Origin of the sequence: Leucobacter sp. gxy201 (assembly GCF_051043335.1) — a bacterium.
In the GTDB taxonomy this organism is placed as follows: Bacteria; Actinomycetota; Actinomycetes; order Actinomycetales; family Microbacteriaceae; genus Leucobacter.
Genome location: NZ_JAMXWS010000004.1, coordinates 1 through 224,074 on the forward strand (window position 1 = coordinate 1; position 224,074 = coordinate 224,074).

At 69.2% G+C, this 224,074-nt stretch carries 216 protein-coding genes, 2 tRNA genes and 4 pseudogenes (1 of these 222 cut by a window edge); 148 read left to right on the plus strand and 74 right to left on the minus strand.

Annotation, left to right across the window (positions count from 1 at the left end):
* Window positions 1-160: 160 nt before the first annotated feature.
* From NHL51_RS07275 to NHL51_RS07295, 5 genes are all read left to right on the plus strand, one after another.
* The gene (locus tag NHL51_RS07275; RefSeq protein ID WP_434142785.1) at window positions 161-796 is read left to right on the plus strand and encodes a hypothetical protein; all 636 of its coding nucleotides are present in this window, start codon (window positions 161-163) and stop codon (window positions 794-796) included.
* A gap of 258 nt (window positions 797-1,054) precedes the next feature.
* Window positions 1,055-1,636: a copper chaperone PCu(A)C gene (locus NHL51_RS07280; protein ID WP_434142786.1), complete on the plus strand. Its 582-nt coding sequence runs from the start codon at window positions 1,055-1,057 to the stop codon at window positions 1,634-1,636.
* Window positions 1,636-2,877 carry a Dyp-type peroxidase gene (locus NHL51_RS07285; protein ID WP_434142787.1) on the plus strand — a complete coding sequence of 414 codons (1,242 nt, stop codon included), beginning with the start codon at window positions 1,636-1,638 and terminating at the stop codon, window positions 2,875-2,877. The genes NHL51_RS07280 and NHL51_RS07285 overlap by 1 nt, the downstream gene beginning before the upstream one ends.
* Before the next feature lie 81 nt (window positions 2,878-2,958).
* Window positions 2,959-3,702, plus strand: a complete 744-nt coding sequence (locus tag NHL51_RS07290; RefSeq protein WP_434142788.1) for a YcnI family copper-binding membrane protein — start codon at window positions 2,959-2,961, stop codon at window positions 3,700-3,702.
* On the plus strand, window positions 3,699-5,447 hold the full coding sequence (locus NHL51_RS07295) for a copper resistance protein CopC (RefSeq protein WP_434142789.1): 1,749 nt from the start codon (window positions 3,699-3,701) through the stop codon (window positions 5,445-5,447). The genes NHL51_RS07290 and NHL51_RS07295 overlap by 4 nt, the downstream gene beginning before the upstream one ends.
* Before the next feature lie 995 nt (window positions 5,448-6,442).
* Here the strand turns inward: NHL51_RS07295 and NHL51_RS07300 are convergent.
* Both NHL51_RS07300 and NHL51_RS07305 read right to left on the minus strand, forming a co-directional pair.
* Window positions 6,443-7,632: pseudogene (locus NHL51_RS07300) on the minus strand (IS3 family transposase); the annotation flags it as partial.
* Window positions 7,633-7,963: 331 nt separating this feature from the next.
* Window positions 7,964-8,410 (minus strand): annotated as a pseudogene (locus NHL51_RS07305) (ATP-binding cassette domain-containing protein); the annotation flags it as partial.
* Between the two features lie 21 nt (window positions 8,411-8,431).
* Here NHL51_RS07305 and aztB point away from each other — a divergent pair.
* Genes aztB through aztD form a run of 4 tightly spaced genes read left to right on the plus strand, consistent with a single transcriptional unit; the run spans window position 8,432 to window position 12,658 of the window.
* Window positions 8,432-9,307, plus strand: a complete 876-nt coding sequence (gene aztB / locus NHL51_RS07310) for a zinc ABC transporter permease AztB (protein WP_434142791.1) — start codon at window positions 8,432-8,434, stop codon at window positions 9,305-9,307.
* Window positions 9,304-10,506, plus strand: coding sequence for an ABC transporter (locus NHL51_RS07315; RefSeq protein WP_434142792.1), 1,203 nt, complete (start codon window positions 9,304-9,306; stop codon window positions 10,504-10,506). The genes aztB and NHL51_RS07315 overlap by 4 nt, the downstream gene beginning before the upstream one ends.
* The gene (gene aztC, locus NHL51_RS07320; protein WP_434142793.1) at window positions 10,503-11,423 is read left to right on the plus strand and encodes a zinc ABC transporter substrate-binding protein AztC; all 921 of its coding nucleotides are present in this window, start codon (window positions 10,503-10,505) and stop codon (window positions 11,421-11,423) included. The genes NHL51_RS07315 and aztC overlap by 4 nt, the downstream gene beginning before the upstream one ends.
* A gap of 38 nt (window positions 11,424-11,461) precedes the next feature.
* Window positions 11,462-12,658 (plus strand): zinc metallochaperone AztD, encoded by a 1,197-nt coding sequence (aztD, locus tag NHL51_RS07325; RefSeq protein ID WP_434142794.1) that lies wholly within the window; start codon window positions 11,462-11,464, stop codon window positions 12,656-12,658.
* Window positions 12,659-12,793: 135 nt separating this feature from the next.
* On the opposite strand, the pseudogene NHL51_RS07330 reads toward aztD, so the two are convergent.
* Window positions 12,794-13,576 (minus strand): annotated as a pseudogene (locus NHL51_RS07330) (M24 family metallopeptidase).
* Window positions 13,577-13,660: 84 nt separating this feature from the next.
* On the opposite strand from NHL51_RS07330, the gene NHL51_RS07335 reads away from it, so the two are divergent.
* Together NHL51_RS07335 and NHL51_RS07340 are read left to right on the plus strand one after the other, a co-directional pair.
* The gene (locus NHL51_RS07335; protein ID WP_434142795.1) at window positions 13,661-13,789 is read left to right on the plus strand and encodes a helix-turn-helix domain-containing protein; all 129 of its coding nucleotides are present in this window, start codon (window positions 13,661-13,663) and stop codon (window positions 13,787-13,789) included.
* Window positions 13,790-13,968: 179 nt separating this feature from the next.
* The gene (locus tag NHL51_RS07340) at window positions 13,969-14,646 is read left to right on the plus strand and encodes a metal-dependent transcriptional regulator (protein WP_434142796.1); all 678 of its coding nucleotides are present in this window, start codon (window positions 13,969-13,971) and stop codon (window positions 14,644-14,646) included.
* Here NHL51_RS07340 and NHL51_RS07345 read toward each other — a convergent pair.
* Genes NHL51_RS07345 through NHL51_RS07370 form a run of 6 tightly spaced genes read right to left on the minus strand, consistent with a single transcriptional unit; the run spans window position 14,599 to window position 20,835 of the window.
* Window positions 14,599-15,327 carry a metal-dependent transcriptional regulator gene (locus tag NHL51_RS07345; RefSeq protein ID WP_434142798.1) on the minus strand — a complete coding sequence of 243 codons (729 nt, stop codon included), beginning with the start codon at window positions 15,325-15,327 and terminating at the stop codon, window positions 14,599-14,601. The two genes, NHL51_RS07340 and NHL51_RS07345, sit on opposite strands and share 48 nt — an antisense overlap.
* A gap of 16 nt (window positions 15,328-15,343) precedes the next feature.
* Complete coding sequence (locus NHL51_RS07350; protein WP_434142800.1) at window positions 15,344-16,222, minus strand: metal ABC transporter permease; 879 nt, start codon at window positions 16,220-16,222, stop codon at window positions 15,344-15,346.
* The gene (locus NHL51_RS07355; RefSeq protein WP_434142801.1) at window positions 16,219-17,154 is read right to left on the minus strand and encodes a metal ABC transporter permease; all 936 of its coding nucleotides are present in this window, start codon (window positions 17,152-17,154) and stop codon (window positions 16,219-16,221) included. The genes NHL51_RS07350 and NHL51_RS07355 overlap by 4 nt, the downstream gene beginning before the upstream one ends.
* Window positions 17,151-17,954 (minus strand): metal ABC transporter ATP-binding protein, encoded by an 804-nt coding sequence (locus tag NHL51_RS07360; protein ID WP_434142803.1) that lies wholly within the window; start codon window positions 17,952-17,954, stop codon window positions 17,151-17,153. Before NHL51_RS07360 ends, NHL51_RS07355 begins: the two co-directional genes overlap by 4 nt.
* A 3-nt stretch (window positions 17,955-17,957) precedes the next feature.
* Window positions 17,958-18,917, minus strand: coding sequence for a metal ABC transporter substrate-binding protein (locus NHL51_RS07365; protein WP_434142804.1), 960 nt, complete (start codon window positions 18,915-18,917; stop codon window positions 17,958-17,960).
* 19 nt (window positions 18,918-18,936) lie between these two features.
* A complete protein-coding gene (locus NHL51_RS07370; protein WP_434142805.1) occupies window positions 18,937-20,835 on the minus strand; it encodes a phosphoenolpyruvate carboxykinase (GTP) in 1,899 nt (632 codons plus the stop codon).
* A gap of 237 nt (window positions 20,836-21,072) precedes the next feature.
* Here NHL51_RS07370 and nrdI point away from each other — a divergent pair, with 237 nt between their 5' ends.
* The 7 genes from nrdI (at window position 21,073) to NHL51_RS07405 (ending at window position 27,202) form a co-directional block, all read left to right on the plus strand.
* Window positions 21,073-21,573 carry a class Ib ribonucleoside-diphosphate reductase assembly flavoprotein NrdI gene (gene nrdI / locus NHL51_RS07375; protein WP_434142807.1) on the plus strand — a complete coding sequence of 167 codons (501 nt, stop codon included), beginning with the start codon at window positions 21,073-21,075 and terminating at the stop codon, window positions 21,571-21,573.
* Window positions 21,570-23,747, plus strand: a complete 2,178-nt coding sequence (gene nrdE / locus NHL51_RS07380) for a class 1b ribonucleoside-diphosphate reductase subunit alpha (protein ID WP_434142808.1) — start codon at window positions 21,570-21,572, stop codon at window positions 23,745-23,747. The genes nrdI and nrdE overlap by 4 nt, the downstream gene beginning before the upstream one ends.
* A gap of 33 nt (window positions 23,748-23,780) precedes the next feature.
* Window positions 23,781-24,809: a class 1b ribonucleoside-diphosphate reductase subunit beta gene (gene nrdF, locus NHL51_RS07385; RefSeq protein WP_434142810.1), complete on the plus strand. Its 1,029-nt coding sequence runs from the start codon at window positions 23,781-23,783 to the stop codon at window positions 24,807-24,809.
* Window positions 24,810-24,825: 16 nt separating this feature from the next.
* A complete protein-coding gene (locus NHL51_RS07390) occupies window positions 24,826-25,098 on the plus strand; it encodes a hypothetical protein (protein ID WP_434142811.1) in 273 nt (90 codons plus the stop codon).
* Between the two features lie 49 nt (window positions 25,099-25,147).
* Window positions 25,148-25,723: an NADPH-dependent FMN reductase gene (locus NHL51_RS07395; protein ID WP_434142812.1), complete on the plus strand. Its 576-nt coding sequence runs from the start codon at window positions 25,148-25,150 to the stop codon at window positions 25,721-25,723.
* Window positions 25,710-25,991, plus strand: a complete 282-nt coding sequence (locus NHL51_RS07400; RefSeq protein ID WP_434142813.1) for an ArsR/SmtB family transcription factor — start codon at window positions 25,710-25,712, stop codon at window positions 25,989-25,991. Before NHL51_RS07395 ends, NHL51_RS07400 begins: the two co-directional genes overlap by 14 nt.
* 419 nt (window positions 25,992-26,410) lie before the next feature.
* Window positions 26,411-27,202 (plus strand): hypothetical protein, encoded by a 792-nt coding sequence (locus NHL51_RS07405; protein WP_434142814.1) that lies wholly within the window; start codon window positions 26,411-26,413, stop codon window positions 27,200-27,202.
* Window positions 27,203-27,271: 69 nt separating this feature from the next.
* On the opposite strand, the gene NHL51_RS07410 is transcribed toward NHL51_RS07405, so the two are convergent.
* The 8 genes from NHL51_RS07410 to NHL51_RS07445 all read right to left on the minus strand — a co-directional run bounded on the left by NHL51_RS07410 (window position 27,272) and on the right by NHL51_RS07445 (window position 33,244).
* Window positions 27,272-28,114 carry a hypothetical protein gene (locus NHL51_RS07410; RefSeq protein ID WP_434142815.1) on the minus strand — a complete coding sequence of 281 codons (843 nt, stop codon included), beginning with the start codon at window positions 28,112-28,114 and terminating at the stop codon, window positions 27,272-27,274.
* On the minus strand, window positions 28,111-28,620 hold the full coding sequence (locus tag NHL51_RS07415) for a hypothetical protein (protein WP_434142816.1): 510 nt from the start codon (window positions 28,618-28,620) through the stop codon (window positions 28,111-28,113). The genes NHL51_RS07410 and NHL51_RS07415 overlap by 4 nt, the downstream gene beginning before the upstream one ends.
* A 162-nt stretch (window positions 28,621-28,782) precedes the next feature.
* Window positions 28,783-30,270: a hypothetical protein gene (locus NHL51_RS07420; protein ID WP_434142817.1), complete on the minus strand. Its 1,488-nt coding sequence runs from the start codon at window positions 30,268-30,270 to the stop codon at window positions 28,783-28,785.
* Between the two features lie 125 nt (window positions 30,271-30,395).
* Complete coding sequence (locus tag NHL51_RS07425; protein ID WP_434142818.1) at window positions 30,396-31,073, minus strand: hypothetical protein; 678 nt, start codon at window positions 31,071-31,073, stop codon at window positions 30,396-30,398.
* Window positions 31,070-31,195, minus strand: a complete 126-nt coding sequence (locus tag NHL51_RS07430) for a hypothetical protein (RefSeq protein WP_434142820.1) — start codon at window positions 31,193-31,195, stop codon at window positions 31,070-31,072. Before NHL51_RS07430 ends, NHL51_RS07425 begins: the two co-directional genes overlap by 4 nt.
* On the minus strand, window positions 31,192-31,659 hold the full coding sequence (locus NHL51_RS07435) for a hypothetical protein (protein ID WP_434142821.1): 468 nt from the start codon (window positions 31,657-31,659) through the stop codon (window positions 31,192-31,194). The genes NHL51_RS07430 and NHL51_RS07435 overlap by 4 nt, the downstream gene beginning before the upstream one ends.
* Entirely contained in the window at window positions 31,656-32,270 is a 615-nt protein-coding gene (locus NHL51_RS07440; protein WP_434142822.1) for a hypothetical protein, read from the minus strand. The genes NHL51_RS07435 and NHL51_RS07440 overlap by 4 nt, the downstream gene beginning before the upstream one ends.
* Entirely contained in the window at window positions 32,270-33,244 is a 975-nt protein-coding gene (locus NHL51_RS07445) for a hypothetical protein (RefSeq protein ID WP_434142823.1), read from the minus strand. The genes NHL51_RS07440 and NHL51_RS07445 overlap by 1 nt, the downstream gene beginning before the upstream one ends.
* Window positions 33,245-33,583: 339 nt before the next feature.
* Here NHL51_RS07445 and NHL51_RS07450 point away from each other — a divergent pair, with 339 nt between their 5' ends.
* The 7 genes from NHL51_RS07450 to NHL51_RS07480 all read left to right on the plus strand — a co-directional run bounded on the left by NHL51_RS07450 (window position 33,584) and on the right by NHL51_RS07480 (window position 40,529).
* The gene (locus NHL51_RS07450) at window positions 33,584-34,141 is read left to right on the plus strand and encodes a lipoprotein LpqH (RefSeq protein ID WP_434142824.1); all 558 of its coding nucleotides are present in this window, start codon (window positions 33,584-33,586) and stop codon (window positions 34,139-34,141) included.
* A 200-nt stretch (window positions 34,142-34,341) separates the two neighbouring features.
* The gene (locus NHL51_RS07455; protein WP_434142826.1) at window positions 34,342-35,622 is read left to right on the plus strand and encodes a hypothetical protein; all 1,281 of its coding nucleotides are present in this window, start codon (window positions 34,342-34,344) and stop codon (window positions 35,620-35,622) included.
* Entirely contained in the window at window positions 35,619-36,722 is a 1,104-nt protein-coding gene (locus NHL51_RS07460; protein WP_434142827.1) for a hypothetical protein, read from the plus strand. The genes NHL51_RS07455 and NHL51_RS07460 overlap by 4 nt, the downstream gene beginning before the upstream one ends.
* Complete coding sequence (locus NHL51_RS07465; protein WP_434142828.1) at window positions 36,719-38,464, plus strand: tetratricopeptide repeat protein; 1,746 nt, start codon at window positions 36,719-36,721, stop codon at window positions 38,462-38,464. The genes NHL51_RS07460 and NHL51_RS07465 overlap by 4 nt, the downstream gene beginning before the upstream one ends.
* Before the next feature lie 10 nt (window positions 38,465-38,474).
* Window positions 38,475-39,917: a hypothetical protein gene (locus NHL51_RS07470; protein WP_434142829.1), complete on the plus strand. Its 1,443-nt coding sequence runs from the start codon at window positions 38,475-38,477 to the stop codon at window positions 39,915-39,917.
* A 103-nt stretch (window positions 39,918-40,020) separates the two neighbouring features.
* Window positions 40,021-40,254 carry a hypothetical protein gene (locus tag NHL51_RS07475; protein ID WP_434142830.1) on the plus strand — a complete coding sequence of 78 codons (234 nt, stop codon included), beginning with the start codon at window positions 40,021-40,023 and terminating at the stop codon, window positions 40,252-40,254.
* A gap of 5 nt (window positions 40,255-40,259) precedes the next feature.
* On the plus strand, window positions 40,260-40,529 hold the full coding sequence (locus NHL51_RS07480) for a hypothetical protein (protein WP_434143198.1): 270 nt from the start codon (window positions 40,260-40,262) through the stop codon (window positions 40,527-40,529).
* A 229-nt stretch (window positions 40,530-40,758) separates the two neighbouring features.
* On the opposite strand, the gene NHL51_RS07485 is transcribed toward NHL51_RS07480, so the two are convergent.
* Both NHL51_RS07485 and NHL51_RS07490 read right to left on the minus strand, forming a co-directional pair.
* A complete protein-coding gene (locus NHL51_RS07485; RefSeq protein WP_434142831.1) occupies window positions 40,759-41,031 on the minus strand; it encodes a hypothetical protein in 273 nt (90 codons plus the stop codon).
* Between the two features lie 740 nt (window positions 41,032-41,771).
* Window positions 41,772-42,791 (minus strand): restriction endonuclease, encoded by a 1,020-nt coding sequence (locus NHL51_RS07490; protein ID WP_434142832.1) that lies wholly within the window; start codon window positions 42,789-42,791, stop codon window positions 41,772-41,774.
* A gap of 186 nt (window positions 42,792-42,977) precedes the next feature.
* Here NHL51_RS07490 and NHL51_RS07495 point away from each other — a divergent pair, with 186 nt between their 5' ends.
* Window positions 42,978-44,012, plus strand: a complete 1,035-nt coding sequence (locus tag NHL51_RS07495; RefSeq protein ID WP_434142833.1) for a hypothetical protein — start codon at window positions 42,978-42,980, stop codon at window positions 44,010-44,012.
* A 29-nt stretch (window positions 44,013-44,041) separates the two neighbouring features.
* Here NHL51_RS07495 and NHL51_RS07500 read toward each other — a convergent pair whose 3' ends face one another.
* The 3 genes from NHL51_RS07500 to NHL51_RS07510 all read right to left on the minus strand — a co-directional run bounded on the left by NHL51_RS07500 (window position 44,042) and on the right by NHL51_RS07510 (window position 47,363).
* A complete protein-coding gene (locus NHL51_RS07500; RefSeq protein ID WP_434142834.1) occupies window positions 44,042-44,509 on the minus strand; it encodes a phage tail protein in 468 nt (155 codons plus the stop codon).
* 90 nt (window positions 44,510-44,599) lie between these two features.
* Window positions 44,600-46,405 (minus strand): glycoside hydrolase family 15 protein, encoded by a 1,806-nt coding sequence (locus tag NHL51_RS07505; RefSeq protein ID WP_434142835.1) that lies wholly within the window; start codon window positions 46,403-46,405, stop codon window positions 44,600-44,602.
* A 46-nt stretch (window positions 46,406-46,451) separates the two neighbouring features.
* On the minus strand, window positions 46,452-47,363 hold the full coding sequence (locus NHL51_RS07510; RefSeq protein WP_434142836.1) for a LysR family transcriptional regulator: 912 nt from the start codon (window positions 47,361-47,363) through the stop codon (window positions 46,452-46,454).
* Between the two features lie 170 nt (window positions 47,364-47,533).
* Between NHL51_RS07510 and NHL51_RS07515 the strand changes: the two genes are divergently transcribed.
* Both NHL51_RS07515 and putP read left to right on the plus strand, forming a co-directional pair.
* On the plus strand, window positions 47,534-51,106 hold the full coding sequence (locus NHL51_RS07515) for a proline dehydrogenase family protein (RefSeq protein WP_434142837.1): 3,573 nt from the start codon (window positions 47,534-47,536) through the stop codon (window positions 51,104-51,106).
* 73 nt (window positions 51,107-51,179) lie between these two features.
* Window positions 51,180-52,664: a sodium/proline symporter PutP gene (gene putP, locus NHL51_RS07520; protein ID WP_434142839.1), complete on the plus strand. Its 1,485-nt coding sequence runs from the start codon at window positions 51,180-51,182 to the stop codon at window positions 52,662-52,664.
* Window positions 52,665-52,734: 70 nt separating this feature from the next.
* Here putP and NHL51_RS07525 read toward each other — a convergent pair whose 3' ends face one another.
* From NHL51_RS07525 to NHL51_RS07535, 3 genes and pseudogenes are all read right to left on the minus strand, one after another.
* Entirely contained in the window at window positions 52,735-53,160 is a 426-nt protein-coding gene (locus NHL51_RS07525) for a nitroreductase/quinone reductase family protein (RefSeq protein ID WP_434142840.1), read from the minus strand.
* Window positions 53,161-53,315: 155 nt separating this feature from the next.
* Window positions 53,316-53,912: pseudogene (ribA, locus tag NHL51_RS07530) on the minus strand (GTP cyclohydrolase II); the annotation flags it as partial.
* Window positions 53,913-54,066: 154 nt separating this feature from the next.
* Window positions 54,067-54,498: a hypothetical protein gene (locus NHL51_RS07535; protein ID WP_434142841.1), complete on the minus strand. Its 432-nt coding sequence runs from the start codon at window positions 54,496-54,498 to the stop codon at window positions 54,067-54,069.
* A 107-nt stretch (window positions 54,499-54,605) separates the two neighbouring features.
* Between NHL51_RS07535 and NHL51_RS07540 the strand changes: the two genes are divergently transcribed.
* The 11 genes from NHL51_RS07540 (at window position 54,606) to NHL51_RS07590 (ending at window position 65,436) form a co-directional block, all read left to right on the plus strand.
* Window positions 54,606-55,349, plus strand: a complete 744-nt coding sequence (locus tag NHL51_RS07540) for a helix-turn-helix transcriptional regulator (protein ID WP_434142842.1) — start codon at window positions 54,606-54,608, stop codon at window positions 55,347-55,349.
* Window positions 55,336-55,779, plus strand: a complete 444-nt coding sequence (locus tag NHL51_RS07545) for a hypothetical protein (protein ID WP_434142843.1) — start codon at window positions 55,336-55,338, stop codon at window positions 55,777-55,779. The genes NHL51_RS07540 and NHL51_RS07545 overlap by 14 nt, the downstream gene beginning before the upstream one ends.
* 166 nt (window positions 55,780-55,945) lie before the next feature.
* The gene (locus NHL51_RS07550) at window positions 55,946-57,454 is read left to right on the plus strand and encodes a sugar ABC transporter ATP-binding protein (RefSeq protein WP_434142844.1); all 1,509 of its coding nucleotides are present in this window, start codon (window positions 55,946-55,948) and stop codon (window positions 57,452-57,454) included.
* Window positions 57,451-58,434, plus strand: coding sequence for an ABC transporter permease (locus NHL51_RS07555; RefSeq protein WP_434142846.1), 984 nt, complete (start codon window positions 57,451-57,453; stop codon window positions 58,432-58,434). The genes NHL51_RS07550 and NHL51_RS07555 overlap by 4 nt, the downstream gene beginning before the upstream one ends.
* A gap of 4 nt (window positions 58,435-58,438) precedes the next feature.
* On the plus strand, window positions 58,439-59,968 hold the full coding sequence (locus NHL51_RS07560) for an FGGY family carbohydrate kinase (RefSeq protein ID WP_434142847.1): 1,530 nt from the start codon (window positions 58,439-58,441) through the stop codon (window positions 59,966-59,968).
* A 2-nt stretch (window positions 59,969-59,970) separates the two neighbouring features.
* Window positions 59,971-60,903: a sugar ABC transporter substrate-binding protein gene (locus NHL51_RS07565; protein WP_434142848.1), complete on the plus strand. Its 933-nt coding sequence runs from the start codon at window positions 59,971-59,973 to the stop codon at window positions 60,901-60,903.
* Between the two features lie 87 nt (window positions 60,904-60,990).
* Window positions 60,991-61,290 (plus strand): XRE family transcriptional regulator, encoded by a 300-nt coding sequence (locus NHL51_RS07570; protein WP_434142850.1) that lies wholly within the window; start codon window positions 60,991-60,993, stop codon window positions 61,288-61,290.
* Between the two features lie 84 nt (window positions 61,291-61,374).
* Window positions 61,375-62,160: a DeoR/GlpR family DNA-binding transcription regulator gene (locus NHL51_RS07575; protein WP_434142852.1), complete on the plus strand. Its 786-nt coding sequence runs from the start codon at window positions 61,375-61,377 to the stop codon at window positions 62,158-62,160.
* A gap of 140 nt (window positions 62,161-62,300) precedes the next feature.
* On the plus strand, window positions 62,301-63,599 hold the full coding sequence (locus NHL51_RS07580) for an ABC transporter substrate-binding protein (RefSeq protein ID WP_434142854.1): 1,299 nt from the start codon (window positions 62,301-62,303) through the stop codon (window positions 63,597-63,599).
* 65 nt (window positions 63,600-63,664) lie between these two features.
* The gene (locus NHL51_RS07585) at window positions 63,665-64,555 is read left to right on the plus strand and encodes a carbohydrate ABC transporter permease (RefSeq protein WP_434142855.1); all 891 of its coding nucleotides are present in this window, start codon (window positions 63,665-63,667) and stop codon (window positions 64,553-64,555) included.
* Entirely contained in the window at window positions 64,552-65,436 is an 885-nt protein-coding gene (locus tag NHL51_RS07590) for a carbohydrate ABC transporter permease (RefSeq protein ID WP_434142857.1), read from the plus strand. The genes NHL51_RS07585 and NHL51_RS07590 overlap by 4 nt, the downstream gene beginning before the upstream one ends.
* 126 nt (window positions 65,437-65,562) lie before the next feature.
* On the opposite strand, the gene NHL51_RS07595 is transcribed toward NHL51_RS07590, so the two are convergent.
* The 5 genes from NHL51_RS07595 to NHL51_RS07615 all read right to left on the minus strand — a co-directional run bounded on the left by NHL51_RS07595 (window position 65,563) and on the right by NHL51_RS07615 (window position 71,310).
* A complete protein-coding gene (locus NHL51_RS07595) occupies window positions 65,563-66,591 on the minus strand; it encodes a LacI family DNA-binding transcriptional regulator (RefSeq protein WP_434142859.1) in 1,029 nt (342 codons plus the stop codon).
* Window positions 66,592-66,646: 55 nt separating this feature from the next.
* Window positions 66,647-67,939, minus strand: a complete 1,293-nt coding sequence (gene galK, locus NHL51_RS07600) for a galactokinase (protein ID WP_434142861.1) — start codon at window positions 67,937-67,939, stop codon at window positions 66,647-66,649.
* The gene (gene galT / locus NHL51_RS07605) at window positions 67,936-69,198 is read right to left on the minus strand and encodes a galactose-1-phosphate uridylyltransferase (protein WP_434142863.1); all 1,263 of its coding nucleotides are present in this window, start codon (window positions 69,196-69,198) and stop codon (window positions 67,936-67,938) included. The genes galK and galT overlap by 4 nt, the downstream gene beginning before the upstream one ends.
* Window positions 69,199-69,400: 202 nt before the next feature.
* Complete coding sequence (locus tag NHL51_RS07610; RefSeq protein WP_434142865.1) at window positions 69,401-70,021, minus strand: TetR/AcrR family transcriptional regulator; 621 nt, start codon at window positions 70,019-70,021, stop codon at window positions 69,401-69,403.
* Between the two features lie 77 nt (window positions 70,022-70,098).
* A complete protein-coding gene (locus NHL51_RS07615) occupies window positions 70,099-71,310 on the minus strand; it encodes a low temperature requirement protein A (RefSeq protein WP_434142867.1) in 1,212 nt (403 codons plus the stop codon).
* A 285-nt stretch (window positions 71,311-71,595) separates the two neighbouring features.
* Here NHL51_RS07615 and NHL51_RS07620 point away from each other — a divergent pair, with 285 nt between their 5' ends.
* From NHL51_RS07620 to NHL51_RS07665, 10 genes are all read left to right on the plus strand, one after another.
* Complete coding sequence (locus tag NHL51_RS07620) at window positions 71,596-72,000, plus strand: PadR family transcriptional regulator (RefSeq protein WP_434142868.1); 405 nt, start codon at window positions 71,596-71,598, stop codon at window positions 71,998-72,000.
* A complete protein-coding gene (locus tag NHL51_RS07625; protein ID WP_434142869.1) occupies window positions 71,997-73,037 on the plus strand; it encodes a permease prefix domain 1-containing protein in 1,041 nt (346 codons plus the stop codon). The genes NHL51_RS07620 and NHL51_RS07625 overlap by 4 nt, the downstream gene beginning before the upstream one ends.
* A gap of 153 nt (window positions 73,038-73,190) precedes the next feature.
* Entirely contained in the window at window positions 73,191-74,429 is a 1,239-nt protein-coding gene (locus NHL51_RS07630; RefSeq protein WP_434142871.1) for an NAD(P)/FAD-dependent oxidoreductase, read from the plus strand.
* A 10-nt stretch (window positions 74,430-74,439) separates the two neighbouring features.
* Complete coding sequence (folE, locus tag NHL51_RS07635; RefSeq protein WP_434142872.1) at window positions 74,440-74,988, plus strand: GTP cyclohydrolase I; 549 nt, start codon at window positions 74,440-74,442, stop codon at window positions 74,986-74,988.
* Entirely contained in the window at window positions 74,985-75,935 is a 951-nt protein-coding gene (gene folP / locus NHL51_RS07640) for a dihydropteroate synthase (RefSeq protein WP_434142874.1), read from the plus strand. The genes folE and folP overlap by 4 nt, the downstream gene beginning before the upstream one ends.
* A gap of 25 nt (window positions 75,936-75,960) precedes the next feature.
* On the plus strand, window positions 75,961-76,689 hold the full coding sequence (locus NHL51_RS07645; RefSeq protein ID WP_434142876.1) for a pyrimidine reductase family protein: 729 nt from the start codon (window positions 75,961-75,963) through the stop codon (window positions 76,687-76,689).
* Between the two features lie 177 nt (window positions 76,690-76,866).
* Window positions 76,867-78,243 carry an NAD-dependent succinate-semialdehyde dehydrogenase gene (locus tag NHL51_RS07650; protein ID WP_434142878.1) on the plus strand — a complete coding sequence of 459 codons (1,377 nt, stop codon included), beginning with the start codon at window positions 76,867-76,869 and terminating at the stop codon, window positions 78,241-78,243.
* 249 nt (window positions 78,244-78,492) lie between these two features.
* A complete protein-coding gene (locus NHL51_RS07655) occupies window positions 78,493-79,362 on the plus strand; it encodes an ABC transporter substrate-binding protein (protein ID WP_434142879.1) in 870 nt (289 codons plus the stop codon).
* 16 nt (window positions 79,363-79,378) lie between these two features.
* On the plus strand, window positions 79,379-80,401 hold the full coding sequence (locus NHL51_RS07660) for an amino acid ABC transporter permease (protein ID WP_434142881.1): 1,023 nt from the start codon (window positions 79,379-79,381) through the stop codon (window positions 80,399-80,401).
* Between the two features lie 3 nt (window positions 80,402-80,404).
* The gene (locus NHL51_RS07665) at window positions 80,405-81,184 is read left to right on the plus strand and encodes an amino acid ABC transporter ATP-binding protein (protein ID WP_434142882.1); all 780 of its coding nucleotides are present in this window, start codon (window positions 80,405-80,407) and stop codon (window positions 81,182-81,184) included.
* A gap of 72 nt (window positions 81,185-81,256) precedes the next feature.
* Here NHL51_RS07665 and tagD read toward each other — a convergent pair whose 3' ends face one another.
* Window positions 81,257-81,655 carry a glycerol-3-phosphate cytidylyltransferase gene (gene tagD, locus NHL51_RS07670; protein ID WP_434142883.1) on the minus strand — a complete coding sequence of 133 codons (399 nt, stop codon included), beginning with the start codon at window positions 81,653-81,655 and terminating at the stop codon, window positions 81,257-81,259.
* A 109-nt stretch (window positions 81,656-81,764) separates the two neighbouring features.
* Between tagD and NHL51_RS07675 the strand changes: the two genes are divergently transcribed.
* From NHL51_RS07675 to NHL51_RS07695, 5 genes are all read left to right on the plus strand, one after another.
* Window positions 81,765-81,944, plus strand: coding sequence for a hypothetical protein (locus tag NHL51_RS07675; RefSeq protein ID WP_434142885.1), 180 nt, complete (start codon window positions 81,765-81,767; stop codon window positions 81,942-81,944).
* Window positions 81,945-81,997: 53 nt separating this feature from the next.
* On the plus strand, window positions 81,998-83,194 hold the full coding sequence (locus NHL51_RS07680) for a GTPase family protein (RefSeq protein ID WP_434142886.1): 1,197 nt from the start codon (window positions 81,998-82,000) through the stop codon (window positions 83,192-83,194).
* A gap of 21 nt (window positions 83,195-83,215) precedes the next feature.
* Window positions 83,216-83,647 (plus strand): acyl-CoA thioesterase, encoded by a 432-nt coding sequence (locus NHL51_RS07685; protein WP_434142887.1) that lies wholly within the window; start codon window positions 83,216-83,218, stop codon window positions 83,645-83,647.
* A 36-nt stretch (window positions 83,648-83,683) separates the two neighbouring features.
* Complete coding sequence (locus NHL51_RS07690) at window positions 83,684-84,832, plus strand: glycerate kinase (protein ID WP_434142888.1); 1,149 nt, start codon at window positions 83,684-83,686, stop codon at window positions 84,830-84,832.
* A gap of 126 nt (window positions 84,833-84,958) precedes the next feature.
* Window positions 84,959-85,546 carry an HdeD family acid-resistance protein gene (locus NHL51_RS07695; protein WP_434142889.1) on the plus strand — a complete coding sequence of 196 codons (588 nt, stop codon included), beginning with the start codon at window positions 84,959-84,961 and terminating at the stop codon, window positions 85,544-85,546.
* A gap of 10 nt (window positions 85,547-85,556) precedes the next feature.
* Here the strand turns inward: NHL51_RS07695 and NHL51_RS07700 are convergent, their stop codons facing one another.
* Window positions 85,557-86,018 (minus strand): SseB family protein, encoded by a 462-nt coding sequence (locus NHL51_RS07700; protein WP_434142891.1) that lies wholly within the window; start codon window positions 86,016-86,018, stop codon window positions 85,557-85,559.
* Between the two features lie 98 nt (window positions 86,019-86,116).
* On the opposite strand from NHL51_RS07700, the gene NHL51_RS07705 reads away from it, so the two are divergent.
* Window positions 86,117-87,631, plus strand: coding sequence for a phospholipase D-like domain-containing protein (locus NHL51_RS07705; protein WP_434142892.1), 1,515 nt, complete (start codon window positions 86,117-86,119; stop codon window positions 87,629-87,631).
* A gap of 70 nt (window positions 87,632-87,701) precedes the next feature.
* Here the strand turns inward: NHL51_RS07705 and NHL51_RS07710 are convergent, their stop codons facing one another.
* Genes NHL51_RS07710 through NHL51_RS07720 form a run of 3 tightly spaced genes read right to left on the minus strand, consistent with a single transcriptional unit; the run spans window position 87,702 to window position 89,672 of the window.
* Window positions 87,702-88,316 carry an energy-coupling factor transporter transmembrane component T family protein gene (locus NHL51_RS07710; protein ID WP_434142893.1) on the minus strand — a complete coding sequence of 205 codons (615 nt, stop codon included), beginning with the start codon at window positions 88,314-88,316 and terminating at the stop codon, window positions 87,702-87,704.
* Window positions 88,313-89,014 (minus strand): energy-coupling factor ABC transporter ATP-binding protein, encoded by a 702-nt coding sequence (locus tag NHL51_RS07715; RefSeq protein WP_434142894.1) that lies wholly within the window; start codon window positions 89,012-89,014, stop codon window positions 88,313-88,315. The genes NHL51_RS07710 and NHL51_RS07715 overlap by 4 nt, the downstream gene beginning before the upstream one ends.
* A 34-nt stretch (window positions 89,015-89,048) precedes the next feature.
* Window positions 89,049-89,672 (minus strand): biotin transporter BioY, encoded by a 624-nt coding sequence (locus NHL51_RS07720; RefSeq protein ID WP_434142895.1) that lies wholly within the window; start codon window positions 89,670-89,672, stop codon window positions 89,049-89,051.
* Between the two features lie 105 nt (window positions 89,673-89,777).
* Here NHL51_RS07720 and NHL51_RS07725 point away from each other — a divergent pair, with 105 nt between their 5' ends.
* Both NHL51_RS07725 and NHL51_RS07730 read left to right on the plus strand, forming a co-directional pair.
* Window positions 89,778-90,317 (plus strand): TetR family transcriptional regulator, encoded by a 540-nt coding sequence (locus NHL51_RS07725; protein WP_434142896.1) that lies wholly within the window; start codon window positions 89,778-89,780, stop codon window positions 90,315-90,317.
* Window positions 90,318-90,337: 20 nt separating this feature from the next.
* Window positions 90,338-91,336 carry a PfkB family carbohydrate kinase gene (locus tag NHL51_RS07730; RefSeq protein ID WP_434142897.1) on the plus strand — a complete coding sequence of 333 codons (999 nt, stop codon included), beginning with the start codon at window positions 90,338-90,340 and terminating at the stop codon, window positions 91,334-91,336.
* Window positions 91,337-91,503: 167 nt separating this feature from the next.
* Here the strand turns inward: NHL51_RS07730 and nucS are convergent, their stop codons facing one another.
* On the minus strand, window positions 91,504-92,196 hold the full coding sequence (gene nucS, locus NHL51_RS07735; RefSeq protein WP_434142898.1) for an endonuclease NucS: 693 nt from the start codon (window positions 92,194-92,196) through the stop codon (window positions 91,504-91,506).
* 59 nt (window positions 92,197-92,255) lie between these two features.
* Window positions 92,256-93,593: an MFS transporter gene (locus NHL51_RS07740; RefSeq protein WP_434142899.1), complete on the minus strand. Its 1,338-nt coding sequence runs from the start codon at window positions 93,591-93,593 to the stop codon at window positions 92,256-92,258.
* A 102-nt stretch (window positions 93,594-93,695) separates the two neighbouring features.
* On the opposite strand from NHL51_RS07740, the gene NHL51_RS07745 reads away from it, so the two are divergent.
* Window positions 93,696-94,616, plus strand: a complete 921-nt coding sequence (locus NHL51_RS07745) for a helix-turn-helix domain-containing protein (protein WP_434142900.1) — start codon at window positions 93,696-93,698, stop codon at window positions 94,614-94,616.
* Window positions 94,617-94,638: 22 nt separating this feature from the next.
* Here NHL51_RS07745 and ppgK read toward each other — a convergent pair whose 3' ends face one another.
* Window positions 94,639-95,382: a polyphosphate--glucose phosphotransferase gene (ppgK, locus tag NHL51_RS07750; RefSeq protein WP_434142901.1), complete on the minus strand. Its 744-nt coding sequence runs from the start codon at window positions 95,380-95,382 to the stop codon at window positions 94,639-94,641.
* 226 nt (window positions 95,383-95,608) lie between these two features.
* Between ppgK and NHL51_RS07755 the strand changes: the two genes are divergently transcribed.
* Together NHL51_RS07755 and NHL51_RS07760 are read left to right on the plus strand one after the other, a co-directional pair.
* A complete protein-coding gene (locus NHL51_RS07755) occupies window positions 95,609-97,156 on the plus strand; it encodes an alpha/beta hydrolase (RefSeq protein WP_434142902.1) in 1,548 nt (515 codons plus the stop codon).
* 184 nt (window positions 97,157-97,340) lie between these two features.
* Window positions 97,341-98,840 (plus strand): alpha/beta hydrolase, encoded by a 1,500-nt coding sequence (locus NHL51_RS07760; protein ID WP_434142903.1) that lies wholly within the window; start codon window positions 97,341-97,343, stop codon window positions 98,838-98,840.
* Window positions 98,841-98,853: 13 nt separating this feature from the next.
* Here NHL51_RS07760 and NHL51_RS07765 read toward each other — a convergent pair whose 3' ends face one another.
* A complete protein-coding gene (locus tag NHL51_RS07765; RefSeq protein ID WP_434142904.1) occupies window positions 98,854-100,188 on the minus strand; it encodes an MATE family efflux transporter in 1,335 nt (444 codons plus the stop codon).
* Window positions 100,181-101,425 carry an aminotransferase class I/II-fold pyridoxal phosphate-dependent enzyme gene (locus tag NHL51_RS07770; RefSeq protein WP_434142905.1) on the minus strand — a complete coding sequence of 415 codons (1,245 nt, stop codon included), beginning with the start codon at window positions 101,423-101,425 and terminating at the stop codon, window positions 100,181-100,183. Before NHL51_RS07770 ends, NHL51_RS07765 begins: the two co-directional genes overlap by 8 nt.
* Before the next feature lie 71 nt (window positions 101,426-101,496).
* On the opposite strand from NHL51_RS07770, the gene NHL51_RS07775 reads away from it, so the two are divergent.
* Entirely contained in the window at window positions 101,497-103,509 is a 2,013-nt protein-coding gene (locus tag NHL51_RS07775) for a M13 family metallopeptidase (protein ID WP_434142906.1), read from the plus strand.
* A 27-nt stretch (window positions 103,510-103,536) separates the two neighbouring features.
* The gene (locus tag NHL51_RS07780; protein WP_434142907.1) at window positions 103,537-104,820 is read left to right on the plus strand and encodes a DUF4232 domain-containing protein; all 1,284 of its coding nucleotides are present in this window, start codon (window positions 103,537-103,539) and stop codon (window positions 104,818-104,820) included.
* Between the two features lie 102 nt (window positions 104,821-104,922).
* Here the strand turns inward: NHL51_RS07780 and NHL51_RS07785 are convergent, their stop codons facing one another.
* Window positions 104,923-105,147, minus strand: a complete 225-nt coding sequence (locus NHL51_RS07785) for a hypothetical protein (RefSeq protein ID WP_434142909.1) — start codon at window positions 105,145-105,147, stop codon at window positions 104,923-104,925.
* Window positions 105,148-105,315: 168 nt separating this feature from the next.
* Complete coding sequence (locus NHL51_RS07790) at window positions 105,316-106,332, minus strand: LacI family DNA-binding transcriptional regulator (protein WP_434142911.1); 1,017 nt, start codon at window positions 106,330-106,332, stop codon at window positions 105,316-105,318.
* A 323-nt stretch (window positions 106,333-106,655) separates the two neighbouring features.
* Between NHL51_RS07790 and NHL51_RS07795 the strand changes: the two genes are divergently transcribed.
* The 6 genes from NHL51_RS07795 to NHL51_RS07820 all read left to right on the plus strand — a co-directional run bounded on the left by NHL51_RS07795 (window position 106,656) and on the right by NHL51_RS07820 (window position 112,003).
* The gene (locus NHL51_RS07795; protein WP_434142913.1) at window positions 106,656-107,660 is read left to right on the plus strand and encodes an asparaginase domain-containing protein; all 1,005 of its coding nucleotides are present in this window, start codon (window positions 106,656-106,658) and stop codon (window positions 107,658-107,660) included.
* Window positions 107,661-107,718: 58 nt separating this feature from the next.
* Window positions 107,719-108,600: a polysaccharide deacetylase family protein gene (locus NHL51_RS07800; RefSeq protein ID WP_434142914.1), complete on the plus strand. Its 882-nt coding sequence runs from the start codon at window positions 107,719-107,721 to the stop codon at window positions 108,598-108,600.
* A 36-nt stretch (window positions 108,601-108,636) separates the two neighbouring features.
* On the plus strand, window positions 108,637-109,989 hold the full coding sequence (locus NHL51_RS07805; protein WP_434142915.1) for an MFS transporter: 1,353 nt from the start codon (window positions 108,637-108,639) through the stop codon (window positions 109,987-109,989).
* Window positions 109,989-110,768 (plus strand): SDR family NAD(P)-dependent oxidoreductase, encoded by a 780-nt coding sequence (locus tag NHL51_RS07810; protein ID WP_434143199.1) that lies wholly within the window; start codon window positions 109,989-109,991, stop codon window positions 110,766-110,768. Before NHL51_RS07805 ends, NHL51_RS07810 begins: the two co-directional genes overlap by 1 nt.
* A 90-nt stretch (window positions 110,769-110,858) precedes the next feature.
* Entirely contained in the window at window positions 110,859-111,605 is a 747-nt protein-coding gene (locus NHL51_RS07815; RefSeq protein ID WP_434142917.1) for an SDR family NAD(P)-dependent oxidoreductase, read from the plus strand.
* A gap of 23 nt (window positions 111,606-111,628) precedes the next feature.
* Window positions 111,629-112,003, plus strand: a complete 375-nt coding sequence (locus NHL51_RS07820; protein ID WP_434142918.1) for a hypothetical protein — start codon at window positions 111,629-111,631, stop codon at window positions 112,001-112,003.
* Between the two features lie 39 nt (window positions 112,004-112,042).
* On the opposite strand, the gene NHL51_RS07825 is transcribed toward NHL51_RS07820, so the two are convergent.
* Complete coding sequence (locus NHL51_RS07825) at window positions 112,043-112,498, minus strand: Lrp/AsnC family transcriptional regulator (protein WP_434142919.1); 456 nt, start codon at window positions 112,496-112,498, stop codon at window positions 112,043-112,045.
* A gap of 146 nt (window positions 112,499-112,644) precedes the next feature.
* On the opposite strand from NHL51_RS07825, the gene NHL51_RS07830 reads away from it, so the two are divergent.
* From NHL51_RS07830 to NHL51_RS07845, 4 genes are read left to right on the plus strand one after another with little or no spacing between them, the layout of a single operon-like run.
* Window positions 112,645-114,075 carry a DUF6421 family protein gene (locus tag NHL51_RS07830; RefSeq protein ID WP_434142921.1) on the plus strand — a complete coding sequence of 477 codons (1,431 nt, stop codon included), beginning with the start codon at window positions 112,645-112,647 and terminating at the stop codon, window positions 114,073-114,075.
* 22 nt (window positions 114,076-114,097) lie between these two features.
* Window positions 114,098-114,793 (plus strand): SDR family NAD(P)-dependent oxidoreductase, encoded by a 696-nt coding sequence (locus NHL51_RS07835; protein ID WP_434142923.1) that lies wholly within the window; start codon window positions 114,098-114,100, stop codon window positions 114,791-114,793.
* Window positions 114,794-114,805: 12 nt separating this feature from the next.
* Window positions 114,806-115,870, plus strand: coding sequence for a threonine aldolase family protein (locus NHL51_RS07840; RefSeq protein WP_434143200.1), 1,065 nt, complete (start codon window positions 114,806-114,808; stop codon window positions 115,868-115,870).
* Window positions 115,867-116,766 (plus strand): metal-dependent hydrolase, encoded by a 900-nt coding sequence (locus tag NHL51_RS07845; RefSeq protein WP_434142925.1) that lies wholly within the window; start codon window positions 115,867-115,869, stop codon window positions 116,764-116,766. The genes NHL51_RS07840 and NHL51_RS07845 overlap by 4 nt, the downstream gene beginning before the upstream one ends.
* A 154-nt stretch (window positions 116,767-116,920) precedes the next feature.
* On the opposite strand, the gene NHL51_RS07850 is transcribed toward NHL51_RS07845, so the two are convergent.
* Window positions 116,921-117,856, minus strand: coding sequence for a rhodanese-related sulfurtransferase (locus NHL51_RS07850; RefSeq protein ID WP_434142927.1), 936 nt, complete (start codon window positions 117,854-117,856; stop codon window positions 116,921-116,923).
* A 67-nt stretch (window positions 117,857-117,923) separates the two neighbouring features.
* Here NHL51_RS07850 and NHL51_RS07855 point away from each other — a divergent pair, with 67 nt between their 5' ends.
* Window positions 117,924-118,826, plus strand: coding sequence for a MerR family transcriptional regulator (locus NHL51_RS07855; protein WP_434142929.1), 903 nt, complete (start codon window positions 117,924-117,926; stop codon window positions 118,824-118,826).
* Window positions 118,827-118,887: 61 nt separating this feature from the next.
* Here the strand turns inward: NHL51_RS07855 and NHL51_RS07860 are convergent, their stop codons facing one another.
* Window positions 118,888-119,670, minus strand: coding sequence for a FadR/GntR family transcriptional regulator (locus tag NHL51_RS07860; RefSeq protein WP_434142931.1), 783 nt, complete (start codon window positions 119,668-119,670; stop codon window positions 118,888-118,890).
* 160 nt (window positions 119,671-119,830) lie between these two features.
* Between NHL51_RS07860 and NHL51_RS07865 the strand changes: the two genes are divergently transcribed.
* From NHL51_RS07865 to NHL51_RS07890, 6 genes are all read left to right on the plus strand, one after another.
* Window positions 119,831-120,385 carry a YbhB/YbcL family Raf kinase inhibitor-like protein gene (locus NHL51_RS07865; RefSeq protein WP_434142932.1) on the plus strand — a complete coding sequence of 185 codons (555 nt, stop codon included), beginning with the start codon at window positions 119,831-119,833 and terminating at the stop codon, window positions 120,383-120,385.
* Between the two features lie 182 nt (window positions 120,386-120,567).
* The gene (locus NHL51_RS07870; protein WP_434142934.1) at window positions 120,568-121,575 is read left to right on the plus strand and encodes an ABC transporter substrate-binding protein; all 1,008 of its coding nucleotides are present in this window, start codon (window positions 120,568-120,570) and stop codon (window positions 121,573-121,575) included.
* 94 nt (window positions 121,576-121,669) lie between these two features.
* Window positions 121,670-122,662: an ABC transporter permease gene (locus tag NHL51_RS07875; RefSeq protein ID WP_434142935.1), complete on the plus strand. Its 993-nt coding sequence runs from the start codon at window positions 121,670-121,672 to the stop codon at window positions 122,660-122,662.
* Window positions 122,663-122,666: 4 nt separating this feature from the next.
* Window positions 122,667-123,458 (plus strand): ABC transporter ATP-binding protein, encoded by a 792-nt coding sequence (locus NHL51_RS07880; RefSeq protein WP_434142936.1) that lies wholly within the window; start codon window positions 122,667-122,669, stop codon window positions 123,456-123,458.
* A 65-nt stretch (window positions 123,459-123,523) separates the two neighbouring features.
* Window positions 123,524-127,183, plus strand: coding sequence for an aldehyde dehydrogenase family protein (locus tag NHL51_RS07885; RefSeq protein ID WP_434142937.1), 3,660 nt, complete (start codon window positions 123,524-123,526; stop codon window positions 127,181-127,183).
* 78 nt (window positions 127,184-127,261) lie between these two features.
* Window positions 127,262-127,343: transfer RNA gene (locus tag NHL51_RS07890), tRNA-Tyr, on the plus strand.
* Between the two features lie 64 nt (window positions 127,344-127,407).
* Here the strand turns inward: NHL51_RS07890 and NHL51_RS07895 are convergent.
* Entirely contained in the window at window positions 127,408-128,160 is a 753-nt protein-coding gene (locus NHL51_RS07895) for an alpha/beta fold hydrolase (protein WP_434142938.1), read from the minus strand.
* 91 nt (window positions 128,161-128,251) lie between these two features.
* Here NHL51_RS07895 and NHL51_RS07900 point away from each other — a divergent pair, with 91 nt between their 5' ends.
* The 7 genes from NHL51_RS07900 (at window position 128,252) to NHL51_RS07930 (ending at window position 136,494) form a co-directional block, all read left to right on the plus strand.
* A complete protein-coding gene (locus NHL51_RS07900; protein ID WP_434142939.1) occupies window positions 128,252-129,661 on the plus strand; it encodes an NAD(P)/FAD-dependent oxidoreductase in 1,410 nt (469 codons plus the stop codon).
* Window positions 129,662-129,875: 214 nt separating this feature from the next.
* Entirely contained in the window at window positions 129,876-131,723 is a 1,848-nt protein-coding gene (gene dnaK, locus NHL51_RS07905) for a molecular chaperone DnaK (protein WP_434142940.1), read from the plus strand.
* Window positions 131,724-131,725: 2 nt separating this feature from the next.
* Window positions 131,726-132,355 (plus strand): nucleotide exchange factor GrpE, encoded by a 630-nt coding sequence (locus NHL51_RS07910; protein ID WP_434142941.1) that lies wholly within the window; start codon window positions 131,726-131,728, stop codon window positions 132,353-132,355.
* Window positions 132,348-133,322, plus strand: coding sequence for a DnaJ C-terminal domain-containing protein (locus NHL51_RS07915; protein ID WP_434142942.1), 975 nt, complete (start codon window positions 132,348-132,350; stop codon window positions 133,320-133,322). The genes NHL51_RS07910 and NHL51_RS07915 overlap by 8 nt, the downstream gene beginning before the upstream one ends.
* A 38-nt stretch (window positions 133,323-133,360) precedes the next feature.
* A complete protein-coding gene (locus NHL51_RS07920) occupies window positions 133,361-133,783 on the plus strand; it encodes a heat shock protein transcriptional repressor HspR (protein ID WP_434142944.1) in 423 nt (140 codons plus the stop codon).
* The gene (locus NHL51_RS07925; protein WP_434142945.1) at window positions 133,780-134,907 is read left to right on the plus strand and encodes a class I SAM-dependent methyltransferase; all 1,128 of its coding nucleotides are present in this window, start codon (window positions 133,780-133,782) and stop codon (window positions 134,905-134,907) included. The genes NHL51_RS07920 and NHL51_RS07925 overlap by 4 nt, the downstream gene beginning before the upstream one ends.
* A 288-nt stretch (window positions 134,908-135,195) precedes the next feature.
* Window positions 135,196-136,494 carry an MFS transporter gene (locus NHL51_RS07930; protein ID WP_434143201.1) on the plus strand — a complete coding sequence of 433 codons (1,299 nt, stop codon included), beginning with the start codon at window positions 135,196-135,198 and terminating at the stop codon, window positions 136,492-136,494.
* Window positions 136,495-136,573: 79 nt separating this feature from the next.
* On the opposite strand, the gene NHL51_RS07935 is transcribed toward NHL51_RS07930, so the two are convergent.
* Window positions 136,574-137,491, minus strand: coding sequence for a LysR family transcriptional regulator (locus NHL51_RS07935; RefSeq protein WP_434142946.1), 918 nt, complete (start codon window positions 137,489-137,491; stop codon window positions 136,574-136,576).
* Window positions 137,492-137,608: 117 nt separating this feature from the next.
* Between NHL51_RS07935 and NHL51_RS07940 the strand changes: the two genes are divergently transcribed.
* Window positions 137,609-138,532, plus strand: coding sequence for an NAD(P)-dependent oxidoreductase (locus NHL51_RS07940; RefSeq protein ID WP_434142947.1), 924 nt, complete (start codon window positions 137,609-137,611; stop codon window positions 138,530-138,532).
* Window positions 138,533-138,951: 419 nt separating this feature from the next.
* Here the strand turns inward: NHL51_RS07940 and NHL51_RS07945 are convergent, their stop codons facing one another.
* From NHL51_RS07945 to NHL51_RS07955, 3 genes are all read right to left on the minus strand, one after another.
* Window positions 138,952-139,263 carry a cupin domain-containing protein gene (locus NHL51_RS07945; protein WP_434142948.1) on the minus strand — a complete coding sequence of 104 codons (312 nt, stop codon included), beginning with the start codon at window positions 139,261-139,263 and terminating at the stop codon, window positions 138,952-138,954.
* A gap of 750 nt (window positions 139,264-140,013) precedes the next feature.
* Complete coding sequence (locus tag NHL51_RS07950; RefSeq protein ID WP_434142950.1) at window positions 140,014-140,163, minus strand: hypothetical protein; 150 nt, start codon at window positions 140,161-140,163, stop codon at window positions 140,014-140,016.
* Window positions 140,164-140,429: 266 nt separating this feature from the next.
* On the minus strand, window positions 140,430-141,761 hold the full coding sequence (locus tag NHL51_RS07955) for an aminotransferase class I/II-fold pyridoxal phosphate-dependent enzyme (protein WP_434142952.1): 1,332 nt from the start codon (window positions 141,759-141,761) through the stop codon (window positions 140,430-140,432).
* Between the two features lie 99 nt (window positions 141,762-141,860).
* On the opposite strand from NHL51_RS07955, the gene NHL51_RS07960 reads away from it, so the two are divergent.
* From NHL51_RS07960 to NHL51_RS07990, 7 genes are all read left to right on the plus strand, one after another.
* Window positions 141,861-142,697, plus strand: coding sequence for an ABC transporter substrate-binding protein (locus tag NHL51_RS07960; protein ID WP_434142954.1), 837 nt, complete (start codon window positions 141,861-141,863; stop codon window positions 142,695-142,697).
* 11 nt (window positions 142,698-142,708) lie between these two features.
* Window positions 142,709-143,452 (plus strand): amino acid ABC transporter permease, encoded by a 744-nt coding sequence (locus NHL51_RS07965; protein WP_434142955.1) that lies wholly within the window; start codon window positions 142,709-142,711, stop codon window positions 143,450-143,452.
* 58 nt (window positions 143,453-143,510) lie between these two features.
* Complete coding sequence (locus NHL51_RS07970) at window positions 143,511-144,215, plus strand: amino acid ABC transporter ATP-binding protein (protein ID WP_434142956.1); 705 nt, start codon at window positions 143,511-143,513, stop codon at window positions 144,213-144,215.
* A 146-nt stretch (window positions 144,216-144,361) separates the two neighbouring features.
* The gene (locus tag NHL51_RS07975; RefSeq protein ID WP_434142957.1) at window positions 144,362-145,360 is read left to right on the plus strand and encodes a dimethylarginine dimethylaminohydrolase family protein; all 999 of its coding nucleotides are present in this window, start codon (window positions 144,362-144,364) and stop codon (window positions 145,358-145,360) included.
* 24 nt (window positions 145,361-145,384) lie between these two features.
* Window positions 145,385-147,040, plus strand: coding sequence for a thiamine pyrophosphate-binding protein (locus tag NHL51_RS07980; protein WP_434142958.1), 1,656 nt, complete (start codon window positions 145,385-145,387; stop codon window positions 147,038-147,040).
* Window positions 147,041-147,060: 20 nt separating this feature from the next.
* Window positions 147,061-148,365: a M20 family metallo-hydrolase gene (locus NHL51_RS07985; RefSeq protein WP_434142959.1), complete on the plus strand. Its 1,305-nt coding sequence runs from the start codon at window positions 147,061-147,063 to the stop codon at window positions 148,363-148,365.
* A 70-nt stretch (window positions 148,366-148,435) separates the two neighbouring features.
* Complete coding sequence (locus NHL51_RS07990) at window positions 148,436-150,109, plus strand: amidohydrolase (protein WP_434142960.1); 1,674 nt, start codon at window positions 148,436-148,438, stop codon at window positions 150,107-150,109.
* Between the two features lie 430 nt (window positions 150,110-150,539).
* Here the strand turns inward: NHL51_RS07990 and NHL51_RS07995 are convergent, their stop codons facing one another.
* Window positions 150,540-150,848, minus strand: a complete 309-nt coding sequence (locus tag NHL51_RS07995; RefSeq protein WP_434142961.1) for a helix-turn-helix domain-containing protein — start codon at window positions 150,846-150,848, stop codon at window positions 150,540-150,542.
* A gap of 165 nt (window positions 150,849-151,013) precedes the next feature.
* Between NHL51_RS07995 and NHL51_RS08000 the strand changes: the two genes are divergently transcribed.
* Together NHL51_RS08000 and NHL51_RS08005 are read left to right on the plus strand one after the other, a co-directional pair.
* Window positions 151,014-152,201 (plus strand): glycosyltransferase, encoded by a 1,188-nt coding sequence (locus tag NHL51_RS08000; protein ID WP_434142962.1) that lies wholly within the window; start codon window positions 151,014-151,016, stop codon window positions 152,199-152,201.
* Window positions 152,201-153,457: a glycosyltransferase gene (locus NHL51_RS08005; protein ID WP_434142963.1), complete on the plus strand. Its 1,257-nt coding sequence runs from the start codon at window positions 152,201-152,203 to the stop codon at window positions 153,455-153,457. Before NHL51_RS08000 ends, NHL51_RS08005 begins: the two co-directional genes overlap by 1 nt.
* Before the next feature lie 147 nt (window positions 153,458-153,604).
* Here NHL51_RS08005 and NHL51_RS08010 read toward each other — a convergent pair whose 3' ends face one another.
* Window positions 153,605-154,219, minus strand: coding sequence for a lipase (locus NHL51_RS08010; RefSeq protein ID WP_434142964.1), 615 nt, complete (start codon window positions 154,217-154,219; stop codon window positions 153,605-153,607).
* Window positions 154,220-154,473: 254 nt separating this feature from the next.
* Here NHL51_RS08010 and NHL51_RS08015 point away from each other — a divergent pair.
* From NHL51_RS08015 to NHL51_RS08050, 8 genes are all read left to right on the plus strand, one after another.
* A tRNA-Ser gene (locus NHL51_RS08015) sits at window positions 154,474-154,561 on the plus strand.
* Window positions 154,562-154,717: 156 nt separating this feature from the next.
* Window positions 154,718-155,248: a hypothetical protein gene (locus tag NHL51_RS08020; RefSeq protein ID WP_434142965.1), complete on the plus strand. Its 531-nt coding sequence runs from the start codon at window positions 154,718-154,720 to the stop codon at window positions 155,246-155,248.
* 148 nt (window positions 155,249-155,396) lie between these two features.
* Entirely contained in the window at window positions 155,397-156,662 is a 1,266-nt protein-coding gene (locus NHL51_RS08025; RefSeq protein ID WP_434142966.1) for a dicarboxylate/amino acid:cation symporter, read from the plus strand.
* 211 nt (window positions 156,663-156,873) lie between these two features.
* Entirely contained in the window at window positions 156,874-157,110 is a 237-nt protein-coding gene (gene rpmB / locus NHL51_RS08030; RefSeq protein ID WP_434142967.1) for a 50S ribosomal protein L28, read from the plus strand.
* Window positions 157,110-157,277 carry a 50S ribosomal protein L33 gene (gene rpmG / locus NHL51_RS08035; RefSeq protein WP_434142968.1) on the plus strand — a complete coding sequence of 56 codons (168 nt, stop codon included), beginning with the start codon at window positions 157,110-157,112 and terminating at the stop codon, window positions 157,275-157,277. The genes rpmB and rpmG overlap by 1 nt, the downstream gene beginning before the upstream one ends.
* Before the next feature lie 3 nt (window positions 157,278-157,280).
* Window positions 157,281-157,586 (plus strand): 30S ribosomal protein S14, encoded by a 306-nt coding sequence (rpsN, locus tag NHL51_RS08040; protein ID WP_434142969.1) that lies wholly within the window; start codon window positions 157,281-157,283, stop codon window positions 157,584-157,586.
* Between the two features lie 152 nt (window positions 157,587-157,738).
* Window positions 157,739-158,443 (plus strand): GntR family transcriptional regulator, encoded by a 705-nt coding sequence (locus tag NHL51_RS08045; RefSeq protein ID WP_434142970.1) that lies wholly within the window; start codon window positions 157,739-157,741, stop codon window positions 158,441-158,443.
* A 33-nt stretch (window positions 158,444-158,476) separates the two neighbouring features.
* Window positions 158,477-159,181 (plus strand): GntR family transcriptional regulator, encoded by a 705-nt coding sequence (locus NHL51_RS08050; RefSeq protein ID WP_434142971.1) that lies wholly within the window; start codon window positions 158,477-158,479, stop codon window positions 159,179-159,181.
* Window positions 159,182-159,207: 26 nt separating this feature from the next.
* Here the strand turns inward: NHL51_RS08050 and NHL51_RS08055 are convergent, their stop codons facing one another.
* Window positions 159,208-159,681 (minus strand): RidA family protein, encoded by a 474-nt coding sequence (locus tag NHL51_RS08055; RefSeq protein WP_434142972.1) that lies wholly within the window; start codon window positions 159,679-159,681, stop codon window positions 159,208-159,210.
* 102 nt (window positions 159,682-159,783) lie between these two features.
* Here NHL51_RS08055 and NHL51_RS08060 point away from each other — a divergent pair, with 102 nt between their 5' ends.
* The 6 genes from NHL51_RS08060 (at window position 159,784) to ehuA (ending at window position 165,013) form a co-directional block, all read left to right on the plus strand.
* On the plus strand, window positions 159,784-160,572 hold the full coding sequence (locus NHL51_RS08060; RefSeq protein WP_434142973.1) for a maleate cis-trans isomerase family protein: 789 nt from the start codon (window positions 159,784-159,786) through the stop codon (window positions 160,570-160,572).
* Window positions 160,573-160,593: 21 nt separating this feature from the next.
* Complete coding sequence (locus NHL51_RS08065; protein ID WP_434142974.1) at window positions 160,594-161,811, plus strand: MFS transporter; 1,218 nt, start codon at window positions 160,594-160,596, stop codon at window positions 161,809-161,811.
* A gap of 118 nt (window positions 161,812-161,929) precedes the next feature.
* On the plus strand, window positions 161,930-162,832 hold the full coding sequence (gene ehuB / locus NHL51_RS08070; RefSeq protein WP_434142975.1) for an ectoine/hydroxyectoine ABC transporter substrate-binding protein EhuB: 903 nt from the start codon (window positions 161,930-161,932) through the stop codon (window positions 162,830-162,832).
* 33 nt (window positions 162,833-162,865) lie between these two features.
* Window positions 162,866-163,561 carry an ectoine/hydroxyectoine ABC transporter permease subunit EhuC gene (ehuC, locus tag NHL51_RS08075; protein WP_434142976.1) on the plus strand — a complete coding sequence of 232 codons (696 nt, stop codon included), beginning with the start codon at window positions 162,866-162,868 and terminating at the stop codon, window positions 163,559-163,561.
* Entirely contained in the window at window positions 163,558-164,214 is a 657-nt protein-coding gene (ehuD, locus tag NHL51_RS08080; protein ID WP_434142977.1) for an ectoine/hydroxyectoine ABC transporter permease subunit EhuD, read from the plus strand. Before ehuC ends, ehuD begins: the two co-directional genes overlap by 4 nt.
* Window positions 164,198-165,013 carry an ectoine/hydroxyectoine ABC transporter ATP-binding protein EhuA gene (gene ehuA / locus NHL51_RS08085; protein ID WP_434142978.1) on the plus strand — a complete coding sequence of 272 codons (816 nt, stop codon included), beginning with the start codon at window positions 164,198-164,200 and terminating at the stop codon, window positions 165,011-165,013. Before ehuD ends, ehuA begins: the two co-directional genes overlap by 17 nt.
* Before the next feature lie 83 nt (window positions 165,014-165,096).
* Here ehuA and NHL51_RS08090 read toward each other — a convergent pair whose 3' ends face one another.
* Window positions 165,097-165,594 carry a DUF3830 family protein gene (locus tag NHL51_RS08090; RefSeq protein ID WP_434142979.1) on the minus strand — a complete coding sequence of 166 codons (498 nt, stop codon included), beginning with the start codon at window positions 165,592-165,594 and terminating at the stop codon, window positions 165,097-165,099.
* Window positions 165,595-165,752: 158 nt separating this feature from the next.
* On the opposite strand from NHL51_RS08090, the gene NHL51_RS08095 reads away from it, so the two are divergent.
* The 4 genes from NHL51_RS08095 to NHL51_RS08110 all read left to right on the plus strand — a co-directional run bounded on the left by NHL51_RS08095 (window position 165,753) and on the right by NHL51_RS08110 (window position 170,508).
* Window positions 165,753-166,484 carry a maleate cis-trans isomerase family protein gene (locus tag NHL51_RS08095; protein WP_434142980.1) on the plus strand — a complete coding sequence of 244 codons (732 nt, stop codon included), beginning with the start codon at window positions 165,753-165,755 and terminating at the stop codon, window positions 166,482-166,484.
* Between the two features lie 120 nt (window positions 166,485-166,604).
* The gene (locus tag NHL51_RS08100; protein ID WP_434142981.1) at window positions 166,605-167,996 is read left to right on the plus strand and encodes an MFS transporter; all 1,392 of its coding nucleotides are present in this window, start codon (window positions 166,605-166,607) and stop codon (window positions 167,994-167,996) included.
* Between the two features lie 5 nt (window positions 167,997-168,001).
* The gene (locus NHL51_RS08105) at window positions 168,002-169,693 is read left to right on the plus strand and encodes an amidohydrolase (RefSeq protein WP_434142982.1); all 1,692 of its coding nucleotides are present in this window, start codon (window positions 168,002-168,004) and stop codon (window positions 169,691-169,693) included.
* Window positions 169,690-170,508 carry an SDR family NAD(P)-dependent oxidoreductase gene (locus NHL51_RS08110; protein ID WP_434142983.1) on the plus strand — a complete coding sequence of 273 codons (819 nt, stop codon included), beginning with the start codon at window positions 169,690-169,692 and terminating at the stop codon, window positions 170,506-170,508. Before NHL51_RS08105 ends, NHL51_RS08110 begins: the two co-directional genes overlap by 4 nt.
* Here the strand turns inward: NHL51_RS08110 and NHL51_RS08115 are convergent.
* Window positions 170,493-171,392: a LysR family transcriptional regulator gene (locus NHL51_RS08115; protein WP_434142984.1), complete on the minus strand. Its 900-nt coding sequence runs from the start codon at window positions 171,390-171,392 to the stop codon at window positions 170,493-170,495. The two genes, NHL51_RS08110 and NHL51_RS08115, sit on opposite strands and share 16 nt — an antisense overlap.
* Before the next feature lie 119 nt (window positions 171,393-171,511).
* On the opposite strand from NHL51_RS08115, the gene NHL51_RS08120 reads away from it, so the two are divergent.
* The 11 genes from NHL51_RS08120 to NHL51_RS08170 all read left to right on the plus strand — a co-directional run bounded on the left by NHL51_RS08120 (window position 171,512) and on the right by NHL51_RS08170 (window position 184,489).
* A complete protein-coding gene (locus NHL51_RS08120) occupies window positions 171,512-172,735 on the plus strand; it encodes a M24 family metallopeptidase (RefSeq protein WP_434142985.1) in 1,224 nt (407 codons plus the stop codon).
* Window positions 172,736-172,737: 2 nt separating this feature from the next.
* Window positions 172,738-173,964: a PLP-dependent aminotransferase family protein gene (locus NHL51_RS08125; RefSeq protein ID WP_434142986.1), complete on the plus strand. Its 1,227-nt coding sequence runs from the start codon at window positions 172,738-172,740 to the stop codon at window positions 173,962-173,964.
* A complete protein-coding gene (locus tag NHL51_RS08130; protein WP_434142987.1) occupies window positions 173,961-175,250 on the plus strand; it encodes a M20 family metallopeptidase in 1,290 nt (429 codons plus the stop codon). Before NHL51_RS08125 ends, NHL51_RS08130 begins: the two co-directional genes overlap by 4 nt.
* Window positions 175,247-175,999, plus strand: a complete 753-nt coding sequence (locus NHL51_RS08135; RefSeq protein WP_434142988.1) for an SDR family NAD(P)-dependent oxidoreductase — start codon at window positions 175,247-175,249, stop codon at window positions 175,997-175,999. Before NHL51_RS08130 ends, NHL51_RS08135 begins: the two co-directional genes overlap by 4 nt.
* A gap of 140 nt (window positions 176,000-176,139) precedes the next feature.
* Window positions 176,140-177,621 carry an NAD-dependent succinate-semialdehyde dehydrogenase gene (locus NHL51_RS08140; RefSeq protein ID WP_434142989.1) on the plus strand — a complete coding sequence of 494 codons (1,482 nt, stop codon included), beginning with the start codon at window positions 176,140-176,142 and terminating at the stop codon, window positions 177,619-177,621.
* A gap of 78 nt (window positions 177,622-177,699) precedes the next feature.
* Entirely contained in the window at window positions 177,700-179,022 is a 1,323-nt protein-coding gene (locus NHL51_RS08145) for an aminotransferase class III-fold pyridoxal phosphate-dependent enzyme (RefSeq protein WP_434142990.1), read from the plus strand.
* A 282-nt stretch (window positions 179,023-179,304) separates the two neighbouring features.
* Entirely contained in the window at window positions 179,305-179,583 is a 279-nt protein-coding gene (locus tag NHL51_RS08150) for an HU family DNA-binding protein (protein WP_434142991.1), read from the plus strand.
* A gap of 125 nt (window positions 179,584-179,708) precedes the next feature.
* Window positions 179,709-181,751 carry a cytochrome c oxidase assembly protein gene (locus NHL51_RS08155; protein ID WP_434143202.1) on the plus strand — a complete coding sequence of 681 codons (2,043 nt, stop codon included), beginning with the start codon at window positions 179,709-179,711 and terminating at the stop codon, window positions 181,749-181,751.
* A 120-nt stretch (window positions 181,752-181,871) separates the two neighbouring features.
* Complete coding sequence (locus tag NHL51_RS08160) at window positions 181,872-182,876, plus strand: aliphatic sulfonate ABC transporter substrate-binding protein (RefSeq protein WP_434142992.1); 1,005 nt, start codon at window positions 181,872-181,874, stop codon at window positions 182,874-182,876.
* A gap of 3 nt (window positions 182,877-182,879) precedes the next feature.
* Window positions 182,880-183,719, plus strand: a complete 840-nt coding sequence (locus NHL51_RS08165) for an ABC transporter permease (RefSeq protein WP_434142993.1) — start codon at window positions 182,880-182,882, stop codon at window positions 183,717-183,719.
* A complete protein-coding gene (locus tag NHL51_RS08170) occupies window positions 183,716-184,489 on the plus strand; it encodes an ABC transporter ATP-binding protein (protein WP_434142994.1) in 774 nt (257 codons plus the stop codon). Before NHL51_RS08165 ends, NHL51_RS08170 begins: the two co-directional genes overlap by 4 nt.
* Window positions 184,490-184,503: 14 nt before the next feature.
* Here the strand turns inward: NHL51_RS08170 and NHL51_RS08175 are convergent, their stop codons facing one another.
* The 5 genes from NHL51_RS08175 to dcd form a co-directional block, all read right to left on the minus strand.
* On the minus strand, window positions 184,504-185,313 hold the full coding sequence (locus NHL51_RS08175) for a FadR/GntR family transcriptional regulator (RefSeq protein WP_434142995.1): 810 nt from the start codon (window positions 185,311-185,313) through the stop codon (window positions 184,504-184,506).
* Window positions 185,310-186,788 (minus strand): APC family permease, encoded by a 1,479-nt coding sequence (locus tag NHL51_RS08180; protein WP_434142996.1) that lies wholly within the window; start codon window positions 186,786-186,788, stop codon window positions 185,310-185,312. The genes NHL51_RS08175 and NHL51_RS08180 overlap by 4 nt, the downstream gene beginning before the upstream one ends.
* Window positions 186,789-186,839: 51 nt before the next feature.
* The gene (locus NHL51_RS08185) at window positions 186,840-187,652 is read right to left on the minus strand and encodes a carbon-nitrogen hydrolase family protein (RefSeq protein ID WP_434142997.1); all 813 of its coding nucleotides are present in this window, start codon (window positions 187,650-187,652) and stop codon (window positions 186,840-186,842) included.
* A 95-nt stretch (window positions 187,653-187,747) separates the two neighbouring features.
* Window positions 187,748-188,422 (minus strand): LysE family translocator, encoded by a 675-nt coding sequence (locus NHL51_RS08190; RefSeq protein ID WP_434142998.1) that lies wholly within the window; start codon window positions 188,420-188,422, stop codon window positions 187,748-187,750.
* Window positions 188,419-189,024: a dCTP deaminase gene (dcd, locus tag NHL51_RS08195; protein ID WP_434142999.1), complete on the minus strand. Its 606-nt coding sequence runs from the start codon at window positions 189,022-189,024 to the stop codon at window positions 188,419-188,421. Before dcd ends, NHL51_RS08190 begins: the two co-directional genes overlap by 4 nt.
* A 94-nt stretch (window positions 189,025-189,118) precedes the next feature.
* Here dcd and NHL51_RS08200 point away from each other — a divergent pair, with 94 nt between their 5' ends.
* Window positions 189,119-190,147 carry a class I mannose-6-phosphate isomerase gene (locus NHL51_RS08200; protein WP_434143000.1) on the plus strand — a complete coding sequence of 343 codons (1,029 nt, stop codon included), beginning with the start codon at window positions 189,119-189,121 and terminating at the stop codon, window positions 190,145-190,147.
* A 34-nt stretch (window positions 190,148-190,181) separates the two neighbouring features.
* Here NHL51_RS08200 and NHL51_RS08205 read toward each other — a convergent pair whose 3' ends face one another.
* The gene (locus tag NHL51_RS08205) at window positions 190,182-190,916 is read right to left on the minus strand and encodes a TetR/AcrR family transcriptional regulator (RefSeq protein WP_434143001.1); all 735 of its coding nucleotides are present in this window, start codon (window positions 190,914-190,916) and stop codon (window positions 190,182-190,184) included.
* A gap of 142 nt (window positions 190,917-191,058) precedes the next feature.
* Here NHL51_RS08205 and NHL51_RS08210 point away from each other — a divergent pair, with 142 nt between their 5' ends.
* From NHL51_RS08210 to NHL51_RS08225, 4 genes are all read left to right on the plus strand, one after another.
* The gene (locus NHL51_RS08210) at window positions 191,059-193,887 is read left to right on the plus strand and encodes an MMPL family transporter (RefSeq protein WP_434143002.1); all 2,829 of its coding nucleotides are present in this window, start codon (window positions 191,059-191,061) and stop codon (window positions 193,885-193,887) included.
* Window positions 193,884-196,004, plus strand: a complete 2,121-nt coding sequence (locus NHL51_RS08215) for a YhgE/Pip domain-containing protein (protein ID WP_434143003.1) — start codon at window positions 193,884-193,886, stop codon at window positions 196,002-196,004. The genes NHL51_RS08210 and NHL51_RS08215 overlap by 4 nt, the downstream gene beginning before the upstream one ends.
* Window positions 196,005-196,241: 237 nt before the next feature.
* Complete coding sequence (locus NHL51_RS08220; RefSeq protein ID WP_434143203.1) at window positions 196,242-197,204, plus strand: quinone oxidoreductase family protein; 963 nt, start codon at window positions 196,242-196,244, stop codon at window positions 197,202-197,204.
* 15 nt (window positions 197,205-197,219) lie between these two features.
* The gene (locus NHL51_RS08225; RefSeq protein WP_434143004.1) at window positions 197,220-197,981 is read left to right on the plus strand and encodes an SDR family oxidoreductase; all 762 of its coding nucleotides are present in this window, start codon (window positions 197,220-197,222) and stop codon (window positions 197,979-197,981) included.
* A 174-nt stretch (window positions 197,982-198,155) separates the two neighbouring features.
* On the opposite strand, the gene NHL51_RS08230 is transcribed toward NHL51_RS08225, so the two are convergent.
* The 4 genes from NHL51_RS08230 to NHL51_RS08245 all read right to left on the minus strand — a co-directional run bounded on the left by NHL51_RS08230 (window position 198,156) and on the right by NHL51_RS08245 (window position 202,394).
* Window positions 198,156-199,205 carry a lipoate--protein ligase family protein gene (locus tag NHL51_RS08230; protein WP_434143204.1) on the minus strand — a complete coding sequence of 350 codons (1,050 nt, stop codon included), beginning with the start codon at window positions 199,203-199,205 and terminating at the stop codon, window positions 198,156-198,158.
* A 173-nt stretch (window positions 199,206-199,378) separates the two neighbouring features.
* Window positions 199,379-200,233: an alpha/beta hydrolase gene (locus tag NHL51_RS08235; RefSeq protein WP_434143005.1), complete on the minus strand. Its 855-nt coding sequence runs from the start codon at window positions 200,231-200,233 to the stop codon at window positions 199,379-199,381.
* 95 nt (window positions 200,234-200,328) lie between these two features.
* Window positions 200,329-200,832, minus strand: coding sequence for an Lrp/AsnC family transcriptional regulator (locus NHL51_RS08240; protein WP_434143006.1), 504 nt, complete (start codon window positions 200,830-200,832; stop codon window positions 200,329-200,331).
* A 98-nt stretch (window positions 200,833-200,930) separates the two neighbouring features.
* Window positions 200,931-202,394: an aldehyde dehydrogenase family protein gene (locus NHL51_RS08245; RefSeq protein WP_434143007.1), complete on the minus strand. Its 1,464-nt coding sequence runs from the start codon at window positions 202,392-202,394 to the stop codon at window positions 200,931-200,933.
* A 292-nt stretch (window positions 202,395-202,686) separates the two neighbouring features.
* Between NHL51_RS08245 and NHL51_RS08250 the strand changes: the two genes are divergently transcribed.
* The 3 genes from NHL51_RS08250 to NHL51_RS08260 are packed head-to-tail and all read left to right on the plus strand — an operon-like array spanning window position 202,687 to window position 204,829.
* The gene (locus NHL51_RS08250; protein ID WP_434143008.1) at window positions 202,687-204,138 is read left to right on the plus strand and encodes an NAD(P)/FAD-dependent oxidoreductase; all 1,452 of its coding nucleotides are present in this window, start codon (window positions 202,687-202,689) and stop codon (window positions 204,136-204,138) included.
* The gene (locus tag NHL51_RS08255) at window positions 204,135-204,512 is read left to right on the plus strand and encodes a DMT family transporter (RefSeq protein WP_434143009.1); all 378 of its coding nucleotides are present in this window, start codon (window positions 204,135-204,137) and stop codon (window positions 204,510-204,512) included. Before NHL51_RS08250 ends, NHL51_RS08255 begins: the two co-directional genes overlap by 4 nt.
* Window positions 204,509-204,829, plus strand: coding sequence for a DMT family transporter (locus NHL51_RS08260; protein WP_434143010.1), 321 nt, complete (start codon window positions 204,509-204,511; stop codon window positions 204,827-204,829). The genes NHL51_RS08255 and NHL51_RS08260 overlap by 4 nt, the downstream gene beginning before the upstream one ends.
* A gap of 110 nt (window positions 204,830-204,939) precedes the next feature.
* Here NHL51_RS08260 and NHL51_RS08265 read toward each other — a convergent pair whose 3' ends face one another.
* The gene (locus tag NHL51_RS08265; protein ID WP_434143011.1) at window positions 204,940-206,184 is read right to left on the minus strand and encodes an MFS transporter; all 1,245 of its coding nucleotides are present in this window, start codon (window positions 206,182-206,184) and stop codon (window positions 204,940-204,942) included.
* A 219-nt stretch (window positions 206,185-206,403) separates the two neighbouring features.
* Here NHL51_RS08265 and NHL51_RS08270 point away from each other — a divergent pair, with 219 nt between their 5' ends.
* The 11 genes from NHL51_RS08270 to NHL51_RS08320 all read left to right on the plus strand — a co-directional run bounded on the left by NHL51_RS08270 (window position 206,404) and on the right by NHL51_RS08320 (window position 214,451).
* Complete coding sequence (locus NHL51_RS08270) at window positions 206,404-207,339, plus strand: NAD(P)-dependent oxidoreductase (RefSeq protein ID WP_434143012.1); 936 nt, start codon at window positions 206,404-206,406, stop codon at window positions 207,337-207,339.
* Window positions 207,340-207,430: 91 nt separating this feature from the next.
* Window positions 207,431-207,637: a ribbon-helix-helix protein, CopG family gene (locus NHL51_RS08275; RefSeq protein ID WP_434143013.1), complete on the plus strand. Its 207-nt coding sequence runs from the start codon at window positions 207,431-207,433 to the stop codon at window positions 207,635-207,637.
* On the plus strand, window positions 207,638-208,006 hold the full coding sequence (locus NHL51_RS08280; RefSeq protein WP_434143014.1) for a type II toxin-antitoxin system death-on-curing family toxin: 369 nt from the start codon (window positions 207,638-207,640) through the stop codon (window positions 208,004-208,006).
* 165 nt (window positions 208,007-208,171) lie between these two features.
* Complete coding sequence (locus NHL51_RS08285) at window positions 208,172-209,557, plus strand: glycine--tRNA ligase (protein WP_434143015.1); 1,386 nt, start codon at window positions 208,172-208,174, stop codon at window positions 209,555-209,557.
* Window positions 209,558-209,572: 15 nt separating this feature from the next.
* Window positions 209,573-210,685: a lysostaphin resistance A-like protein gene (locus NHL51_RS08290; protein ID WP_434143016.1), complete on the plus strand. Its 1,113-nt coding sequence runs from the start codon at window positions 209,573-209,575 to the stop codon at window positions 210,683-210,685.
* Entirely contained in the window at window positions 210,678-211,985 is a 1,308-nt protein-coding gene (locus tag NHL51_RS08295) for a hypothetical protein (RefSeq protein WP_434143017.1), read from the plus strand. Before NHL51_RS08290 ends, NHL51_RS08295 begins: the two co-directional genes overlap by 8 nt.
* A 78-nt stretch (window positions 211,986-212,063) precedes the next feature.
* Window positions 212,064-212,366 (plus strand): YtxH domain-containing protein, encoded by a 303-nt coding sequence (locus NHL51_RS08300; protein WP_434143018.1) that lies wholly within the window; start codon window positions 212,064-212,066, stop codon window positions 212,364-212,366.
* Window positions 212,363-212,812, plus strand: a complete 450-nt coding sequence (locus NHL51_RS08305; RefSeq protein WP_434143019.1) for a phage holin family protein — start codon at window positions 212,363-212,365, stop codon at window positions 212,810-212,812. The genes NHL51_RS08300 and NHL51_RS08305 overlap by 4 nt, the downstream gene beginning before the upstream one ends.
* Complete coding sequence (locus NHL51_RS08310) at window positions 212,809-213,066, plus strand: DUF3618 domain-containing protein (RefSeq protein WP_434143020.1); 258 nt, start codon at window positions 212,809-212,811, stop codon at window positions 213,064-213,066. Before NHL51_RS08305 ends, NHL51_RS08310 begins: the two co-directional genes overlap by 4 nt.
* A 181-nt stretch (window positions 213,067-213,247) precedes the next feature.
* Entirely contained in the window at window positions 213,248-214,042 is a 795-nt protein-coding gene (locus tag NHL51_RS08315; RefSeq protein ID WP_434143021.1) for a uroporphyrinogen-III synthase, read from the plus strand.
* A gap of 13 nt (window positions 214,043-214,055) precedes the next feature.
* Window positions 214,056-214,451 carry a hypothetical protein gene (locus tag NHL51_RS08320; RefSeq protein WP_434143022.1) on the plus strand — a complete coding sequence of 132 codons (396 nt, stop codon included), beginning with the start codon at window positions 214,056-214,058 and terminating at the stop codon, window positions 214,449-214,451.
* Window positions 214,452-214,467: 16 nt separating this feature from the next.
* Here NHL51_RS08320 and NHL51_RS08325 read toward each other — a convergent pair whose 3' ends face one another.
* The 3 genes from NHL51_RS08325 to NHL51_RS08335 form a co-directional block, all read right to left on the minus strand.
* On the minus strand, window positions 214,468-215,043 hold the full coding sequence (locus NHL51_RS08325; RefSeq protein WP_434143023.1) for a nitroreductase family protein: 576 nt from the start codon (window positions 215,041-215,043) through the stop codon (window positions 214,468-214,470).
* A gap of 112 nt (window positions 215,044-215,155) precedes the next feature.
* Window positions 215,156-216,073, minus strand: coding sequence for an AEC family transporter (locus tag NHL51_RS08330; RefSeq protein WP_434143024.1), 918 nt, complete (start codon window positions 216,071-216,073; stop codon window positions 215,156-215,158).
* A 3-nt stretch (window positions 216,074-216,076) separates the two neighbouring features.
* The gene (locus NHL51_RS08335; RefSeq protein WP_434143025.1) at window positions 216,077-217,003 is read right to left on the minus strand and encodes a LysR family transcriptional regulator ArgP; all 927 of its coding nucleotides are present in this window, start codon (window positions 217,001-217,003) and stop codon (window positions 216,077-216,079) included.
* Between the two features lie 94 nt (window positions 217,004-217,097).
* Between NHL51_RS08335 and NHL51_RS08340 the strand changes: the two genes are divergently transcribed.
* Genes NHL51_RS08340 through codB form a run of 3 tightly spaced genes read left to right on the plus strand, consistent with a single transcriptional unit; the run spans window position 217,098 to window position 219,576 of the window.
* Complete coding sequence (locus NHL51_RS08340) at window positions 217,098-217,712, plus strand: LysE/ArgO family amino acid transporter (protein WP_434143026.1); 615 nt, start codon at window positions 217,098-217,100, stop codon at window positions 217,710-217,712.
* 47 nt (window positions 217,713-217,759) lie between these two features.
* On the plus strand, window positions 217,760-218,269 hold the full coding sequence (locus NHL51_RS08345; RefSeq protein ID WP_434143027.1) for a nucleoside deaminase: 510 nt from the start codon (window positions 217,760-217,762) through the stop codon (window positions 218,267-218,269).
* Window positions 218,266-219,576 (plus strand): cytosine permease, encoded by a 1,311-nt coding sequence (codB, locus tag NHL51_RS08350; protein WP_434143028.1) that lies wholly within the window; start codon window positions 218,266-218,268, stop codon window positions 219,574-219,576. Before NHL51_RS08345 ends, codB begins: the two co-directional genes overlap by 4 nt.
* A gap of 74 nt (window positions 219,577-219,650) precedes the next feature.
* On the opposite strand, the gene NHL51_RS08355 is transcribed toward codB, so the two are convergent.
* From NHL51_RS08355 to upp, 3 genes are all read right to left on the minus strand, one after another.
* Entirely contained in the window at window positions 219,651-220,199 is a 549-nt protein-coding gene (locus NHL51_RS08355) for a DUF4870 domain-containing protein (RefSeq protein WP_434143029.1), read from the minus strand.
* Window positions 220,200-220,297: 98 nt separating this feature from the next.
* Window positions 220,298-220,987, minus strand: coding sequence for a winged helix-turn-helix domain-containing protein (locus NHL51_RS08360; protein WP_434143030.1), 690 nt, complete (start codon window positions 220,985-220,987; stop codon window positions 220,298-220,300).
* Window positions 220,988-221,398: 411 nt separating this feature from the next.
* Window positions 221,399-222,037, minus strand: a complete 639-nt coding sequence (gene upp / locus NHL51_RS08365; RefSeq protein WP_434143031.1) for a uracil phosphoribosyltransferase — start codon at window positions 222,035-222,037, stop codon at window positions 221,399-221,401.
* Window positions 222,038-222,054: 17 nt separating this feature from the next.
* Here upp and NHL51_RS08370 point away from each other — a divergent pair, with 17 nt between their 5' ends.
* Entirely contained in the window at window positions 222,055-222,528 is a 474-nt protein-coding gene (locus NHL51_RS08370) for a nucleoside deaminase (protein WP_434143032.1), read from the plus strand.
* 35 nt (window positions 222,529-222,563) lie between these two features.
* Here NHL51_RS08370 and NHL51_RS08375 read toward each other — a convergent pair whose 3' ends face one another.
* Both NHL51_RS08375 and NHL51_RS08380 read right to left on the minus strand, forming a co-directional pair.
* Complete coding sequence (locus tag NHL51_RS08375; protein WP_434143033.1) at window positions 222,564-223,643, minus strand: ABC transporter ATP-binding protein; 1,080 nt, start codon at window positions 223,641-223,643, stop codon at window positions 222,564-222,566.
* A gap of 1 nt (window position 223,644) precedes the next feature.
* Window positions 223,645-224,074, minus strand: the 3' portion of a protein-coding gene (locus tag NHL51_RS08380; RefSeq protein WP_434143034.1) for an ABC transporter permease. Its footprint extends 407 nt past the window's final position; only the last 430 of its 837 coding nucleotides appear in the window; its start codon lies beyond the right edge, outside the window — the gene reads right to left on this strand; the stop codon is at window positions 223,645-223,647.

A 224,074-nucleotide genomic window follows, 5' to 3' on the forward strand; every position in this document is an offset into this window, starting at 1 on the left:
CGAGGAACTACACCTAGCCAACTCAGATGTCACCTATCCGTGCAGCAGTCCCTGAAGAGGTTCGGGGTTGGAGGCGCGCGGAGGGCGCTGTCCAGAGAGCGTGAAGCCGGTCGGCCAGGGTGGAGCGGTGTGAAGCTACCGGAACTGCGATAATGGGTGTATGCAGTCTCCGTCGCGTCTCCCGCACTTGGTGCGCGGATCGAGCGCGGCCGGGATCGCGACGTTCGCGGCATTGTTCTCGCATGTCGTCGGCGGGGGCGCGATGCCTGGGCCGCTGGGTATCGCTGTGCCGTTGCTGCTGTCGTTGATGGTGTGCATCCTGCTTGCTGGGCGGAAGCTGTCGCTTGCTCGGCTGTCGGTGTCGGTGGTCGCGAGCCAGATGCTGTTTCACACGCTTTTCGTGCTTGGCACCCCTACCGCGGGCGCGCAGATGAATATGTCCGCCGGTCACCATCACGGTCACGGGATGATGCAGATGCCGGTGGTGTCGGAGCAGACGATCACGCTGGTGCATGGCGATGCCACGATGTGGGTGTCGCACTTCATCGGTGCCGCGGTCACGGTCTTCTTCCTGTATAGGGGTGAGAAGGCGATTCATCGTCTCCGCGCCTTGGCGGAGCAGTTCGTCGCATGGGTGCGGCATCGTCTCGTGGTGCCGCTGCGTTTCCCGGTCGCGACGGCCCCGGCGCGGGTGCCGGTCACCGTGGAGACGAGCGGTTGGTCGGTGCTGTCGCAGCTTCACGCATCGACGCTGAGCAGGCGCGGGCCGCCTCGTATCTTTCGGATCGCTCACTAACTCTCTCAGTGTCGCCGCTTTCAGGCTGGCGATTCGTGTGCTGTAGCCGGTTGTCGCCGCGCACGCACGCCTATCTTGCGTGCGCTGTCGCTTGCGTGAACCCTGCCACCACTAAGGAGAGCGCGTTTGGGCGTATCTATACGGCAGTTCGTATTGATCTGACCGCATCCCCGCACAGGCGGGTGCGGTGCCAACCCGGCGCACGAGTGCGCCTGGCGGTCGGGAGTATGCATGTTTGAAAGGCACAAGAAACCAATGATGAAGATTCGCAATCGCGCCGCGCGCGCCGGGGCCGTGTTCGGGGTGGCGCTGCTCGCGCTGACCGGATGCGCGACAGGGGCCACCGGCGGCACGAACACACAACAGGAGGAATCTGCCGCGCAGACGGCCCAGGCGGACGCGGTCTCGATCGAAGACGCGTGGGTGAAGACCGCGCAGCCGGGCGAGATGACGGCCGCGTTCGGCACGCTCGAGAACGACTCAGACCAGGACGTGACGGTGGTGTTGGTGGAATCGTCGGCGTCGCCGATGATGGAACTCCACGAGACCGTCGAGAACGATTCGGGGCAGATGGTGATGCGGGAGGTCGAGGGCGGCTTCACGATCCCCGCGAACGACCACCTGCACCTGGAACCCGGCGGGAACCATCTCATGCTGATGGAACTCCCGGAGGCGATCCAGGCCGGTCAGGAGGTGACGTTCACCCTCACGTTCTCCGACGGCTCCACGTTCGAGTTCACGGCCGTCGCGAAGGACTACGCGGGCGCAAACGAGACGTATGAGGGCGACATGGATCATGGCGACATGAACCACGACGACGCCGACCACAGCGAGCACTGATGAGGGGCGCCGACCGGGGCGAGCCGTCCGGCAAGGCGTCGTCGACCCGGCGGCAGTTCCTCCTCGGAGGGGCTGCCGCCGGGGTCGGCGCGGCCGCCGCACTCGGCATCGACTACGCCCTCACCCCACGCGGCGGTGAAGCGCCTGCGTCGATGCCGCTGAACGGTAGCGAGACGGTGCCGTTCTACGGTGCACATCAGGCCGGGGTGGATACCGATGCACAGGCGCACGCCGTGTTCATCGGCCTCGACCTGCACCAGGAGACTGACCGGGATGGGCTGCGGCGCATGATGGGGATCCTCACGGATGATGCGGCGCGTCTCACGCAGGGTGTGCCGCCGCTCGCGGATTCCGAACCGGAACTCGCAGTCGCACCCGCGAGGTTGACGGTGACGTTTGGGTTCGGGCCGGGCTTCGTCGCTCGCGCGGGCGGCCCCAGCCCCGGGTGGTTGGGGCCGTTGCCCGCGTTCGGCATCGACCAGCTCCAACCGGAGTACGGTGACGGGGATCTGCTGATCCAGGTCGCCTCGGACGACCCGGTCACGGTCGCGCACGCGACCCGGATGCTCCTCAAGGACACGCGCAGCTTCGCAGGCTTACGGTGGGTGCAGTCGGGGTTCCGGCGCGCGCACGGTTCGGTGAAGCCGGGCACGACGATGCGGAACCTGTTCGGGCAGGTCGACGGCACCACCAACCCCACCCCCGGCACCGCGGACTTCGACGAGGTCGTGTGGTCCACGGGCGGCTGGCTTTCGGGCGGCACGGGGGCGGTGATCCGTAGGATCCGGATGGATCTGGACAAGTGGGATCGTCTCGACCGTTCCGGACGCGACCAATCCATCGGCCGGTTCCAGTCCAACGGCGCACCGCTCACGAGCAGCCCGCACGGGGCGGCGGCTGAGTTCGATGAACCTGACTTCGAGGCGAAGACCCCGATCGGGTTCACGGTGATCCCGGAGTTCTCCCATATGGCGAGGGCCCGCCCGGTCGAGGCGCACGAGCGGATCTTCCGTCGTGCCTACAACTATCAGGGCCCGCCTGCGGGTGATGAGCTGTCGGAGTCGGGGTTGATCTTCGTCTCCTACCAGGCGGATGTGGAGCGGCAGTTCGTGCCGATCCAGCGCCGCCTGGACGAGCTCGATCTGCTCAACGAGTGGACTACCCCGATCGGGTCGGCGGTGTTTGCGATCCCGCCCGGCTGTGCGGAGGGCGGTTTCATCGGCGATACCCTGCTGCGCTGACCCATGGCGGCATCTCCGCGAGGTCGCAGCGCACCAAGAAAACACATCACACACATCATTTGAAAGAAAGAAATCATTAACATGAACACCAACACCGATTCCAAGAAGCGCCCCCTCCTCGTGGGCGGTGCGGCCCTACTCGGCGCAGTCGCGCTCACGCTCGGGGGCACGGCAAGTGCTCACGCGCATGTCGGTGCGAGCCCGAACACGAACGAGGCAGGCGCATACGCGGTCGTGACCCTCAGCGTTCCTCACGGCTGCGACGCCTCGCCGACGACGAAGGTTGCGATCCAGATCCCGGACGGGATCAACGCGGTCACCCCGACCCGCAACAGCTTCTACACGGTCGAGAAGACCATGGAGCAGTTGGACACCCCGATCACCGACGCGCATGGCAACGAGGTCACCGAGCGGGTCGCCGAGGTCGTCTACACGGCCTCGACTCCGCTGCCTGCGGATCAGCGTGACGTGTTCGAGCTGTCGCTGCAGCTCCCCGAGGAGGCGGCAGGTTCGATGCTGTATTTCCCAGCGGTGCAGACCTGTGAAAAGGGTGAGTCGGCGTGGGTGCAGATCCCCGCAGATGGGCAGGATCCCCATGAACTCGAGCTGCCCGCACCCGGCTTCGAGGTCGTCGCAGCAAGCGGCGACAGCCACGGCCACGGGGATGAGGCCTCCGAAGCGAGCACCGGGGAGGCTGCGGCGCACAACGAGGAGACGGCCGCGAGCAATGACCAGACGCCGCTCGTGACCACCGCGCTCGTCGTCGGCGGGCTGGGCCTGATCGCGGGTGTGATCGCGCTGATCCGGGGGCGCAAGCAGGCATGACCCTCACCGTCGCCGGGGAGCTCCCACCGCACGCAAGGCGCACGGTCCTGCGTGCGGTGGGCGCGCTGCTGCTCGGGCTGCTGTTCGTGTTCGGGGTCGGGGTCGCGCCCGCGCAGGCGCACGCCGAACTGCTGAGCACGAATCCCGAGGACGGTGCCGTGATCGACGCGGCACCGGACACCGTGGAGCTGCGGTTCAATGAGCCCGTGCAGCTGATCGAAGACGCGATGCGTCTCTTCCCCGGCGACGGCACCCCCGTGGTGCTCACTGCTCGCACGGTCGATACGACCGTCACGATCACCTTGCCCGACGATCTGGGTGAGGGCGCGTATGCGCTCGCCTACCGGGTCGTGTCTGCTGACGGGCATCCCATCGGCGGGGCGCTGACTTTCCAGATCGGTGACGGCGACTACACTGCCCCCGACACGAGCGCGGCCCCCGCCGATCCGGTCGTGACCGACACCATCGTGTCGTTGCTTACTGTCGCGCAGTACCTCGGACTGCTCCTCCTGGCGGGACTCTTGTGCTTCGACCGCATCGTGCTCCGCCGCGACGAAGCCCCGACCCGGGGCACCCGCCGGATCCTGCACTATGCCATTGGCGCGGCGGTGGTCGCGTCGCTGCTGCTCATCCCGGCGTCGGGGTCGCGCGTCACCGGCCGCGAGTTCATCACTTACCTGCCCGAGAGCGGCGACCTCGTGCTCCTCCCCGCAAGCACCTGGATGCCTGGTGTCTCCTGGCAACTTCTCGCCGCCACTACTCTCGTCACCGTGCTCGGCCTCGCCGCCACGATTCTGGGATCCCGCTCGCGAGGTGCTGCGGGCAGGGCCTGGGCGCTCGGGTGCACGGCCCTCGCGCTTGCCGCGCCGCTCCTGGTCGGGCACACCCAGACCGTGCAGCCCGTGTGGGTGATGCTCGCCGCAGACTACGGTCACCTCGCCACTGGGGCGTTCTGGCTCGGCGGCGTCACCGGACTCCTGCTGTATGTTCGTGCCGCGCGCCCGGCAGTGCGTGGCGGACGCCCCCGCATCTCGGCCCGGCATTCGGCCGGAGTGGTCGCCCGGTTCTCGCGGTTCGCGCTGTACAGCGTGATCCTGCTCGCGGTCAGCGGCACCATCATGGCCGTGCTCATCGTCGGTTCCTGGCAGTCCCTCGTCAGCAGCGGGTACGGCCTGCTCCTCACGATCAAGCTCATCATCGTCGGAGCGGTCATCGCGGTCGCAGCATGGAACCGCAACGACCTCCTGCCCCGCATCACCCGGCACCCGGCAGACGAGCGGCAGTGGGTGAGCTTGCGCCGCACTCTCACTGCCGAGGCCATGCTGCTGGTCGCGGTGCTTGCGGTCACCGGATTCCTCACCAACACCAGCCCCACCACGACTCCCGAGCACTCGCACGGCACCGAGACCACCGCACCCCCGGCGCAAGAGACTGCCTTGCATGCCGCGTCGCAAGGGCTGACCGTCGACGGCACGATCACACCGGCCACCATCGGCAAGAACACGGTCGCGTTCCGCCTGGAATACAAGGGTGAACCCATCACTACCGAAGAGGTAACCGTTGAGGCACGCCTGCCCGAGCAGGAACTCGGCCCTTTCACCGCAACCCCGCAGTTCGACGCGGCGACGGGTGGGTACGAGGCGGCGCTCACGATGCCCGTGGCGGGCGAGTGGCAGATCCAGATAACAACCCGCATCGACACCTACACGCAGCCCATCGTAATCATCCCGGTCACGATCGGTTGAGTCACTGAAAACGGCCCTACCGACGTCGGTGGGCTCGGAACGCTTCATGCGCCAACTCATGTGCTACCGACCGTGCTGAGTCGCGTATCACGGTGAAGTTATCCACAGGTGAGGCTCACGGAAACCGCGGAATCATGCGGCAGAACGCCGATTCACGATTTCATGTGCGAGGGGAACGGATCAGCTCACCTCCCACGCCGTTGACCGCAGTCACGCGGGCGATCAATCCTTTTGCACGTAAAGTCAGCGCGTCATGGAGTTCAGTTGAACGTGGGGTTTTGTGAACAACAGTGCAGGCAAAACTTCCCCAAAACCAGGTTTCATCGTCGTGTCCTTCCAGGTGTGTCAACTAGGAATCGCCAATGACGCTTAGCTCCGTCACAGTCGAGTCGAGGACGACGGAGAGCGTGGCCGTGCGCTGCAGATCGGGATCGCTGCCCGGGTCCCACACCTAGTCTGCGTTCTCGCGCGATGGTCTACGACGAGGAGCACTGTTCCTGCATCCTGTGATTCCTTGTCGCTCTGCGCTTTGGACAGAGCCCCGGTGGTGGTGTAGCAACGAGTAGTGACGCTGGGGCGGGGTCCACCGGCGTTGGAGCGGAGCTAGTGACCGGTCAGGGACAGGCGCCAATCGGCCCCGACGCTCGTCCACGGGTAGTTCGCCGCGGTCGAGTTCTCAGGCGGCCATCCCGCGGTGTCCACCAATATACGCGGTGACGAGGATCCAGGGCGCACGTTGTCTATTGTCTGCCAGGCGAAGCGGCGATATGGCTCACCGGACGTCCCGTTGCTTCGATGGCGGAGTTGATACGGCGGTGCATGTACGCGGCCGCGCTACGTTGGCCAGCAGCGAAGCAACCCTCGGAAGCTTGTGAACTTGCGGCAACGATCGAAGTCGAGGTCGTTTTCGCAGGTCCTCGGTCTGAATCGGCCTGACTTTCGTTCCCATTGGGGCCTTGTCCGGCGGTTGCTGGATTGGCTGATTCGAGGTCAGCGTAGTACGCGTCTTCGACTTCGAATGGGGTGCGCATGTCGAGTTCGCCGTGGAGGCGGGAGTTGTTCCACCACCACACCCATTCGAGCGTCGTGAGTTCGACCTGCTCGACCGTTCGCCAGGGGCCTTGCTGGCGGATCAGTTAGGTCTTGTAGAGATTGTTGGCTGCCTCGGCCATCGCGCCATCGAACGAGTCGCCAACGGTTCCCATGGAGGGGACAGCGCCGAGTTCGACGATCCGCTCCGTGCAGACCATCGCGGTGTAGTTCGACCCGCGATCCGCGTGATGGATGAGTCCGTCGAGTCGGCCGCCGGCGTTCCAGGCTGCCATGTCCAGCGCCTGCATCATCGGCAGGATCTCGGGCCGCAGCGTCGACGCGACGTTCCACCCGACGGTCCGCTTCGAGTGGACGTCGGTGACGAACGCGACATATGCGAACCCGGACCACGTCGCGACGTAGGTCACATCGCAGACCCAAAGTCGCCTGGGATCTGGCGCGGTGAAGCGGCGGTTCACGAGATCGGAGGGCAGTGCCGTCGTCTTGTCGGAGCGTGTGGTGAAGACCCGCTTCGATTTCTTCACACCGCGGACGCCCGCGAGGCGCATCAGGCGTTCGGTCTGGTCGCGGCCGGTCTCCCACCCTTGGCGTCGCATCAGTGCGTGCATCTTCCGTCGCCCGTAGACGCCGTACTTCTCCGCGTGCAGCCGCGCGGTCTCTGGCACAAGCAGGTCGTCGCGCAGCTGCCGGACGGATGGGGGCGCGACCCATCGCGGCGCGGTAGCCGCGGGAGGTAAGGAACCCCTGGACTGCCGGGCGTAGGACCCGGCAGACGAGCTCGACCCCGAAACAATCCCGGTGCTCGGTGATGAACCGGATCATCTCAGTCGGGCGCGGTCGAGCTCATTCGCGAAAAGCACGCTCGCAGCTTTGAGGATCACATTCGCCTTGCGAAACTCGGCGTTCTCCTTCTGCAGCCGCTTGATCTCCGCCGCCGCCTCCGTCGTCAACCCCGGCTTCACTCCAGCATCGACCTCAACCCGACGCTGCCAGAGTCGCAACGTCTCCGGGCTCATGCCCAGCAGCCCCGCCACGTGACGAAGCGCGCTCATCATGTTCGGTGCGACGGCCGCGTCTCCGCGAGCATCCGCAACGCACGTTCCCGCATCTCCGGCGAATACTTCCTGTTCATCGTGTTTCATCCTTGCTTGAAGAACAGAACGAAAGTCAGGCCGATTCACACATCTCGTCTGTCCTGCCGTGATCTTGGACCAGCAGCCCGGCCCTCACTTGGTCGTACTCACGGTTTCTCTGACTACATTTCCGCTCTGCAGACGAATGACTCGGTCTGCTGCGAATGCGGCCGTGTCGTCGTGAGTGACCGTGCAGACGGCCGCGCCTCGATCTGCCTCATCGCGCAGGATCTGCTGCAGTCGGTCAGCGCTTTCATGGTCGAGTCCCGCCGCGGCCTCGTCCAGTAAGAGAATGTCCGGGCGGCGCACGATGCCCTGTGCAAGGAAGATCCTCTGCCGTTGCCCTCCAGAAAGCTCCGAGAGTGGGCGTGTGGCAAGGTCAATCATTCCGACTCGGTGGAGAGCTTCGCCGACGGCGCGTCGTGTGGCTGTGCGCGACACGCGCTTGCCGCGTTTCCAGGTGCCAATGCGTACAACCTCCGCTGCGGTCACCGGTAGCGTCTCTGGCGCAGACGGACGTTGCACAACGAGTGCAAGATCCCCAAACTGGTGAACCTCACCGGAACGCGGTCTTCGCACGCCAGCAAGGACCTCAAGCAGAGTCGACTTCCCAGACCCGTTGTGCCCCGCCACGGCAACGATCTCGCCGAAACGCAGTTCAACGGAAACAGCGTGCAAGACATCCGTGTTGGTGTAGCCGTAACATACGTCGCGTGCAGAGATCGCTGAAGTTCGGTTCATGGCCCCACCGTAACATCTAATGAGAATGATTCTCATTCTCCTGTATGGTGATGTGTCATGCCTCCTTTGTTCGCCCCATTTGCTGTGGACTTCTTTACCCGCGCCCTCACCGGCGGGCTCCTGGTTGCGGTGATCTGTGGGGTGGTGGGGACGTGGGTGGTTATTCGCGGGATGGCATTCCTCGGGGAAGCGATCGGACACGGGATGCTTCCTGGGGTTGCCCTTGCCACCGTGACCGGTGCGCCGGTGCTGATCGGGGCGGCACTCAGCGCCGGGGTGATGAGCGCGGCCATAGGTTTGCTTCAGCGCCGTGGCCGGTTGTCCTACGACACCAGCATTGGTCTCCTTTTTGTCGCGATGCTCTCCGTAGGGGTGATCATCGTGTCGCACTCGCGGAGTTTTGCGACGGACGCCACGGCTCTTCTCTTCGGTGACATCCTCGCCATCGGCACCGACGACATCATCTTTCTGTTGGTGGGAGCCCTAGTAACAGTGTGCGTGACTGCTGCGTTTCATCGCGCATTCGTCGCGGCCGCCTTCGACACCCGAATCGCGCGTACCCTCGGGCTGCGTCCGCCGTTCGCGAACGTGGTACTGGTTGCACTCGTGACGCTCGCTGTCGTCGCGTCGTTCCAGGCGGTCGGCACGCTGCTAGTCGTGGGACTTCTCCTCGCCCCCGCGGTCGCGGCACGTGCATGGACCACACGCATCCCGGCAACAATGCTTTGTGCCATTGCTTTCGGAGCAGCCGCAGTGTTTCTGGGACTGTTGGCATCCTGGCACTTTGCAACCGCGGCAGGAGCATCTATCGGAGCCGCCGCGGTGCTCCTCGCCGCCTGCTCGGCACCCCTGCGCACGTTGCTCTCCCGCGCTGCCCGTCACCGAGTTCGCCATGAACACGTCTCACAGCTTCCCTTGGAAAGGACCCGATGACTTCCCGCTACCTCACGACGTTCACCGTTCTTTTAGCAGTTGGATGTCTCTCCGCCTGCACTCCCGCGCCGGCAGAGACCTCGACCGCCTCGCCTGAAAGTGGATCGGGCCACGGCGCGATCGCCGGGGCTGAAGAGATCGGTGAACCTCCACTCGGGCTCCTCTCTATCGATGAGCAGGGGAATGCTGCACTGCTTGATCTGCTCAGTGAGCAGACGTCCGAAATCGGTGGCGTTCCCGCACCCCAATCGCTTGCCAGTGATGGCCGCTATGGCTTCGTCACCACAGGGGAAGGGGTGGTCGTGATCGACTCGGGCCGGTGGAGTTGGGACCACGGCGACCATTTCCACTATTACCGTGCCGAACCCGCCTTGCTCGGAAAGCTGCCCGGTGCCGGTCCGGTAACTGTCACCTTTGGCGCGCTCTCCACAGCCGGCACCACGGGGGTGTTCTTCACAGGCTCAGGCGAGGCGGTGCTGCTCGATAATAAGTCTCTGACAGCCGGCAAGATCGAGGAACTCTTTCGTATTGAGACCGATGCTAGGTCGGGGCTGGTCGCTCCGGTTGGCGACGGCGCTCTCGTCACCGACGGCGACCAGTTGGTCTATCACGACCGTGACGGGCAGCCAGTGGGAGATTCCTTCGACTGCGTCGACGCCGCAGGGGCGATCACTACCCGGGCTGGGCTCGTGATCGGTTGCGATGACGGAGCAGTACTCGCGACGTGGAAGGGGTCAAAGGTCAGTGTTGAACGTATCCCATATCCGGTCGGAATCGTCGCTGAACGTGCGCGATCATTCGAGGGACGCAAGGGACGGCCGACCGTTGCGGCAGTGGCAGGGTCCACGGGGTTCTGGTTGCTCGACGCGCGTGAGCGCAGCTGGGTCTTCATTCCGACCCCACGCCCGCTGACGCGAGTATCGACCGTGGACGATACAGAGGGGCACGTGGTCGCGATCGATGCTGACGGCCGAGTCGTGGTCTATCTCGCCAAGACGGCCGTGATGGTCAGTTCGACGGATCCGCTGCTCGCCGACGGGGGCATGGGCTCGTCACTTGTTGTCGATGGCCAGCGCGCATACGTCAATGCGCCGGCAAAAGGCGTCGTCTACGAGATCGACTTTGCCGACGAAGCCCGCGTTGCCCGGTCTCTCATATCGCCGAGCAAGCCAGCGTTTTTCACGGAGGTAGGGCGATGAAGGTACTACGCGCACTCGCGTTGGCCGCTGCAACGACTATGCTCGGCGTCGGTCTGGTCGCATGTGCTGAAGCGAGGGAACCCGAGAGGCCCCAGATCGTTGTGACGACCAACATCCTCGGCGACGTCGTCGAGAATCTTGCTGGCGATGCGGCAGCGGTAACGACCCTGATGAAGCCGAATGCTGACCCGCACTCGTTCGAGGTATCTGCACAGGAGGCTGCGCTGATGGACAGCGCTGACCTGCTCGTAACCAACGGTTTGGGGCTCGAGGAGGGCTTACAGAAGCACATCGATCGCGCCACGTCTGCTGGCGTACCTGCCGTCGTCGCCGGTGACGTGATCACGACTCTGCCATATGCGTCCGGGGACGCTGAGGGCCCCGATGATCCGCATTTCTGGACCGACCCAGCGCGCATGGTGCAGGTCGTGAACGCGGCTGAAGCAGCGTTGGTCGAGGTGGATGGGATCGATACGACCCAAGTCCATGAGAACGCTGACGCGTATCGTGCGCAGCTTGCCGCCCTCGACACGGAGATGGTGGAGACGTTCGCGCAAATTCCTTCCGAGCGGCGCGCGTTAGTCACCAATCATCACGTATTTGGCTACCTCACTGAACGGTTCGATTTCCGAGTCATCGGCGCAGTGATACCGGGCGGCACCACTCTCGCCGCACCCAGCGCCGCGGATCTCCGAGACCTCACCAACGCGATCGACAAGGCCGGAGTTCGCACAATCTTTGCCGAGTCCTCACAGTCCGACCGACTGATCCAGGTCCTTGCGTCTGAGGCCGGCGTCCATGTGAATGTCGTCGAGTTGTATACCGAGTCCCTCACCGAACCTGGTGGGGGAGCAGATACCTATCTGTTGATGATGCGCACGAACACGCAGCGCATCGCCGACGGACTCACCCCCTGACAGGCCCCCGTTAGAGGGGTCGCCACGAAAGGAAGAATATGAAGCAACATAACAGGATGGGCGCTGCGGCCCTGGCGCTGGCGGGCGTCTCGCTGCTTGTCACCGCCTGCGCTGCAGGTGGAACCGCTCCGCCCGACGGCGAGCAATCCCCCGCTGCCTCGGAGACATCAGGCCGCGTGGCGGTCTCCTACCCCGGTGGGATCGCCGTACTCGATCCCCAAACCCTCGATGTCGTCGGTGAATTCAAGACCGAGGAGTTCACTCGTCTCAACGCCTTCGGTGATGGACGCACGATCGCTGTGACCACGTCCGAGGGCTTCCAGATGCTCGATACCTCTGCTCCCGCCCTCACCGACGCGATGTTCAAGGCCGAGACTGCCGGCCACGTGGTGATCCACGGCGAGAACACCGTACTGTTTGATGACGGCACGGGCACAACAACCATCGTCCCCACCGCGGGGTTCGCCGGCGGCTACGAAACCGTACCTAAGACAATGACGTACACCGCCGATGCTCCACACCACGGTGTTTCGATTGTCCTCGAGGACGGGTCGCTGCTCACCACTGTCGGTGACGAGACCTCGCGCACGGGAGCGAAGGCCTTGCACCCGCACGAGGATCGCTGGCTCGAGGAAGCCGTGAATGCCGACTGCCCAGGCATCCATGGGGAGGGCGCCGCAGCCAAGGAGACCGTGGTCTTCGGATGCGAGAACGGCGCGCTCCTGTTCAAGGACGGCTCCTTCACAAAACTCGCCGCCCCGGATGCGTACGGCCGGATGGGGAACGCTTTCGTCTCCGAAACCAGCCCCATCGTTGTCGGAGACTACAAGAACGACCCCGATGCGGAAGGCTACCTGCTGAACTCGGTCGCCCTCATCGACACTGACGCTGAGACCCTCGAGGTGCTCTCGCTGCCGGAAGAAGTGCGGTACACATTCCGTGACCTCGCGCGTGGACCCGGCGACCTCGCCTACATCTTGTCGACGGACGGGCAAGTCCACGTACTCGAGCCGAAGACCGGCAAGATCACGAACTCCTTCCCGGTCATTGAGCCGTGGGAAGGCCCAGCCGCATGGCAAGACGCGCACCCGGCGATCAAAGTGAACGGTAATATCGCGTACATCACCGAACCCGCAGCGAAGAGGGTGCACGCAGTGGATCTGACAACCGGAAAGGTCACAGCTTCAGCCGAGCTCGATCACACCCCGAACGAACTGGCCATCGCTGTCGGGTAGCTTCGTTAGTCGCTAACTCAACGGTAGCGGGCAGGACTCCAATGTGAGCTCTGCCCGCTAAGCAATCTTGACTGGAAGACGCGAACAGACTGAGCACTGCTCGTGCGGTACACGCAATTGACCCGAGGGAGTCGGTCAGGTCGGCGATACAGTCGCCTCATGCCGATTGACGCCAGGCTTCGCTTGGTAGCGTAGGACCTCCGGCCCGGATTCCGTGATGGCGATGGGGTGTTCGCTGTGTGCGGCCCGACCGCCGGTCCTGCTGCGTAGCGTCCACCCATCATAGGGGTGCGTGACGAGGTGAAATGCGTCAGCCATCACCCAGGGTTCGAGTGCGAGCAACAAGCCAGGACGCAGTCGGTATCCTCGACATGGGCGGCCAACATTCGAGACGTGCGGGTCCTGATGCATGGTGGGATCAATGCCATGCCCTCCGAATTCCGTATTGATGCTGAACCCAGCCCGGAGATCATCGCCGCATCACCCGATTCACGTCGTTCTCCGACAATGAAGCTGATGGCAGCGTCCGCGGCCATGCCTCCCTTCTTGATCGCAAGGTCAAGGGCGAGAAGGTCACCATCGGCAAGCCGATAGTCGAATGGCACCCGTGGAGGATCGCGTCGTTCAAGGGGCGCAGATATGATGCCCGAGCGGCCCGCGACCAAATGCTGGCGCATAGTCGACGGAGAAGGACGTGGCCTTGACGGCGTAAATCAGTCGCTCTGCTTCCCGATCGATCTCTAGAAGGCTGGAGCCAACTGAGCACTAAGCTCGCAACGCCGCGAGGATGTTCCCCACGAGCCGACCGGCGACCCTCGCTAGGTTCAGCTCGACACTGCTCAGGATCTCGATCCCACACGCCCCTCCGTTCGCGACACTAGTACCGGTATAACCGTACCGATATTGGAATATTTCCATGGTTCGTCTACCGCATTCACCCGAGCAGATCGAACGGGGGAGCGCCTGGGAAGGATACTGCGCCGAGAACGAGAGGGGCGGACCATGATCGACGTCGCTCTGTCGGCAGCTGTTTCTCCAGAGACCCTCCGCAAGATCGAGTCCGGTCGCGTTGCAGCACCGTCGTTCTCTACCGCTGCGGCGATCGCACGAGTGCTGGACCTATTCCCGTGACTCGGTCTGGAACGAGGTCGTCGAACCTCTTAGGCGCGTGCCAGACAGGCAGGAGCGATCAACGACGTTCCGTGAAGCCGTGGCACCTTGAGGGCCGCTATGTCTTTTGGGCCTCCGTGTCTCCGGACGCTCCGGGCAACGGAGCCCTTGGGACGTCTGGGGAGCGGTACTCTGCCATAGTGACTGTGTCTGAGTTGTCTTCGAGTACCCAGGACTACTTGAAGGCGGTGTGGTCGCTGGCGGAGTGGTCAGATGCCCCGGTGACGCCAAAGCTGATTGCCGACCGGGTCGGCTTGAAGCTCTCCTCGGTATCGGACGCGGTTCGGAAACTCACTGAGCAGGGGTTCATTGAGCACGCCCCGTATGGTGCGGTGACGCTAACGACAAAGGGGCGGGTATATGCGGTGGCAATGGTGCGGCGGCATCGTCTGATTGAGACGTTCCTCGTGGAGACGCTCGGATATCGATGGGATCAGGTGCACGATGAGGCCGAGATGCTTGAGCACGCTGTCTCCGATCTCATGATCGAACGTCTGGACGAGCTCCTTGGGCATCCCGCCCGTGATCCCCATGGTGACCCGATACCAACAGCGGACGGCGTCGTCGCACGCCCCGACGCAATCCTGTTGACTGAATTGGTGTCGGGGCAGCGGGCGCGGGTGGAGCGGATCTCTGACGAAGACCCACAGTTACTGCAGTTCTTCGCGGAGAACGGTATCCGCTTCGGTACGATGCTTGAGTCACATCCGGCTGCGCCCTATTCGGAAGCGGTCGAGGTCCTCGTTGAGGGGAGGAGTGAGCCGCTCCCGTTAGGGCGCGCTGCTTCTGATGCGGTCTGGGTGGAGCCGCTGATCTGAGCCAGGCCTTGACGCCCCAACTGTTGGTGCTGCAAGGATGCGGTGGGCTGAGTGGATTCCGATTGTGCGCGCCGTGTCGTTGCACATCAGTTCGATCACTTCAGTGGTGTCGTCGACTCGTTCAACTTGAACGATGCGACCGGGCACGAGACCGAACGAATGTAGGCGGTCGAGCAGTGCGGGTTCAGCGTCCGGGACGCGCAGAATCTCCAGCTCGGTACGGAGGGGCTGCTCGGTCAGCGGGCGAGCCCCTCGCGGAGACGATGCGCCCGTTCCGGGAATCAGGTTACCGTACGGGTCGGTGAGTGGCGAGCCTGACAGGAGATGCAGTCGGTTCGCGAGGCCGTCGTGGAGTACAGTCATGAGCGTGTCGGCTTCTCCCGCGATGTCCGGCCATGGGTAGTCGAGGACCCGGTAGAGGAAGGCGCGGGCGATCCGGTCGTTGCGTACTACTTTGATCGCGAGTTGCTCACCTTTGAGGGTGAGTTCGATCGGGCCGTACGGTTTGTGGTGGATGAGCCGTGCGACTGTGAGCGCGCGAACGGTCTGAGACACCGTAGCTGGGGCTTTCGAGAGCCGTTTGCTGAGGATGGTGATGCCAACGCGGGCCTGTTCTTCATGCTGCAGGATCCAGATCGTTTTGAGGTACGGGATGATCGTGACCTCTTGCGGAGTCGACATGCGCGTTCCTGCTTGTTCACGCCGATACGGCAGATTGGCGCCGACTCCGGATCTGACGTTGGCGCAGCTTCGTGACGATGAGCACTGCAGCAAAAACGAGACCGTAGAAGACTGACATGCCTGCGCTTGTCGCGGCGTTCAGCACATACGCGACCCAGAACCCGGCGAGCGCTCCGGCGACGGCGATGAGCGCGGTGAACGCGATCATCACCGGCAGACGGGTGGTGAGCAGGTACGCGGTCGCTGCCGGTATGACGACGAGTGCGATCACGAGGATCGCGCCGGCTGCGTTGAATGCGGCGGTGACGGTGACGGAGACGAGGAACATGAATGCGGTGTTCAGGAGCCGGGATCGGATGCCGAGGCTGGTCGCGAACTGAGGATCGAAGGTGGTAACTTTCAGCTTCGAGTAGAACAGTGCGAGGAATATGGCGTTGATGAGAAGTACGCCGAGCATCACATACAGATAGGCGGGTCCGACTCGTGTTCCTGCGATAATGAGCGGTTCCCAGGCCGCGATATTGAGATCTCCGGCGAGCACCATATGCGTGTCGAGGTGAATGTTCGCGAACTCGAGTGTGACCAGGATCACTCCGGCGCTGAACAGGGCGGGGAATATGAGGCCCTGCGGGGCGTCGCCGGTGAGCAATCCTGTGCGGGTGAGCCATTCGCTGCCGAGCACGACGGCAAGGCCAGCGAGGGCGGCGGCGGCGATCATGAAGGGAGAGTTGAAGTTGTGGGTGAAGAAGTAGCCGAAGATGATCCCCGGCAGGATCGAATGGCTAATCGCGTCGACCAGCATCGAGTTGCGTCGGAGCACCACGAATGCGCCGGGGAGCGCGCAGGCCAAGGCGGTGACCACCGCAAGGAGCATAGTGCCGAGAACGAAGCTCATGGGTGTCTTCCTTCTATGAGGAGTTCGCGTTTGAGGATTGTGCGTGCACGCGCGCGTGAGACGGCGCGGGTGAGGATGCTGCGCCGGGGCGAGAACAGCAGCGAGAGGAGGAAGATCGCGAACAGCGTGATCACGATGAGCGGGCCGGTTGGCACCTTGCCGAGCACGATCGATAGGTAGGCTCCGGTACCGCTGCCGACCGCGCCGAACACGGCGGACAGGGCGACCATGCCCGGTAGGGTGCGCGTCCACTGACGGGCCGCGGCCGGTGGGGTGACGACGAACGCGACCATGAGCACGAGGCCGACGGCCTTCACGCCGATCACGGTGGCGATCACGATCGTGGTGAACATGAGCGTGTCGATCGTGCGTGCCCGGAACCCGAGCACCGTGGAGTGATCCGGGTCGAAGGTGCGCAGCGCGAACTCCTTCCAGAACACCAGCATCAGGGCGAGGGCGAGGGCGCCCACGGTGATGCTCGTGGTGAGGTCGGCGATCGTGATCACGGAGGCATTCCCGAAGAGGTAGTCCTGGATGCCGCCCTTGCCCGGGAAGGCTCCGTTCGCGATGATCCGCATGAGCAGCATGCCGCTGCCGAAGAAGACCGTGAGCGACACGGCCATCGCGGTGTCGATGCGGATCTTTGAGACCCGGGTCACGCCGTTGGCGAAGAGCACCGCGAGGGTTCCGACGATGACCGCGCCGATGATCAGCGCGATCATGTTGCGGCCGTCCGCGCCCAGCACGACGACCGCGGTCAGGAACGCGAGGAGCGTGCCGGGCAGCGCGGCATGGGAGATCACGTCGCTGATGAGCGACTGCTTGCGCAGATAGGCGAAGGATCCGAGCGCGCCTGCGACGAGCCCGATGGTCATGGTGCCGAAGAGCACCATCCGGTAGGTGTGGTTCCCGAGGAACTCGATCAGAGTCACGACGCGAACTCCAGGAACGCATCATCACCTGCGGTGACTTCGTACGCGGTGCGGATGTTCTCGCGCGTGAACGATTCGTCGGCCGGTCCCGAAGCGACGACACGGCGGTTCAGCAGGGTGACATGGTCGCAGTAGTCGCGCACGGTGGCGAGGTCATGGTGCACGATCACCACCGTCTTGCCCTGCTCCCTGAGAGTGTGCAGCACGGAGACGATGGCCTGCTGACTCTTCGCATCGATGCCCTGGAACGGCTCGTCCATGAAGTACAGATCCGGGGCCTGCACCAGCGTGCGGGCGAGGAACACGCGCTGCCGCTGCCCTCCAGAGAGCTCCCCGATCTGACGGGACGCGAGATCCGGGATCCCGGTCTGCTCCAGGGCCGCGACCGCACGGGCTCGCTCGCGCTTTCCGGGGCGGCGGATCCAGCCGAGGGAGCCGTAGGTGCCCATTGTGACCACATCGAGCACGGTGGTCGGGAAGTCCCAGTCGACGCTGGTCGATTGCGGCATGTAGCCGACCCGTTTCCGCGTGCGTGCGAGGGGCTGCCCGAAGAACTCGGAAGTGCCGGTCAGCGGCTTCACGAGGCCCAGCATGGCCTTAATGAGCGTCGATTTCCCGGCTCCGTTCGGGCCGACGATCCCCATCACCACCCCCTGGGGCACCGTGAAGTCCACGCTTCGCAGCACCGGCTCGGCATGATAGGCGACCGAAAGGCTACGGGTGCGGCAGGCAGGGATTGCGCGTTCTTCGAGTAAATTCGTTCCAGTGCGGGATTCGTGTGTATCGCTCAGGTGTGTCACGTTCTACTCTCCAGTTGTCTTCAGTGCTTCCGCAACAGCACGGGCGTTGTGCGAGAACGCGCCGACATAGGTGTTTACAGGAGCCTCCGCACCCAAAGAGTCCGCAAACAGTTCCTCACTGGACACCTCGACCTGCCACCCGAGTGACCGGACGGCCTCTTTCAGGCTCGTGATGGCCTGGGGATTGGCCTGATTATCCTGGAAAATCACCGGCACCGCGTTGTCGGCAATGAGCTGTGCAAGCTCCGACAGCTCACCGGCGCTGAGCTTCGCCTCGGTCGAGACGAAGTCGGTGGCATACACCTCGAGGTTGAAGGTCTGTCCGAAGTAGTTGAATGCGTCGTGCCCGGTGATCAGGATGCGCGGCGCGATCTTCCCGTCGCCCAGCAATTCGTGGGCCTCCGCAACGGCCGCATCGATCTGGTTAAGGTAGGCGTTGGCGTTTGCTTGGTACTTGTCCGCGTTCTCAGGGTCGGTCTCCCCGAATTTGTCAGCGACGTATTCCACCACGAGCGACCATGCTTCGGGGCTGTTCCAGACGTGTGGATCATGCAGCGGGTTTCCCTGATCGTCGGTTTCGGGCCAGTCAAGGAGGAGGCTGTCCGGGAGTCGGTCACCGACGGCGAGCTGCCGGTCGCCGAGACTGGTGAGCATGTCCGTCATCTGTGCTTCGAGATGCAAACCGTTCCAAAACACCAGATCTGAGTTCTGGATTGTCTCGATGTCCTTCGTTGACGGCTGATATGTGTGCGGGTCCCCACCAGGGCCGACCATCGTCGTGACCTCGGCATCGGGCGCGATGTTCGCCACCGCGTCGGCGAGATATCCGGTGGTCGCGTACACCTTGAGCGGGTCGCCATCCCCGCGCGGCGCGGGGACACCGGGGTTCGCACAGGAGGTGAGACTGAGTGCGGCGATCGCCGTGAACGCGATTCCGTTGAGGAACTTCCGGGTGATCTTCAAAAGAGGCAGCCTTCCTGTATCAGTGGGTGTCGGGGAGAATGGAACCAGGGCGGAAGCCAGGATGCTCCTGGCCTGCCGAGGCCGCGTGCCTGGTGAGTGCCGTAGTGAGGGCCTCGTGAGCGTCCCAGATCTCACGCGGAATATCGGGCAGGCTCGCGAGGTGTGCCTGTCGATGCTGCACTTCCTCAATCCACCGCTTCGTGTCGATTTGTAGGAGCCGCTCGAGATCCTCAGCGGGAATGTCGAGGCCGGTGAGATCGAGCTCCTCCGCCGTAGGAATGACACCTACTGGAGTGGGCCGCCCGTGGACGTCCCCGTTCCGGTAGCGGAAGAGCCAGTTCAGGGCGCGGAGGTTCTCGCGGTAACCGGGCCAGAGGTAATGGCCGTCCTCGGGGTCGCGTTGGAACCAGTTGACGTGCGCGAATACCGGCAGCTCCCGCGCCTGCCGGAGAACACTCAACCAGTGCTGGGCATAGCGTCCCTCGGAGTAAGAGAAGAACGGCCGCATCGACATCGGGTCGTATCTGAGCTGACCGTCAACGCCTTCCGCTGCGAACGTCGCCTCCGCTCCCAGGGTGAGGCCGTCGTAGACGCCGACTGCCGGGTCGTCGATAGCGCGTATCAGGGGTTCGCGGTCGCGAGTGCGTCCCCCGAAGATGATCGCGTCGACCACAACACCCGCGGGGTCTGCTGCATCGGCGGCGAGATTCGGGACCTGAGGGAGCGGGATCGTGAACCGGCTATTCGGGTGCGCCCACGGAGCGTCCTGCTGGTCGGGGCCCCGGTCGGCGATCGAGGCCCCGGTCCAGTCGAGCCAGCCCTCGAGCTCCGCGGGCGGGTGCGGGGTGAGGCCCTCCCACCACACGTCGCCGGTCAGGTGATTGTAGGCGGTGTTGGTGAAGATCGTGCCGGACCCCTCCGCGATCGCGGCCATCGCGGTCGGGTTTGTGTGCTCGTTCGTATCTTTCGCGACTCCGAACGCGCCATTCTCGGGGTTGATCGCCCGCAAGCGGCCCTCGTCGTCGATCCACAACCAGGCGATATCGTCGCCGTAGAAGTCGACCCGGTACCTATCCCCGAGCGTGTCCGGCGGCAATGTCATCGCGAGGTTGGTCTTACCCGATGCGCTTGGGAACCCGCCGCAGACGTGAGTGGTGACACCGGTTTCGAGGTCACGGATGCCTAACAGGAGGAACTGTTCGGCGAGGAACTTGCCCGAGATGTAGCCGTCATAGGAGGCCTGGCGGAGGCCATGAGCGATCTTCCCGAGGAGTGCGTTGCCGCCGTAGGCGGAGCCGTAATGGAGGATCGTGCGCTCGTCGGCGATGGTCGCGAACAGGCGCGCGTCCTCCGGCGTGCCGTGCATGAGCGTGTCGGGATCGCCGGTAACCTGCACGCCACGGACGAAGAAGTTCGGGTCAGTGAGCCCGTCGAAGTGTTCGAGGCCTACGCGGGCCATGCGGATCATCTGCAGCACGACCGTGCGATCGTCCGTCAGCTCCACGCCAGCTGCGTAGGCCGCAAGCGGGGTGCCGGGCGGTGCCATCAGGTAGGGGACGACGTACATCGTCTTCCCGCGAGATGCGCCGCGCATCCGCTCGACGATGAGCGGCTTCACCTCGTTTGTGGACTGCCAGTTGTTATAGCGGCCGCGGTCAGCGGGATCCGAGGTCGCGACAACCGTGCGCTCCTCGGAGCGGGCGGTGTCCTTCGGATGGGATCTCGCGTAGTAGCGGCCCTCACCTGCGGGCAGGAATTCACCGGAGGTGAGGGCTTCGCCGAGAAGCCGAGGGTCATCGATAGCCGAGACGAGCTCGATTCTGTCGGGCTCGGTAATTCCGGCCCACTCCTCCACGAATGCGCGGATGCTCTCGTTCTGAATCTCGACAGGAATCTGGATCCGCGTTGGATCGCTCATGGCACAACCTCACTCATTCTCAGTAGGCCGGTCTCGGCCCGCGTGGACTGGTGATGCGCCCTGCCCGCACTCCACCATGGTCAGCGCGTCTAACTCTAATGTTCGGCTACCCGTAGTTGCAAACATGGGCGTGTCGTAGTCCCGCACTCGAAGATCGTGCTAACACTAGATCTAGTGAGGCAAGGGCCAGCGCCTACTACATGTTGGGTTCTTGACTGAGATGGGAGTGATGCGCGCATGAGTGTGAAGCACCGATTTCCGGGGCATGCCGACCGGGAAGTTCGGGTGCTCGAAGGCCAGGAGTCACCCGACCTGTTGTTCTTCTCGAGCGTGTCGGAGAACACCAGGCGATTCGTTGAGCGACTTGATCGTGACGCGGCACGGATCCCGCTACGGCCCCGACTCGACGGCATGATCCGGGTAACCCGCCCGTTCGTGCTCGTCCTCCCGACGTACGGCGGGGGCGAGCAGTCGGGAGCGGTGCCGAAGCAGGTGATCCAGTTCCTGAACGACCCTGCCAATCGGGCCTTGATTCGCGGTGTCATCACCGCGGGGAACACGAACTTCGGCGAGCATTATTGCCTCGCCGGGCCCGTCATCTCCGCCAAGTGTCGGGTGCCCGAGTTGTATCGCTTCGAGCTCCTCGGCACTGACCGCGACGTCGCCCGTGTGAACGAGGGGCTCCCCGAGTTCTGGGCGCACCCGACCACCCTGCTGAACGAGAAGGAAATCGCATGACCATCACCGCACCACCCAACACCGACACCACCCCGGCTCCCCCGAAGCGTGCCAGGGTCGGCGAGCGCAAGGACTACCACGCCCTGAATGCGCAGCTGAACCTGTTCGCACTGGACGGGTCGATTCAGTTCGACAAGGATCGTGAGGCCGCAGACGCTTACCTCGCGCAGCAGGTCGCCCCGAACACCAGGCGGTTCGGTTCCGTGTGGGAACGACTGGAGTGGCTGATCGAGCGCGACTACTACGAAGAGGCGTACCTGCGCGCCTATGATGCGGATTTCGTGGCGTTGCTGCACGAGCGGGCTTCGTGCTTCGGGCACCGTTTCCAGACGTTCCTCGGCGCTTTCAAGTTCTTCACTTCCTACGCTTTGAAGACCTTCGACGGTGGCAGCTACCTGGAGGGCTTCGAGGAGCGTGTCGTCGCAACGGCACTTTTCCTCGGACAGGGCGATGCGGAGCTCGCCGCGCGCCTTGTCGACGAGATGCTGTCGGGTCGGTTCCAGCCGGCGACCCCGACGTTCCTGAACGCGGGCAAGGCGCAGCGCGGCGAGCTCGTGTCCTGCTTCCTGCTGCGTCTCGAGGACAACCTCGAATCGATCGGCCGCAGTGTGAACTCCGCCCTGCAGCTCTCCAAGCGCGGCGGCGGAGTGGCTCTGCTGCTCACGAACCTCCGCGAGACGGGCGCCCCGATCAAGCAGATCGAGAATCAGGCCTCCGGCGTGGTGCCGGTGATGAAGATCCTCGAAGACAGCTTCAGCTATGCGAACCAGCTCGGCGCCCGGCAGGGCGCGGGCGCGGCGTACCTGCACGCGCACCACCCCGACATCATGCGGTTCCTCGACACGAAGCGTGAGAACGCCGATGAGAAGATCCGCATCAAGACCCTCTCGCTCGGGGTCGTGATCCCGGACATCACCTTCGAGCTGGCGAAGCAGAACCGCGAGATGCACCTCTTCAGCCCCTACGACGTGCTGCGCGAGACCGGCATCCCGCTGTCGGATCATTCGGTGACCGACCGATACGAGGAATTCGTCGCGAACCCGCGCATCCGCAAGACCACGATCAGCGCCCGCGAGTTCTTCAAAACCCTCGCGGAACTGCAGTTTGAGTCCGGCTACCCGTATGTGCTGTTCGAGGACACCGTGAACCGTGCGAAACCGCTTCAGGGGTGGGTGAACATGTCGAACCTGTGCTCCGAGATCCTCCAGGTCAACACCCCCTCCACCTACGATGCGGCGATCGGCTACGCGGAAGTCGGACAGGATATCTCCTGCAACCTCGGCTCGCTGAACATTGCCGAGGCAATGGCTTCCCCCGATTTCGGGGCGACGGTGGAGACGGCGGTGCGGGCGCTCACGAGCGTGTCGGATCAGACCGATGTCGACGCGGTGCCCTCAATCGCAGCCGGAAACGCAGCGTCGCATGCGATCGGGCTCGGGCAGATGAACCTGCACGGCTATCTTGCCTCCCAGCGCATCCACTACGGCAGCGAGGAGGGTATCGACTTCACCGACGCCTACTTCCGTGCTGTCGCCTACCATGCGCTGCGCGCCTCGAACCGGCTCGCGCTAGAACACGGCGAAGCCTTCGCGGGATTCGATCAGAGCGACTACGCCGACGGCACCTATTTCGACCGCTACATCGCAGAGGAATGGCGGCCCGCCACCGAGCGCGTGCGCGAACTCTTCACAGCCGCCGGGATCGCGCTGCCGAGCGTCGCCAACTGGGAGGCACTACGGGCTTCAATCCGAGAGCACGGCATCTACAACGCCTACCTGCAGGCGGTGCCGCCGACCGGGTCGATCAGCTACGTCAACCATTCGACAGCATCGATCCACCCGATCGCGGCAAAGATCGAGATCCGCAAAGAAGGCAAGCTCGGCCGCGTCTACTACCCAGCCCCGCACATGACCGACGACAACCTTGAGTTCTTCGAGGACGCCTACGAAATCGGCCCCGAGAAGATCATCGACACCTACGCCGCCGCCACCCAGCACGTTGACCAAGGCCTCTCGCTGACGCTGTTTTTCAAGGACACCGCCACGACCAGAGACATCAACAAGGCGCAGATCTATGCCTGGCGCAAGGGCATCAAGACGCTCTACTACATCCGCTTGCGCCAGCCCGCCCTCGAGGGAACAGAGATCGAGGGCTGCGTCTCCTGCGCCCTCTGACCCCACCCGACCTCACTCAGAAAGACCAGCAACATGACCCACTCCCTCGCGTTCGACCGTTCGCTCACCGAGCTCTCCGTCACCCCGCCCGCCTACCGCCACGACCCCGCAGCACGCTTGCGCCCGATCAACTGGAACCGCGTCGGCGACGACAAAGACCTCGAGGTGTGGAACCGGCTCACCGCGAACTTCTGGCTCCCCGAGAAAGTGCCGCTCTCGAACGACATCCCCGCCTGGCAGAAGATGAGCCAGGAAGAGCGCACGCTCACGATGCGCGTCTTCACCGGCCTCACCATGCTCGACACCGTGCAGGCCACGGTCGGTGAGATCTGCCAGATCCAGGACGCCCGCACCGAGCATGAGGAAGCCGTCTACACGAACATCGCGTTCATGCAGTCCGTCCACGCCCGCTCCTACTCCTCCGTGTTCTCGACACTCACCTCGACCCCAGAGATCGACGACGCATACCGGTGGGCCGTCGGCAACGACCTGCTGCAGGAGCGCTGCAAGAAAGTGCTGCAGCACTACTTCGGCCCGGATCCGCTGAAGCGCAAGGTGTCGTCGACGCTCCTGTCATCGTTGCTGCTCTACGCCGGCTTCTATCTGCCGTTGCACTTCTCGGTGCACGCCACGCTCACGAACACGGCCGACATGATCCGGCTGATCCTGCGCGACAAGGCCGTGCACGGCTACTACTCCGGGTACAAATATCAGCGCGGCCTCCAAACGCATTCGCAGGCCGAGCAGCAGGAGATGCGCGACTTCACCTTCGCCCTGCTCGAAGAGTTGTACGAATTGGAACTGCAGTATTCGGGTGAACTATACGAACCGCTCGGGCTCATGGACGACGTCGCAGTGTTCGTGCGCTATAACGCGAACAAGGCGCTCATGAACCTCGGCTACCCAGCACGGTTCACACCCGAGGAGACAGAGGTAAACCCGGAGATCCTCGCCGCGCTTTCCCCGGGCAGCGATGAGAATCATGACTTCTTCAGCGGCTCGGGATCAAGCTACGTCATGGGAATGGGAGAGGACACCACGGATGCCGACTGGGATTTCTGAGCCTGCTTCTGAGCCGATGCCAGGCCCGGACGAGGGCGCCTGGCTTGAGACGATCGCACTGTTCGAGGCGATCCGAGAAGGCGACCAGCCCGCCGCGCTGAGGCTGCTCGGAACCAGCTCGAATCGTTACGCGGTGATCGGCGGGTTGCTGTCGATGCTCAGCATCTTCCTCCGCGCCGAAGACGCAACAGACCGGGCAAAACTCGACCGCTTCATCGAGGCCTCGCACCGTGCCGGAACCCCACCGGCATTCGGAGCGCGACCATTCCTGCCGCCCTTCGGCTCCTGAGCAGTCGCGACGCATCGACGATAAAGACCAACGGAAGAGAGCAACACCCATGACCAAGAAGATCAGTGTGATCATCGGGAGCCTGCGCCGCGGCTCCTTCGCCCGGAAGATCGCGGAGAACGTCCTGCCCATGTTCCCCGAGGTCTACGAGGCACGAATCGTGGAGATCCGCGATCTCCCCCTCTACGACTTCGACTACGACGACCCCAACGTCGCACACAAGCCAGTACCTCCCGAATACACCGCCTTTCGCGAGACGATCACGGCATCCGACGGCGTCCTCTTCCTCACGCCGGAGAACAACCGCACTATCCCGGCCTGTCTGAAGAACGCCATCGATGTTGGTTCCAAACCCAATGGCGACGTGGCGTGGAGAGGTCTACCGGTCGGGATCATCAGCCACTCCGTCGGACGCATGGGCGGCTACTCCTCGCAGAAGAACCTCCGCCTCGCGCTGTCCTACTTCGACATGCCGACAGTCGGGCAACCGGAAGTCTTCCTCTCTCAGTCGCCGGAACTCTTCAACGGCGGGGATGAGATCGTGCGCGAGCCGACGATCGATTTCCTGCAGAGCTACATCGACCAGCTCGTGCAGTTAGTCGACTCGCACGGTGCTCGACGGTAGATTCAAAGCGCTGGCCGACCCGACCAGGCGAAGAATAATCGAGCTCCTCGTCACCGGGCCACGCACGGTTCTCGACATCGCCGACGAGTTCAGCATCTCGAGACCCGCGATATCGCAGCACCTGAGAACTCTGACCCTGAGCGGCTTCCTAACTGTCGAACCCTACGGCATTCGCCGCCTGTACTACCTCAACCGGGAAGCGCTCCGAGCGCCCGCGGGCTGGCTGAAAATGCAAATGGAAAGATCCGAGCTAGAAGAGGAGACGTAAGTGAGGACGCCGCATATAGGCAGATTCCGTGCCTTACATTGTCTTGACCTGGAGCCGGGCGCTGTCAAGTCTTCCACGCAGCAAAAAGTGCTAACGAAAGTGCTAAGCAGCCTGCAGGTCGGGGTATCGCGATGGAGTTATCCACAGGTCACATGCCTTAGATCGTTGATTTTATGCGGCTGAACGCCCGATGTTGGTTCGCTGCGCGAGGGGGTCGAGGTCAGTTCAAGTCCCCCCTCGCGCACGAGAGAAAATGGGTGAGGCCCCTGCAGATGCAGGGGCCTCACCCATTTCGCGTTCGTGCGGTGTGAACCCGTGATCGATCGCGTGTCCGCGGCGGGATCCGGGGTCGATGTGATGGACTCTGAGAACCGGCCGAAACCGCAGAACGGGCGGTACGGATGCGTGAGGGGATGAGGATGTTCGGACTCCGGCGACCGGGCGGCAGACGCGAAGACGGGCGCTTCTGCGATGTCGGTGTTCCGGAATTGGCCGAGCCGGAGCATGTACGACTCCGCGTGCTCGACTACAACCAGTCGCTCGACGTCGAGATCCATGCGCCCGGCGGTGCGCCCTACCGCGGCACGACCCGTTCGGGGACCCGGCCGTTCAGCACGAGCGGCCTGGTGGTCGGCTTCTTCGCACCAGGAATCATCGACCGCGCGACTCCGGCACGGATCCTCTTGCTCGAGCCCCCGTGCGGCCCGGACCTGCCGCTGGTCGGCCCGGAGCAGCAGCAGGTCCGGGACGCGCGAGACCTCCGCACAGCGGCACTGCTGCACCGGTACCCCGTGCCGAGCACGGCAAAGCTGTTCGAACGCATGCAGCCCACGGCGTCTGCGACCCATCCGCTCTGGGATGCGCTCCGGTTCCGGATGGGCCTGATGACCACACCGGAAGCACGGGCCGTGCTCGAGCTGATCCGCGCGGACGGCAACGCGTGGGACGAGGCCAGGACCGCAGTGAACCCCGCCTGGCACCTTCTCGGCTCGGACTTCTTCACACCGCAAGCCGAGTGCCTCAGCCAGCTCGCGCGGGTCGCTCCCGGAGGGCGCGATATCGATGAGCAGCCGCTGATGACGATCGGCCTGGCGGTGCTGCTGCGCGAATTGCGGCCGGATGCCGTCGACCCGGAGCCCTTCGCCAGACTCGTGCAGCCCTTCATCGACGTGTGCGGCCAGATCGACGAGCGCCGAGTCGGCGGTCCGTAACCTTCCGTCGGTCATCACGGCGTGAGCGCGAGGCCCGGCCGAACGGGTGCCGACTGCCTCGTCGTGCGTTCAGCTCGGAGACTGCTCCGGGGCCTCGGGGTATTTCTCGAGGGCGTCGGGGTCGCGCGGCCCGTCGGGGTCGACTTCGAGCAGCACGTCGATCCCTGTCGAGTGACCGGTCTCGCCATCGTGGATCACCACCACGGTGCCGCCGAGCACGGGGGCGTCCTCGCGCGGCACGCACAGCTCGTCGGTCACCGACCGGGCTCCCGCGGAAGCGGGGACCGCAGCGGTCACGGCGAACACGGCATCGCCATCCTCGCAGGTTCGCCTCCAGTCGAGCGCCGCGACCTGCGCAATGGTGCGGGTGCCGTGATGTCGGAGGTGCTCGCGCCGCAGGTGCCGCGCGTACCGACGATGCAGAGACCGGGCGAATGCGCGCAGAGCGAGCAGGCCCGACATGAGCAGCAGCACGCCGAGGGCGGTGATGCCCAGCGCGATCAGCGGCTGCATGAATCCCGGGCCCGCCACCAGCAGGCCGAGCCCGCTGCCCAGGAGCCCCGCGATGGCGCCGGCGGCAGTGGGCGCCCCGCCTCGCTCCGACCACGGCTCGGAGGTGTCGAGGAAGAGCGCGACCCCGATGCCGAGGAAAACCGCCCCCAGGATCACCGTCACCGTCACGGCCTCGGGCACCGCCGGCCAGCGGGCGTCGAAGAGGTGCGTCAGCACGGGGTCGGGGTGCAGCGGGCAGACGCGGCCTCCGCCGGGCGAGTCGGAGTAGCACTGCGGGTCCATCACGGGCAGCCCCGCCGCCGCGAACATGAACGCCGCGATCGCCCACAGCGAGAAGACGGCGACGACCCGACGCAGCAGGTGCGCCCAGCCGTCGTCGGGCGTCGGAAGGGTGCTCATTCGGCCTCCCAGGAGTACTCGACGCTCATCACGATCACCGTCACCTCGTGGTCGGCGTCGCTGAAGACGAGGCGAATATCGGGCGGGAAGGCATCGGTCTGGATGCGTTCGGCGTACCCGCGGCCGCTGAAGTCCCAAGTGAGCGTCTGCTCGCCCGCCACGGGGCGCGTGTCCGGTGCGACGGTGAGCGTCTCCTCGGTCAGCGGGTTCACGACGTGCAGCCGTGCCTCCAGCACCGATTCGGGCTCGCCCTCGAGCGTGACCCGAGCCTCGACATGCGCCTGATCGGCGGGGTCGCCGCCGATCTCCGTGATGGTGTCGATCTCGTCGACGACGATGCTCGTGCCGGCGAGTTCGAAGCGCTCATCGCGCTGACAGGTGAGGGGCTGCGAGCTCGTGTCGCAATCGGTCACCCGATCAGGGATCACGCCGCATCCAGTGACGCCGAGGAGCGCCGCGAGCACGAGGGGCGCGGTGGACGCGCGGCGGCGAACGTCTGTGCTCATGATTCTCCTCGCATCGATCCCGGTCGACCCGGATCGGGCCCGTATGGCTGGTCGTCCACCATACGGGAAGCGTGCGGGCGCGCTGCCAGGGGTGCCCGAGCCGGATCGCCCGGCCAGGGGAGGGTCTCGTGCTCGCGGGTCTCGGTCGCCATCGCTCTTCCGCTATCCCATCCACGCCGGCCAGGCGACGAGCCCGCGGTCGCCGATCGTGACCCGCCTGAGGCCGTCTTCCGTCGCAATGACCAGCACGCTCTTGCGGTTCTCGCCGCGCATCAGCAGCACGACCTTCCCCGAGGGGGCGACGAGCACCTGCTGCAGGCTCGTCACGTCCGCGAGCTCGGCGACCACCCGGTCGTCGACGATGACCCGCACCGTGCCGTAGTACTCGACCCGGAAGCCGTCGCCGGCGGGCTCGCCGGTCGCCGGATCGAGCACCGTGTCGAATCGCTCGCTGGTGATGCCGACCATCCCGTCGATCTCGGTGAGGTCGACGCCGTTCGGGCTGTCGCCGTACAGGTCGGTGCCCTCCCCGACGAGTTCGCCGATGTTCGCGAGCGTGCCTTGACCCGACTCGATGCTGCAGTCGCCCGTGGAGGTGCCGGGACCGCAGTCCAGGTCGCCCCAAGACGGATCGAAGCCGAACGCGCCTCGCTCGGTGGTGACGACGACCGTGCGGTCGGTGCCTCCCTCGACTGGGCGGTCAAACGAGGTCACCGCGACGGGGTAGCGCTCCCACACATCCGAATCGAGTTTCCTATCCCACAGGAGCGTGCCGTCGGTGAGCGAGATCGCCGCGGTCCGGGCCTGATAGACGGGCAGACCGTCGAGCTTGTACGGCACGAAGATGATCTCGCGGTTCGAGTCGTCGCCCGCGTCGGTGTCGTAATCCACGCCGATGCCGATACCGCTCGACGCCTGGGTGCTGGTGATCGTGGACCACCAGGTGAACCGGCCGACTCCGATGACGGCGAGCCCCACCAGCACGGGCACCACGGTGTATGCGATGAGTATCCGCGTCTCCTTCTGCTCGTATCGGGGCGTCGCCCCGTTCGAATCACCCTCGGACGCCACTGGATCGGATTCGGCGAAGCGGTAGGCCGTATCGGGGCCGAAGAACGGAGATCCCGGGGCGGGCTCGGGGAACCGGCCCTCGTTGCTGTCCCAGCCCCAGAGGCTGCTGACGCCCTTCCGCCACACGTCGTCGTGCTTCTCCGTCAGAAACACGACAGTCCTCGCGTACTGCGGATCCCGATAGGCGTACACCTCGACCGTGCTGCCCACCGGAAGCAGTTCGACGCTCTGCTCCGCGATCTCGTCGGCCAGCGTGGCCGTCTGCAATTCGCCGTCGGCTGTTCGGTACTCGACTGTGGTGCTGCGGTTGTCGGAGTGATCGCCCCAGAGGCGGTGCTCGACGACGATACCGGTCCGCGGTGTCCGGTCGAGCGGAGGCAACATGCGGCGTCGGTGGATGACCATGCCCCGCATGAGGTAGGCGAAGGCGCCGAGACAGGGGAGCACGATCCACACCCACCAGGTCGCCGTGAAGAACGATTTCACCGGGCCGCCGATGAACGCGATGACCACGACGATGATCAGGATCACCACGATGGTGCCGATGCCCCAGGCTGCGGGCGATGGTTTCGAGCTCATGATGCGAACCTCCATTCGGAGCCCTCGCCGAGGAATGGCGAATCGAGCCCGAACACCCGAAGGAATGCTCGAGCCAACGGTGTTTCGCGTGTCTCCGTCATCATGCCTCCTCGGTGGCCCGGGGTTCAGAACCGGTTCCCCATCCGGCTGAGGATCACGGCCGCCTTGTTCCCGAGCTGATCGGGCGCGTATTGCACGCGCATCCGCTGCCCGGTCGTGATCTCCCCGGCGATGGTGTCGCTGGACCAGCGCGTGTTGCCCTCCCGGTCGGTGAACTTCACCGTGACCTTCGTGACCCGCTGGTAGTTGATCGAGTAGCTGCGAGCACGGGTGACGACGCCGGTGGCGACGATGCGGGAGCGTGCCGCCGACTTCCGTACGGCGTCGTTGCGCTGCGAACGCCGACGCAGCAGGATCGACACGATGATCGCGATCACGCCGCCGACGGCGAACACGACGAACTGCAGATGCCACCACTCCAGACCGTCGGGCGACACCGCGCCCCCGGCCACGGCGCCCACTCCGAGTGCGATGAACAGACCCCCGAGCGGCCACACGACGTACCGCGAATCCACGTCATCCGGGGTGCCGAACGCGATGAGGAACGCCCCGCCCAGCAGCAGCGGTAGCGGCAGGATCGTCAAGAACACGCACCACTCGGGCAGCAGGGAGGCTTCACCGGCCATCACGTGGAACATGCTCACCGCTGCTGTCACGAGCGACAGCGCGATCAGGGCGTAGGCGAGGGTGCGGCGCGTGGAATCCCGGTTCCACCAGCGGGACTGCGGATCGATGAGACTCATGTTGGGGATTCCTCTCCGGTGCTGCGTGCTCTGCTTTTCTGCTCGCGATCGGGCCAGCCGGCGAACTGCTCTTCCGCGAACTTCGCCCGGGCGACCCAGTGCTCGGTGTACTCGTCGCTCATGATCCGTACCCCCTCGGCCGGTACGGGAAGGGGGATCCGGGCCCGCGGTCGACCGGCCCCGAGTTCCCGCCGAGGCCGTAGAGGCCGTCGACGTTGTAGCCGCAACGCCACACGTCGTCATGCGCTTCGGTGAGCACCACCCGCGTCGTATCGGGCGAGTACGGGTAGATCTGCCAGACGCTTCCGAGCGCGAAGCGGTCGAGCCAGGAGTCGTCGATCACGTCGGCGAGGTACCGCTGCCGGGTTTCGCCATCGGTGACGACGTACTCGACCTTCACGTTCGGGTCAGCCGTCTCGGAAGCGCTGGTGTCGTATACCCCCACGACCGTCGCGGGGTACGCGCGGCTCCGATCGATGAGCGGGATCGGTTCGTCCTGGGTGCGGATCGCGTGCCGGATGAGCACGGTCATGCCGATCACGAACAGCACGCCGAGGGCGATGAGCACCCAGTGGATCCAGGTCATGACGACTCCTTCCGCCCGGGGCGCTGCCCTCGCTTGTCCGGCCGGCCGACGAGGAGCACGTCGTCGAATGCATCGGCGTCGAGCGTATTGTGGCGGAACCGGACGCGGCTGCCGACGCAGCGGTCGAGCCGGCCGCCCTCGAGGTGCACCCTGCGGCGCAGAACCGTCCCGTCGGGCAGGAGTGCGCTGATCCGCAGATCCCACGACTCATGGTCGTCGCCGCCTCCCGGGAGCTCGATCGCCCGCTCCACCGTGCCCACTGCGACCCGGCCGTCGGCGAAGCACGCCGTCTGCCGCTGCCGGGTGGCGACCAGAAGCGCTGCCAGCCCGCACGTGAGCACTCCGAGTGCGACACCCCAGATCCACCAGTACAGATGCGGCCGGTCGACATTACCTGCGACCGACCAGATACCGACCACGATCGTGGCGACCACGGCCAGGCAGCACAGCGCCCCACCGACCAGCAGAATCAACATGCCGAGGGTCTCGATCGTCGCCCATCGCCGGATGCGCGCCCGCGTCTCGGGCGTACGAGCCATGGCGAGCCACCCCCGGGTCTCGTCGTCGCTCGAGAGCAGGCTCTGCAGGTTCACGCTCGTGAACGGGCCCATCATGCGGCCCTCGCGGCTCTCCGGCGCAGTTTCGCCCTGATCTTCCGCAGTTTCCTCGGCACCGGCACGGGGGTGACGATCACTTCATCCTCACCGGTGCTCTCGTCGTTCCCGGAAGCGCTGCCGCGGGGCTCGGTGACGATGATCCACTGGTTCTCGACGGCCGATCCGGCCATCGCCGAGATCGGCAGGTGGAGGAAGAAGTACCCGCCTGTCGCCTGCTCCCCGAACAGCGCCTCCGACGAGACCGGCCCCGAGCCCGACTTCGGCAGCCCCACCGCGCGCAGCCACTGCTCGAACGCCTCGTGGATCCAGGCCGCCCGCCGGTAGTCGAGCCGGTGGTCGAGCGCGATGTAGGTCGCCCAGCCGCTGGTCTCGCCGTCGTCGTAATCCACCGAGGTGCGGTGGATCGAGTGCGGGACGCCGTGCTCGAAGATCCATGCGTTCTCCGCGCTCAGCTCTTTCCAGACGCTGAAGCGCAGCAGCAGCACCCCGACTGCCACGAGCAGCCAGACGCTCGCCCCGACCCAGAAGAGCCAGATCATCCACGTCGGCCAGCTGTCCACGCTCTGGCCGTTGATGGAGATGCTGACGTGCGAGCCGGTGGGGTCGGTGATCGTCTGCTGGATCAGGAGACCGAACGCGGCGAGCGGCAGCACCACCCAGAACACCGGAGCAGTGATGAGCTCGACACGACGGGAGTCCTCGCTGCCCGCCCACACGGCGACCTCGTCGACGGACTCCGGGCGGGGAACGTCCACGGGGCGCGCGACCCCACGGACGCGGCTCGCGACGACACCGGCCCACAGCCCGGGATACCTCGGCCCATCGACGGGCGGAGGACTCGCTGAGTCCTCCGCCGTGCGGAATCCGCCGTGCCGCATCACCCAGATGAAACGGATGACCCCCCAGGCCACGAAGCCCCCGATGACGACCCAGCCGACCCAGTGCATGTCGTTCGAGTTCATGTCCATGATCGCCCTCCCGTCGTTCTCGGGAGCGCCGAGCGCCTGGTCGGCACTGCTTCGCGTGGTGTTCGGGAGCGGCGGGTGCCGTTCCGTCGACGAGCACCGGTGACGCCCCTCTCGTCTGCAACAGTGTCGCATGCGGCGTGCTCCCGATCACAGGAACGGCCGGCCATCGGTCGACGATCCGCGAGCCGTCACCGGCCGGTCGATCCTGCTACCTGGGCTGGCAGATCTCAGTTCGTAAGGCCCCCGATCTGTGATCGGGAAGGGCCGAGCGCCGCCTAGCTTCGTGAGCACCGGCTGCCGCAGGAGCGGCTGGACAGAACGAGAAACAAGAGGTGCATCATGTTCGGATCGACCACTGCCACTCCCATTCGCATCGGTGCTTCCCGTGCACTCGCAGGTCTGGCGCTCGGCGCGAGCCTCGGCCTGCTCCTCGTGGGCTGCAGCGGCTCCGACGCCCCGGCGAAGACGCCCGAATCATCGGGCACGGAGCCGTCGGGGGCTTCGGAGCAGGATCAGGGCGCTGCCGACGCCGGTTCGACTTCGGCGGGCACGGCGGAGACGAGTGTGACGGTCGACGGCAAGGCGGTCGACATCGCCGACCCGACGACGGTGTGCCATGAGGCCGACGGCATGCTGACGATCGCCGTCGGCGCGGCCGGCGGTACCGAGGGCATCGGCGCCGTGCTGTCGGGCGGCGATGCTCCCCAGGTGACGAGCGTCGCGCTCGGCTCGGTGGACGGCACCGTGATGGGGTGGGCCGAAGGTGCTCCCGGTGAGGCATCGGCGACCAAGCAGGGCAGCACCTACACGATCACCGGCAGCATGATGGCGGTCGACGCCGCGAACCCCGCTGCGCCCGCCGAGAAGCCGTTCGAGATGCGGATCACCTGCCCCTGACTCCCGGGTGCGGAGGCCTGGGGACGTTCCCCTCGCCTCCGCATCGTGCGGGCGACCGCATGCTCACGCGGACGCGGACGCGCGCATGATTCCTCGCGGCGGCGCCCGGCGATCGGTTAGTCTGCAATGGTGACAGGCGCCGGGAACAGGGGGTAGTAGCCGTGCGCGAGATCGGGTGCGACCCAGCCGGAGCACGACCGGTGAACGTGTCGCGGGCGCAGGCGCTCGGCGAGGCGTGGGCCGAGCTCGGCCCGGAGGTCGCCGTGCTCGCGAACGCTTCGGGTCGCCCGCTCGCCCGCACTGTCAAGCTCATCCTCGATCCGCTGGTGATCCGCCCGCAGCAGCACCCCCGGCTGGCCACGGGGTCGCTGAGCACCGACGCCGCGGCCGAACTCCGGGCACGGATCGGCGACGCGCGATCCGACCTCATCGCCACCGCGGCCTGGTACCGCGAAGTCAAAGCGGCACGTCGTCGGGTACGCGTCACCGTCGGGAACCCTCAAGACCTCTACTTCCAGCGCTGCTTCGAATCGGCACGCACGCACGGCGACCCCGCGGTGCTGGACCCGGCGGTGCGGGCCGCGATCGCGGAGGAGATCGTGCACGAGTCGGCCCCGACCGACGACGAGCTCACGAGCGGGCGACTGCTGGCCTTCGCACGGGATCCCGCACGCTCGGGAAGCCTCGTCGCCGAGCTCGAGGAGGCGTGGGCCGTGGCGGCACGATCCCGTTCTCGCGCGACCGCCCCGCAGCCGGCCCCGGAACGGCTGCGCGCGGCCCTCGACGGGTCGTCCCAGGACTTCGACGCGCTCGTCGCATCGGACGCGGGGTCGGCGCGCGGGGCGGGGCTCTTCGCACCGGGTGCCGCAGCGGAGATCGGGCTGACCGACCGGGAGGTTCTCGAGATGCCGTGCATCGGCACGAACGCGTCGAAGCGCGGCATGCCGAAGCCGTTCGACCGCTCGATCGCGGAGCGTCTCTTCGCAGCCCTGCCCTCGCTCGTCGGCGTCTCCTCCGCCGACGACCTGCCCCGGCTCTGCATCGACGAGGTGCACCGCGCCGCCGCTGCCTGGCAGCTCGCGGACGAGCGCAGCAGAGTCACGATGGCGCTCGGCGCCGAGGCGAGCAGCGCCCTGCTCGACGGCGCCGATGATGCCTCCGGTGCGCTGACCGGTACGGTACCGGTGCCGACCCGCACGCACGCGAGGCTCAGCGCGCGATGGCGGCGGGAGGCCTACGTGCGGCGTGCGAGGCGGTTGCCCGGCTCAGTCGCCCCCGGCACGGTCGCCGATGTCGCCGACATCCGCGGAGCCTACGTGCGACGGCTCTGGGTGCGACTGCACGGCCGGGAGCTCCGTGAGCAGCCGGTCGCGGCCGAAGAACTCGAGGGCACGTTCGACGGAGTGCTGCGCTCGGTCGTGCTCGACCATCGGCACCGCCTCAAGCGTGCCATCGAGCGCGACCTCGGGGGAGCGGCATGACTTCTGTCGCAGGCCTGTCTCCCTACCGCACCGCGGTCGTGGAGACGACGCGCGGTGTCTTCAGCTGGGATGCGCTGGCGGTCGACGCCCCCGATCCCGCGCCCGCGGTCGGACCTTCGGGCGGCCCCGACTGCTCCGATGGAGAGCTGCGGGCCCTGCGTCGGCTCGCGTGGCTCGCCTGGGCCGAGGCCTGGTGGCCCGCCGGCCGGCGCATCGCACCGCTCTCGAAAGCGCTGCTGCGCGGCGAGATCGCCGTGGCGACGGCGGCAGTGTCGCACTTGCTCGACGATGAGGATGCCGTCGAACGGGCGCTGGATGACGCGGTCGCGGCGCGTGCGGCCGCCGGTCTGCGGGCTCTCGTGCGGCATGAGGCGCTCGCCCCCGCGGCCCGAGCACTCCTCGCGCAATTGGCAGGCCTAGCGGAAGACTGGGGAGTGGAACTCGACCCGACCGGCTTCACCGGGGCCGACCTCGTCGAGGAGCCGGAGGCTGTGCAGGCACCGCCCGAACCGGAGGGCTGGGCGCTCGCCGCAGGGTCGAGCCGTGCGGGGCCGGGGGCAGGGCAGGGCGGGACCGGGTCGCCGGTCGTCGAAGGCCGGTCGCCGATCCCGTGGGACGGTCTGCCGAGCGGCGTGCTCGACGCGGAAGCCGAGGCGGAGTGGGAGATCACCGAGGCCGGCGGTGCGATGCGGCTGCGGGTGAGTGCGGCGGCAGCGCCCCGGGTCGTGTTCCCGATCGTCGAGCCCCGTGCGCACGCGGACCTGAGGGCGGTCTACGGCGAAGCGGCGCTCGGCGTCGCGGCCCCGATGCGCCTGATCGGCGACGTGTACGCGGCCGAGGCCCCGCTGCCGGTCGCGGCGATGCTGCTGCCGCCGTCGCAGCGAGGGGTGCGAGTCGGCGATGCGCGATACCGGAAGGCGGTAGCAGGGGGCGGCGATGACCCGGGGGCCGACGCGTTCGTCGCCGCGGCGCTCGAGCTCATCGCATTCGCAGAGGCGCGCCTGCGTCGTGCCCCTCTCCGTTCCGATGAGGGCACGGCTTCCGTCGCTGAGCGCGCGGCCGCTTTCGCCGGATCGCCGAGCCCGGGGGAGACCGCATGAGCGATGCTGCGGAGCCGTGGGATGCGGTGCCGGGAGCCGTGCGCGGCGTCAAACGGGTCTCGGAGCGCTGGCTGCCGGTGCGGGAGCTCGTGAACAACGGGGCGATGGCGCTGAACGACGGAATGGTGTCGCGGGGCATGCGGCTGCTGCGCGACGCGATCGCGGCGACCGAGGGCGTCGAACAGGGGGATGGTGCTGGGCGGCGCGAGGCGACCGACGACGAGGCGCAGCGGCTCGACCTGCGCGCCCGGGCATTCGCGAACCTCGCGGGTGCCGAGGAATGGCAGAGCGATCAGAGGGGCGCACTGCGCAGCTACGACTGCGCGCTGTCCGCGGCCGAGGCGTGCGTCGCTCTCGCCGCAGACGACTACGGCACGCGTACGGTGATCGCGAACGTCTACGTATCGCGCGCGGGCACGCTCTCCCAGCTCGGCCGCATGGATGAGGCGTTCGCGTCGACGTCGCAGGCCGAGGCCCTGCTCGACGAGCTGGGCCCGGCCGGGGGCCTGGCCTCTGACGAGGTCGTCGCCCAGAACCTCGGCGTCCTGCGATTCCAGGTGCACAATATCCGTTCGACGCTGTTCATCATGACCGGCCGCTTCGAGGAGGCCGAAGCGGAGGCGAATCGCGCGATCGCCGCCGCGATGGCTGCTGACCCGGCGCTGGCCGGCCATGCGTATACGAACCTCGGGGTCATCGCGCAGCGTACGGGCGATCCTGCGCGCGCGGAGGAGTATCTGCGGCTCTCCTCCGAGCTGCAATCGGGGGCGCCCGCCGGTGACGCGGCGTCGCGTCAGCTCGCTGTCGCGAACCTGGCACGCGCGGCGTTCGGCGCCGGGCGCTTCGCAGAGGCGCGCGAGCGGTTCACGGAGGCCGAACGGCTCGCGCTCGACGCCGACCTGCCCATGCAGGCGGCCGCGGCGCGCACCGGCGTCGCCGCCGTACTGCTGAAGGAGGGGCGCGTCGGCAAGGCTGTGGCCGAGCTGCAGCGCCTGGCCGAGCGGCTCGACCGGGCCGGGGCGGCCGAGCAGCTGCGCGAGGTGCACCAGTTCATCGGCGACGCCGAATCGATGCGCGGCCGGTACGGACGCGCCGAGGAGCGGTACGCGATCGCGCGCGAGCTGACCCGTACCGTGCACGAGCGCTGCCGGGTCGATCTGCGCCGCGCGGAGATGCATGCGGAGTGGGCGGGGGAATCGCCGCTGCTGCGTTCCCGGGTCGCCCGACTGGAGCAGGCGCGGGATCTCGCGGTGCCGGTGCTGCTCGCGACCGAGGCGCTCCGCGAGGGGTTCGTGCAGGGCGCCACCCGCGAGCGCTGGGTCGCGCAGGTCGCGGCTCCCGCTCGCGAGCTCGCCTTCCGCCTCGCGATGACCCTGCACGATGCGCAGCTGCTGGGCGAGCTCGTGGAGCACGAGTCCGCGACAGCGACGCTGCGATCGGCCGACTCACCGCCCGCGACGGCGAGGGAACCCGAATCGCCGAGCCCCGACCTCATCGGGGAGCTGCTCGCCTTCGCGCCCGCCGAGCCCGATGCGAGCGGTGAGGATCCGCCGTCGGAGCTGCCGCTCGCCGCCGGGCATCGCGCATTCTTCGGCGGCACGGCCGATGGGGTGCGTTTCGCTGCTCCACCGCGGGTGATCGCAGCACCGGGCGGCGGCCCGGTGCTGATGCGCTGGGCGGCCGTCGCCGAGGCCGAGTACGGCGTTCGCGTGTACTCCGACATCGCGGTGGCCTCGTGGTGAGAGGTGCTGCGTGAAACGGATCGTGCTCAAGAACTGGCGTGACAAGCGGTGGATCACTGCGCAGCCCCCGGGTGTCCGCAGCGATGGGAGCGAGGTGCTCGCGGGCCTGGACGCGCATCTCTCGCCCTCCGGCCCGGTATCCGGGGCGGGAGGCGCAGTCGGCCGTCCCGTCGTGCGCCTGCGGTACGTCGACGCCGAACTCCTCTACGCGAGCTGGGTGTGGGATCACCAGGCGGACGAACCGCGGCTGACGGTGTTCGAGCGCGCCGACGTCGATGCGGCGCTCGGCCGCCTCGCACGCGCGCTCCCGACGCCGCTTCCGGGAGAGACCGGGGCGCAGGCGCTCGAGCGGGCCATCGGGTCGGGCGAACTGCTCGACCCCGTGCGTGAGCTGGAGCTGGCGCATGAGCTCACCGGAGCGCTCCTGCCCGTCGTGCTCGGCCTCGAGCTCAACCGGCTCGAAGCGCTCGGGCTGCGACCTGTGCTGCGGGTGCAGGCGTCGCCGTCGACCGCGCAGGTGCCTTGGGAACTGCTCGGCGCCGACGGGCACGAGCGCGCTCTCGACATGATGGACGTCGCCATGCTGCTGCCGGCGTCGATCCGCAACGATCCCGAGCGCACGGTCTCGCCCTGGACCCCGGATGGCCCGGTCGTCGGGGTGCTCGACCCGGCGGTGCCGGGCTACGCGAGTAGCAGCGATCTCGGGAGCGTGCTCGGCCCCGTCGCGGATGGGTCGCCGCTCTCCGATCGGGTCGGCGAGCTCGGCGCACGCCTGCGGCCCCGCCCCGCGCACCCGCCCGAGGCCTTCCGCCGCACCGATCTCGACCGGCTCGAACTCGCGCGGCTGCTCGGCGACGCCGGTGCGGTGGAGAACGGCGGATCGACCGCGTCGCGGCTGCTGTACGTCGGTCACGTGACCGGATCGACGCACGCGCTCGACGCCCGTCTGCACCTCGCCGACGATGCGGAGACCCCGGGCCGGGCCGACCTGCTCGGTGCGCACCGGCCGTACAGCGCGGCCGATATCGCGGTGGGCGCCCCGGGCCTCGAACCCCTCCACGCGCCGAACCGCGTCGCGCTCGTCGCGTGCGACTCCGGAGGCGACCTGCGCTTCGCCGAGCCCACCGGACTCGTCGCAGCGTTCGCTCACCGCGGGGCGGAGTACGTGACGGCGACTCGCTGGACGCTGCCGACCGACGCGGGCCTCGCTCGGTTCGGGCTCGGCGACCGTGCCGCGGGAGTGCTCGCCGATGCCGTGCTCGCGGTCGACGCGGCGCACGACGCACCGGATCCCGTCGTCGCGCTCGCCGCGTGGCAGCGCCGGCAGCGGGAGCGCTGGAGCGAGACGGGAGACCCCCGGTATTCGCCGATCGTGTGGGGCGCCTTCATGACGGCGTGGTCGCCGGAGCGCCCTTCCCTGAGCATCCCGTGCGCGCAGAACGATACCGGGTGATCGATCGGCGGAGATGGGACTGGATCGGGGCACTGTCTGGTGGCTCGGAGGGAAGTATCGCTCCAGTCTTGGCAAGTTATCTTGCGGCAAGTAAACTTGTGACATGGAATCAGCCCCGCTCATCCTTGACAGTGCCCATCGGCACGGTGTTGCGGATGCGGCGATGCTCCATGCGCTCCGCTACCCAGTCCGGCACTTCGTGCAAGACGATGCGATGACTATGTTCATCGGCCCCGACGAGACCGGCACTCTGGTCGAAGTCGGGGTCATCGAATGGCACGGTGTGATCGCGATCGCACACGCGATGCGTCCGGCCCGACCCAAATACTTGAGGTGAACATCATGGCTCCACGCTCTATCGAAGACATCAAGGCACGTGCCGACGAGTTTGCGGATGCGTTCGAGAACTACGACCCGAAGCCCGGCGACGCAGACGCTCCGTTGCCCCCGGTGATGGCGGTCAAGCTCGCTGCCTGGCGGCGAGACGCCGCTGAACGAGAACTCGCTGAAGCGGTGCGCATCGCCCGCGAACAGCGACTCTCCTGGCGCGAGGTGGGCGAAGCGATCGGTACCAGCGGTGAGGCCGCACGCCAGCGCTACGCCAGTGCGTGACTGACCACGGATGGGTGATTTTGTGCTGCTTGACTCGTCGTTCTGCCCGGGGTGCTCGCAGGACCTGGTGCTGCTTCTCTGTGGGTGAGGGTCGACGGCGGTGTCGTCTTTGGCCTTGATCTGCGCTGAAGTATCTCGTCGAGGTTCAGCTCGGCGCAGAGCGCCAGCTTGGCCTGCCAAAGCCTGACGGTGGGTGTCCCGGGGGCAGGACACCCACCGTTGCAGGCGGTTAGATTCGCACCTTGTTGGCCGTGAGAACGATCTCGTCGCCCGCATGAATCTGGGCTGCGTACTCGCTCAGCTCCGGGTCTGTCAGGTCACCATCGTGCTGCTGGAAGATGCGACGCAGCGCGGGCTTAATCTCTTCAACCGGTCGGCCCTTGTAGCGATCTGCGAGATTCTTCAGGTCTCGTGTATACCCTGCGGCCATATCGTTTACCACCAACTGGAATTCATTCTCCAAGAGGCGCTTGAGCTCTCGATCGTTCCACTGAATCTTCATTGTAATTTGCTCCTTCTCCGGCTTGCCGGAGTCGATAGGAAGCATGACCGTGACGAATGCAGGCGGGGAAATGTGGGGCTGCCGCGGATCCCGGCAGCCCCACGGACGCTATCCCTTTCCTAGGGTTGAGCCAGTCTTCGATTTTGCAGACTTGCTCGACTTGGGCGACTGCAAAGTCTTCCCTGCCGTGCTCAGTGCCTTCTTCGACGGCTTTCCAGGTCCTCTAGCTTTCGCCATGATGATCATCCTTCCTGTTTCGAAAGTAGGCCGTTGCGTGCATAGCGCTCGCAAAAGAGGCATATGGCCTCTAGAGTCGATATGTCCGCCAAGACAACCGGCCCCGTCCTACAGCAGTCAGAAACCTGACCAGGTAGGTCGGGGCTTCTTGCTGCATGCACAACGGTAGCCGACATCGCAGACATTTACGCAGTTGAATAATTCCAGGTCAGAAGTGTGTTGTGGACAAACCGGCACTCCTATGCGGGGAGCTCCAATCGCATCGCAACGTGATTTATGCTCCGACCAGGCTCGAAAGTATGTTCGATAATTACACAGCTGTGATTCATCCCGGTATGAAACTGTGGATAACTTCGAAGCGTTGCTGTCAAAATAGTTATCCACAGGTGCCATTTGCGGCTCCATCGCTGCCGACTCGGTCAGGTGAAAAGCTAATAATGCCTACTATGCAGCGTTCAAGCGGTGCGTGTCAGGGGGGCAGATCCTCGAATTTCTTGTGAAGACTAAGCCTCGTCCGCCACGACAAGCACGCTCGTCAGGGGGATCTCGTTCCGCCACCGCTCAGGTAGCTTTGCGTAGTTCTCGATCACGAGGCTCACGACGTCTTCACCACTGAGGAGGCGCAGGCCGGGGCGCTGCTGTTCGATCATTCTTGCGTCTTTGCTGTAGGTTCCCAGAGTTACGAATAGCGAATGTTCTCCGGGGCCTTGAGTGCCGACGAGTCGGTGGACATCAGGAGAGCCGACGGTGCCGGTGAGGTGTTTGCATTGCACCTTAATCTGCGGTGGTTCTACCCCGAGCGGGTCTCGGTGTGCAACAACGTCGACGCCCCCGTCCTGGGAGTACTGGGTGACGCGTGCCTGATAGCCGAGCGCGCGAAGCAGTGCTGCCGTGAACTCCTCGAACTCACGGTGGGTGATGTTCTTATGGAGCGTCTCAAGTACGAAGTCGCGGGTGTGCCGATCGATGCGCGATGCGCGTGGCTCGTCGCTGACTGCATCGTCACTCTCGCGCACAGCTACTTGGTCAACGGCAATCGTTACGGCATCTATGGATGCGTCATCCGATGTGAGCGCCGCAAGGAACTCCTTGTAGTGGCTACGCACGCGGAACACGGTGATGGCCGAGCCGATCTCGTACAGAGCGCTCTGCGAGAAGACGGTTCGCGGGATGCCGACTTTCTTCCATTCGACCGCATGGCGGTGACGGTGCGTTGGGGCATCGGCGACATACTCGTACGCTCCAGTGATCACACCGATGTTGATGGTTGAGTCGGGTTTATAGGGGGCGATCACGGTGTCGCCGACGCGTATCTCGTCACGAAACCGGAAGAGTACGCCGGCCTGGTTCGCAATCGAGCGCTGCTTCGCGTTCGGCTCCTGCTCTGCGAGCACCTGCTTGATTCCGTTGCGGCCGTGAGGGATATGGCGAAGGTCGCCGACATTATCCCAGCCGAGACTGACGAACGCATCGTCAATGAGTTCGGTGGTCAACGTGTCATTGTGGATGCCCCAGACGTTCATGCTGGCCTTTCGAGAGAAGCGGTTTTCTGAGTCTATGAGGTAAGACGAGGAAAGTTGAGGCGGCCGGAAGTAATCGCTCCGTGGGCTTGGGGGACCCGCCGCGCAGTTGTGCGGGCCGACCGGTGCGTCCGGTCTACGGTGAGAAGGACGCCCGCGAAACGACCCGACCGGAAGGCCCCGAAAGAGATGCGCATCATTCCCGCCGCCCGCCCGAAGATCCGAGCCGCCCTCGCGGTCTCGGCGCTGCTGACCCTCGGCCTGGCACTCACGGCATGCGGTGATGATGCCGAGGAGCCGACGCCGACAGCCGCACCCGAAGCGCCGTCCACGGAGGTCATCGAGCTCGCCCCGTTCACCGACGAGGGCGAGCTCGCCGCAGGGTGGTCGCTCGACGAGTCCGCGCTCGCCGGCGGCGGGTCGGTCTCCGCCGAGTACTGCGGCCCCTCCGAGCACGGCGCCGGTGAGAACACGGTCTCCTGCGGATCGAGCGCCGACGCGACCTCCGCCTGCTGGCTCACGGAGCGCAGCACCCAGATCGCCTGCCTCGACGAGGCGCTGCCTGAGGAGCAGGCGCTCCGGCTGATCCCGCTGAGCGGGCCGGCCCCGGCCGAGACCGCGGCGGCGGAGGATCCGATGCCGTTGTGGCTCGAGCTCGAGGACGGGTCCGTGTTCGCCTCGGTGAATGGCGGGGCGTTCATGCCGCCGGAGGGCTACCTGGTCGCGTACACCGTCATCGACGGCGGTGACGCGTTCGAGGAGATCGTCGTGCCCGACGACGACTCGGCACCCGTCATCGATACGAGCGGAGACCAGTGGAGCGTCACCGTCGGCGTCGATGGCGAGCAGGACGTGGAGACGCGGAAGGTCGAGCGCGCCTGGCTGCTCGCCGGTCGCACCGCACCGCAGCCCGTCGAAACGGGCGCGGCGGTTGTGAACGGAAGCTGGTGCGAGGCTCCGCAGAGCGAGAACGGATACGGGTGCGTGAGCGTGGCGCTGCCGAACTTCACGATCGAAGACCGGGGCGAGACCTGGCCGTTCACCTACGTCTCCGAGCCGGAGGCCGACGGCACGATTGTGCTCGACATGGAGGGTGCGCCCTTCGGCACCTACTATCCGGCGGGGGTGGCGATCCCTACGGAGGTGCTCATGGGCACCGCGGACATCCCCGACCAGGAGCGCATCTTCAGCGGTCAGAGCGGGATGCTGCTGATCCGCGCCTGAGGCGCACGTGCGCGAGGCCGTGGACGGCCTCAGGGCAGCGGGTGATCGCCCTTCACGACGAAGAAGGTGCCGCGGATCTCTCCGGCCAGCTTCGAGCGCTGACGCGCCCACTTGAAGGCCGCGAGCTCTTCGGGCGGGTTCATCCCGTCGCTGAGCTTGAACCCGACCGCGCGCTTGCCGCCCTCGGCCTTGGTCCACAGCACGTTCACGCCCAGACCGTCCTGGAAGTACAGGGTGGGCCAGAACAGCTCGTCGTCCTCGTAGACGAACACCTCGAGGATGGGGGAGGCGAGCTCGATGCCGCGCTCCTCGCGCAGGATCCGCTCGACCCACGCCACCACGTCGGCCCGCTCGGCAGGGGCAGCGGTGACGTAGTCCGACCGGTACTTGTTCGCGAAGTAGCGCGCCTCGTTCGCGCGCAGTCCCGCCAAGGCCGGGGCGACCGGCGAGGTCTCCAGCCCCTCCGGGGAGATGTCGGTGTAGCTCACATCGGTCATGATTCGGTCCTCTTCTCGTGAATGCGTATGCCTGAAGCGTATGCGCTCGCCCGTGCCGCGACTTCTCGATTCCTGACCGATCTCGGGCAGTCATCCGGCCGCATCCGCAGCGCTCACCGCCGCGAGCGACATCACGGCGTTCACCAGGGCGATGTGCGAGAGCGCCTGCGGGGTGTTGCCGGCGTGCCGGCCGCTCGAAGCCTCGACCTGCTCCGAGATCAGGCCGACATCGTTCTGCAGGGCGCAGAGCCGTTCGGCGAGGGCGCGGGCGTCATCCATCCGGCCCGAAAGCGCGTACTGGTCGACGAGCCAGAACGAGCAGGCGATGAACGGGTTCTCCGTCGTTCCGAGCCCGTCGCCGTCCTCGGTCTCGCGATAGCGGTGCAGCAGGCCCTCGTGCATGAGCGACTGCTCGATGCGTGCGACGGTGGCGAGCATGCGCGGGTCGTCGGCGCGGCAGAAGCCGGTGTTCGGGATCAGCAGCAGCGACGCGTCGACCTCATCGGAGCCGTAGGACTGGGTGAAGTAGCCGTCGGGGTGGACGCCCTCGCTCTCGATCTCGGCCCTGAGCCGATCGCGGGTGCGCTCCCACTCGGCGAGCGGCCCGTCGAAGCCGTGCTGCTGCACGCCGCGGATGGCGCAGTCGAGGCCCGCCCACATCATGATGCGGGAGTGCGTGAACTTGCGGGGCGTGCCGCGCATCTCCCAGATGCCCTGATCGGGCCGATCGAGATTGTCGATCAGGTAGCCGACGAGGGAGCGCTGCAGCGACCACGAATAGCCGGTCTCCGTAAGGCCGGCGTCGCGGGCGCGGCTGAGCGCGGTGAGGGTCTCGCCGATCACGTCGGCCTGGTACTGGCGGTATGCACCGTTGCCGATGCGTACCGGTGTCGAGTTCTCGTAGCCGGGCAGGCTCTCGAGGGTCCACTCGGCGAGATTCCGTTCGCCCGCGATGCCGTACATGATCTGCAGCTGGGCGGGGTCGCCGGCGATCGCGCGCAGCAGCCATTCGCGCCAGTGCTGGGCGATGTCGAGGAAGTCGTAGCGGATGAGGGTCTCGAGGGTGAGAGCCGCATCGCGCAGCCAGACGTAGCGATAATCCCAGTTGCGCGGGCCGCCGAACTCCTCGGGCAGCGAGGTGGTAGCAGCCGCGACGATCCCGCCGGTGTCGTAGTCGGTCAGCGCGCGCAGCACCAGCAGGGATCGCTTCACGGCTTCGGAGTGGAGGCCGTCGGCCGTGATGCGGTCGGCCCAGCGCCGCCACCAGGCGTCGGTGCGCTCGATCGCTTCATCGCAGTCGAGGGCCGCGGGCGGGGCGAAGTGGGAGGGGAACCAGGTCATCGAGAGGTCGACGCGCTCGCCGCCCGCCACCGCGACCCGACCGGCATGACGGTGGTCGGACGCCGTGAGCCGGGCGCCGCGGAAGATCAGCGAATCGGGGCCCGCCGTCGCGAGCAGCGCCGGCGATTCGTCGGTGCCGACCTGGCGCACCCAGGGGATCACGCGGGCGTAGTCGAAGCGCATCCTGAGCTGCTGCGCGAACTCGACCGTGCCGGTCACGCCGGTGATGCGACGCAGCAGGTCCGAGCGGCGGGCGAGGTCGCGGTGCCGATGGTCCATGGGCATCAGGTCGCGCACCTCGGCGACACCGGTGGCCGTCTCCCAGCGGGTGACGAGGGTGAACGTACCGTCTTCGTAGCGCCGGGTCGCGGTGGCATTCGGGTCGGTCGGCTGCAGGCTCCAGTGCCCGTGGCCGTCGTCGCCGAGGAGCGCTGCGAATACGGACGGCGAGTCGAAGCGGGGCACGCACAGCCAGTCGACGCTGCCGTCGCGCGAGACGAGGGCGGCCGAGCGGCAGTCGCCGATCAGTGCATAATCCTCTATCGGTTCGCTCACATCGCCTCCCGTCCGTGATCTCATTATCCGCCCGGAGGCTGCGCGATTACAGCGCGAGCGTCGCGGCCTCCTCGGCGAGCGCCTCGCGCACCGCGACGAGCGCGGGATTGCGCCCCGATGCTGCGCGGGCAGCCGTGAAGACGGTGCGCCGCGGGTCGCCCGGCAGCTCGATCGAGCGGGGGCGGGAGGCGGCGCCGGCGTGCACGAGGTCGGGAAGCAGGGCCGCGGCATTGCCCGATTCGATGAGGCGCAGATGCACCTGGAGGTCGGCCGACTCGTAGCGCACGTCGGGCTCGAACCCCGCCTGCCGGCAGGCCTGCTCGGCCCAGTGGCGCGTCGCCGCCCCCTGCGGCTCCATGACCCAGGGCAGTTCGGCGAGGTCGCTCACGCGGGTGACGGCGTCGAATGCGGCGTGGCCGGCGCCGAGGGGCGGCAGTCCGAGGCGGATCCGGTCGTGGACGAGCTGCACGCGGTCGAGGCCCGCGAAGTGCGGGGTCGAATGATCGGGGTAGTGCTCCGCGATGACGAGGTCGAAGCTGCGCGCCCGGGTCTCGTAGAGCGCCGCGCCCGGCTCGTACTGCACTGCCTCGACCCGGAGGCCGGGGTGCCGTTCGCGCAGCCGGCGCAGGGCGCCCGGCACGATCGCGAGCATGGCCGACTGGAAGGCGGCGATGCGCAGCGCGCCGGTGACCTCCGAGCGCAGCTCGAGCACGCGCGCCTCGGCGCGCTCGAGCCCGGCGAGCAGACCCTCCGCCTCTGCGGCGAGCGCCTCGCCCGCGGGGGTCAGCTCGAGGGTGCGCCCCGTGCGGCGCAAGAGGGGTACGCCCGCCTCCTGCTCGAGAATTTTCAGCTGCTGCGACACCGCCGACGGCGTGTAGCTCAGCGCCTCGGCGACCCGCGCGACGGTGCCGCGCGCGTGCAGCTCCCACAGCAGCCGAAGCCGCTTCATCTCCATCATGACTCGCGTCTCCCCTCATTCATGCAGTTCAGCTTCACATTACCCATCAGAAACAATCGCTTTACTTCACTGATCGGTCGTTGCAGCCTGGTGGCACAGCACGTTCCCCGGCGCAGGGCTCCTTCGCAGGCCCCGGAACCCGGGAGCACCGGCACTCGAAAGGCACCTCAATGACGACTGCTCGCCCCCAGGATCTCGCCGACGACGCCATCGCCCTGGTGCGGCGCTGGCTCGCCGAGGCCGCGGAGATCCCTGCCGATGCCTCTGCGGAGCGACTCGCGGGCGTTCTGCGCGACCCGAACGGCCTCGACTTCACGGTCGGCTTCGTCGACGGGGTCGTGCGCCCCGAAGACCTCGGCGTCGCCGCGAAGAAGCTGGGGCAGCTCGTACCGCTCACCCCGGAGTTCCTCCCCGCCCCCATGCGCGCGGCGATCGGCCTCGGCGGTGCGACCGCGAAGCTCATGCCCGGCGTCGTCGTGCCCATCGCCCGCAGGGTGCTGCGCGAAATGGTGGGCCACCTCATCATCGATGCGAGCGACGCGAAGCTCGGCCCCGCCATCGCGAAGATCAAGCGCAGCGGTGCCCGCCTCAACATCAACCTGCTCGGCGAAGCCATCCTCGGACAAGAGGAGGCGGAGCGGCGTATCGCCGGGACCCATCGACTGCTCGCCCGCCCCGATGTCGACTACGTCTCGATCAAGGTCTCATCGACCGTCGCCCCGCACAACCACTGGGCCTTCGACGAGGCGGCCCGGGGCATCGAGCAGCGCCTGCTGCCGCTCTTCGAACGCGCCGCCGCGGCCTCGCCGCAGAAGTTCATCAACCTCGACATGGAGGAGTACAAGGATCTCGACCTCACTCTCGAGGTGTTCACCCGCATCCTCGACCGCCCCGATTTCCTGCAGCTCGAAGCCGGCATCGTGCTGCAGGCGTACCTGCCCGATGCGCTCGCCGCGATGATGCACCTGCAGGAGTGGTCGGCCGCCCGTGTCGCCCGCGGCGGCGCCCCCATCAAGGTGCGTCTCGTGAAGGGCGCCAACCTGCCCATGGAGCTCGTCGACGCCGCCGTTCACGGTTGGCCGGCAGCCACCTGGGGCAGCAAGCAGGAGTCGGACACGAGCTACAAGGCCGTACTCGATTACGCCCTCACCCCCGAGCACGTGCGGAACGTACGGGTCGGCATCGCCGGCCACAACCTCTTCGACGTCGCCCTCGCCTGGCTGCTCGCGCAGGCGCGCGGGGTCGCCGGCCCGGGCACTGCGGGCCGGCCGGCGATCGAGTTCGAGATGCTCCTCGGCATGGCGACCGGGCAGGCCGAGGCCGTACGGCGCGAGGTCGGCTCACTGCTGCTCTACGTGCCCGTGGTGCATCCCGAGGAGTTCGACGTCGCGATCGCCTACCTCATCCGCCGTCTCGAAGAAGGCGCGAGCCACGAGAACTTCATGTCGGCCGTGTTCGAGCTCAGCGACGACGCGGCCCTCTTCGCGCGCGAGCAGCAGCGCTTCCTCGCCTCGCTCGACGCGCTCGGGGCGATCACCGCGGGCGGCGACCCAGCGGACTACGCGGTGCCGCCCGCCAACCGAGATCAGGATCGCGCCGCGTACGACGACGCGGGCGCCGAAGCGCGCATCGAAGCAAGCGTCGCTGCCGGGCGCGCAGGCGGGTTCGCGAACACCCCCGACAGCGACCCCGATCTCGCCGGCAACCGCGCCTGGGGGCGGGCCATCGCGGGCCGCATGGTCGGCTCGCGGCTCGGAGTCGACCTCGTCGCCGCAGCGCAGGTCGACTCCGCAGACGACCTCGACGCGATCATCGCCCGAGGCATCGCCGCCGCCGCCGCGTGGCAGGCGCTCGGCGCCGACGAGCGCGCCCGCATCCTGTACCGCGCAGGCGAGCAGCTCGAGAATCGCCGCGGCGCCCTGCTCGAAGTCATGGGCTCGGAGTGCGGCAAGACGCTCGACCAGGGCGACCCCGAGGTGTCGGAGGCCATCGACTTCGCCAACTACTACGCGATGCTCGGCCAGCAGCTCGATCGCGTGGACGGCGCCGCCTACCGGCCGCAGAAGCTCACCGCCGTCATCCCGCCGTGGAACTTCCCGGTCGCGATCCCTGCGGGGGGTGCGCTCGCCGCGCTCGCCGCGGGCTCCTCCGTCGTCATCAAGCCCGCCACCAACTCGGCGCGTTCGGGCGCGGTCATGGTCGAAGCGCTGTGGGAGGCGGGCGTGCCGCGCGACGTGCTGCAGCTCGTGCAGTTCGAGGATCGTGCACTCGGTTCGCAGCTCGTCGCCGACCCGCGCGTCGACCGGCTCATCCTCACCGGCGCCTACGAGACCGCGGTGGCGTTCCGCGAACTGCGGCGCGACCTGCCGATCCTCGCCGAGACGAGCGGCAAGAACGCCATCATCGTCACTCCGAACGCCGACCTCGACCTCGCGGCGAAAGACGTCGTGCAGTCGGCCTTCGGCCATGCCGGCCAGAAGTGCTCGGCGGCGTCCCTCGTCATCATGGTCGGGTCGGTCGCGACATCGAAGCGCTTCCGCGGGCAGCTGCTCGATGCCGTGCGATCCCTGGAGGTCGGCACCCCCGAGCACCTCGAGACCCAGATGGGCCCCATCATCACCGCGCCCGACGGCAAGCTGCTGCGCGGCCTCACGACTCTCGGCGAGGGCGAGACCTGGCTCGTCGAACCGCGCCCGATCGAGAGCGGCAGCCCGCTCGCGGCCGACCGGCGCGGCGGCAACAAGCTGTGGAGCCCGGGCGTGCGCGATGGGGTGCGGCGCGGCTCGGAGTACCACCTCACCGAGTACTTCGGCCCCATTCTCGGCCTGATGACCGCCGGCACCCTCGACGAGGCGATCGACATGGTCAACGAGATCGACTACGGCCTCACGAGCGGCCTGCACTCGCTCGACCGCGACGAGCTCGCGCGGTGGGCGGGCCGCATCGAGGCCGGCAACCTGTATGTCAACCGCGGCATCACGGGCGCGATCGTGCGCCGCCAGTCGTTCGGCGGCTGGAAGAAGTCGGCGATCGGTGCGGGCACGAAGGCCGGCGGGCCGAACTACCTGCATGGGCTCGGCGACTGGGTCGATGCCCCGGTCGCCGCCGAGCCCCGTGCCCCCCGCCCGGCCGCCGCCCCGCTCTTCGCCGCCGCCCAGCGCACGGGGATCACGGGCGAAGAGCTCGAGTGGCTGCGTGCGGCCCTCGGTTCGGACGCGACCGCCTGGGCCGAGGAGTTCGGGGCGGCCCGCGACGCCTCGCAGCTCGGCGTCGAGCGCAACCTGCTGCGCTACCTGCCGGTGCCGGTCGTGATCCGCGCAGCGGCCGATGCGACGGCCGTGCAGGTCGTGCGGGCGGTCGCGGCCGGCATCGCCGCCGGGGCGACCCCCGAGCTCAGCACGCCGGTCGCGCTGCCGCAGCCGATCATCGATGCGCTGAGGCTCGCCGCGGTCGAGGTGCACTTCGACGACGATGCCGCGTGGGCGGCGCGCGTCGCCTCGCTCGCGGCGCGGCAGGGCCCGCACGCCGGAGCGCGGGTACGCATCGTCGCGGGCGACTCGCGGGCTTCGGTCGTGGCGGGCGTGCACGCCGCTGCCGGCGGCAAGCCCGACGTGGCGGTGTACGGCGGCGAGGTCGTATCGGCCGGCCGCGTCGAAATGCTGCCGCACCTCCATGAACAGGCGGTCTCGATCACGGCGCACCGCTTCGGTACGCCGAACACGCTTTCGGACGGGCTGCTGTAGCCCGGTGCGCGGGCCGGTAGTCTCGACAGACCCGGCCCATCGGCCCGCTGGGGCCAGACAGGAAAGGATGATGATGTCCAACCAGGTGTATCTGTACATTGCGCTGGGGGTCTACTTCGCCGCGATGATCGCCATCGGCGTCTTCGCCGCGCGCAAGACGAGCGACCACGAGGATTACATGCTCGGCGGGCGCAACCTCCCGCCGTGGGTTGCGGCGCTCAGCGCCGGCGCCTCCGACATGTCGGGCTGGCTCATCATGGGTCTGCCGGGAGCCGTCTATGTCGCGGGCCTCATCGAGGGCTGGATCGCGGTCGGCCTCACCATCGGCGCCTACCTCAACTGGCGGCTCGTCGCCCCGAGGCTGCGCGCCTACACGCAGGTGTCGAAGAACTCGATCACGATCCCGAGCTTCTTCGAGAACCGCCTGCGCGACAGCACCCGCATCCTCCGCGTGGTGTCGAGCCTCGTCATCCTGGTGTTCTTCACCCTCTACATCTCGTCGGGCATGGTCGCCGGCGGCAAGTTCTTCGAGAGCGCGTTCGGCTCGAGCTACATGCTCGGCATGCTGCTCGTCACCGTCGTCACCCTCGCGTACACGATGTTCGGCGGGTTCCTCGGCGCCTCCCTCACGGACGTGGTGCAGGGCCTCATGCTCGTCATCGCCGTGGTCGTCGTGCCGGTGGCCGCCATCATCGCCGTCGGCGGCGTCGGCGAGGCGACCGAGCTGATCACCTCGCTGCGCCCCGAGCACTTCAACGTCTTCGGCGAGGCCGGGGCGACGAGCGTCACCATTCTCGGCATCGCCTCGGGCCTCGCCTGGGGTCTCGGTTACTTCGGCCAGCCGCACATCATCGTGCGGTTCATGGCGCTGCGGAAGCCCGCTGATGCGAAGGCGGGGCGCCGCATCGGCATCACCTGGCAGATCGTGTCGCTCGCGGGCGCGGTGCTCGCGGGGCTCATCGGCGTCGCCTATGTCGCGAAGAACGACATCGATCTCGCCGACCCCGAGACCGTGCTGCTCATGATGTCGCAGACGCTCCTGCACCCGCTCGTCTCGGGCCTCGTACTGGCCGCGGTGCTCGCCGCGATCATGAGCACCTTCTCGAGCCAGCTCATTGTCTGCTCGTCGGCCCTCGTCGAAGACCTCTACAAGGTCGTGCGCAAGACGCCACCGCCCGAGAAGACGCTCGTCGTGCTGGGGCGCGCCTGCGTGCTCGGCGTCGCGATCATCGCCGCGATTCTCGCGCTCGTGCCGAACGACACCGTGCTCGGGCTCGTGAGCTTCGCCTGGGCGGGCTTCGGCGCCGCCTTCGGGCCGATCGTGCTGCTGAGCCTGTACTGGCGCAAGCTCACCAACTGGGGCGCGCTCGCCGGCATGGTCACGGGTACCGCGACAGTCTTCATCTGGAAGGCATTCGAAACGGGCCTCTACGAGCTGCTGCCCGCGTTCATCGTCGCGACGGTCGTAGCCGTCGTCGTGAGCCTCGCGACCTACCGCCGCAACGATGAGATCGAACGGGAGTTCAGCGACACCGGCGCCATGGTCGTCGTGAGCTGAGCCGGTGCCCGCTCGTCGGCCGATACTCGGGCCCTGCGAACGCGGTGGTCGCCCTGAGCGAGGTCGCAGGCTAAGCGTCGACGCGGCGCGTCAGGCGCATCACGGGGATGGTGCGGTCGGTCATGCGCTCGTACTGCGCGAATCCCGGGCTCAGCGCCTTGAAGCCCTCCCAGGCGCGGTCGCGCTCTTCGCCGACGAGCTCCTCCGCGCACACCGCGAACTCGCCCCGGCCGGCGGCCTCGACGGTCGTATCGGGGTGCGCGAGCAGGTTGTGGTACCAGGCGGGGTTCTGGGGCGCGCCGCCCTTCGATGCGGCGATCAGCCAGGTGTTGTCGGTGTCCCGGATGCTCATGGACGGCGTGATGCGCTCCACGCCGCTCTTCGCGCCGGTGTGGTGCACGAGCAGCAGCGAGTCGCCGAAGCCGCCGACGTTGCCGTCGTTCGCACGGAACTCCGCGATGATGCCGTCGTTGAACTCCGAGAACTTGTTCGTCATGGTCGAGGGCTCCTATCCGTTGGGGTGCGTGCCTCGTCTGCTGCCTACAACAGCGGCGCGCCTGTGCACTATTCCCGAGCCGATGCTCCCCGGCCGATGCGTGCGGAACCCCCGTCGGCTTCGGGGGGAATGGAGTCGGCGGGGGTGGCTTCGCGCTAGATGAGCGCGGGGCTGGGGATGAGGTGCCCCATGCGCTCGCGCTTGGTCTCGAGGTACTGCCGATTGTGCGGGCCGACGCCGACCACGAGCCCGACGCGCTCGTCGACGTCGATGCCAGCGCCGGCGAGCTGCGCGACCTTGTCGGGGTTGTTGGTGAGCAGCCGCACCCGGCCGATGCCGAGGTCGTCCAGCATCTCGGCCGCGGCCCGGTAGTCGCGGGCGTCGGCGGGCAGGCCGAGCTCGAGATTCGCGGTGAGCGTGTCGGCGCCCGACTCCTGCAACCGGTATGCGCTGATCTTGTTCGCGAGCCCGATGCCTCGCCCCTCGTGCCCGCGCAGGTAGAGCACGACGCCGCCGTGCTCGTGGATCATCTCGAGCGCCGCCTGGAGCTGCGGCCCGCAGTCGCATTTCAGGGATCCGAATGCTTCTCCGGTGAGGCACTCGGAATGCACGCGCACGAGCGGCGCCTGCTCGCTCAGCGCGCCGTCCGCGATCAGGGCGAGGTGATCGACTCCTGCCGCCTCGTCGCGGTAGGCGATGGTGCGGAAGACGCCGTGGGCGGTCGGCAGCATCGCCACCGCCCGCCGTTCGACGGGCACCGGTCGCGGAGCGGCGGCGCCGAGGTCGGGGCGGTCGAGGGCCGGGGTCGCTGCGACCGCCGCGGCGTCTGCTGCGGCGAACGGCCGCTCGATGGTGTCGGGGTGCATGACTGATTCTTCCGGGGAGGGTTGGGGGAGTGGGGCGGGATCAGGCGCGGTGCGCGCGGCGGTCGAAGGCGAGCGCCGAGAGCGCGAGCGCCGAGACGAGGAGGCCGAAATCGCGGAGGGCGATGTCGAGGTAGCCGCCGACCGAGACCAGGCTGACGATGATGCCCGCGAGCCAGACGGCGACGAGCAGACCGCCGAAGCGGGGCACGATCGCGACGACGATGCCCGCGACGATCTCGATCGCGCCGACGATCATCATCGCGGTGCGCGCATCGCCGGGGATGAGGTCGTCCATCCACGGTGCCAGGTAGCGCTCCCAGTCATCGGTGAGCAGCCGCAGGTACTTGTCGAGCCCGAAGAGGATCGGCGCGACCGTGAAGACGGTGCGCAGCAGGAGAAAGGCGAGCCGGGCGCCTCCGTCGGCGAGTCCGGTCGAACCGTCGGTGCCGCGGGTGAGATGCGTGGTGGACATGGTGTGCTCCTCTGGACTGTCCGGTGCGATTTTCTAAATCGTATTTATTCGAACTTTAGAAGGAGGAGGTTTCTAAAGTCAAGTTATTCAAGCGTTAGAATGGGGGCATGACGACGACACGAGGGGTGACCGCGGTCGGAGCACTGGCCGATCCGATTCGGCGGAGCCTGTACGAGTACATCGCCGGGCGTCACGCACCCGTCACCCGCGATGAGGCCGCGGACGCGGTGCAGATCTCGCCCTCGAAAGCGAAGTTCCACCTCGACCGTCTCGAGAAGGAGGGGCTGCTCGAGGTCGAGCTGCGGCGTCTGAGCGGGCGCACCGGACCGGGGGCAGGGCGCCCGTCGAAGCTGTACCGCCGATCCGCCGAAGAGCTGCGGGTATCGCTGCCCGAGCGGCGCTACGACGTGGTCGGCGCCGTGCTCGCCGCCGCCGTCGAACAGGCCGCGGCGGGCGGCGACCTCGGTGCTCGGATCGACGAATCGGCGTACGCCCGCGGCGCCGCCGATGCGGCGGGAGCCGGGCGTACGCCGGACGGGACGGTGTCGGAGGTCGCGTCGCCCGATGGATCGCTCGCCGCCGCCGAACAGGTGCTCGCCCGCCTCGGCTACGAGCCCGAGGTGCAGGGCCGCGAATTGGTGCTGCACAACTGCCCCTTCGACGCGCTCGCCGACGAGCACCGCAGCCTCGTCTGCTCGATGAACCAGCGGTACGTGCAGGGCGTGCTCGACTCGGTCGGCGCGGACGGACTGCGATCGTGCCTCGCACCCTCGCCCGGCTACTGCTGCGTCGTCGCCCGCCCGACGCCTCCCGATCACGAGCACGATGACGGCCACGATGACGAGCGGTGAGCGGGCCGGCATCGCCTGGGGCTTCGCATGCGTCGCCCTCGGCGGCCTCGTCGCAGCGGTGACCGGACCGCTCGAGCTGGAGAAGGGCAGCTGGCTCGCCGCCTATCTCGTGCTCGTCGCGGGCCTCGCCCAGATCGTGCTCGCGGGGCAGCGCCAGTACTTCGACGCCGTCGCCGCGGGCACGACCGGCTTCCACCTGCGCGTCACGCTGTGGGCCGGCGGCAGCCTGCTCGTCATGGCGGGCTCGCTCGCGCACGCCCCGTTCGTAGTCGATGCCGGGGGAGCGGCCCTCGTCGTCGCGCTCGCCGCTGCACTGTGGAACGTGCGGAGCGCCAGTCGCCGCGGCCTCGCCCTGCTCGCGGGCGCGTTCTACGCCGTGCTGCTCGTGAGCATCCCCGTCGGGCTCGTGCTCGCGCACCTGCGCGCGTAGCGACCGCCGCCAGGCCGTATCACCGCCCCGGCCGGCCGTTCTCACCCCCGCTCGCGCCGAAATTTCGGCCGAGGCCCGTATTTCGGAGCCGGACGGGGCATTCCATCCGAAATACTGGTGTGAGCCGAAAGAAGGGCCGCATGCGGCGCCCGAAGGGAACACCACGATGACGAATGCGGCCGCGCAGCCCGAAGCCGTACTCGCGACCCGCGACCTCAGCAAGGAGTACGGGCCGGTGCGCGTCGTCTCGGGGCTCTCACTCGAGATCCATGCCGGGCGCATCCACGCCCTGCTCGGCGAGAACGGCGCAGGCAAATCCACCGTCATCAAGATGCTGTCGGGCCAGATCGCCCCGAGCGAGGGTTCGCTCCGCGTCGACGGCGAGGCGCGCGCGCCGCGATCCGTCCGTGAAGCGCAGGCCCTCGGCATCGTCGCGCTGCCCCAGGAGCTCACCCTCGTGCCCACGCTCGCGGCCGCCGAGAACATCTATCTCGGGATGCGGCGGCACGGATCGCGCGGGCTCGTGAACCGGCGCCGCCTCGACCGTGATGCGGCCGCCGAACTGCAGCGCCTCGGGCAGAGCATCCCCCTCGACGTGCCCGTCGGCGAGCTCTCGGCTGTGCAGCAGACCATGATCGCGCTCGCCCGGGCCCTCGCCCGCGACGCACGCGTGCTCATCCTCGACGAGCCCACGGCAGCCCTCACCGACACCGAGACCGAGCAGCTCTTCGCGGTGCTGCGCGCCCTGCGCGACCGGGGCACCGCCATCGTCTACGTCTCACACCGGCTCGAGGAGGTGTTCGCGCTCGCCGACACCGTGACGGTGATGCGCGGCGGCGCCCACGTCTGGACCAAGCCGGTCGCCGAGACCGGCGCCGATGACGCGGTCTCGGCGATGATCGGGCGCGAGCACGGGCAGGTCTTCCCGCCGCGCGCCGTCGAGGCCGGCGAAGCGCTGCTCGAGGTTCGGAGCCTGAGCGGACATACTCTGAACGATGTCGATCTGACGGTGCACCGCGGCCGCGTGCTCGGCGTCGCGGGGCTCGCGGGGTCGGGTCGCAGCGAACTGCTGAAGCTCATCGCGGGCGCCGAGCGGGCGCGTGCGGGTCGCGTGGTGCTCGACGGCGTCGACGTCACCTCGTACTCGATCGGGCGCAGCATGGACGCGGGCATCGCGCTCGTGCCCGAGGAGCGGCGCAGCCAGGGGCTCGTCATGACCGACTCGATCGAAGCGAACATCGCGCTCGCGAACCTCGGAGCGCTGAGCGCGCTCGGCCTCATGAGCCGCAGACGCGAGCGCGTCGCCGCCGAACTCCGGGTCGGCGAGCTGCAGATCCGGGCGACCTCCGTGCGCCAGCCCGTCGCCGAGCTCTCGGGCGGGAACCAGCAGAAGGTCGTGCTCGCCAAGTATCTCGAGCGCGCCCCGCGCGTGCTGCTGCTCGACGAACCCACGCGCGGCATCGACATCGGTACCAAAGCCGAGATCTACCAGCTGATCCGCGGCCTCGCAGGCCAGGGCGTCGCGGTGGTCGTGGTCTCGAGCGAGATCCCCGAACTGATCGGCCTCGCCGACGAGATCGCCGTGCTGCACGAGGGCGTCCTCACCGGCGTCGTCGCCGCGAGCGAATCCACCGAAGAATCCATCCTCCGCCTCTGCTACAGGAAGCCCGAATGACGCCCACGACCACCCCGACCGCCGCCGGGGCCGCGCGCCGCAGGGCGCTGCTGCCCGCCCGACTCGCCTCGTACGGCACGCTGCTCGGCCTCATCGGCCTCATCGCGTTGTTCGCGGCCCTGAAGCCCCAGGTCTTCCTCACCCCGCTCAACTTCACCAACATCCTCGAGCAGCTCGCCATCCTCGCGATGATCGCGATCGTGCAGACCGTCGTCATGGTCGTCGGAGACTTCGACCTCTCGGTCGGCACGCTCGCGAGCCTCGTCGGCGTGATCACCGCCCAGCTGCTCGTCGGCGGCGTCGACCCCGTCGCCGCCGTGCTCGTCGGTCTCGCGGCGGGCCTCGTCGCGGGCGCGATCAACGGATTCCTCGTCGCCTACCTCGGGCTCTCCGCCTTCATCGCGACGCTGGCCACGATGACCTCGTTCGCGGGCCTCGCGCTCTTCCTCTCCGACGGCACCACGGTGTTCGGTCTGCCCGATGCGTTCGTCTGGCTCGGTCAGGGGCGCCTCGGGCCGATCCCCGTGCCGGTGATCATCGCCGTGGTGCTCGCGCTCGTCATCTGGTTCGTGCTCGCGAAGACCGTGATCGGACGCAGCTGGTACGCGGTCGGCGGCAACGCCGAGGCGGCACGGCTCTCGGGCGTGAAGACGCGGTTCGTGCGCTTCTCGGCGTTCCTCGTTTCGGGCCTCGGTTCGGCCCTCGCCGGCATCGTGCTCACCGCGCGCCTCGCCTCGGGCCACCCGTCGGCCGCCGACCCGTTCATGCTCTCGTCGATCGCGGCCGTCTTCCTCGGCATCACCCTGTCGCGCGCGGGGCAGCCGACCGTCGGCGGTACCGCCGTCGGCCTCGGTATCGTCGGCGTGCTGAGCAACGGCCTGAACATCATGCAGGTGAACAGCTACGTGCAGCAGATCCTCACCGGCCTCATCATCGTGCTCGCGGTCAGCCTCAGCCGGCTGAGCCGGAAGCGGCGGTGACGCCGTGCTGATCGCGGGCCTCGACTTCGGCACTTCGGGCGTGAAGCTCGTGGCGGTCGACGGCGCCGGCGCAATCGTCGCCCGCGCCCAGGCCGACTACGGCACGACGACCGGCCCGGCCGGCGAATCGGAGCAGCGGCCCGAGGACTGGTGGGCGGCCGCCCGGGCGGTCGTCGCAGAGAGCGGCTGCGCCGGGCGCATCGACGCGCTCGGCCTGACGGGGCAGATGCAGGATCTGATCCCGGTCGCCGCAGCGCGGTCGCTGCGCCCCGCGCTGCTCTACTCGGACACCCGTGCAGGCGAACAGCACGCACGTCTGCGGGCGCAGCTGCCCGACTGGGAGGCCGCCACCGGCAACCAGCAGGACGTCACGAACGTCGCCGCGAAGATCGCGTGGCTCGCCGAGCACGAGCCCGGCACGCTCGAGAACGCGGAGCACCTGCTGTTCGGAGCCCCCGGCTACATCGCGTGGCGCGCCACGGGTCTCGCCGCCTGCGACGTCACCACCGCATCGACGACCGGCCTGCTCGACACGGCCGAGCGGCGCTGGTCGGGCGACGTCGTCGCCGCGGCCGGCGCGCGCGCCGAGCAGTTGCCGGCTCTCGTCGGCGCCGCCGCGGACGCTGCGACTCCCGAGGCGCCCATCGGCGGGCTGCGGCCCGACGCCGCCGCCGAGCTCGGCCTCCGCACCGGCATCCCCGTGGTGCTCGCGATGGGAGACGCCGGGGCGACCACCGACGGCCTCGTCGGGTCGGCGCCGGGCGACGCCTACCTCTACCTCGGCACGACCGGCTGGCTCGCCGGGGTCACCCCGGCACCGCGCGACGGGGGCGGCGAACCTTCGCCCATCCATTCGCTCGTCTTGCCCGGTTGGCAGACCCGGCTGCGCATCGGCGCCGTGCAGTCGGCGGGGTCGACGGCCGACTGGGCGCGCCGCGCCTTCCTGCCCGGCCTCGGTTTCGCGGAGGTCGAAGCGCGGGTCGCCGAGCGCGTCGCCGACCCGGCCGCGGTCGCCGTGCGCCCGCTCTGCCTGCCCGGTCTATCGGGCGAGCGCACCCCGGTGCGCGATGGCGACTTCCGCGGCGCCTTCGTCGGCGTCCACGAACGCACCGGGCCGATGGACTTCTATCTCGGCGCCCTCACCGGGGTCGCGATGGGCCTGCGGCACGCGGCCGACGCGATGGGCATCGACCAGAGCCGCATCCCCCTCGTCGGCGGCGCCGCGGCGAGCCCGGCCTGGCGTCGCATTCTCGCGGACGTGTTCGACGCGACCATCGTGACCGGCGCGGCCGGGGCCGACGACCCGGCGGCGCACTCCGCCGTGCGCGCGGCCGCCGGCGCCCTGGGGGTCGCCCGCCCGGCCCCGCTCTTCGCCTTCGGGCGGCAGGCGCTCGGCCGGAACGCATCGAAGGCGGCGGCCACCACCGAGACGGAGCCGGGCCCCGCCCGGCGCCTGTACGCCGAAACCCTCGCGACGCATCGCGCACTGTACGATGCACTCGCACCCGCATTCCACCGAAAGGCTAGACAATGAAGTTGACCAGGACATTCGCCGCGATCGGCCTCGCCGCCGCCGCGAGCCTCGCCCTGACCTCCTGCGCCTCGTCCGATGCGGCGGCGCCCGCCGCGGGCGACGGCGACGCACTGAACATCGCGGTCGTGACGCCGTACCTCGGCAACGCGTCGACGAAGGAGGTGATCGACCTCTTCACCGAGGAGGGCGAGCAGCGCGGTTGGAATGTCAGCGTCGAAGACACCGCCGGCGACATGAACCAGCTGAACAGCGCCTTCCAGAACGCCGCCGCGCAGCAGCCCGACGCGATCGTGCTCGGCATGGGCGACCCGACTCAGATCTCGCTCGGACTGAAGGCGGCGGCCGACGCCGGCGTGCCCGTCTTCGCGATCGACGCCGGCGAAGCCGACGGCATCGCGGTCAACGTCACGAGCGACAACCTCGACCTCGGCGAGCAGAGCGCGAACGCGCTGATCGACGCGATGGGCGGCGACGGCTCCATCGTCATGCTGACCCATGACCCGCACCCGGGCGTGAAGGCCCGCGCCGAGGGCGCCCGCAAGGTGTTCGAAGAGGCCGGCATTGACGTCATCGAGGAGAAGCACGTGGACGTGCCCGGCCCCGTCGACGACGCCCGCAAGTCGGTGCAGGATCTCATCGCGGCGCAGGGCGATCGGCTGAACGGCATCTGGGGCGGCTGGGACGAGCCCGCGCTCGGCGCCGTGCAGGCGCTCGATGCGGCCGGCGTCGCCGAGGTCCCGGTCGTCGGCGTCGACGGGCAGGAATTCGCGATTGCCGAGATCGAGAAGGGCGGCCCCTTCGCCGCCACCGTCAAGCAGGATTGGCCCGGCATCGCCGCGAAGGTCGCCGAGCTCATCCAGGCGCAGGTCGTCGACGGCGAGAAGCCTGCCGAAACCCGGGTCGAGCTGCCGGGCACTCTCGTCACGAAGCAGTAGCTGCGGCGCGATCCCTGTCGACCGATCGCATCTCGACAGGGATCGCCCGCCGTTGACTTCGCGCACCCGCCCGGCCATGATCGAGGCATGGATGACGAAGTCAGGCTGACCAGCGACCTGGCACGGGCGGCGCGTGCATTCACGAAGGTCTCGAAGCAGATGATCGCCGACGAAGCCGGGCTCGCACGGGCGAAGGTGCGCGATTTCGAGCGCGGGGTGATCGACCTCGACGACCGCGAGAAGGCCGAACTGCGGCGCGCCCTCGAGGTCTACGGCGCCCTCTTCATCCCGGAGGACGACACCGCCGGGTACGGAGTACGCAGGCGCCACCCCCGCGAGAAGCTCATGCGCCTGAATACCTGGGAAGGCGAGGGCGGCAGCGCCTGAAACGGCCCGTGCCGAGCCCCGCACCACCGTGAGTGGTTTTGTGCGTTCTTGTGCGGAAGGTCCGCCGGCTCGTACGATGGGCGCATGGTGACCACCGATCTCGGCCCCGAACGGCGCGAACGCATCGTGCAGCGCGTGCGAGATCGGGGCACCGTGCGCATCAGCGCGCTCGCCGCCGAACTCGAAGTCTCGCTGATGACTGTGCGCCGGGACATCGCGACCCTCGCAGAAGAGGGGCGGCTCGAACGCATCCACGGCGGCGCCCGCCTGCGCGGCGGCCATGTCGCCGACGAGCCCCTGCCGAGCGTGAAGGGCCTCCTGAGCCCGACTGCGAAGCGCGCGATCGCGCGGCTCGCCGCCGATCAGATCCAACCGGGCGAGGTCATCGGCATCGGCTCGGGCACCACCACGCTCATCTTCGCCGAATACGTCGCGCGCACCCCCGGCCTCACGGTCGCCACCAACTCGGTGCCGGTCGCGCAGCGTCTGTGGGAGCTCGGCAGTGCCCGCGTGATCCTGACGGGCGGAGAGGCGACGCCCTCCCAGGCGCTCGCCGGGCCGATCGCGATCCAGTCGCTGCAGCCGCTGCACTTCGACACGGTCGTGCTCGGCACGCACGGCTTCGACCTCGAGGCCGGTTGCACCACGCCCAATTTGCTCGAGGCGCAGATGAACGAGGCGCTGCTCGCCCGTGCGCGCCGCAGCGTCGTGCTCGCCGACGCCGAGAAGTGGGGTGTCGTCGCGCTCACCACGTTCGCCGGGCTCGCCGACCTCGACGTGCTGGTGAGCGACAGCGGCCTGTCGCAGCACGCCCGCACGGCGCTCGCCGATGCCGAAGTCGGGCTGCTGGTCGCCGAGATCGGCGATTGACGCACGCTCCCGCGCGGTGAAATCGCAGCAAGATAACAATTCCGAACAAAAACAACAGGAATGCCACGCGCCTGTGGCACAATTCGAGAGCAAGCACCCATCTGCCCTGAGGTCGGGTGCAGTTTTTCAAAGGAGAGAAGATGCTCACTCGCAAGAAGAAGCTGGGCGTGGGCCTGGCGATGCTCGCCGTGACGGCCCTCGTCGGCTGCTCGGGCGGCGGTGCCGCCGACGGCGGCAGCGGCGATTCCGCGAAGGATGTCGAGGTGTTCACCTGGTGGGCCCAGGGCTCCGAGAAGGCCGGGCTCGAAGCGCTCGAAGGCGTCTTCGCCGAGCAGCACCCCGACTTCACCTTCGTCAACGGCTCGGTCGCGGGCGGCGCGGGCTCGGCGGCGAAAGATCTGCTGCAGAGCCGCCTCCAGACCAACAACCCGCCGGACTCGTTCCAGGCGCACGCCGGTGAAGAGCTCGCCGACTACATCGAGGCCGGGCAGCTCGAAGACGTCTCGGCGCTGTACGACGAGTACGGCCTGAACGACGCCTTCCCGAGCGACCTCGTCGACCTGCTCACGGTCGACGGCAAGATCTACTCGGTGCCCTCGAACATCCACCGTTCGAACGTCGTCTGGGCGAACAACGAGGTGCTCGAGGCCGCCGGCATCGACCCCTCGACCCCGCCCGCCGACTTCGACGCCTGGATCGCCGACCTCGACAAGGTCGCCGCAGCAGGCCAGACCCCGCTCTCGGTCGCGCAGACCTGGACCCAGGTCAACCTGCTCGAGACCGTGCTCATGTCGAGCCTCGGAGCCGAGGCCTACACCGGCCTCTTCGACGGCACGACCGACTGGTCGGGCCCCGAGGTGACGGGCGCGCTCGAGAACTTCGAGAAGCTCATGAGCTACACCAACGACGACCGCGACGGGCTCGACTGGCCCGAGGCCACCCAGATGGTCATCGACGGTCAGGCCGCCTACAACGTGATGGGCGACTGGGCGGTAGCCGCCTTCCAGCAGGCCGACAAGAAGGACGGTGAAGACTTCACCTACTTCGAGGTGCCCGCCGACAACGGCAACACCGATAAGATCTTCGGCTTCCTCGCCGACTCGTTCACGCTCCCCGTGGGCGCGAAGAACCCCGACGGCGCGAAGGCCTGGCTGAACACCATCAGCTCGGTCGAGGGCCAGGAGGCCTTCAACCTGGCGAAGGGTTCGATCCCCGCCCGAGTCGACACCGACAACTCGAAGTTCCCGGCCTACCAGCAGACCGCACTCCAGTCGTTCGCCGAGGACAAGATCGCCCCGTCGATCGCGCACGGCGCCGCGACGCCGATCGCCTGGCTGAACGCGATCTCCGACGCGACCAGCCAGTACACCGCGGGCGCGACCGACCTGGCCGGCTACCAGACGGCGCTCGCCGAGGCCGCCGACCAGTACGTCAAATAACCCGAGTCACCCGACGGCCGGCCCCGCCCACGCAGCGGGGCCGGTCGGCGGTTCGAAGGAACTCCATGCGCAAATACGCGGCACCGCTCCTGATGGTCGCCCCCTCGCTCATCCTGGTGGGCGTGTTCGTCTACGTGCTCATCGGGCAGAACTTCTGGACCTCGCTCACCGATAACCACACTGCAGCGCAGGCGAACGGCGTGCAGCCCTCGAACTTCGTGGGCTTCGACAACTACGTCGAGCTGCTCACCGACCAGGCGTTCCAGCACTCGCTGATCAACCTCCTGCTCTTCACCGTCGTCTTCATCGCCGGCGCGATGATCGTCGGCTTCATCTGGGCCTGGATCCTCGAACGGCCGATCAAGGGCGGCGGCATCTTCCAGACCGTCTACCTCTTCCCGATGGCCGTCTCGTTCGTGGCCTCCGGCGTCGTGTGGCGCTGGCTGCTCAACGCCAACCAGGGCGACAAGGCCAGCGGCCTGAACCGGCTCTTCCAGATGGTCGGCCTCGATTTCCTGCAGAATCCGTGGTGGAACAACGTCACCTTCGGCATCATGGCGATCGCGCTGCCCGCGGTCTGGCAGCTCTCCGGCTATGTCATGGCGCTCTTCCTCGCCGGCTTCCGCGGGGTGCCCGAAGAGCTGCGCGAAGCGGCCCGCGTCGACGGCGCGACCGAGTGGCAGGTCTACCGCCACGTCATCTTCCCCGAACTCACTCCGGTCGTGATGAGCGCGCTCGTCATCATCGGGCACATGTCGCTGAAGTCGTTCGACCTGATCATGTCGATCTCGAACCCGTCGAACTACCAGACGAAGATCCCTGCCGTCGATATGTTCGTGTTCAAGTCGAGCTTCGACTACGCGAACGCGGCAGCGGTCGGCATGATCCTGCTCGTCATCGTGGCGGTGCTCATCGTGCCCTATCTCATCCAGCAGCACCGGGAGCGCAAGTCATGAGCACCACGACCCTCATCGCGACCGGCGGCACCGTCGTCACGCCCGTCGGCGCGAACCGTCAGAAGACCGGGCTCGCGCGCACCGTCCGCTATGTGCTGCTGCTCGCCGGCGCCGTCTTCGTCTTCATCCCCGTCTACGTGCTCGTCATCACCAGCTTCAAGGGCATCGGCGATGCGACCGCCGAGAACGCATGGTTCCTGCCCGCGTCGTGGACGCTCGAGAACTGGAAGGAAGCGTTCACGGCGCTCGCTCCGTCGCTCGGCCGCACGCTCGCGATGGTCATCCCGTCGACGCTCATCTCCGCCGTGCTCGGCTGCCTCAACGGCTTCGTGCTGTCGCGCTGGCGCTTCCCTGGCGCCGACATCGTCTTCACCCTGATCCTGTTCGGCATGTTCCTGCCCTACCAGGCCGTCATCATCCCGCTCGTCAACATGATGATCGGGCTGAGCGTGCCGAGCGGCATCCCCGCGCTGATCATTCTGCACATCGTCTACGGTCTGCCGATCACGACTCTGATCTTCCGCAACTACTTCGAGAGCGTGCCGATCGAGCTCATGGAGGCGGCGAAGGTCGACGGAGCGGGCATGCTGCGCACCTTCTGGTCGGTCGCGCTGCCGATCGCCATCCCGGGCTTCGTCGTCGTGATCATCTGGCAGTTCACGGCCGCGTGGAACGACTTCCTCTTCGCGGTGTTCTTCTCGGCGCCGGTGAACGGCCCGGTCACCCTCGCCCTGAACAACCTCGCGAACGGCGCGCTGCTCACGAACTACGGCATCTCGATGGCGGGCGCGCTGCTCGCTTCGCTGCCGACCGTGGTCGTGTACGTGATCCTCTCGAAGTACTTCATCGCGGGGCTCATGTCGGGCTCGGTCAAGGGGTAGGGTCTTTCGGCCGACTTCTCGCCGCGAATGCGGGAATTCGTGCGCAATGATCGACTGATTCTGCACGTATCCCCGCATTCGCGTGGCGGAGCCGGACGAGGCGGGGCGCGGGCGCAGCGCGCGGTGCTAGCGGGCGCGCGGCGGGGCGGTCGATGACCGCTGCACGAGCTCCGGCAGCGTCGCGGGCAGCGCGCCGACCGGGCCGCCCTCGATCTGCGCGATGAGCCGCAGCGCCGCAGCACGGCCGAGGTCTTCGAAGGGCTGACGCACCGTCGTGAGCGCCGGGGTCGCATATGCCCCGAGCGGGATCCCGTCGACGGACACCACCGACACGTCCTCGGGGACGCGCCGCCCGGCCTCGTGGAGCGCGCGCAGCACGCCGAAGGCCATCTCGTCGCTCGACACGTACACCGCGGTCGCTTCGGGGATGCCCGCGAGGATGCGGCCCGCGCGGTACCCCGACTCGGGCGTCCAATCTCCAGGGATCGCCTCCGGCGGCACGATACCGCGTGCCTCGAGCGACTCCCGCCACGACGCCCGACGCACTTCGGTCTCGACCCAGTACTCGTCGCCCGAGACGTGCCAGACATTGGCGTGGCCGAGGTCGAGCAGGTGGTCGACCGCGAGGCGCGAGATGAGTGCCTGGTCGACGGCGAAGGGGGAGCGAGGGTCGAGCGCGGCGCGATCGCTGCGCACCGTCGGGGTGCGGTGCGTGCGCAGGCGCATCTCGGGGCTGTCGAGATCGATCGGCACGGCCAGCACGATGCCCTCGGCGCCCTGCCGTTCGAGTCGGTCGAAGGCCTGCAGAAACGCATCGATCGAGGCGTGCTCGGCGACCGCTGCGGTCGTGACCGTATAACCGAGCCCGGCGGCGGTCTGCTCGACGCCGACCCCGAGCGCGCTGAGCGAGTACCGGTCGTTCGAGACGATCATCACGCCGAGCAGCCGAGTGCGCCCCGATGCGAGCGACGCCGCCACCGCCTGCACGCGGTACCCGAGCTGCTCGATCGCCGCCTGCACGCGCGCCGCCGTGTCGGGGCGTACGCTGCTCTGCCCCGATACGACGCGCGATACGGTCTGAGTCGAGACGCCGGCGAGCCGCGCGACATCCGCCTGATTCGCCGGCCGGTGGTGCTGCGGGCCGCGCGGGCTCACCGTGCGCTCCGCGGGAGCACTCGTGCCGGGCGAGGGTTCGGCGACGCGCCGGCCGTCATGACCGGCCCGCTCCTGCTCTCGGTGCCACCGCGAAGACGTCGGGCCGAAGCCAGCCGGCCTCGTCGAACGCGCGCAGCACGTGCTGCTGCACCCGCTCGGCGTCGGCGACGTCGATGAGGGCGATCGCGGCGCCGCCGAACCCGCCGCCGGTCATGCGTGCGCCGAGCGCGCCGGCGGCGATCGAGGCGTCGACCGCGAGGTCGAGCTCGGGCACCGAGATCTCGAAGTCGTCGCGCAGCGACTCGTGCGAGGCGGTCAGCAGCGGGCCGATGGCGCGGGCGCCCTCGCGCTCGAGCGTCGCGATGGTGCGCAGCACGCGATCGTTCTCGGTGACGATGTGGCGCACGCGGCGGAACGTCTCGCCGTCGAGCAGCGCTGCGGCGCTCTCCAGACCCGAGAGGTCGAGCTCGCGCAGCGAGGGGAGGCCGAGCGCGTGGGCGCCGCGCTCGCACGATGCGCGGCGGTCGCGGTAGCCCCCGCTGGCATGCGCGTGCCGCACCCGGGTATCGATGACGAGCAGCTCGAGGTTCGCCTCCGCGAAATGCAGCGGCACGAGCTCGGTCGAGAGGTCTCGGCTGTCGATCAGCACCGCATGGTCGGGTTCGCCCAGCAGCGAGGCGATCTGGTCCATGATGCCGGTCGGGGCGCCGACGGCCTCGTTCTCGGCGCGACGGCCGACGCGGGCGAGCGCCCTGCGGTCGGCGCCGATGCCCCACAGTTCGTCGAGCGCCGTCGCCGTCGCGCACTCGAGCGCGGCCGATGACGACAGGCCGGCGCCGAGGGGTACTTCCGAGGCGAAGAGGAGGTCGTAGCCGCCGAGAGACGCGCCCGGGGCGGCGCCCGTCGAGGCGATCTCGGCGAGCGCCCAGGCGACGCCGAGCGGGTAGGCCGCCCACTCGGGCACCCGCGAGGCGTCGCGGTCGGGGAAGAGATCCGCGAGCTCGTCGATGCGGGCTTCGACCGCGTCGTGGCCCGCGCCCTCGTGCGGGCCGCCGTCTCCGTCTCCGTCTCCGTCGAACGCCGTGGAGGCCACGCGCAATACGCCGTCATCGCGCGGTGCGAGAGCGGCGTACGTGCGCTGGCCGATAGCGAACGGGAGCGCGAAGCCGTCGTTGTAGTCGGTGTGCTCGCCGATGAGATTCACGCGGCCCGGGGCCGACCAGACCCCGACCGGGGCGCGCCCGAAGCGCGCTTCGCAGGCGGCCGCGATGCCGGCGTGCGCGCTTTCCGCAGGGGGCGTCCCGTGCGCGTGCGGCTCGGCCCGCACCGCCTGATCCCTGGCGCTCATCGTGCGCCCCGGTGGAGTCGGCCGTCGCCGTTCGCCGGCGCGAATTCGGGCACCGGTGTCGCTTCGAACGCCTCGCGCAGCCGGGCGGCCCCCTGCTCGGGCGAGACGTCGCCGACCCACGCGCCCATCGCAGCCTCGGAGCCGGCGAGGAACTTCAGCTTGTCGCGGCTGCGGCGGGGCGACGTCAGCTCGAGCCGCAGGCGAATGCTCTCGCGGCCGACGCGCACCGGAGCCTGATGCCACGCGGCGATGTAGGGGGTCGGGGTGTCGTAGACCGCATCGACCGCCCGCAGCAGGCGCAGGTAGAGGGGGGCGAGCTCGTCGCGCTCCGCCGCCGTGGTCTCGGCGAGATCGGCGACGTGGCGGTGCGGCATGAGATGCACTTCGAGCGGCCAGCGCGCCGCGAAGGGCACGAAGGCGCTCCAATGCTCGCCTGCGAAGACGATCCGATCCGACCTCTGCTCGTGCGCGAGGATGCGCGCGAAGAGGTCGTCGCCGTGCGCATCGATGCTGCGCAGCAGACCGCGCGTTCGGGGCGTCACGTACGGGTAGCCGTAGATCTGGCCGTGGGGGTGGGGCAGGGTGACGCCGATCTGCTCCCCCCGGTTCTCGAACGGGAACACCTGCTCGATGCCGGGAAGCGCCGAGAGCGCCGCCACCCGCTCGGCCAGCGCTTCGATGACCGTGCGCGCCCGCGTGGGGGTGAGCGACGCGAACGAGCCTTCGTGCTCGGGCGAGAAGCAGATGACCTCGCAGCGGCCGTGCGACGGGTGGGCGATGCCGGCCGCGGGGTCGTCGGGGCCGACGGGGCCGACGGGTGCGATACCGGCGGGGGAGGCGTCGCCGAGCGGCTCGCCGACGGGGGAGCGCAGGGCTCGAGCGTCGGGGTCGGGCAGGCCGGGGCCGAACGCGGGCGACCGGTTCTCGAACACGGCGACGTCGTAGAGCGACGGCACTTCTGACGGGTTCGCGGGCGTCTGAGGGGCCAGCGGGTCGGCCTCCGCCGGCGGTAAGAAGGCGCGGTTCTGGCGGCTCGTCGCGACCGAGATCCAGTCGCCGGTGAGCACGTCGTAGCGCATCTGCGAGGTGTCGGGGCGAGGATCGAGCACGCGCTCGTCGACGCGGCGCTGGGCCGGCAGGTCGGTGTTCGGGTCGTCGAAGTAGAGCAGCTCGCGGCCGTCGGCGAGGTGCGTCGTGCGCTTGACGACCCCCGCCCCGAGAATCCGTGCCGGGGCCGCGGCCGAATCGAGAATGTTCACGTGAACATTCTAGGCATCGACGTGGCCGGAGTCCATGAGGAGCACCGGTCGGGTCCGGCGGCCGCCCGAACTTCGGCTCTCACCCGAACTTCGGAGCGATTCCGGGGTTCCCATCCGAACGACGGGTGAGAGCCGAAGTTCGGGCGAGGGTTGAAGCGCAGGCGCGCGCCGAGACCCGGCCGCCGCGCGACCGGTCGGCGCCTCAGGCCGCGGCGAGCACCGTTTCCTTGCGGAAGCACTCGAGGCTCTGGAAGACCGTGTCGCGCACCGCGTGCCAGTCGGCCTCGAAGTGCGGCAGGCCCGTCGTGCGCAGCCAGCGCCGGCGCAACCCCTCGGTGACCAGCCCGAGCATCGCGATGACGGCGGTCGTGTTCTCGTACTCCCGTTCGACGAGCTCGAGAATCAGGGGGCGCAGCAGCCGCGTGCTGTGGCCCGCCGCGAAATAGTCGTGCAGGGGGTGCGCCGGGTCGGTGAGGGCATGCATCTCGAGGCGGTCGAAGTTGACGCTCTCGAGCCCGCGCTCGGCCGTGATGCGCACGGTGATGTCGGCGAGGTCGCGCAGAGTGGCCCGGGTGCCGAGCGCGTCGATCTCGGCGATCGCGCGCGAATAGGCGCAGGCCTCCTGCTGCGCCCGCTCGGTGAGCACGGCTTCGAGCAGCGTGGTCAGATCGCTGAAGTGGTGCAGCAGACCGGGTGCGCTCATGCCGCACCAGCGCGCGGTCTTCCGCAGACTGAGCCCTTCCGCTCCGCGGGTGGCGATCATCTCGTGGGTACGAGCGATGATCTCCGCGCGGCGGTCATCCGGGGTCAGGCGGCGTACCATGTGTATCGTTCTTCTTCCGATCTGCGATTCTCCGATGGTACCCCAACCTTTGCGCAAGTATAATCCTCGGCCGCGATCTACTCGGGGTCGCGCACGCCCGACGCTTCGACGATGACGACGAGCCCCGCCATGACGGCGGCGGCGGCGAGCACGGCGATCGAGGGCGAGAAGCCGGCGAGCGGAAGCAGCGCGCAGAGGCAGATGAGCAGGCCGCCGACAGGGATCAGCGCTCCGTACGCCCCCGGCAGGCAGCGGCGCAGGATCAGCCCCCAGACCCCCAGCACGAACACCGCGACCGGCACCGTCAGCATCGCGGTGGCGGCGGCTCCCGTGATCTCTGCGCGGCCGGATTCGTGGTCGAGGAGCACCTTGATCCCTGTCGAGAACGCGCCCGCCGCGGCGAACACGGCGTAGTGCCCGTACCCGAAGATCATCGGGCTACGGCGGCTCTGCAGGGCCGAGCTCGCATCGGAGGAGAAGTAGAGCCACCACATGCCGGCCGCGAGCACGAACCCGCTGCCGCCGATGAGCGCGAAGTCGGCGAGGTGCGACGCCTGCTCGAAGACGTTCGCGGCCGCCGTGGTCGAGGCGAGCACCGACTCGCCGAGCACGATGAGGGTGAACGACCCGTAGCGGTCGGCGATGTGCTCGGGGTGCCAGGGCGTCTGCCCCGCGCTCTCGGCGAAGATCGGCACCGAGACCTCGGCGAGCACGAGCGTGCAGAAGACCGGCAGCGCCCACTGCGCCGGCACCAGCGGGTAGCAGACCCACAGCACCTGCACCGCGACGATGCCGCCGGCGAAGCGCAGCGCTGTGCGCCGCAGGCGGGGGTGGCTGCGCGAGGCCCGGATCCACTGGGCGACGAGCGCGAGACGCATGACGACGTAGCCCGCGATGATGATGCGGAAGTCGCCGTCGACCATCGCCGGCGTCGTGCCCACCGCGAGCACGATGACGCCCGCCATCTGGGTGAGCGCGAGCACGCGGTAGAGCCAGTCGTCGGCGTCGAAGGCGCTCGCGAACCAGGTGAAGTTCATCCATGCCCACCACACGGCGAAGAACACCATGAGGTACGAGACGATGCCGGTGCCGACGTGGGCGCTCGACTCGGCCTGGAAGAGCTGGGCCGATGCGAGCGACACCGATACCGCGAAGATGAGGTCGAAGAAGAGCTCGAGGGGGCTCGACGCGCGGAAGATCTCGGTCGGGTCGCGCGGCCGCATCTTGCGCACGCCGAGGCGCCGATGCGTTCCGGGCATGCCGGGCGCCGTCCGATCCGCGTCGCTCATGCGGCACTCCTTCGCGTCTTCCGGGCCCGTGCCCGGGATGGGGAAATCTTACGGCAGAGGTTGCGGGCTGCCGCATCAGCGGCAGGAGCGCCGGGCCCGGCCCGGCCGTGCGAGCTCCATCGGACTTGCGAGCTCGCTCGGACGAAAAGCAGCCGAATGATCCGAACGGGCTCCAGGATCCGAGCGAGCTCACGTCGCCGTGCATGCTGAGGGCGCGGCGCCTCCGCGACCCGTCGGCGAGGGCCGAGTCGAAAGCATTGCGTCACGTACTATCTCTGTCGTAGTATGTTTGATGTACCAGCATCCGGCGGTACCCGGCACCGAACGAAGGGGAATGCGATCGTGATCAGCGCCGACGCCATTCGCGGCTACATCGACCTCATGGTGCTCTCGCTCTTGCGCACCGGACCCTCGTACGCCTATGAGTTGGCCCAGCGCATCACCGAGATCGGCGACGGCGATTACGACATCAAGCAGACCACCCTCTATTCGGCGGTGAAACGGCTCGAAGCGAGCGAGCACGTCAGCTCGTACGCCGGCGTCTCGCCCTCGGGCAAGCCGCGCACCTATTACCGCATCACGGATGCGGGCCATGCGCACCTCGCGCAGAAGGTCGCCGAATGGCGCACCACTCAGACCGTCGTCGAACGGTTCATCCACGACCAGAACGCACCAGGAGCGACATCATGAACGTCATCAACGCGTATCTCGACACCATGTTCAGCGCATACCCGCAGACGCCCCGCCTGCTCGAAGCCAAGACCGAGCTGCAGGGCATGATGGAGGACGCCTACACGGGCCTCATCGCCGAGGGTCGCTCCGAGAACGAGGCCGTCGGGCAGGTGATCCGCGACTTCGGCAACATCGACGAGGTCGCCCCGGTGCTCGGCATCTCGGCCGACATCGCCCCCGCGGACGCCGCCGATGGGCCGAACGGTCCGGCCGACCGAGCACCCGCAGGCCCCGCACCCATCACGCTCGAAGAAGCGAAAGGCTACGCCGGGGTGCAGGAGCGCATCCGCTTCCGCGTCAGCACCGCCATCATGCTCTTCGTGCTCTCGCCGGCGCTGATCATCCTGCTGCCGACCGCCGCCGAAGCGGGCGCGATCGGCATCACCGCCGGCGTCGCGAGCTTCATCGGCATCGCGGCGCTGCTCGTGCTCGTCGCGACCGGCGTCATCCTCATGATCACCGCCTCGCGCGAGATCGCGCCGTACCAGCGCGTCGCCGACGGGGCCTTCGCCACGAACCCCGAGGTCGCGCGCTGGGCCGACGCGCTCGAGCAGCAGCACGAGCACGGCCGCATTCGAGCCCTGCAGCTCGCCATCGCATTCTGGATTCTCGCGCCGCTGCCCCTCATCGGCTTCTCGCTGCTCATGAGCGGGGGCGAGCGCGGCGACATCTGGTCGACCATCGGGGTCGTGCTGGTGCTCGTGTTCGTCGCGGCCGGCCTCGGCATCCTACTGCCGCGGGCCTGGGCGCACTCGGCGGCCGCGCGCCTGCGTCTCGAGACGAGGGGCACGGGCGGCTCCGACGACGAGCGCAGCATCATCGGCGTGATCGCCGCCTTCTACTGGCCGCTGCTCACTGCGATCTTCCTCGCCTGGAGCTTCATCGGCGATGCGTGGGGCACCTCGTGGATCGTGTGGCCCATCGGCGGCGTGCTCTTCGGCGCGATCGCCGCGGGCGGCGGGGCGATCGAGAGCTACCGACGCGCGAACCGCTAGCGACCGCCGGCGGTCGGTGATCCCTGGCGGTGGCTGCAGGGATCGCCGACCGTACTCGGTACCGCGGTACCTATCGCCCGCGGCGCGCGGGGCGTACCGTGAGAGCGTAGGGATGTCTCGGCATGCCGCCGCGACCACGAGCGAAGGAGTGCCATGAACGGGATGGTGATCATCGGCGGCGGGCTCGCGGCCGAGACCGCTGCGAAGGAGCTTCGTACTCGGGGCTACGACGGGGCGATCACGGTGCTCGCCTCGGAAGCGCACAGCCTCTACCAGCGGCCCCCGCTCTCGAAAGGCTATCTCTCGGGCGCCGAGGGAATCGAAGCGGTCGTACTGCACGACCACGACTGGTACACCGAGCACAGCATCACTGTGCTCGCGAACACCGAGGCGACGAGCCTCGACACCGCGGCCCGTGAAGTCGGCTTCACCGACGGCGGCACGCTCGGCTACGACAAGCTGCTGCTCGCGACGGGGGCTTCGGCGCGACGTCTGCCCCTCGCAGGCGCCGACCTCGCCGGAGTGCACGCGCTGCGCACCCTCGAGGACGCCGATCAGCTGCGGGCGCCGCTCGCCGAGGGCGGCAAGCGGCTCGTGGTCATCGGCTCGGGCTGGATCGGCATGGAGGTCGCGGCGACGGCCCGCCAGCTCGGCAACACGGTCACCGTGCTCGAACGCGGCGCCGTACCGCTCGCATCGGCCCTCGGCGCGGAGATCGGGAGCGAGTTCCGGCGCCTCCACGAGGAGCACGGCGTCGTCTTCCGCTCGGAGGTCGAGGTGCGGGAGATCGTCGGTGCCGAGGGCGCGGTGACGGGCGTGCGCATCTCAGGATCGGGCGCTGAAGCCGACCTCGTCGACGCCGACCTCGTGCTCATCGCCGTCGGTGCCGAGCCCGACACGGGCCTCGCCGAACGGGCCGGCATCGAGGTCGATCACGGCATCCTGACCGACGCGTCGCTGCGCACGAGCGCGCCCGACGTGTTCGCCGCGGGCGACGTCGCGAACCCCGTGCACCCGGTGCTCGGCGAACGGCTGCGCAGCGAGCACTGGCAGAACGCCATCTCGAGCGGCGAGGTCGCGGCGCGCTCCATGCTCGGCATCGCCGCGCAGCACGACTCCATCCCCTACTTCTACACCGACCAGTTCGACCTCGGCATGGAGCTCTCGGGCTACCCGCCGCTCATGGCGGGAGCCGACATCGTGATCCGCGGCGACCTCCAGGCCCGCGAGTTCATCGCCTTCTGGATGCGGGGCGGCCGGGTCGTCGGCGGCATGAACGTCAATGTCTGGGACGTCAACGAGACGGTGCAGCAGCTCATCCGAGAGGCGTCGCCGGTCGATGCCGCCGCTCTCGCCGACACCGCGACCGGGCTCGCGAGCCTCGTCGGGTAGCCTGAACGCGATGACTACGAAACGGCCCGCCGATCAGGCTGCAGCCGAGCGCGCGGTGCGCGAACTGCTCTCGGCCCTCGGCTACGACGCCGACAGCGAGCGCTTCGCCCTCACTCCGGCCCGTGTGGTCACCGCGCTGCGCGAGTTCACCGAACCCGCACCGCTCGCCGTGAGCACCTTCCCGAACACCGACGGCTACGACGACCTCGTCGTGATGCGCGACATCGCCTTCGTCTCGGTGTGCGAGCACCATCTGCTGCCCTTCCGCGGGGTCGCCCACGTCGGCTACCTGCCCGGCGAGAAGATCGCCGGCCTCTCGGCGCTCGCCCATGCGGTCGAGCACTACGCGCGCGCCGCGACGCTGCAGGAGGACCTGACCGCCCGCATCGCCGACCGCCTGCAGGCCGACCTCGGCGCCCGGGCCGTCGGCGTCGTCACCGTCGCCGAGCACCAGTGCGTCACGATCCGCGGCGTGAGGGCCGCCGGCACGAGCACCCTGATGCAGGCGTTCCGCGGCGCTGAGCGCGACGACGCCGCGCTCAGGAGGGCGCTGTCGTGATCGTCGACCCCGAGCTGCCGTATCCGGTATTCCGTCTCGGCGCGGTCGACATCGATTTCAGCCGCCACGTCGCGACGATGGCGATCGTCAACCGCACCCCCGACTCCTTCTACGACGAGGGCGCCACCTTCGCGTTCGACGCGGCGCTCGCCGCAGGGGCCCGGGCCTTCGAGCTCGGCGCCGACATCGTCGACGTCGGCGGGGTGAAGTTCGCCCCGGGGCCCGCGCTCCCGATCGACGACGAGCTCGGCCGCGTCGTGCCGTTCGTGCGCGAGCTCGCGGCCCTCGGGCCCGTGAGCGTCGACACCTTCCACCCGCGCGTGGCCCGCGAATCGATCGCAGCGGGCGCCGCGATCATCAACGATACGACGGGTCTGCACGACCCCGAGATGGCGAGCATCGTCGCCGACAGTGAAGCGGTGCTCGTGATCGCGCACAGCTCGGCGGCCCCGCGCACGAGGCTCGTCGGCCCGCAGTACGGAGATGTCGTGCGCGACGTGCGCGAGTTCCTCGAAGCCCGGGTCGCGCTCGCCCTCGACCGCGGCGTGCCGCCCGAACGCATCATCGTCGACCCGGGGCACGATCTCAATAAGAACACGCTGCACACTCTCGCGATCACGCGCGAGCTCGAGCAGTTCGCGCGTCTCGGCTACCCGCTGCTCGTCGCGCTCTCGAACAAGGATTTCATCGGCGAGACCCTGAACCGCCCACGGCCCGAGCGCCTCGTCGGGTCGATCGCCTCCGCCGTGTTCTGCGCGACCCAGGGCGCGCGCATCGTGCGCGTGCACAACGTCGCCGAGACCGTCGACGCGATGCGCATGATCGAGACGACGATGGGCTGGCGCGATCCGGTCTTCCTCCGGCACAACATGCCGCCGCAGGGCCCGCGCCTCGAGACCGGCGAGGCCGTCGAGATCATGACCGAGGCCGCGCGCGATACGGTCTGAGCGTCGTTCGAGAAGGGAGCTGAGCATGCCGAGCACGGACGAACTGTTCGAGCACTACCAGTACGCCGACGCGACGGGCGGCGGTTCGGGTCGCGCGCACGTGCGCATGAATTTCATCACCGGCGCCGATGGCGCAGTCGCCTATGGCGGGCGCAGCGGTGCGCTCGGCGGCGACACCGACCGTACTCTCATGCGGGTGATGCGGGCGATGAGCGACGCCGTGCTCGTCAGCGCGGGTACGGTGCGGGCCGAGGGATACGGCGGGCTGACGATCCCTGCCGAGATGCTCGAACGGAGGCGCGTCGAGGCGCTCGCGGAGGGTGCGCACCCGCGCATGGTGATCGCGACGAACGCGTTCGATCTCGACCCGGCGATGCCGGTGTTCGCGCAGGCAGAACAGCGCCCGCTGATCCTCACCTCGCACGTCGCCGCCGCGCGCCGTGGCGGCGACTTCGCGGCGGTCGCCGACGTGCTCGCAGCGGGCGACGAGCGGCTCGACATCGCGGAGGCCCTGCGCCGCCTGCCCGAGCGCGGCCTGCGGCGGGTGCTCTGCGAGGGCGGCCCGCAGTTCTTCGGGGCGTTGCTCGAGGCCGATCTCGTCGACGAGGTCTGCCTCACGATCGCCCCGATCTTCACCGCCGGTCGCGCCGGCCGCATCGCGGTATCGGCCGAGGAGGTGTACCGCCGCTTCGAGTTGCTCGGGCACCTCGCCGATGCCGAGGGGTTTCTGCTCGCGCGGTACGTGCGCCGCTGAAGCCGTCAGCCGCCCCGCCGCTCCCGGGTGCGCCGCTCAGCCTGCTCGACTAGAGTGGCTGATACGCGGCGATTTCAGCCAGTTTCTACCGATTTCATCAGTGGAAATGTGATTTTTCAGCGGAAAACGTAGGGCGGCCCGATCTCCGGGCTGCTCGTCAACAAAGGAGTTACGACTATGTCGAAGTACCGGGTGCAGAACCCCGCGACCGGCGAGATCCTGGAGACCTTCGCCGACATGAGCGATGCCCAGATCGAGCAGGCGCTCGCGAGCGCCGACGCGGTGTACCGCGAGTGGCGCGAGAAGAGCGTGCAGGAGCGCGCGGTCGTGGTGAAGCGCGTCGCCGAGATCTTCGCCGAACGTCGCGACGAGCTCGCCGAGATCATCGCCACCGAGATGGGCAAGTCGATCGCCGAGAGCCTCGACGAGGTCGACTTCGCGACCGACATCATCGAGTACTACGCGGTGCACGGCCCGAGCCTCATCACCGACGTCGAGATCCCGTCGACCATCCCGGGCAAGGCGACGATCGAGCAGCTGCCGCTCGGCGTGCTGCTCGGTGTCATGCCGTGGAACTTCCCGTACTACCAGGTCGCACGTTTCGCAGCACCCAATCTGCTGCTCGGCAACACGATCCTGCTCAAGCACGCCGACATCTGCGCGAAGTCGAACCTCGTCATGCAGGAGATCTTCGAGCAGGCGGGCGTTCCCGCCGGCGGCTACCAGGCGATCTTCGCCTCGCACGACCAGATCGCGACCGTCATCGCCGATCCGCGCGTGCAGGGCGTCTCGCTCACCGGCTCCGAGCGCGCCGGCGCCATCATCGGCGCCCAGGCCGGCACGCACCTGAAGAAGTGCGTGCTCGAGCTCGGCGGCATCGACCCGATGGTCGTGCTCGACGCCGACGACGTCGCCGCGGTGGCGAAGGACGCCTGGGGCTTCCGCGTCTACAACGGCGGCCAGGTCTGCAACTCGAACAAGCGCATGATCGTCATGGACGACATCTACGACGAGTTCGTCGCCGAGCTGAAGAAGCTCGCTACCGGGCTCGTCCCGGGCGACCAGCTGAACCTGCAGGAGGGCGAGTTCGCCCCGCTGTCGACCCGCGGCGCCGCCGAGACCGTGCATGCGCAGGTGCAGAAGGCCGTCGCCGAGGGCGCGACCCTCGAGATCGGCGGCGTGCTCTCGGACGGCCCCGGCGCCTACTACTCGCCCGCCGTGCTCACCGGCGTGCCGCGCGACTCGGAGTCGTACCGCGAGGAGATCTTCGGCCCGGTCGCGACCGTCTACAAGGTGTCGAGCGACGAGGAAGCGCTCGAACTCGCCAACGACTGCGCGCTCGGCCTCGGGGGCTCGGTGTTCTCGGACGACGAGGCCCGCGCAGCCCGGGTCGCTTCGAAGCTCGAGGTCGGCATGAGCCACGTGAACATCATCGCCGCGGAGGCCGCCGAGATCCCGTTCGGCGGTGTGAAGCGCTCGGGCTTCGGTCGCGAGATGGGCCCCGTCGGCATCGGCGAGTTCGCCAACAAGCGCCTGTACTTCGTCGCGAAGTAGCTCTTCACGGCTGCGAGGCGAACCCCGCTCCTGCGATGCGCAGGGGCGGGGTTCGTCGTTTCCGGGCCCGTTCCGGCGTAGATTCTGCCGGATCCCTGCAGCGGGAGGCGCCCGAATGCATCGGAATGGTAGCGATTCCGGCAATCGGCGCGGAGCGACCCCGCGAGCACAGTACACTCGGTACGGAAATCGCGACAGGGCGACTCTCTCGTACGAGGCCGGGCGTCCCTGTCCTGACAGGAGAGATCGATGAAGATTCGCTACGCGCTTCCCGCGCTGCTCGCAGTCGGCGCCCTCGCGCTGACCGGTTGCACCAATGACGACACCGCCGCTACGAAGGGCTCGGATTCCGCGAGCACCTCGAAGAGCATCGTCACGTTCGACGACATCAAGAAGGCCGGCGTGCTGGTCATCGCCACCGATGCCGAGTACCCGCCGAACGAGTACAAGGACGAGAAGGGCGAGCCGACCGGCTGGGGCGTCGACCTCGCGAACGCCGTCGCAGAGAAGCTCGGCGTCGAGCCCGAGTGGGAGATCATGGGCTTCGACTCGATCATGCCCCGCATCGAGGAGGGCGTCGTGAACATGGGTTCGTCGTCGTTCACCGACAATGCGAAGCGCCAGGAGACCGTCGACTTCGTCAACTTCCTGAACGCAGGCAGCCAGTGGGCGGCCCCGACGGGCACCGACGTCGACCCCGAGAACGCGTGCGGTCTCACGATCGCCGTGCAGCAGGGCACCGTGCAGCACACCGATGAGCTGCCCGCCCGCGACCAGAAGTGCAAGGACGACGGCCAGCCCGGCATCGAAATCCTGCCCTTCGAGGGCCAGCCCGAGGTCACGAACGCCGTGATCAACGGCCAGGCGCAGGCCTTCTCGGCCGACTCGCCGGTCACCGGCGATGCGGTCGCCAAGACCGATGGCGCGCTGCACCTCGTCGGTGACCTCTTCGACGCCGCCCCGTACGGCTTCGCCGTGCAGAAGGATTCGGGCATGGCCGAAGAAGTGCAGAAGGCCCTGCAGGCGCTCATGGACGACGGCACCTACCTCGACATCCTGACCCAGGCCGGCATCGAGTCGGGCGCGCTGCCCGAGGCAACCATCAACGCGGGCAAGTAGGCAGAGGGCTTCGATCATGTCGAACCCGAGCGTAGAGGGCGCGGAGCAGACCGCTCCGCGCCCTCGCGCGAATTCCGAGCCCGAGGCCATCGAGGCCATCCGTCTGCGCCACCCGTGGCGCACCGTGTTCGCGACGGTGCTCGTCATCGCCGCGGCACTCTTCATCTACGACGCCGCGGTCAACCGCCCGGTGTATTCGTGGGATATCGTCGCGCAGTATCTCTTCGACGTCCGAGTCATCTCGGCCATCGGCTACACGCTGCAGCTCACCATCTACTCGATGGTCATCGCGATCGTGCTCGGCGTGACGCTCGCCATCATGCGCCTCTCGCCGAACCCGGTGGTGCGATCGATCGCGTGGGTCTACCTGTGGGTCTTCCGCGGCACTCCGGTGTACGTGCAGCTGGTGTTCTGGGGCCTCGTGCCCGTCATCTACAAGACCATCGATATCGGCATCCCCTTCACCGAGGCGATGTTCTCGCTGACGACGAAGGACTTCCTGAGCTACTTCGTGCTCGCGATCATCGGCCTCGCGCTGAACGAGGCCGCCTACATGGCCGAGATCGTGCGCGCCGGTCTGCTCTCGGTCGATAAGGGCCAGGACGAGGCGGCGATCGCGCTCGGCCTGGGCTGGTGGCACACCATGACGCGCGTGATCCTGCCGCAGGCGATGCGCGTCATCATCCCGCCCACCGGCAACGAGGTCATCTCGATGCTGAAGACCACATCGCTCGTGACGGCCGTGCCGTTCACGCTCGAGCTGTACACCCGCACCCGCGACATCGCGGCGGTCACCTACAAGCCGGTGCCGATGCTCATCGTCGCATCCGTCTGGTATCTCGTGATCACGTCGATCCTCATGGTCGGCCAGTACTATCTCGAGCGCCACTTCGCGCGCGGCGTGAGCCAGCGGGTCGACAACGTGCCGTCGGTGACGGTCGAGACCGGCGTCATCAGCGTCGCTGCGGCTCAGGCCGAGGTCGCACCGGGTGCTCCAGGTGACGGTCCAGCGGCCGCAGATCGCGGAGAAAGGGGCTAGGCCATGAACGTACACGCAACCGACGTGCCCATGGTCCGGGCCGAGAGCGTCTCGAAGTCGTACGGCTCGAACCTCGTGCTGAAGTCGATCTCGCTCGAGGTGCAGCGCGGCGAAGTGCTCTGCCTCGTCGGCCCCTCGGGGTCGGGCAAGTCGACCTTCCTACGCTGCATCAACCACCTCGAGACCGTCAATGCCGGCCGCCTCTTCGTCGACGGCGACATCGTCGGCTACCGGCAGCAGGGCGACAAGCTCTACGAGATGCACCCGCGCGAGGCGGCGAAGCAGCGCCGCGACATCGGCATGGTGTTCCAGCGCTTCAACCTGTTTCCGCACATGACGGCGCTCGAGAACGTGATGCTCGCCCCCGACCTGCTCAGGAAGGCCGGAAAGGCGCAGCTCAAGGCGCGCGCGATGGAGCTGCTCGCCCGCGTCGGTCTCGCCGACCGGCACGACTACTATCCGGCGCACCTGTCGGGCGGTCAGCAACAGCGCGTCGCGATCGCCCGTGCGCTCGCGATGGAGCCGAAGCTCATGCTGTTCGACGAGCCCACCTCGGCGCTCGACCCCGAGCTCGTCGGCGAGGTGCTCGACGTGATGAAGGGCCTCGCCGAGAGCGGAATGACCATGATCGTCGTGACCCACGAGATGGGCTTCGCCCGCGAGGTCGCCGACAAGCTCGTATTCATGGACGGCGGCGTGGTCGTCGAAGAGGGCGACCCGACCGAGGTGCTCACGAACCCGCAGCGGGAGCGCACGAAGGCCTTCCTCTCGAAGGTGCTGTAGCAGACACGGAAGGGCGGCGAGGAATTCACCTCGCCGCCCTTCCGCTGTGCCGGGGCGCCCGGAATCGTGGCCCTACGCGTTCACCCCGAGGTCCTTCTTGATCTTCGTGGTCGACACGCCCTCGGTACGGTCGAGGTAGACGACCTCGCAGTAGTCGCGCAGCACCTCGAAGCGGGGGTCGCCCTCCCAGTCGCCGCCCATGACGACGGCATCGATCTCGTACTTCTGCACGTCGCGGATCTTCTGGTCCCACGCCTCCTCCGGGATCACGAGGTCGACGTAGCGGACCGCCTCGAGCATATTCTTGCGCGTCGCGAAGTCGTGGTACGTCTTCTTGCCCTTGCCGGCGTTGAACTCCTCGGTCGAAGCGGCGACCACGAGATAGTCTCCGAGGTCCCTGGCCCGCTTGAGCAGACGGATGTGCCCCCAGTGCAGGAGGTCGAAGGTGCCGTAGGTGAGGATCCGCTTCATGCCCCCAATAGTACGGGCCCGGGCAATGCTTTCCTCCTGAACGCGCGCGGCGTAGTCTGGAGGCCAGAGGCCCGCCTCCGCGGGCGACCGATGAGAGCGAGGGACTGCGATGTCGACCAGCGAGCAGCGCGATCACGACCACGAGTCCGACCCGGCCCACGTGCCCGGCGACGGCTGGGTGGACGAGGGCGGGGCATCCCATCTCGGCCCGGCGACCCATACCGGATCGGGTCATCCGCACCCCGCCGAGCATCAGGAGGATGACGAGACGGCGGAGTCCGAGAACTGACCGTTCTCGCAGCGCCCGCGTGACCCGCCCGGACCGCCCCCATTGATAGTCTGATGCCGAGCAATGAAGACGGGCGGGCGATCATGGGTGTTCATCGAGACGGGCAGCAGCCCTTCGACGCGTCCGCGTTCCTCGACGCGAACTCCGAGGCGCGGTCGCGGTACGGCAGATTCAACCTCGCCGTCATCGGCGGCACCGGGGTCGGCAAGTCGTCGCTCGTCAATGCGGTCTTCGGTCGGGACCTCGCGAAGGTCGGCACCGGCCTGCCCGTCACCCGCGGCGTGCAGTACTATCACGATGACTCGCTCGGCATCTGGGACATCGAGGGCTTCGAGATCGGCTCGGCCGTGGCGCCCGCCGAGCAGTTGCGGCACCACCTCGAGCTGATCGCCGCGCGCCCGGCGAACGAGCAGGTCGCGGTCGTCTGGTATTGCCTGAAGGCGAACGACGACCGCCTGACGCCCGCCGACATCGGCATGATCCGCGAGCTCGCGGCGCAGGGGCTCCCCGTCATCCTCGTGCTCACCAAGGTCGACTGGATCAGGCACCCGATCACCGGCAAGTATTCGGTCGCGCAGGGGCTCGAACGGTTCGTCGACTGGCTCGAGCATCCCGTCGATGAGCACGGCCGCCCGATCGAGCTCCCCGTCGAACGGGTCATGCTCACCTCGACGACCGACCCTCGCGGGAAGGGCAACGGGCACGGGCTCGGTGAGCTTGTCACGGAGACCCTCAACCTGTCCCCCGAAAGTGCCAAGGACGCGTTTCGCATCGCGCAACGGCTCAACCTCCCCTGGAAGCGGGAGATGGCGCGCCCCGTCATCAGCGGAGCCGCCGGTCTGGCCGCCGCGGCCGCGGCCACGCCGATCCCGGTCGCGGACGCGGTGGCCCTGGCGCCGATCCAGATCGGAATGATGGGCCGCATCGCCGCCATCTACGACCTGGAGCTGAAGACCATGATGTCGGCGGGGGCGCTCGCCCAGATCGGCGTGCAGATCTCGGGCCAGGCGCTGGCACGCAGCTTCATCAAGCTCGTTCCCGGCGCCGGCAGCGCGGTGAACGCCGGGGTCGCGTTCTCGCTGACCGCGGCGACCGGGGAAGGGTGGATGCGGCTGTGCGAGCAGGTGCACACGGGCAAGCTCGACCCGGGGCGCATCTCGGAGTCGTGGAGGGACTACGCACCGGGCCTGCTCGATGTCGTACGGAAGATGACCGAGCATCGCATCGGCAGACGCTCGGGTCGCCCGTGATCGCGGAGCTAGGCTGAAGCCATGACCGAGTTCAGCCAGATCGTGCGCAAATGGGTGAAGCCCGAAGACCTCAATCAGCACGGGGCGCTGTTCGGCGGGCGCCTGCTGCAGTGGGTCGACGAGGAGGCGGCGATCATCGCCGTCGCGCAGCTCGGTACGATCGATGTCGTGACCCGGCACATGTCGGCCGTGAGCTTCTCGTCGCGCGCCGACCGCGGCGACCTGCTCGAGCTCGAGTTCCGCATCGTCTCGTTCGGCACGAGCTCGCTCACGGTCAGCTGCCGCGTCGACAACGCCGTGACCGGGCAGGAGGTGCTGACCCTCGAGCGCATCGTCTTCGTCGCGGTCGACGGCAGCGGCCACTCGGTCGCGCACGGCCGCACCGAGGCGACGGCCGGCACCGAGCGGCTGCGCGAGGGGCGGCGCGGCCCCGCGGCCGCGCACGGTCGGTAGGGCTTCGGTTCGGCCGTCGAAGCAGAGGAGCACACGATGCCGCGCATGCTCATCGCAGGTGACAAGTTCAAGGGATCGGCTTCGGCGCGCACCGTCGCCGAAGCTCTCTCCAGGGGTATCGCCGCGGCCGCGCCCGAAGCCGAGGTCGTCGCCCTTCCCATCGCCGACGGAGGCGACGGCACCATCGACGCCGCACTCGCCGCGGGTTTCGTCGAGCACCGCAGCGCCGTGACCGGCGCGTACGGGGAGCGGCGGGATGCCCGGTTCGCCGTCGAGCCGGCCTCGGGCGCCGCGGTCATCGAGGTCGCCGAGGCCTGCGGCCTGCGCGACGTCTCCGCCGCACGTCTCGCCTCGGGGGCGCTCGATGCCGCCGCGGCGACCTCGTGGGGTGTCGGCGAGCTCGTGCTCGCCGCGCTCGACGCCGGTGCGCGTAGCGTCGTGCTCGGCCTCGGCGGCAGTGCGACGAGCGACGGCGGTCTCGGCATGATGCGCGCGCTGGGCATGCGCGTCGTGGCAGCGGACGGCGCCCCGATCGATCGGCTCGATGCGGCCGCACTGCGCGGGGCGACCTTCGACGCCTCCGGCCTCGACCCGCGGCTCGCCGGTCTCGCGGTGCAGATCGCCTGCGACGTCACGAACCCGCTCACGGGGCCCGACGGCGCCGCTGCGGTGTACGGGCCGCAGAAGGGGCTCGCGCCCGAGCAGGTGCCCGAGGTCGACGCGGCGCTGCACCTCTTCGGGGCGATGGTGGAGCGTGCGCTCGGCGCGGAGCCCGGCGCCTGGGCCGAGGTGCCCGGCGCGGGCGCCGCGGGCGGGCTCGGCTTCGGGGCGCTCGCCGTGCTCGGCGGCGAGATGCGCTCGGGCATCGATCTGGTGCTCGACCTCGTCGGGTTCGACGACGCGCTCGTCGGCGCCGATCTGGTCATCACGAGCGAGGGGCGCCTCGATGCCCAGACGCTCAGCGGCAAAGCCCCGGCCGGCGTGCTGCGTCGCTCGAGAGAGGTACCGGTGGTCGTGGTGTGCGGGTCGAGCGATCTCACGGCCGCCGAGGTCCGTGGCGCGGGCTTCGCGGAGGTCTACGAGCTCGTGGCGCTCGAACCCGATGCCGCCGCATGCATCGCCGCTCCCGAACCGTTGCTCGAAGTGATCGGGCGCCGCATCGGGACGGCGCTGCGCTCCGGGTAGGCGCCGACGAATCGCATCCGAGGGCGCGAGATGCGGCCCGAACTACGGCAGAATGAAGCTATTCGCGATAGATCAGCGATGCGCCGGCGGTACGCCTGCGACCACGTGAGCAAAGGGGACCCCACCATGTCGAAGCCCTCGACTTCAGAAACCGCCGCGACAGCGCAGCGCAGCGCGGGCGACAGCCTGCGCATCGCGCTCGGCGTCGGCGGCCTGATCGCCTTCGTGCTCGGCCTGCTCGTGCTCTTCGCGCCGGCCCCGTCGGCGAAGGCCGCCGCGGGCACCGCAGCCGCGCTGCTCGCCCTCTACGCGCTCATCACGGGCGTCGTCTACGTGGGCACCTCGATCTTCTCGAAGACGCTCGGCGGTTGGGCGCGCACGGGCCACGTCCTGCTCGGGGTGCTCTACATCGTCGGCGGCGTGATCATGATGTCGAACCTGCTCGCGACCGGCACGCTCGTCTTCCTCTTCATCACCATCACCATCGGCGTGCTGTGGCTGTTCGAGGGCATCATGGCCTTCTCGCTCGTCAGCAAGAGCGAGAACAAGGTCTGGGGCATCATCTACGGCGTCATCAGCGTGCTCGCCGGTCTCACCATGATGTTCTCGCCGCTGCTGAGCGCTGCGGTGCTGTGGATCATGCTCGGCGCGTCGATGGTCGTGCTCGGCGCGGCGCAGAGCGTACGCGCCTTCATGATGAAGTCGAACGGCTGAGGCCCGTGGGCTACCGCATCGCCTCGAGCGAGGCTGCGGTGATCTCATCGTCACCGGCCGCGAGCGCGATGTACTTGCGCAGCACGACGAGCGACGACGACGCCTTGTCGAACTCCGCGGCGACGAAGCGGTCGGTACCGATGAGGGCGAGCGCCTCGAGCGCCGGCATGACGGCCCCGCGCAGCTGGTCGCGGCGGTCGGCGGGCACGATCTGCCGCAGCTCGTCCATCGACGTGAACAGGGGCAGCACCAGCTGCCCCTTCGTCGAACGGATGGTGCGGATGCGCGTGCCCTTCTTCTTCGAGGCCGCGCCGGTCACATCGACGACGAGGTAGCCCTCGCGCAGCGCGAGCAGAAAGGCCGCGAGATGCTCGTAATCGGGAATCGCCTGCAACTCGCGCAGCGCGGTGCGCACCGCCTCGTTGGCGTAGTCGGCATGGACTTCCTCGGGAATGCTCGGGGTATCGGCCATGCGCTCCAGCCTACTGGGCGACCGCGGCCGAGCGGCGGCGCCCGTGAGGCGGCGCTCCGCCCGAGAATGCGAACACCCCACGAACCCCGGAGGAAGCAGTGACCGGAACCGGCATCGCGTCAGTGATCGCGATCGTCTTCATCATCATCGAGTACCTCGTGAAGATCATCGCGATCGGGGTGGTGCCCGAGAACCGCAAGCCCTCGTCCTCGATGGGCTGGCTCCTGCTGATCCTCTTCCTGCCGATCGTCGGCGTGCCGCTGTTCCTCATCCTCGGCAGCCCGTACGTGGACCGCCGGCGCGCCGCCATCCAGGCCGAGGCGAACAAGATCCTCGCCGAGGGCACGAGCGCGGTGCCGCCGGTGCCCGAATCGGTCTCGCTGCCGGCAGACCTGACAGGGATCGTGGAGCTGTCGAGATCCCTCACCGCGCTGCCCATGGTCACCGGTCGCAACCACGGCGTCGAGCGCGACTACGAGGCCGGCATCGCGCGTATGACGCGGCTCGCGGAGCAGGCGGTCGAGTCGATCCATGTCGAGATCTACATCATGGCCCGCGACGCCGTGACCGAACCGTTCTTCCGGGCGCTCGAAGAGGCCGTGCGGCGCGGCGTGCGGGTGCGGGTGCTGCTCGACCACCTCGGCTCGCGCAAGTACGACGGCTTCAAGCAGTTTCTGCAGAGCATGACGGATGCGGGCATCGAGTGGCGTCTGATGCTGCCCTTCCTGCCGCTCCAGGGCCGCATGCGCCGCATCGACCTGCGCAATCACCGCAAGCTCATGGTGGTCGACGGCAGAACGGCGATCATGGGGTCGCAGAATCTGATCGCCGCCTCGTACGGGTCGGCGAAGAACGAGCGCGTCGGGCGCTTCTGGAACGACATCAGCGTCGAGCTGAGCGGCGAGATCGTCGCCTCGCTCGAGGCGGTGTTCGCGGTCGACTGGTTCACCGAGAGCGGCGAGCTCATCGACGTGCACGCCTACCGCCCCGAGGCGGGCGGGAGGCCCGGGGCGGCCCCGCGCTTCGTCGCCTCCGGGCCGGCTCCTGCGGTCGGCGGAGACGTCAACGCCGTGCAGCTCATCCCGTCGGGCCCGGGCTTCCGCACCGAACCCAACCTGAAGGCCTTCACCTCGCTCATCTACACGGCGAAGCGGCGGCTCGCGATCGTGAGCCCGTACTTCGTGCCCGACGAGTCGATCCTCGCCGCGATCACCACCGCGGCGTACCGCGGCGTGCAGGTCGAGCTCTACGTCAGCGCGGTCGCCGATCAGTTCATGGTGGATCGCGCGCAGTCGTCGTACTACCAGTCGCTGCTCGACGCCGGCGTGACGATCCACCTGTACCCGCAGCCCGAGGTGCTGCACACGAAGTGCTTCCTCATCGACGACACCTGCGCCGTCATGGGGTCGTCGAACATGGATATGCGCTCGTTCGGCCTCAACTACGAGATCAGCCTGCTCGCCTACGGCGGCGATATCGTCGCGCAGATCGGCGACGTGATCGCGGGGTACGCGGCCCGCAGCACCGTGCTCGACGCGCAGGCGTGGCCGAAGCGCTCGCCCCTCAGGCGGTACACCGAGTCGGTGATGCGCCTGACCTCGGCGCTGCAGTAGCGGGCGGGCGCGGGGGCGGAGCGCCTCGCGGACCCGGTGCCGGCGTTCGACGTCGGAGCACCTCGCGGGGCTACTCGTCGCCGATGCCGCGGGCCGCGAGCGCCTCGCCCGTGAGCTGCGCGTGCGAGACGGTGCGCAGCACGAACGGCACGAGCCGGGCGCGCGGGCTGCGTTCGAGCCCTCGGGCGCGCGCGGCGGCCCGCGTTTCGTGCGCGATGCCGAGGATGCTCGGGATCGCGCGGATCACGAGCGAGAAGGCGAGCGCCACCCGTTCGGGGTCGACGCCGAAACGGCGCAGCGGCCCGAGGGCCCAGGTGATCGTGTCGAGCGTGTCCTCGACCGCCGTGGTCGCGGTGAGCGCGCTCGCCGCGAGGATGAGCGCGATGAGCGTGCCGACGACCTCGACGCCGCGCTCCCACCCGTGCTGCCAGGCCTGGAACGCGAAGAGCAGCGCCCCCACGATGAGAAAGCGGCTGAGCATCCGCCAGAGGTCGCGGCCGCGCAGGCCCGCGACGAGGCCGAGCGCGACGGCGATGATGAGCGCGACGACCGTGCTCGGCACCGAGCGCAGCGCCACGGCGGCGGTGGCGAAGACGAAGAGGCCGATGAGCTTCGCCCCCGGCCGTAGGCGGTGCAGCGGCGAGTCGCCCGGCAGGTAGGAGCCGAGCGGGCTGACGCCGCTCATGAGTGCGCCGCCAGCTCGCGGTAGTGCGCGATCGCCGTGTCGGGTGCGCCGTCGAAGGCGATGCGGCCGCCGTCGATGACGAGTGTGCGCTCGGCGCGGGCCGCGAGCTCGAGGTCGTGCGTCACGACGACGGTCTGCTGGGGCAGCCCCATGAGCAGGTCGCCGATCTTGCGGGCGTTGCGCAGATCGAGCAGCGTGGTCGGTTCGTCGGCGACGACGATCGCCGGTTCGCCCGTCAGCACCGAGGCGAGGGCGAGCAGCTGCTTCTGACCGCCCGACAGGGTGTGCACGCTGCGGTCGGCGAGGGCGTCGAGCCCGAACCGTTCGAGCGCCGCGAGCGCGGCCGCGTGCCGTTCGCGCTTGTCGCGATGCGATCGGCGCAGCGACAGCGAGACGTCTTCGACGACGGTGGGCATGATGAGCTGGGCGGCCGGGTCGGTGAAGACGAAGCCGACGAGCCTGCGCACGGCCGTGCCGTCGCGCATCGTGTCGAGCGGAGGGCCGCCCGACGCCGACACCGTCACCGCGCCGCTGCTCGGTGCGACGAGCCCGTTGATGAGCCGAGCGAGCGTCGACTTGCCCGAGCCGTTGCCGCCGATGATCGAGATGCGCTGCTCGGAGAGCTCGAGCGTCGTCGGGTGCAGGATCGTGGCGTCGCCCGTGGGGGCGGTCACGGTCGCGCTGCGGAATTCGATCACGGGGCGGGTCACCTTCGGGCGGCAGTTCGGGGCGCTACTTCGAGCGGGTAGGCAGGAGCGCGGGGAACGCGCGGTGCACGGCGGTCGCGACGAGGGCCATGAGGATGTTCTTGACGATGTCACCGGGGTAGAAGGTGAGGTCGAAGAGGAAGGCCTCGCGGAGCGCGAGCCCGCCGAACACCGACATGCCGAGGGGCCCGAGGGTGTGGATGAAGACGAGGCTCGAGGCGAAGCCGGCGGCGAAGGTGAGCGGGATGCTCGTGGCGAGCTTCTTGCGGGGCAGGCGCTCGACGATGAAGCCGCAGAGGGCGGCGGCGAGGGGGAACGCGAAGAGGTAGCCGGCCGACGGGCCGACGAAGGGGGCGATGCCGGCCGAGCCGCCCGAGAACACGGGGAGGCCGATGGCGCCGGCCGCGAGGTAGAGCAGCACGGCGAGGAAGCCGCGCTTCGCGCCGAGCACCGCGCCGGCGAGCATGACGGCGAAGGTCTGCAGGGTGATGGGCACGAGGCCGCCGACGCTGATCGCGGGCAGCAGCGCGCAGACGGCGATGAGGGCGGCGAACGTCGCGATGAGGGCGAGGTCGGTCGCGGTGCCGCGCTTCTTGCGGGCGGGGGCGGCGTTCGCGGTGGTCGGCTGCTGGTCGGCGGTCGCGGTCACGAGGTCTCCTGGGGCGGTGTCTGAATCGGGGCAGGGATCGGCGGGATCGCGCTACCTGAACAGTGTTCTGGTGAACGGTGTTCAGGTTAGCGCTAGGCTGGGGGAATGCGCAACACCCTCGCCGATGTCGTGACCGCGGCGCTCGGCGTGCTCGACGCGCAGGGGCTCGAGGGATGCTCGATGCGTCGGGTGGCCGCCGCCCTCGACGTGCAGCCGAGCGCGCTCTACCATCACGTGCCGAACAAGCAGAGCCTGCTCGCGCTGATGGCCGACGAGATCGTCGGCCGCGTCGGCCGCCTGCACGACGCGCGCGCACTCTGCATCGCGCTGCGTGATGCGATGCTCCGCGTGCGAGACGGCGCCGACGTCGTCGCCACCGCCGAGGCCTTCCGCCTCGGATCCTCCGAGATCGAGCGCAGTCTCGCCGAGATGGTCGGCGCCGACGGTGCGCGCACGCTGCTGCTCTTCACCTTCGGGCATGCGCAGTCGACGCAGACGCACCGGCAGGCCGCGCAGTTCGGCGCCCTGCTCGACGCCCCGCCCGCGGGCGGTCAGGCGCCGCCCGTGTTCGACCTCGACGCATCGTTCGGTCGCGGGCTCGACATCATCCTGCGCGGGCTCGTGCCCGACGCCGATACCCGCTGACGCCGCATGGAGGAGACGCTGTGACCACTGCCCCGAACCCGCGAGCGCGCGAGACGCCGACCGATCCCGAGGTGCTCCTCGTCGGAGAGGCGCTCGTCGACATCGTGCACCGCGCCGACGGCACGCACGACGAGAGCCCCGGCGGCAGCCCGGCGAACGTCGCGCTCGCGCTCGGCCGACTCGGGCGCTCGCCGCGACTGCTCACCTCGCTCGGCGACGACGAGCGGGGGCGCACGGTGCGCGAGTGGCTCGCGGCCTCGGGGGTCGCAGTGCTCGGCAGCGCCGGCGCCCGCACCGCGACCGCTACGGCCCTGCTCGACGAGACGGGCGCCGCGACCTACGAGTTCGATCTCGTGTGGAACTTCGATGCCGCCGACGCCGGCCGGCCCGACGTGCTGCATGCCGGGTCGATCGGCGCGTTCCTGGCGCCCGGCGCCGACGAGCTGTCGCGGCTGGTAGACGCGATGCGGGGCCGCGCCCTCATCGGCTACGACCCGAACATCAGGCCGGCACTCATCGGCGGCGCGGACGCCGAGGCCGGGGCGGTGCGCGAGCGGGTGCGCTCGCTCATCGCCCGCTCCGACGTCGTGAAGGCGAGCGACGAAGACATCGCGTGGTTGCATCCGGGGGAGGATCCGGTCGCAGTCGCGCATCGTTGGGCGGCCGCGGGGCCGGCGCTCGTCGTCGTCACGCGCGGTGCCGAGGGCGTCGTCGCCGTACGCGGCGGTGCCGGTGCGGGCGCGCCTGCCGGGCGCACCGAGCTGACGGTCGCGGGCGTGCCCGTCGACGTCGTCGACACGGTCGGCGCGGGCGATACCTTCATGGGCGCGCTGCTCGACGGGCTGCTCTCGGCGGGCGCCTACGGGGCTGAGGCCCGCGCGGCGCTCGGTGCGCTGCGCGACGCCGAACTCGGGGTGCTGCTCGAACGCAGCGCGCAGGCGGCGGCGATCACGGTGAGCCGGGCGGGCGCGAACCCGCCGACGCTCGCCGAGCTCGACGCCGCTCGGCGATCCCTGTAGAGGCGCCCGAGGCGCCGGAGGCCCGCGCGAGCTCAGTCGGAGATGAGACGTCATGCGGACGAATCGGCCGCAGAACGTCCGAACGAGCTGCAGAATCCGAATGAACCCACGCGCCCACGGCACGGGGCATGAGCGCGCCAGGGATCGCCGGCAGGCGGCCAGCCGCCCTAGAATAGCGTGTTCTTGTCCTCCATGCCGCGCATCGCGTCGTAGTCGAGCACGAGGCAGCGGATGCCCCGGTCCTCGGCGAGCGTACGGGCCTGCGGCTTGATCTCCTGCGCCGCGAACACGCCCTGCACCGGCGCGAGCACCGGGTCGCGGTTCATGAGCTCGAGGTAGCGGGTGAGCTGCTCGACGCCGTCGATCTCGCCGCGCCGCTTGATCTCGATCGCGACCGAGGCGCCCGCCGCGTCGCGGGCGAGGATGTCGACCGGACCGATCGCGGTCATGTACTCGCGCCGCACCAGAGTGTGGCCGTCGCCCACGAGGCCGATCTGCTCGGCGAGCAGCTCTTGCAGGTGCGCTTCGACGCCGTCCTTGATGAGGCCCGGGTCGATGCCGAGGTCGTGCGACGTGTCGTGGATGATCTCGAAGAGCGACACCACGAGCTTGTCGGCGGTCTTCTTGTGCGTGACCTCCCACGCCTCGACGATGCCGGCGGCCTGCTGCTCGTCGTCGAGCTCGAGCGGGGCGAGCGTGCAGGGCGGGCTCATCCAGTTGAGCGGCTTGTACGACCCGCCATCGGAGTGCACCAGGATGGAGCCGTCGTTCTTGAGCATGAGCACGCGCTTCGCCCGCGGCAGGTGGGCCGACAGGCGCCCGGCATAGTCAACGGAGCAGTCTGCAACAACGATTCGCACCGCGGTAGTCTACCCCGGCCGCCGCACGCGCGCCTGAGCGGGCGAGCGGCCCGCGCCGCCTACGCGTGCGGCCGCGGCCTCGCGACCCCGGCCGCGACGACGACGTAGATCGCGAACGGCACCAGCGCCCAGAACGCCGTGAGCAGACCGAAGTGATCGCCGAGAAAGCCGAAGGCGAGCGGGCCCACGAGCATCGACCCGTACCCGATGCCCGCGACGGCCGCGACGGCGCGCGCCGCGTGCTCGGGGTCGTCGGCCGCCGCCGAGAGGGTGACGGGCCAGCCGAGCGCGCTGCCGATGCCCCAGCATACGACGCCGACGACGGCTGCGGCGGTGCCCGGCACGAGGATGAGCAGCACGACGCCGATCGCGGCGAGCGCGGCCGAGGCGCGCAGCATCGTCACCCGGCCGAAGCGCCCGAGCAGCCACGAGCCGACGATGCGGGTCGCGAGCGCCGCGAAGAAGAACACGCTGAGCATGGTCGCGCCGAGGTCGTTGCCGAGACCGCGACCGTCGACGAGGGCGAGCGGCAGCCAGTCGGCGGCGGTGCCCTCGAAGATGCCGAACGCGAGCGTGATGACGCCGATCACGATGAGGCGCGGGTCGCGCCAGGGCGAGTACCTGCGCGGCCCGGGGCGAAGGGCGGGCGACGCGGCGCCCGCTGAGCCGTGCTCATCGGGGATGATCGGGATCGCGCCGGTGTGGGTGACGACGGGGTCGGCCCCGGTGTGCGCGACGACCGGCACCGGCCCGGTGATGGCGAGCGCGGGGTCGGCGCCGCCGCTGGTCGCCGCCCGGCGCACCGCGAGCTCGTCGTGGGGGAGGGCGCGCAGGAGGAGCAGGAGCACCACCGCGCTCGCCGCCATGACGATCGCCAGGTGCACCGGTACGGGCACCGCGGCCGCCTCCGCGGCCGCGCCGATGCCGGTCGCGGCGACGGCGCCGAGGCTGTAGCCCGCGTGCATGAGGGGCATGCGCGGCTTGCCGAGCGCCGCTTCGGCGTTGGCGCCGCTCACGCTGATGGCGACATCGCAGATGCTGAAGGCGAAGCCGAACGCGAAGAGCAGGGCGAGCCCGACAGGGATCGCCCACCCCAGCAGCACGGCGGCCGCGCTCGGCAGCGCGACGGCGGCAGTGAGCCCGGCGACGAGCAGCACGCGCCGCGCCCCGAAGCGCTGGATGACGGTGCCCGAGATGATGAGGGCCGCGACGCTGCCGGCGGCGAGGCAGAGGCCGTAGAGTCCCATCTGCGACGCGCTCGCACCGAGCTGGTCGCGCACGGCGGGGAGACGGCTGAGCCAGGTGCCGAAGCTCAGGCCGACGAGCAGGAAGATGAAGGGCACGGCGCGCACCCAACGGATGACCTCGGGGCGAGGCGAAGGGGAGCGGTCGGTCACACATCGAGTGTAGTCAGCGGAGCTGCCCGATTCTCTGCGCGATCTGGGGGCAATCTGCGCAGAACGGATCTGGGAACCCTCTGCGTGCAGTAGCGTTTGGCTGTGACTACCATTTCAGCGGCGAATGTTGAGGGCCTGCCCGAACGCTCCATCACCGACTTCGCCGAGGGCGATTTCCAGCGCACGGGGGTGCGCGGCAGTGGCGGCGAGATCGGCATGCAGGCCCGCGTGAGCGCGTTCGGGGCGATCATCGTCATCGAGGCATGGGGCTCGGGGTCGGAGATCGAGCGCCGACCGCTGCGGCCCGGCCTGCCGACCATCGACATCGTCTTCGTCGACGAGGGCGAGTTCGAGTACCTCGACGGCGCCGAGTGGCGCGTCTCGAGCGGGCCGCTCATGATCGCGCCGAGCGGGCTGCCGCGCCGCGTGCGCTTCCTCGGACCGTGGCGGTTCGTCGTCGTGCGCATCCCCCGCGAGGCGCTGCTCGCCTATGTGCCGATGCTGAACGACGAAGTCGGCGTCTACTCCGAGCTCACGGTGACCGAGCGCGCGATGCAGGGGTTCCTCGAGCAGGCCGTCGCGGGCGAAGCACTCGTCTCGGAGGGCGAGAGCCGCACCGTCGACCGCCTCGTGCTCGACATGGCGGGCACGCTCGTGCTCGGCCGGCAAGGGGCCGCGTGGCCGCAGGGCACGCCGCGCGCGGTGGTGCGCGAGCGGGCTCTCGCCGATATCGCCGGGAATGCGGGCGATGTGCGGTTCACACCGCAGGCCCTCGCGGCCCGCATCGGGGTCTCGCTCAGGCACCTGCAGGCGGTGTTCGCCGAGGCCGAGAGCTCGGTGGCGGCCGAGATCAGGCGCGAGCGCGCTCGTGTGGCGCGGTCGGTGCTGCAGGATGCCCGCTTCGATGCGCTCGACGTGCGCGAGGTCGCGGCGCAGGCGGGCTTCGGGTCGCCGGCCAGCATGCGGCGGGCGCTCGACGAGCTCTACGGGGTCGGGCCGAAGGAGTTGCGGATCGCCCGCTGACCCGGGGCGCGGCCTGCGCCCCTTACTCGTTGCCGGAGACCGCCCAGAGCGCTGCGCCTACGATGCCGGAGTTCTGGCGCATCGCGGCCGGGACGATGGGGGTGCGCAGATCGAGCAGCGGCAGGAACCGGTCGGCGCTCTGGCTGACGCTGCCGCCGACGATGAACAGGTCGGGCGAGAACAGGTGCTCGACATGGCCGAAGTAGCGCTGCAGGCGCTCCGCCCACTCGGGGTACGACAGGTCTTCGCGCACCCGGGCCGAGGTCGCCGCCCGCTTCTCGGCGTCGAAGCCGTCGAGCTCGAGGTGACCGAACTCGGTGTTCATGAGCAGCTTGCCGTCGAGGAAGAGGGCCGAACCGATTCCGGTGCCGAGCGCGATGAGCATCACGATGCCGGTCGCCCCGCGGCCCGCGCCGAGCCGCATCTCGGCCACGCCGGCCGCATCCGCGTCGTTCAGCGCGGCGACCGGGCGCCCGATGCGCGCGGAGAGCCGGTCGGCGAGGTTCACGCCGATCCAGGCCTTGTCGACGTTCGCGGCGGTGCCGACGACGCCGTGCTTGACGATTCCGGGGAAGGTGCAGCCGATCGGGCCGTCCCACTGCGCAGACTCGACGATCCGCGCGACCGTATCGAGCACCGCCTCGACGGTGGCCGGCTGCGGCGTCGGCAGCTGGAAGCGCTCGCCCGCGAGTGCTCCGGTGGTCACGTCGACGATCGCGCCCTTGATGCCGGTGCCCCCGATGTCGAGCCCCAATGCCTGAACCATGCCGTTCGCCTCCGGTCGGTGGGGCGGCCGTCGGGTGGTCGCCCCCACAGCACAAGAGTGTTCCCTACGCGCGATGCCGGGTCAAACATGGCCGGGCCGAGGCCGGGGCCGGGGCCGGGAAGAATGCCCGGGTTCGCGCTGCCGGCCCCGCCCGTCGACGAGCGCACTCCGGGATACCGCGCATGTGGAGGATGCGGCCCGTCGTCGCGGGCAATACGCTGTGCGCATGGGTGTCAGTGCGGCAGCAGCGGAGTCTCGTCGGATGCGCACGGTCGGCGTCGTCGTCGCGACCGTCCTCATGATCGGGGTCGGCGCGTGCGCACCCGCCGCCGACCCGGTGCTCGAACCGCGCGCCCACGGGGCGGCATGGCAGGCCGAGAGCTTCGCCTCCGTGTACGAGCAGCGGGTCGAGTGGCGCGAGTGCGACGCCGATGACGGGCTCGACGCCGACCTGACCGAGTCGCTCGAAGCATCGGGAGTCGAACCCGACGGCATCGCGTGCGGGGCCGTGACGGCGCCGTTCGACTGGAACGACCCCGAGAACGAGCAGACCATCGAGCTCGCGGTCGTGCGGGTGCTCGCGACGGGGGAGCCGCGGGGCACGCTGATCGGCAACCCCGGCGGGCCCGGTGCGACGGGCATCGACTTCATGCTCGGCATGGCGGCGGCCCCGGGCTTCGATCAGGTGCTCGAGCACTACGATCTGCTCGGGTTCGACCCGCGCGGCATCGGGTCGAGCACTCCGATCGACTGCGATGCGGGAGTCTCGGAGCTGCCCGAGATCCAGCTCGGCGAGTGCATCGCCGAGCACCCCCTGACCCGCACGATGGGCACCGTGCAGGTCGCGCGCGACATGGAGCTGCTGCGCGCGCTGCAGGGAGCCGAGAAGCTCGACTACCTCGGCTACTCGTACGGCACCATGCTCGGTGCGACGTACGCGAGCATCTTCCCCGAGCGGGTCGGGCGCATGGTGCTCGACAGCGCCGAGAACGCCGAGTGGGCGAGCCCGATCCACTCCTTCGAGCAGCAGGTCGCGATCGCGAAGGCCGTCGTCGCGCTCGCGACCGACTGCCGCACCGAGTACGCCGATGAGGTCGAGGTGTGCCCGTTCGACTCCGAGGCGTCGGTGCTCGCGGTGCTCGAACGCTTGCAGACCGAGCCGCTCGTCGCGAGCGACGGCACCGAGATCACGGGCGCCGACCTCTACGGGTATCTGACGGGCGCCCTGTACTCGAGCCATTACGGGCGAGGGATCGTGCTCGACACCGTCGCGCTCGCGCTCTTCGGCGACCAGGAGGCGATCGATGCGCTCGGCGCAGAGGTCTCGGGCGGCAGCGCCGATCTGGCGATGCGCGTGGTCAGCTGCCATTCCTTCCCCATCGAACCCGACATTCCGGGCCTGCTCGCCCACGTCGAGCGGGTCGGCGTGCCGCGGCTCATGGGCGGCCCCGAGATCACCGACGAGGTGCTCGCGCCGTTCGTCGATCTGTCGTGCTACGCGCTGCCCGAGAGCGGGCTCGACGTCACCGAGTCGTTCGACGCGGCGGGCGCCGGCCCGATCCTCGTCATCGGCATCACCGGCGACCACGCGACGCCGTACCCCTACGCGCAGGAGCTCGTGGACGAGCTCGGCCCGGCGACCCTGCTCACGCTCGACGGTCAGGGGCACGCGGCCTCGTTCAGCGACCGTTCGAGCTGCATCGACGCTGCGGTCACCGCCTACCTCGTGGCGGGCGAGATGCCCGCGACGGGCACCGTCTGCACCGACGACTGACGCGGCCGGCCGCGCGCATCGTGGCGCCTCGACGTCTCGCCCGGGCTGCGTGCGCACCCAGCTTGCGCGCCGCCGATCCAACTTGCGCAACGAGGGCGGAAGCGCACTCCGGGTACCCCGGAGGGTCGATATATTCGACCCGATTGGACTGTGTCCAGAACTTGGGGATCGAAGGAGATGGACGATGGGAAAACGGATCTTCGCGAGCGCGGCTGCGCTCGCCGTCGCAGGGCTGCTGCTGAGCGCGTGCGCCCCGGCCGCAGATGACTCGCCGAGCGGCGTGCAGGCGGAATCGTTCCCGGCCGTGTACGCGCAGACGATCGACTGGGGCGAGTGCGATGCCGACTACGGCCTCCACGACACCGGTCGCGAGCGTCTGCGAGAGGAGGGCGTCGCGCACGAGACCTTCGAATGCGCCATGATCACGGCCCCCATTGACTGGAACGACCCGAAGAACCACGGCACCATCGAGCTTGCCGTCGTGCACATCCCCGCGACGGGCGGCGAGAAGATCGGCACGCTGTTCGGCAACCCCGGCGGCCCGGGCGCCAGCGGGATCGACTACACCTTCGGCATGACCGTCTCGTCGGCGTTCCAGCAGGTGATGGAGCAGTACGACCTGATCGGCTTCGACCCGCGCGGCATCGGCCGCAGCACGCCGATCGAGTGCGAGCAGATGTCGAACGTGCGCGAACTGCAGCTCGCCCTCTGCGCCGCGGAACAGCCGCTCGCGCATTCGATGGGCACCTCGCAGGTCGCCCGCGACATGGACCTGCTGCGCACGCTGCAGGGCGAGCCGAAGCTCGACTACCTCGGCTACTCGTACGGCACCATACTCGGGGCGACCTACTCGACGCTGTTCCCGGAGCGCGTGGGGCGCATGGTGCTCGACAGCGCCCCCGACGACACGTGGGCCGCGCCGACCGGCAACTACACGCAGTCGCTCGCTATGGTCGCCGAGATCGATGCGATGCTCGCGAACTGCGGCACGCTCTACGAGGTCGAGGTGTGCCCGCTGCGGAGCGACGACGACCTGGGGGCGAAGATGCAGCAGCTCGCGGAGCAGCCGCTCGTCGCGAGCGACGGCACCGAGATCGACGGCTGGACGCTCTTCTCCTACCTGCAGACCGGGCTCTACGGCCGCGACGTCGGCCGCCCGGTGGTGCTCGACACCGTGGGCGCGGCACTCGCGGGCGACCAGCAGGGCATCGACGCCATCGCCGAGGCGCTCGCGGGCGGCGGGGCGTCCGTGAGCTTCGCCGGCCAGATCGTCGGCTGCCACTCCCTGCCGCAGGATCCGGACATTCTCGGACTCATCGAGACCATCGAGAAGATGGGTGCGCCGGAGCTCTTGGGCGGCCCCGAGATCTCCGAGGAGTTCGTCGCGCAGTACGCCGACATCTCGTGCGGTGCGCTGCCCGAATCGGGCGACGACCTCGAATCGTTCTCGGCGCCGGAGGGTACGACGGTGCTTGTGCTCGGCGTCACCGGCGACCATGCGACGCCGTACGAGAACGGGCGTCATCTCGCGGCGCAGATGGGCAACACCCGCTTCGTCACGCTCGAGGGCCACGGGCACGGTGCCAGCTACACCGACCGCTCGACGTGCATCGACGACGCGGTCACGCAGTTCCTGCTCGCGGGCGAGCTGCCCGAGCAGAGGCTGGTCTGCCAGACGGACTGATCCGCACCGGCTGCTACACGCCCAGCTGCACCCACGAGCCGCTGCGCGCGCGAAGCCCCAGCGTCGTCGCGCGCGCAGCCATGAACACGATGCAGAAGCTCGCGGTCAGTGCGGTGAGCGCCGCGACGCCGCTCGGCACCGCGACGGTGACGGCCCAGAGCATCGGGAGGTAGACGGCAAGGTTCACGAGGCTCGTCCATGCGAGGTAGCGCACATCGCCCGCGCCCATGAGCACGCCGTCGAGCACGAACACGTACCCGCCGAGCGGCAGTGACAGCCCGAGCACCATGAGCGGCAGCGGCAGGATCGCGAGCACCGCGGCATCGTTCGTGAAGACCCGGCCGAGCAGGGGGCTGCAGGCGGCGAGCAGCAGCCCGATCGCGCCCCCGCTCGCGAGCCCCCAGAACAGGGATCGCCGCACGACGAGCCGCGCACGGTCGGCGTCGCGGGCGCCGAGCGCCTCGCCGACGAGCGCCTGCGCTGCGATGGCGAGCGCGTCGAGCGCGAAGGCCGCCGTCGAGAAGATCGTGAACACGACCTGGTAACCGGCCGTCGCGTCGGTGCCGTGGCTCGTCGCAGCGAACACGGTCGCGAGGAACGCGGCGCGCAGCCCGATCGTGCGGATGAAGAGCCAGCCGCCGCTGCGCCCCACCCGGCCGAGGCCGTCGCGGCGCGGCCGGAAGTCGCCGCCCGCGCGCCGCACGTGGCGCGCGATGACGGCGAGGTAGACGGCGACCATGCCCCACTGGGCGGCGACCGTGCCCCAGGCGCTGCCCGCGATGCCCCAGCCGAGGCCGGTGATGAACCACCAGTTCAGCAGCGCGTTGACCGCGAAGCCGATCGTCGCCACGACGAGCGGGGTGCGGGTGTCGAGCATGCCGCGCAGCAGCCCGCTCGCCGCGAACACGACGAGCATGGCGGGGATGCCGAGGCACGAGATCGCCAGATACGTCACCGCGTGGCCGGATGTCGCCGCGTCGGTGCCGAAGAGGCCCACCAGCCAGGGGCTCGCGGCCCACATCGCGGCGCCGACGAGCGCTCCGAGACCGAGCGCGAGCCACAGCCCGTCGACCCCCGCCTGCACCGCGCCGCGCAGGTCGCCGGCGCCGCGGCGCCTAGCCACGAACGGCGTCGTCGAGTAGGCGAGGAACACCATGAGACCGACGGCCGTCTGCAGCACGGCGCCCGCGACGGCGAGGCCCGCGAGGGGAGCCGCGCCGAGGTGGCCGACGAGCGCCGAATCGACGATGAGGAAGAGCGGCTCGGCGACGAGCGCGCCGAGCGCTGGGATCGCGAGGCCCGCGATGCTGCGGTCGATGCCGCGAGTTCCGGGCGCGCGTTCAGCCACGGCCTGCCGCGAACTCGCGCAGCCGCGCCATGGCGGTGCGGATGGTCTCCTCGTCCTTCACGAAGGTGAACCGCACCCACGGCGCGAGAGCGGTCGCAGTCGGCGACCCCTGCAGGCAGAACGCCGACACCGGCACGCACGCCACCCCGGCGAGTTCGGGCAGCGCCCGCGCGAGGGCCGCGCCGTCGGGCATCTCGGCAGTGAGCCACGGCGACGCATCGGCGCACACGAAGTAGGTGCCGCCCGGCTCCACGACCGTGAGCCCCGCGGCGCGCAGCCCGTCGAGCAGCAGCCCGCGGCGGTGCTCCAGGGATCGCCGCAGCGCCTCGACATCGGCGTCGCCCTCGGCGAGCGCCCGCGCGATCGCGGGCTGGAACGGGGCGCCGCCCGAGAAGGTGAGGAACTGCTTGACCGCGAGCAGCGCCTCCATGAGTGCTGCCGGGCCGGTGGCCCAGCCGATCTTCCACCCGGTGAGCGAGAACGTCTTGCCCGCCGACGAGATCGATATCGTGCGCTCAGCCATGCCCGGCAGCGTCGAGATCGGAGTGTGGCGCTCGCCGCCGTACAGCAGATGCTCGTAGACCTCGTCGGTCACGACGATCGCGTCGACGCGGCGGGCGGCGTCGGCGATCGCCTCGAGCTCGCGGCGCCCGAGCACCGCGCCGGTCGGATTGTGCGGGGTGTTCACGATGATGACGCGCGTGCGTTCGCCCACGACGGCGTCGAGCGCCGCCAGATCGAGCGCGAACCCGCCGTCATCCGGGACGAGCGGCACCGTCGTATGCGTCGCCCCGGCGAGCGCGATGGCGGCCGCGTGCGAATCGTAGAACGGCTCGATCGTCGCGACCTCGTCTCCCGGGCCCGCGAGCGCGAGCACCGCCGCCGTGATCGCCTCGGTCGCCCCCGCGGTCACTACCACCTCGGTCTCGGGGTCGAGAACGATGCCGTAGTGGCGCTGCCGGTGGGCGGCGATCGCGCGGCGCAGCGCCGGGATGCCCTGACCGGGCGGGTACTGGTTGATGCCGTCGCGGATCGCCTGGGCCGCGACCTCGCGCACCCATTCGGGGCCGTCGGCATCGGGGAAGCCCTGTCCGAGATTCGCGGCTCCCGTACGGCGGGCGAGCGCCGACATCTCCGTGAAGATGGTGGGCCGCGTGCTGCCGTCGGGAGCAATGAGCCCGGTCGCGCGGGCGACTTCGCGCCATCGCGGAGCCGGGAGAGGAGGGCGGGAGGTCATGCCTGCCAGTCTAGTTTCGTCGACCTCGGTTCTGGCGGCCGTTCCAAGCACGCATCGATAGGCTGGTGCCCATGAGCAATGCAGCAGCCCAGTCGGGCATCGACCTCGCCGAACTCGACCCCTCGACGCGGCCGCAGGACGACCTCTTCCGCCACGTCAACGGCAAGTGGATCGATCGCACGGAGATCCCTGGAGACAAGGCGCGCTACGGCTCGTTCGCCGTGCTCGCCGAGAACGCCGAAGAGGCGGTGCGCGACATCATCACGGGCACGGACGCTCCCGCGCCCGGGCTGATCTCGGGCGGCGCGGAGGCCGAGGCCGACAAGGTCGCGGCGCTCTACGCGAGCTTCATGGACACCGACCGCGCAGACTCGCTCGGAGCCGCGCCCATCGCCGCCGATCTCGAGCGGGCCCGCGCCATCGCCACGGTCGACGAGCTCATCGCGACGGTCGCAGACCTCGAGCGCCAGGGCCTCGGCGGCTTCTTCGGCATGTTCGTCGACAACGACCCGGGCGATCCCGCGCGCTACATCGTGTTCGTGATGCAGGGCGGCATCGGGCTGCCCGACGAGTCGTACTACCGCGAGGAGCAGTTCGCCGAGATCCGCGAGCAGTACCGCGCCCACATCGCCCGCATGCTGCGCCTCGCGGGCGCCGCCGGCGACGACGCCGATGCGGAGCGCCTCGCCGGTCTCGCCTTCGATCTCGAGACCCGCATCGCGGCCGCGCACTGGGACAAGGTCGCGAGCCGCGACATCCAGAAGCTCTACAACCTGCGCGACTTCGCGGGTCTCGCCGAGATCACCCCGGAGCTCGACTGGTCGGCGTACCTCGCCGCGATGGGCGCCCCCGAGGCCGCGTTCGCCGAGGTCGTCGCAGCGCAGCCCGAGGCGCTCGCGGGGCTGTCGGCCCTGCTCGGCGCCGCCCGCTCGGACGAGGGCGAGCTCGAGGCGTGGCGCGCGTGGCTCGTCTGGGCCATCGTGCGCGGCTCGGCCGCTCTGCTGTCGCAGGAGATCTCGCGCGCCAACTTCGACTTCTACGGCACCGCGCTCACCGGCGCCCCCGAGCAGCGCGAGCGCTGGCGTCGCGGAGTCTCGTTCGTCGAGGGCGCGATGGGCGAGGCCGTCGGCCGCCTCTACGTCGAGCGCCACTTCGACGAGTCAGCGAAGGCGTCGATGGACGAGCTCGTCGGGCACCTCATCGAGGCCTATCGAGAGTCGATCGAGGGGCTGTCGTGGATGGGCGCCGACACGCGGGAGCGCGCGCTCGAGAAGCTCGGCAAGTTCACGCCGAAGATCGGCTACCCGGTCAAATGGCGGGACTACTCGGAGCTCGCCACCGATGCCGGCGACCTGCTCGGCAATTCGCGTCGCGTCGCCGAATCCGAATTCGCCCGCGAACTCGGCAAGGTGGGGCGGCCCATCGACCGCGACGAGTGGTTCATGACCCCGCAGACGGTGAACGCCTACTACAACCCGGGCTTCAACGAGATCGTCTTCCCGGCTGCGATCCTGCAGCCGCCCTTCTTCGATGCGTCGTGGGATGCGGCCACGAACTTCGGCGCGATCGGCGCCGTCATCGGCCACGAGATCGGCCACGGCTTCGATGACCAGGGGTCGCGCTACGACGGCGACGGCCGCCTCACCGATTGGTGGACGGCTGCCGACCGGGAGGCCTTCGAGCAGCTCACGGGCGCGCTCATCGGCCAGTACAACGCGCTCTCGCCCGAGGGGGCGGAGGGGCAGACCGTCAACGGCGAGCTCACCATCGGCGAGAACATCGGCGACCTGTCGGGCCTCGAGATCGCCTGGAAGGCGTACCGGCGCTCGCTCGGCGGAGCGGAGTCGCCCGTCATCGACGGGCTGACCGGCGCCGAGCGCTTCTTCCTCGCCTGGTCGCAGGCGTGGCAGCAGAAGTCGCGCCCGGAGGAGACGGTGCGCCTGCTCACGATCGACCCGCATTCGCCGAACGAGTTCCGGTGCAACCAGATCGTGCGCAATCTCGACGCATTCCACGAGGCATATGCGACGCGGCCGGGCGACGGGCTGTGGCTCGCCCCCGAGGAGCGCGTCTCGATCTGGTAGTCGCGAGCCGGGATGGAGGTCGGAGCGGTGCAGCAGCTTGCAGAGATGGGCGACCCGAGGCGTAGCGGAGCGCGCCGGTGGCTCTTCTGCATCGCGGCCGCGGCGCTGTGGATCGCGAGCGGGGGCGCTCTTCAGGCGCTGCGCTGGTTCACCTCCTACGGTTCGCTCCTGGGCGCGGCACTGCCCGAGACGCTGCCGGGAACGGTATGGATGCGTCGCGGGGCCTGGGGTGCTCTGACCGTCATTCTGGGCGGGATCGCCCTCGCGCTCGTCACACTCACCGTTGCCGGTCTGCTGCAGCGCGGGAGCGGCCGACCCGGTCGTCGGCCTGCGGCTGGTGGCCGGGCGGCGGTCTGGCTGGCTACGATCCTCGCCGGCACCATCCTCGGCGCCGTCACCGATCTGGCGCGGTTTGCGGCCTTGCCGCCCGGAATGGGGCTGCGGAGCGCGCTCTCGGTGGTGGATCTCGGCGCCTCTGCCGCCCATGGTGCCTACTGGGGAGCCCTCTACGGCTGGATCATCGCCCTGATCGCCGCGCCACGGATCCGGAGCGGAGGATCCCGCGCGCTGTCTGCTGCCGCGGATGGCCGGCACCCCGTCGGGCCACCGCTGCGTGTGATTCAGCGGCCCATCGCGCTCATCGTCGTGTCCCTGATCGCGGTCGCCGCCTACGCGATCGTCAGCGTCGGCGGCGACCGATCCTGGCATCGGCAGACGCAGGCCGAGGCCGCGGAGGCCGAGCGGGCTGCGGCCGTCGAAGCCGGCACTCCGCGCACGGGATCCGCCCCTGATCCCTATGCCACCGGAGAGGCGGTGCCGGCGCGAGCCTCCGCCTCCGAGGGGGCTGTGGACCCCTCCGACCGGGGTCCGCGTGCGTGCGCCGCTGAGGAGATGACCTTGATGTACGGTGATGCCGACGCGGCAACCGGCCACCGTCTGCAGACCCTGCGCGTCGTGAACGGCGGTGAATCCGCGTGCGTGCTGCAGGGCTATCCCGACATCGCGTTCGCCGACCAGAACGGACATCTGCTCGATGTGGCGGTGGAGCACGGACCCTCCTTCATGGCGCCGGAAGACCCCGGCCCGCTGGAGGTATCGCTCGGCCCCGGTGAATGGGCGATCACTCGGATCGGCTGGAATGCGAATTCCACGCAGGGATCCCTCGTGGCCACCGAGATCTATGCCGCCCTGCTGCCGGGAGATGAACGGCACCCCTGGCCGCCAAGTGCCCCGTTCGACATCGTGTCGGGGGCGACCGTAGCCGTCACGGCCTGGGCGGCCGACTCGGGCCCCGTGCCGAGCGACCCGTGAACCGGATCATCGTGCTCCACGCACGACGATGATCCGGGGCCGCGAGCAATACGAGCCTGCAGCCGAGCATCCGTGCGCTGAGCGGCCTACCGGCCCACCGGCCTATTTCGGGCGCCGTTTCAGGTAGTGCACCGACATGCCGAAGATGATGCCGAGCGACATTCCGAGCGCGAGGCCCATCGCGACGTCGCCGAGCGCTGCACCGATACCCGCTCCGACTGCGATGCCGATCGCGAGGCCCGAGCCCGCGGCCGCATAGCCCGGGTTCTGCTGTGCGTCGTTCGGCTGCTCCGGGTCCGGTTGTGCGTCGTTCTGCTGCTCGTCCATGTCATCGACGTTACGCACCGCGGTCGCCGCGCGGATCCGGCTGCCGGGTGAACTCGCCTCCGCCGATCGGGGGACGCCGAGCGCGGCCCGGGGTCGCGAGTCGTCGTACCGAGGCTTCACCCCTCGCCCGGGCGGGCCATGACCGGCCGGTCGGGTCTGCCGGCAGTGTCAGCGCTCTGCGCGGGTGCTGCCGCGCACGATCAGCTCGGGGGCGAGCCGCTCGCTGTCGGGTGTGCCGCCCCGGAGCACTTCGGTGAGCAGCTCGTAACCGCGGAAACCCATGCGGTGCATCGGCGAACGCACGCTCGTGAGCCCGACGCTCGTCGCGAGCGGAGTGTCGTTGTACCCGCAGATGGCGACATCGTCGTGGATGTGGATGCCGCGGGCGGTGAGCGCGCCGAGCGCTCCGATGGCGGCGAAGTCGTTGGCCGCGAAGATGGCCTCGGGCGGCGGGCCGGCCGAGAGCAGCTGCTCCGACGACTCGCGACCGGCGATCGCGTCGAAGCCGCCGTGCACGATCGTGATGCGGTCGTCGTCGATGCCGTGCTCGTGCAATGCGTCGACGAAGCCGCGGGTGCGCAGCTCGGAGGTGGAGGTGCCGAGCTTGCCGGCGAGGATGCCGAACGAGGTGCGTCCGGTCGCGACCAGGTGCTCGGCCATCATGCGTCCGCCGGCCTCGTCGTCGCAGGTGACCGAGATGTGCCCGGTCAGTCTGCGGCTCACGAGCACGTGCGGCACGCGGCGCTCGTTCAGTTCGTCGAAGAGCTCGCGCTGGTCCGAGCGGGCGTCGCCGAAGACGAGGCCGTCGACCCTGCTCGCGAGCAGGCGCTCGGTCTTCGTGCGGCGCAGTTCGGCGTCGTCGAGCGAGTTCGAGACCATGGTGAGGCAGCCGTTCGCGGTGGCGGCCTCGTCGATGCCCTCGTAGATCGTGGAGAGCACGTAGTCCTGCAGTCGGGGCACGATGACGCCGACGAGGTTCGATCGGGCCGTGCGCAGCGAGGCAGCGTAGGGGTTGCGCGTGTACCCGCGTTCGGCGGCGAGCGAGATGATGCGCTCCGCGGTATCCGCGGCGGCCCAGCGGCTCTTCGGCCCCGCGGGGTCGTTCAGTACCCGCGATACCGTCGACGGGTTGAGGCCGAGTTCGCTCGCGAGGGCCTTCAGCGTGATCGGGCGGCTGGTGTGCATGATCCTCCAGCCTCGCTCGGTATGTGTACGTGCTCCGCGGGCGCTCGTGGGCCGCGGCGACGCGCCGGTCCGCTCTGCCGGTGCGATGCCCCATCATCCTACCCGGATGTCGGTGCCCGGAGATCTCGGCCCGCATCGTCGACGGTTTCCGTACGGGATCGCCGTCGCGAGCACTCGAATCGTCGTCAGCAGGGCGGTCTTCGACTGCTTTCATCCAACGATTGCAGCAAACGTGTGCGACAATCGCTTGCGGCAAGCGATTGCGTAGTGTTAAATGTCGGATACAGCAGCTGTTCACCGGAACACCCAAGGGAGCGTTTTTCGTGAGAAGAATCGTCGTGCTCGGCACCGGAGGCACCATCGCCTCGCGCGGCAGCGCCGAGGCGAATGCGGTCGCGACGAGCAGCATCTCCGACCTGCTCGCCCCGCTCGCCCCCGACTGCGAGCTCGATGCCCGCGACGTGATGACGATCGGCAGCTACAACATCGGCTTCGCCGAGATGCGCCGGATCGCCGAGGCCGCCACCGCTGCCGCCGCCGAGCCCGGCGTCGACGGCGTCGTGGTCACCCACGGCACCGACACCATGGAGGAGTCGGCCTACCTCACCGATCTGCTCGCCGGTGCCGGCACCGATGGCGCCGACTCCGATTGCGCCCCGATCGTGTTCACCGGCGCCCAGTTCGCCGCCGACACCATCGCCCCCGACGGCGGCCGCAACATCGCCGACGCCATCGCTTTCGCCGCGAGCCCCGAACTGCGCGGAATCGGGGCCGGCATCGCCTTCGGCGGCGACCTCGTGGCGGCCCGGGGTACCCGGAAGGCGCATACCACGGCGCCGAGCCCGTTCGAGGGCGGGGTGCTCATCGCCCGTCGGCGGGGCGACGGCGTCGCGCTGCACGCCCGCCCGGCCCGGCCCGGCCCGCCGCTCGCGATCGGCGAGGCCTTCGACACGCTCGTCGTCGACGCCGTGATCGCGGCTCCCGGCATCGACCCCGCGCTCTTCGAGATCGCGGCGGCGCGCTCGAAGGCCGTCGTGGTCGTCGGTACCGGCGTCGGCAACGCCGGCCCCGGTTTCGCGCAGGCCGTCGCGGCTGCGACCGAAGCCGGCACCCCCGTCGTGCTCGCGACCCGCGTCGCCTTCGGCCCCGTCACCCCGGTCTACGGCGGCGGCGGCGGAGTCGACATCGTACGGGCGGGGGCGACCGCCGCCGCCGAGCTCGGCCACGCCCAGGCCCGCATCCTCGCCGCGGCACTGCTCGCCGACCCGGCCGGGGCGCCGACCACGGTCGCCGACTTCACCGCACGCTTCCTGCGGCACGCCGGCTGACGGCGGCCGGCACCGCACGCATCACCCCACGCACCATCAACACGAAGGAGTATTTGAAATGTCGAAGAAGATCATGGTCAGCATCGGGATCGACGTCGACGCCGTCGGCGGCTGGCTCGGCTCGTACGGCGGCCAGGATTCGCCCGGCGATATCTCGCGCGGCCTGTTCGCCGGCGAGGTCGGTGTGCCCCGCCTGCTGAAGCTCGCCCAGGATCGACAGATCCCGGTCACCTGGTTCTGGCCCGGCCATTCGATCGAGACCTTCCCCGAGCAGTTCGAGGCCACGGTCGCGGCGGGCCACGAAGTCGGCGTGCACGGCTACAGCCACGAGAACCCGATCGCCATGACCCGCGAGCAGGAGACCGAGGTGCTCGACCACTGCCTCGAGCTGTTCGAGAGCCGCACGGGCGAGCGCCCCGTCGGCTACGTCGCCCCCTGGTGGGAGTTCTCGAAGGTCACCAACGAGATCCTGCTCGAGCGCGGCTTCCTCTACGACCACTCGCTCATGCACCACGACCACATGCCGTACCGCGTGCGCGTCGGCGACACCTGGACCAAGATCAACTACGAGGCCGCATCGGCCAAGGAGTGGATGAAGCCGCTCGTGCGCGGCGAGGAGACCGACCTCATCGAGATCCCCGCGAGCTGGTACCTCGACGACCTGCCCCCGATGATGTTCATCAAGGGCAGCGCGAACAGCCACGGCTTCGTGAGCCCGCGCGACATCGAGATGCTGTGGCGCGACCAGTTCGACTGGGTCTACCGCGAGATGGACTACGCCGTCTTCCCGATCACCATCCACCCCGATGTCAGCGGCCGCCCCCAGACCCTGCTGATGCTCGAGCGCCTCATCGACCACATGTCGCAGCACGACGGCGTCGAGTTCATGTTCATGAAGGATGTCGCCCGCGACTTCGACGCGCGCTTCCCGCGCCACTGACCCCATTCCCCGTCCCTGAAAGGACACCCGACAGCGATGTCAACCCACTCCCCGTCTCCCGCGGAGACTCAGAACCGGGCCGAGCCCTGGAACCGACCCATCACGAAGCGGACCATCGTCCACGTCTCGATCATCTGCTTCGTCGCCTGGGTCATCTCGGTGTACGACTACACCCTCTTCGGCACACTGCTGCCCGTCATCGCCGAAGACTTCGGCTGGAACACCGCCGACATCGCTGCGATCAACACCTACGTCACCATCGGCGTGTTCATCGTGTCGCTGATCGTCGGCACCATCCTCGACAAGCTCGGCCGCAAGCGCGCCCTGATCCTGCTCGTACTCGGCGGCGCCCTCGCCTCGGGCCTCACCGGCCTCGCGGCCGGGCTCGGCAGCATGATCGTCATCCGCGCGTTCACGGGCCTGTCGATCTCGGAGGAGGTCGTCAACGCGGTCTACCTGAGCGAGATGTACCGCAAGGTGAAGAAGAAGGGGCTCGTCTACGCGCTCGTGCAGGGCGGCTACCCGATCGGCGCGCTGCTCGCCGCCGCGATCTCGGCCGCCTTCCTGCCGGTCATCGGCTGGCGGGGCAGTTTCGTGCTCGCCGGAGTGCTGGGCCTCGTCGTCGTGCTGCTCGCGTTCACGCTGCCGGAGTCGCCGACGTTCGCGGCCATCAGGGAGGTCAAGCGCCGCCGCGAGGCGGGCGATGATGCGGGGGCCGCGGCCCTCGCCGCCGAGCACGAGCTCGACCTTGACGCGAACAGCACGGGCGGCCTGCGCGAGGTGTTCGGGCCGCAGCATCGGGGGCACACGATCTCGCTGGCGCTCGCCTGGTTCGCGAGCTGGATGGCCATCCAGGTGTTCTCGGTGCTCGGCACGACCGTGCTCGTCGCGGCGAAGGGCGTCTCCTTCGACAACGCGCTGTTCATCCTGATCCTCGCGAACGCCGTCGGCTTCTGCGGATACGTGTTCCACGGCTGGATCGGCGACAAGATCAGCCGCCGCCTCACCGTCATCCTGGGCTGGACCCTGGGCGGCATCGTGAGCTTCATCATGCTCATCGGCCCGGGCGAGGCGTGGTTCATCTTCCCGATGTACGCGCTCACCCTGTTCTTCCTGAACGGTCCGTTCGCGGCTCTGCTCTACTACGGCGGCGAATCGTTCCCGGCCCACGTGCGCGGCGTCGGCAACAACGTGGCGCACGTCATGGCTCCCGTCGGCGGGATCGCCGGTTCGGGCCTGCTCGCCATCCTGCTCTCGGCGGGCGCGAGCATGATCGTCGCGGCGGCGATCGCGGGCTCGCTGGCGCTGATCCTCGGCGGCGTCTGCATGAGCTTCACACGCAAGGTGGATCAGCGGACGGCTGCAGAGAAAGCGGAGGTGGCAGCATGATGACGCGTGACGACGGTCTCGTCGGCAAGGTCGCGGTGATCACGGGCGGTGCCAGCGGCATCGGCCAGGCGCTCGCGGTGGCGTACGCGCGCGCCGGAGCGCACAGCGTCATCGGCGTCTTCCCGGGCGACCCCTACGGCGCCGATGAGACGATCGGCCTCGTCGAGGCGGCGGGCGGCCGCTGCATCGCGGTCGAGATGGACGTGCGTACGACCGAGGGCAACGAGGCGCTCGCCCAGGCGGCCATCGACGAGTTCGGTCGGCTCGACATCGCGGTCGCGGCTGCAGGGATCCTGCGACGCCAATCGCTCGGCGAGATGACCGACGAGGCCTGGGACGACATGATGCAGGTCGACTTCACCGGGGTGCTGCGCACCTTCCGCGCCTGCGCCGGCCGCATGAGCGGTGCCGGCGCCATGGTGGCGACCTCGTCGATCGCGGGCGGGGTGTACGGGTGGGAGGATCACAGCCACTACGCCGCGGCGAAGTCGGGCCTGCTCGGGCTCTGCCGATCCCTGGCGGTCGAGCTCGCACCGCGCAAGATTCGCGTGAACGCCGTGATTCCGGGCCTGATCGAGAGCCCGCAGTCGCTCGACGGCAAGAATTCGCTCGGTAAGGACGGCCTCGAGGCCGCCGGCAGCATCATCCCGTGGGGCCGCGTCGGCAACGTGGACGAGGCCGCCCGGGTCATCCGGTTCCTCACCTCCGACGACTCCGCCTACGTCACCGGTCAGCAGCTGATCGTCGACGGCGGGCTCACGGTGCGCTGGCCGAGCTGACACCGTGCGCGCCCCGAGGTCGAAACCCGGGGCGCGCACCATCGTATTCGAAGAGCGCCGTGCGGCGGCGCGAGCAGGAGGGAGTGGAGCATGGCACAGCTCGAAGGAAAGGTCGCGGTCGTCGTCGGCGCCGCAAGCGGCATCGGTGCGGCGATCGCCGCGCTGTTCAGCAGCGAGGGGGCTCAGGTCGCCCTCGCCGACCGCTCGGCCGCCGGGGTCGAGGCGACCCGCGCCCGGTGCATCGGCCCTGCGAAGGTCAGCAGCCACGTCGTCGACGTCACCGACGCCGCGGCCGTCGAGGCGGCGCTCGCCGCGGCGGCCGAGGAGCACGGCGGCATCGACATCCTCGTGAACAGCGCCGGCATCCTCGAGGAGGTGCCCGTGCTCGAGATGACCCCCGAGGCCTGGGACCGCACGATCGGCGTCGACCTCACCGGCGTCTTCCACACCGCCCGCTACGTCGCGCCGCACATGATCGAGCGCGGGGGCGGACGCATCATCAACGTCGCATCGCAGCTCGGCATCAAGGGCGGCACCGGCCTCGCCCACTACGTCGCGGCGAAGGCCGGCGTCATCGGGCTCGACAAGGCGCTCGCCCTCGAGCTCGCACCCCACAACATCCTCGTGAACTCGATCGCTCCCGGCCCCATCGAGACCCCGCTCATCGACGGCCTCTCGGAGGATTGGAAGCGCGACAAGCGCGCCGAGCTGCCGATCGGCCGCTTCGGCACCGCCGAGGAGGTCGCGCCGACCGCGCTCCTGCTCGCTGCCTCGCCGAGCGGCGATCTGTACACGGGCCAGACCCTCGGCCCGAACAGCGGCGACGTGATGCCGTAGACCCGGGCGAGCGGAGAACGAACATGTGCGGTGCGTGCCCCGGAGGCGGACGGCTCAGCGCGGGGACCCTGTTCCTCGCGCAGCGGTTCTCGCCCGCGCGCACCGCGCAGCTCGTCTCCGAGCTCACCGGCGACCGACTGCGCATCGCCCCGCTCGGCGACGGCTGGTCGGTCGGCCTCCCCACCGGCGGTATGACGGTCGCCGCCGACTTCGAGACCCTGGTGCGCGTGTGCGCCTCGTTCGTGCGGGCCGATCGGCGGGATGCCGTGCGGGCGCGAGCCGCGATGGCGCACAGTGCCGAGAGCGCGGGCATCGCCTACATCCTCGAGCGTTTCTCCGCTGCTCCGCCGTCCACCGGCCACGAGGTGTTCGACCCATGCGCGGAGAGCATCGCCTGACCAGCGCTGATGGGCCGCGGCGCGAGTCGCCGCCCCGGATCAGTCGTCGGGGGCGTCCAGAATCGGGCGCTGCTCGTAGAAGGTCTGCAGCACGACCGTGGTGCGCGTATTGACGAGCACGGCCAAGCGGATGTCGCGGATGAGTGTTTCGAGATCCCTGGGTGCGCCCACGCGCACGAAGAGCATATAGCTCGCCTCGCCCGCGATCGAGTAACAGGATTCGATGGCGGTGAGGTGCTCGAGCAGCTCGGGCACGTCATCGGCCCGCGCCGGGTCGAGCGGAGTAATCTCGATGAAGGCCGACAGCCCCTTGCCGACGGCCTCGGGGTCGATCGTCGCCCGGTAGCCGGTGATGACGCCGCTGCTCTCGAGGCGCTTCAGCCGGGCCTGCACCGCCGAGGTCGAGAGACCGACGCGGGACGAGAGCTGCGAGAGCGTGGCGCGGGGGTCGCGCGCCACTTCGGCGGCGAGACGGTGATCGACCGGGTCTTCCATGCAACGAAGGCTAGCAGCTGCGTGTCGGCGAGCGGGGGTCGATGGCGCACAGGACGGTTGACTTTGCGTAGCTTCCATGTAAATATTCCGGTGACTGCTATATTTTGCAGGATAATTTACATGCCGCACCATGATGGGAGGTTGCCATGTCCATCTCAGCTCAGAATGCTCAGACCGTCATCGGAGAACCCGAGGTCGTCGAGGATGCGCGCGCGGTCGAGACCAGCGAGGCCTGGCAGCAGCTGAAGGCGGCCGCGACCGCGATCCAGGCGCTGCAGGTGAAGGACGGCTCGATCCCCGACCCCGCGGATCACACCCGCGGCCGCGAGCTCGTCGAGACGATCGTCGCTTCGATCTCGGCGCTTGTTCCGCTCTTCCCGCACGACGCCGCCTACCTCGAGGCGCTGCCCGTCGATTTCGACCGCTGGGTCGCGGGCGGCTTCGGCGTCCCCGACTTCCTCGATTCGCTCACGCAGTTCCAACCGCAGCAGCACCGCGTCGACGGCATCCGCCATCTCGTCGTGTTCCCGATGGTCACCCAGAACGGTTCGTCGAACCGCTATGTCGAGGCGCTGCTGGTCGAGACCATCTGGCCCGAGTTCATCGCCGCGCTCGAGGCCGGCGACTACGGCAACAAGCTGTTCGTCTCGCTGCGCCTCATCGACTTCACCCCCGGGTACGACACGAACTCCGCCGTGCTCTTCCCCGAGACGGTGGCGATGCGCGAGATCCCGCAGTTCACCTGGGGCGCCATCTTCCAGGACCGCGAGGCGGCCCGCTACCGCCGTGTGACCGCGGCGGCGGCCGACATCACCAAGCTCGCCCTTCCCGAAGACGCGGCGGAGATGCTCGGCGATCACGACCTCACCGAGAAGACGTTCGTCATGTGGGACATCATCCACGACCGCACGCACATGCGCGGCGACCTGCCCTTCGATCCCTTCATGATCAAGCAGCGCATGCCGTTCTTCCTCTACTCGCTCGAAGAGCTGCGCTGCGACCTCACCGCCTTCCGCGAGTCGGTGAAGATCCAGCGCTCTCTCGACGCCCGCGCCGCGGCCGGAGAAGAGCTGAGCGAGGTCGAGCAGCAGATCCGCAAGCACGCGAAGCTCGTGCAGTACGCGGTGATCTTCGACCGCATCTTCCGCTTCTCGATCACCGGTTCGCGCGTGCGCAACTACGACGGCCTCGGCGGCCAGCTGATCTTCGCCTGGCTGCACCGGAAGCACGTGCTCGAATGGCGCGACGTCGAGCTGAGCTTCGACTGGGACAAGGTCGCCGACGCCGTCGTCGAGCTCGGCGACGCGATCGACGACCTCTACTGGGAGTCGATCGACCGCCCGAAGACGGTGCACTGGCTGAAGGCGTACGAGCTCGTCTCGAGCGTCGTCACCCCGAACCCGGCATCGGTGTGGGCCGAGGGGCTGCCCCGCGAAGTGCTCGCCGGCCCGCCCAAGGGCTACACCGACCTCGTGATGGACGACGAGTTCCCGCTCTCGATGTTCTTCGAAGCGCTCGACAAGAAGATGAAGAGCGTCATCGAATCGACCGCCGGTATCCGTGCGACGGACGTCTGAGTGACGGATGTCTGAGCGATGGATGCCTGAACGAGGAGGCGCAGCGACGACCGTGCTCTCGGGCCGCACGGTGCTGATCGCGGGGGCGACGAGCGCGTCGGGCCTCGCCGCCGCCCGCGCGCTCGCCGCAGCAGGCGCCCGGGTCGTGGCGGCGGGGCGCAGCGCAGAGAAGCTCGCACCCCTCGCCGAGCTCGGCGCGCGCACCGAGGCGGTCGACCTCGCCGACGAAGCCGCGGTGTTCGCGCTCGCCGATCGGCTGCGGGCCGATGGCGTGCGCGTGCACGGAGTGCTGCACCTCGTCGGCGGGTGGCGCGGCGGAGGCGGTCTCGCCGGGCAGACCGAGGCCGATTACCGCGTTCTCGAGAACTCGTTCACGGCGCTGCGCCATGTGACGCGCGCCTTCGACGCCGAACTGCGCGAGGCCGAGACCGGGCGGCTGGCGATGATCTCGTCGACGGCGGTCGCGCGCCCGCTCGCGGGCGGCGCGAACTACGCAGCGGTCAAGGCGGCGAGCGAGGCCTGGATGCGCGCGGTCGCGCAGGGCTATGCGAAAGACGCGCGGGATCGCGGCGCCCGGTTGCGCGCGGCCGCGATAGTCTTCCGGGTGAAGACGCTGGCGGGCCTCGAAGAGCGCGTCGCCGACGCCTACATCGACCTGTGGAGCGCCGACGCGGCCTCCGTGAACGACACGGTCGTCGAAGTGCTCGAGAAGGAATAGGTGAGACACCGGATGGATCAGCTGCACGACACCGCCCTGCGCGGATTCGCCTCCGACAACTACTCTGGCGTGCACCCCGAGGTGCTCGCGGCGATCGGGGTCGCGAACGGCGGCCATCAGGTCGCCTACGGCGAAGACGACTACACCGCCCGGCTCGGCGAGGTCGTCGTGCAGCACTTCGGCGAGGGGGCGACGGTGTGGCCGGTCTTCAACGGCACCGGCGCGAACGTGGTGGGCCTGCAGGCGATGCTGCCGCGGTGGGGCGCGGTCATCTGCGCCGCGACCGCGCACATCCACGTCGACGAGGGCGGGGCTCCCGAGAAATCGGCCGGCATCAAACTGCTGCCGGTGCCGACCCCCGACGGCAAGCTGACGCCCGAGCTCATCGCCGCCGAAGCGTGGGGCTGGGGCGACGAGCACCGTGCGCAGCCGCTCGTCGTCTACCTCACGCAGTCGACCGAGCTCGGCACCCTCTACACGGTCGATGAGCTGCGCGCCATCTGCGACTACGCGCACGAGCACGGCATGCGGGTCTACATGGACGGCGCTCGCCTCTCGAACGCCGCCGCATCGCTCGGGCTGCCGCTCGCCGCCTTCACGACCGACGTCGGCGTCGACGTGCTCTCGTTCGGCGGCACGAAGAACGGCGCGCTCGGCGCCGAGGCGATCATCGTACTGCACCCCGAGGCCGCACCCGGGCTCATCTACCTGCGCAAGAACCAGATGCAGCTCGCCTCGAAGATGCGCTTCGTGTCGGCGCAGCTGCTCGCGCTGCTCGACGGCGACCTCTACCTGCGGAACGCGGGGCATGCGAACGCGATGGCCGGGCGCCTGCGCGACGGCATCGAGGCCGGCATCGCCGCCGGAGAGCTGGCCGGAGTCGGATTCACCCAGGCCACCGATGCGAACGCGGTGTTCGCGACGCTGCCCGACGGCGTCGCCGACCGGTTGCGCGAGCGGTTCCGCTTCTACGACTGGGACGCCTCGAAGAACGAGGTGCGCTGGGTCTGCGGCTTCGACACGACCGAGGGCGACATCGATGCGTTCCTCGCCGCGCTCGGGGCGGAGCTCGCATGATCGGGCACTCGGCGGGCGCCGTCGCCCTCGACCCCGCGATCGCCCTCGACACCGAGGTGCTCTACCCGGCCGGGGCGACGACGTCGACCGGCACCGTCACCCACGTCGTGCCGCTCGACGGCGGCGAGTTCGGGGTCGTGGTCGACCGCACCGCATTCCACCCCGTCGACACCGCCTGGCCCGATCAGCCTTCGGACACGGGGGTGATGCGCTTCGGGGCCGAGACCGTCGACATCGTCCGCGCCGTCGTGGGCGCCGCCCATGAGGGCCGCCTCAGCATCGGCGCCGACGTGCCCGTGCGCACCGGCACCGAGGGCTGGGTCTTCTGCGTCGTGCACGTCATCGTGGGCCCCGCGCCCGCGGTCGGGGCCACCGTCGAGATCGAGGCCGACGCCGCGCTGCGCACCGCACTCTCGGCCGGGCACACCGCTTGCCATCTGGCCGCGCTCGCGCTCGACGCCGCCCTCGCCGAGGCCTGGACCAAGCCGGTCGCGGCAGACGCGCTCGGCAGCCCGGCGTTCGACGCGCTCGCCATCCAGTCGTCGCGCATCGAGCCGTTCGGTTCGGTCGACGTCTACCGCATCGGCAAGTCGCTGCGGCGCAAGGGCTTCTCGGTCGATGCGCTCGACGACCTCGAGGGCATCGCTGCGCGCGCCAACGAGCGACTCGCGGGCTGGGTCGCGGCGGGCGGCGCCGTGCGCATCGAACGCGACGGGCTCGGCCTGTCGGCGCGGCGGCGCTGGGTGTGCGAACTGCCCGAGGGGCGCGTCGAGATCGCCTGCGGCGGCACCCACGTGGACGAGGTCGGCGCGCTCGCGGCCATCTCGGTCTCGCTCGAGCGGGCCGACGTCACCGGCGGCGTCGAGCTCGCGATGCGCACGCGTACCGCCGGCTGAGACGCGCGCCGCGGGCTGACCCGCCCGCATGTCCGACCCGTCATTCGGCTCTCACCCGAACTTCGGAGCGGATCGGCGTTTTCCATCCGAACGACGGGTGAGAGCCGAAGTTCGGGCGGCGCCGGCCGAGCGGTCGGCCGGCAAGGAGCCCGCCCTACGCGCGCGCGTGCGCGGTGCAGAAGGCGCCGGCGTGGGCGTCGCAGGCGACGAAGCGCTCGCGGCACTGCGGCGCCGGGCAGTCGCTCAGCCGGGCGGAGGGCTCGCCGCAGACGGCGCAGCGCCCGAGCACGGCGGTCTCGCCCGCGAAGTCGACGGTCTCGCGCCCGTCGAATACGGCGAGCGATCCCTCCCAGAGGCCTGCGTTGCCGAAGGCCTCGCCGTAGCGCACGATGCCGCCGTCGACCTGGTAGACCTCCTCGAAGCCCCGCTTCAGCATCGCGGCCGAGAGGATCTCGCAGCGGATGCCGCCCGTGCAGTAGGTGACGACGGGCTTCGACTTCAGATCGTCGAAGGCCCCCGACTCGATCTGCTCGATGAAGCCGTGGGTGGTGCGCACGTCGGGCACGACGGCCCCCTTGAAACGGCCGACCTCCGCCTCCCAAGCGTTGCGCCCGTCGAAGAAGACGACGTCGTCGCCGCGTTCGGCGACGAGCGCGTTCACGGCAGCGGGCGAGAGGTGCTCGCCGCCCCCGACGACGCCGTTCGCGTCGACGACGGTCTCGTCGGGAAGGCCGAAGGCGACGAGCTCGTCGCGCACCTTGACGCTGAGCTTCGGGAAGTCGGCGATGCGCCGCCAGGGCGCGGTGCGGTCGACGCCCTTGAGCAGCTCGGGTTCGAGGGTCTCGAAGCCGGTGCCGTCGCTCCACTTCGGCTCGAGCTCGGCGAACGGCGCGTACTCGCGCGTGCGCTTCAGGTACTGCTTGCAGGCGTCGATCTCGCCGCCGACGGTACCGTTGATGCCGTGCTTCGAAATGATGATGCGGCCGCGCAGGCCGAGCGATTCGCAGAGCTCCCGCTGCCACAGTCGCACGGCCTCGGGGTCGGCGACGGGGGCGAAGACGTAGTACAGCAGGATCTTGGGTGCGCTCACCCGTCAATCGTAAAGGCTCCGTTCCGTACGCTCTTGACATTGACGTAACGTCAACCTCTACCGTGAGATGAGCGCCGGGAAGGTCCCGGCCGCGGAGCGGGAGGCCGTCATGGGGCGCGAGCATTCGATCCAGGACATCGCGAAGGCGGCGGGCACGACCTCGCGCACGCTGCGCCACTACGACGGCATCGGCCTGCTGCCGCCGAGCCGCGTCGGCGCGAACGGCTACCGCTACTACGACGACCGCGCGCTCGTCAGGCTGCAGCGCATCCTGCTGCTGCGCGAACTCGGCCTCGGTCTCGAGGCGATCGCGCAGGTGCTCGCGTCGCAGGATGCGGGGGCCGCGCACGGCGCAGACCCCGAGGCGGCCGAGGCGCACATCCTCGCCTCCCACCTCGAGCTGCTGCACCGGGAGCGCGACCGCATCGACGCGCAGATCGGCGCGGTCGGCCGCACCATCGAGGCGCTGCGGGGTCGCGTCCGGGAGCCCGGGGGAGCGCCCGGAGAAGCACGAGACGAAGCACGAGACGAAGCACGAGAAGAAGGAGGGGACCTCATGTCCCAGAACATGTTCGACGGATTCGACCACACCGAGCACCGCGAGGAGGTCGAGGCGCGGTGGGGGAAGGACGCCTACGCGCGCAGCGACCGCTGGTGGCGGGCGATGGGCGACGAGGAGCGCCGCGCCTGGCAGGAGCGGACCGCGCAGCTCGCCGCCGACTGGAGCGCGGCCGCCGCTCGGGGAGAGGACCCGACGGGCGCGGGCGCGCAGGAGCTGGCCGCGCGGCACATCGAGTGGCTGCGCGGCGTGCCCGGCACTCCGGCCGCGACTCCCGGCGGCGATCTCGCGGGCTATGTGCGCGGCCTCGCCGAGATGTACGTGGCCGACGAGCGCTTCGCCGCGAACTACGGCGGCCGTGCCGGGGCCGAGCTCGTGCGCGACGCGCTCACCGCCTACCTCGGCGACTGAGCTCCGATGCCGGCCCCGACGTCCGCGCGGGCGAGCGGCCGGACGGCGGGGCCCGCCGGCGTCAGACCTGCGTCTTCTCCTGCGCGTCCCACGCGTCCGAGATGCGCTGCTGCTGCTCGGGGGTGCGGGTGAGCGGCGGCACGACCTCGTAGTGATCGTTCACGATGACGACGTCGTGGTCGACGTGGTCGACCATCGCGTGCACGGTGTCGATGAAGTCGCGGCGGCGGATCGCGTCGAGCACGCGGGCGTGGTCGCGCTCCATCTCAGCGCCGGTCGCGACGTTCGCGAGGCGGCCGCGGTGCTCGGGGGTGCGCAGCTTGTCGTTGATGCCGGCGTACAGCGACGCGAGCAGTCGGTTCTTCGCCGAGTCGAACACGAGACGGTGGAACTTGCTGTCGAAGGCGTTGTTGTCGCTGCCCTCGGCGAGGCCGAGCACGGGGCAGCGGGTGCAGCCGATCTCCTCCTCCGCCGCCAGCTCGAGCGCGGCGAGATCCTCATCGGTGCGATGGATGGCGGCCTGCTGCGCCGCCTCGATCTCGAGTGCGCGGCGGTAGCTCAGAATCTCCTCGAGGGTGAAGTCGTTGAGGAACTCGTTGAGCAGCGAACTGGTCGGCGAGGCCGAGCGCACGAAGGTGCCGCGGCCCGGCAGCGTCTCGAGCATCCCCATGCTCGCCAGGGATCGCACCGCTTCGCGCACGGTCGACCGGCCGACGCCGGTCTGCTCGGCGAGTTCGGGTTCGATCGGGATCCGGCTGCCGACCTCCCACTCGCCCGTCGTGATCTTCCGGCGGAGATAGGCGAGAGTCGAGCGGGCGCGGTCGGATCCGGTTGTTGACGCCACTTCGGTCCTCACCTTCCTCGGAGCGGTTTCCGTACGCGATCGTACGTGCGAAACCCCAGTATATCTGCGGGAAACCGGGCGCCGACCGCCCCCGGCCTCTAGGCTTGAGTCGAGATGCGCGCGCAAGGCCGCGCGCGCCGCACGAGGGAGGGGGCTCACGATGACTCAACGGCCGAGCCATGGCAGGATCGACCCCTACGCAGGCATGCGGGAGGTGCCGGGGTTCGCCCTGTCGAGCACCGACGTGCAAGACGGCGAACCGCTGCCCGCCGAGGTCTACGCCGACTACGCGGGCGGGGCGAATCTCTCGCCGCAGCTCAGCTGGTCGGGCTTCCCCGCCGAGACCCGCAGCTTCGCCGTGACCTGCTTCGACCCCGATGCGCCGACCGGGTCGGGATTCTGGCACTGGGCCGTCGCGAACATCCCGGCGCACGTCACCGACCTGCCGGCGGGCGCAGGTGCGCCGGGCGGCGAGCTGCTGCCCGAGGGCGCCATCACGATGCCGAACGAGATGCGCGAACCGGCGTTCACGGGCGCCGGACCGCCCGAGGGCACCGGCGTGCACCACTACTGGTTCGTCGTGCACGCGCTGAACGTGGAGCGCATCGACATCGACCCGCAGGCGACGCCCGCCGTCATGGGCTTCACGATGCGCGATGCCGTCGTCGGGCGGGCGATCATCGTCGCGACCGGCGAGTACGGGCAGGCGGCCTGACGCCCGGCGATCCCTGTCGAGATCGGACAGGGATCGCTGCACGCGCAGGCAACGGCTCTGTTACGAAGCACGCCGCGGTGCGAGGAAACGCGCCGTCGGGGTCTACGATTCTTCAGAGCGGTCGATTCATGCCCGAATCAGCTATGACCGTCGTGAATTGACACCGTTAGGACCAGATACACATGCGACAGACCTCGTTCCGCCGCCGTGCGCTCGCGATTGCCGGCATCACCGCAGCTGCTGCGCTCACCCTCACCGCCTGCTCGGGCGGCGCAGATACCGCCGAGGGCGGTGCAGGCGCAGCCGAGTACAAGATCGGCATCAGCCAGTTCGCGCCGCACCCGGCGCTCGACGCCGCGACCGAGGGCTTCCAGGAGGCCTTCGACGACGCCGGCATCAAGGCCGAGTTCGACCTGCAGAACGCTCAGGGCGAGCAGCAGAACGCGGTGACCATCGCGCAGAGCTTCGCCGACTCCGACGTCGATCTCGTGCTCGCGGTCGCGACGCCCTCGGCCCAGGCGGCCGCCCAGGCCATCGCCGACAAGCCCGTGCTCTTCACCGCCGTCACCGACGCGGTCGAAGCCGAGCTCGTCGACTCGGACGACGCGCCCGGTTCGAACGTCACCGGCACGAGCGACGCCGTCCCGGCCGACGCTCTCGAGGGCCAGTTCGGCCTCATCGCCGAGCTCGTGCCCGACGCCAAGAAGGTCGGCATCGTGTACGCCTCGGGCGAGGTCAACTCCGAGGTGCAGGTCAAGGACGCCGAGGCCGTCGCCGAGGGCATGGGCATCGAGATCGTCACCCAGACCGTCACCACCGCGAACGATATCGCGCAGGCCACCGAGGCGCTCGGCGACGTCGACGCGATCTACGTGCCGACCGACAACATGGTCGTCACCGGCGTCGCATCGCTCGTGAAGGTCGCGGAGGAGAAGCAGATCCCCGTGATCGCCGCCGAGGCCGGCACCGTCGAGGGCGGCGCCATCGCCACGATGGGCATCGACTACAAGGCGCTCGGCAAGCAGACCGGCGAGATGGCCGTCAAGATCCTGCAGGACGGCGCCGACCCCGCGAAGACCCCGGTCGAGTTCGCGAAGGTGCTCGCCAACACCGTGAACCCGGGCGCCGCCGAGCGCATGGGCGTCACGCTGCCCGACTCGCTGCTCGAGGGCGCGGACATCGTCGAATAGTCGGAGACGCGCGGGTCACCGCGTATGCGTCGGGCGGGCGGCCGGATCGGTCGCCCGCTTCGACGTTCTCCCGAAATAGGAATAGGATCGCGGCATGATCGGTGCGCTCGAGCTCGGCCTCATCTACGGCGTCATGGCGCTCGGCGTCTATTTGACGTTCCGAGTACTCAACTTCCCCGACCTCACCGTCGACGGCAGCTTCACCACGGGGGCCGCGACCGCGGGCGCCATGATCACGCTCGGCCACAACCCCGTGCTCGCGACTCTCGTCGGCGGCGCCGCCGGCCTCGTCGCGGGCGCGATCACCGGCGTGCTGCACACCAAGGGCAAGATCGACGGACTGCTCGCCGGCATCCTGACCATGATCGCGCTGTGGTCCATCAACCTCCGCATCATGGGCACCACCAAGGAAGACGCCGTCAGCACCTCGAACCTGCCGCTGCTGCGCGCCGACACGGTCTTCACGCCGCTGCAGGACGCGGGCATCGCGAAGAGCTGGCTGAGCATGCTCATCATCTTCGTCGGCGTCATGATCGTGAAGCTCATCGTCGACTGGTTCCTCTCCACCAACCTCGGCCTCTCGATCCAGGCCACGGGCGACAACGGCCCCATGATCGCGAGCTTCGGCGTCAGCACCGACCGCACCAAGATCCTGACCCTCGCCCTCTCGAACGGCCTCGTCGCGCTCTGCGGCGCGCTCGTCGCCCAGTACCAGGGCTTCGCCGACATCAGCATGGGCATCGGGCTCATCCTCGTCGGCCTCGCCTCGGTCATCCTCGGGCAGGCGATCCTCGGCCAGCGCTTCATCTGGGTCGCATCGTTCGCCGTCGTCTTCGGCGCCGTGCTCTACCGCATGATCATCTTCTTCGCGCTGCAGGTCGGCCTCGACCCGAACGACATGAAGCTCATCACGGCGCTGCTGGTGGTGGCCGCGCTGCTGCTGCCGCGCTGGGGCTTCCTGAAGCGCGTGCCCGCCTGGAAGAACCGGGGAGGCAAGGTCGAACGGCCCGAAGACCGCGATCCCTCGCTGTACGACGACGCGACTCCGGTCGCCGAAGAACCCGCCGCCGAGAGCGCGGGGAGGTAACCGCATGCTCACTATCGACCATATCCAGAAGACCTTCTTCGCGGGCACCGTCAACGAGCGCCGGGCGCTCACGGGGGTCACCCTGAGCCTTGCCGAGGGCGACTTCGTCACCGTCATCGGCTCGAACGGTGCCGGCAAGTCGACCCTGCTGAACGCGATCTCGGGGCGCTACACCGTCGACTCGGGCACGATCGAGATCGACGGCAACCGCGTCAACCGCCTCAAGGAGTACCAGCGCGCCAAGTACGTCGGCCGCGTCTTCCAGGACCCGATGGCGGGCACGGCGCCCGAGCTGACCATCGAGCAGAACCTCGCCCTCGCCGTGCGGCGCGGCAAGCCCCGCGGGCTCGGCCCCGCCCTCACCAAGGCGCAGCGCGAGCGCTTCCGCGACGAACTGAAGTCGCTCGAGCTCGGCCTCGAGAACCGCCTCACCGCGAAGGTCGGCCTGCTCTCGGGCGGTCAGCGCCAGGCGCTGTCGCTGCTCATGGCGGGCTTCACCCACCCGAGCATCCTGCTGCTCGACGAGCACACGGCGGCGCTCGACCCGCAGCGCGCAGCGCTCGTCACCGAACTCACCGACCGCATCGTGTCGCAGGGCCGGCTCACGACCCTCATGGTGACGCACAACATGGAGCAGGCGCTCCGGCTCGGCAACCGCCTCATCATGATGCACGAGGGCAATATCGTCTTCCAGGCAACGGCGGAGGAGAAGCAGCAGCTGACCGTACCGGGCTTGCTCGCGGAGTTCGCGAAGATCAAGGGCGCGCAGCTCGACGACCGCGCCATGCTGGCGTAGCGGCGCGTCGGAGGTTCTCGGCGCGCATCCACCCTCCCGCCGTCCCGCCGCAATACAGTGGGCACATGGCAGAGGACAGCATCGTCTGGAGCGAGGTCGCGGAAGCCGCCGAAGCGCGCGCCCTCGCATGGTACGCGGGTCTCGACCGCGACGGCGGGCGTGCGATGCTGCTCGGCGAGATGAGTCGCGAGCCCGAGAGCTTCGACTTCACCCGCCGGCTGATCGAACTCGTCGCAGGCACCGAGGACGCGTTCACCTCGGCCCTCGGGCTGCGCGAGATGGCGCACGAGATCCCCGAATCGATGCCCATGCGCGATCGCATCGCCGTGCGCACGGGCGGTGCCGTCTCGCTCGGACTGCCCTGGGCAGTGATGCCCGTGGCCCGCAAGTGGCTCAGGGATCGCGTCTCGCACCTCGTGCTCGCCGCGCGGCTGCCCGAGAGCGCCGAGAAGCCGGGGCGGCTGAGCGGCCTCGCCGAGGTGCTGCGCCGTCACGGCGAGGCGGGCCTCGTGCCCGTGCTCGCTCCCGGCGGCGACGCCGTGCACGGGCCGCACGGCGTGCGCGCCGAGGCGGGCCGCCTCGCGGGCCTCGCGACGCACGCGATCGTGAAGCACCTCGTCGTCGACCCCGAGCGGCTCGCGCCGGGCGGCACCGACTGGTCGGCGGAGGACGACGTGGCGGGCGCCGCCGCAGCCATCGTCCCCGTGCTCGAATCCGCGCGCGAGCACGGCACCACCGTGTGCATCGCGCCGCGCAGCGTGCGCTGGGCCCGGCTCGTGCCCGAGCTGCTCGCCCGAGCGCTCGCCGACCCCGCCTTCGACAGCGTGCGCATCGGAGTGCGCCTGATGGCCGAGCTGCCCGAGTCGCGCGAGCAGTACTCCTGGCTGAGCCGGTGGGCGCAGCGCCGCCTCGCCGACGGGGGAGCGCCCTCGGAGGTCACCATCGGCGTCGCCGGCGTCGCGGGCGTCGAACGCATCGCCTCGATCCGCAGCGGCCTCGCCGTGCCGGTCATCGAAGGGCGTCGCGAGACGACGACCCAGCTGCTGCGCCTCGCCGAGCTCGCACTGCACCCGGGCCGCGCGGCGTCGCTGCGCCCCGTCATCGCATCCGAGGATCCGCTCGTGCTCGCCGCCGTCGCCGAGATCGCGACCGAGCTCGGCAGCGCCGAGCTCGGCAGCGTGCAACTGCGCCGCGGCATCGTGCCGGGGCTCGCCGAGCTGCTCGCGCGCGACCTCGCCGAGGTGCGCGTGCTCATCCCGGTCGTGCCGCCCCAGGAATTCGGCGGCGCGCTCGACGTGCTGCTCGGGTTCGTCGCCGAGGCCTCCGACCCCGACTCGGTCGTCGCCCGACTCGAAGCCGGCGAGGCCTCGCTGCCCGAGGAGCGCGAATGGTTCGGCGAGGCGGTCGAGGCGGTGCCCGATTGCGCGCCCCGCTCTCACCGCACGCAGCTGCGGGCGCGGGAGTGGGATCCGAGCGAGCGCGACAGCGCGCTCTTCTACCGCGCCCCCGACGAGCCGGCGAGCTTCGACACGGGCGGTCTCACCGCGGCGGTGCTCGGCCTCACACGCGGGTCGACGGGCGAGCTGCGGCTCGACGCCGTCGCCGCGCCGAAGGCGATTCCCGTGGTCTCGGCGTCGGGGTTCGCGAACGAGCCCGACACCGACGCGAGCCTGCCGCAGAACCGGGAATGGGCGCGCGGCCTCGCCCGTAGCGCCGCCGAGGAGTCGGCGGAGATCGAGGCCGAGAACCCGACCATCGCGTTGTCGCCCGCCGACCTCGACCCGGCGCGCGCGGCCGAGCAGGCGCGCACGGCGGGCGAGGCCTGGGCCGCGACGCCGGCCGCGACGCGCGCGGTGCGCCTGCGCCGGCTCGCGCTCGCCACGGTCGCCGCGCGCGACCGGCTGCTGCAGAGCCTCGTGCGCGACACCGGTGCGCCGGTGCGCGAGATCGACCGGCGCATCGGCGACATCGTCGACACGGCACGCTACTCGGGGCAGCTCGCCGAGCGGCTCTCCGCCGTGCTCGGCGCCACGTTCGTCGCCGAGGGGCTCGTGCTCGTCGTCGCCGACGACAGCTTCCCGCTCGACGTGCAGGCCGAAGCCGTGCTGTCGGCGCTGGCCGCGGGCAGCGGAGTCATCTGGACGGTGCCGAGCCGCATCGCCGCCACCGCGCGAGCCCTGCTCGAGGAGTGGGAGATCGCGGGGCTCCCCGCGGGGGTCGTGCGCGTCGAACCGGTTTTCGCGACGGGGGCCGGCGGCACGCTGGCGCGGCTCGTCGCCGAGCCCGGCATCGATCGCGCGGTGGTGCTCGGCGCGCGCGGTATCGCGAAGGATCTCGTACGCCACCGGCCCGACCTCCGCGTCGACGGCCGCCTGCCCGCCCCCGGAACGATGCTCGTCGCGCCCTCCGCCGATTTCGACGGGGCCGTGCGCGACGTCGTGGCCTCCGCGTTCATCGGCGCCGGCGCGCATCCCCGATCGATCAGCGGGGTGCTGCTGCTCGGCAGCGCCGGCCGGTCGCGCCGGTTCCGCGAGGGTCTCGCCGATGCGGTGCGGCAGCTGCGGGTCGGCGATTCCTCCCGTCCGGGCCAGGCCGATCCGCTCGGCTTCGACGTCGGGCCGCTGCCGGTGCCGCCGAGCGCCGCCGGCATGCGCGCGCTGACCGAGCTCGGCCGCGGTGAGGAGTGGCTCGTGCAGCCCGAGCGGCTCGACGACGCGGGGCTGCTGTGGCGGCCCGGCGTGCGCACCGGCGTTTCGGCGTCATCGGCCTTCTGGGATGACGCCGTCGGCGTGCCCGTCATCGGCATCGCGCACGTGCACACGCTCGGCGACGCGCTCGCGCTGCAGCAGATGGGCGGCGCGGTCGCCGGCCTGCAATCGTACGACTCAGATGAGGTGCTCGCCTGGCTCGAGGGCGCCGAGGCGGCGTCGCTTTCGATCAACCGGCCCACGAGCGATGCGCGCGTCGAACGGCAGCCCGGCGGCGCCTGGAACGACGCCGCGATCGGCATCGCCGGCCTCGGCGGCGGCCCGAACCGACTGCTCGCCCTCGGCTCATGGAGCCTGCGCTCGGGCACGCGCAGCGAGACGCTGCACCTGCGCGGCCTCGAACCCGAGGTGCGCCTGCTCATCGAAGCGGTGCAGCCCTCGATCGGCTACGAGGAGTTCGACAATCTGCGCCGTGCGGCCCTCGCCGACGCCATCACCTGGCGCACGTCGTTCGGTATCGCGCGCGACGACCTCGGTCTCGGCGTCGAGCGCAATGTGCTCCGGTACCAGCCGGTGCCGACGCACGTGCGGCTCGCGGAGGGCGGCGCGCTCGCGGAGCTCGTGCGCGTGATCGCGGCCGCGATTCTCGTGCGCGCACCGATCGCGGTGTCGACCGGCGAGGTGCTGCCGGCGCCGGTCTCGGCGTTCCTCTCGCAGGTCGGCATCGAGGTGTCGCTCGAGAACGACGGCGACTGGGTCGAACGGCTCGCGGTCGCGGGGCCCGTCGGAGCCGGCGGCGTCGTCGCGCCGCGCATCCGTCTGATCGGCGGCGACCGCGTGCGTGCGGCCGAATGGCTCGGCGGCCTCGAGCGGGTGTCGCTGTGGGCCGAGCCGGTGACGATGGCCGGGCCGGTCGAGCTGTTGACGCTGCTGCGCGAGCAGTCGGTGGCGGCGCGCGCGTACCGTCACGGGCTCGCCGTGCCGGTGCCGGGGCTCGACGAGCTGCTGGAGTCGTAGGTGCGTCACTGCGCCTCGATTTCCGTTCGACGGAGTCGCACGGTAAAGTAATCTCCTGGTCGTGTTCGCACGGTCTTCGGCGGATTACCCGAGCGGCCAAAGGGGGCTGACTGTAAATCAGCTGGCACAGCCTACGGGGGTTCGAATCCCTCATCCGCCACCGAAGAAAACCCGGTCAGAAGAAATTCTGACCGGGTTTTTCGCGTGTGGAGCCTCCGGGGCGCTCAGGCGCCGGGCTGCCGCAGCACGAACTCCACGATCATGGAGGCGGCCGGCTCGGGGTTCTCGATGACGGCTTCGTGGCCGTGCTGCGGGATCTCGCGCATCTCACTGCTGGGAATCGCCGCCGCGACCTCCGCCACCCATCCGCGCGGGCAGACGCGATCGTGCTCGCCGCGCATCACGAGGGTCGGGCGCGAGATGAGCGGGCAGATGGCCTCGATGCGATGGTGCAGCATGAAGCGCAGCTTGCGCAGGTACCAGAGCGGGCTCGTCTTCGCGTACTCCCACAGCCCGAGCAGCAGCGTCCTCGGGCCGGTGCCGCCGAGATCCTGCAGCATGCGCAGGGCCTGCTGCCGCGCGGTGCGCTCGTGCACGTTCACCGTGGGCGCGATCAGCACGAGCTCCGACACGAGCTCCGGGCGGTGCACCGCGATCTCGGCGACGACCTGTGTGCCCATCGAATGCCCGACGAGCACGACCGGGCCGCCGACTTCACGGCGGATGAACATCGCGACCTCCGCCGCCGTCTCCTCGAGCGTCGCGGCCGAGCCGGGCTCGGGGGAGTCGCCGAACCCCGGCAGATCGACGGCGAGCACGCGCCCGTAGGCGCTGAGCACCTCGCCGACGCCGTCGAAGACGAGGCGGCCCATGCCGATGCCGTGCACGAGCACGAAGGTGCGCGTCGCGGGCCCCGACGTGTCGGTGAAGGCCATGGTGGTCTCTCCGCGACGATACTCGCGATCCTGCCGAGTCATAGCCCCACACTAGCCGCTGCGGAGCTACGCTCGAGCTGTGCGGCACCCCGGTCGTGGGCGCCGGAGGCCGATGAGGGCGAAGGAGTCGAACGTGGTCGTGCAATCCGAAGTCACCCCGGAATTCGTGAACGGGAGCGTCTCGTACTGGATGCGGGATGCCGGGCGGCCGCACCCGCGCCCGGGTCTTCCGGGCCCGATCGAGGCCGATGTCGCGATCGTCGGCGGCGGGTTCACGGGGTTGTGGACGGCCTACTATCTCAAGTGCGCGCGGCCCGAGCTCGACATCGCCGTCATCGAGCGCGAGTTCGCGGGCTTCGGCTCCTCGGGGCGCAACGGCGGCTGGTTCAGCGCGAAGGCGCCGGGGCAGTTCGCCCGGTACGCGCGGGAGTCGGGGCGCGACGCGGCGGTCGCATTCGAGCGCGAGATGATGGCCTCCGTGGGCGAGGGGGTCGCGGTCGCCGAGCGCGAGGGTTTCGGCGAGCACGTGCGCCACGACGGCATGATCCAGGTGGCGACGAGCCCCGCGCAGCTCTCGCGGCTGCGGGCCTATGCGGCTGCGCTCGGGCGCGAGGGGTGGGCGCCGGGGCGCGACTTCCATCTGCTGACTCCGCCCGAACTCGACGAGCGCGTGCGGGTCGCCGACGTGCGGGGCGCCTTCTGGAGCCCCCATTGCGCCCGCATCCACCCGGCGAAGTACGTGCTCGCCCTCGCCGAGACGGTCGAGCGGCTCGGCGTGCGCATCTACGAGGGTACGACGGCGACGGCGATCGAGCCGCGTCGCGTGCGCACGAACCGCGGCGATGTGCGCGCGCAGACCGTGGTGCAGGCGATCGAGGGCTACACCGGATCGCTCGAGGGGCAACGGCGCAGGTACCTGCCGATGAACAGCAGCATGGTGGTCACGGAGCCGCTCGGTGAGGCGCAGCTCGCCGCGATCGGATGGCGGGGAGCCGAGACGATGGGCGACTTCGCGCACAGCTTCGCCTATCTGCAGCGCACGGCCGATCACCGCATCGCGATCGGCGGCCGCGGCATCCCGTACCACTTCGCATCGACCTTCGATCGCCAGGGCCGCACCGCAGACTTCACGGTCGGCCAGCTCGGCACGCGCCTCGTCGAGCTGTTCCCCTCGCTCGCGGGGGTGCGGCTCGACCACAGCTGGTCGGGGGTGCTCGGGGTGCCGCGCGACTGGTGCGCGGGGGTCGATTTCGATGCTTCGACAGGGATCGCCCATGCCGGCGGCTATGTCGGCCACGGAGTGACCGCGACGAACCTCGCCGGGCGCACGCTGCGCGACCTCATCCTCGGCGAGGATACGGAGCTGACCCGGCTGCCGTGGGTCGGGCATCGTTCGCGCAACTGGGAGCCGGAGCCGCTGCGGTGGATCGCGGCGCGATCGCTGTACGCCGTGTACCGTTTCGCCGACCGTCGGGAGTATCGCAGCGGCTCCGGGCGCACGCACCCTGCCGCGCGCCTCGCGAACCTCATCAGCGGTCGCTGACCGGCGTGGGGTGCTCAAGCTGAGAGTTGAGTGAGATCGACTCAAGTTTGAGGCGGAGAACTTGACGTCTCCGATGCAGTCGGTAAACTTGAGTTCATCAGGCTCAAGGTTGCTCGGGTGCTTGCGAAATCATCCCGGGCCGGGAGCACGGGACCACGACGGTCGGTCGCGCAAGCGGTCCGTTCCGCCGATCACAGCAGCAGAAGGAGAACGCATGTCACGCGCAGTAGGCATTGACCTCGGTACCACCAACTCGGTCGTCTCGGTGCTGGAGGGCGGCGAGCCCACCGTCATCGCGAACGCCGAAGGGTTGCGCACCACCCCCTCGATCGTCGCCTTCACGAAGGACGGCGAGGTGCTCGTCGGCGAGACCGCGAAGCGCCAGGCCGTCACCAACGTCGACCGCACCCTCGCGTCGGTCAAGCGCCACATGGGCACCGATTGGAAGACCGACGAGATCGACGGCAAGCGCTACACCGCGCAGGAGATCTCGGCTCGCACGCTCATGAAGCTGAAGCGCGACGCCGAGACCTACCTCGGCGACAAGGTCACCGACGCGGTCATCACCGTGCCGGCGTACTTCAACGACGCCGAGCGACAGGCCACCAAGGAAGCCGGCGAGATCTCGGGCCTCAACGTGCTCCGCATCATCAACGAGCCCACCGCCGCCGCGCTCGCGTATGGCCTCGACAAGGGCAAGGAGGACGAGCTCATCCTCGTCTTCGACCTCGGCGGCGGCACCTTCGACGTCTCCCTCCTCGAGGTGGGCAAGGACGACGACTTCTCGACCATCCAGGTGCGCGCCACCTCGGGCGACAACCGCCTGGGCGGCGACGACTGGGACCAGCGCGTCGTCGAGTGGCTCATCACGCAGTTCAAGAACTCGACCGGCGTCGACGTCTCGAAGGACAAGATCGCCCTCCAGCGCCTCAAGGAGGCCGCTGAGCAGGCGAAGAAGGAGCTCTCGAACTCGATGAGCACCCAGATCCAGCTGCCCTACCTCTCGCTCACCGAGAACGGCCCGGCCAACCTCGACGAGACCCTCTCGCGCGCCAAGTTCGAGGAGCTCACCAAGGATCTGCTCGAGCGCACCCGCAAGCCGTTCAACGACGTCATCGCCGAGGCGGGCGTCAAGGTCGGCGACATCGCGCACGTCGTGCTCGTCGGCGGCTCGACCCGCATGCCCGCGGTCACCGAGCTCGTGAAGCAGCTCACCGGCGGCCGCGAGCCCAACAAGGGCGTGAACCCGGATGAGGTCGTCGCCGTCGGCGCAGCCCTCCAGGCCGGCGTGCTGAAGGGCGAGCGCAAGGACGTTCTGCTCATCGACGTGACCCCCCTGTCGCTCGGCATCGAGACCAAGGGCGGCATCATGACGAAGCTCATCGAGCGCAACACCGCCATTCCGACGAAGCGCAGCGAGACCTTCACCACCGCCGAGGACAACCAGCCCTCGGTCGCCATCCAGGTCTTCCAGGGCGAGCGCGAGTTCACCCGCGACAACAAGAATCTCGGCACCTTCGAGCTCACCGGCATCGCGCCGGCTCCCCGCGGCATCCCGCAGGTCGAGGTGACCTTCGACATCGACGCCAACGGCATCGTGCAGGTCTCGGCGAAGGACAAGGGCACCGGCCAGGAGCAGACCATCACGATCTCGGGCGGCTCGACCCTCTCGAAGGAGGACATCGAGCGCATGGTGCGCGAAGCCGAGGAGCACGCCGCCGAGGACAAGAAGCGCCGCGAGACCGCCGAGCAGCGCAACCAGGCCGAGCAGCTGGCCTACTCGACCGAGAAGCTCATCAGCGAGAACGAGGACAAGCTGCCCGAGGACGTCAAGACCGAGGTGCAGGGCGATCTCGACGAGCTGAAGCAGGCGCTCGCGGGCGACGACGAGGATGCGGTGAAGGCCGCGTCCGAGAAGCTCGGCCAGAGCCAGACGAAGCTCGGCGAGGCCATCTACGCCCAGGCGCAGGCCGAGGCCCCCGAGGCCGGCGCCACCGCCGAGGAGTCGAACGATGACGACGTGGTCGACGCAGAGGTCGTCGAGGACGAGGAGTCGAAGTAACCATGGCTGAACAGGAACAGCACATTCCCGGCGAAGAGCCCCGTGACGTTCCTGCTGCAGGGTCGGAAGAGGAGAACTCTTCCGGCCCTGTGCCGCAGCAGGGGGCCGAGAACGCCGAAGACGGCCTGACCGTCGAAGACATCCTGGGCGCGGAGCAGAACGCGGACGCGGCCGAGGCCGATGCGGCGGAGGCCGACGAGAATCTCTCGGACGAGGAGAAGTCGTACCTCGAAGATCTGCGCCGTCTGACCGCCGAGTACGCGAACTACCGCAAGCGCACCGAGGCGAACGCCGTGCTCGAGAAGCAGCGCGCGGTCGCCGCGGCCGTGTCGCCGCTGCTCACGGTGCTCGACGACCTCGACCGCGCCGACCAGCACGGCGACCTGGTCGAGGGGTCGGCGTTCGCAACGATCGCGCAGAAGCTGCGCGGCGTCGTGGAGCGCCTCGGTCTCGAGGGCTTCGGCGAGAAGGGCGAGCCCTTCGACCCGCAGGTGCACGAGGCGATCGCCCAGGTGCCGGTCCCCGGCACCGAGGAGCATGTCGTGCTCGACGTGATCGAGCGGGGGTACCGCATCGGCGAAGTCGAGCTGCGCCCCGCCAAGGTAGCGGTGGCGGTGGGGGCAGATGGCTAGTCAGGATTGGCTCGAGAAAGACTTCTACCGCACCCTCGGCGTCTCGAAGGCGGCAAGCGAGGCTGAGATCAAGAAGGCCTACCGCAAACTCGCGCGCAAGTACCACCCCGATTCCAACCCGGGCGATGCCACGGCCGAGACCAAGTTCAAAGAGATCAGCGAGGCGTACGCCGTGCTCTCCGACACGGAGGAGCGGGCGGAGTACGACCAGATCCGAGCCATGGGCGCCGGCGGCGCCCGCTTCACGGCGGGCGGCGGCGGGAGCCAGGGCTTCGAGGACATCTTCGGCGGCATGTTCGGGGGCGGCCATCGCGGCGGCGCCCAGTTCGGCGGGCAGCCGGGCGGGTTCCGCACCGGCGGTCAGGGCTACGACGACATCTTCAACATGTTCGGCGGCGGGGCGCCTCGAGGCCCTCAGCCCGGGCGCGACATCCAGGCCTCGACCACGCTCGACTTCGAGACGGCGGTGGGCGGCCAGACGGTGACGCTCCAGGCGCCCGGCGGCCCGGTCAAGGTGAAGATCCCTGCCGGGGTCGCCGATGGTCAGAAGATCAAGGTGCGCGGCAAGGGCGAACCGAGCCCGAACGGCGGCTCGGCCGGCGACATCATCGTCACGGTGCACGTGCGCAAGCACCCCGTATTCGAGCGCGACGGCCAGAACCTGCGCCTCAAGCTGCCGGTGACCTTCTCGGAGGCCGCACTCGGCGCGACCGTCGAAGTGCCGACGCTCGGCGAGGGCACTGTGAAGCTGCGCGTGCAGCCGGGCACTCCGAGCGGCCGCGTACTGCGCGTCAAGGGGCGCGGCGTGAAGAGCGCGAAGGGCACCGGCGATCTGCTCGCCGAGGTCCAGATCGTGGTCCCCTCGCACCTCTCCGACGCGGCGCGCGAGGCCCTCGAGGCCTTCCGCGACGTTGAACCGAACGAGAATCCGCGCGAGGATCTGTATGCACGTGTGCGAGGCGCCTGAGCGCCCGGCACGCCCCGAATGAAAGACAGGTGAGCCCCATGGCCGACCCCCAGCTCGATCGCTACACTCCGGTGTTCGCCATCGCGGCGGCGGCGGGGCTCGCCGAGATGCACCCGCAGACGCTGCGGCAGTACGACCGTATCGGGCTCGTCACGCCGCAGCGTACGCGGGGCAACACCCGCCGATACTCGCTGCACGACGTCGCGCGTCTGCGCGAGGTCGCCCGGCTCTCGGCCGAAGGGCTGAGCCTCGAGGGCATCCGCCGGGTCATCCAGCTCGAAGACCGCGTGCGCATGCTCGAGGGGCAGGTCAGGGATCTCGAACGCGCCCTCTCGGAGGAGCGCATGCAGCGGCCCGATCGCCGGGTGTTCGCGGCCGGCGCTGCGGGCGGCGAGGTCGTCACGCTTCGACGCGGCACCCGTGTGCGCCGCAACGCCGAGGTCGTGGTGTGGAGGCCGTGAACCTCGAGCACCTGCTGGCGCAGCTCTCGCGGAAGCCCGACGTCGATGCGCCGGAGCTGCAGGCCCACGACGCGGCCGACGAACTGATCCTCGACACCGCGGCCGCAGACGTGCGGGCGGCCGGGCCCGGCGAGGTCGTCGTGATCGGCGACCGACACGGGGCGCTGACGCTCGGCGCTATCGCCGTGCTCGGCGCGCGCCGGGTGCGCAGCCATCAGGACCCGCTGCTCGGCGAGCGCGCGGTCGCGGCGAATGCGGCGCGCCTCGGTCTCTCAGACGACATCGCGGCCCACGGACTCGACGCCTCGCTGCTGTCGGGCGCCCGCGTCGTGCTGCTGCAGCTGCCGCGCAGCCTCGACGCGCTCGACGAGATCGCGTGGTCGATCGCCCGGTGGGCGACGCCCGAGGTGCGCGTCATCGCGGGCGGGCGGGTGAAGCACATGACGCGCACCCAGAACGAGGTGCTCGGGCGGTACTTCGACGAGGTGGCCGCCGGGCTCGGGCGGCGCAAGGCCCGCGTGCTCACCGCCTCGGCTCCGGCCTCGGACTCCGGCCCCGCACCATTCCCCCGATGGGGTACCGACCCCGACCTCCCCTTCCGCGTCGCCGCGTTCGGCGCGACCTTCGGTGGCGCGACCCTCGATCACGGCAGCCGACTGCTGCTCGCGGGTCTCGACGGGGCGCCCGCCGCGCGCCGGGTCGTCGATCTCGGCTGCGGCAACGGTTCGCTCGCCGTATCGGCGGCGCTGCGGCTGCCGCATGCGCAGGTTCTCGCAACCGATCAGTCGGTCGCCGCGGTCGCCGCGACCCGGCTCACCGCCGAAGCGGCTGGCGTTGCGGAGCGCATCGACATCCACCGGGCCGATGCGCTGGAGGCCGTGCCCGACGGCTGGGCCGAGCTGATCCTGCTGAACCCGCCGTTCCACACGGGCGCCGCAGTGCACGCGGGCGTGGGTCATCGGCTCATCCGGGCCTGCGGCCGCGCGCTCGCGCCGGGCGGCGAACTGCGCATCGTCTTCAACTCGCACCTGCGCTACCGTCCCCTCGTCGAACGCACGGTCGGCCCGGTCGAGCAGATCGCGCGCGATCGCACCTACACGGTGCTGGCGGCGCGGCGCCGGTGATCCCTGGGGCGCTCGCTGTACAGCGGCGCTCTCGGGAACGCCCCTCGATGATGATCGATCAGTGCACAAGCGGCCGAGGGCAAGATCGCGCGACTGTGCGTGCATGCACATACGACGTGCGGTAAATCGTCTTGCCAGCCCCGCGCCCAGGCAAGAAGCTGGGGTGAGCTTCGGTCGGTCGAAGATCTACGTTTCAGCTACAAGGAGGTAGCAGTGGCCGTAAGGGAACAGCAGGTCGAGACGGGCAGCGCGCTCAAGCGCACGCTGCGCCGCGTCGTCATCGCATCGATGGCGGGCACCGTGGTCGAGTGGTACGAGTTCTTCCTGTACACGACAGCGGCGACGCTCGTGTTCAACAAGATCTTCTTCCCGCAGACCGGCGATCCGCTCGATGGAGTGATCGCCGCGTTCGTCACCTATGCCGTCGGGTTCATCGCCCGCCCGCTGGGAGGCGTGGTATTCGGGTACTTCGGCGACCGCTACGGGCGCAAGCACCTGCTGCAGGTCGCCATCGTCATGGTCGGTGCGACCACCTTCCTCATGGGGTGCCTGCCGACCTTCGACACCATCCAGTACTGGGCGCCGGCGCTGCTCGTCGCGCTGCGGTTCATCCAGGGCTTCGCCGTCGGCGGCGAGTGGGGCGGGGCGGTGCTGCTCGTGGCGGAGCACTCGCCGAACGACAGCCGCGGATTCTGGGCGAGCTGGCCGCAGGCCGCGCTCCCGCTCGGCAACCTCCTCGCGACGATCGTGCTGTGGGTGCTGTCGTGGTCGCTCTCCGATGCGCAGTTCCTCTCGTGGGGCTGGCGTATCGGATTCTGGCTGTCGGTGATCATCGTCGCAGTCGGATACTACGTGCGCACGAAGGTCAACGACGCCCCGATCTTCACCGAGACGAAGCAGATCGAGGTGGTGCGTCAGAAGCGCACGAACGGGCTCGTCGACGTCTTCCGCCAGTACCCCCGCCAGGTGTTCACCGCGATGGGTCTGCGGTTCGCGGAGAACATCATGTACTACCTGGTCGTGACCTTCTCGATCACCTACCTGTCCATCCACCGCGGGATGGATACGACCTCGATCCTGAGCTTCCTGCTGCTGGCGCATGCGATCCAGTTCTTCGCGATCCCCGTCATCGGTCGGCTCGGAGACCGTCTCGGCCGTCGGCCGGTCTACGGCGCGGGCGTCGTGCTCTCCGCCGCCTGGGGCTTCATCGCATTCCCGCTCTTCAATACCGAGAATCCGGTGCTGATCGTCATCGCTATCACGCTCGGCCTACTGCTGCACGGCACGATGTACGCCGGGCAGCCGTCGATCATGGCCGAGATGTTCCCGACTCGCATGCGCTACTCGGGCGTCTCGCTCGGATACCAGGTCACGTCGATCGTCGCCGGCTCGGTGGCGCCGATCATCGCGGCGGCCCTGCTGCGCGAATTCGGTTCAGGAGTACCCGTGGCGATCTACCTCGCATTCGCCTGCGCGATCTCCCTCGTCGCGGTGATCGTCATGCGCGAGACCCGGGGCATCGACCTGAAGGAGCTCGACCGGGAGGATCTCGCGAAGTACGGCGAGTACGGCGAGTACGGCGAGTAGGGCGGTCGGCCGCCCGAAGACGACGGAACCGAACGGCGGTGCGTATCGGGGCGGGGCGGACTCCCGCCCCGATACGCTGTTACGGCAGCGCGGGCGCCGATGCCCTGTCGTCGACGTAGGACTGCGTCTGGTCGATCAGGGCGCGCAGACAGAGCGCGACGGCAGGTTTGCGCAGATTGTCTTCGCGTGCGACGGCCCAATAGTCGGCCCGGTGCTCGTAGTCGTCGGGCAGCACCGGGACGAGCGACGGGTGCTCGTGGGCGAGGAAGTGCGGCAGGATGCCGATGCCCGCGGACGCCGCCGTCGCCGCGACGTGGGCGAACACGCTCGTCGAGCTGATGGTCGGCAGCGACTTCGGCAGGCCCTTGCGGGCCGCATCGAGATCGTCGACCTGCAGGGCCGAGTCGACGTAGAAGATGAGCCGGTGCTGCGCGAGATCGGCGATCGACCGGGGTGCGCCGTGGGACTCGAGGTACGCGGGAGTGGCGTACAGCGCGAGCCGGTAGGAGGCGATGTGCGCCGCGATCGCATTATGGACATGCGGTTTGCCGACGACGACCTCGATATCGACGCCCGAGCGGTGCTGTCGCACCGGTTGCGTCGCCGCCAGCACGTCGAAGTCGATGTCGGGGTGCGTGCTCTGCAGCGCGGTGCAGACCGGCACGACGCACGATGCGCCGAATGCGTCGGGAGTGGCGATGCGCACGAGGCCGCCCACGGCGTCGGGTCGATCGTGCGCGACGAGCCTGCTCATCGCGGCCTCCATCTCCTCGGCCGCGCGGAGCGCGATGAGACCGAGCTGGGTGGGTTCCCACCCGCCGGGAGTGCGCACCAGCACGCGGTCGCCGAGGCTCGCTTCGAGCGACGACAGGCGTCGGGACACGGTGGAGTGATTGACGCCGAGCGCATCGGCGGCTGCAGTGTAGCGGCCGAGCCGTGCGACGGCGAGCAGCGTCATGAGTGCTTCGGGGGCGAGGTCGGGGCGGATGTCTGCCATACCTCGATTGTGCATTCATGCACAGTTGTATTGCAAGATTCGACCGTATCCGTGTATTGATTAACGGTTGCGCGGTCGGCATGCTGAATGCATTGCAGAAGCTGTCGAGGAGGACAAATGGCAACGATCGCGTGGGTGGGGCTCGGCAATATGGGTTCCCGTATGAGTCAGCACCTCATCAGGGCCGGCCACCGGGTCGTCGGCTTCGACCTCAACGATGCCGCGCTCGCGCAGGCCGTCGCGGTCGGTGTCGAAGCGGCCGGGTCGGTCGCGGAGGCCGTGGTTGGGGCCGAAGCCGTGATCACCATGCTGCCGAAGGGCGAGCACGTGCGCAGCGTCTACGACGGCGAGGCCGGCATCTGGGCCCATGCCCCGAAGGATGCGGTGCTCTTCGACTCCTCCACCGTCGATATCGAGACATCCCAGTGGTGCCACGACGAGTCCCGGGCGAGAGGGTTCGCATTCGTCGATGCTCCGGTCTCCGGCGGCACGGCAGGTGCGGCCGACGGAACTCTGGCGTTCATGCTCGGCGGCGACTCCGAGCAGGTGCTCCGGGTGCGCGAGATCATCGAACCGATGGCGGGCAACGTCTTCGTCGCGGGCGGTCCGACCGCCGGTATCGCCGCCAAGATCGTCAACAACATGATGCTGTTCATCGCGCTGCAGGCGTGCGCCGAGGGCTCTCAGCTCGCCGAGCGTCTCGGTCTCGACGCGAAGACCTTCTGGGACATCGCCTCCGCCTCCTCGGGCCGTTCCTGGCCGCAGCAGGTGTGGTATCCGGTTCCCGGGGTCATCGAGCGCGCGGCGGCGAATCACAACTTCGACGCGGCGTTCAGCGCGAACCTCGCCCGCAAGGATATCGGCCTCGCGCTCGCCGCGGGTGAGAGCACCGGCGTCGCTCTTCCGGGCGCGGAGGCCGCGATGCGCCAGCTCGACCGTCTGATCGAAGAGGGGCTCGGCGAGAAGGACTGCACGCTCGTGGTGAAGTACTCGTCGCCCGATGGAACGGTGGCCGGATACGACCCGGGGCTCGACGCGTAGAGGCGACGGGGCGGCTGGGCTCGAGTGCTCCGGGTGCGTATACCCTGACAGCAGCAGTCTGGCCAGTCTCATCGCGTGCTGGGCAAGAGGCGGAGATCGATAGCGCTATAGCGGTGAACGATCTCCGCGGACTGTCCGGTCCGCCGCATCGACGCCTTCGGGGCCCGGAGCCGAGTTTCTCCGAGCCGGTTCACTCCGCGGGCGCGAGATCGTACGTGACCCAGGGCGTCTGCCGGGCGAAGCGGTCGTAGAGGCTGCGTGCGGTCGCGTTGCTGTCGGCGGTGATCCACCGCACGATCGAGGCGCCCTCGATCTCTCGTGCGGCTTGCGGCCGAAGCCGCGGTATCCGCGGTAGAGCGCGGCCTACGCCTCGCGGTCACCGGCCGTGACGGGACAGACGTTGGCGCAGGATCGCGTAATCACGACAGCCGCTCCACTTCGACGAAGACGACGTCATCGTGCTCGTCTCGATTCTCGATGCGGTGCTCCGAGCCCGAGGAACGGGTATAGCTGGTCCCCTTGACGAGCTCGGCCACGACCTCGGTGCCGTCGGCATTCGAGACGTGCATGGTGCCGGTAACCATCGGCACGACGACGTATTCGAAGTCGTGGCGGTGCATTGGAATGTGTCCGCCAGGCGCGATGGTCCACCGCGTGACGCGGAAGTGCTCGTTCTCTAGCTGTACCTCCCCAACAGCCCCGGAGTTGCTGTTCGTCGCTCCCGTGCCCATGATCCTCCTCGCCGGGTGCGCTCGGCCGGATAGATTCCGGCGCCGCGTTGCGCACTCCATCCAGCCTATCCGGTGAGGATCGGCGGCTTCGAGCTCTCGGACTGCACTCTGAGGTGTCACACTGACCGGTGTGTTCCGAGTTTAGACGCTCATGGAGGGCGAACCCCAGGGCCCAGGCACCGTCATCGAATGGGTAAGTCGTCAGGAAGAACGCAGTGGCGAACGGAGCGACCTCGGACTAGAGCCCAGAGCGTCGCCCGCAGCGCAGGAAGAAACCACGGACGCCGGCGCAGACGATTCTGCGAGTTGACATTGCTCCTCCCAGGCTCCATCCATGGTCGGTCCATTTCCGGATATCGGCGAAGCGCAGCAGGCACAAGAGGTTTGCGGGCCTGCGCTGGTGATCAGCATTGCCCAGCGGTCGGCCGACGGCTTCGGACGGCGAACGAGGTAGCAGCCCGTGACGTCCGGCCCGCATGTCTCCTCTGAAACGAACACGTTCGCGCCGTACGGGCTTCCAGTGCACCCCTCGGGTGGGCTACACCGGTGCAGCCGTCCCCGCCATATCTGGAACGTGGTGAAGACCCGCGCTGCCTGCTCATCGGGATATCTCCCCACAGGCCTCGTGGCCGCCGTCACCATCGTGGACGTGAAACCTGGACGGGTGGAGTTGGCACAGGACGATCTGCACCTCCGGAATGAGTCGCGGTGGCCTGGCCCTGCGCCTGTGCCTGCCGACCAACCCCAGGTTCAGAGCGCGACGCGCTTGACGAGCAGCCCGATTCCGGTGGTGAACTGGACCGGTTCTTTCATCGCGCAGTACCCGGGTATCGGCAGAACACCAATCAGTGGCCCTCCGACGAGGAGTGCCCCGACAACACCTGCGATGATGTTGAGCATCGGCAACAGGTATCACTGGTCCTCCTGCTCAGTCCGCGATCGACGCGTTAGCAGCGTCGGCGCCCGGCCAGCTCGTCAGCTGCTCTTAGAAGGTGGGAGAGCATACAGTCTTCGCCCGAACCGAGGCGGGATCAGCCCGGCCACGGGGAGACGAAAAGGCCCGAGATTTTAGTCACTGGGTGTGTCCCTCCTGCGTCCTCGCTCCAAAGGCCGCAGTGGGCGTCGGCCCTACCTATGCGGCGCAGCCGCTGGGGTCCGCGCCACGCTCAGAAGAAGCGGGGAGTCCCCGGTACCGCCGCTGCGGCGTCAGCCACAAGCTCGCTTAGGAGCTTGGCTTCCTCGCCCACGCAGCCGAGGGACAGGTGGACGTGTGGCCGTGCCCTCGGGCCAGTCGCGAACGCAGCCCCCTCCGCGACTGAGATGCCCTGTGAGGCGAGGCGCAGCAACGTCTCTTGCTCCGAGGCGACCGGTACCCAGAAGCTGAGCCCGGCGTTCGAGCGGCTCTCGATGCCTCGACGCTGTAGGGCGTCGCGGAAGACCTTCCGGCGACGATCGTACTCCGCGCGCGCGCGAGCTATCACCCCTTCCACCTCGGGGTCGGTGAGGCAGGCCTCGAGCAGCGCCCGGTTCACCGAGCTCACCCACTGGCCGCCCGCGCGCCAGAATGACATGCGTTCGATGATGGGACGTGGGCCTGTGATGGCGCTCACCCGGACGTCGGGGTGGATGTCTTTGGAGAACGAGCTGAGCAGCACAGTGCGTTCAGGGGCTAGGCGCGCGAGCCTGACGTCGGCCTCCGGTGCGAGCGCGCCGTGGTGGTCGATCTCGATTGCGGTTGCGTCGTGTCGGCGCAGCGATGCGGCGATGCCCTCCAGGTTCTCGGTCGGCACGAGCCGGCCGGTGGGATTGTGCACGCGAGTCTGGAGCAGGACCACACGGACCCCACCGGCGAGCGCTCTGTCGAGGGCGGCGAGATCGTAGCCGCCCTCAGAGAAACCGATCGGCGCGGGCGCCATCCCTGCCTGACGCAGGATCACGTTGTAGAGCGGGAACTCCGGGTTGCCGACCCCGATCGCTGCCCCCCGGTGGCTGACCGCCTGCAGGATTCGGGGCAGCGCACCGATGATCTCAGTGTCGAGCAGCATTGCCTCGGGCAGGTACCCGACACGCGCGAGGAGCGCCTCGTGCAGGGGCTCGGTGATCGTACGATTCCCCGGGTAGCCCGGGAAGGTCGCCTGCTCCGCGACCCGTAGGAGCATTTTCGCGAGGTCGACCTGAAGGGTCGTATCAGGGTAGCCCGGCGAGAGGAAGTACCGGAACTGCTCGCGGTCGTAACCTTTGAAACGGTAGGAAGTGGCCTCGACTGGCCGAGCCACGAACGTGCCGCCGCGTCGCCGGGTCTCGATGACGCCCATTTGTACCAGGTTGGCCCAGGCGCGGCTCACTGTTGAGGTCGACAGTCCGAGCGCCTGCGCGGTCTGGGTGATGGTCGGTAGGCGGGTGCCCTCTGGCAGCTGACCGTTCCGCGCGGTCAGCAGCACCGCGTCCACGAGTGCGTCGGCGTCGTAGCGGAGGAGGTTGTCCTGCAGCACCTGCATCGCGCTTGAATTATCATTCATAACTTAAAGTGTATTATCCACATCATAATTCCCATAGTCTGGCGAGTACTTCCTATTCGACGAAGACGAGGACGTACTATGCGAAAGTCAGCAATCACACTGTTCGGCGCCGCGGCCGTGGCGGCGCTCTCCTTCACCGCCTGCAGTAGCGGAAGCGCAGACAGTGCCGGGGGCAGCAATTCCTCGCTCCCGGTCATCGAGTCGGGCTCACTGACCGTCTGCATTTCGAAGAACGCTTACGAGCCGCTCTACTGGAAGGACGGCGAGACCTTCACCGGGTTCGATCCGGACTCCATTACCGCCATAGCGGATGAGCTGGGCTTGACGGTCAAGTACAATGTCTCCGCGTTCGACGGCCTGCTGCCCGCATTGATGTCCGGCCGCTGCGATGTGCTGAGGTCGGGGCTCTACATCAACGAGGAGCGCAGTTCGAACGCGGACGCGATTCCGTATCTCCAGACGGGTCCTGCCCTCATTGTCCCAAAGGGGAACCCGCTCGGGCTGGAGAGTCCCGAGGATCTCTCCGGCGTCAAGATCGCCGTCCAGGGCGCTTCGGCCAACGAGAAGATCTTGCAGGAGCTCAGTGCCCAGTTCGAGGCGGACGGCAAGCCGGGCATCGAGCTGTCCGTCTATCCCGAACTGCCGGAGACCATCGCGGCACTGCAGAACGGGCGGGTCGACGCGACCATGGAGACCGACGTCGCGGCGAACCAGGCAGCGGAGACCCTCGGCGACGAGTTCGAGGTCGCCACGGAGGTGTTCCCCGCCGAGACCGACTTCGGGATGTTCCTGACGAAGGACAGCGAGTTCACCGCGAAGATCACTGAGGTCGCCCAGAAGCTCACTGACGACGGAACGTTCGCCCAGCTTGCCGAGAAGTACGGGCTGCTACCCGACCGGATCGTCGCCCCCTGAAAGGAGATGCAGTGAAGTTCGATCCTCAGATATTTCTCGACGCACTCTTTTCGCCGACCTATCTACACGGGGCTGTCACGGCGATCACACTCGCCCTGCTTGTGCAGGCCGCCGCGATTGTCCTTGGGTTCTTTCTGGCGCTCGGCCGAGATAGTCGGCGGAACTGGCTGCGCTGGCTGGCCGCCGGGTACGTCTGGGTGTTCCGGGCGGTCCCCGCGCTCCTTATCTTGATCCTCATCTGGAACGCGTTGCCGCAGCTCATCCCAGCGTTGAAGCAGTCCTGGTTCAACCCCTACATCGCGGCGTTCTTCGGGCTCACTCTGCTCGAGGCCGCGCTGATGGCCGAGATCCTGCGCTCGGCACTCGCCGCGATCCCGTCCGGGCAGGTGCAGGCGGCGAGGGCGCTCGGCCTACGGCCGTGGAGCGTGATCTGGCACGTGCAGATCCCTCAGATGATCCGCGTGGCGATCCCGCCGACCGGTAATCAGTTCATCAACATGGTGAAGATGACGAGCCTTGCCTCGGTCATTTCCCTCCAGGAACTGCTCTACACGGCGGCGCAGGACGTCTCGCGCACCTTCAGCTACGCCGAGTACTACTCCGCGGCCGCCGTCTATTATCTCGTGCTCGTCTCGCTCTTCATGCTCGGTCAGAGCTGGGCCGAGCGCAAGTTCGCTTGGAGGAGCTCGACGGGCCGGCGGCGCTCGCGCAGCGCCTTTCCTTCGCTCAATACCAGGGAGGTCTCCGTTGTCTGAGTCCCACGCTCTCCTCCACGCTGAGGCTATCAGCAAGATCTATCACGGGAAGCCAGCGGTGGATGAAGTATCGTTCACCACGACGAAGGGCGAGGTTACCGCGATCCTCGGTCCCTCTGGCTCCGGCAAGTCCACGTTCCTGCGTAGCCTCGCGCTGCTCGAACCCGTCGACGGTGGACGGATCCTCTTCGAGGGCGAACTCGTGGGGCAGCGCGAGCGGCGTGGGTCACTCTTGCCTGCCTCGGAGCGCCAGCTCGCGGGGGACCGTACGACAGTAGGCATGGTCTTCCAGAACTTCAACCTGTTCCCGCACATGACCGTCGAGCGCAACATCATGCTGGCGCTCGGCGTGCATAAGCGCGGCAGCACCTTGGCCAATCGGGAGACCGCCCGGGAGATGCTGGGCCGGGTCGGGCTCGACGGCTACGGGGAGAAGTATCCGAGCGAGCTCTCCGGCGGCCAGCAGCAGCGTGTCGCCATTGCGCGGGCGCTCGTGCTGCGCCCGAAGGTGATGCTCTTCGACGAACCGACCTCGGCGCTGGACCCCGAGCTCGTCCGGGACGTGCTGAAAGTGATGGAGTCCCTCGCGGAGGAGGGGATGACAATGGTCGTCGTCACGCACGAGGTCGGCTTCGCTCGGAATGTGGCGTCGCGAGTGATCCTCTTCGAGAACGGGCGCATCGTCGAGGATTCGCCGCCGGAGCGCTTCTTCTCCAGTGAGGCCTCCGAGCGTACCACTGCTTTCCTGGAGCACGTGCTATAGCCGAGACCGCCCGCTTGGACTGGATTCCCATTGCGAAGCACCCGGGGTTCGTCGGGCTTGCTCGGAAACCCGGAGCGGTCGATCCAGATGCGGCGATCCGGAACCTTGGACCCCGCAACATCAAGAACACCGAAGAAAGGAACATTATGAGCAACGGCGACTTCTACGGTCCCGCTGAGAATTACTTCCACAAACTGCTCGGGCCCGAGCCGGAGCCGAGGTTCAGCGACCCCGGCGAACTCGAGCGGAACTGGGGGCGGCGATGGGGACGCGGCGACGAGACGAGCACGTTGCGCTCCGTGATCGTGCGACGCCCGAACGCAGGGATGGCGGACATTCGTGCCGATGCCTGGAGCGAGGAGGCCCAGGCGCTCGTCGACCCCGACCGGAACTGGTATTACAAGCGAGCCACGCCGCCGGACATAGCGAAGGTGCTCGATCAGCACGCGCAGCTGGTCAGCGCGCTCGAGGCCGAGGGCGTCGAAGTCGTGTTCGCTCCCGATCTACCCCGTACCTTCACCAAGTCGGTCTACACCCGCGACCCCGTGCTGACTGTTCCGGGCGGGGCCATTATCACCCGCCTCGCCCCACGCATGCGCCGCGGCGAGGAGGCCAGTATGACCCAGTCTCTCGCGGCGCTGGGAATGCCGATCCTCGGCACGATCACTGGCGCCGGTCTCGCCGAGGGCGGATCCTTCCATATGCTCAACCGCAACCTCGCCGTGTACGGCACTTCGATCCGTTGCAACGTGGAGGGCGCACGCCAGCTCGAGAGCCTGCTGCAACCGCTCGACGTCGAGCTGATCACGGTGCCCCTGCCGGGATACACGATCCACACTGACGGTCAGTTCATGGTTCTCGACGAGCGCACGGTGATGGCGAACCCGCACCGGCTGCCCTATGAGTACTTAGCCCGGCTCGAGGAGCTCGGGTACGAGATCGTGCATCCTCACCCTGACGAGCAGAATTCCTGCAACTCGCTCATGGTGCGCCCCGGGCGGCTCATCATGGCGTCGATCTACCCGAACACGGCGGCGATGCTCCGCAAGCGCGGCTTCGAGGTCGTGCTGATCGATTATGACGAGATCATCAACAACGGCGGCAATATCCACTGCTCGACGACGGAGATCGTCCGCGACTGGTAGGCGGCGCGGACCGGAGGGTGTACTATGACGAATCTGCTAACGGCGGCTCGGGAGACGATCGGCTCGTTCGCCGCGGGATGCCTGGCGGCAAACGGGGTCGACACCGTGTTCGGCATCCCCGGCACGCACAACATCGAGATCTACCGTGGCCTCAGGGCGTCGGGGATCCGCCACGTGCTGACGCGGCACGAGCAGGGGGCGAGCTATGCGGCGGACGGATACGCGCGGGCCTCGGGGCGTCCCGGTGTCGTCATCGCGACGAGCGGCCCTGGGGTCACCAACTGCATCACCGGGATCGCCAACGCCTACGCGGATGGGGTACCCCTGCTCGTCCTGTCACCGGGCGCCCCCCGGGGGCAGGAGCGCCGGAACCTCGGTTTCCTGCATGAAGCGAAGGACCAGCGCGCTGGGGTCGACCGCTTCGCTGCGGAGAGTGTGCGCGCCGAGTCTCAGGAAGCCCTCGAGGAGGCGATCCATCGGGCGTTCCTCGGGTTTCGCACGGGCCGCCCACGGCCCGTGCACATCGAGATCCCCACGGACCTCATCGAGGAGCCCTCCGCGGGGCCCCCCGGGGCGGCGTGGACGGCCCCGCCGCTGAGTCCCGATCCCGCGGCGATCGCGGGTGTGGTCGCGGCGATGCGGGAGGCGAAGCGCCCTCTGATCGTGGTTGGGGGCGGCGCGGTGGCCCACGGCGCGGTGCTCACGGCACTCGTCGACGCGACCGGAATCCCCATCGTCACTACGGTGCAGGGCAAGGGCGCGGTATCGGAGCGGCATCCGCTCTCGGCCGGGGCACTGGCCGGGGGTTCCGCGGCCTTCCCGCCGATCGGCCGTGCTGATCTGATCCTGGCGTTCGGCACCGAGCTCAAGAACGCCGGGACCCGTCCCGGCGCGCGCGTCGCGCGTTTCGATATCGACCCGGGCCAGCTGCACAAGCACCGCCGCGCGGATTTGCCGGTGCTAGGCGACGCTGGGCTCGCCGCGGACGCCCTGCTCGGAGCGGTGCGGCGTGCGCCGCATCCCGGGGACGGCGATGCCTGGGTACGTGAGGTGCTGGGCGACGCCGCGGACGTGCGCGCCGAAGCGGTCGAGCGCTGGGGCGCGCTGCACGCTGCGGTCATGCGCGCTGCCCGGGAGGAGGGTGCGGGAGAGGAAAAGCCCGCGGTGCTGACCGGGGACAGTTCGCAGATCTCCTGGCAGGGCACGGTGCGGGCCGCGATGCTCGACGAACCGCGGGGCTTCCTCACGACCGACGGCTACGCGACCCTCGGCTACGGCCTGCCGGCTGCGATCGGGGCGAGGATCGCCCGGCCGGAGGCGAACGTGGTCGCCCTCCTCGGCGACGGAGCGCTGATGTTCAGCGTGCAGGAGCTGATCACGGCCGCGGAGCAGCGCCTCCCGATCCCGGTGGTCGTCTTCGACAACGGCGGCTATGCCGAGATCGAGCAGAACATGCGCGACGCCGGGGTCGATCCCTTCGCCGTCGCGCTCACCCCTCCGGATTACGCCGCGCTCGCCGCGGGGCTGCGCTGCGGCTTCGGCGAGGCGCGCACCCCGGAGGAGTTGGAGCGGGCCGTGGCGGCCGCGCTCGAAGCGGAGGGCCCGACGCTGATCAGGATCGGCGACGAGGTATTCGAGGCGCCCGTCTGGCGCGCGCCCTATGCGGCACCCGCCGCGTAGGACGGAAAGGAAAGGACATCATGGTGGAGTCGAGAGGATCGCGCGGCATCGCGATTGGGGAGACGGGCGTGGCCGACGAGGCCTTCCTGGCCGACTGGTCGGCGCTCTCGGGGTTCGGCGCCGTCGCGGGGACGAACGGGGTGGAGCGTCAGGCCGCGTCCGTCGCGGACGGCGAGCAGCGGAGCTGGTTCGCCGCGCTGCTGGAGGCGCGCGGATTTACGGTGGTCCGCGACCGGATCGGCAACCAGTTTGGCCTGCTGGAACTCTCGCCCGGCGCCCCGTACGTCATCGCGGGCTCGCACCTGGACTCGCAGCCGACGGCGGGGCGCTTCGACGGCGCCTACGGGGTGCTGGCGGCGGCCCACGCGTGCTTCCGCGTTGCGGAGGAGCTGCGGGCCACGGGCCGGGCGCCGCGTTTGAACCTGGCGGTGGCGAACTGGTTCAACGAGGAGGGGTCGCGGTTCAAGCCGTCCATGATGGGCAGCTCCGTGTTCACGGGGAAGCTGCAGCTCGAGGTCGCGCTGGCGACGACGGATCCCCGGGGGGTCTCCGTGCGGGAGGCGCTGGCGGGGCTCGGCGAGCTGGGGGAGGAGGACGCCTTCGGGCCCGGGACGGGGCGGGAGGCGGCGTCGTACGCCGAGATCCACGTGCAGCAGGGGCGCAGCATGGAGGAGGACGGCGTCACCATCGGCCTGGTGCACGCGACGTGGGCGGCGCACAAGTTCGGGTTCCGGGTGACCGGCGAGCAGGCGCACAGCGGCTCCGCGCTCATGGCGGATCGGCGGGATGCGCTGCTCGGAGCGGCCCGGCTGGTGGTCGCCGCGCGGGAGCTGGCGGACGAGTTCGAGACCGGGGCGCTGCACACCGCCTGCGGGGAGCTGAACGTGTATCCGAACTCCCCGGTCGTGGTCGCCAGCGAGGTGGAGCTGCTGCTGGACCTGCGCTCCCCGAGCCGCGAGGTGATCGAACTGGCGCGCGAGAAGCTTATGGCCGTGGTGGACCGGGTGCGGGCGGAGGACCGGGTGGGCATCGAGATCACCGCGGAGCACGCGTGGGATCAGAACCCCTACCCCGAGGCCGGAGTCGCGCTCGCGCAGCGCGTCGCCGACGATCTCGGCCTCGCGCACGGCCGGGTGATGACCGTCGCGGGGCACGACTCCACGAACATGAAGGATCTCGTGCCCACGGTGATGCTGTTCGTGCCTTCCGTGAACGGCGTCTCCCACAACCTCGACGAGTACACCCGAGACGAGGATCTGCTCGCCGGCCTGCGCCATCTCACCGCGGTCGTCCGCAGCCTCGCGGACGGCGCGCTCGCCGGCTGAAGCACGCGGCGAGCGAGCGGCCTGTGGGGCCCGCTCATCGATCGAAGCGAAGAACGGAGGAGGAGCACCCATGGAACACCTGCACCCGACACGGAACCCCGGCACCCGCCTCGCGGCCCGGCGGAGGCTCGCTATCGTCGGCGGGAATCACCTGCTGCCCGACGGGGTGCTCGAGGACGGTGGGATCTACGCGGAGGACGGCCGGATCGTCGCCATCGGGCCGCGCGCCGAGATCGAGCGCCGGATCGATCCGGGGGTGCGGGTCGTCGAGGCCCGCGGAGGAACGGTGATCCCCGGATTCATCGATGCGCACGCCCATCCGCTCTCCTTCGGCTTCTCGATCCGGGAGGAGCGCGACGTCCGCTACCCCAAGGTCTCGTCGATCGCCGAGCTCGTCGAGGCGGTCGCGCGCTTGACGGAGGGCGCGGAACCCGGTCGCTGGCTGCGGGGCCGCGGCTTCGACTACGGGAAGTATCCCGAGGGGCGCATGCCGACGCGCTGGGACATCGATCCCGTCAGCGAGCGCAACCCGGTCGGACTCGTGCACTCCTCGGGCCATTTCGCGCTGGTGAACACCGCCGCCCTGCGCGAGGCGGGGATCGAGGACGACGTCGCGGATCCCGAGTCCGGGCGGTTCGTGCGCGACGAGTGGGGGCGGGTGACGGGCATGCTGCTCGACTCGGCGATGGAGCAGGTGCTGCGCAGCGCGATCGACGTCGAGGGGCACGGCCCCAACCACAACACCTTCCCCGCCCCGCTCGACGACCTCGTCGACGATCTCGAGCTCGGCCTTTCGGCCTTCGCCGCGGCGGGGGTGACGACGGTCGTGGACGCCCAGACCACCTCGCGCGACATGCCGGTCTATCTCTCGGCCCGGGACGAGGGGCGGATGCTGGTGCGCGTCGTCTGCATGTATCTCTCGAACCACTGGAAGGGCATCGAGGGCCTCGGCATGTCGGGGCCGCTCGGGGACGAGCGCCTCGCCATCGGACCCCTGAAGATCTACAGCGACGGCGCGCTGACCGGCTCGACGGCGCTGATGAGCGAACCGTACGCGAACGACCCGTGCTCGCACGGATACCCCTACTGGTCGGCCGACCGGCTCTCGGAGCTCGTCGGAGACGCGCACCGCTTCGGTCTGCAGCTCGGGATCCACGCGCAGGGCGATACCGCCATCGGCATGTGCCTCGACTCGATCGCGCAGGCGCTCGACAGCCGGCCTCGAGCCGATCATCGGCACCGCCTGGAGCACTGCGGCTCGCCGACGCCCGATCAGATCGAGCGCATCCGCGAGCTCGGAGCCGTCCCGGTGTGCCAGCCGAATTTCCTGTACGAGTTCGGCGACAGCTTCCGCGCGAACCTGGGGGAGGAGCGCGCGACCCGGATCACCCCGCTCGCGAGCATGCTTGCCGCCGACGTGCCGGTGGCGCTGAGCTCGGACGCCCCCGTCTCATCGCACGCACCGCTGCGGAACATTCAGACGGCCGTCCTCCGCCGCAGCCTCTCGGGCGCGGACATGGGGGCTTCGGAACGGATCTCGATCCTCGACGGGATTCGCGCCTACACCTGGAACTCGGCCCGGGCACTCTTCCGCGAATCGTGGTGCGGAGCGCTTCTCCCCGGTTACGTTGCCGACATCGTCGTGCTCGGCGCGGATCTCCGCGAGACGGACCCCGAAACGCTGAGCGAAGTAGGGATCAGGTGCACCGTGGTCGATGGTGAGGTTGTCCACGAGGCGTTCTGATCGTCAGGAGCGGCCCCTCACCGATACCGCTCCTTGCCTGCCCTGTCTCTCTCGGCCGAACACCGCTTCATCCGCGACATGCATCTCGGTCCGCTGCGCAACACGCATCTCGATCTGCCCTGCAGGAAGCAAAGCTCCCACCGCCCCAGGTCCGTGATCTCGGAGACGACCTTGCGCGAGACTGCGGAGGTGCGTTCGCTCGACAGGACACAGATGGGAGTGGACCATTCCGCCGGGATGATGGGTGCAGCCTGCAGATGTGGCGATGACCGAGGTGTTCCTGCCCTCCGAGTGCATGACGGTTCAGGCGGTTAGCGTCACCTCGGTCCAAAACTCGGGAGCCGCCCTAATTGCCGGTATCGCTTGCCTGGCCGGAAGAGTGTCCGATGAGATTGGCGCGCTGAAGATGGGCCTCGAGCGGGAAGCCCGCTCAGCCCTGACCGGCCCGCGCACGGCGCTCGCGGATCAGCTCGCGCGCCGAGAGCTGATGCATGCGGCTGCCGTAGTCGTCCGCGGTGATGCCGGCCAGAAAGCTGCCCGGGTCGACCTCGAGAGCGGTGCCGATGCGCACGAGCGTCTCGGCCGTCGGGCTCGAAACGCCGCGCTCGATCTTGCCGATGCTCGTCCAGCTCAGCTCGGACAGCTCGCCCAGATCTTCGAGAGAAATGCCCAGACGCTGGCGTATCTCGCGAATGCGCTTGCCGATCGTCACGGCAGCGGCGGAGTGGGTACGGGGCATGGTTTAAGCGTGCTGGACCCAGTGCCATGGCACCAGAGATTTAAGGCACTGGCCAATTTAGGTCAGCACGTACGGGTCACGGCGGTTTCCGGGTCGGCGCTGCTTACACTTGAGGCGTCGGCCACAACGCCGAATATCCCGGACCGATAGGACTCCCGCGACACCGTGAGCACCAGCGATCGACCCACCCGCCTCCGCATCCTGATCGGGTGCGACACCTTCACACCCGACGTGAACGGCGCCGCCCGGTTCGCCGAACGCCTGGCAGCCGGATTCGTGCGCCGGGGCGACGATGTGCATGTCGTCGCGCCCTCGACACGGCACCGCCGCACCGGAGCCTTCGTCGAGACGGTCGAGGGCGAGCGAATGACGCTGCACCGTTGGGCGAGCTGGCGCTGGTACCCGCACGAGTGGCTGCGCTTCGTGCTGCCCTGGCGCGCCCGCGGTTACGCGCGCAAGGTGCTCGACCAGGTGCGCCCCGACGTGATCCACATCCAGTCGCACATCATCATCGGCCGCGCTCTCGCGAGGGAAGGAGCGAAGCGCGGCATCCGCATCATCGCCACGAACCACGTGATGCCCGAGAACGTGTTCGACTTCTCGCTGCTGCCGAAGCGCCTCAAACGGGTGCTCGTGCGCTGGGGCTGGCACGACGCCGACAGCGTGCTGAAACTGGCCGCTGCGATCACGACCCCCACGCGCCGCGCCGCCGACTTCCTCGAACGCAATACGAAGCGCAGCGGAGTGATCCCTGTCAGTTGCGGGCTGCGCGCCTCCGACTACACCGCGGATCTCGCGCCGCGCACCTCGAACGAACTCGTGTTCGTCGGCCGCGTCACGCTCGAGAAGGAGATCGACGTCATCGTGCGCGCGCTGCCGCGACTCGCCCGCGACCTCGACGCCCGCCTCACCGTCGTGGGCGACGGCGACCAGCGCAAGAACCTCGAGAAGCTCGCCAGGGATCTCGGCGTGGCCGACCGCGTCGTCTTCACCGGTCGCGTCAGCGACGACGAGCTGCGCGCGCACCTCACCCGCGCGAGCGTGTTCGTGATCGCATCGATCGCCGAGCTGCAGTCGATCGCGACGATGGAGGCGATGGCGTCGGGCCTGCCCATCGTCGCCGCGAACGCGATGGCGCTGCCGCACCTCGTGCACGAGGGCGAGAACGGCTACCTCTTCCAACCGCGCAACGATCGCGAGCTCGCCGAACGGGTCTCGCAGATCCTCTCGCTGCCGGCCGAGCAGTATCGCGAGATGCAGCTCGCCTCGCTCGAAGCCGTGAAGGCTCACGACATCGACCGCACCCTCGACACGTTCGAAGCGCTCTACCGCGGCGAGAGCGCTCCGCGCTGATGCACATCCTCATCGTCACCGATCAGCACCCGGAGTCGCTCGGCGGGGTGCAGGTCGTGATCAGGCTGCAGCGCGACTACCTCGAGCGGCTCGGGCACCGAGTGACCATCGCTGCACCGGCGCTGCACCGGCCCGGCTACGCGACCGCGCGGGCGAACCGCGGCGCCTACATCGACCTGCCGTCGCGCGCGATCACGAAGGATCGCGAGTACGGCATCGCCTGGCCCACGGCCCGCACCGACCGCGCCCTGGCCGAAGCTCTCGCCGACCTGCCGCGCGTCGATCTTGTGCACGTGCAGGGCGACTTCTGGGGGGCGATGACCGGATACCGCGCGGCGCGCGGCCTCAGCGCCGCCACGGGCCGGCGCGTTCCCGTCGTGCACACCATGCACAACCACGTCGACGAGGGCACGCGCGCGGTCACACCGTTCGCGCCGTTCGCCTTCGCAGGTCTGCAGGCCTGGCGGCGTCTCGCGCTCGGCGCCCCTCGCGGTCCCGTGTCGCGCGAAGCCCGGGGAGCCTGGCGGTACCTCGCCGAGCTCGCGGCCGACGCCGACGCCGTGACCGCCCCATCGCAGCACTTCGCGACCGCGCTCGAGACGCACGGCGTCGCGCAACGGGTGCTCGTCACCCCGAACGGCGTCGACGACGACGCGATCGCCGACGTACGCGCCCGGCGCCGCTCGCCCCGCGAACGGCCTCGCCTCGTCTGGCTCGGGCGCATGAGCCACGAGAAGCGGGTGCTCGAATTCATCGACGCCATCGCCCGGTCGGGCATCGACGCCGATGTCTCCCTGCACGGCGCCGGCCTGCTGCTGCCGCGCGTCGAGGCGCGCATCGCCGAGCTCGCCCTCGCCGACCGGGTGACCGTGCCCGGCCCGGTGCCGTACCGCGACGCGCTCGCCGCGATCCACGACGCGGATGCGCTCGTGCAGACCTCGATCGGCTTCGAGACGCAGGGCATGACGCCGTTCGAAGCCGCGGCGCTCGGCACGCCGACCGTCTTCAGCGACCCCGAGATCGCCGACGACGTCGCCGTGCGGCCCGAGTGGCGGGTGCCCGAGGCGACCGTGGAGTCGCTCGCGGCGACGCTCGAGCGTGCGGTCGTCGAGATCGCCGCCGCAGCCGCACAGGGCGGGGGCGCAGCCGGCGGCTCCGGGGGCGACGCCGTGCGCGTGCCGGCGCCCGAGGCGCGGCGCTTCCTGCAATCGACGCAGGTCGCGAAGCTCGCCGAGCTCTACGAATCGCTCGTCTGACCGGTCGGGAACGCAGCTGCGCCCAGGGCGTCACCCGAACTTCGGCTCTCACCCGAACTTCGGATCGAAAGCCCGGTTCTCATCCGAAATGCGGGTGTGAACCGAACGACGGGCGGACGCGGTGCCCGGGAAATCGGCCGGTCGGGCCTAGAAGCGCCAGACGACGGCCTCGAAGCCGCTCGGCGGCTTCGGCAGCCATGCCTCGTCCTTGCTGACGAGACCCGAGCCGCCGGGGTTGTTCGACTCGATGATCTGGAAGGTGCCGTCGGTGTTCACGCCGACGATCATGACGGTGTGCACGCCCGTGACCCACGAGGTCGGCGATTCGATGTTCTCGTACTGCACGATGTCGCCGGGAGCGGCATCGGCGATGGTCATGCGCGTCGCGGTGTCGTAGTTGGTGACGGGGTTGCCGCCACCGACCCAGTTGCCGCCGCCGGCGCGGATCCAGCGCTGCGCCGACATGATGCACTCGCCCGGGGCGCTCCAGCCGGTCGGGCGGCTCGTACCGATCTCGCTCTCGGCGAGGGCGATCGTGGCGGCCACGTCGAAGTTGTGGGGGATCGACGCCTCTTCGGCGAGATCGAGCGGCGACGCGAGCATGTCGGTGTCGGCCAGCGCGGTGTCGAGCGTCTGGGCCACCGGGGTCGTGCTCGTCTGCACGGCGGCAGCGGGAGCGCTTGCGGTGAAGTCTTCGACCGGTGCTGCTGCGACCGCGGGGGCCGCCCCGAAAGCGAAGGTGATCGAAGACACCAGGCCCACGATGAACGCCTTGGCAGAGGATTGCACTGTGATTGAACTCCGGATTCGCTGACTCGAAAAACGCGGAGCCTCGCCCCGCGACTGAACAAGTATGCGTTACCGTTCTGTTACTTTTCAAGTCCGAGGCGCGAAGTTCTCAGGAATCGAACGATTCTGCGGCGTCGGGGGCGGCAGCACGAGCGCCGCTGCAGTCGCCGATATGACGGGGCGGCGCGATGCCGCTAGACTGATGCGCGCTGGCTTTTCGCCGGTGAGGAGGATTCGCCTAGCGGCCTATGGCGCACGCCTGGAACGCGTGTTGGGTTCACGCCCTCGGGGGTTCAAATCCCCCATCCTCCGCCAAAACCCCATCGCTCGCGCGGTGGGGTTTTCGCGTCGGCGGGGCTCGCGCGTTCGAATTTTCCGGAGAGTGCGGTTCCGGCACCGAACGCGAGCAACCGTGCTGTTCCGAGTGCTAGAAACGGGCTGGAATACAACGCCAGGCCCTGGAGGAGCATCATGAAATTCCACCGCGCTCGTAACCTTGCCGCTATCGGTGCGTCCTTTCTGCTGCTCGCCGGTTGCGCGAGCACCCCTTCGGACGCTGGAGATGTTGAAGGGCCAACGAACCAGCTCCGCTCGTCAGAGTCAAGCACTGCCTCCGGGTCGGTGGCTCCGGAAGACTGCGAACGCATCTTGAAGAGACTCATCCTCACCGGATACTCACCTCTCGACCATGCGGATCTCACGGCGATTATTCCCGGGCTGCCGGCATCCGAGTGCGAGGGCCGTGCAGACGTCGATGATGTGGTCGTCTTCTACGCCACCTATCCTGAAGCAGATCTGGAGGATATCGTCTCGCTGCTCGAAAGCGCCGGATACTACAAAGGCACCGGATACGATCCGCATCCGCGTGCGGACGAAGGGCTCGGGGGCCGATTCACTGATCGGGGAGCGGAGGGCCCGTTCGTGGGTTTGGACGACGCGAACGCACCTGATGGTCACCTCCTTCTCGCGGTCAGATACACCACCGGTGACGTCGCGGGCTGAAGTGGGCGCGGTCTACTGCTGGCCAGGAGATCGAGGGTGCCGCTGCTGCGGTAGTGCGCCGGGGCTGCGACGCGTTGCGCGCGCATCTCTTACACTGTTCCGAGGCTCGGCATCTCGGGCCCTTCAGCTTCCGTCCCAGAAGGACCCCATGAAACTCCTCCGCTCCGTGCCGCTGCTCGGCTGGATCATCGCCGCCATCGTGCTCGGCATTCTCATCGGCCCCGTCATGCCGCAGTGGCTCGGCAGCCTCTTCCTGACCTACAACTCGATCTTCTCCGGCTTCCTCGGTTTCGCGGTGCCGCTGATCATCCTCGGTCTCGTGACCCCGGCGATCGCAGAGCTCGGCAAAGGCGCCGGCAAGTGGCTCGGCGTGACCGCCGGCATCGCCTACGGATCGACCCTGCTCGCCGGCCTCCTCGCCTACTTCGTCAGCCGCTGGCTCTTCACCGCATCGATGTCGGGGGCGGGCGCGAGCTCGCTCGGCGACGGCGAGGGGTCGGGCTTCGAACCGTACGTCTCCGTCGTCTCCTCCGCGGGCGACGCCGCGACCGAGATCGTGCTGTCGCCGGTCGTCGACGTGATGAGCGCCCTCGTGCTCGCCTTCGTGGTGGGCATCGGCCTCACCGCGTTCCGCAGCACCGTCGTGCTGCGCGGTGCCGTCGAGTTCCGCACCATCATCGAGTCGCTGATCCGCCGCATCATCGTGCCCGCGCTGCCGCTGTTCATCTTCGGCATCTTCATGGACCTCTCGGCGAGCGGTTCGGCGATGATCGTCGTCTCGAAGTTCCTGCTCGTGGTCGTGGTCTCGTTCGCGCTGACCCTCGTCGTGCTGCTGATCCAGTACACGATCGCCGGCATCATCGGCGGCGTGAACCCGCTGCGCGCGCTGTGGAACATGCGCGACGCCTACTTCACCGCGCTCGGCACCTCGTCGTCGGCCGCGACCATCCCGGTCACGCTCGAATCGGCGCAGAAGAACGGCGTCTCGAAGTCGGTGGCGGGCTTCGTCGTGCCGCTGTGCGCCACCATCCACCTGTCGGGCTCGATGGTGAAGATCACCTGCTTCTCGATCGCGGTGCTGCTGCTCACCGGCGGCGACGTGTCGTTCGGCGCCTACTTCCCGTTCATCATGATGCTCGGCGTCATGATGATCGCGGCCCCCGGCGTGCCGGGCGGGGCGATCGCCGCTGCGGCCGGGCTCCTCGTGCAGATGCTCGGCTTCGGCGATGTCGAGGTCGGCCTCATGTTCGCCGCGTACATCGCGCTCGACAGCTTCGGCACCGCGACCAACGTGACGGGCGACGGCGCGATCGCGATCGTGATGAACAAGCTGACCCGCGGCAGCCTGGGCCAGGGCCACCGGGCCGAAGCCGCAGAGGCGGTCGAGGCGCTCGAGGGCGAAGCCGCGGCCTGAACCCGCCCAGGGATCGCGGAGATCATCGCTTGGCGATCGGGCGAGTGTGCTGTAGGCTTGCTCTTTGGCTGTGCAAAGTCCCATTGCGCAGACCGCGAGATCCCTTCACCGATCTGTCGCCTGCGACGCGAGAGCGCTGCACGAGACAGGGTCTCGCAGACAAGAAATCTTGGGTGAGGCCGTCCGGTCTCACGGTATGAGAGGAAAAACCATGGCAGCAGTGTGCCAGGTGACTGGAGCCGTTCCCGGCTTCGGACACAACATTTCGCACTCGCACCGTCGCACCAAGCGTCGGTTCGATCCGAACATCCAGAAGAAGACCTACTTCGTGCCGTCGCTCGGCCGCAAGGTGACGCTCACCCTGTCGGCGAAGGGCATCAAGGTCATCGATGCCCGCGGTATCGATGCAGTGGTCGCTGACCTTCAGAAGCGTGGGGTGAAGCTCTAATGGCTAAGGACAAGGACGTACGTCCGATCATCAAGCTCAAGTCGACTGCGGGCACCGGGTTCACCTATGTGACGAAGAAGAACCGTCGCAACACCCCGGATCGTCTCGTGCTCAAGAAGTACGACCCGGTCGTTCGCAAGCACGTTGACTTCCGAGAGGAGCGCTAAATCATGGCGAAGAAGAGCATGATCGCGAAGAACAAGCAGCGCCAGGAGATCGTCGCACGCTACGCAGAGCAGCGCGCCGAGCTCAAGAAGGCTCTGGTCGACCCCAACGGCACCGATGAGAGCCGCGAGGCCGCTCGCGTGGGCCTGCAGAAGCTGCCCCGCAACGCATCGCCGGTGCGCGTGCGCAGCCGCGACGTCATCGACGGCCGCCCCCGCGGCGTCCTGTCGAAGTACGGCATCTCGCGTGTGCGTTTCCGCGATATGGCGCACCGCGGCGAGCTGCCCGGCATCACCAAGTCGAGCTGGTAGCAGCCCGACCGGTAAGCACCGGGCTGCCGATTCGGTAGTCGAACGGGCGCGGATCCTTCGGGATCCGCGCCCGTTCTGCATTTCCCCGGTTCCTGGTCGTTGCTCGGTCTGCACGTCGTATTGTCGACGATCTGACGGTGTACGCTGATTCCATGCCGGAGTACGCAGTCGAACCCATACAGATGACCAGTGCCGCCGAGCTGGTCTCCGACCGATTGCGCAGGCTCATCGTCACCGGCGTGCTGTCGGCGGGCGAACCGCTGCGGGAGACCCAGCTCGCGAAGCGCATGGAGATCTCGCGCAACTCGCTGCGCGAGGGCATCCGCCTGCTCGAGCAGAGCCGGCTCGTGAAGTACGAGCTGCATCGCGGCGCCGTCGTGACCACGCCGTCGGTCGCCGATCTCGCCGACGTGTTCCGCACCCGCCGTCATATCGAGCTCGCTGCGGTGCGGGTCGAGGCGAGCGATGAGCAGCTCGCCACGCTCTCCGAGGCATGCGAGCGACTCGAAGCGACGGCGGCGGGGCTCGAGCCCGACCAGATCATCGCGGCCGATCTCGCGCTGCACCAGGCCATCGTCGGCCTGCTCCGGTCGGAGCGGTTGTCGGCCTTCTACGACACGATCTGCAAGGAGCTCATCTTCTACTTCGCGGTGCTCTCGCACACCGATGAGGAGTACCTGCATCCGCAGGAGGCGATCGTCGACCGCCACCGCGAGATCGTCGATGCGCTGGTCTCGCGTCGCACGAGCGATGCGGAGGCGCTCCTGCTCAAGCACATCGATGAGAACGAATCCCGTCTGCGTGACATTCTGACCGTGCGGGCCGACGCGTCCGAGCCCGCAGCGCGGCGGCAGTAGTCGTGCGCGGATACCGGAACCGGGGACGGCATCATGACTGAGGTGGTGAATCGCGGGCTCGACAGTGCGGATATCGCGCCGATCCGGGCCGAATCGACGGCGAGCCTGATCTCCCGGCGTCTGCGCGAGGGGATCGCCCTCGGTCATTTTGCCCAGGGGCAGCAGCTCGTCGAGGTCGAGCTGTCGAAGCAGTTGCAGGTGAGCCGTGGCGTGCTGCGCGAGGCGATGCAGCGGTTGACCCAGGAGGGTCTGCTCGTGAGCCGCCCGAATCGCGGGGTATTCGTCGCAGAGCTCGACTCGGCGGCCGTGTTCGACATCTATACCGCGAGACTCGCCATCGAGCGGGCCGCCTGCCTCAAGGTGATCGATGTCACCGACCGCGCATCAGAGATGGCTGCGGCGCTCGACGCCTCGAGCGATCTGTACGAGGAGCGGATCGCTCAAGGGGCCGGGCTCGAGGAGATCGCCCGGCTGGATATCGAGTTCCACGAGCGCATGGTCGCCGAAGCGCACAGCGTTCGGCTCGACCGCATGTACGGGACGCTCGCGACCGAGGCGCGCATGTGCTTCTCGGGGCTCGAGAGCCGCGTCTACCCGGCGGCCGAGCGACTGGCCGAGCATCGTGCGATCGCGCAGGCGATCCGCGAGCGCGACGTGCCGCTGCTGCACCGGCTGCTCGCCGAGCATATGGACCATGCCGTGGAGATGATCCTGCGAGAGGTCGAAAGCTCGGACTGAGTCGCGCGCGACCGCCCCGTGCGGCGTCAGCGATTCGTCTTCGGGAGGGGTTCCGCGTAGGCGATGACGCTGACCTCGACGGGGGCGCCGTCGGGGAGCGATGCGACGCCGACCGCTGCGCGCGCGTGGCGCCCGGCCTCGCCGAAGAGCTCGACGAGCGTATTCGATGCGCCGTCGGCGACCCAGGGGTGGCGGGTGAATGTCGGCAGCGCCGCGACGAACACCGTGAGCGAGACGAAGTGCGAGATGCGATCGAGGTCGCCGAGGTGCTGCTGCAGGGCCGAGACCGCGTTGAGCACGGCGGTGCGGGCGAGATCGCGAGCGTCTTCGGGCGCGACCGACTCGCCGACCACGCCTCGCATGGCGATATCGCCGGCGATGTGCGGGGTCTGCCCCGCGACGTGCAGCATGCCCGCGGCCTCGCGCACCGGGAGGTAGTCGGCTGCGGGCTGCGGGGGCGGAGGGAGCAGCTCGGCGATCTGCTGCGGGGTGAGGCGCACGGGTCTTCCCTCCGGTCGGTTTCGTGTTTAGAATGTCAACAATTCAACAATAACACGCTTGCTCGTGTGAGCCGAGCGAGCACTGCATGAACCGAGGCGGAGATGGAACCGAACACCGCAGCCCACATGGGCGCACCCGCGCAAGCGACAGGGATCCCTGAGCAGACGCACCTGCCAGCGGGGCCCGAGTCGCGCCTCGCCCTCGGCATCGTGGCGCCCTTCGACCTCGAGCTCGATGCCGAGCTCTGGCGCTGGTGCCCGCCGAACGTCGACCTGCTGATCACGCGTACGCCGTACGTCGACGACGCCGTCACCGTCGACTTCGCGCTCGAGATCTCCGACGAGCAGCAGTTGCGCGAGGGGGTGCGCAGTGTGATCGCCGGCCGGGCCGATACCGTCGCGTACGCGTGCACCTCGGCGAGCTTCGTGCGCGGCAGGGCGGGGGAGGAGGAGTTGCGCGCCTCCATGCTGCGTGCGGGCGCGACCCGCGCGCTCACCACGTCCGGCGCGCTCGTGGACGCGCTCGGCGTACTCGGCGCGCGAACGGTCGCGGTCGCCACCCCCTACCTCCCCGAACTCTCGGTGCACCTCGACCGCTATCTCGGCGAGCACGATATCGCCGTCGTGAAGCACGAGGCGCTCGGGCTCGATCGAGAGATCTGGAGCGTGCCGTACGAGCGCACCGCCCGGCTCATCCGCGACGTCGATCACCCGGACGCCGAGGCGATCGTGGTGAGCTGCACCAATCTGCCGAGCTACGACCTGATCGCGCCGCTCGAGCAGGAGCTCGGCAAGCCGATCGTGTCGGCGAACCAGGCCACGGTGTGGGCGGCCCTGCGCGCGATCGGCGCGGCTGCAGTGGGGCCCGGCCAGCGTCTCATCGAGGCGTAGCCGGGCGGAAGGGCGTCGATGATGGGGGCGGATTCCCCCGCGAAGGGGCCCGCCGAGAGCGCGGGGCGCGTGCCGGGCGGTGCGGTGCGCGCGTTCGCCCTGCTCACCGCAGCGGTGGCGGCGGGCATCGCCGTCTTCTTCGCGCTCTACTCGCTGCTCCCGGTCACGAGGCCCGATGCCCCGGAGCTCGGCAGCCTCTTCACGGGCGCGATGATGGCGTTCGTGATGGCCGTTCAGGCGTTCGTCCCGGCGCTCGTGCGCAGGTGGTCGCTGCGGCTCGTGCTCGTACTCGCGCTCATCCTCCTCGGCGTCGGAGCACTGCTCTCCGGCTCCGCGAGCGGACCGGCGCTGCTCATGCCGGGCGCTGCGCTCAGCGGCATCGGGTTCGGTGCGATCGTCGTGGTCGGCACGCAGGGCGTCGCCCTGTTCGTGCCCGGCGCTTCGCTCGGGCGGGCACTCGGAGTCTACGGCCTCGTCACGCTCCTCGCCTCGGCCTTCGGCTCGCCTGCCGGCGTGCAGCTCGCCCTGGTGCTCTCGCCCGAGGTCTTCGGGGTCGGCGCGGCAGCGCTCTGCGCAGTGTCGGCGGCGGCCGCGAGCCGCCTTCCCGCCGGGGCGGGGCGGGAGCCGGGGCGGGCTGGGGTGCCCGGGCGCGTGCGGGCCGTGCCGTGGCGAGGGCGACTCTCCGGCGTGCCCATCGGGGTGCTGGCGTTCCTGCTCGTCAGCGTGCTGCTGCTCTCGCACGGCCTGTCGAGCTTCGCGGTGCTCGGTTCGGATGCCGCCGGCGCCGCGCTCGCGATCTTCTGCGTGCAGCTGGGCAATGCGATCGGGCGCTGGCTCGGGGGAGAGCTGGAGCGATGGCTGCCGGCCGGCGTGGCCTGGGTGCTGGTCGCCGGGTGCGTCGCGGTCGCCGCCGCCGCAGGCGTGCTCGTGCCCGGGCTCGCTGCGGTGGTGGTCTGCGGGCTGCTGCTCGGGGCGGGCATCGGCGCCGTGCAGACGGTCACGCTGCACGCCGTGCTGAGGCGGCTCGAGGCGGGCCGTGCCTCGGTGGTCTGGAATCTCACGGTCGATGCGGGCCTGTGGGCAGGGGGCGTCGGCTGGGGAATCGCGCTCTCCGCGGGCCGTGCCGTGCCCGCGGTCGTGACGGTGTCGTGCGTCGCACTGCTGCTCGGACTGGTGCTCGCGGTACGGGCTCGCCGGGCGGATGTCACGGGCGCATCACGACGCCGCAGGATGCCTTGACGGTCGTCGCAAAGACTGCCATATTGTCCTAGGGTGGGATTGTCCTACAGTTTCGATATCGCTCGAACGCGGGCCCGCCCGTCCATAACGGCAGAACATTCTGAATAAGGAGTCAATGATGACCCTCAAGCAGTTCACGCGTACCCGTCGGGTAGCGACGGCAGTGCTCGGCGGCGCCTTCGCCGCCGCACTGCTCGTGTCGTGCTCGACCACGACGCCGGGGCAGGGGACGCCCGCGGGCGACGGCGCGGCGACGAGCACGCTCGAACGTGCGCAGCAGGACGGGTACCTTCGGGTGGCGATCGCCAACGAGCCGCCCTACACGCAGGTCGAGACCGATGGCACCGTCACCGGCGCTGAGCCCGACGTCCTCGCCGCCGTGCTCAAGAAGATCGGCATCGACGAGATCCAGGGGGTGACCACGCCGTACGAATCGATGATCCCCGGCCTCGATGCCGACCGCTGGGACGTCGTCGCCGCGGGCCTCTTCATGAAGGAGTCGCGATGCGCGGCGGTCGCCTACTCCGAGCCGGTCATCGTGTCGACGGAATCGTTCGGCGTGCCGAAGGGCAACCCCGAGGGCATCACCACCATTCAGGACGTGCTCGACAACCCCGACCTGAAGATCGCGGTGCTCACCGGCGGCTTCGAGGAGGGCATCCTCAAGTCCGCCGAGGTGCCCGCCGATCAGCACGTGCTCGTGAAGGATGCGCGCAGCGGCGTCGAGTCGATCGGCGCCGGCCGCGCCGACGCCTTCCTGCTGCCAACGCTGTCGTTGCGCGACCTCATCGCGGAGGACGACGCGAGCCTCGAGGTCACCGACGCGATCGAGGATGCGCCGCGCACCGGCTCGGGCGCCGCGTTCCGCAAGAGCGACACCGAGCTGCTCGACGCCTACAACGAGGCGCTCGCGGAGTTCAAGAAGACCGACGAGTTCGCGCAGATCCTCACCAAGTGGGGCTTCGACCCCGAGGCCGTCGAGGGCGTGACCTCCGAAGAGCTCTGCAAGAACGCGGGCTGACGCGCGGATCGCCCGCGACTCCGGAGTAGATCCATGGATTCAGTCATCGAGTACTCCGGGCTCCTCCTCGAGGGGCTCGGAGTCACAGTGATGGTGACGGTGCTCGGAGCGGCCCTGACGATCGCGGTGGCGTTCGCCGCCGGATTGGCGGGGCTCTCCCGGCGCTGGTACCTGCGCTGGCCTTCGTTCGTGTTCGTCGAGTTCATCCGAGGATCGGGCCTGCTCGTGCAGATGTTCTGGTTCTTCTTCGCGCTGCCGTTCCTCGGGATCCAGCTGCACCCCGTGCTCGCCGGCGTGCTCGCGCTCGGGCTCAACGAGGGCGCCTACGCCGCCGAGATCGTGCGCGGAACGATCCGGTCGCGGCCCCGTGGTCAGACCGAGGCGGCGATCGCGCTCGGCATGAGCCCGACGCTGCGGCTCCGGCGCATCCTCATCCCGCAATCGGTGCCCGCGATGCTGCCCTCGTTCGGCAACGTCATGGTCGACCTGCTGAAGAACACCTCGCTCGTGTCGCTCGTCACGGTGGGCGACCTCACCTGGCGCGCGTTCAACGCCCGCACCGTGACGGGGGCGACGGTCGAGATCTTCCTGACCATCCTCGTCATGTACTACCTGCTGTCGCTCATCATCGGCAGGATCACGCGGCTGCTCGAGCATCGTTTCGCCCTGGACCGCAAGGCGAAGCTGCGCGCGAAGCGCGAAGCGCGGAAGGGGGTGAGCGCCCGATGATCTGGGACAACGACTTCGTCATCTCCATCATGCCGCAGCTCGGACGCGGCTTCTGGCTCACCATCCAGATCACGTTCTTCGCGTTCATCATCAGCCTCGTCGTCGGTCTGCTCCTCGCGATTCTGCGATACCTCGAGATTCCAGTGATCTCGCACCTCGCGACCTTCATCGTCTCGTTCGTGCGCGGCACCCCGCTGCTCGTGCAGGCCTACATCGCCTACTTCGTGCTGCCCTACGCGGGGCTCGCGTTCGACCCGCTGCCGACCGGCATCGTCGTGCTCGGACTGAACTACAGCGCCTACACCGCGGAGGTGTACCGATCGGGCATCGAGCAGCTGCCGGCGGGGCAGTGGGAGGCGGGCAAGGCGCTGAGCCTGCCCGGCGGCCGCATGTGGATGCGCATCATCGTGCCGCAGGCGATCCGCCCGATCGTGCCGGTGCTCGGCAACTATCTCATCATGATGTTCAAGGACTCGGCGATCCTCTCGTCGATCACCCTGCTCGAGCTCATGGGCACGGCGATGCAGATCGGCAGCAACTACTACCGCTACCTCGAGCCGATCACCATCGCCGGCCTGCTGTACCTCCTGGTCAGCTTCCCCTGTTCACTGCTCATTCGACGTTTGGAGCACCGCCTTGTCCCCGCACACTGACATCCTCAGAACCCTCAACAACCCCGATGACGACATCGACGTCGCGATCTCGTTCGAGAACGTGAGCAAGTCGTGGGGCGACAACCACGTGCTGCGCAGCCTCGACTTCGAGGTGAAGCCCGGCGAGAAGGTATCGATCATCGGGCCCTCGGGCTCGGGGAAGACCACCATTCTGCGCGTGCTCATGACGCTCGAGACGCCCGACATCGGGCTCGTGACGGTGGGCGGGGACGTGCTGTGGAACCTCGCGAAGGGGGACAAACCGCGCGAGACGAAGCAGACGCTGGAGACGCGGAAGAAGATCGGCATGGTCTTCCAGCAGTTCAACCTGTTCCCGCACATGACGGTGCTCGAGAACGTCATCGAGGCCCCCATCCACGTGCGGGGCCTGAAGAAGGCCGAAGCCGTGGAGCGGGCGACCGAGCTGCTCGAACTCGTCGGGCTGCAGAACCACATGCAGCACCTGCCCACCCAGCTCTCGGGCGGGCAGCAGCAGCGCGCGGCGATCGCGCGGGCCCTCGCCATGCAGCCCGAGGTGATGCTGCTCGATGAGCCGACCAGCGCGCTCGACCCCGAGCTGATCGGCGAGGTGCAGCACGTCATCAGGCGCCTCGCCACGACCACGAACATGACGATGCTCATGGTCACGCACGAGATGAGGTTCGCCCGCGAGATCTCCGATCGCATCGTGATGTTCGACCAGGGGCAGGTGGTCGAAGAGGGGCCGCCCGCGCAGCTCTTCGAGCACCCGCGGTCCGAGCGCACCCGCCAGTTCCTCGAGGCGGTCGTCGGTCACTGACCGCGGTCGCCCGGCCTCTCCGAGTACACGCAAGCAGGGGCGGATCGGCGAGTGCCGACCCGCCCCTGCTGCGCGGTGCCCGGTCAGGCCCGTTCGTAGCGCAGGGTCTCCCCGGCGGCGCCGGTCATCCACATGTCCTGGCAGGCCGCCGCGAACTCCTCGAAGCCGTCTTCGATCTCGGCGAAGACGTTGCCCGGGATCCAGCCCTTGTCGCCGTTGATGAGGAGATTGTTTCGGCCGTAGAAGACCGCGAGGTCGACGATGCTCGCGCCGGTGTCGCCGCCCTCGCCCGAGCGGTAGCCGTAGCCCGGGTTGCCGAGCTCGGTCTCGGAGAAGCTGAAGTAGCAGACGTCGCGAGGGATCGGCGTGATCGTGGTGTTCTCGGGTCCCGGCTCCTGGTCGGCGAAGGCGGGCACCAGGTTGTAGATCTCATTGCGCGCGTACTTGCCGTGGTAGGCCTGGCCCTCCTGCGGCAGGGCGTCCCAGACCGCTGCGGCGGTGCGCGGGGCCTCATCGTCGAGCAGTCGTGCCCGGCACGATACTCCGCGCTTGACCAGGGTGATCGTGATGTAGCGGCTCATGCATGCGCTCCTTTGCGTTCGTTGCGCCCGCGCGGGTACGTGTTGAGGCGGGCCGTGATGGTTAGAGTAGGTCCTGCTCGAGATGATTGTCAACAATTGGAATGTAGGATAAGGTGGCGTCACGCAGTGCAGCGGACGCGCTCGTCGAAAGGACGCACATGACCACGATCGGTTTTCTCTACCCCGGGTACGGCGCGGAGGACGACTACCCGTTCATGCAGGCCCTCGTGCCCGACGGTGTGGCACTCGAGCTCGAGCACACCTCGGTCGGCGTCGATGCGCACGAGGTCGACGCCCTGCTCGACCTCGGCCGCAGCGAGCGACTGCTCGAGGGCGCCGAGAATCTGCGGGCGAAGCAGCTCGACGCGATCATCTGGGCCTGCACCTCCGGCAGCTTCGTCTTCGGCCTCGAAGGGGCCCGGCGCCAGGCCGCCGAAGTGGGCGACGCCCTCGCGGTCCCGGCCTCATCGACCTCGCTCGCCTTCGTCGACGCGATCCGCCACCTGGGCTTCTCCCGAGTCGCCATCGCGGCGACGTACCCCGAAGACGTCTCCCGGCACTTCCGCAAGCTGCTCGAAGACGCGGGCATCGAGGTGCTGTCGCTCGTGAGCCACGACATCGAGACCGCGGCGCTCGCCGGTGAACTCGACGACGACGGCGTGGTCGCACTCGCCGAGAGCAACAATCCCGCCGAGGCCCAGGCCGTGCTGCTGCCGGACACCGCGATGCATACCGCCCGGATCATCGAGCGGCTCGAAACCGCGCTCGGCAAGCCGGTGCTCACCGCGAACCAGGTGACGCTCTGGCAGGGACTCCGCCTCGCCGGTACGACCCCGCCCATTCCGGCGATGGGCGCTCTCTTCGCGAAGGACGCCGCCGCCTCGTCCTGACAGCGCATTACAGAGGGGTGCGTACACTCGGGGCACGCTCACACCTGCGCACCCTGACTGCCCGAGACCACGAGTCCCGAGTGGGCGGTGACCACATCCAGTTGCAAAGGAGCACACATCATGAGCAAGACAGCCGCAGGATCAGGCTCGGCGCCGAGAGTCCGCGAGCCCGATAAGGCCACGCTGCGCAAGGCAATCGCCGCTTCGGCGATCGGCAACGCGACCGAATGGTTCGACTACGGCGTGTACGCCGTGGCAGTGACCTACATCACGGTCAACTTCTTCCCGACCGATGGCGGATCGGGCACCGCGATGGCGCTCGCGACCTTCGCCCTCTCGTTCCTCGTGCGCCCGCTCGGCGGCATGTTCTGGGGGCCGCTCGGCGACAAGTTCGGGCGAAAACTGGTGCTCGCGCTCACGATCCTCCTGATGGCCGGCGCTACATTCCTCGTCGGCGTACTGCCGACCTATGAGCAGGTCGGTGTCTTCGCACCGATCCTGCTCATCATCCTGCGCATGGTGCAGGGCTTCTCGACGGGCGGCGAATACGGCGGGGCGGCGACATTCATGGCCGAGTACGCGCCCGACAAGAAGCGCGGCTTCTACGGCAGCTTCCTCGAGTTCGGCACGCTCGGCGGCTTCGCGCTCGGTGCATTCATCGTGCTGGCCGCGGTTCGCATCCTCGGCGACGACGCGATGGAGCAGTGGGGCTGGCGCATCCCGTTCCTGCTCGCCGGCCCGCTGGGCCTCATCGGCATGTACCTGCGCAACAAGATCGAGGACACCCCGCTCTTCCAGGAGCAGGAGGAAGCGGCCGAGAAGGCCGAGAAGGCGGCGCAGGAGAACAAGCGCGGCGTATGGCGCGAGCTGTTCACCCACTACCGCCGGGCGATGCTCGTCATGACCGGTCTCGTCATCGCGCTGAACGTGGTGAACTACACGCTGCTCACCTACATGCCGACCTATCTGCAGAACACCATCGGTCTGTCGGCCGATGCCGGGCTCATGGTGGTGCTCATCGGCTACCTCGTGATGATGGCGATCATCCCGTTCTTCGGCGCGCTGTCCGATCGCATCGGCCGGAAGCCGATGTGGATCTTCTCGCTCATCGGGCTGATGGTGCTCGTGCTGCCGATGTACATGATGATGGAGAAGGGCTTCGGCTGGGCGATGCTCGCCTTCGTGGTGCTCGGGCTGCTGTACCTGCCGCAGCTCGCCACGATCTCCTCGACCTTCCCCGCCTTCTTCCCGACCCACGTGCGCTACGCGGGCTTCGCCATCACCTACAACGTGGCGACTGCGGCCTTCGGCGGTACGGCGCCCGCGGCGAACGAGCTGCTCATCGAGGGAACGGGATTCGACCTCACCCCCGCCGTCTACATGATCGTGGCATGCGCGATCGGCTTGGTCGCGGCGTTCGCGATGAAGGAGACCGCGGGAGTGTCGATCCGCACCCAGCCCGTCGCGATCGTCGGCATCGATACGCGCATCCCGGCGCCCGGCGAGGACTGAGCCGCATGCGCGTCGATACCATCATCGAGAACGCCCGGGTGCTCACGCAGCACGAGGTCGCCCCGAGAGCGTCGGCGATCGCGGTGCTCGACGGCCGCATCGTCGCGGTCGAGGCCGGGGCCTCGTCCGGCGGCGGGGCGCCCGGGCGCGCAGGCGCGCTCGACGGGCTCGCCGCCCGCCGCCGCATCGATGCGGGCGGAGCCGTCGTGGTGCCCGGCTTCAACGACGCGCATGCGCACTCGGTGTGGTTCGGGCACACGCTGCTCGAGACCGATCTCGCCGGATGCGATGGCCTCGACGACCTCTACGGGCGCATCGCGCGGGCCTCCGCCGGCCTCGAAGCCGGGGAGTGGGTCGTCGCGTCCGGCTACAACCAGATGGATACGGGCGGCGCGTACCCCGATGCCGACCGGCTCGACGCGGCTTCCGGCCGTCGCCCCGTCTGGATCAAGCACACCTCGGGCCACTCCTGCTTCGTGAACCGGCGCGCTATCGAGGCGCTCGGCATCACGGGGCGCGAGCAGTTCGACGGCGGTTCGGTCGTGACCGACGACGCCGGCCGGCCCACCGGGCTGCTCGAGGAGACGGCGATGGCACTCGTGCAGCAGCAGATGCTGCCGGCGCCGCAGCAGCAGATCGTCGCGGCGCTCGACGCGGCGACGGCCCGGTACGCGGCCGAGGGGCTCACGAGCATCACCGATGCGGGCATCGGGGGCGGGTGGATCGGGCACAGCGCTCAGGAGTTCGCCGCCTATCAGGCCGCGCTCGATGCCGGCGTCCTGCGCACCAGGATGCAGCCGATGCTCGTCGCCGACGTGCTCGGCGACGTCCCGCTCGGCGATGACGGCCGCAGCTTCCGGGGCCTGCCCGGCGGGCTGCGCAGCGGGCTCGGCGACGACCGGCTGCAGCTCGGCCCGGTGAAGATCTTCCTCGACGGGTCGATCCTCGGGAATACGGCGCGGATGTCGCAGGGGTACCACCATTGCCCGTCGAACCGCGGCTATTTCCAGGGCGACCTCGAAGAGATGCGGCGGCACGCCCTCGACGCCGGTCGCGCGGGGTGGGCGCTCGCGATGCACGCGGTCGGCGATGAGGCGGTCGGCCTCGCGATCGAGATACTGGAGCAGCTGCGCGCCGAGGACGTGACACCGCCCCTGCCGCACCGCATCGAGCACGGCGGGGTGGTCGCCGAAGGGCAGGTGGCGGCGCTCGCCGCCCTCGGCACGTCGATCGTCGCGCAGCCGTACTTCATGCGCGTGTACGGCGACGGCTTCCGCGGGTACATCGGCGACGAGCGCTCCGCGCAGTCGTTCCGTCTCGGCAGCCTGCTGCGGCACGGCCTGCCCGTCGCGGGCAGCTCGGACCGGCCGGTGGCGGCGGGCCGCCCGCTCGACGTGATGCAGGCCGCGGTCGAGCGTCTCACTGCGGAAGCCTGGGTGTACGGTCCCGACGAACGGCTCACGGCGGCGGAGGCGCTGCGCGCCTACACCGTCGGTTCTGCCGAGGTGACCGGCTGGGGTGACCGCAAGGGGCGTATCGCGCCCGGCTATCTGGCCGACTTCGCCGTGCTCGGCGACGACCCGACGGCGGTCGAGCCGTCGCGCATCGGAGCCATCGACGTGCTCGCGACCGTCGTCGGCGACGATGCCGTCTTCGACGCGCACGGCATATTCACCGAGGGATCGGAGGACGCATGACCGACACCCAGCCGGAGGCCGGCACCGCAGGCGGGCGAATGCGCCCGCTCGGCACCGCGATCGTGACCGGTGGTACTTCGGGCATCGGTCTCGCGATCGCGCGCGGGCTCGTGGAGCGCGGCTTCGGGGCGGTGCTGACGGGGCGCACGGCACCGGTCGAGGAGCTGCCCGAGCACATGCGCTTCATCGAGGTCGACCATGCGCTGCCCGATGCCGCCGAAGTCGTGGCCGACCAGCTCGACGACCGCTTCGGGCCGCTCGCGGCGCTCATCAACAACGTCGGTCGCCGCCACAACGACCTGATCGGCGCGCTCGAGCGCGAGTCGCTGCTCGAGACGATGGCGCTGAACGTGGTCTCGCACATGCTGCTCACGCAGCGGCTCGTTCCGCTCTTCTCCGCCCCTGCATCGGCCGCGCGTGGGAACGGCGATGCCGGGCGCACGGCGGTCGGCGGTTCGGTCGTGAATATCAGCTCGCGCCTCGCCGCGGTCGGGATGCCCGGGGTCAGCGGGTACGCCGCGACCAAGGGCGCGATCAACTCGTTCACGATCTCCTCCGCGGTCGAACTGGCTCCGCTCGGCATCCGGGTCAATGCGGTCGCGCCGGGCATGACGCGAACGCCCCTCATCGAGGCGTGGCTCGCCGAACAGCGCGACCCCGCGGTCGCCGAAGCCGAGGTCACCGCCCGAGTACCGCTTGCCCGCCTCGCTGCGCCCCACGACATCGCGGGCGCGGCCGTCTTTCTCGCGTCGCCCGAATCCAGCTACATCACGGGTGCCGTGCTGCCGGTCGACGGGGGCTATACGATCGGTTGATCCGCGGCGCCCCAGACCTCGCCCCAGGCCGTCCGCAGCGCGGCCAGGCATGCGGCGACGGCGCGCGAACGCTCGGTACCGCGCCTGATGAGCGTGACGTGGCGGCGGTGCATATCGTCGGGGAAGCCGGAGACGGGCGCGACCGGTGCGTGCAGGCCGGCCGCCACCCCGGCGGGGAGGAATGCTGCGGCGACCCCTTGTTCGACGAGGCGGCGGTGCACGTACGGATCGGGCGACTCGAACTGCACGCGCGGTTCGAAGCCCGCGGCGCGGCAGATGCCGCGACTCCAGCGGAACGAGTCGGATGCGCGCGGCTCCATCGCCCAGACGGCGGCCGCGGGGTCATCGACTCCGGCGGGCAGGTACGCCTGGATCGGCTCCTTGCCGAGCACCGTGCCTCGCAGCCCGGGGCTCGGCGGCAAGGGGTGCCCGGGGTACTCGTCGGCGACCGCGATGTCGGCTCGACGGGCGAGCAGCCGGTCGACGGCGGCCTCGGGGTCGAGCTGCACGAACTCGAGCCTGAGGCCGGGCGCATCCCGGTGCAGGGCGCGAGTCGCGCTCGCGAGCATGCCGATGGCGAAGGTGTGGAACCCGACGAGGCGCACCGTGCCGCTCGGCGCGCCGCCGGGCGACTCGAGCTCGCTCGAGGCCCGTTCGAGCACTTCGAGGATCTGCTCCGTGTGCTCCACCAGGCGCACGGCCGCCGCGGAGAGCCGCACTCCGCGGCCCTCGCTCTCGAGCAGCGGCACCCCGCATTCGCGCTCGAGGCGACTCAGGCGCTGCGAGATGTTCGAGGGGCTGACGCCGAGCGAGGCCGCCGCCGCGGTCACGCTGCCCCGCAGGGACACCTCGCGCAGCAGCACGAGTTTGCCGGTGTCGAGCATGCGGCCCCCTTCTGTTAATGGAAAGTGAACGGTATTGATGATACCGGTCGGTCTTGATAAAGAATGCTGGTCGCCTACGGTGGAGGAAGACGGAAGCGGAGCAGCTGAAGGAGGAGCCGATGTCTGTAGGGGTGCTGGAAGGCGCGGAATTGGATCGCCGGCTCGCCGCCGTGCGCGAGTCGATGCGCGAGCGCGGATTCGACGGGCTGGTGGTGGCGGACCCCGCCAACATCTTCTACCTCACCGGGTACAACGCCTGGTCGTTCTACACCCCGCAGATCTTCTACGTGCCGCTCGCAGGCGCACCGGTGCTCGCGATGCGCGAGATGGATGCGCTCGGCGCCCACCGCACCGCGCTCCGCTACGGCGACGACGTGCTCGGCTACCCCGAAACCACCGTGCACCGCCCCGACACGCACCCGATGGTCTGGGTAGCCGAGCAGTTGCGCGCCCGGGGCTATGCGGATGGCGCTCCGGGCCCCGGCGCCCTGCGCATCGGCTTCGAGGGCGACGCCCACTTCTTCGCGGTGCGCTCGTATCTCGCGCTGCGCGACGGCCTGCCCGAGTGGGATCTCGTCGAGAGCCGCGAACTCGTCAACTGGGTGCGGCTCGTGAAATCGGATTTCGAGATCTCGCAGATGCGCAAGGCCGGCCTGGTCGCGAGCGGCGCGATGCGCGCCGCGGTCGACGCGATCCGAGAAGGTGTGCCGCTCAACGAGCTCGCCGCCGAGGTCCTGGCCGCACAGGCGCGCGGCGTCGCGGCCACGGAAGACGACCCGGCGACGCTCGCGGACGGCGACTACCCGGCGATCGTGCCGATGTTCATGTACGGCGAGGGGGCGGACACCCCGCACCTCACCTGGACGGCCGAACGCATGGCGAAGAACGAGGCCGTCTCGATCGAGCTCACCGGCGTGCACCATCGCTACCATGCGCCGCTCGCGCGCACCGTGTCGCTCGGGGCGCCGACCCGCGAGCTCGATCGTCTCGCGGGCGCCACGGTCGAGGGGCTGAACGCCGCGCTCGAAGCACTGCGCCCCGGCAACACCTCGGCGGATGTGCACGCCGCGTTCGACCGCGTGCTGCGCCGCCACGGCCTCGAGAAGAAGTCGCGCCTCGGCTACTCGATCGGCGTCGGCTTCCCGCCCGACTGGGGCGAACGCACCGTGAGCCTGCGGGCCGGCAACGACACCGTGCTCGAGGAGAACATGACCTTCCACCTCATCGCGGGCATGTGGATGACCGGCTACGGCTTCGAGGCCTCGGAGTCGGCGCGCGTCGCCCCGGGAGGCGCCGACGTGTTCACCAGCGCACCGCGCGAACTCATCGTGAAGGAGATCTGACGATGGCCCCCACCACCCTCTCGCCCGCGTTCGCGGACCGGGCCGAGCTGCTCATCGGCTCGGTCATCGACGCCTCGACCGCCCTGCTCGCCGAGCAGCAGCACGACATCGTGCGATTCGCGATGGGCGCGCCGAGCGAAGACCTGATGCCGATGGCCGAGATCGACGAGGCGTTCGCGAAGCAGGCCGCGGGCCGCTACGACTACGGCGAATCGCAGGGCGAGCCCGTGCTGCGCGAGCAGATCCTCCGCCTGAGCGAGCGCCTCGGCCTCGACACGAGCGACGACCGCATCCTGGTGACGAACGGCGGCATGCAGGGGCTCGATATCGCCTTCAAGCTGTTCGTCGACCCGGGCGACCTGGTCGTCGCCGAGGCGCCCACCTACAGCAACGGCAACGCCACCGCGCTGAGCTACGGCGCCGATATCCTGCCGGTGCCGACCGACGACCGCGGCATGATCGTCGAGGCGCTCCCCGAACTCGTCGATCGGGCCGGGCGCGCACCGCGCGCCATCTACGTGATCCCCAACTTCCAGAACCCCACGGGTGTGACTCTCAGCCGCGAGCGCAGGGAGCTGCTCCTCGAGCTCGCCGAGCGCTGGAACGCGATGATCATCGACGACGACCCGTACGGCATGCTCCGCTTCGACGGCGCCTCCGAGCCGAGCTTCGCCGAGCTCGCGCCTCGGCACCCGCTCCTCTTCCAGGTGCGGACCTTCTCCAAGACGATCGCCCCCGGGCTCCGCACCGGATGGATCGATGTCGACCCCGCGGTGCGGGAGCTCGCCATCAACGCGAAGCAGGCGATGGACACCTGCAGCAGCGTGCCGGTGCAGCGCGCGGTCGCCGATCTGCTCGCCGACGGGCACCTCGAGCGCCATATCGATCGCATGCTGCCGATCTACCGCGAGCGCAAGGACGCCATGCGCGCCTCGCTTGCCCGGCACTTCGGCAACGCTGCAGTGGCGACCGACCCCGAAGGCGGCTTCTTCCTCTGGGTGACCTTCGCCGGCGCCCTCGCGGATCTCGACACCGAGGAGCTCTTCCCCGCGGCGCTGGCCGACGGCGTCGCCTATATTCCCGGACCGGCATTCACCGTCGACGCGTCGCTGCGCAATGCCTTGCGGCTGTGCTTCGCGACGTCGTCGCCCGAGCGCATCGAAGCGGGCGTGAGCCGGCTGGCGCATGCGATCCGCCGCACGCACCCCGCCTGGGACGGCGCGCGATGACCGCGTCGAGCGCCGATCGCGAGCAGCGCGCCCTCGCGAGCATCGACGAGCGCCGCATCGTCGACGACACCTGCGAACTCATCCGCGGGCGCGGCGAGAACCCGGGGGAGACCGAGGCCGAGACCGTGCACCGCCTGCGCGCGATATGCGAGCGGATCGGCGCCCGCGTCGTCACCCAGGAGTTCGAACCGGGGCGCGAGAACCTGCGCGCCGTGCTCGGCCCGGAGAGCGGGCCTTCCGTGCTCTTCCTCGGGCACAGCGACGTCGTGCCCGCGGGCGAGGGGTGGAGCGCCGACCCCTTCGAACCCCGCGTGCACGACGGGCTCATCATCGGTCGCGGCACGACCGACATGAAGGGCGGGCTGGCCGCCGTGCTCGCCGCGATGGAGGCCGTGCACCGCGTGTCGCCCGAGCTGCGCCTCGAGCTGCTGTGCACCGGAGACGAAGAGGATCGGGCGCAGGGCGTGCTCGCCGCGCTCGGCGCCGCCGAAGCGCTGGCGCCCGGCGCCGCCGACGCCCCGCCGACGGGAGCGCCCCGCGAATACCTCGCCTGCATCGTGGCCGAACCGACCGATCTCGATGTCGTCATCGGGTGCCGCGGCGCGAGCAATTTCGTCATCGAATGCCTCGGGGCATCCGCACACGCCGGCCGCCCGTCCGACGGCGCGAGCTCGATCTACGCGGCGAGCCGCGTGGTCGAGCTCGTGCGCCGCGAGCACCTGGCCGGTCTCGAGGGCGACCACGACCCCCTGCTCGGCGGCCCGACCTGGAGCGTCGGGACGATCGCGGGCGGCAGCGGCACGTCGATGGTGCCGCGCCAGACCTATCTCACCGTCGACCGGCGCACGATGCCGGGCGAGGATCCGCGGGTGATCCTCGCGGGGCTGCTCGGCAAGGTGCGCGCCGACATCGCGACGGGCGACATTCCGAGCGCCGACCGCATCGAGGTGTTCGGCGAGGTGAACATGGAGATGCCCGGGTTCCGCACGGCCCCCGGATCTCCGGTCGTCACGACCGCCGCGGCGGCCGTGGCCGAGCTGGGCCGCGCGGGGCGGGTGACCGGATGGACCGCGGCCTGCGAAGGCGGGTTCATCGCCGGCTTCCACAACGTTCCCACCATCATCCTCGGCCCGGGCGACATCAACAATCAGGCGCATCAACCCGATGAGCACGTGCGCATCGATCACCTCGTGCTCGCGGCGCGCGCATACGCGCTCACCGTGCTCCGGCTCGCCGCATCGGCGAACGGGCGTGCGGGCGGCACCGAAGAACAGGAGCAGTCATGACCAATCGGAGAACCGCCATCGTGACGGGGGCGACCTCGGGCATCGGGGTCGTCATCGCGCAGCAGCTCGTCGCCAGCGGCTTCCGGGTCGCGCTCGTCGGCCGCTCCGTCGAACGCGGCGAAGCGGTCGCGGCCGACCTGGGCGACGGCGCGCGGTTCTTCGCGAGCGACCTCAGCGCGAGCGGCGCGAGCGCGCAGCTCGTCGCCCGCGTGGTCGAATCGTTCGGGCGCCTCGACGTGCTCGTGAACAACGCGGCGATCGACCACACGAACGACCTGCTCGAGGTGGGAGAGGAGGAGATCGTGCGCACGTTCGGGACGAACACGTTCGCGACGATGAACCTGCTCATCGCGGGAGCGCGGCAGATGCGCGAACAGGGCGATGGCGGTGCGATCATCAACATCACCTCGCGGCTCGCGAGCATCGGAGTGCCGACGATGGGCGTCTACAGCGCTTCGAAGGGGGCGATCGAAGCATTCACGCGCGCGTCGGCGATCGACCTCGCACCGTTCAACATTCGCGTGAACGCGGTCGCGCCGGGCATGACCCGCACGCCGCTGTACGAGGAGTGGCTCGAGGGCCTTCCCGACCCCGAGGCCGAGGCGCAGCGTGTGGCCGCGGCGATTCCGCTCGGCCGCATCGCCGAACCGGAGGACGTCGCCGCGGTGGTGGACTTCCTCGCCTCGGAGCGGGCGTCGTATCTGACGGGCGCGTCGATCCCTGTCGAGGGCGGCTACCTGGCCCAGTAGCCCCGCGAGCCGCGCTCGGGCCGTACCGCACGAAAGCCCGGCCGGAGCGCGGCCGAATCGTATTGCAAATAATTGTAGGACAAGGCTACAATCGAACACATTGGGGCACCATCCCCGCTGCTTGCCACGAAAGGACACCGATGTCTGTACTCCAGCCCTCAGACGAGCGCCTCGCCGCCTCGGACGCCGCGCTCGCGAGCCTGCCGGGCTTCGCCGATCACACCCCCGGCGCAGACGAGTTCGCGGTGCTCGACCCCTCGACCGAGCAGCGCATCGCGACGCTGCCGAACCGCTCGGTCGAATACGCCCTCGAACAGGTCGCCATCGCCGATGCCGCGGGCCGCGCCTGGGCCCGGACGACCCCGCGGCATCGCTCGGACACGCTGCACCGCGTCTACGACGTGCTGACCGCGAACCGCGACCGCCTCGCCTACGTGATCAGCCGCGAGATGGGCAAGACCCTCGCCGAAGCGCACGGCGAGGTGCAGTACGCGGCCGACTACGTGCGCTGGTACGCCGACGAGCTGCTGCGGCCGGCGGGCGGGTTCCGCGAGAATCCCGCGGGCGGATCGACGATCCTCACCCGCCGAGCCCCAGTCGGCCTCGCCCTGCTCATCGCGCCCTGGAACTTCCCGATGGCGATGATCACCCGCAAGATCGCGCCGGCGCTCGCCGCCGGCTGCGGCGCCGTCATCAAGCCGGCGAGCCTCACGCCCCTGACCACCCTGCTCACGGTCGAACTCATGGCCGAGGCCGGGGTGCCGCCCGAGCTCATGCGCGTCGTGACCACGAAGCAGTCGGGCGCGTTCAGCGACGCCGTGCTCGCCGACCCGCGCATCCGCAAGGTGTCGTTCACCGGCTCGACGGGCGTCGGCGCTGAACTCATGGGGCTCGCAGCGAAGCACATCGTGAAGAGCTCGATGGAGCTCGGCGGCAACGCCCCGCTCATCGTCTTCGACGATGCCGATCTCGAGCGCGCGGTCGAGGGCGCCCTCGCCGCGAAGCTGCGCAACGGCGGGCAGTCGTGCGTCGCCGCGAACCGCATCTTCGTGCAGGACGGCATCGCCGATGCCTTCGTCGAAGCGTTCAGCGAACGGATGTCCCAGGTGCAGCTCGGCCACTCCGTCGCGGAGGGCGCCGGCCTCGGCCCGGTCATCGACCGCCGCGCGGTGCAGAACTTCTCATCGCTCGTCGACGATGCGGTGCATCGCGGCGCCGATCTGCGCTCCGGCGGCAGCGCGGTCGACGGAGACGGCTACTTCTTCGAGGCGACCGTGCTCGATCGGGTGCCGGCCGACGCCGACATCGCGAACACCGAGATCTTCGGCCCCGTCGCAGCGATCAGCCGGTTCTCGACGCAGCAGCAGGTGCTCGAGGCCGCCAACGACACGCCGTTCGGCCTCGCCGGCTACGTGTTCACCGAGAGCCTCGACCGCGCGCTCAACGTCGCGGATGCGCTCGAGACCGGTCTCGTCGGCATCAACAACGGCGTACCGACCACGCCGGCCGCACCGTTCGGCGGGGTGAAGCAATCGGGCCTCGGCCGCGAGGGCTCCGGCGAGGGCCTCGAGGAGTACCAGGAGATCCGCTTCTACAACATCTCGCGCCGCGACACCGAATAGGGCCCGCGCCGGGCGGATCCGCCGCCCGCCGGACCTCCAGAACTTCCGAACAACCAGATCTCAGCGAAGGAGCCACCGATGGCAGCCACCATGACCGAGTACCCGCAGCGCGTACGCACCGAAGTGCCCGGACCGAAATCGCGTGCAGCGCACGCGCGCAAGGAGCAGCACATCTCGGCGTCGGTCGCCCCCCTGCTGCCCGTCTACATCGAGAGCGCGAACGGTTCGATCCTCACCGATATCGACGGCAACGAGTTCATCGACTTCGGCTGCGGCATCGGCGTGACCTCGCTCGGGCACGGCAACGCCGCCGTCGTCGATGCGGCGATCGCGCAGATGCGACGCTTCACCCACACGCTCTTCAGCGTCACCCCGTACGAGCTCTACGTCGAGGTGGGCCGCCTGCTCGGCGAGATCACGCCGGGCGACTTCGCGAAGAAGTCGGTGCTCTCGTCGACCGGCGCCGAGGCCATCGAGAACGCCGTGAAGATCGCCCGCGCCTTCACCCGGCGCAACGGCATCGCGGTCGTCGAGCACGGCTACCACGGGCGCACGAACCTCACGCTCGGCATGAACTACAAGGCGCAGCCGTACGCCGCGAACACGGGCCCCCGGCCCGGCGAGATCTACCGCGTGCCGAACTCGTACCCGTACCGCGACGGCCTCGACGGCGCCGTGGCCGCGAAGCGCGCGATCAAGCACCTCGAGAAGATCTCGGGCGCCTCGAACCTCGCCTGCCTCGTCATCGAACCGATCCAGGGCGAGGGCGGCGTCACCATTCCCGCCCCGGGCTATCTCGAGACGCTGCAGCAGTGGGCGAACGAGAACGGCATCGTCATCATCGCCGACGAGATCCAGACCGGGCTCGGCCGCACCGGCAAGCTCTTCGCGAGCGAGCACTTCGGCTTCGTGCCCGATCTCGTCGTCATCGCGAAGGCGATCGCCGGCGGCATCCCCGTCTCGGCCGTCACCGGCCGCGCCGACATGCTCGACGCGATCCCTGCCGGCGGCCTGAGCGGCACGTTCAGCGGCAACCCGGTCGGCTGCGCCGCGGCGATCGAGGTCATCGAGCAGCTGCGCGAACCCGGGGCGATGGCGCGCACCGCCGAGATCGGCGAGCGCCTGCAGGCCGGCCTGCGCGAGCTGCAGCAGCGCCACCCGGTCATCGGCGATGTGCGCGGCCTCGGCGCGCTGCACGGCATCGAGCTCATCGACGAGGAGGGCGAGCCGAACCCGGCGGCCTTCGCAGCCGTCAGCCGGGCCGCCGCTGAGAACGGCCTGCTCGTCATGGCCGGCGGCAGCGACGGCCACGTGCTGCGCCTGCTGCCGCAGGTGAACATCGGCGACGAGGTGCTCGACGAAGCCCTCGCGATCCTCGACCGCGCCTTCGCCACCCTCTGATGCGCGGGCGGTCGGCCCCGCAGCATCGGGCTAACGACCGTTCCGCAGGCGGTTCCCGGAGCACCTGCGGCACCCGCGAGAGGTGCTCCGGAGCCGCCGATCGGGGTCGAAAGGGAGGCATTTCCGGCCCCGCAAGACAAAAAGCGCTGCAAAATCCGCAGAATCTCGCCAGAATCGGGTAGATTCGTACGCGATCAACCGATCGGATCCTCCACCCGGAGGAAAACCTGAACCAGATCAGGGGCCCGGCCGCATGGTACCGATGCCCTGGAAGGACACAACATGGCACTCAACAAGACCGAGCTCGTCGCGAAGATCGCCGCTGAAACCGGCCAGAGCCAGGCCGCCGTTTCGAGCGTGATCGACGGTCTGTTCGCGGCTGTCTCCGAGACCGTCGGCGCAGGCGAGAAGGTTTCGATCCCCGGCTGGATCTCGTTCGAGTCCGCCACCACCGCAGCTCGCACCGGCCGCAACCCCCGCACCGGCGAGACCATCGAGATCGCCGCCGGCAAGCGCGTCAAGGTTTCGGTCGGCTCGAAGCTCAAGGCTGCCGTCAAGTAACTCCAGTCTTCTCGAAGGCCCTGTCCGGTGATCCGGGCGGGGCCTTCGGCGTTTCTGCGGTCGCACGGGCACCCGCTCCAGGCGGTCGGTCAGGCCGCGCGGCGTAGGCTGGAAGGGTGCTTCGTATGCGTGCTCTCGCCCCCGCCGTGCTGCTCGCGGCCACCCTCGCCGCGCTGCTCGTCGGCCTCGGCATCGGCGGCGCTGCGGACGAGCGCGCGCTGCTCGACCCCGGTGCGGTCGTGCGCTTCGGCGCTCCGATCGCACGTACCCTCGTCGACGTGTCGATCGCGGGGCTCATCGGGTCGGTCGTCATGGCCGTGTGGGCGCTGGCCAACGTGAACCCCGACCCGCATCAGGGGGCGAAGACGCGCTCCGTACGGTCGCAGCACGCGGTGCCCGCGACGCCGCCCGAGACCCGCGTCGCGATGGACGTCGCCGCGGGCTCTGCCGCCGTGCTCACCATCGCGAGCGCGGCCACCCTGATCTTCACCTACGTCGATCTCTCGGGCCTCGCCTTCTCGGGCAGCGAGGCCTTCGGTGCGGGCCTCGCCCAGTTCATCACCGAGATCGAGATCGGCCGCCTGTGGCTGCTCGAGCTGCTGCTCGCCGCCGTCATCACGGTGCTCGCCTTCGCGATCCGCGGCCGACTGCTCACCCTCGTCGTGCTCGTTGCCGCGCTGCTGACGACGCTGCCGCTCGCGCTGCAGGGCCACGCCGCAGGCGCATCCGGCCACGCGCAGGCCGTCAACTCGCTGCTCGTGCACCTCATCGGCGCCGCCGTGTGGCTCGGCGGGCTGCTGACGCTCGTTTGCATCGCGCAGTCGGTCGACCGGCCGCGGCTGTCGCGCATCACCGCCCGCTATTCGACCCTCGCGCTGTTCGCGTTCATCGGCGTGGCCGCCTCAGGCGCCGTGAGCGCCTGGCTGCGGGTCGGATCCCTGGATGCGCTCTTCGGCACCGGCTACGGGCAGCTCGTGCTCATCAAGACCGCGGCCCTCGTCGCGCTCGGCGTGTTCGGCGCGGTGCAGCGCACGCGCCTGATCCCGCGCATCGCCGAGACGGGCAGCCGCGCGTTCCTGTGGTTCGTGCTCGCCGAGCTCGCTGTCATGGGCATCGCGAGCGGCATCGCCGGCGCTCTCGGGCGCACCGCGACCCCCGTGTCGTTCGAACCGCTGAAAGATCAGGGCGGCGGCATCAGCCCCGCCGAATGGCTGACCGGCGACCCGCTGCCCCCGGAGCTCACCGTCGAGAGCTTCTTCACGGTCTGGAAGTTCGACCTCGCCTGGGTGCTCGTCTGCGTCTTCGCGGCCGGGCTCTACATCGCGGGCGTCGCGCGCCTCGCGCGGCGCGGCGACAAGTGGCCGATCGGCCGCACCATCGCCTGGCTCGGCGGCCTGCTGATGCTCTTCTACACGACGAACGGTGCGCCGAACGCCTACGAGCAGTACCTGTTCAGCGTGCACATGCTCGGCCACATGATGTTCGCGATGCTGATCCCGCTCGTGCTCGTGCTCGGCGCGCCCATCACGCTCGCGCTGCGCGCCGTCGAGAAGCGCACCGACGGCTCCTGGGGCGGCCGCGAGTGGATCATGTGGATGGTGCAGACGCCCTACTCGAAGTTCATCACCCACCCCGTCGTCGCCGCGGTCGTCTTCGTCGGGTCGCTATGGGTGTTCTACTTCTCGCCGATCGCCCGGTGGGCGGCGTCCGAGCACCTCGGGCACCAGTGGATGATCATCCACTTCCTCATCGGCGGCTACCTCTTCAGCCTCTCGATGGTCGGCATCGATCCCGTGCCCTACCGCTTCCCGTACCCGCTCCGCATCGTCACGCTGCTCGCGACCATGGCGTCGCACGCGTTCTTCGGCGTGACGATCATGACGGGCGACGGGCTGCTGCTCGCCGACTGGTACGGCGCCATGGGGCGCTCCTGGGGGGCGATCCCCCACGAGGACCAGCGCATCGCGGGCGGCATCGCGTGGGGCATCGGCGAGCTGCCGACCCTCGCGCTCGCGCTCGTCGTCGCCGTGCAGTGGTCGCGCAGCGACCGCAAAGAGCAGAAGCGCAAGGATCGGGCGGCCGATCGATCGGGCGACGCCGAGCTCAAGGCCTACAACGAGATGCTGGCGCAGCAGGCCGAGCGGGATCAGCGGCGGGTGAAGCGCTAGGCCCATCGCTCGGGGCGGCGTTCGGCCCGCCCGGCGCGTCGGTAGACTGTCGTGGGGGCAATGCAGGCCCCTCATGCTCGCCGTACCGCGCTCGCCGCGCGGGGAATAGGAAACATCGACGTGGCACAACGCCGTAGCCGTCTCATCGCCGCTTCTGCCGGGCTCGCCGTCGCGGCCCTCGCACTGACCGGGTGCGCCTCGGGCGCCTCCTCCGACGGCGGTGCGGGCGAATCGTCCGCCGCATTCACCATGGGCACGCAGCCCTGGCTCGGCTACGGCCAGTGGTACGTCGCCGAAGATCAGGGCTTCTTCGACGAGCGCGGCGTCTCGGTCGACATCTCGAACTTCGACAACGACGCCGACATGAACGCGGCGCTCGCCGCAGGCCACCTCGACATGGCCAACGTCGGCAGCCAGGCGGCGCTGCAGTTCGTCGAGCAGGGGCTCGACGTCTCGATCGTGATGGTGCTCGACTCGGCGACCACCGCCGACGCGATCATCGCGGGCGACGGCATCGAGTCGATCGACGACCTGAAGGGCAAGCGCGTCGCGTTCGAAGAGGGCGCGACCAGCGAGATCCTGCTCGCCGAAGCGCTCGAGCAGTCGGGCCTCGACCTGCAGCAGGATATCGAGGTCGTGCCCGCCGGCGCCGACCAGGTCGCATCGATGCTGCTCTCGGGCAACGTCGACGCGGGCGTCACCTATGAGCCGTACGTCAGCCAGGCGCTCGCGACCGACGATGCGCTGCGGGTCGTGCAGAGCGCCGAGGACTACCCGGGGCTCATCTCGGACGTGCTCGTCGTGCGCAACGAGGTGCTCGAGCAGCGCGGCGACGAGGTGCGCGAGGTCATCGCGGCGTGGGGCGATGCCATGGGCTACTTCGAGGCGAACACCTCCGAGGGCCGCGAGGTCATCGCGAAGGCCGTCGGCGAGAGCGCCGCAGACCTCGAGACCGCCTTCGACGGCGTGCACTTCTACACCATCGATGAGAACCGCGACATCCTCGAGGGTTCGTTCGCGAACGAGACGCTGCCCTCGCTCGCGGAGGTCGCGGAGCGCATCGGCCTCATCTCGGGCGACGTCGATGCTGCCTCGATCATCGACTCCTCCTACCTCGGCGAGTAGCCCGTGAGCGCACCCGCACGGACCGAGGCGGGCGCGGCGCCACCGCGTCGCGCGCGCAGGCGCCGCCGCATCGGCGATCGTCTGCCCCGCACCTCCTACATCGCGACGGCGGTCGCGACCTTCGTGGTGCTGGGGGCCGTGTGGTGGCTCATCACCGCGCTCGGGCTCGTCAAGGAGATGTTCCTGCCGAGCCCCGTGCTCGTCGCGCAGGCGCTCGGCGAGCACGCCGCCGACGGCACGCTCTGGAGCGACATGGGGGCGAGCACCGCTCGCATCTTCGCCGGCTTTCTGCTCGCGACCGTGATGGCGGTGCCGATCGGCACGCTGATGGGCGTGAACGCCCGCGTCGAGGCGGCACTCGAGCCGCTCATGGACTTCATCCGCTATATGCCGGTCGTGGCATTCGTTCCGCTCACGATCGTGTGGGTCGGCATCGACGAGAGCCAGAAGTTCCTCATCATCTGGATGGGCACGTTCTTCCAGCAGGTGCTCATGGTCGCCGATGCGGTGCGCCGCACGCCGCTCGGGCTCGTGCGCCTCGGCGAGACGCTCGGCCTGTCGCGCGCCGAGTCGCTCGTGCGCATCGTGATCCCGTCGGCCATGCCGCGCATCTGGGACGCGCTGCGCATCACGCTCGGCTGGGCGTGGACCTGGCTCGTCGTCGCCGAGCTCGTCGCCGCGAAGGTCGGCATGGGGTACCGCGTCACGGTCGCGCAGCGCTACCTCGATACGCCGACGATCCTCGCGTACGTGTTCGTGCTCGGCGTGCTCGGCCTCATCTTCGACCAGGCGATGCGCGCAGCCGGACGTCGCATCTTCGCGTATCAGGAGGGCCGACGATGACCCGCGGTGCAGACCCGCAGACCCGCGAGCCGAAGATCCTCGCCCGCGGGCTGAGCAAGCACTTCGGCGACGTCGTCGCGCTCGAGGGCGTCGACCTCGCCGTCGCCGAGAACGAATTCGTCGCGATCGTCGGCGCCTCGGGCTGCGGCAAGTCGACGCTGCTCTCGCTGATCGCGGGCCTCGAAGACCCGACCGCGGGCGAGCTGCGCGTCGGCGGCGCGCCCATCACGGGGCCGGGCAGGGATCGCGGTGTCGTCTTCCAGCAGGCGACCCTGATGCCCTGGCTCACGGTGCAGCGCAACGTCGAGTTCGCGCTCCGCGGCGAGGCCCTGTCGAAGGCCGAGCGCAGGGATCGTGCGCGCGAGTTCCTCGGCCTCGTCGGCCTCGAAGGGTTCGAATCGTCGTATCCGGCGCAGCTCTCGGGCGGCATGCAGCAGCGCGTCGCGCTGGCGCGCTCGTTGTCGTACGGTCCCGATGTGCTGCTCATGGACGAACCGTTCGGCGCGCTCGACGCGCTCACGCGGCGTACGATGCAGGATCTGCTGCTCGAGGTGTGGGAGCGGCATCGACTCACCGTGCTGCTCGTCACCCACGACATCGACGAAGCCGTGCTCACGAGCGACCGGGTCGTCGTGATGAGCCCGCGCCCCGGACGGGTGCAGCGCGAACTCGAGGTGCCGATCGCCCGACCGCGCACGAGCGCGGCGCGCGAGCTCCCGCTCTTCCACGAGCGCACGAACGAGATCCTCGGGCTCATCCACGCGCAGTAGCGGGAGGCGCTGCCCTACGTCAGGCCGACGTACATCGACTCGTGCAGCTCCTGCACGTGCTCGCGCACGAGCGTCGTCGCGTCGGAGGAGCTGCGCCGTGCGAGCGCTTCTGCGATACTGCGGTGCTCATGATTGCTGGCGTGCAGCAGCCCCATGTTGTACGGGAGGAAGTACGGGTCGAGCTGCTCGTTGAGCCGCGTGAACAGGTCGAGCGCGAGCGGTACGCGCGCGGCCTCCGCGATGAGCCGATGGAAGGCCCGGTCGAGGTTGCGGAACTCGGCCCAGCTCGAGGTGGCATCCATCCGATCGACGAGTTCGCGGAGGCGCGCGACATCCTCTTCTGAGCGCGATTGCGCGGCGATCCCTGCGAACCCGGCTTCGAGCACCGCTCGTTCATCGATGAGCGAATGCACGGTCCCGTCGTCTTCGATGAACGAGCGGACGGCGACATCGGCATCATGATGGGCGCCCGGTCGCACGAAGCTGCCGCCGTAGCGGCCGGCCCGGCGCTCGATCACCCCCTCCTCCTGCAGCGCCGCGAGACCTCTGAGGATGGAGGCGCGGCTCACGCCGAACGCGTGGGCCATCTCGCCCGCATCGGGGAGGCGCTCCATGGGGGCGAGGAGCCCGAGGTCGACGGCCATGATGACCCGGGCCCGAACGGTGTCGACGGCGCTGAGGCGCGAGATCGCGACGATGCGGGGCGCCGCGAGCGAACCGAGCGCGCCCCCGAGACCCGCCTGCCGGCTGCCGGACGAATGCTCGGCCGGAGCTCCAGCGGGCCCGACGGTCGCACCGTCGGTGGTGTCGGAGGCGCGTGTCATACCCCGATCTCATCAGACTTCTCGAGGTGATCGAGCGAGATGCTGATCGTTCGGCCGCCATCCTTGCGGTTCACGATGACGCCGGCGACGAGCGCTGCTACCGGCACGCAGGCGAGCCCGAAGCTGACGGCCGCGCTGCCGCTCGTCACCAGTGTGAAGTTCGAGAGCACCAGCCAGGCCGCGATGCCGAGAGCGACCACTGCCGCGCCGGGGATCACGAGGGTCGTCCAGACGTTGCGCCTGACCGCAGGGTTCTTCGCGAAGAAGGCGATCACGGCGAGCGTGGTGAGCAGCATCATTGTGACCATGCCGACGGTCGCGACGCCCGCCATGTAGCCGAAGACCTCCACGAGCGGATCGAGGCCGATGAGCAGGAACACGATCACGAGCACGGTGGCGGTGATGCTCTGCACGAACGACGAGCGGGCCGGGCTGCCGTGCTTCGGGTGCACCTTGCCGAGCGATGCGGGGAGCGAGCCGATGCGGGCGAGCGCGAACTGGTATCGGGCGACGATGTTGTGGAAGCTCAGCACGCAGGCGAACAGGCTCGTGACGAGCAGCACCTGCATGATGCTGCGGGTGACGCCGCCCGCGTAGTTCCCTGCGGTGTCGAGGAGCATGTTCTTCGTGCCGAAGAGCGTCTCCTGCGCCACTTCGGCGACGCTGCTCGGGCCCGCAGCGACGACGAGCACCCACACCGAAAGGGTGTAGAAGACGCCGATGATCGCAACGGCGAGGTAGGTGGCGCGCGGGATGGTCTTTCCGGGGTTCTTCGCCTCGTCGCGGTAGATCGCCGTCGACTCGAAACCGATGAAGCCGGTGAGGGCGAACAGCACGGCGACTCCGAGGCCGGGGGTGAGGAAGACCTCGGGCTCGAAGGATTCGAGCGATCGGCCTTCGGGCCCGCCGTTCACGATGACCGCCACATTGACGATCATCATGACGAGGATCTCGAGCACGAGCGCCACACCGAGCACCTTCGACGAGAGCTCGATGTGCCGGTATCCCAGCAGCCCGACGATGATGAGCGAGACGATGGCGAAGACCCACCACGGGATCTCGGGCCCGCCGTAGTAGCGGACCAGGTCCATCATGGCCCAGCCCATGTAGCCGTAGATGCCCGCCTGGATGGCGGTGTAGGCGATGAGGGCGACGTAGGCCGTGCCCATGCCGAGACGGCTGCCGAGGCCCATCGTGACGTAGCTGAAGAAGGCGCCGGCTTCTTTCACGTACGGGGTCATCGCGACGAAGCCGACGGCGAAGAGCAGCAGCACGACCGAGGCGAGGAAGAACCCGACCGGTGCACCCGCGCCGTTGCCCTGTCCGATGCCGAGCGGCGCATTGCCGCCGATGACGGTCAGCGGGGCCGCAGCGGCGATCACCATGAAGGCGATGCTGCCGGTGCCGAGGCTGCCGGTGAGTCTGCCGCGCTCGGCGGGCGGCGCAGCGGTGGAGACGCGTGATGATGCAGACATGGAACTTCCTTGTTCGGAGACGGAAATGCAGCGGGTCGTATGGGCGCAGGGTCAGAAGAGATCGCGTCGGAGCTCGACGAGATACGGGTTCTGCTCTCGCGCCCGATGGAGCGTGCCGTGGTCGAGTGTCGCGAGAACGAGTGCTTCTTCGGCGGCGGGGGCTTCGGCGAGGTGATGCCCGAAGGGATCGGCGATCACGCTGCGGCCGACGTAGTCGAAATCGCCGTCGGCGCCGATCTGGTTCACGTAGGCGACGTAGGCGGAGTTCTCCCACGCCCGCACGCGGATCACGTGCTCGTTGACGAATTGGAACGGCGTCATCTGGGCGGTCGGCACGGCGATGAGGTCGGCGCCGGCGAGGGCCGCTGCTCGAGTGGTCTCGGGGTATTCGACGTCGAAGCAGATGAGCGTGGCGATGCGGAAGCCGCGGTATTCGGCGAGCGTGATGGGTTCGTGGCCCGCAGTGAAGTGAGCGCGGTCGAGCTCGCCGAACAGCTGCAGCTTGCGGTGCCGCGAGAGCACGGTGCCATCGGAATCGACGAGCCAGGCGGAGTTGGCGACGCCGTTCTGCGAGTCGACGCTCGACTCGGGCAGGCGTTCGGGGCCGCCGGCGATGATGGCGATACCGACCCTCCGCGCGATATCCCGTACTCCCTCGAGCGGTTGCCGGGCGGCGAGCGTCCCGATCCCATCGCCGATGTTGTACCCGGTGAGGTGCATCTCGGGCGTGATGAGCAGTTCGGCGCCGGCATCGCGCGCGTGTTCGGCTGCGCGCTCGAGGGCTGCGAGGTTGCCGGCGACGTCGCCGCGCAGCGACGCGACCTGCCAGCAGGCGATCGTCAATGATCCAGAATTCTCGGGCATGCGACCCAGTACATCACAATTAACTCAATTTGAGTTAATTAATTTTCTGACAGGTGCGACCCGCACAGTGCGTCGCGGGGTCGGGCGCGGCCCGGTCAGGTCGTGCGGAGCTCGAAGAGCAGGCCGATGCCGAACGCGACGAGCACGCCGCCGGTCACACGGTCGAGCCAGCGCAAGAACTTCGGCGAGCGGAGCCGCTTGCCCAGCGCGTTCCCGGCGACGATGAGGATCGCGAACCAGACGAGGCTCCAGAGGTTGTGCACCAGCGCGAGCGCGGTTCCCATCACGATCGGCGACATCCCCGGCGGCATGAACTGGGGGATCACCGCGAGATAGAAGACGCCGACCTTCGGATTCAAGAGGTTCGTGATCAGGCCGAGGGCGAAGCCCCGCCACAGCGAATCGTGCGCGGCGGTGGCCGGCATGATGCCGCCCGTGCCGTCTGCATCGGCGGCGGGCGCTTCCGGGCCGCGTGCCTGGCGGAAGCTGCGGATGCAGAGGCGCACACCCATCCAACCGAGATAGAGAGCTCCCGCGACGCTCAGCAGCCGGTATGCGATCTCGGAGGTCGCGAGCAGCGCCGTCGCCCCGACCGAGGCCGCGATGCCCCAGACGAGGGTGCCGCTGAGAATGCCCAGCGCCACCATCCAGGCGTAGCGCCGCGAGAACGAGACCGCGCTGCGCACGATGAGGGCCGAGTCGATGCCCGGGAGGAGGGTCAAGAGGAGCGCGACGACCGAGAAGCCGAGGATCGCCTGGGAGGAGGTCACGCTCCCGAGGCGCCGGCGTCGGTGGCGGTCACGTCGGCCTTATGGAAGTTGAGGTACGACCGCGAGGCGGTCGGCCCGCGCTGCCCGAGGTAGCGCGAGAACGTCGCACCCGCGCCGTAGGGGCGCTCGGCGGGCGACGACAGCTTGAAGAAGCAGAGCTGGCCGATCTTCATGCCCGGCCACAGCCGGATCGGCAGAGTGGCGACGTTCGACAGCTCGAGCGTGACGTGGCCCTCGAAACCGGGGTCGATGAAGCCTGCGGTCGAGTGGGTGAGGAGGCCGAGCCGGCCGAGCGAGCTCTTGCCCTCGAGGCGGGCCGCGATGTCGTCGGGCAGCGAGACCTGCTCGTAGGTCGACCCGAGCACGAATTCGCCGGGGTGCAGGATGAAGCCCTCGTCGGGGTCGACCTCGATGAGGCGGGTCAGCTCGGGCTGCTCCGCTGCCGGATCGATCACCGCGTACTTGTGATTGTCGAAGAGGCGGAAGTAGCGGTCGAGCCGCACATCCACGCTCGACGGTTGCACCATGGAGACCTCGCTCGGCGTCAGGCCGATGCGACCCGAATCGAGCTCGGCCTTGATATCGCGATCTGAGAGCAGCACGGCTTCTAGCTTAGACGAGGCGCTGCCCGGCTGGATATGCTCGTGGCAGGTCAGCCATGATCGGCGACGATACGCGAACCAGAGGAGATGCGCAGTGCGGCCACACCTGCTTACCCCGAACCCGGTGCAGCACTTCTACCGCGGCGGCGACCGCATCGCCGCACTGCGCGGCATCACTCCCGAGACCGACCGGCAGCCGGAGGAATGGCTCGGCGCGACCGTGACCCGCTTCGGCGAGGACACGATCGGGCTCGCCCGGACGCCCGAGGGCCTGCTGCGCGACATCGTCGAGACCGACCCGCAGGCCTGGTTCGGCGGCATCGGCCGCGATGCGCACGACACCGGCCTGCTCGTGAAGCTGCTCGATGCGCGCCAGCGCCTTCCGGTCCACGTGCACCCGGACCGCGACTTCGCGGTGAGCCACCTCGACTGCCCGTACGGCAAGACGGAGGCCTGGTACGTGCTCGAGGCGGAGCCCGGCAGCGCCGTCTACGTGGGCTGGAAGGCGCCGGTCGACCGCGATGAGCTCGACCGGCGCCGCGACGCCCAGGACAGCGAGTGGATGCTCGACCATCTCAACCGCATCCCGGTGCGGGCCGGCATGGGGCTGCTGTGCCCCGCGGGCACCCCGCACGCGATCGAGGCGGGCGTCTTCGTCGCCGAGGTGCAGGAGCCGACCGACTTCTCGATTCTGCTGGAATGGTCGGTGACGACCTCGACGCGCGAGGAGTCGCACCTCGATCTCGGCTTCGACGCGGTCATGCCCGCGGTGCGCACCGATGCGACGACGGACGCCGAGCTCGAGGCGCTCGTCTCCCTCACGGGCTGCGCGCCCGCCGAGTCGCCGGTGCGCTCCCTCCTTCCCGTGCTCGCCGACCCGTACTTCCGGCTGCTGCAGGCGCACGATGCGGGGGAGGTGCCGCAGAGCTTCGCCGTGGTGCTCGCGACCGCGGGCAACGGCCGACTGGCAGCCGCGGGCGACGCGATCGACCTCGCGCGCGGAGAGGCATTCGCCGTACCGCACGCGTTCGGTCCCTGGCGGGTCGAGGGCGATCTCGAGGTGCTCGCCTGTCTGCCCGGGGCCGGCTGGCCGGCATCGCTGCACGCCGGCGGCATCAGCTAGATCGCAGGCGCGGGCCGCGGGCTCGCCCGGGGGCTCAGCGCGCCGAGTCGTTCGCGCCGGAGGGCTCGGTGAGCGCGAAGAGCAGTTCGGCGAGGCGGTCGCCGAACTCGGCGAAGGCGATCGGCGGTGCGGCTGATCCCTGGCCTGCGGGCACGGCGCCCGCACCGAACGCGCCGCCGCGCAGGGCCGCGGCACGCAGCGCCTGCTCGTACACGCTGCTGAGCACGGGCATCGCGTGCGCGGCAGGGATCGAGAAGCGCCGCCCCGCCGCCTCGATCACGTGCTCGACGGCGCCCGCGATGCTGGCGTAGAAGCGGTCCATGAACGCATGGTGCTCGGGCGCGAGGTCGGGGTCGCGCATGGCGAGCAGCAGGAACTCGGTCTCGAGCGCGAACCAGGCGATCGCATCGTTCGCGGGCGTGAAGAACTCGACGATGTAGTTCGCAGCCTCGGGGGGCGAGATGCAGCCCGAGTTCGCGCGCAGCGACGGCTCGATCATCTGCGCCTTCTCGGCGAGATCGCGGGCACGGCGCTCGAACTCCCGCTCGAGCAGTGCGAGGAAGAGCTGCTCCTTGCTCGAGAAGTTCGAGTAGAAGGCGCCCCGGGTGAACCCCGCGCGGCTGCAGATCGCCTCGACCGCAGCGCCCTGCAGGCCCTCCTCGGCGAACACCTCGATGGCAGCGTCGAGCAGTCGGGTGCGCGTCTCGGCCCGACGCGCGCTCGGCGTCTCCGCGGGAGGCGTCGCGGATGAGTGGGGGTTCGCGGGCATGTCCATCATCATGCCACGTTCAGCTGCCGCGCAGACGTCATGGATACATTGGTGTATCGAAGCCGATACATTCGTGTATCGAAACCGCTGAACGGGATTCCCGCCCGCACGGCATCCCGTTCACCGCCTCCGAAGGGAACGCATGTCCACGCTGCTCTACGCGCTCGGCCGATGGGCGACCCGGGCGAAGACGCTCGTCCTCATGCTCTGGATCGCCGTGCTCGCCCTGCTCGGCGCGGGCGCCCTCTTCCTCGGCCAGGGCGCGAACGCCCCGATCACCATCCCCGGCACCGAATCGCAGGATGCGATCACGGAGCTCGGCCGCACCTTCCCCGAAGTGAGCGGCACCAGCGCGACCATCATCGTGGTCGCGGCCGATGGCGACCGCGTCGACGAACAGCCGTACCGCGCCGCCATCGAGGACGCCGCGACCGGGCTCGAAGACGTGCAGGGCGTCACCGCCGTGCAGACCCCCTTCGCCGAGCTCGCGAGCGGCGGCCTCGCCGAAGACGGCAGCGCCGCGCTCATCACGGTGCAGATCGCGGGCGAGATGACGAGCGTCTCGGACACCACGACCCGGGCCATCGAGCAGGCGAGCGACGACATCGCGGCGCAGCTGCCCGAGGCGGCGCAGACGTCGTACGGCGGCGAGATGTTCTCGGCCGCGGTGCCCGGGCTCAGCCCCACCGAGGCCGTCGGCGTCGTCGTCGCGTTCGTCGTGCTGATCCTCACCCTCGGCTCGCTCATCGCCGCCGGCATGCCGCTCATCATCGCCATGCTCGGCGTCGGCGTCTCGATCGCCGGCCTCTTCTTCGTGACCGCCTTCGTCGAACTCACCTCGACGACGCCGATGCTCGCCCTCATGCTCGGGCTCGCCGTCGGCATCGACTACACCCTCTTCATCGTGAGCCGGCACCAGGAGCAGCTGCGCGCCGGCCTCCCCATCGACGAATCGATCGCCCGCGCCACCGCGACGAGCGGCTCGGCCGTCGTGTTCGCCGGCCTCACCGTCATCATCGCCCTCGTCGGGCTCTCGGTCGCCGGCATCCCGTTCCTCACCTCGCTCGGCGTCGCCGCCGCGGCCGCCGTCGCGATCGCCGTGCTCATCTCGATCACGCTGACCCCCGCGATCATGGCGATGGCGGGCCAGCGCATCCTGCCGAAGCGGCAGCGGGCGGCGCTGACCGCCCCCGCCGCCGAAGTCGCTGCCGAGACCGCGGCTCATGCCCCGTCGCGCGCCGACCGCTTCTTCGCCGGCTGGGTGCGCGCGGTGACGAAGCGTCCCATCGTCACGATCGTCGCCGTGCTCGCAGTGCTCGGCTTCGCCGCCCTTCCGGCGCTGCAGCTGCGCCTCGCGCTGCCCAACGCGACCTCGCTCTCGGCCGACGACCCCGCCCGCGTCACCTACGAACTCACGGGCGAACACTTCGGCGAGGGGTACAACGGCCCGCTGCTGCTCACGGGCTCCATCATCACGAGCACCGATCCGCTCGGGCTGCTCGACGATCTGAAGCACGAGATCGAGTCGATCCCGGGCGTCGCCGATGTGCCGCTCGCCACACCCAACCGCGGCGCCGACACCGCCATCATCCAGGTCGTGCCCGACGAGGGGCCGCACGCCGCGAGCACCACCGACCTCGTGCACGAGCTGCGCGACATGCACGACGCATGGCTCGACGAGTACGGGGTGAGCCTCGCCGTCACCGGCTTCACGGCGGTCGGCATCGACGTCTCGGCGATGCTGCTGCAGGCGCTCGTGCCCTTCGGCGTCCTCGTGGTCGGCCTATCGCTGATCCTGCTCGCCATGGTCTTCCGCTCCGTGTGGGTGCCGATCAAGGCGACCCTCGGGTATCTGCTCTCGGTCGGCGCCGCATTCGGCGCGGTCGTCGCCGTGTTCCAGCTCGGCTGGTTCGCCGACCTGCTCAACGTGAGCTCGACCGGGCCCGTGCTGAGCTTCATGCCCATCATCCTCATGGGCGTGCTCTTCGGCCTCGCGATGGACTACGAGGTCTTCCTCGTCGCCCGCATCCGCGAGGAGTACGTGCACGGGGCCACCGCCTCCGAGGCGATCCAGCGCGGCTTCGTCGGCAGCGCGAAGGTCGTCACGGCCGCCGCCCTCATCATGTTCGCGGTCTTCGCCGCGTTCGTGCCCGAGGGCGACCCGTCGATCAAGGTGATCGCGCTCGGCCTCGCCGTCGGCGTCTTCGTCGACGCGTTCATCGTGCGCATGACCCTCGTGCCGGCCGTGCTCGCGCTGCTCGGCGACCGCGCCTGGTGGATGCCGCGCTGGCTCGCGAGACTGCTGCCCTCGTTCGACGTCGAAGGCGAGGGCCTCGCGCGCGAGCTCGAGCACGCCGACTGGCCGGCCGACGCCCCCGACGCCGTCATCGCCGCAGACGATCTGCGCCTGCGCGCCATCGGCGGGGTGGGCAACGCGACGGTAGCGCGGCTGCGGGTCGCCCGGGGAGAAATGCTGCTCCTGAACCCCAGGGATCCCGTAGCGCTGCCCCTCGCCCGCGCCGTCGCCGGGCGCGGCCCCATCGTAGCCGGCACCCTGAAGGTCGACGGCCTGCTCATGCCCGAGCGGTCGGCCTCGCTGCGCGCGCGCTCGGTCTGGACGAGCGGCGACGACCTGCGCGACGCGCTGCGCGACCGCCCCTCGCTCGTGCTGCTCGACCTGCGCGGCCTCGCCGAGGCACCGCTCTCGCAGGCCCGCCTCGAGTCGATGCGCTCGGCGCTCGCCGCAGGGCTCGCGATGGCGGACAGCGGCGGTCGCCGTACCGGGCTCGCCGTCGTCGTGCTCGGCGAGCGCGACCTCGCGAGTCGCCTGCTGCCCGCGGGCACGACGCTCGTGCAGCCGGAGGCGACCGCCGCTGCGGCGCCGGCCCTACTGACCGCCTCGACCGCCTCGACCGCCCCGACCGCCTCGACCGCCTCGACCGCCCCGACCCCCGAAGGAGCCGCACGATGAGCCTCGAACTGACATCGCGCCGTACCGGCCGCCGGGCCGGATGGAGCCGCGTGCTCGGGCTGGTGCTCGTGCCCCTCACCGTCGCCGGCGTGCTGCTGTGGGGGCTGTGGAACCCGCAGGACCGCCTCGACACGGTCACCGCCGCCGTCGTGAACCTCGACGAGCCCGTCGAGCTCGACGGCCAGCTCGTGCCGCTCGGCCGTCTGCTCGCGGGCGAGCTCATCGGCGCGCCCGGCGGAGCCGAGGACGCCGACAGCGAGAGCGCCGGCCGTGCCGCCGAGACCGAGAACTTCGACTGGGTGCTCACCGACGAGAGCGACGCCGCCGAGGGTCTCTCCGAGGGCCGCTACGCCACCGTCGTCACGATCCCCGACGATTTCTCCGCGGCGGCGACCTCGCTCTCGGGCGGCGACCCCGACGAGGCCCGCACGGCGACCATCGACATCGCCGAGAGCGACCGCGGCCGCCTCATCGACACCGCCCTCTCGAACATCGTCACGAGCACCGCGACGAACGTGCTCAACCGGCAGCTCGGCGAGCAGTTCGTGGGTGGCGTCTTCGTCGGCATGGGCGAGCTCAGCACCGGCATCGGCGAGGCCGCCGACGGCGCGTCGCAGCTCGCCGGCGGTGGCAGGCAGCTCGCCGACGGGGCGACCCGGCTCGCCGATGGCACCTCGCAGCTCGCCGCCGGAACGCAGGAGCTCGCGAACGGTGCGGGATCCCTGTCGAACGGCACGTCGGAGCTCGCCGGCGGCGCCTCGCAGCTCGCGAGCGGCGCCACCGGCCTCGCCGGCGGGCTCGGCGCGTTCGTGTACGGCGACGGCACCCCTGCGAACCCGGGTCTGCAGGGCTATGCCGCCGGTACGCGCGGGTTCGTGTCGGGCGACGGCAGCCCGACGAACCCCGGTCTCGTCACCTACCTCGGCGGCGTCGACCAGTACGCGAGCGGCGTCGGCGGCGCGCTCACGCAGGTGCGCGACGGGCTGCAATCGGGCGCGGGCGAGCTCATCGCCTACCGCGACGGCATCGCCGGCGGAACGATCGCTCCGCCGGCCGGCGTGGACCCGCAGGCGATGGTCGCCGCCCTCGACCAGGCCATCGCCCTCATGCAGTCGGAGGCGTCGCAGCAGCAACTCGAACAGTTGAACGGGCTGATCGATGCGAGTGGCGGCATCGCCGCGGGGGCGCGGGGTTACGCGGCCGGCGCCGAGGGCATCGCGTCGGGCGCCGAGCAGCTCGCCGGAGGCGGCGCCGCACTCGCCGCGGGGGCGAATCAGCTCGCCGGGGGCGCGACCGAGCTCTCCGGAGGCGCCGCGCAGCTCGCCGATGGGGCCTCGCAGCTGTCGGCCGGCACTTCTGAACTCGCGTCGGGCGCACCGCAGCTCGCCGACGGCGCCACTCAGCTCGCCGATGGCGCGACGCAGGCGGCGAGCGGAGCCGGCGACCTCGCGCAGGGGCTCGACGAGGCCGCCGCCGGCATCCCGGATTACACGAGCGCACAGCGCGACCGCATCGCCCAGACGGCGCTCGCACCGGTCGAGGCGAAGGGAGCGAGCTCCGAACTCTTCAACGCCTCGGGTGTGCCGCTCTTCGCCGGCATCGCGCTGTGGGCGGGCGCCCTCGCGCTGGCCCTGCTCGCGACCCCGCTCTGGAGCCGCACCCGCGACGCCGCCCGCGGCATCGGCTGGATCGCCCTGCGCAGCGCGCGCCCCGCGGCCCTGCTCGGTGCGCTGCAAGGGGCGATCGCCGGCGCCGTTCTGCCGTTCGCGCTCGGCTACGACTTCTCGCAGGGCCTGCGCTTCTTCGGCGTCGCGCTCGTCGCGGGCATCGCCTTCGCGCTCAGCGTGCAGGGGCTGTCGGCCCTGTTCGGCGGCATCGGCCGGTTCATCGCGTTCGCGCTGCTCGTGGTCGCCTTCGCGACAGGGATCGTCTCCACAGCCCCCGCCGCGCTCACGGCGATCGGCGATGCGAGCCCGGTCGGGGCGGCGCTCGGCGGGTTCCAGGCGATCGCGACGGGCGGTGCGGCAGGCGGAGCCGTCATGCTGTTGGCGCTGTGGGGGCTCGGCGGGCTCGCGCTCACCGCGTTCGCGGTCGCCCGGGCCCGCCGAGCGCGTTGATCATTGGCGGGCCGCTGCGGCCGTGTCGCGCGCTCGCTCGGATCTGAGAGCTCGTTCGGACGAATGCCAGCTGAAACGTCCGAACGAGCTGCAATCTCCGAGGGAACTCACGGCGGCGGACGAGCGGTGGACGAGCGGCGGACGAGAGCGCGGCGGCCGATGTCTACGGCCGCGCGCGACCACCCCGTGAACTCGCCGCGGATTCTGAGCCCCGATCGGTATGCTCGGGGCATGACCATGCGCGCCATCATCGTAGAAGCCGCCGGCGGGGCCGACCGCCTCGAGTACTCCGAGACCGGTGACCCGCGCCCGGGCACGGGCGAGCTCCTGGTCGAGACCGCCGCCGTCGGCCTCAACTTCATCGAGACCTATCAGCGCTCGGGCGCCTACGCGGTCGACTACCCATTCACTCCCGGCGCCGAAGCCAGCGGCACCGTCGTCGAGGTCGGAGAGGGGGTCATCGGGTTCGCAGTGGGCGACCTCGTCGCCACGGCCGAGGGGCGCGGGACATACGCCGAGCGCTTCATCGTCGCTGCGGAGAAGGCGATACGGGTGCCTGACGGCATCGAGGCCGAGGTCGCGGCGGCCCTGCCGCTGCAGGGGCTCACCGCCCACTACCTCGCGACTTCGGCCGCGAGCCCGCAGGATGGCGATACGGTGCTCGTGCACGCGGGTGCCGGCGGCGTCGGGCTGCTGCTCACCCAGCTGCTCGCCGCGCGGGGCGTGCGCGTCATCACCACCGCCTCGAACTCCGAGAAGCGCGAACTCAGCTTCGCGGCGGGCGCGAGCGAAGCCCTCGACTACGGAATGTTCTCGGAGAAGGTGCGCGCGCTGACCGGCGGCGAGGGCGTCGCGGTCGTCTACGACGGCGTCGGGCTCACCACCTTCGACGAGTCGCTGGCCTCGCTCCGCGTGCGCGGCGAGCTGGTCCTCTTCGGCGCCGCGAGCGGCCCCGTACCCCCGTTCGACCTGCAGCGCCTGGCGGCGGGCGGATCCCTGTCGGTCACACGGCCCACCATCGGCAGCTTCCTGCGCACCGCCGAGGAGCGCGCCTGGCGCTACCAGGAGCTCTTCGACGCCCTGGCGGCAGGCACGCTCGATGTGCGCATCGGTGCCCGCTTCGATCTCGCCCGCGCCGATGAGGCGCATCGCGCGCTCGAGGGGCGCGGCACGGCCGGCAAGGTGGTGCTCGTTCCGTAACGAGGCGAGCAGATCATGGACCTCCAGGGAACGAGCGCGCTCGTCACGGGTGCGGCGTCCGGTCTCGGGGCGGCGGTCGCCCGCGCACTCGCCGATCAGGGCGTCGCGGTACTCGGCCTCGACCTGGCCGCGGCGATCGACAGCGTCGAGAACGCTCCCGCGGGTGTGCGCTACGCCGCCGTCGACGTCACGGAGGAGCACCCGGTCGAGGAGGCCGTCGCATCGCTCGTACCGGGGCCGCCGCTGCGACTGGCCGTGAACTGCGCAGGGATCGCCCCCGCACGTCGCCTGCTGTCCTCGCGCGGCGTGCACGACCTCGCGACCTTCAGGCGCACGCTCGACATCAACCTGATCGGCACCTTCAATGTGATGCGGCTGGCGAGCGCGCGCATGGCCGATCAGCCTCCGGTCGACGACGACGGTCAGCGCGGGCTCATCGTGAACACGGCATCTGTCGCCGCCTACGAAGGGCAGAGCGGCCAGGTGGCGTATGCCGCGTCGAAGGGCGGCGTCGTGGCGATGGGGCTCGCAGCGGCGCGCGACCTCGCCCGGCACGGCATCCGCGTCAACACCATCGCTCCGGGCGTCGTGGCGACCCCGATGCTGGGCGCTCTGAACGACGAGACGGTCCGGTCGCTCGAGGCGGCGGTGCCGTTCCCCTCGCGCCTTGCACGGCCCGACGAGTTCGCGAAACTCGTGCTCATGCTCGCCGAGCAGGACTACGTGAACGGCGAGACGGTGCGCCTCGACGGTGCGCTGCGCATGGGGCCGCAGTAGCGACCGGCGATCACGGCACCGCGCCTCGCTGTGCTCCGTTCGCTGCGGCTGTGGCCGCACCGTGCCGTGGCCTCAACGCTTCGCGTTGCTGCTCACGGCACCGCGCCTCGCTATGCTCCGTGCGCTGCGGCTGTGGCCGCACCGTGCCGTGGCCTCAACGCTTCGCGTTGCTGCTCACGGCACGCGGCGGATCCACTCCTCGGTCGAGAACTTCTGCTCGACGAGGCGCTCGGCGGCATCCCACTCGCCTTCGGTGACCGAGCCCATCACGCCGCCGTGGCGCTGTGTGAAGACCTCGATGAGCTTCTCGATGATCGCCTCCCGGCTGAGACCGGTCTGGCTGCGCAGCGGGTCGACGCGCTTCTGCGCGCTCGCGGTGCCCTTGTCCGAGAGTTTCTCGCGGCCGATGCGCAGCACCTGCGCCATCACCTCCGTGTCCATGTCGTAGGCCATGGTGACGTGGTGCAGCACCGCTCCCGAGCCGAGGCGCTTCTGCGCGGCACCGCCGATCTTGCCGTGCGGGCTGGTGATGTCGTTGAGCGGCTTGTACTGGGCGTCGATGCCGAGCGCCTGCAGCGCTTCGAGCACCCACTCGTCGAGGTACGCGTACGAGTCGGCGAAGCTCATGCCGCGCACGAGCTCGCCCGGCACGTAGAGGGCGTAGGTGATGCAGCCCTGCGGCTCCATGTACATCGCGCCACCGCCCGAGATTCGGCGCACGATCCGGGCGTCGTGCGCGGCGGCCTGCTCCTCGTCGACCTCGTTCTTGACCGACTGGAAGCTGCCGATGAAGACGGCGGGCTCGGTCCACTCCCAGATGCGCATGGTCGGGCCGCGCAGCCCCTCGCCGACTGCGGCGGTGAGCACCTCGTCGAGGGCGGCGTTGAGGCGGGGAGCGACGGGCGGTTCGTGCACGATCTGCCAGTCGTAGTCGCGCCAGTGCGCGGCACCCGTGACGGCGCGGCGGATCGCGACGCCGACCGATTCGGGCGTGAACCCGAGCAGGTGCACCTCGCTCGGCAGTGCCGACTGGATGGCGGTGCCGAACTCCTCGATCGTGTTGTTCGGGCTGAGCCCCACGACGGCGGCGTCGATGCAGCCGAGCGCGTCGTCGGGTTCGAGGAAGAAGTCGCCCGAGAGCCTGAAATCGTCGATCTTGCCGTCGACGAGCTCGAAATCGACGACGACCAGCTTGCCGCCGGGAACCTTGTACTCACCGTGCATGCTCATGCACACAGAATACGCCAAGCGATGCGCGGCGGGCAGCGGCGCCAGTACTTCGGCTCTCACCCGAACTTCGGAGCGAAACCCCGGAAAATCTCCGAAATACGGGTGAGAGCCGAAGTTCGGGTGGGCCGGGCCGCTGCGGATGCGCCGACAGGCCGCCAGGCAGGCGCCTACGCGACGCGCTCGAGCATCCAGGTCGTGATGTCGGCGAACACCTCATCGCGGACGGTCTCGTTGATCAGCTCGTGGCGAGCGTCCGGATAGATCTTCAGCGAGACGTCGCGCACTCCGCGCGCCCGGTAGGCGTCGGCGAGCAGCTGCAGTCCGTCGCCGCGGCTCAGCGGGTCGTCGGAGCCCGAGACGATGAGGATTGGCACCTCCGGCGCGAGGCCCGCGCCGGGCTTGCCGTAGAGGCGCAGCCCGTCGGCGACCCCGAAGTGCTTCAGCACGTCGCCCGCGAAGCAGAGCGGATCGGCGATGAACGCTTCGGCGGTCGCAGGGTCGCGGCTCAGCCACTCGAAGCCGTTCGCGGCCGGGCCCGCCCAGCGCGCGTTGAGCGGGCCGCTCTCGAGATGCTTGAAGGTGCGGTAGGCGCTGCCCGACAGCACGACGGCGTCCCAGGCGCGCGGGTGCTCGTTCAGCAGCCGCTGGGTCATGAGCGACCCCCACGAGTGGCCGAACATGATCACGGGGAGGCCCGGGTGGCGATCCCTGACGATGCCCGTGAGCTGCAGGATCGCGGCCTCGGTCGCGCGCAGACCGCCGGGGCCGAGCCTGCCGAGCTTCGCCAGGTCGCCGCCGTGCTGCCTGCGGCCGGTCTCGCCGTGCCCGCGGTGGTCGTCGGCGTAGACGGCGAAGCCCGCCGCGGCGAGCGCTTCGGCGAAGGCGGTGTAGCGCTTCGCGTGCTCGCCGATGCCGTGCGCGATCTGCACGACGCCCACGGGCTCCGCGGGCTCCCACCGGTAGGCGACGATGTCGACGCCCTCGGCGTCGGTGGTGACGAACTCTTCGCGCTCGGTGCTCATGCCCTCATTCTGCCGTTCGCGGCTGGGCGGCGCCAGGGCGGGCGGCGGTGCGGCACCGGGCTCTCGCCCGGGCTCGCGAGCGACCGGTCGTCGGGCTATTTCTGCTTGACGCTCGGCATATCGCCGACGCCCCAGCCGTAGGCGAGCTTGTGCGCCTTCAGTACGAAGAACGACTCGGTGTGCACGACGCCGGGAATCTTCTGCAGCGTGCCGAACATGAGGTCGGTGTAGTGCTCGATGTCGCGGCAGACGACCTCGACCATGACGTCGAAGCTGCCGCTGGTGAGTACCACGTAGCTCGTCTCGGGCAGTTCGGTGAGGGCCTCGCAGACCTGTGGGGCGAGGCCCGCGTCGCAGGTGATGCCGATCAGCGCGAGCCGGTCGAAGCCGATGTTCAGCGGGTTCGCGATGCCGACGATCTGGAAGAGCCCGCTGTCCTGCAGGCGCTGCACCCGGTAGCGCACGGAGGAGGCGGACATGTCGAGCTCCTGGGCGAGCACGCTGAACGGCGTACGGCCGTCGATCTGGAGGGCGGCGATCAGCTTGCGGTCGATCTCGTCGAGATCGATGTGCGCGACGGCCTGTTCGCGGTCGTTCAAGGGCGGCTCCTTCGCTCTTCGTTGAGCCCCATTCTAGGGAGGAAAGAAGCGGGGCCCCGCACGTCGTGCAGGGCCCCGCCGGGTACGTCGACCTGCGATTACTCGCCGAGGTGGATCACGCTGGTGCGCAGATCGGTCATGTCGTACAGGGTGTGGACGCCGCCGATGCGGCCCCAGCCGGTGCCCTTGCCGCCGGCGCCGCCGAACGGCATGTTGATGTCCCACCAGCCGTTCGACTCGTTGAGCAGCACCTGGCCGGTCTCGAGCTCGTCGAGGAAGCGGAAACCGCGGTCGAGATCGCGGGTGAACACGGCCGACTGCAGACCGAGCGAGTCGGCGTTGGCGATGCGCAGTGCGTCGTCGTCGTCCTGTGCGGTGAGGATCGGCAGCACGGGGCCGAACGACTCCTCGCGCGACAGCAGCGACTCTTCGCTGACGCCGTCGACGATGGTGAAGTCGTAGTAGAGGTTCGTCGCGTGGCCTTCGGCGCGACCGCCGCCGAGCAGCACGTCGAAGCCGAGCTTCCGGGCCTCCGCCATGTGGCGGTCCATCTTCGCGGCGACGCCCTCGTTGTTCAGCGGGCCGAGGTTGACCGACTCGTCGAACGGGTTGCCGATCTTGACGGTCTTCGAGTACTCGAGGGCGGCCTCGAGGAAGGCGTCGTGGGCGGCGCGGTGCACGATGACGCGCTCGGTCGCGCAGCAGACCTGGCCGGCGCAGTAGAACGCCGAGTCGACCGCGGCCTTGGCGGCGCGCTGCATGTTCGCGTCTTCGAGCACGACGACGGGGCCGTTGCCCGAGCACTCCATGACCGAGCGCTTGAGGCCGGCGGTCGCCTGGATCTTCGCGCCGGTCGCCGACGAGCCGATGAAGCCGATGGCGTGGATGCCGGGGTGCGCGACGAGCTTCGAGCCGAAGTCGCCCTCGCCCGGGAGGATGTTGACGAGGCCCTCGGGGAGGCCGGCCTCGGCGAGGTACTCCATCGCCTTCAGCACGGTGAGCGAGGTGTGGGTCGGCGGCTTCACGACGAGCGCGTTGCCGGTCGCGAGGCCCGGGGCCGCGAACTCGGTGAACATGAGCAGCGGGAAGTTCCAGGGCGTGATGATGGCCCAGGTGCCGACCGCTTCGCGGCGGGTGAACATGCGCTTCTGCGGGTCGGTCGAGGGGATCGTCTCGCCGTTCAGGCGCAGCGCGTCCTCGGCGTGCAGGTGGAAGAGCTGCGCGGCCTCGGTGATGTCGGCGCGGGACTCCGTGAGGGGCTTGCCCTGCTCGAGCGTCTGCAGCAGTGCGAGCTCTTCGATGTGCTGGCCGAGCGTATCGCCGATGCGGTGGCAGATCTCGGCGCGCTTCGCGACGCCGATGCGGCGCCAGTCGCGCTGGGCGCGGTTCGCGGCTGCGACGGCGCGGTCGAGGTCGTCGCTCGTCGGGACGGGGAGCGACGCGATGTGCTCGCCGGTCGCCGGGCTGACGATATCGAAGCGCTCGCTGCCGGTGCCGTCGGTGTAGGCGCCGTCGATAAAGAGCTGAGTCGTCGGGGTGGGAATCGAGTGCGTCGCTGACATGTCGCGCGTCTCCTGTCTTCGTTGACCTTCTGTGGGGTGTCCATCTCTGGGTGATGCCACCATAACCCGATTGCTGCTGAATTGACAACATTAATGGTGATTTTGTAGCTGATGTAATAGCATTCGTGGAGTCAACCTTGTTGAATCTGCAATTTATCGGCGTCAGTCGTTGCGAATTCCGCTAACCCGGTGCGAAGCGCGGACGCCTCCATCGGTGGAGACGAAGCGGGCTCGGCCCGCGGCAGCACCGAAGCGCAGAGCGGATCAGCAGTAGTTCCGAAGGAGAACCGCAGTGCAGCAGCGACCGACGCTTTTTGAGACAGCCGAGAAGAAGGCGGATTTCGGCAGGGCCGAAGCGGCTCTCGCTGACGCGAAGCGGGTGCCGTTCTGGCTCGACGACCTCGGCCACCCCGCCGACGCACCGGCGCTCGAACGGAGCACGGAGACCGACCTGCTCGTCGTCGGCGGCGGCTACGCGGGCCTGTGGACGGCCCTGCGCTCGAAGGAGCGCTACCCCGACCGCGACGTCGTCGTGATCGAGGCGGAGCGCGTCGCGTGGGCGGCGTCGGGCCGCAACGGCGGCTTCTGCGAGCCGAGCCTCACGCACGGCCGCTCGAACGCCGACATCCACCTCCCGAAGGAGAAGGAACTGCTCGAGCGGCTCGGCGAGGAGAACCTCGAGGGCCTCCTCGAGACGATCGAGCGCTACGGCATCGACTGCGACATCCGCCCGCACGGCGTCATCAAGCTCGCGACCGAGCCCCACCAGGTGCAGAGCCTCCAGAAGCTCGCCGCCTCCGATAGTACCGTGAAGATGCTCGAGGGCGACGCGCTGCAGGAGCAGGTGCGCACCCCGGCCGCGCTCGCGGGCGGCTGGGCGACCGCCGAGGGCGTCGTGCTGAATCCCGTCGCGCTCGCGCGCGGCCTCTACGACGCCTGCGTGAAGCTCGGCGTGCGCGTCTACGAGCACACCCCCGCGACCGACATCGAAGAGATCGGCGCCGGCCGCGGCGTCATCGTCTCGACCCCGCGCGTGCGTATCACGGCGCGCCACGTCGCCCTCGCGACGAACGGCTTCACACCGCTCCTGCGCCGCAACCGCCTGCACACCGTGCCGGTCTACGACTACGCGATCGTCACCGAACCGCTCACCGCCGAGCAGCGCGAGAGCCTCGGCTGGCAGCTCGAGCAGGGCCTCACGACGATGAACAGCCGCTTCCACTACTTCCGCCTGCTCACCGACGCCGAGGGCCGCACGCGCATCCTCTTCGGCGGCTACGACGCGCTCTACCACTTCGGCCGCAAGATCAAGCCGCAGTACGACGTCAGCGAGCCGACGTTCCGCAGGCTCGTCGTGCACCTCGAGACGGTCTTCCCGCAGCTGACAGGCATCAAGGTCACGCACGCCTGGGGCGGGATGATCGACACCTGCAGCCGGTTCTTCTCGTTCTTCACCCGCGCCTACCACGGCCAGGTCGTGTCGGTGCTCGGCTTCACGGGCCTCGGCGTCGCGGCGACGCGCTTCGCGGGCGACGTGATGCTCGACCTCTTGAACGGCGTCGACAACGAGCGCACCCGCTCGAAGCTCGTGCGCTCGCAGCCGATCCCGTTCCCGCCCGAGCCCTTCGTCTGGCCTGCGATCACGTTCACCTCGCTGATGATGGCCCGCGCCGATCGCCGGGGCGGCAAGCAGGGGCTGTGGCTGTGGCTGCTCGGCAAGCTCAAGATGGGCTTCGATTCGTGATCTCGCGCGGCGCTCGTGCCAATCTGTTCCTCGGATGCGCGATCGTCGCCGAAGTGATCGCGACGGTGAGCCTGAAGGCGGTCATGCACGCGCCGTGGCTCGTGATCGTGGTGGGCGCGGGCTACGCCGCTGCGTTCTGGCTCCTCGCGCTGACGCTGCGCAACGGCAAGGGGATCGGCGTCGCCTACGGCATCTGGGGCGCCTCGGGCGTCGTGCTGACCGCGCTCGCGTCGTGGGCGCTCTTCGACGAGCGCATCACGCCGCTCATGGGCGCGGGCTTCGCGCTCATCGCAGCTGGCGTCATCGTGGTCGAAGTCGGCTCGGAGGTGCATCAGCGCCGGCTCAGCCGGCCCGGCCGGGGCATCCCGACGTGATCGGGGCGTATCTCGCGCTCGGCGGCGCGATCGGCGTCGAGGTCGCCGCGACCCTGGCGCTCAGGCACTCCGACGGGTTCCGCAAGCGCCGCTGGATCGCGCCCGTCATCGCGGGCTACGTCCTCTCGTACGCGCTGCTCTTCGTGTCGCTCTCGCACGGCATGCCGCTCGGCGTCGCCTACGGCATCTGGGCGGCGTGCGGCGTCGCGCTCACGGCGCTCCTCGCGCGGAAGCTCTTCGAGGAGCCGCTGACCCTGCTGATGGGCATCGGCATCGCGCTCATGATCAGCGGGGTCGTGCTCGTCGAACTCGGCTGACATCGGTCTCGCCGATCCCTGCAGGGATCCCTGACGACGCGCGCGAGCGCACAACGCAGCGGGCCCCGCCGGTCGAAACCGACGGGGCCCGCTGCGTGCTGTCGCGCCGCCTACGCCTGCGTGGCGACGGCCGCCGCGTTCGCGGTGCTGCGGCGGGTGTCCTTGCCGAACATCGGGATGATGAAGTTCAAGAGCAGCGTGGCCACGACCATGGCGATGAAGCCGGATGTGTACTCGCTGGTCGCATCCTTCACCGCGCCCATGACGTACGGGTAGACGAAGCCGCCGACGATGAAGCCGATGCCGAGCACGAAGCCGTTGACCGCGCCGGCCTTGCCCGCGGGCACCGAGTCGGCGGCGAGCGCCAGCGCGACCGGCATGCCCGTGTAGACGCCGAGGCCGACGACGGGCAGCAGGATGGCGACGAGCGCGTAGTTGCCGCTCGCGAGGAAGGTGGTGAGCAGCGCCATCGAGACGGTCATCACGCCGCCGGCCGCGATGATGAGCGCCTTGCGGCGGTTCATGCGGTCCGAGATCAGGCCGAAGAGGATCGACGGGATGATGCCGAAGATCACGTAGAGCGACGCGAGCAGACCGGCGAGGGTCGGGTTCCAGCCCGCCTCCTCGATGAGGATCGTGGGCATCCAGACCGCGACGATCGCGAAGATGCCCCACTCGCCGATGAAGAAGAGCGACGCGACGAGTACGTTGCGGCTGAAGAGCCAGCTGAGCGTCGAGCGGCCGGAGTCATCGGCCTCGACTGCGACGGCGGGCTCGTCGACCGGCGCATCCTTCAGGAAGACGGCGGCGATGACGAAGACGACCGCGAGGAAGACGCCGCCGATGACGGAGCCGGTGCGCCAGCCGAACGCGGTGAGCACGATGGCGAAGGCGTAGAGCGAGAGGTACGAGCCGATGCCGTCGGAGGTGAACATGACGCCGAGCGCGATACCGCTCTTGCGCTCGCGCTCGAACCAGTTGATGGCCATCGTGTACGGGCCGACGAACAGCAGGCCGACGCCGAGACCGCTGATGGCGCGGCCGAGCATGAGCAGGGTGTAGTCGGGGGCCCAAGCGAACATCAGCTGGCCGACGAGGGCCGCGATGATGCCGATGAGGATGATCTTCTTGATGCCCACGCGGTCGCCGATGACACCGGCGAAGGGCAGGATCAGGCCGCCGACGAGCGCCGTGATCGAGCCGAGCAGACCTGCCTGGGCGTTGGAGAGCGTGAATTCGTCGAGGATGTCGAGCAGGCTGACGCTCCAGCCGATGTACGGGATGAAGCATGCGATGAGGACCAGGTAGGACAGTCCCAGCATCACCCACTTCGTCGAGGGGTTCGTGGATTGCATGTGCACGTAACTTTCTGTCTCAGCGCCGAGAGGCCATCGCTCGCATTCACGTCGTAGTGCATGCTCGAGTCGACGGCAAAACCGCAGTGAACTTTGTGGTTTACGCAAAAAGATACACGCATTTGTGATTGATTGCTAGCGATATGCCGCAGGGCCTTGCGCATTGCGCGAATCATCGTCGCCGATTTCTGCGCCGGGCGCCCGGATACACTCGGGAGCATGACCGATCTCGTCGTGACACTTCCGACCGACCCCGGCCTGCGCGAGAGCCTGGCGCATGTGGAAGGCGTCGTCTTCGAGACCTGGGATCTCGAGGGGCCGCCGCCCGTCGACCGAGCGGACATCGTGGTGCCGGCGTATTGGGGCGGAGCGCGCCGACTCGCGCGCCTCGCAGAGCTCGACGTGCGCCTGGTGCAGTGGCAGTCGATCGGGTACAACGGCGTCGAGCGCTACCTGCCCGAGGGGCTGCCGTTCGCGAATGCCGCCACGGTGCACGAGACGTCGACCGCCGAGCTCGCTCTCGCACTGACGCTCGCCTCGCAGCGCGGCCTCGCGGAGTTCGTGCGCGCTGGCGACGCGGGCAGCTGGCAGCTGCGGTCGTTCCCGAGTCTCGCCGACCGCCGTGTGCTGATCGTCGGCTACGGCGGCGTCGGCAAAGCGATCGAGGCGCGCCTCGCCGGCTTCGAGGCCTCGGTCTCCCGGCTCGCCCGCACCGCGCGCGACGAGCAGAACCTCGCGGGCGATACGGTGCACGTGCACGGCTTCGCCGAGCTGCACGAGCGGCTGGCCGAGGCCGACATCGTCGTCCTCGGCGTCCCGCTGACCGACGATACGCGCCACCTCATCGACGCGGCGGCGCTCGCCGCCCTGCCCGACGGCGCGCTCGTCGTGAACGTCGCGCGCGGCCCGGTCGTCGACACCGAGGCGCTGATGGTCGAGCTGAACCGGGGTCGCCTGCGCGCGGCGCTCGACGTGACCGACCCCGAGCCGCTGCCGGCGGAGCATCCGCTCTGGTCGTGCCCGGGCACGATCATCACGCCGCACGTCGGCGGCGACTCGTCGGCGATGCTGCCGCGCATGTCGGCCCTCATCGAGCGCCAGATCGAGGCGCTGCGCGAAGGGCGCGCGCCCGAGAACATCATGCTCGGCGGCTGAGGGGGTATCGCACCGCAGCTCGGCGGCGCCCGTTGCGCGCTGCTGTTCCGCCATCATTGATGCCGATCCGGTACCGAGGTACCATTCTGGTATGGCTATGACGGTGCGACTCCCCGAAGAACTCGACGCGCAGCTCGAGGCGGTGGCCCGCGCCCGGCACACCTCGAAGCACGCGCTCATCATCGAGGCCGCGAGCCGCTTCCTCACGCAGGAGGCGAAGACGGAGCTTGCCGTCAACATCGCCGCGGAAGTGGCGGAGGAATACTCCGAACTCCTGGCTATGCTCGAGGACGCGTAGATGCTGTATCTCGAGCTTCCGCAGGCACTGGGTGTCGCGCAAAGTCTCGGGTTCCACGTGCGCGACCGTGGGCTGCTCGCCTCGGCCCTGGCGCGACCGGCAGCATCGATGTTCGGCGAAGACGCATATGAATCGCTCGAGTTGAAAGCGGCGGCGATGTTCTCCTCGCTCGCACAGAACCACGCGCTCTTCGACGGGAACAAGCGTTTCTCCTGGATCATGACGGCGACCTTCCTCGCGATGAACAGATACAAGCTCACCATGGCGAACGACGAGGCCTTCGACTTCGTGCTCGCCGTCGCCCAGTCGAAGCTCGAGCTCGACGAGATCGCGGCGGTCATCGCCGCGCACGTGACGCCCACCCCGTGAACCGGCGCCCGAGCCGACCGGATCCGCGAGTCTCGGCGATCCCTGTATATCTCGACGGGCCGCGCGTGCACCGCGAGTAGACTGGAGACTCGCGCGCCGCCGCTTCGCGGTGCGGGCGCGCACCGTCCCAAGATCCCCGCTTGCACCTTGGAGTGAAACAGAAACATGGCTGAGCAGTCCCGCCTCGATAAGGTCATCGCCCTCGCCCGCCACCGCGGCTTCGTCTTCCAGGCCGGTGAGATCTACGGCGGCTCCCGCTCCGCCTGGGATTACGGCCCCCTCGGCACCGCGCTGAAGGAGAACATCAAGCGCCAGTGGTGGAAGGCGATGGTGCAGAAGCGCGACGACGTCGTCGGCATCGACTCGAGCGTCATCCTGCCGAAGCAGGTGTGGGAGGCCTCGGGCCACGTCGAGGTCTTCAGCGACCCGCTCGTCGAGTGCCTCAGCTGCCACAAGCGCCAGCGCGAAGACCACCTCATCGAGGCGTTCGAGGAGAAGAAGGGCCGCGCCCCCGAGGGCGGCCTCGCCGAGATCGTCTGCACCAACTGCGGCACTCGCGGCCAGTGGACCGAGCCCCGCGCCTTCTCGGGCCTGCTCAAGACCTTCCTCGGCCCCGTCGACGACGAGGCCGGCCTGCACTACCTGCGCCCCGAGACGGCGCAGGGCATCTTCGTGAACTTCGCGAACGTGCTGCAGTCGGCGCGCATGAAGCCCCCGTTCGGCATCGGCCAGATCGGCAAGAGCTTCCGCAACGAGATCACTCCCGGCAACTTCATCTTCCGCACCCGCGAGTTCGAGCAGATGGAGATGGAGTTCTTCGTCGAGCCCGGCACCGACGAACAGTGGCAGGAGTACTGGATGCAGGAGCGCTGGAACTGGTACGTCGGGCTCGGCATCGACCCCGAGAACCTGCGCTTCTACGACCACCCGAAGGAGAAGCTGTCGCACTACTCGAAGCGCACCGCCGACATCGAGTACCGCTTCGGCTTCACCGGCAGCGAGTGGGGCGAGCTCGAGGGCATCGCGAACCGCACCGACTTCGACCTGTCGACGCATTCGAAGCACTCGGGCAAGGATCTGAGCTTCTTCGACCAGAACAAGGACGAGCGCTACACGCCGTACGTGATCGAGCCTGCCGCGGGCCTCACCCGCTCGCTCATGGCGTTCCTCGTCGACGCCTACCGCGAGGAGGAGGTGCCGAACGCGAAGGGCGGCACCGACAAGCGCACCGTGCTCGGTCTCGACGCCCGCCTGGCCCCCGTCAAGGCCGCCGTGCTGCCGCTGAGCCGCAACGAGAAGCTGTCGCCGCTCGCCCGCGAACTCGCCGCCGACCTGCGCGACGACTGGAACATCGATTTCGACGACGCCGGCGCCATCGGCCGCCGCTACCGTCGACAGGACGAGATCGGCACCCCGTTCTGCATCACCGTCGACTTCGACTCGCTCGACGACGACGCGGTGACCGTGCGCGAACGCGACTCGATGCAGCAGGAGCGCGTGCCGGTCTCGGGCCTGCACGCCTACCTCGCCGAGCGGCTGCGCGGCTCCTAAGCGTCGCACGTACCGATGAGCGAACCGCAGACTCCGCCGCCCGGGTGGGCGTGGGCCCAGCAGGCCCCGCCCGCCGCGGTCATGCAGGTCGGCCCCGTCGAGACGGAGCCGCTCGAATACCATCGCCTGCTGCGCGGCGCCCCGCGCTACCGGTGGTGGAAGCCGCTCCTCGCGCTCATCATCGGCTTCTTCTACTTCCTCACCCTCTCGATCGTCGTCGGGCTCGTCGTGGGCATCCCGGCGATGATGATGTCGGGCGTCGACCTCTCCGACCCGGCCGCTCTCCAGGACTTCATCGCGGGCCTGGCGCTGCCCGATACGCAGAACCCGGCGTCGATCCTGCTGGGCCTCGGGTCGGTGGCGGTGATGCTCCCGGCGACGATGCTCGCGATGATGAGCGTCGGGCTGAAGCCGTGGACCCGCATCTGGTCGGTCGCGCTGCGCATCCGCTGGCGCTGGATCGGCCGCACGGTGCTGCCCGCCGTCATCGCGCTGTTCGTGATGAACGGGCTCGGCATCATGCTCGAGCTCGTGCTGACGGGCTTCGGCGGGGAGGCGCCTGCCGAAGCGCCGGCCGGCGCGTACGACCCGAGTCTCGCGCTCTGGTCGATGCTGTTCGTGCTGCTGCTCGTGCCGATCCAGTCCACGGCCGAAGAGGTCGTCTTCCGCGGGGCGTTCATGCAGTCGCTCGGCGCCTGGCTCGGCGGTGCGCGCGGCCAGGGATCGTTCGCGCGCTTCGCGCGCGGGCCGTGGATCCCGGTGATCGTGCCGGCGCTGCTCTTCGGCTTCGCGCACATCTACGACATCTGGGGATGGCTGTCGGTGGTGGCCCTGGCGATCGTCGCGGGTTGGCTCGCCTGGCGCACGGGCGGGCTCGAGGCCGCGATCACCCTGCACGTGGTGAACAACCTCGTGGCGTTCGGGCTCATGGCGACGGGGGTCGCCGGGCCGACCGGTCAGACCGAGAGCACCGGCGGGCCGGGCGCCGCGGCGGGTTCGATCATCGGGCTGCTGCTCTTCGCCTGGTGGGTCGACCGCGATTTCAGGCGCAACGACGGCCGCCGCTCGCGCATCGACCGTATCGAAGCGCCGATGACCGTCACCGCGGGGGAACGCGCAGATGGTTGAGGTCCGCATCCACGGCGATAGCCTGAGCGCATGCGCCGTCGCCTTCGAGCTGGCCGAAGTCGGCCTCGACGTGCGCGTGCTGCTGCCGGCCGCGGGCGCCGCGGGCAGCGGGCACTGGCCCGACGGGCCCGTCGCCGACGCCGACGGCGCGATCGCGACGCTGCTCGACCGCATCGCAGCCCCGATCTCGGCGGGCGGCACCGAACTGCACGGGGTGCGCCCCGTGCAGGTGCCTCCCGGCCCCGTATTCATGCGGGATGCGCGCGGGGCCTGGTCGCGCGTGCCCGAGCCCGCCGTGCTGGGCATCCCCGCCGTGCCGGTCTCCGCCGACTCCCTCGCCTTCCTCCCGACCGGCGCCGCGTTCCGCGCCTACCTCGACCGGGTGAAGCCGCTGCTGACCGTCGGCAAGACCCACGAGCTCGGCAAGCTGGTGCGCAGCCGCTTCGGCGACGGTCTCTTCGAGCGCCTCGTCGCACCGCTGGTGCGCGAGCGCTTCGGCACCGTCGATGTGGAAGTCGCGATCGCGGCCCCGGGTCTCAACGAGACGTTCTCGCGGGCGGGCTCGCTCTCGGCCGCCGTGCTCGCGTACTCCGAGCGCCACGCGCGCCAGGAGACCCGTGTGGCCCCGGCCGACGGCTGGCAGGCCGCGCGCGAGCTCATCATGGAGCGGCTCGGCCACTACGGCGTCGAGTTCGCGCCCTCCGCAGAGGCGGCCGAAGACGTCGTCGTGGTCGATGCCGGGCTCGACGCGCTCTCGAGCGCTGCGAACGGTGCGGAGGCCGGGATGCCCCCCGAGATCGTCGAAGCCCTGCACGCGCTCCGACCCCGCCGACTGCGGGCGCGAGCGCGGGCGCTCGTCGCGCAGGCGGGCGGGGTGGATCGCGGCTTCGCCGGAGTGCTCGACGAACCGGGCGCCGAGGCCGTGCTCGAGGTCGACGCGCCGAACGGCGATCTCTGGTCGGTGCGGGTCGCGGCAGCAGGCGATGGAGCGCTCGAGGCACGGCTCGCGGGCCCGGCGACGTCGGAGCCCGGCGACGCGCTCGCCGACGCGCGGGCCGCGCTTGCGGCGTCGGGTCTCGTCGCGGAGGCGCAGCTCGTGGCCGAGGTGCGCGCCGCGCCATTCGTATCGCTGGCCGAGCGGGACACTGCTCGGGCCCTGCTGGGCGCCGAGCGGCGGGCGAACGGCGAGCTGCTCGTCGTCGGCGAAGCGCTGCACGGCGGCGACCTCGCTGCCGCCGTGGCCGATGCCGTCGCCGAGGCGATCGCGCTGCGGCGCAGATTGCTCGGCATCTCCGAATGAGGCGCCGGCCTGCGGGCGCCGCGGGCGGGCGAGTAGGGTAGTCGCAAGAACGAACATCGCCATCGGCGAGGAGGTTTCATGAAGGGCAAAGTCGCATTCGTGCTCGGAGCGGCCGTCGGGTACGTGCTCGGCACGCGCGCGGGGCGCGAACGCTACGAGCAGATCAAGCGCGGTGCCAAGGCGGTCTGGGGCACGCCTCCGGTGCAGCGCGGCGTCGCCGCGGTGCGCGGCGCGGCGCAGACCCGCATCGACCAGGTGAAGGGCGCGGCCCTGCAGGCCGGCAAGAACCTCATCGGCGGCGGCCGCACCGGCAACGGCGCGACGGGCGGAGACGGCGCTGCGAGCGGAGCGGGGCCCGCGAACCCGGGCGGTGGCCTGTGAGTCGCAAGAAGGATCAGGCCGGCACCTTCGAACTGCTGGCCCGGCTGCCGCAGCAGATCGTCACGCTCGCGAAGGTCGAGTACGAGAACGCCAAGCGCGAGATCCTGGTGAAGGCCAAGAAGGCCGGCATCGGGGCCGGCGCGATCGTGATCGCGCTGTTCTTCGTCTTCTTCATGCTTGAAGCGCTCGTCATCGCCGCCATCGCGGCGCTCGCGCTCGTCTGGCCGTGGTGGCTCGCGGCCCTCGTCGTCGCGCTCGGGCTGCTGCTGCTCGCCGCCGCCTCGATCCTGGTCGGGGTGTACTTCATCAAGCGCGGCAACCCGGTACCCGAGGACACGCTCGATCGGGTCGGCGATGACATCTCCGCGATCAGCGAGGTGCGCATCAACGCGGATACGTCGGCATCACGGCTGCCGCACCCGGGCGGAGAGGGGAACTGGCGATGACCGCGGAGGAGAAGCAGCGGGGGATCGCGCAGGCAGCGCAGGCCCGCGCCGAGCTTTACGACACGCTCGGGCAGCTCGAGGATCGTCTGAACTACGCGCAGCGCATCGACGACGCCATCGCGGACACCCGCCGCGGCATCGCCCGCAGCAGGCGCGAGAAGCCGCTCGCCTTCGCCGCGGGTGCGGTCGGCGCCGCCGCAGCGGTCGGCCTCGTCGTCTGGGGAGTCGCGACGGCGGTCATGAGGCGCCTGTGACGGGCCGCCTCGCGGGTCACAGTTCAGCCACGTTCCGGCCGCGACGGGCTCTGGTTTTGCGTCGACGCGCAAGCAGGGTAAGAATAGGTGGAGCCGGGTAGGAACCCGGATCTTCGTGGTTTCCGAAACATGCAGATGCATCGGGGGTTGCAAGTGTTCGAGTATCGAGTGAGTGGGGTATATGTCCGCTGAGTCGAAGCCGCTCTGCGGCTTGCGTGTGCTCGTACCGCGCGGCGGCACGTGGGGCGACCTCGTGTCCAAGGCTCTGCGCGACAAGGGAGCGCAGACGGTCATCGCCCCCCTGGTCGACTTCGCTCACACGAGCGAGGAGGACAAGCTCGTCCACGCCCTCAAGGATCTCGAGGAGGGGCGGTTCGACTGGCTGACCGCCACGAGCTCCACGGTCGCCGATGTGCTGCAGCACCACAACGCGGTCATCCACTCCGACACGAAGGTCGCGCTCGTCGGCGAGGCCACGGCGCTCGCCTTCCGCGATGCCGGCTACAAGATCACCCGCACCCCCGAGGGCGACGAGAACACGACGCACGCCCTGCTCGAGCAGTGGAGCGAGATCGATTCGGGCGAGGTGCTGCGCGTGCTGACGCTGCGCTCGGACGTGGCGACGCCGGTGCTCACGACCGGGCTGATCGATCGCGGCCACGACGTGACCCCGGTGCTCGCGTTCCGCACCGTGGGCGTGCCCGCCTCGGTGCACATCCGCGAGGACGTCGAATCGGGCCGCATCAACGCGGTGCTGGTCGCCTCGCCGAAGATCGCGCACGAGGTCGCCGAGCAGTTCCCGACGCTCCCCGAGAGCACGCTGATCTTCTGCGTCGGCGTGAACGCCCGCAAAACGGCCCTCGAACTCGGGCTGCCCCTCGAAGCCGACGACCCGGCCCACCGCCTCTACGACCTCAAGCGCTCGCTGATCGAGACCGTCGAGGCGGTCATCGATCAGAGCGACACGCTCGACTAGGCGGGAAACGCGCATGGCCCGCATCGAGGTGCACGAGGATCGCGTGATCATCCGGCTCACGGCGTCGGAGCAGCTCCTCGCGCTGCGCCGCAAGGACGTCGTGCTCGACCGCGCCGCGATCGCGTCGGCGATCATCACCGACGACCCGCGCATCTGGATCCGCGGCGTGCGCGCTCCGGGCGCCCGCGTGCCCGGAGGCCTCGCGATCGGTACGTGGCGCGGCTCGGCCGGCCGCGATTTCATCGCAGTGCGCGCGGGCCGCGACGCCGTCGTGCTCGATTTCGAGGATGCGCCGCGGCGCGAGGGCTTCGACGACTTCTCGCGCGTCGTCATCTCGACTTCGCACGCGGCCGAGCTCGTGCGCGCGCTGCGCATCGACGGCGACGGGGCCGCGGTCTACAGCGATTGAACCGCGGCCGCGGGCCTCAGTCGCGCACGAGGAGGAGATCCTCGACCACGATGCGCTCGCGGGGAGCGGTCTCGCGCTCGCGCAGCTTCTCGGGGAGCTGGTCTAGCGACCCCATCGTGCCGATCGCGGTGATCGAGATCGGCTTCAGGCGCTCGTCGAGGCCGAAGTCCGCGATGATGCGCTCGCGCTCGAACCCGCCCATCTGGTGGGTGAAGTAGCCCTCGCTGTGCGCCTGCACGCTGAAGTGCGCGACCGCCTGGCCGAGGTCGTACTCCGCCCAGGTGCGTGGGTTGCCCTCCGGGTCGACGACCTCGGCGATGTTCACGACGAGCGCGGCGGCCGAACCGGCCCACGCCTGGTTGAAGCCCATCAGCGCGCTCTCGATCTTCGCGAAGCTCTCGCTGCCGCGGCGGGCGAGGATGAATCGCCAGGGCTGAGTGTTGTTCGCGCTCGGGGCCCAGCGCGCCGCCTCGAAGATGCTGCGCAGCGCGTTCTCGCGGAACGTGTGGTCGGTGTCGAAGGCGCGGGGGCTCCAACGCTCGGCGAGCGCATCGATGACGGGGGCGCTGGTCTGGGCTGCGCGGGGGTTCATTCGTTCTCCTCGAGAAAATTCTGCGGCGGTGCGTCGTGCACGGCCGCAGAGTCCAACGCGGCCCGTCACCACGCTATTCCCGTGCGCGGCATCCGGTGCGCCCCGCCGTAAGTCAGCGTAATAGCCACGCGATGACGGCGATCACCGGCAATGATGCGAAGGTCGTCAGGAAGACGGTGTCGCGCACCATGGTCTCGGCCCTGCGATAGGTCGCAGCGTAGTTGTAAATGTTCTGCGCGGTGGGCAGCGCGGCGATGATGGTGGCCGCGAACACCTCGTGCTCCGAGATGCCGAACGACCGGGCGAGCATCCAGGCGAGGGCGGGCATGACGAGCAGCTTGAGCGTCGACGCCGTGAAGACGGCCGCGCGCCCGGTGCCGGGCTGCAGCGTGCGCTGGCCGTGCAGCGAGGCGCCGAAGCTCAGCAGGATCATGGGGATCGACGCCGCGCCGAGCAGATCGATCGGGCCCATGGCGATCTCGGGCACGTCGAAGCCGGCCAGGGCGACGCCGAGCCCGAGCAGCGACGCGATGATGATCGGGTTCGAGAACGTGCGGCCGAGCGCGAACCAGAGCCCTCGCGAGCCGCCCCGGCTGCCCTCGAGGATCGTGATGATCACCGGCGAGAACACGATGAGCTGCACCAGGATCAGCGGCGCGACGTACGCGGCGTCCCCGAGGATGTACATCGCGACCGGCAGCCCGAGGTTGTTCGAGTTGACGTAGCCGGATGTCGCGGCGCCGAGCGTCGTCTCCGCGGCCGTGCGCGGGAACCGTAGCCGGGAGGCGACGAGGTAGAGCGCCGCGCAGACGACCGCGGCGCAGGTCGTCACGACGATCACGGGGGAGAAGCTGACCGATGGCTCGCTGCGCGCGAGCACGGCGAACAGCAGTGCCGGGGTCGCGACGAAGAAGGCGACGTCGTTCAGCACGCGCCGCTGCTCGCCGACCACGACGCCGACGCGCGCCGCTATGTACCCCGCGGCGATCACTCCGAGGATCAGCGCGAAGCCCTGCAGCACCCCGAGCATCGCTCAGCCCTCGCCCTGCGCGACGGCGAGGTCGAGCGTCGACGCGACGGCGAATGCCGCCGACGCCTCCTCGGCGATGATGCGCGAGAGCGCGTCGAGCACCGGCGAGCGCAGATTCCAGCGCTGCCAGTACAGGGGGATCGAGACCTGGGCGTTCCGGTCGAGCAGCGTGAGACGGCCGCTCGCGATGAGGTCGCGGCACTGCAGCGCGGGCAGCATCCCCCAGCCCATGCCGAGCTCGACCGCTGCCGCGAACTCGGCGGAGGAGGGGATGAAGTGCCGCGGCGGGTCGATGCGCGCCCGCGTGCGGCGCCGGATGAAGCGCTGCTGGAACATGTCGTGCCGGTCGAACTCGAGCAGCGGCGCGGCCGCGAGGGCGTCCGCCGTGAGCCCGTGCGGGAAATGGGTCGCGGCGAAATCTGCCGATGCGACGGCGTAGTAGCGGTCCGATCCGAGCCGCGTCGATGTGCAGCCGGGCACCGCCTCGGCGGTCGCTGTGAGCGCCGCCATCGCCTCGCCGCTGCGCAGCCGCGCCGTCGAGACGGTCTCGTCGGCGCGCATGACCTCGAACCGGGCCCCCGTCTCGCGCGCCGCACGAGCGAGGGCGGGCACGAACCAGGTGGCGAGCGAATCGGCGTTCACGACGAGCGGGATCAGCGATCCGCCAGTCGACCCGGCCCCGAGCTCCTCCGCGAGGTCGTCGGCGACGCGGGCGAGCTGCCGCGCTGCGCGCAGTACGGCGGCGCCAGCTTCCGTGACCTCGACGGGGCGCGTGCGCTTGAGCAGCACCGAGCCGACGCGCTGCTCGAGCGCGCGCACGCGCTGGCTCACCGCCGACGGGGTGACGTGGAGACGGCGGGCGGCGCCCTCGAAGCTGCCCTCCTCGATGATCGCGGCGAACGTCGGCAGGTGTTCGACCGGTAGCCCCATGCGATCTCCTTCTGAAGTATCTCTTATGCTACTTCAGAATCTGTAGTGGCTCTCAAGTAGCACCGGGGCCCCGCGAGGCCGTAACGTCGTTCTCGTGATCCTCCCCATTCTCATCGGCCTCGGCAGCGGGCTGTCCCTCATCATGGCGATCGGCGCGCAGAACGCCTTCGTGCTGCGCCAGGGCATCCGTCGTGAGTACGTGCTCCCGGTCGTGCTGATCTGCGGCCTCACCGATGCGCTGCTCGAGACCCTCGGCGTCGCCGGCATCGGCTTCGTCGTGCAGCGCGCGCCGATCCTCCTCGAGGTCGTGCGCTGGGGCGGCGTCGCCTTCCTGCTCTGGTACGCGTTCACGGCCGCTCGGCGCGCCATGCGGCCCGAAGCGCTGATCGCCGGCACGGGCTCCGCCGGTTCGCTGAAGAAGACCGTGCTCGCCTGCCTCGCCATCACCTGGCTCAACCCGCACGTGTACCTCGACACGATGGTGCTGATGGGGTCGATCGGCAACGCGCAGGGCGACCCCGCGCGCTGGTGGTTCGTGCTCGGCGGCGCGTTCGCCAGCATCGCCTGGTTCTTCGTGCTCGGCTACGGTGCCAGACTGCTCACGCGCTTCTTCGCGACGCCGCGGTCGTGGCAGGTGCTCGACTGGGTGGTGGCGGTCGTCATGCTCGTCATCGCCGCCCGCCTCGCCCTCGGCGGCGTCGGCGGTTGACAAGGAGGTACTGCCCTGAAACGGCGGTCGTCGAGTACACTCCGAACATGGACTTCAACGCAGATGACCGCAGATTCTTGGACCTCGCAATCGAACAGGCGCAGATCGGATGGGAGGAGGGGGGCGTGCCGATCGGGGCGGCGCTCGTCCGGTTCGGTGCGAACGGCCCCGAAGTCGTAGCGGTCGGCCGGAATCGCCGCGTGCAGATGGACAGCGCGACTCGGCACGGCGAGACCGATTGCCTCGAGACTGCGGGGCGGTTGCCGGCCAGCGTCTACCGCGAGTGCACACTGTATACGACGCTATCGCCGTGCACCATGTGTGCGGGCACCGCTATCCTCTACGAGATTCCACGTATCGTCATCGGCGAGAACCGCAGCTTCGAGGTGTCGGAGGAATGGTTGGCATCGAACGGCGTCGAACTCGTCGTCGCAGACGACGAGGAGTGCCTCGACCTCATGAACCGCATGATGACCGAGCGCCCCGAGATCTGGGCAGAGGACATCGGCGTCGACACCGACGATCTCGGCACCGCCGCGGCAGGGGTCAAGCGGTGACCGACCCCGCCGCTGCGTTCGAGGCAGAACGCAAGAGCCGGTCGAGCGAGCCCGTCGTCGACCCCGACTACCCGGTGACGCCGGTGCCGTCGCACGCGAAGAAGTCGTTCTTCTCGCTCATGGTGGTGCTGCTCGGCTTCACCATCTTCACGCCGACGATGCTCGCCGGCGCGCAGCTCGGCGGAGAGTTCGGTCTCAACGAGCTGATGGTCATCATCGCCGTGGGCTCCGTGATCCTCGGCGGCTACGTCGCCCTGATCGGCTGGATCGGAGCCAAGACCGGCCTGACCACCGTCGTGATGGCGCGCTTCACCCTCGGCGATCGCGGTTCGAAGCTCGCGTCGCTGCTGCTCGGCGGCACGCAGATCGGCTGGTACGGCGTCGTCATCGGCGAGATCGGCACGCTCACGGCCGCGGCGTTCGGATGGGAGTCGTTCGCCGCGAAGGCCGCGGTCATGATCATAACGAGCGCGCTCATGTGCGCGACCGCGTGCTACGGCTACCACGGCATGTACTGGGTGTCGCTGATCTCGACCCCGCTCATCCTGATCCTCGCATTCTGGGTCATGTTCCGTGCCTTCTCGCACGGCGGCGGCTGGGGCGCGATCGCCGAGCTCGACCCGAACGGCACCATGAGCATCGCGACGGGCATCACGATCGTCGTCGGCACGTTCATCTCGGCCGGCTCGCAGGCGCCGAACTGGACCCGCTTCGCGAAGACCGGCACGCAGGCCGTGATCGCCTGCCTCGTCGGCTTCCTCATCGGCAACGCGCTCATGATCTTCTTCGGCGCGATCGGCTCGATCACCTTCGGCGTAAGCGACTTCGTGCAGGTGCTCTTCCAGCTCGGCATGGTCGGCTGGGGCCTGTTCCTGCTCTTCGGCAACCTCTGGAAGTCGAACGCCGATACCGCGTACGCGTTCGGCGTCGCGGGCGCCGAGATGTTCGAGAAGCCGACGAAGATCCCGTTCGTCATCGGCGGCTCGATCATCGGCACCGTGCTCGCGCTCATCGGCATCGCCGACTACCTGCCGCAGTACCTCGGCCTGCTCGGCACCTTCATCCCGCCGCTCGGCGGCGTCATCATCGGCGACTACTTCGCGCGCTGGCGCCGCACGCAGATGCCCATCGACGAGCCGCTGCCGCACTTCAACTGGGCGAACCTCGCGATCTACGTCGTCGCGTGCGTGCTCGCCTGGTTCGCGGGGGCCTTCGAAATTGGCATCCCGCCCGTCATCGGCGTGCTGTCGGCCGGAGTGCTCGCCGTCGTGTGCGCCCGGCTGAGCCCCCGCCGCGCATCGGCGTAGCGGCGCAGGCGACACACGCAGAAGAAGGGGTGGGCCGGGAATTCCCGGCCCACCCCTTCTGCTTCCGCAGATGACTACTTGATCATCGGGATGTTGAAGATGAACGGCGGCTTCTGGCCCGTGCGGTAGGCCTCGCCGGCCTTCGCTGCGGCCATGATGTGGAAGACGAACAGCACGATGCCGCCGAGAACGGCGACGACCCACCCGATGTACGGGATGATGCCGACGAGGCCCACGATCACGCGCAGCAGCGCGAAGTTCAGATTGTCGCGGTGGAAGGCGTACGCCTGCTGGTTGCCCTTGTCCTTCTCGATGAGGAAGAAGATCAGCGCCGGGATCCAGGTGAAGAACACCGACAGCCAGTAGTTCAGCGTGATGGTGCTGACAGGGTCCGAGGCGGGAGCCTGCTGGTAGCCGCCCGCGGGCTGCGAGTAGCCCTGCTGGGGCGGAGCCTGGTAGCCCTGCTGCGGCGGGGCCTGATAACCGGGTGCGGGCGGAGCCTGCGGGCCGCTGTCGGCCGGGGCCGCAGGAGCGGCCGGTGGCACGGGGGCTGCGGGCGCGGGCGGTTCTGCGCCGTCGGCGGAGCCGGGCAGGTGGGGGTCTTCCGGCGGCAGAGTCGTCATGTTGGCCTCCTTGATCGTGGGACGGTCGTACCCATGACGTTACTGCACTGCGCGATATCGCGAAAGGCAGCGCGGCCCGGGCCGGCGCCGCGACCGGCTCAGAAGACGTCGGGGCTCGGCGCCGAGGAGTGCTGGATGTGCACGTCGGCGTGGCGGTCGAACCGGTAGCCGACGCCGCGCACCGTGCGCACGATGTCCTGGTACTGGGCGAGCTTCACGCGCAGGCGGCGCACGTGCACATCGATGGTGCGCTCGTTCGGCACCTCTTCGAGGGGCGCGTCGGCCCAGAGCCCGGCGACCAGCTGGTCGCGGCTCACGGTCTGCCCCTCGCGCAGCACGAGGAACTGCAGCAGCTCGAACTCGCGGAAGGTGAGCGCGGCGGGCACGTTGTCGAGCAGTACGCGCTTGCGCGACAGGTCGAGGGTGACGCCGCTCGCGGCGCGATCCTGCGACTCGGCCTCGTTCTGCTTCTGGCGGGCCTGCGCGGCGGGGTCGCCGAGCGCGAGGCGCACGACCTCGACGTCGCGGCCGCCGGTGCCCTCCGGCGCGAGGGCGACGGCGGCGTAGGTCTCGGCAGCGGGGGCGAGCTGGGCGACGAGCTGCTTCAACTGGCTGACGATCGCGCCGAGCTTCGGGTCGCCCTCGGCGATCTTCTCGTCGGCGAGGCCCACGTAGAGGGCGAAGCCGCGCACCTCGGTGCCCTCGGGCACGTGGCGCTCGGAGGTCGGACGCGCGGGTGCCGCGGCGGTGAGGTCGGGTCGTGCTGCCTGGATGGTGGTGGCGTTCATGATGATGCTTCCTTGCAAATGCTGTCGGTGCGGGCCGGCCGCGGAACGGGCCGGCGTTGCGTGCAAGCTCTGCGGGCCGGTGCGGCGGTTCGCTTGCGGTGGATGCCCGTGACGGGCGCGTGGCTCGGATCGAACCCGATGGTTCGATGCAACGCGCGCAGAATTCGAGTTCTGCAGTCAGTGCGCGCTGCGCATGAGCATTCGACAGCACATCACCTCGCGACCGGCCATCATCATGCCGGTCGTCCCAAAGTTCACCTCGAAGGCGGACTGGGTGCGGGTGTTCTCATGCATAACGCCAAGTTAAGCAAAACATTGCGCAGTGTGTCAAGGTCGGAATATTCCGACGGGACCCCCGCCGCGTCACACGGCGTCACACTGCGGTGCGCGGCACGACGCGGGCGGGTCGGCTCAGTGGTCGATGGTGCCGTAGAGGCGGTCGCCGGCGTCGCCGAGACCCGGAACGATGTAGGCGTTCTCGTCGAGACCCTCGTCGAGCGCGCCGAGTACCAGCGTCATATTGCGGTCGCCCACGGCCTCGCGGATCGCCTCGACGCCCTCGGGCGTGCCGAGGATGCAGATGGCGGTGACGTCGTCGGCGCCGCGCGAGAAGAGGAAGTCGATGGCGGCGGCGAGCGAACCGCCGGTCGCGAGCATCGGGTCGAGCACGAAGCACTGGCGGCCCGAGAGCGAGTCGGGCAGGCGCTCGGCGTAGGTCGTCGGCTCGTGCGTCTCCTCATCGCGGATCATGCCGAGGAACCCGACCTCGGCGGTCGGCACGAGCTTCACCATGCCCTCGAGCATGCCGAGGCCGGCGCGGATGATCGGCACGATGAGGGGCAGCGGCTCGGTGAGGCGCACGCCCGTCGTCGGCGAGACGGGGGTCTCGATCTCGATCGGCTCGACGCGCACCTCGCGGGTCGCCTCGTAGGCGAGCAGCGTCATCAGCTCCTCGACGAGCAGTCGGAAGGTCGGCTGCGGCGTGTTCTTATCGCGCAGCACCGTCAGCTTGTGGGTGATGAGGGGGTGGTCCGCTACGAAAAGGCGCATGGAACTATCATATTGGCGTGTCGACGATCCCTCCATCCTCAGCCGAAGAAGCCGCGATGGGGCGCGCCCTCGACGAGGCGCGGCGAGCGGCGGCGAGCGGCGAGATCCCGGTCGGGGCGATCGTGCTCGGCCCGGGCGGCGAGCTGATCGGTACCGGGCGCAACGCGCGCGAGGCCGACAGGGATCCCACGGCCCACGCCGAGGTCGTCGCCATCAGGCGGGCCGCGGCGTCGCTCGGAGACCGCGTGCTCGACGGCTGCACGCTCGTCGTGACGCTCGAGCCGTGCGTCATGTGCGCGGGCGTCATCCTCGCGGCCCGCGTGCCGCGCATCGTGTTCGGCGCGTGGGATGAGAAGGCGGGCGCCGTCGGCAGCGTCTACGATCTGCTGCGCGACGGCCGGCTGCCGCACCCGGTGCCCGAGGTCGTGACCGGGGTGCGGCAGGCGGAGTGCGCCGAGCTGCTGCGCGAGTTCTTCGCCGAGCGCCGCTGAACCCCGTCCCTGCGGACAGCCGGGGCGGGCGCGGGTCAGCGCGGGGCGACGGTGACCGGCTCGCCCGCGAACGACACCTCGACGCGGTCGCCCGCGGCGAACGCCGCCTCCGTGCCGTGCTGGGCCGCGAGGCTGACGCCGTCGTCGAACTGCACGACGGTGCGGCGGATCGCGCCGAGGAAGCCGCTCGAGACGACGGTCGCGATGAGCGCCCCGGAGGCCGACCCCGAGGCGGCGACGAGCCGCACGTGCTCGGGCCGCACGTAGGCGGTGACGGTCGATCCCTGGAGAGACCCCTGCGCGGCATCGCCCGCGATGACCGGCAGCGCTGCGCCGCGCACGATCACCCGATCGCCCGAGGCCTCGCCCTCGAGATGGTTCGAGAGGCCCACGAAGTCGGCGACGAAGGGCGTCGCCGGGCGGCGGTAGAGCTCCTCGGGGGTGCCGAGCTGCGCGATACGGCCGCTCTCCATGACGGCGACGCGGTCGGAGACGGCGAGCGCCTCCTCCTGATCGTGCGTGACGAACACGGTCGTGATGCCGAGCTCGGTCTGGATGGCGCGGATCTGGTCGCGCAGGCGCACGCGCACCTTCGCGTCGAGCGCGGAGAGCGGCTCGTCGAGCAGCAGGGCGCGCGGTCGGGTGACGAGGGCGCGGGCGAGGGCGACGCGCTGCTGCTGGCCGCCCGACAGTTCGTGCGGGAAGCGCTCGGAGAGGTGGCCGAGGCCCACGATCTCGAGCATCTCGGCGCTGCGCGAGGTGCGCTCGGCCTTCGGCACGCGCCGCATGCCGAGCCCGAACTCGACGTTGCGCGCGACCGTGAGGTGCGGGAACAGCGAGTACTGCTGGAAGACCATGCCGATGTCGCGGCGGTTCACGGGCACCTCGGTGACATCCGCATCGCCGATGAGCACGCGGCCGCTCGAGACGGTCTCGAGCCCCGCGATGCAGCGCAGCGCGGTCGTCTTGCCGCAGCCCGAGGGGCCGAGCAGGCAGATCAGCTCGCCGGGCGCGAGCGAGAGGTCGAGGTCGTGCAGCACGGTGGTCGCGCCGTAGGCCTTCGTGACGCCCTCGAGGCGGACCGATGAACCGGTGGCAGTGGAAACGGGTGACACGTCAGGACTCCTTGCGAGGGGTGAGCCGGCGCCCGCGCGAGCGCCGGCGCTTCGGGGCGCCTCCGGTGGCGCTCACCGCGAGCAGTACCAGGAACGCTCCGATGAGCGAGAGCAGAGAAACGATGACCGCGACGAACGGGTCGGATTTGGAGATCTGCAGCAGGGCGACCTGCAGCGTCGTCCGGTTGAGCAGCGACGAGACGGTGAACTCGCCGAGCACGATCGCGATGGTGAGCAGCGACGCCGCGAGCAGGCCGCGGCGCACGCCGGGAGCGATGACGCGCACGAGCACGGTGCCCCATCCGGCGCCGAGCGAGCGGGCCGCCTCGGCACGGGTGCGCGCGTCCATGCCCTGCAGGTCGGCGACGATCGCGCGGTACGCGAACGGCAGCACCAGCACGCCGTAGGCGAGGCTGAGCATCCAGATGCCC

Excerpts from the sequence above, each read along its gene's own strand:
- NHL51_RS07275 (WP_434142785.1), top strand. The coding sequence starts at position 161 with ATGCAGTCTCCGTCGCGTCTCCCGCACTTGGTGCGCGGATCGAGCGCG.
- NHL51_RS07280 (WP_434142786.1), top strand. The coding sequence starts at position 1,055 with ATGAAGATTCGCAATCGCGCCGCGCGCGCCGGGGCCGTGTTCGGGGTG.
- NHL51_RS07285 (WP_434142787.1), top strand. The coding sequence starts at position 1,636 with ATGAGGGGCGCCGACCGGGGCGAGCCGTCCGGCAAGGCGTCGTCGACC.
- NHL51_RS07290 (WP_434142788.1), top strand. The coding sequence starts at position 2,959 with ATGAACACCAACACCGATTCCAAGAAGCGCCCCCTCCTCGTGGGCGGT.
- NHL51_RS07295 (WP_434142789.1), top strand. The coding sequence starts at position 3,699 with ATGACCCTCACCGTCGCCGGGGAGCTCCCACCGCACGCAAGGCGCACG.
- aztB (WP_434142791.1), top strand. The coding sequence starts at position 8,432 with ATGCCTCCTTTGTTCGCCCCATTTGCTGTGGACTTCTTTACCCGCGCC.
- NHL51_RS07315 (WP_434142792.1), top strand. The coding sequence starts at position 9,304 with ATGACTTCCCGCTACCTCACGACGTTCACCGTTCTTTTAGCAGTTGGA.
- aztC (WP_434142793.1), top strand. The coding sequence starts at position 10,503 with ATGAAGGTACTACGCGCACTCGCGTTGGCCGCTGCAACGACTATGCTC.
- aztD (WP_434142794.1), top strand. The coding sequence starts at position 11,462 with ATGAAGCAACATAACAGGATGGGCGCTGCGGCCCTGGCGCTGGCGGGC.
- NHL51_RS07335 (WP_434142795.1), top strand. The coding sequence starts at position 13,661 with ATGATCGACGTCGCTCTGTCGGCAGCTGTTTCTCCAGAGACCCTCCGC.
- NHL51_RS07345 (WP_434142798.1), bottom strand. The coding sequence starts at position 15,327 with ATGTCGACTCCGCAAGAGGTCACGATCATCCCGTACCTCAAAACGATC.
- NHL51_RS07350 (WP_434142800.1), bottom strand. The coding sequence starts at position 16,222 with ATGAGCTTCGTTCTCGGCACTATGCTCCTTGCGGTGGTCACCGCCTTG.
- NHL51_RS07370 (WP_434142805.1), bottom strand. The coding sequence starts at position 20,835 with ATGAGCGATCCAACGCGGATCCAGATTCCTGTCGAGATTCAGAACGAG.
- nrdI (WP_434142807.1), top strand. The coding sequence starts at position 21,073 with ATGAGTGTGAAGCACCGATTTCCGGGGCATGCCGACCGGGAAGTTCGG.
- nrdE (WP_434142808.1), top strand. The coding sequence starts at position 21,570 with ATGACCATCACCGCACCACCCAACACCGACACCACCCCGGCTCCCCCG.
- nrdF (WP_434142810.1), top strand. The coding sequence starts at position 23,781 with ATGACCCACTCCCTCGCGTTCGACCGTTCGCTCACCGAGCTCTCCGTC.
- NHL51_RS07390 (WP_434142811.1), top strand. The coding sequence starts at position 24,826 with ATGCCAGGCCCGGACGAGGGCGCCTGGCTTGAGACGATCGCACTGTTC.
- NHL51_RS07395 (WP_434142812.1), top strand. The coding sequence starts at position 25,148 with ATGACCAAGAAGATCAGTGTGATCATCGGGAGCCTGCGCCGCGGCTCC.
- NHL51_RS07405 (WP_434142814.1), top strand. The coding sequence starts at position 26,411 with ATGTTCGGACTCCGGCGACCGGGCGGCAGACGCGAAGACGGGCGCTTC.
- NHL51_RS07410 (WP_434142815.1), bottom strand. The coding sequence starts at position 28,114 with ATGAGCACCCTTCCGACGCCCGACGACGGCTGGGCGCACCTGCTGCGT.
- NHL51_RS07415 (WP_434142816.1), bottom strand. The coding sequence starts at position 28,620 with ATGAGCACAGACGTTCGCCGCCGCGCGTCCACCGCGCCCCTCGTGCTC.
- NHL51_RS07420 (WP_434142817.1), bottom strand. The coding sequence starts at position 30,270 with ATGAGCTCGAAACCATCGCCCGCAGCCTGGGGCATCGGCACCATCGTG.
- NHL51_RS07425 (WP_434142818.1), bottom strand. The coding sequence starts at position 31,073 with ATGAGTCTCATCGATCCGCAGTCCCGCTGGTGGAACCGGGATTCCACG.
- NHL51_RS07430 (WP_434142820.1), bottom strand. The coding sequence starts at position 31,195 with ATGAGCGACGAGTACACCGAGCACTGGGTCGCCCGGGCGAAGTTCGCG.
- NHL51_RS07435 (WP_434142821.1), bottom strand. The coding sequence starts at position 31,659 with ATGACCTGGATCCACTGGGTGCTCATCGCCCTCGGCGTGCTGTTCGTG.
- NHL51_RS07440 (WP_434142822.1), bottom strand. The coding sequence starts at position 32,270 with ATGGGCCCGTTCACGAGCGTGAACCTGCAGAGCCTGCTCTCGAGCGAC.
- NHL51_RS07445 (WP_434142823.1), bottom strand. The coding sequence starts at position 33,244 with ATGGACATGAACTCGAACGACATGCACTGGGTCGGCTGGGTCGTCATC.
- NHL51_RS07450 (WP_434142824.1), top strand. The coding sequence starts at position 33,584 with ATGTTCGGATCGACCACTGCCACTCCCATTCGCATCGGTGCTTCCCGT.
- NHL51_RS07460 (WP_434142827.1), top strand. The coding sequence starts at position 35,619 with ATGACTTCTGTCGCAGGCCTGTCTCCCTACCGCACCGCGGTCGTGGAG.
- NHL51_RS07465 (WP_434142828.1), top strand. The coding sequence starts at position 36,719 with ATGAGCGATGCTGCGGAGCCGTGGGATGCGGTGCCGGGAGCCGTGCGC.
- NHL51_RS07475 (WP_434142830.1), top strand. The coding sequence starts at position 40,021 with ATGGAATCAGCCCCGCTCATCCTTGACAGTGCCCATCGGCACGGTGTT.
- NHL51_RS07480 (WP_434143198.1), top strand. The coding sequence starts at position 40,260 with ATGGCTCCACGCTCTATCGAAGACATCAAGGCACGTGCCGACGAGTTT.
- NHL51_RS07485 (WP_434142831.1), bottom strand. The coding sequence starts at position 41,031 with ATGAAGATTCAGTGGAACGATCGAGAGCTCAAGCGCCTCTTGGAGAAT.
- NHL51_RS07490 (WP_434142832.1), bottom strand. The coding sequence starts at position 42,791 with ATGAACGTCTGGGGCATCCACAATGACACGTTGACCACCGAACTCATT.
- NHL51_RS07495 (WP_434142833.1), top strand. The coding sequence starts at position 42,978 with ATGCGCATCATTCCCGCCGCCCGCCCGAAGATCCGAGCCGCCCTCGCG.
- NHL51_RS07500 (WP_434142834.1), bottom strand. The coding sequence starts at position 44,509 with ATGACCGATGTGAGCTACACCGACATCTCCCCGGAGGGGCTGGAGACC.
- NHL51_RS07510 (WP_434142836.1), bottom strand. The coding sequence starts at position 47,363 with ATGATGGAGATGAAGCGGCTTCGGCTGCTGTGGGAGCTGCACGCGCGC.
- NHL51_RS07515 (WP_434142837.1), top strand. The coding sequence starts at position 47,534 with ATGACGACTGCTCGCCCCCAGGATCTCGCCGACGACGCCATCGCCCTG.
- putP (WP_434142839.1), top strand. The coding sequence starts at position 51,180 with ATGTCCAACCAGGTGTATCTGTACATTGCGCTGGGGGTCTACTTCGCC.
- NHL51_RS07525 (WP_434142840.1), bottom strand. The coding sequence starts at position 53,160 with ATGACGAACAAGTTCTCGGAGTTCAACGACGGCATCATCGCGGAGTTC.
- NHL51_RS07535 (WP_434142841.1), bottom strand. The coding sequence starts at position 54,498 with ATGTCCACCACGCATCTCACCCGCGGCACCGACGGTTCGACCGGACTC.
- NHL51_RS07540 (WP_434142842.1), top strand. The coding sequence starts at position 54,606 with ATGACGACGACACGAGGGGTGACCGCGGTCGGAGCACTGGCCGATCCG.
- NHL51_RS07545 (WP_434142843.1), top strand. The coding sequence starts at position 55,336 with ATGACGAGCGGTGAGCGGGCCGGCATCGCCTGGGGCTTCGCATGCGTC.
- NHL51_RS07550 (WP_434142844.1), top strand. The coding sequence starts at position 55,946 with ATGACGAATGCGGCCGCGCAGCCCGAAGCCGTACTCGCGACCCGCGAC.
- NHL51_RS07555 (WP_434142846.1), top strand. The coding sequence starts at position 57,451 with ATGACGCCCACGACCACCCCGACCGCCGCCGGGGCCGCGCGCCGCAGG.
- NHL51_RS07570 (WP_434142850.1), top strand. The coding sequence starts at position 60,991 with ATGGATGACGAAGTCAGGCTGACCAGCGACCTGGCACGGGCGGCGCGT.
- NHL51_RS07575 (WP_434142852.1), top strand. The coding sequence starts at position 61,375 with ATGGTGACCACCGATCTCGGCCCCGAACGGCGCGAACGCATCGTGCAG.
- NHL51_RS07580 (WP_434142854.1), top strand. The coding sequence starts at position 62,301 with ATGCTCACTCGCAAGAAGAAGCTGGGCGTGGGCCTGGCGATGCTCGCC.
- NHL51_RS07585 (WP_434142855.1), top strand. The coding sequence starts at position 63,665 with ATGCGCAAATACGCGGCACCGCTCCTGATGGTCGCCCCCTCGCTCATC.
- NHL51_RS07590 (WP_434142857.1), top strand. The coding sequence starts at position 64,552 with ATGAGCACCACGACCCTCATCGCGACCGGCGGCACCGTCGTCACGCCC.
- galK (WP_434142861.1), bottom strand. The coding sequence starts at position 67,939 with ATGAGCGCCAGGGATCAGGCGGTGCGGGCCGAGCCGCACGCGCACGGG.
- NHL51_RS07610 (WP_434142865.1), bottom strand. The coding sequence starts at position 70,021 with ATGGTACGCCGCCTGACCCCGGATGACCGCCGCGCGGAGATCATCGCT.
- NHL51_RS07615 (WP_434142867.1), bottom strand. The coding sequence starts at position 71,310 with ATGAGCGACGCGGATCGGACGGCGCCCGGCATGCCCGGAACGCATCGG.
- NHL51_RS07620 (WP_434142868.1), top strand. The coding sequence starts at position 71,596 with ATGTTTGATGTACCAGCATCCGGCGGTACCCGGCACCGAACGAAGGGG.
- NHL51_RS07625 (WP_434142869.1), top strand. The coding sequence starts at position 71,997 with ATGAACGTCATCAACGCGTATCTCGACACCATGTTCAGCGCATACCCG.
- NHL51_RS07630 (WP_434142871.1), top strand. The coding sequence starts at position 73,191 with ATGAACGGGATGGTGATCATCGGCGGCGGGCTCGCGGCCGAGACCGCT.
- folE (WP_434142872.1), top strand. The coding sequence starts at position 74,440 with ATGACTACGAAACGGCCCGCCGATCAGGCTGCAGCCGAGCGCGCGGTG.
- NHL51_RS07645 (WP_434142876.1), top strand. The coding sequence starts at position 75,961 with ATGCCGAGCACGGACGAACTGTTCGAGCACTACCAGTACGCCGACGCG.
- NHL51_RS07650 (WP_434142878.1), top strand. The coding sequence starts at position 76,867 with ATGTCGAAGTACCGGGTGCAGAACCCCGCGACCGGCGAGATCCTGGAG.
- NHL51_RS07655 (WP_434142879.1), top strand. The coding sequence starts at position 78,493 with ATGAAGATTCGCTACGCGCTTCCCGCGCTGCTCGCAGTCGGCGCCCTC.
- NHL51_RS07660 (WP_434142881.1), top strand. The coding sequence starts at position 79,379 with ATGTCGAACCCGAGCGTAGAGGGCGCGGAGCAGACCGCTCCGCGCCCT.
- NHL51_RS07665 (WP_434142882.1), top strand. The coding sequence starts at position 80,405 with ATGAACGTACACGCAACCGACGTGCCCATGGTCCGGGCCGAGAGCGTC.
- tagD (WP_434142883.1), bottom strand. The coding sequence starts at position 81,655 with ATGAAGCGGATCCTCACCTACGGCACCTTCGACCTCCTGCACTGGGGG.
- NHL51_RS07675 (WP_434142885.1), top strand. The coding sequence starts at position 81,765 with ATGTCGACCAGCGAGCAGCGCGATCACGACCACGAGTCCGACCCGGCC.
- NHL51_RS07680 (WP_434142886.1), top strand. The coding sequence starts at position 81,998 with ATGCCGAGCAATGAAGACGGGCGGGCGATCATGGGTGTTCATCGAGAC.
- NHL51_RS07685 (WP_434142887.1), top strand. The coding sequence starts at position 83,216 with ATGACCGAGTTCAGCCAGATCGTGCGCAAATGGGTGAAGCCCGAAGAC.
- NHL51_RS07690 (WP_434142888.1), top strand. The coding sequence starts at position 83,684 with ATGCCGCGCATGCTCATCGCAGGTGACAAGTTCAAGGGATCGGCTTCG.
- NHL51_RS07695 (WP_434142889.1), top strand. The coding sequence starts at position 84,959 with ATGTCGAAGCCCTCGACTTCAGAAACCGCCGCGACAGCGCAGCGCAGC.
- NHL51_RS07700 (WP_434142891.1), bottom strand. The coding sequence starts at position 86,018 with ATGGCCGATACCCCGAGCATTCCCGAGGAAGTCCATGCCGACTACGCC.
- NHL51_RS07710 (WP_434142893.1), bottom strand. The coding sequence starts at position 88,316 with ATGAGCGGCGTCAGCCCGCTCGGCTCCTACCTGCCGGGCGACTCGCCG.
- NHL51_RS07725 (WP_434142896.1), top strand. The coding sequence starts at position 89,778 with ATGCGCAACACCCTCGCCGATGTCGTGACCGCGGCGCTCGGCGTGCTC.
- ppgK (WP_434142901.1), bottom strand. The coding sequence starts at position 95,382 with ATGGTTCAGGCATTGGGGCTCGACATCGGGGGCACCGGCATCAAGGGC.
- NHL51_RS07755 (WP_434142902.1), top strand. The coding sequence starts at position 95,609 with ATGGGTGTCAGTGCGGCAGCAGCGGAGTCTCGTCGGATGCGCACGGTC.
- NHL51_RS07760 (WP_434142903.1), top strand. The coding sequence starts at position 97,341 with ATGGGAAAACGGATCTTCGCGAGCGCGGCTGCGCTCGCCGTCGCAGGG.
- NHL51_RS07770 (WP_434142905.1), bottom strand. The coding sequence starts at position 101,425 with ATGACCTCCCGCCCTCCTCTCCCGGCTCCGCGATGGCGCGAAGTCGCC.
- NHL51_RS07775 (WP_434142906.1), top strand. The coding sequence starts at position 101,497 with ATGAGCAATGCAGCAGCCCAGTCGGGCATCGACCTCGCCGAACTCGAC.
- NHL51_RS07785 (WP_434142909.1), bottom strand. The coding sequence starts at position 105,147 with ATGGACGAGCAGCAGAACGACGCACAACCGGACCCGGAGCAGCCGAAC.
- NHL51_RS07790 (WP_434142911.1), bottom strand. The coding sequence starts at position 106,332 with ATGCACACCAGCCGCCCGATCACGCTGAAGGCCCTCGCGAGCGAACTC.
- NHL51_RS07800 (WP_434142914.1), top strand. The coding sequence starts at position 107,719 with ATGTCGAAGAAGATCATGGTCAGCATCGGGATCGACGTCGACGCCGTC.
- NHL51_RS07805 (WP_434142915.1), top strand. The coding sequence starts at position 108,637 with ATGTCAACCCACTCCCCGTCTCCCGCGGAGACTCAGAACCGGGCCGAG.
- NHL51_RS07810 (WP_434143199.1), top strand. The coding sequence starts at position 109,989 with ATGACGCGTGACGACGGTCTCGTCGGCAAGGTCGCGGTGATCACGGGC.
- NHL51_RS07815 (WP_434142917.1), top strand. The coding sequence starts at position 110,859 with ATGGCACAGCTCGAAGGAAAGGTCGCGGTCGTCGTCGGCGCCGCAAGC.
- NHL51_RS07820 (WP_434142918.1), top strand. The coding sequence starts at position 111,629 with ATGTGCGGTGCGTGCCCCGGAGGCGGACGGCTCAGCGCGGGGACCCTG.
- NHL51_RS07825 (WP_434142919.1), bottom strand. The coding sequence starts at position 112,498 with ATGGAAGACCCGGTCGATCACCGTCTCGCCGCCGAAGTGGCGCGCGAC.
- NHL51_RS07830 (WP_434142921.1), top strand. The coding sequence starts at position 112,645 with ATGTCCATCTCAGCTCAGAATGCTCAGACCGTCATCGGAGAACCCGAG.
- NHL51_RS07835 (WP_434142923.1), top strand. The coding sequence starts at position 114,098 with ATGCCTGAACGAGGAGGCGCAGCGACGACCGTGCTCTCGGGCCGCACG.
- NHL51_RS07840 (WP_434143200.1), top strand. The coding sequence starts at position 114,806 with ATGGATCAGCTGCACGACACCGCCCTGCGCGGATTCGCCTCCGACAAC.
- NHL51_RS07845 (WP_434142925.1), top strand. The coding sequence starts at position 115,867 with ATGATCGGGCACTCGGCGGGCGCCGTCGCCCTCGACCCCGCGATCGCC.
- NHL51_RS07855 (WP_434142929.1), top strand. The coding sequence starts at position 117,924 with ATGAGCGCCGGGAAGGTCCCGGCCGCGGAGCGGGAGGCCGTCATGGGG.
- NHL51_RS07865 (WP_434142932.1), top strand. The coding sequence starts at position 119,831 with ATGACTCAACGGCCGAGCCATGGCAGGATCGACCCCTACGCAGGCATG.
- NHL51_RS07870 (WP_434142934.1), top strand. The coding sequence starts at position 120,568 with ATGCGACAGACCTCGTTCCGCCGCCGTGCGCTCGCGATTGCCGGCATC.
- NHL51_RS07875 (WP_434142935.1), top strand. The coding sequence starts at position 121,670 with ATGATCGGTGCGCTCGAGCTCGGCCTCATCTACGGCGTCATGGCGCTC.
- NHL51_RS07880 (WP_434142936.1), top strand. The coding sequence starts at position 122,667 with ATGCTCACTATCGACCATATCCAGAAGACCTTCTTCGCGGGCACCGTC.
- NHL51_RS07885 (WP_434142937.1), top strand. The coding sequence starts at position 123,524 with ATGGCAGAGGACAGCATCGTCTGGAGCGAGGTCGCGGAAGCCGCCGAA.
- NHL51_RS07895 (WP_434142938.1), bottom strand. The coding sequence starts at position 128,160 with ATGACTCGGCAGGATCGCGAGTATCGTCGCGGAGAGACCACCATGGCC.
- dnaK (WP_434142940.1), top strand. The coding sequence starts at position 129,876 with ATGTCACGCGCAGTAGGCATTGACCTCGGTACCACCAACTCGGTCGTC.
- NHL51_RS07910 (WP_434142941.1), top strand. The coding sequence starts at position 131,726 with ATGGCTGAACAGGAACAGCACATTCCCGGCGAAGAGCCCCGTGACGTT.
- NHL51_RS07915 (WP_434142942.1), top strand. The coding sequence starts at position 132,348 with ATGGCTAGTCAGGATTGGCTCGAGAAAGACTTCTACCGCACCCTCGGC.
- NHL51_RS07920 (WP_434142944.1), top strand. The coding sequence starts at position 133,361 with ATGGCCGACCCCCAGCTCGATCGCTACACTCCGGTGTTCGCCATCGCG.
- NHL51_RS07930 (WP_434143201.1), top strand. The coding sequence starts at position 135,196 with ATGGCGGGCACCGTGGTCGAGTGGTACGAGTTCTTCCTGTACACGACA.
- NHL51_RS07935 (WP_434142946.1), bottom strand. The coding sequence starts at position 137,491 with ATGGCAGACATCCGCCCCGACCTCGCCCCCGAAGCACTCATGACGCTG.
- NHL51_RS07940 (WP_434142947.1), top strand. The coding sequence starts at position 137,609 with ATGGCAACGATCGCGTGGGTGGGGCTCGGCAATATGGGTTCCCGTATG.
- NHL51_RS07945 (WP_434142948.1), bottom strand. The coding sequence starts at position 139,263 with ATGGGCACGGGAGCGACGAACAGCAACTCCGGGGCTGTTGGGGAGGTA.
- NHL51_RS07950 (WP_434142950.1), bottom strand. The coding sequence starts at position 140,163 with ATGCTCAACATCATCGCAGGTGTTGTCGGGGCACTCCTCGTCGGAGGG.
- NHL51_RS07955 (WP_434142952.1), bottom strand. The coding sequence starts at position 141,761 with ATGCAGGTGCTGCAGGACAACCTCCTCCGCTACGACGCCGACGCACTC.
- NHL51_RS07960 (WP_434142954.1), top strand. The coding sequence starts at position 141,861 with ATGCGAAAGTCAGCAATCACACTGTTCGGCGCCGCGGCCGTGGCGGCG.
- NHL51_RS07975 (WP_434142957.1), top strand. The coding sequence starts at position 144,362 with ATGAGCAACGGCGACTTCTACGGTCCCGCTGAGAATTACTTCCACAAA.
- NHL51_RS07980 (WP_434142958.1), top strand. The coding sequence starts at position 145,385 with ATGACGAATCTGCTAACGGCGGCTCGGGAGACGATCGGCTCGTTCGCC.
- NHL51_RS07985 (WP_434142959.1), top strand. The coding sequence starts at position 147,061 with ATGGTGGAGTCGAGAGGATCGCGCGGCATCGCGATTGGGGAGACGGGC.
- NHL51_RS07990 (WP_434142960.1), top strand. The coding sequence starts at position 148,436 with ATGGAACACCTGCACCCGACACGGAACCCCGGCACCCGCCTCGCGGCC.
- NHL51_RS07995 (WP_434142961.1), bottom strand. The coding sequence starts at position 150,848 with ATGCCCCGTACCCACTCCGCCGCTGCCGTGACGATCGGCAAGCGCATT.
- NHL51_RS08005 (WP_434142963.1), top strand. The coding sequence starts at position 152,201 with ATGCACATCCTCATCGTCACCGATCAGCACCCGGAGTCGCTCGGCGGG.
- NHL51_RS08020 (WP_434142965.1), top strand. The coding sequence starts at position 154,718 with ATGAAATTCCACCGCGCTCGTAACCTTGCCGCTATCGGTGCGTCCTTT.
- NHL51_RS08025 (WP_434142966.1), top strand. The coding sequence starts at position 155,397 with ATGAAACTCCTCCGCTCCGTGCCGCTGCTCGGCTGGATCATCGCCGCC.
- rpmB (WP_434142967.1), top strand. The coding sequence starts at position 156,874 with ATGGCAGCAGTGTGCCAGGTGACTGGAGCCGTTCCCGGCTTCGGACAC.
- rpmG (WP_434142968.1), top strand. The coding sequence starts at position 157,110 with ATGGCTAAGGACAAGGACGTACGTCCGATCATCAAGCTCAAGTCGACT.
- rpsN (WP_434142969.1), top strand. The coding sequence starts at position 157,281 with ATGGCGAAGAAGAGCATGATCGCGAAGAACAAGCAGCGCCAGGAGATC.
- NHL51_RS08045 (WP_434142970.1), top strand. The coding sequence starts at position 157,739 with ATGCCGGAGTACGCAGTCGAACCCATACAGATGACCAGTGCCGCCGAG.
- NHL51_RS08050 (WP_434142971.1), top strand. The coding sequence starts at position 158,477 with ATGACTGAGGTGGTGAATCGCGGGCTCGACAGTGCGGATATCGCGCCG.
- NHL51_RS08060 (WP_434142973.1), top strand. The coding sequence starts at position 159,784 with ATGGAACCGAACACCGCAGCCCACATGGGCGCACCCGCGCAAGCGACA.
- NHL51_RS08065 (WP_434142974.1), top strand. The coding sequence starts at position 160,594 with ATGGGGGCGGATTCCCCCGCGAAGGGGCCCGCCGAGAGCGCGGGGCGC.
- ehuB (WP_434142975.1), top strand. The coding sequence starts at position 161,930 with ATGACCCTCAAGCAGTTCACGCGTACCCGTCGGGTAGCGACGGCAGTG.
- ehuC (WP_434142976.1), top strand. The coding sequence starts at position 162,866 with ATGGATTCAGTCATCGAGTACTCCGGGCTCCTCCTCGAGGGGCTCGGA.
- ehuD (WP_434142977.1), top strand. The coding sequence starts at position 163,558 with ATGATCTGGGACAACGACTTCGTCATCTCCATCATGCCGCAGCTCGGA.
- NHL51_RS08090 (WP_434142979.1), bottom strand. The coding sequence starts at position 165,594 with ATGAGCCGCTACATCACGATCACCCTGGTCAAGCGCGGAGTATCGTGC.
- NHL51_RS08095 (WP_434142980.1), top strand. The coding sequence starts at position 165,753 with ATGACCACGATCGGTTTTCTCTACCCCGGGTACGGCGCGGAGGACGAC.
- NHL51_RS08100 (WP_434142981.1), top strand. The coding sequence starts at position 166,605 with ATGAGCAAGACAGCCGCAGGATCAGGCTCGGCGCCGAGAGTCCGCGAG.
- NHL51_RS08105 (WP_434142982.1), top strand. The coding sequence starts at position 168,002 with ATGCGCGTCGATACCATCATCGAGAACGCCCGGGTGCTCACGCAGCAC.
- NHL51_RS08110 (WP_434142983.1), top strand. The coding sequence starts at position 169,690 with ATGACCGACACCCAGCCGGAGGCCGGCACCGCAGGCGGGCGAATGCGC.
- NHL51_RS08115 (WP_434142984.1), bottom strand. The coding sequence starts at position 171,392 with ATGCTCGACACCGGCAAACTCGTGCTGCTGCGCGAGGTGTCCCTGCGG.
- NHL51_RS08120 (WP_434142985.1), top strand. The coding sequence starts at position 171,512 with ATGTCTGTAGGGGTGCTGGAAGGCGCGGAATTGGATCGCCGGCTCGCC.
- NHL51_RS08125 (WP_434142986.1), top strand. The coding sequence starts at position 172,738 with ATGGCCCCCACCACCCTCTCGCCCGCGTTCGCGGACCGGGCCGAGCTG.
- NHL51_RS08130 (WP_434142987.1), top strand. The coding sequence starts at position 173,961 with ATGACCGCGTCGAGCGCCGATCGCGAGCAGCGCGCCCTCGCGAGCATC.
- NHL51_RS08135 (WP_434142988.1), top strand. The coding sequence starts at position 175,247 with ATGACCAATCGGAGAACCGCCATCGTGACGGGGGCGACCTCGGGCATC.
- NHL51_RS08140 (WP_434142989.1), top strand. The coding sequence starts at position 176,140 with ATGTCTGTACTCCAGCCCTCAGACGAGCGCCTCGCCGCCTCGGACGCC.
- NHL51_RS08145 (WP_434142990.1), top strand. The coding sequence starts at position 177,700 with ATGGCAGCCACCATGACCGAGTACCCGCAGCGCGTACGCACCGAAGTG.
- NHL51_RS08150 (WP_434142991.1), top strand. The coding sequence starts at position 179,305 with ATGGCACTCAACAAGACCGAGCTCGTCGCGAAGATCGCCGCTGAAACC.
- NHL51_RS08155 (WP_434143202.1), top strand. The coding sequence starts at position 179,709 with ATGCGTGCTCTCGCCCCCGCCGTGCTGCTCGCGGCCACCCTCGCCGCG.
- NHL51_RS08170 (WP_434142994.1), top strand. The coding sequence starts at position 183,716 with ATGACCCGCGGTGCAGACCCGCAGACCCGCGAGCCGAAGATCCTCGCC.
- NHL51_RS08175 (WP_434142995.1), bottom strand. The coding sequence starts at position 185,313 with ATGACACGCGCCTCCGACACCACCGACGGTGCGACCGTCGGGCCCGCT.
- NHL51_RS08180 (WP_434142996.1), bottom strand. The coding sequence starts at position 186,788 with ATGTCTGCATCATCACGCGTCTCCACCGCTGCGCCGCCCGCCGAGCGC.
- NHL51_RS08185 (WP_434142997.1), bottom strand. The coding sequence starts at position 187,652 with ATGCCCGAGAATTCTGGATCATTGACGATCGCCTGCTGGCAGGTCGCG.
- NHL51_RS08205 (WP_434143001.1), bottom strand. The coding sequence starts at position 190,916 with ATGCCCGCGAACCCCCACTCATCCGCGACGCCTCCCGCGGAGACGCCG.
- NHL51_RS08210 (WP_434143002.1), top strand. The coding sequence starts at position 191,059 with ATGTCCACGCTGCTCTACGCGCTCGGCCGATGGGCGACCCGGGCGAAG.
- NHL51_RS08215 (WP_434143003.1), top strand. The coding sequence starts at position 193,884 with ATGAGCCTCGAACTGACATCGCGCCGTACCGGCCGCCGGGCCGGATGG.
- NHL51_RS08220 (WP_434143203.1), top strand. The coding sequence starts at position 196,242 with ATGCGCGCCATCATCGTAGAAGCCGCCGGCGGGGCCGACCGCCTCGAG.
- NHL51_RS08225 (WP_434143004.1), top strand. The coding sequence starts at position 197,220 with ATGGACCTCCAGGGAACGAGCGCGCTCGTCACGGGTGCGGCGTCCGGT.
- NHL51_RS08230 (WP_434143204.1), bottom strand. The coding sequence starts at position 199,205 with ATGCACGGTGAGTACAAGGTTCCCGGCGGCAAGCTGGTCGTCGTCGAT.
- NHL51_RS08235 (WP_434143005.1), bottom strand. The coding sequence starts at position 200,233 with ATGAGCACCGAGCGCGAAGAGTTCGTCACCACCGACGCCGAGGGCGTC.
- NHL51_RS08245 (WP_434143007.1), bottom strand. The coding sequence starts at position 202,394 with ATGTCAGCGACGCACTCGATTCCCACCCCGACGACTCAGCTCTTTATC.
- NHL51_RS08265 (WP_434143011.1), bottom strand. The coding sequence starts at position 206,184 with ATGCAATCCACGAACCCCTCGACGAAGTGGGTGATGCTGGGACTGTCC.
- NHL51_RS08270 (WP_434143012.1), top strand. The coding sequence starts at position 206,404 with ATGACCGATCTCGTCGTGACACTTCCGACCGACCCCGGCCTGCGCGAG.
- NHL51_RS08275 (WP_434143013.1), top strand. The coding sequence starts at position 207,431 with ATGGCTATGACGGTGCGACTCCCCGAAGAACTCGACGCGCAGCTCGAG.
- NHL51_RS08280 (WP_434143014.1), top strand. The coding sequence starts at position 207,638 with ATGCTGTATCTCGAGCTTCCGCAGGCACTGGGTGTCGCGCAAAGTCTC.
- NHL51_RS08285 (WP_434143015.1), top strand. The coding sequence starts at position 208,172 with ATGGCTGAGCAGTCCCGCCTCGATAAGGTCATCGCCCTCGCCCGCCAC.
- NHL51_RS08290 (WP_434143016.1), top strand. The coding sequence starts at position 209,573 with ATGAGCGAACCGCAGACTCCGCCGCCCGGGTGGGCGTGGGCCCAGCAG.
- NHL51_RS08295 (WP_434143017.1), top strand. The coding sequence starts at position 210,678 with ATGGTTGAGGTCCGCATCCACGGCGATAGCCTGAGCGCATGCGCCGTC.
- NHL51_RS08300 (WP_434143018.1), top strand. The coding sequence starts at position 212,064 with ATGAAGGGCAAAGTCGCATTCGTGCTCGGAGCGGCCGTCGGGTACGTG.
- NHL51_RS08310 (WP_434143020.1), top strand. The coding sequence starts at position 212,809 with ATGACCGCGGAGGAGAAGCAGCGGGGGATCGCGCAGGCAGCGCAGGCC.
- NHL51_RS08315 (WP_434143021.1), top strand. The coding sequence starts at position 213,248 with ATGTCCGCTGAGTCGAAGCCGCTCTGCGGCTTGCGTGTGCTCGTACCG.
- NHL51_RS08320 (WP_434143022.1), top strand. The coding sequence starts at position 214,056 with ATGGCCCGCATCGAGGTGCACGAGGATCGCGTGATCATCCGGCTCACG.
- NHL51_RS08325 (WP_434143023.1), bottom strand. The coding sequence starts at position 215,043 with ATGAACCCCCGCGCAGCCCAGACCAGCGCCCCCGTCATCGATGCGCTC.
- NHL51_RS08330 (WP_434143024.1), bottom strand. The coding sequence starts at position 216,073 with ATGCTCGGGGTGCTGCAGGGCTTCGCGCTGATCCTCGGAGTGATCGCC.
- NHL51_RS08335 (WP_434143025.1), bottom strand. The coding sequence starts at position 217,003 with ATGGGGCTACCGGTCGAACACCTGCCGACGTTCGCCGCGATCATCGAG.
- NHL51_RS08345 (WP_434143027.1), top strand. The coding sequence starts at position 217,760 with ATGGACTTCAACGCAGATGACCGCAGATTCTTGGACCTCGCAATCGAA.
- NHL51_RS08355 (WP_434143029.1), bottom strand. The coding sequence starts at position 220,199 with ATGACGACTCTGCCGCCGGAAGACCCCCACCTGCCCGGCTCCGCCGAC.
- NHL51_RS08360 (WP_434143030.1), bottom strand. The coding sequence starts at position 220,987 with ATGAACGCCACCACCATCCAGGCAGCACGACCCGACCTCACCGCCGCG.
- upp (WP_434143031.1), bottom strand. The coding sequence starts at position 222,037 with ATGCGCCTTTTCGTAGCGGACCACCCCCTCATCACCCACAAGCTGACG.